Source organism: Bacillus sp. FSL K6-6038, from assembly GCF_038050455.1.
Lineage (GTDB): Bacteria > Bacillota > Bacilli > Bacillales > Bacillaceae_G > Bacillus_A > Bacillus_A pseudomycoides.
In genome coordinates, this window is record NZ_JBBOUH010000001.1 from 577,672 (window position 1) to 808,357 (window position 230,686).

Genomic DNA, 230,686 nt, shown 5'->3' on the forward strand with positions numbered 1-230,686 from the left:
GTATACCAATAATAATAAATTGACGTGTTAAACGAAGAATCATTTTTTCTAAGAAGGCTGTATCTAAAAACATATGTACATACCCAGCTATTTGTCTATGAATGATAATTGGCGTTGCTGTTGAAATAAATTTCGATGTTTTCCAATTTTTCTCAACCAAAGTTCCATCTATTGAAGTACAGTTTATTTTGGAAGCAAGTTGCTTTTTCATTTCTTGTGTTACCGGATCAGAAGAGGAAAGGATTTGCCCATTAGTGTCTGTTATGACTAACTTTGTATCTGAATTAGAATGTGATTCCATTGCTGCAGCATGTTCAAAAGCTCGTGGCCCATAACGTCTTGAAATAAAGTTACTATAGCGCTTTCCTTTTTCTAAAAGGGCGGATTTTTCTTCCTCGATACGCATGTTCGCCAGACTTGTATGACAAGATACAAAGGCAATTGTTTCAATACATAAAGCTAATATTAAGAAATATGTACCAATTTTGAGCGAAAGTTTGTTCATTTTTTCACCATACCTTTATTTCACATTAATGGCCAGCGGAAGAAATCTCACCACTGACCAAAGTTTTATCACGTGTTGTTTAACTAATTCTAAGTGTGAGGTGAGTCATGTCCCACTTAGAAAAGTTTCGCATTATTATTTTCATTCGCTTTTCCACTTATATCCCACTTTATAGATAGTCTCTAAGTATTTTTCAACAGGAAAGTCTTTTTTTCGTAATTTATCACGGATATTGCGAATATGTGAGTCAACAGTACGATATTCAATATCTGTTTGATAACCCCATATTTTTTCAATTAAATCATCACGGCTATAAGCTCGGTTTGTATTTTGTAAAAACAGTCCTAGTAATGAAAACTCGATAGGTGTAAGGGGAATTTTCTCGCTGTAAACAGTAACAGTATGTTTTGTTTTATCCCATTCAATGCCATTGAAGCTTATAAAACCATCCTTTTTTGTTCGGCGCAGTACAGCTTCAATTCGTGCAACTAGTACTTGTTCGTCAAAAGGTTTTGTAATATAATCATCGGCTCCCATTGTAAGTCCTTTTACCATATCGTAGTTTTGATTACGAGCTGTTAACATTATGATTGGAACATTGCTGATTTGACGGATTTGATAACATGTATCCCATCCATCCATATTGGGCATCATCACATCTAATAAAATGATATCGAAGTTCTTTTGTTGAATTAGTTCAAGAGCTTCTATACCTGAATTGGCTTTCATACAAAAATAACCACGTGGGCTCAAAAATAAATCTAACAATCGCAACATGCGTTCTTCATCGTCTACTAATAAGATTTTAATCATAGTCTTGTGCACCTCAAAACATTCATTCTACTTTGTATAGTTTACATGAAAATAATAAAAAACTCTGTTTACGTGATTGAATTGTAGTGTATTTTTTCTACTAAGGCAATTGACATAAAAAATGCACTACTTTTGCACAACTCTTTTTTATAATAGAAAGCGTAGCGACACAAAATACCCTATGTTGCGACATAACGTCATGTCATTTTATTTATAAAATGACAATTCCATTCTATTGTGTATGTGAGATAGTGAGGAATTTCGTATTCACCTCGCATCGGATAAGGAAAATCTCCTATCTCACACTTTTTTTATTGTTATAAAGGGGACTATACACGTGAGTAAAAAAGAAGAACGTTTACAAAAAGATAAACAAGAGCGCAATGCTATTGTGATGTGTATTGCCGTATCTATGCTAATTATTGTGACGTGTGCTAATAAATTTTTCGGAATTCTATAATAGATGTAAAGGCTCATTGTTTCATTTTGAGAAACAATGAGCTTTTTTATTTGTACGTAAAAATCCCCTGTATGCTATGTACAGGGGATTTTTGTATAGGAAGGAATCAAAAAATGATAGAAGCTTTATACAATAAACCAAGGAAGAATTGCTAATCCTGAAGTGACGATTATTGTACCAAAAATGAACAAAATAAGATGTTTGTGCTGTTTCATATCTGTTATTCCTCCAATTACTGATTTCATTCTATTACTTCTATTATTTTTTCATCTCTCATGTCTTTTTGTTGTGATTTCGTACTTTTAGTATAGCGAAGAGGAGGGAATAGAACCATTCAATAAGATGACGGGAACATTACATTGTTGTAAGAAAAAACACCTTTATCGAAAGGTGTTTTTTATATAAATTGATGCTATACAATTAGTCATTTAAAAATAAAACCATATGTTCTTCATCCCAATACTGTCCATTGTGCTTTAAGGCACGTTCTTGTACGCCATACGTTTGGAAGCCAAGCGATTCGTATAATTTTTTCGCAGCTTCATTTCCCATAACAACATCAAGCATGAGCTGTTCAACATGTAGTTTATATGCATTTTCAATAATAGCTTTTATTAATGCACGTCCAGCTCCAAGACCACGAGCTTTTGGAGAGACATAAACAGAGCCGATTTTTGCTTTATGTTCTTGTTTAATAAATGACTTTGTTTCTAATGTAGCAATTCCAATTAAATCATTATCTTTAAAGACACCAATTGTATATTTATTAGGGTTATCTAACCGTTTTACCATTGCAGCAACAGGATCCTCATGTTTTAATACATCTTCATAAGAGGAACTAAAGGCTTCTGGATTTTGTGTTAATCCTTCCATACACACTTTTAAATAAATTTTTGCATCCTCTTTTGTTAATAAACGAATTTCCATAGCTGTAACCTCCTCAGTTTATCCTGCTTTATAGGAAAATAAATAATCTGCTTTAATATTTAAAGAAGAAATTTGTAATCCGTAAGGGTCTGATGATTATATTGATAGAACATCTACTGTGTATTCATAAACATATTCTGTACGTATTCTTTCTTAATTTGTAAAAGAATAAGAAGATATATGCGAGGAAGACAGGTGTCTTCATTTGTTTTTTAGTAATTCACTTTATGTAATGAAATTATATATTAACTTTATTAACTATTCAACAAATAAATATATTCCATTTTTATAACTAAAAAACGATCCCTTTAGCAGGAATCATTTTGTTTCTGGTATATATCCTTCAACTCGTTCTGGATGAGTATAAATATTACAGGAGTCATTACGAATAAACCCAACTACAGTAATGCCTAAATCATGAGCGAGCTGTAATGCTAATTTTGTGGGAGCTGATTTAGAAAGAACAATTTCGCAACCGATTTTAGAAACTTTGAGTAAAATTTCAGATGAAATACGACCGCTAAATGCGATGATTTTTCCTTTGACAGATATGTTATTACGTAAACAATGACCATATATTTTATCTAATGCGTTATGTCTTCCAATATCCATTCTTGATATGAGAACGGTATTTCGATCGCACAGGGCGGTATTATGAACCCCGCCTGTTTGACGAAACGTAGTAGAAGATTGCTGTAAGGTGCTCATTAAATGAAAGCATTCTTCTGGAGTAATTGTTACATGTATATCATGTAAAGTTTTTGCTTTTGCTGCATCGTTTACAAAAACAAACCCTTGTCTACTTTTGCCGCAACAAGAAGTGACATATCGTTTGTTATATAGCGTTTGATAGAGTGGATTGATTTGTGATGTTTTTACATGAGCAACCCCTTTGTCTTTCTGTATCCATAACTCATCAATGTTCTCATAAGAAGCAATAATTCCTTCAGAAATTAAAAAACCTATTATCATATCTTCAATATAATTTGGAGTGCATACAACTGTTACATATTCTTCTCCGTTTAATTTAATTGTTACAGGGGATTCTGTAACAACTTCATCTTCTCGTTCGGAAAAGGCTCCTCCTTGATAACGTATCATTTTATATGTTTCTTGGACAGGCTCCATACTATTTTCCCCTTCGTATGTATTTTTCTTCCTATTCATCATAAAACATTGAAAATATAAAAGCATCCGTTATCTATATTATCAGAAGATTATTTGGTGATTATTGTATATGTGAGATATAATAGAGTAGTAGAATAGTGTCATTTTAGGCTTTTGTAGTATACCTTATAGCATCAAGAATCGACTTCTAAGATAGGATTTCAACAGAGCGTTTCAAAAAATGTACAGCAATATAGTTTTGAAAACGGATTCAAAACTATATTGTACAGTTAGTTGTAAGGAGAGGGGAAACTATGGCAGAACAAACGGTTCGTGTAACCGTAGATGGAAAGGAATTTCTTTCATCTGGTGAAAAGACGATACTGCAATTATTTAACGAAAGTAATTTAGAGCACCCACAAATTTGTCACGTACCAGAGGTTGATCCAATTCAAACTTGTGATACATGTATTGTAGAAGTGGATGGAAAATTAATGCGTGCTTGTTCAACGAAATTAGAAAATGGTATGCATATCGAAAGACAATCAGCGCGCGCAAAAGAAGCACAAACGGAAGCGATGGATCGAATATTAGAGAATCATTTATTGTATTGTACAGTATGTGATAATAATAACGGGAACTGTAAAGTCCATAATACGGTACATATGATGGGAATTGAAGAACAGAAATATCCATATGAACCGAAAGTTAGTGCAAAAGAAGTGGATATGACTCATCCATTTTATCGTTACGATCCCAATCAATGTATTGCTTGTGGACAATGTGTAGAAGTATGTCAGAATTTACAAGTAAACGAAACATTATCGATTGATTGGAGTTTAGATCGTCCGCGTGTTATTTGGGATAATGGGGTGAGTATTAACGATTCCTCTTGTGTTAGTTGCGGACAATGTGTAACAGTTTGCCCTTGTAACGCATTAATGGAAAAATCTATGCTTGGGGAAGCTGGATTCATGACTGGATTGAAACCAAATGTTTTAGACCCAATGATTGATTTTGTAAAGGATGTAGAACCTGGATATAGTAGTATTTTAGCAGTTTCAGAAGTTGAATCTGCAATGCGTGCAACGAAGATTAATAAGACGAAAACAGTTTGTACATTTTGCGGTGTAGGCTGTTCGTTTGAAGTGTGGACGAAGGATCGTCAAATTTTAAAAGTACAACCTGTATCAGACGCACCAGTAAACGGAATTTCTACATGTGTGAAAGGAAAGTTCGGATGGGACTTTGTAAACAGTGAAGACCGTATTACGAAGCCTTTGATTCGTCAAGGGGATATGTTCGTTGAAGCATCATGGGAAGAAGCATTAGAAGTTGTTGCGTCCAATATGCAACATATTAAATCGGAACATGGTAGTGATGCATTTGGCTTTATCTCTTCTTCAAAAGTAACAAATGAAGAAAACTATTTAATGCAAAAGTTAGCTCGTCAAATATATGGAACAAATAATGTGGATAACTGTTCTCGTTACTGTCAATCGCCAGCAACAGATGGTTTATTTAAAACTGTTGGTATGGGCGGTGACGCTGGGACAGTGAAAGATATTGCTGAGGCAGGACTAGTCATTGTTGTCGGTGCAAACCCGACAGAGGGACATCCAGTACTTGCAACACGTGTAAAACGTGCTCACAAATTGCATGAACAAAAACTAATTGTAGCGGACCTTCGCAAACATGAAATGGCAGAGCGTGCTGATTTGTTTGTTCATCCGCGCCAAGGAACTGACTATGTATGGCTTGCTGGTGTAACAAAATATATTATTGATCAAGATTGGCATGATAAAAAATTCTTAGATGAAAATGTGAAGAATTTTGATGAATATAGCAAGATGTTAGAAAAATATACACTTGATTATACGGAAAGTATTACAGGTATTTCTAAAGATACATTAAAAGAAATGGCTCGTATGGTATATGAAGCAGATGGTACTTGTATACTTTGGGGTATGGGTGTTACACAAAATACAGGAGGAAGTACAACATCTGCAGCGATTTCAAACTTACTTCTTGTAACAGGTAACTATCGTCGCCCGGGTGCAGGTGCATATCCACTCCGCGGACATAATAATGTACAAGGTGCTTGTGATATGGCAACATTACCAAACTGGCTTCCAGGTTATCAAGCGGTATCGGATGATGCAATGCGTGCGAAATTTGAAAAAGCATATGGAACTACGATTCCGAAAGAGCCAGGGCTAAATAACATTGCGATGCTACTTGCAGCAGAAGAAGGAAAATTGCGTGGTATGTATGTTATGGGAGAAGAAATGGCTTTAGTAGATTCAAATGCAAATCATGTACAGCATATTTTAGCAAATCTTGATTTCCTTGTTGTTCAAGATATGTTCTTATCAAAAACAGCGCGCTTTGCGGATGTTATTTTACCAGCAGCACCAAGTTTAGAAAAAGAGGGAACATTTACAAATACAGAGCGCCGTATTCAACGTTTATATGAAGTTATGAAACCGCTTGGTGATTCTAAACCAGACTGGTGGATTTTACAAAAAGTAGCACGTGTACTTGGTGGGGATTGGAATTATGAGAACCCAAGTGAAATTATGGATGAAATTGCATCACTTGCGCCGCTCTATTCACAAGCAACATATGATCGTTTAGAAGGATGGAACAGTTTATGCTGGGGAAGTCATGACGGTAGTGATACACCGTTATTATATGTCGATGGTTTTAATTTCCCTGATAAAAAAGCCCGTCTTTCACTAGATGAATGGGTGCCGCCAGTTGTAGCGCCAGAAGACTACGATTTATTATTAAATAATGGTCGCATGTTAGAACATTTCCATGAAGGAAATATGACAAATAAATCAGTGGGGATTCTATCCAAAATTTCTGAGGTGTTTGTTGAGATTTCACCTGAGCTTGCTACTGAGCGGAATGTGAAAGATGGTGGCCTTGTAGAACTGACATCACCGTTTGGGAAAATCAAAGTACAGGCACTTATTACAGATCGTGTGACTGGAAACGAGTTATATTTACCGATGCATGCGACAGTAAATGAAGAAGCGATTAATATTTTAACAGGAACAGCGACAGACCTATATACGTGTACACCGGCTTATAAACAAACGATGGTGAAAATGCGTGTACTACGTGAAAAAGGAAATCGTCCACTTCCTGCTTCAAACCCAAGAGATAAAAAGCGTCATCCGCAAAATGGTGTTGAAATTCAGCAGAAATGGCAGAGAAAGCAGTACGTATCACTTGTGGATCAGAACTAGGGGGCGAAGAACGTGGCAAAAGAAATTACATTGATTCAGAAAAAGGTCATTACAGAAGCAGAAAAGAAACAACAGTTATCAGATGAACTGCTAACCCAATTAGCTGAGAATCGTGAAGCGGTAGAAGAGACGATGCAATTGTTAGCACAGTTGCAACAAGCTGGCATATTAGATGCAGCAATTAGTTTGCTTGCTGCAAAAGAAGATGTTTCTAAAATTGCTGTTGAGCAATTAAATCGTGAACCGGTAAAAAATGCATTAAATAATATGATGGGGGCAGGAGAAGCGCTATCTTCTGTTGATCCAGAAGTAACAAAACAGGTGACATCGAGTTTAGTTACAGGATTACAATTTGCAACAGACGAATTAAAAAAGGGTAAGAAAACAAAGGTTATGGACTTCTTTAAAGTATTAAAAGACCCGGATATTAACAGAGCCATTACTTTTGGATTTAGCTTTTTAAAAGCATTTGGACAAGGATTAGAGAAAAAATAAGGTAAAATTTTAGTCAGTGGGGGTCTTACTGACCGTCAATAGTGTGGTGAAAATGAGAAAGAGTGATGGGGGTGTGCCTGTCACTCTTTTTGGGATGTATAAGAGTGTTCGTATTAAGCGGAATATATTATTATAAAAAAGATGGATTTGAAATAGAAATATGGAATCCATCTCAAATATAGTGTTAGAATTTGGAGGAATTTATGCTACACCGTAAAAGACTATCTATACCAGGAGTCATGAAACATTCCTTTCAAACAGTACAATTTGCTTTTTGGAATGTGTTGGCGTTTCAGCTTGTTTATAAACTATTAGCAGCCATTGTATTTATACCGTTATTCGGTATGATTTTTAATAAGTTGTTGTATTGGGGCGGCTATGCAAATGCGACAAACGATGAATTGCTAGCTTTTTTGAAAACTCCATATGGTATCGCAGCTATTTTCATTTTATCGATATTGGCACTTTTTCTCATTTTTACGGAATTTGCGGTACTTATCATTATTTCGTATTTTGCACATAAACGACAAAGGGTAAAATTGCGTCCGATTCTGTATAAAACGGTAACGTATTTACCTTCTCTTTTCACATATTGTTTACCAGGATTTATTTTGTATGCGGTAATCTTGTTACCTCTTTTAAGCGTCGGTTATAAATCTGCACTAATCCCTGAAATTCAAATTCCTAATTTTATTACAGGGGAATTGTTTAAAACGACAATGGGGCAAGTAGGGTATTATACCTTTTTTGCTGTAGTTGCGTATTTAAATTTGAGATGGATTTTTGTTTTTCCTATTATTGTTTTAGAAGAAAAACCATTTCGCACAGCTGCACGTAAGAGTGCAAAGTTGGTAAAAGAAAGCTTTTTTAAAGTCTTATTCTTTTTAGTCGGACTTTTTATCTCGATAGGGATTATGTTCGTTTTATTTATGGGTCTGTACTTATTACTTTTATGGTGTGTGTATGAATTTACGAATCCAAAAGGAACATTTGCTTTATTAGCGGAATCTACCCTATCTGTATTTTTGACGAGTACATTATATTTATTTAGTTTTATTGTAACGCCGTTTTATATTATGGCATTGACAAGACTTTATTTACAAAAGGTTCCAGTTGAAGATGTTTTATTAGAAGAAGGCTTGGATTATTCTAAAACAAAAGCAGATAAATGTTTTTTTAAAAAGCATCGTTTGAAGTTTATTGGTGTATATATTGTTGGTATTTTCACCGTGGGCGTGGTTGTTGCTTTTATTGTGACGTTTATTACGAATTCATATAAAGAACCCGTTATTATGGCGCATCGTGGATATGTTTCCAAAGGAGTAGAGAATACGAAAGAGGCCTTGCAAGGTGCGATTGATGCAAAAGCAGAGTATGCTGAAATTGATGTGTTGCAAACAAAAGATGGTGAATTGGCAGTGATACATGATTTGAACTTAAAGCGTCTTGCGAATGCCAATGTACAAGTATCGGATTTGACGATGGATGAGCTTCGAAAGCTTACTCTTCATCAAGATGGATTCACGGGAAGAATTAGTACACTTGATGAGATGATTAAGCTTGCGAAAAACAAGATAAAACTCAATATAGAAGTGAAATTGCACGGAAATGAAAAAGATTTTGTAAAGAAAGTATTGAAAACAATAAAGGAAAATGACTTTGAAAAACAATGTGTCATTCAAACATTGCATTATCCGCTCATTAAAGAATTTAAACGTGCAAATCCAAACATAAAGGTAGGATATATTTTATATGCAAGTAGAGCAAATTTAAAATACCTTCAAGCAGATTTTTATGTTGCAGAAGAATATATGTTAAATAAAAGCTTAGTAAAAGCAGCACGAAAGTTAAATAAGTCAATTTATGTATGGACTGTAAATGATATGGAAAGCTTTAAAAAATATTATAAGCTTAATGTCGATGGGATTGTTACAGACTACCCTGTGGATGCACAAGAAACCGTTAAAATGATGAAAGAGCAAGAAGAAAGTGAAACAGATGTGTTTGATAAGATTACAGAAACAACGGAAGATTTATTTTCAAAGTTATTCATAGGTTATCCAGCTGCCGGTTAAATATCGGTAGCTGTTTTTATTATATAAGTACAAATTGAAAAACCGGCATAAAATCTAATTTTCAGGTGGGAGAGAGCATCCGGCCATGTATAGAAGCGGTCAGAGTCTTTTTTAGCCCCATGCCAAGAACAACCGAGTGTAAAGTCACCTTCTTCTCTTCATAGCAGTCATTTATATGTTGAAAAATTAAAATGGATTTATATAAAAAAGAATATACTTCTAAAATGTTACAGGGGATTTTAATTGCATATGTATGCGATTTGTATTGTTTTTTCACATTGTTATATTATTGTCGAATAATAAAAGGATAACGTTGGATTGCAAAGGTTATAATAAAAAGAGAGTGATAGATAAACGGAATATGAGAAATTCCCCTGAAAAATAAAGTTCTTTATATTTACACTATTCAAAATATAAAAACTTTTAAAATCTAGTATGTTAGCGTTTTCATAACTTTTAAGTTATGCTAGAATAAGGACATAAGTTATTAATTATTAAAAAAAGAAAAAAGAATTCTTTTTTTCTGTTAATTATAAGGGGGCATTTCATTATGCGTATTGGGGTACCAACAGAAATTAAAAACAACGAAAACCGTGTGGCAATGACACCAGCTGGTGTTGTACATTTAGTTCGTAACAATCACGAAGTATTCATTCAAAAGGGTGCAGGTATAGGATCTGGTTTTACAGATGCTGAGTACGTTGAAGCAGGTGCAAAAATCGTTGATACAGCTGAAGAAGCTTGGAACATGGATATGGTAATGAAAGTTAAGGAACCAATTGAAAGCGAATACAAGCACTTTAGCGAAGGTTTAATCTTATTCACATACTTACACTTAGCTCCAGAACCAGAATTAACAAAAGCATTAATTGAAAAGAAAGTTGTTTCAATCGCTTATGAAACAGTACAATTAGAAAACCGTTCTTTACCATTACTTGCACCTATGAGTGAAGTAGCTGGTCGTATGTCTGCACAAATTGGTGCACAATTCCTTGAGAAAAACAAAGGCGGCAAAGGTATCTTACTTGCAGGCGTTCCAGGAGTAAAACGTGGTAAAGTAACAATTATCGGTGGTGGACAAGCTGGTACAAATGCTGCTAAAATTGCAGTTGGACTAGGTGCGGATGTAACAATCATCGACTTAAGTGCAGAACGTCTTCGTCAATTAGATGACATTTTCGGTAACCAAGTGAAAACTCTAATGTCTAACCCTTACAACATCGCAGAAGCTGTAAAAGAGTCTGATCTTGTAATCGGTGCGGTATTAATTCCAGGTGCAAAAGCGCCAAAACTTGTAACAGAAGAAATGATTAAATCAATGGAACCAGGTTCTGTTGTAGTAGATATCGCAATTGACCAAGGTGGTATTTTCGAGACAACTGATCGTATTACAACTCATGATAACCCAACTTATGAAAAACACGGCGTTGTTCATTATGCAGTTGCAAACATGCCAGGTGCGGTTCCACGTACATCAACTCTTGCATTAACAAACGTAACAGTACCATACGCAGTACAAATTGCAAACAAAGGCTACAAAGAAGCTTGCCTAGGCAACTCTGCATTATTAAAAGGTATTAATACATTAGCTGGTTATGTAACATTCGAAGCAGTTGCAGAAGCTCACGGTGTAGAATACAAAGGTGCAAAAGAATTATTAGAAGCAGAAACTGTATCTTGCTAATTGAAGCATAATACAAACTAAAAATCGAACAATATTTAATACAACATGATAAGAGCTAAGAGAGAAGACCTCTTAGCTCTTCTTAGTCAAAGGGGGCATACATCGTGGCCAACCTATTTAAAAAGAAATCCGTTACGCAACTGTTAGGGGAAAGTCAAAGTAAAACTTTGACGAAAACACTAGGGGCATTTGACCTAACAATGCTAGGGATTGGTGCGATAATCGGTACAGGAGTTCTTGTATTAACTGGATTAGTGGCAGCAAGAGATGCTGGTCCAGCAGTTATTTTTTCATTTATGATTGCAGCAATTGTTTGTGGATTTGCAGCATTATGTTATGCGGAAGTTGCTTCGACACTTCCTGTTTCAGGTAGTGTATACACATATTCTTATGCAACAATTGGTGAGTTTGTAGCCCATTTAATGGGATGGACGTTACTATCTGTATATGTTGTAACAACAGCGGCCGTAGCTGGCGGATGGACAGGTTACTTCCATAACCTGATAAGTGGATTTGGATTGGAAATTCCAAAAGCGCTGTTAACGATTCCATCTCAAGGTGGTATTGTGAACTTGCCAGCAGTAATCATCACGCTCGTATTAACATGGTTGTTATCCCGTGGTACGAAAGAGAGTAAGCGTGTAAATAACGCAATGGTATTAATTAAAATTGCTATTGTTGTCTTATTTATTGCAGTTGGTGTATTCTACGTAAAACCAGAAAACTGGGTACCATTTACACCGTACGGTTTAAGTGGAGTCTTTGCCGGAGGAGCAGCAGTATTCTTTGCTTTCCTAGGTTTTGATGCATTAGCAACTTCAGCAGAAGAAGTAAAAAATCCACAGCGTGACCTTCCAATTGGTATCATTGCTTCGTTAGTTATTTGTACGATCATTTATGTTGCAGTTTGTCTTGTTATGACTGGTATGGTTTCTTATAAAGAATTAGATGTACCAGAAGCAATGGCTTATGTACTAGAAGTTGTCGGACAAGATAAAGTAGCTGGTGTAATTGCTATTGGAGCTGTAATTGGTATTATGGCTGTAATTTTTGCTTATATTTACGCAACAACACGTGTATTCTTTGCAATGAGTCGTGACGGTTTATTGCCAGAATCTTTTGCGAAAATTAACAAGAAGACAGAAGCACCAACATTTTCAACTTGGTTAACAGGGATTGGTAGTGCTTTAATTGCTGGATTTATCGATTTAAAAGAATTGTCGAATTTAGCGAATATTGGGGCGCTATTAACGTTTGCGATGGTTGGTGTATCTGTTATCATTCTTCGTAAAACACATCCGAATTTAAAGCGCGGATTTATGGTACCACTTGTACCAATTTTACCAATCATTTCAATCGCATGTTGTCTATTCTTAATGTTCAATCTACCATTAACAACATGGATGTACTTCGGTGCTTGGTTAGCAATTGGAGTAGTTGTATACTTTGTTTATTCGAAAAAACATAGTCATTTAAAAGAAGATACAAGTTCGCAAGATAGCTTAGAAAAAGCTAATTAAGGGGATATAATAAATTGTAAGCCTTGTGTGCCTAGGGAGCGCGCAAGGTTTTTTCTTTTGGTCAAAGGAGGAAAAAATAGTATCTTGTAGAATTTATATGTTGAAATATTCAAAGGGGTGAAATGATGGTTGTAAAAGACGAATTAAAAATTGTTGTTGGTGCAGGAGAAATTAACAATAACCCAGGATGGTTACATACAAATGAAGATGAATTGAATTTATTAAAAAGAGAAGATTGGATAAAAAGGTTTGATAGTAACTCTTTAGAGGTAATTTTAGCGGAGCATGTATGGGAGCATTTATCATATGAGGAAGGTGTAGAAGCAGCGAAAGTGTGTTATGAATTTTTAAAGAACGGTGGTTATATTCGCTGTGCGGTTCCGGATAGCTTTTTCCCGGATGAAGAATATCAAGAAGGGGTACAAGTTGGGGGACCTGGACCACTAGATCATCCAGCGGCGAGCCATAAAATTGTTCACAATTATAAAACGATAATATCCATGTTTGAGAGCGCAGGATTTCAGGTGAAGCTTTTGGAGTATTGTGATGAGAGCGGAGAGTTTCATTATAATGATTGGGATGAAAAAGAAGGATTTATTTATCGGTCTAAACGCTTTGATCATAGAAATCAGGATGGAAAGTTAGGGTTTGTTTCTTTAATTGTTGATGCAGTGAAAGGTGAATAAATGAAGAAAAAAGGATGTACGAAAGGATAGAAACTTTCGTACATCCTTTTTGTATGAAGAATATAACGGATGTGGAAAATAAGTGATATGTTTTTAAATTTGAACAAAATGTTCGGAAAATTTGTTGCGGATTTTATTGACACATATGAATGGGCGCTCATATAATGAAAGTATAAGATATATGAATGGTTGTTCATATGTTCAAATGAAGAGGTGAGCTATAATGGCTGAAAATAAAGTAGAAACATGTCAAGAAGCATGTTCTCAAACAATTATCCATGGAGAAGTTGTTGATCAAGTGAAACAAACGATTCCAGCTGACGAAAGTTTAAGTAAAGTGGCAGAATTATTTAAAGTATTAGGTGACCGTACGCGTACCCGCATTTTACACGCATTATTTGAAGCAGAAATGTGCGTATGTGACTTAGCGTATTTACTCGGCATGACACAATCATCTATTTCTCATCAGTTGCGTGTTTTAAAGCAAGCAAAACTTGTGAAAAACCGTAAAGAAGGAAAGGTTGTGTATTATTCATTAGCTGACCATCACGTAATTCATATCTTTGAGCAAGCATTTGAACACGTAAATGAGGAAGAATAGAAAATAAAAGCACAAGGAGGGAGAAAGATGGCAGAAGCACTAGTGAAACGAAAACTTGTGTTAGAAGGATTAGATTGTGCGAACTGTGCGATGAAAATTGAAAAAGGGGTCGGAGGATTAGAAGGTGTCTCCTCTTGTTCCGTGAACTTCGCAACTAAGACAATGACTTTAGAAACAGAACAAAATAAAGAAAATAATGTTGTTGCTGAAGCGAAACAGCTTGTTACGAAATTAGAACCGCACATTCAAGTAAAGGATGAACAGAAAACAAAAGTTGTAAAAGAAGTATTTGTATTAGAAGGGCTAGATTGTGCAAATTGTGCAATGAAGATTGAAACAAAGGTAAAAGAGATGCCTACGGTTTCAGCGGCCGCTGTTGACTTTGTATCGAAGAAATTAAAAATAGAAGTGGCAAATAAAAAAGAGCTTGAAACGACAGTACAAGATATTAAAAGTATTGTTCATAAATTAGAGCCAGATGTAAAAGTTGTCCGTGAAGAAAAAACAGGTCATGATCATGGACATAGTCACGATCACGGTGAAGGAAATGTGAAGAAAATGCTATGGCGCTTAGCGATTGGTGGTGTTTTAACAGGAGTCGCTGCACTTGCAGGATTACCACAAATGATAATAATTCCACTTTTCGTTATCGCATATTTACTCATTGGTGGAGATATTGTTTGGCGAGCTGTGAGAAACATAACACGCGGGCAAGTATTTGATGAAAACTTTCTAATGGCAATCGCTACACTTGGAGCATTTGCAATCGGGCAATATCCAGAGGCTGTCGCAGTTATGCTGTTTTATCAAGTAGGTGAGTTATTCCAGAGTATTGCGGTGAATCGTTCTCGAAAATCGATTACTTCATTAATGGATATTCGTCCTGATTATGCAAACGTTAAAGTTGGCAATGAAACAAAACAAGTCTCACCGGAAGATGTACAAATTGGAGATTATATCATTGTTAAACCAGGTGAGAAAGTACCATTAGATGGGAAAGTAGTTGAAGGAACATCAATGGTAGATACTTCAGCATTAACAGGTGAATCTGTACCGCGTGAAGTAGAAGTTGGGAAAGATGTATTAAGTGGTTTTGTGAACCAAAATGGTGTGTTAACAATTGAAGTAACAAAAGAATTTGGTGAATCAACTGTATCGAAAATTTTAGATTTAGTACAAAACGCAAGTAGCCGAAAAGCACCAACAGAAAACTTTATTACGAAATTTGCGCGTTACTATACTCCGGTCGTAGTTATTACAGCAGCGGCATTAGCGTTTATTCCACCTCTTATTTTAGAAGGGGCTACATTCTCTGATTGGATTTATCGTGCATTAGTGTTTCTTGTTATTTCTTGTCCATGTGCATTAGTGGTATCTATTCCACTTGGATTCTTTGGCGGTATTGGTGGAGCCTCTAAAAACGGTATTTTAATCAAAGGAAGTAACTATTTAGAAGCACTGAATGATGTGAAACATATCGTCTTTGACAAAACAGGAACATTAACAAAAGGTGTATTCAAGGTAACGAAGATGGAGCCAAATGGAGCAACTACAAAAGAAGAACTCCTTGAATATGCTGCATTTGCGGAAGTTTATTCAAATCATCCAATTGCACAATCTATTCGAAGTGCATATGGAAAATCAATTGATGAAAATATGATTGAGGATTATAGTGAAATTTCCGGTCATGGTACAGTTGTAAAAGTACAAGGTAAAGAAATTTTTGCGGGCAATGCAAAATTAATGAAAAAAGAAAATATTACATTTGAACAGCCGCAAACAGTGGGCACGCTTGTTCACGTTGCTGTAGACGGTGCATACGCTGGTTATATTGTCATCTCAGATGAAGTAAAAGAGGACTCAAAACAAGCAATTCAAAAGTTGAAAGAACTTGGTATTAAGAAAACGGTAATGTTAACAGGTGATGCGAAATTAGTTGGAGAAGCTGTTGGTAAGGAGCTTGGCTTAGATGAGGTTCACGCTGAATTATTGCCACAACAAAAAGTAGAAGAAATTGAAAAAATTGATAGTGCAAAACAAGCGAAAGAAAAAGTTGCGTTCGTTGGTGATGGTATTAATGATACACCAGTATTAGCGAGAGCAGACGTCGGGATTGCGATGGGTGGATTAGGATCTGATGCAGCAATCGAGGCGGCGGATATTGTAATCATGACAGATGAACCTTCTAAAATCGCAACGGCTGTCAAAATTGCCAAACGTACACGGAACATTGTATGGCAAAATATTATCTTTGCACTTGGTGTGAAAGGACTGGTCTTATTACTTGGTGCATTTGGAATTGCAACAATGTGGGAAGCTGTTTTCTCAGATGTGGGCGTTACGCTACTTGCTGTATTGAATGCGATGCGTGTGCTTAGAGTGAAAGATTTGTAAAATAAAGTGAAACTTTAATCAGTGGGGGATATCTCCCACTGATTATTAGCCCTCACGAATCGGGCTTTTACGGGCAATTTATCTCCCAGCTAACTTCTTTTGCTGAACTTTGAGGTGGGATATTACTGCCCGTAAATAGCGGGGTAAAAAGAGAAGCGAAGGCTTCTCTTTTTATTTTTGTATATTTTTTGCAACCTGATCCCGTACGGTTTGAATGTAATTCATTTTATGATCCCAGCATTCTTGGCTTAAATCTACAGGATATTCTTCGGGATTTAGTGTTCTCATATATTCTTCCCAAAATAGTGCTAAGCTGTTTTCTGTGTATTTTTGAATGTCTAATATGTTAGGTAATTCATATGTTCTTTTACCATTTGTGAAAATGTTATGATGAAGCTCGCGTGCTTCAAAGTTTGTCACGAATTTACTGATGTACGTATGGACAGGATGGAACATTTTTAAACGTTCTTCCTGCTCAGGTTCTTCTGATTCTAAAGCGATATAATCACCTTCTGCATGATTGTTAACGCGATTAATGATTCGATAAATTCGTTTTAATCCTGGCGTTGTAATCTTTTCAGGATTAGAAGAGATTTTAATCGTATCATTTAATGTGCCATTCGCATCCTCAATCGCAACTAACTTATAAACAGCTCCTAAGGCAGGTTGCTCAAATGATGTAATTAATTTTGTTCCGACGCCCCATACATCAATTTTTGCCCCTTGTGATTTTAAATGCATAATTGTATATTCATCTAAATCACTAGAAGCGATGATTTTTGTATTTGTAAATCCAGCTGCATCAAGTAGTTTTCGTGCCTCTTTTGATAAATAAGCCATATCGCCGCTATCAAGACGAATACCATAAAAATCAATGCGGTCACCAAATTCTTTCGCGATGCGAATGGCATTTGGTACACCAGATTTTAATGTGTCGTATGTATCGACAAGAAAAACACATTTTTTATGTGTTTCAGCATACTTTTTAAATGCAATATATTCATCACGGTATGCTTGGACAAAGGAATGAGCATGCGTACCAGCAACTGGAATACCAAATCGTTTTCCAGCACGGACATTGCTTGTAGAAGAAAATCCACCGATAAAGGCTGCGCGTGTACCCCAAAGGGCCGCATCAAATTCATGAGCACGGCGTGTACCAAATTCTAATAGTTCATCATTGTTCGCTGCATGTTTCATGCGAGCTGCTTTTGTAGCGATTAATGTTTGGTAATTCACAATGTTTAACAAGGCGGTTTCAATAATTTGAGCTTCACCAAGCGGTGCGTCAACGCGCAATAATGGCTCGTTATTAAAAACAACTTCTCCTTCTTGCATACTACGAATTGTCCCGGTAAACCTCATGTTTTGTAAATACTGTAGAAACTCTTCTTCAAATTGTAGCTCTTTTAAATAAGTGATATCACTTTCGGTAAAACGAAAATTCTCTATGTATTCTATAATTTTTTCAAGACCAGCAAAAATGGCATAACCATTTTTAAATGGAAGCTTTCGGAAATATAAATCAAAAACAGAGCGGCGATTATGAATGCCGTCTTTCCAATATGTATAAGTCATGTTGATTTGATATAAATCTGTATGTAAGGCGTAACTATCATCTTTATAATGATTCATTGTGAAAACACCTCCGTAATTTGGTTATATTATATCGTTTTTTCTAGTTTATGCCAAAGAATCCATTTCTAATAAGAAAGAGTGATTTTAATGTTTGGTAATATAGGTGATATAACATGTTTTTAGCATGAAATTTAGCTACTTCAATTGGAATAAAACAAATTTATCGAAAAAACTTTTAGAAAATTTACATTTATCAATTTATATTTTTGGCATTTTTATGTATTATTAAAGTAGTGGGGGTAAATGAGAATGGAGGAGGACAATGCAACAAACTTTAGAAAAAATCGGCAAACAAGTTTTTTATAAGCGGCTGCAGCAAAAAATGACACAAGAAGAATTATGTCAGGGCATTTGTTCCGTCTCATATTTAAGTAAGATTGAAAATGGAAAAATAGAAGCATCGGAGGAAATCTTGCAGTTGCTCTGCGCGAGGTTAGAGATTGCCGTGTCGGATTTGAGAGATGTAGAAGAAGAAGTGAAAGAGAAATTAGATGATTGGTTAAATGCATTAGTTCATTTGGACAAGCAACAGGTTGAACGCATATATAACGAATTACAGTCTGAAATGAAAAATGTCTTAGATTTTGAAATTATAAATTATTATAATCTGCTGTATACACGTTATTTGATTATGAAAAGAGATCTTCCTGCGCTTGAAGAAGAACTAGAGAAATTAAAGAAGATGTATAAGAAGTATTCTCCGTTTCAGAAGTTGCTGTATACGTATAGTAGGGCTTTATTATATTGCATGCAATATAAATATAAACAGGCATTAGAGCATTTGTTAAAAACAGAGTCTATGGCGAAAGAACAAGGTTATTATGAAACGGGGATATATTATAATTTAGCACTTACGTATAGTCAGATGGAAATCGATCATATGACATTGTACTTTGCGAATGTTGCGTTAGAAGGTTTTCGAAATGAATATAAGTTTCGGCATGTAATCAACTGTCAACTTTTAATCGCTTTCAGTTATATACGAAAAAAACAGTATAGTGAAGCTATGGGAATTTATAATCATATTTTAAGAGAGGCTGATTCTTTTGCGGATAAAGATAATATCATGTCAATTGCCTTGAATAATATGGGGTACTTATATTATCGTCAAAATAATTATGAAAAAGCAAAAGAATATTATTTGGAGGGTCTACAGTATAAAAAAGAAGAAGATTTAAATTATATTGATGCTATGTATGAGATTTCTTTGCAATGTATTCAGTTAAAAGAATTTGAAGAAGCGAGAGGTTGGATTGAAAAAGGAATTTCTGCTGCAAGAAAAGATGACAGATATAAAAGTATGTTGCACTTATTAGTAATTCTTCAATATAAGTATTATGGAAAAAAAGAGGTATATAAGAAGTTTTTAGAAATAGAAGCAGTGCCTTTCTTTAAGGGTGAAAAAAATATGAAAGATTTAAAGAAGGTATACTTAGAATTAGCGGAATACTTTGAAGAATCATCGGAATTTCAAGAAAGTAATCGATATTATAAATTAGCAATTATGTTGTTAGAAGAAGAAGGAGGGGTTATAGTATGAAAAAGATAATCTTAGGAACCTTTGTAATTATAACGGTTTTAGCGGTAGCATTCGATGTGCAGTGTGCTTGGAAACCAGATAACTATGGTCAAGAAACGAATGCAGCAGAAACAGTAAATGTATAATAAATTACCAAAAAAGGCCCTTTCCAAACGGAAAGGGCCTTTCTCAATAATTGTTCGCCAAAATTCTACAAAACTTGAGAAAAGATTTTTTTGAATTTTCAGTATATCAATATTGGAAACCTAATGCTAATATAAAATTACTCTTTTTCAAAAAATTTTTTATTAGGGGGAAGGTTATATGAAAAAGAAGAGTTTAGCATTTGTATTAGCGGCAGGAATGGCAGTTACAACATTTGGAGGGACAAGTTCTGCATTTGCAGATTCAAAGAATGTGCTCTCTACGAAAAAGTACAATGAAGCAGTACAGTCACCTGAGTTTATCTCTGGAGATTTGACTGGAGCAACTGGAAAGAAAGCGGAATCTGTTGTATTTGATTATCTAAATGCAGCAAAAGGAGAGTATAAGTTAGGGGAAAAGAGTGCAGAGGATTCTTTCAAAGTGAAACAAGTGAAAAAAGATTCTGTAACTGATGCAACAGTGGTACGTATGCAACAAGTATATGAAGGTACACCAGTATGGGGGTCTACTCAACTAGCTCATGTTAGTAAAGATGGTTCATTGAAAGTTTTATCTGGAACAGTTGTACCTGATTTAGATAAAAAGGAAAAATTAAAAAATAAAAATAAGATTGAAGGCAAAAAAGCAATTGCAATTGCACAGCAAGACTTAGGATTAACTCCAAAATATGAGGTAGAGCCATCAGCAGATTTATATGTATATCAAAATGGTGAGGACACAACTTATGCATATGTTGTGAAATTAAACTTCTTAGAGCCAAAACCAGGAAACTATTATTATTTCATTGAGGCAGAAAGCGGTAAAGTATTAAATAAATACAATACAATTGATCATGTGAATGGTGAAAATCAAGCACCACTTAAGCAAGAAAATGCTAAACAGGAAGGTAAAGCAGTTGTAAAACCTGTTACAGGGACAAATAAAGTTGGAACGGGTAAAGGTGTACTAGGAGATACAAAATCTATTAATACAACACTATCTGGATCTACTTATTATTTACAAGATAATACACGTGGAGCGACGATTTTCACATATGATGCGAAAAATCGCTCTACATTGCCAGGGACATTATGGACAGATACAGATAATGTTTTCAATGCAAGCCGTGATGCAGCTGCAGTAGATGCTCATTATTATGCGGGTGTAACATATGATTATTATAAAAATACGTTTAATCGAAACTCCGTTAATGATGCAGGGGCGCCGTTAAAATCAACGGTCCACTACGGAAGTAATTACAATAATGCTTTCTGGGACGGTTCACAAATGGTATATGGGGACGGGGATGGTTATACATTTACTTCATTATCAGGTGGATTAGATGTAATTGGGCATGAATTAACGCATGCTGTTACAGAAAATAGTTCGAATTTAATTTATCAAAATGAGTCAGGTGCGTTAAATGAAGCGATTTCTGATGTTTTTGGTACATTAGTAGAATACTATGATAATCGTAATCCAGATTGGGAAATTGGTGAGGATATTTATACGCCTGGCAAATCGGGAGATGCGCTTCGCTCTATGAGTGATCCAGTGAAATATGACGATCCAGATCATTATTCTAAACGTTATACTGGTTCAAGTGATAACGGTGGTGTTCATACGAACAGTGGTATTATTAATAAAGCGGCTTACTTACTAGCGAATGGTGGTACGCATTACGGTGTAACAGTAAATGGCATTGGTAAAGATAAAGTAGGCGCAATCTATTATCGTGCAAATACACAATATTTCACTGAATCTACTACGTTTAGTCAAGCGCGTGCTGGCTTAGTACAAGCAGCTGCGGATTTATATGGTGCGAACTCTGCTGAAGTTACAGCGGTGAAGCAGTCATATGATGCAGTTGGTGTAAAATAGGGTTCATTCTTCTTTAGAAAAAATAAAAAGGAGCAGATGCTCCTTTTTATTTTTTCTTCCACTTCTTCCATATATATAATACTCCGATGCAACCGGCAATCGTGATAATCCACTTTGCTTCACTTGTTCCGTTCATGACATGGTATGCAGAATACACTTCAATGAGTAATGCCGGTATTTTTCCTAGTGTACTTGCAATACTGAAAGAGAATAACGATATTGTTCCTAATGCTGCAAATAAGGTGATAATGCTTGACGGAATAAATGGAACAAGCCGAAATGATAGAACGAGTAAAAATGCCTCTTTACCTTGTACATAAAGAAGGCGTTCTACTTTTGGATAATTGTTTAATTTGTTATGAGTCAATTTTTGAAAACCTAGTCGATAGAAATAAAATGAGACAATTGCTCCCAATGCTTCGCCTGCGATTGAAATAATTGTTCCATCTGTTAAACCGAAAAGTTGTATGTTGATGGCTGTTAAAAATATGCTTGGAATAAATCCTGCCAAGCTGATGATGATATTGAATAGAATACTGAGTGGAATTGCAATCGTGTGATGCTCTGTGAGTAAATTGTGAATCATTTCTTGCATATAGTTATAGTCCTTTGTCTTTTTTAGCATTACACCATATTTGGTCAATATAGGCAAGTGTGGATTTTAATTAAAAAATATAAATTTTCACAGTTAAAAACTTGCAACATTATACCCCTTACGGGTATAATGTATATAAAGGGTGGGGTATACAGATGAACCATTGTTCAAATCAAGAAAAGATGGTTCCGCGAACGGACGAAGAGATCGAGAAGGTTGTAAAACGCTTAAAAAGGATTGAAGGTCAAGTGAGCGGTATACAAAAAATGATTGAAGAAAATCGTTATTGTGTAGATGTATTGATTCAAATTTCTGCGGTGCAAGCAGCGTTAAATAAGGTCGGTTTTTCATTGTTAGAGCGACATACAAATCATTGTGTCGCTAAAGCGATTCAAGAAGGTAATGGAGATGAGTCTATTCAAGAGTTAATGAAAGTCATCAAACAGTTCTCAAAATAGAAAGGAGACGAACTGTATGGGTCAGACAAAACAGATCACGGTTGGTATTGATGGGATGACATGTTCAGCTTGTTCAGCCAGAATTGAGAAGGTGTTAAATAAGTTAGAAGGTGTAGAAGCAAATGTAAATTTAGCTATGGAACAAGCAACGGTTCAATACGATGTGGACGCGCAATCTGCAGAGTCAATCACAAATCGTATTGAGAAACTTGGTTATGAAGTTCGGACGAAAAAGGTAAGTCTAGATATTGATGGAATGACGTGTGCCGCATGTTCAAATCGGATTGAAAAAGTAATTGGAAAAATGGAGGGGATCGAGAGTATTACTGTTAATCTGGCGATGAACACTGCAACAATCGTATATAAAGATGGCCCTATTACTATAGAATCTATTTTAGAAAAAATAACGAAACTCGGTTACAAAGGAAAGCTCCAAGAAGAGACTGAACCAAATAAAAAAGCAGACAAATTAAAAGGGAAACGAAAACAGCTATTTCTTTCTATTCTGTTATCATTACCGCTTCTCTATACAATGGTAGCGCATATGCCATTTGAAACGGGGCTATGGATGCCGCATTTTTTAATGAATCCGTGGGTGCAATTATTGTTTGCAACACCAGTACAATTTTATATCGGTTCACAATTTTATATTGGCGCATACCGTTCTTTACGAAATAAAAGTGCGAATATGGATGTGCTTGTTGTACTTGGTACATCAGCCGCGTATTTTTATAGCTTATATGAAGGTTTGAAAACATTACAAAATCCATCGTATTCACCGCAGCTGTATTTTGAAACGAGTGCAGTGCTCATCACATTAATTCTTGTTGGAAAATATTTCGAATCTGTTGCGAAAGGAAGAACAACGGAAGCGATTTCAAAATTAGTAAGTCTACAAGCAAAAGAGGCATTGGTCATTCGTGATGGACGTGACATGTTAATTCCAATCGAAAGTGTTGTTATTGGTGATACCATTGTTGTAAAACCAGGTGAAAAGATACCTGTAGATGGTATTGTTTTATCAGGTATTTCGTCAGTTGATGAGGCAATGATTACCGGTGAATCAATCCCCATGGATAAACAGGTCGGTGATGCTTTAATAGGTGCAACAATTAATAAAAACGGTACGTTAACAATGCGTGCTGAAAAAATTGGAAAAGATACAGCCCTTGCAAATATTATTAAAATTGTGGAAGAAGCGCAAGGGTCTAAAGCACCAATTCAGCGCATGGCAGATACAATTTCTGGTATATTTGTTCCAATCGTTGTTGTTGTTGCAGCAGTTGCCTTTTTAATTTGGTACTTTGCCATTACTCCGCAAAATTTACCGCAATCTCTTGAAGTAGCTATAGCAGTATTAGTAATTGCCTGCCCTTGTGCACTGGGACTGGCAACACCAACTTCTATTATGGTTGGAACAGGGAAAGGTGCAGAGAAAGGAATTCTTTTTAAAGGTGGAGAGTATTTAGAAGCAACGCATAAAATTAATGCTGTTTTATTAGATAAAACGGGTACGGTTACAAAAGGGAAACCAGAAGTAACAGACGTAATGATCCTGCAAGATGACATGCTTTTATTTGCGGCTTCCGCAGAAAACGTTTCTGAACATCCGCTAGCCTCTGCAATTGTAGAATATGGAAAACAAAATCAAGTTTCTTTACTACCTGTAGAAACGTTTCGTGCAGTACCTGGGCATGGAATTGAATCGATTATAGAAGAGAAATCAGTTATCATTGGGACTCGAAAATTAATGAGTGAACACAGCGTCAATATAGCGGAATATGAGAATGTAATGAGTGAGCATGAAGCAAACGGAAAAACGGTTATGCTTGTAGCAATTGCGGGTCAGTTTGCAGGAATGATTTCTGTTGCCGACACGATAAAAGAAAGTTCAAAAGAAGCTATTCATACGATGCAATCTGCGGGAATTGATGTTTATATGGTAACAGGAGACAATAAACGAACTGCTGAAGCAATTGCAAAACAGGTTGGTATCAATCATGTATATGCAGAAATATTGCCAGAGCAAAAGGCAAATATTGTAGAACAATTACAGCAAAAAGGAAAGCAAGTAGCAATGGTTGGTGATGGTATTAATGATGCTCCAGCACTAGCGAAAGCGGATATAGGGATGGCGATTGGAACAGGTGCAGATGTAGCAATTGAAGCAGCTGATGTTACATTGGTTGGAGGAGATTTAGGGCATATTCCACAAGCAATTGATTTAAGCCAAAAAACGATGAAAAATATTCGTCAAAATTTATTTTGGGCATTATTTTATAATGCGATTGGTATCCCCATTGCGGCAAGTGGCTTGTTAGAACCTTGGGTAGCTGGAGCAGCGATGGCATTTAGTTCTGCTTCGGTTGTAACGAACGCTTTGCGTTTGAAGCGTGTTAAAATATAAAGTGAAGCCAATGTTTTTACGAGCAATACACCTTATTATAGGTTATGCTGCTCATAAATAATAAATAAAAGATTTATAATTAAGGAGGAATTGGAAATGACTGTAACATTGAATGTACAAGGAATGACATGTAATCATTGTAAAATGGCTGTGACAAATGCATTGCAAGAACTAAACGGAGTAAATGGCGTAGCAGTTGAATTGCAAGCGGGCACAGTAGCTGTTGAATATGATGAAGCAAAAGTGAATATAGAGCAGTTAAAAGATGCCATTGAAGAGCAAGGATACGATATTGTATAAAGTGAAACTGTTATCAATCAGGCAAATGTTCATGTAGAAAAAATAAGACAAAGCGTGTAGGGTTTTAGAATTCTACACGCTTTTTTTATATGTGAAATTGACTTTTTGTGAAGTTACGATAATAATCATGAAAGAGGTGATATGATGAAACGATTATGGGGTACTTTCTTGAGTAGCTTGTTTGCAATGGTTCTTATCTTAAGCGGTTGTGCGGGACAAGAGCAAAACAAAGCGAACCCGAAAGAAAATAATTCAACATCAGTAGAAAAAATTAAAGATACGATTTTAGATGAAATGGAAGGACCGCCGAAAAATGGCCATACGATAGAACGACATGTTGGGAAAACAGAAGATGAGCTAAAGAAGCGGTTGCAGACAGATAAAGTATCAGCTGCAAGTACATATTATGATAAAGAGATAGCAACAAAAGCTGTAAAAGATAGCTTAAAGCAACATGAGCAGGAAATTGAGAAATGGTTAAAGAACTCCAAAGAAAATCGTCTTGTATTAAATACGAAGCATTCATTTCCTGTTGGAAAAACGGTATTAAAGCGAGATATGAGTGTAAAAGATAAGCTTATGAATACAGTTACCGTTTTGGCGAGAGATAAATCAGGGGCATTAGGATTTAAAATCATTACTTCCTATCCATCAGATAAGTAAGAAAGGGGGGGAAGCATGTATCCGACACTTCAATATTTCTTAAGAGCATATTGCACGTTAAGTGTGTATGAGGATGAAATAATAAATGTAATGACTGAGTTTCTAGAACAAGAGGATCAGGAAACAATTGAAAAATTAAAAAGCGAGTTATTACATATAAAGCAGACAGAGGCATGGGAAGAAGGTTGTTTAATAGTAGCTAAACAAGGAAGCCGTATATGGTCTTTAGAAGAGACGAGGGAACATATGGGGACATTTGTACGTTTATTGCAAAATAAAAAGGCGTGAATCATCACGCCTTTTTGTATACGCTTTTTGAAATTTGGCCATTTGAGATGACTTGACCGTTTTGTGTTACTTTTTTATATGTGACAGCCGTAATTTTATTTTCAGTCTCGCCAATTACTTTTGATGAAACTTCTACGTTCTTGCCAGTAGGTGTACCGAAAATACGTGTAGTTATGCTGCTACCATTGGAAAACGCTTGAATGTAAATATATTTGCCAGTATTATTTTTGAATTTTAAATCTGGGCCATAATCTGCTACAGCAGCATCTTGACCAAGTGGCAAGTAATGAACAGGCATAGAGTGGTTACTACGAGCAACAACTCCTAAATCAGCACGTAATGCTGCCCCATATAGGGTACTACTCACTTGGCAAACCCCACCACCGGCGCTCTGGACAACTTTTCCTTGTAGGAATACAGCAGCAGATTTATAGCCATGCGCAGCATCTGTAATACCAACGCGTTCATTGAAACTAAATGTTTCATCAGGTGCTACAATTGCTCCGCTTAAAGTATTAGCAGATTTGTTTACATTAAAGGATTGGCTCCCGTTTCGACCAGCCATAGGAGTAGAATATTCAGCAATCACTTGTGTAATCCCCATATTTTGCATATCTTCTGTAGAGCGTTCGGGCTTTATGGAGGCAATTGGGAGCTGAATATCTTGTGTACCAGCAGTAATTGCTTTTGCTGTTAATTCTTTTAATTTATCTTTATCAACTTTTTCGCCATTTTGACTTTGACTAATATTTACTGTTGTTCCGGAAACACTTAATTCAGCATTTACAGGTTCCTCTAAGGTTTCATTATATTTTTCTTTTATAAAGGCTTCATAAGTAGTTGTATTTAACTGTGGCGTTAGTTTATATTCACGTTTTAACTCGCCATTTTCAGCTTGTTTTCGCATTTTATAGCGATTTATCACATTTCCTTTTTGCTCTTTAAAGATTTTTTCGACAATTTCCGTTTCTTTATATTCAACACCTAAGTCTTTCCACGTATAAGCTTGTGTATTGCCTTGGAATGTATAGTTAAGAGATTTTTTGTTTGATTCATCAATTTTTTGTTGAATAATTTCTTGAACATCTTTTTTACTTTTACCATCAAGAGAAGTGCCTTCAAATGTAGTATGTGGTAATACATTTATATCAAGCTGTTTATTCAATTTAGACACGTATTGATAACCACCAATCCCACCTGCACATAGTAATATTCCACCAGTGACAGCAGAACCAATCAGTAAGTTACGTAGCTTCATTTACTTCCCCCCAAAAAATTAATATATAAGGTCATATGTATTCATTTTTAATGTATGAATGATAAAAATAGTATTATGTATGTACTAGTATACTATTATTTTAATTGCGGGTGTAATATTTTTATAAAAAACGTTACAATTTTGTAACATTTGTCTCTTTTTGTCATTATTTGCGAAAGAAAATGAAAGTATTTTGTTGAAAATTATAATAAAAAGGCTGCTGGGAAAGTCCTAGCAGCCTTTTTATTATAATTTTTTATGTTCAGTTTTATTCGTAACATCGAGATGTTGTTTCAATGTTTTAGATATGTCCTGTACACTCTTTTCGTCAGGAATGTAGTAGTAGATGCCACCTATATATTTATCTTCACCTTTTACTTGGAGTTTATCCATCTTTAGATTTGAGCCCATTGTGCTCTTTGTAATTGTCATCATGTCATCAAATGTTAAGTTTGTTTTTAAATCATGATCAACAGCATCTAATAAGCTGCTAATTTTATTAATGGAATTTATGGATAGCGCTTTTTGAGCAATGGCTTCCAAAACAAGTTGCTGACGCTGACCACGCATATAATCGCTGTCGATATGACGAGTTCTAGCTAAAGCAAGTGCTTCTTCACCATTTAAATGCTGACGCCCTTTTTTTAGATGGATTGCACCTGGTTCGTCCTTACTATTTTGTTCTGTAAATTCAACAGGAACATCAACATCGATGCCACCAAGGGAATCTACAATTTTTATAAAGGATTTAAAGTTAAATTTAACATAATAGTCAACAGGAACATTTAAAAAGTTCTCGACTGTATCAATTGTACTATCTACGCCTCCAAATACGTGAGCATGCGTAATCTTATCTTGTTTATCGCGTGATTTAATATATACACGAGAGTCACGTGGTATACTAACAAGTTTTACTGATTTATCATTTTTATTAATTGTTGCAAGTAATAATGCATCGGTACGCGTTGCTTTGCCGTAAGATTTTTCACGGAGGTCACTTTCATCAACACCCATAATAAGGACAGAAACATTGTCCGTCATCGGCTTAACAGCTTTTTCTCGTTTATCCGATTTATCTCCTCTATCTAATTTAGAATATGCATTATTTACAATTGATTTTGCTTTACTGTATATATGGAAGGAATAGCTTCCGCCACCAATTGTTACAATAAGTAATGGAATGAGAATAAACCATAGTAGGCGTCTTTTTTTAAATCGCCTCTTTGAGGTTCTATTCGTGTTTTCTACATCAGATTTCATTATTTAGTTCTCCTTTAAATCATTCAATTTGCATATTATCTTATAATGCATAGACGAGACACATAAAAGACATTGTACGCTAAATAGATGTTGTTGTACATGTATAAAAAAATAGATGTCTCGAGTATTTATGAGACATCTATTCGTATTGTATACAAAAAGTATGAATAAGAAAAGGATTAAATTTTACCTTCTTATAGCATAATGCTTACAATAATTGCAGATAAAATGCTGACGAGTGTCGCACCGTACAACAGTTTTAAACCGAAGCGAGCAACGACATTTCCTTGTTCTTCATTTAATCCTTTAACAGCACCAGAAATAATTCCTATAGAAGAGAAGTTTGCAAAGGATACAAGAAAAACTGAAATAATGCCTACTGTACGAGGAGTGAGGCTGTTTGCAAGCTTACTGAGATCCATCATGGCTACAAATTCATTCGTTACAAGCTTTGTAGCCATAATACTTCCTGCTGCGACAATTTCGTTACTTGGCACACCAATAAGAAAAGCGATAGGAGAGAAAACATAACCAAGTAATTGCTGAAATGTAATTCCAAAAATAATATGGAATAAATCATTGATACAGCTAATTAAGGCAACAAATCCAATCAGCATAGCACCGACAACAATAGCAACACGAAATCCATCTAGAATGTATTCTCCAAGCATCTCAAAAAAGGTTTGCTTTTCACCCTTAATTTCTAAAATATCTTCTTCTTCTTTAACATCATATGGATTAATAATAAGTACGATAATAAAGCCGCTAAATAAATTTAAGACAAGAGCAGTTACTACATATTTTGGTTCAATCATTGTCATATAAGCACCGACGATTGACATCGATACGGTCGACATGGCGGAGGCGCATAGTGTATAGAGACGATGTTTTGGAATTTGCGCAAGCTGTTTTTTTACGGTAATGAATACTTCTGATTGGCCTACAATGGCAGAAGCGACAGCATTATAAGATTCAAGCTTTCCGAGTCCATTTATTTTACTAAGGAAAAAACCGATCCAACGAATACAGAATGGTAATATTTTAAAATGTTGTAAAATACCAATTAAGACGGAGATGAAGACAATTGGTAAGAGTACATTTAAGAAGAAGGGCATTTCACCTTTATTCGTAATACCACCAAATACAAAGTTTACCCCAGATGCAGCATAGGCCAATAATTTCGTAAATACATTAGAAATCATGGTTACAAGTATGAGGCCGACTTCTGTATTTAATAGTAAAAAGGTTAAAATTAACTGTATAATAAGCATAATGAAAATCGGTTTGAATTTGATATGCTTTTTATTGTTACTTGCAATGAAGGCAAGAAAGAAAACAACGGCAAGACCGAGAAAAAAAGTAACAAATTTCATAATAAGCCTCCTTATGATATGTTCTGTTATATAGGTTTTTCATTTCAAGGGAGAATATGCATGTTAGGTAAAGAGAGGAATGAAGTAGAGTATGAATATATCTAGAGTGCATCATATTGCAATCATTTGTTCTGATTACGAAATATCTAAAAATTTTTATGTTAATATATTGGGATTTAATGTGTTAAATGAAGTTTACAGAGAAGAAAGGGATTCGTATAAATTAGATTTATGTGTAGGAGGACAGTATCAAATTGAGTTATTTTCATTTCCAAATCCTCCAAAGCGGCAAAGTTTTCCTGAAGCAGCTGGTCTTAGACATTTAGCATTTGCAGTTACAGATATACATGAAGCAGTGGGGCATCTAAAGCGATGTGGAATAGAGACAGAGCCAATACGTGTTGATGAAATAACAGGGAAACAGTTTGTGTTTTTTCAAGATCCTGATTGTTTACCATTGGAGTTATATGAGGACTAAAATTGGGGAAATTTATATAGGTTTGCTTTTTGACAAATGAAGAGAATAAGAACAAAGTGAAACTTCCATTCGTTTTTCATTCAATCAACTTCTTTGATTGGGAGAAAACTTCTTTTAAAAAGGAGGTGTAACTTTAGCTAAGAAAAGCTAAAGGTGTTCTTTGGAAATTGCTAAATTAATCATGGTTGTTATTCTTATTGCATTAACTGGTTTTTTTGTCGCAGTTGAATTTGCGATTATAAAAGTGCGTAGTAGTCGCATTGATCAGCTTGTAGGAGAAAAAAAACGTGGCGCACTAGCAGCTAAGAAAGTGATTTCAAATTTAGACGAATATTTATCCGCATGTCAGCTCGGAATTACAATTACAGCTCTAGGACTAGGTTGGTTAGGCGAACCAACGATAAAGCATGTATTAGAGCCGTTATTTTTTAAAATTGAATTTTCACCTGCAATTGCGAGTACTGTTTCTTTTATTATTGCATTTGTCGTTATTACATTTTTACATGTTGTGATTGGAGAGCTAGCACCAAAAACCTTTGCCATTCAAAAAGCGGAGCAAGTAAGTTTGTTGCTATCTCAGCCGCTCATTTATTTTTACCGGATTATGTATCCGTTTATTTGGGCTCTAAATGGCTCAGCTCGCCTCGTGACTGGCATATTTGGATTATCCCCTGCTTCTGAGCATGAAGTTGCACATTCAGAGGAGGAATTAAGACTTATTTTATCGGAGAGCTATAAAAGCGGAGAAATTAATCAGGCGGAATTTAAATATGTAAATAATATTTTTGAATTTGATAATCGGTTAGCAAAAGAAATTATGGTTCCACGCACTGAAATAGTTGGTTTATATGAAGATGAACCGTTCGAAACACATATTAAAGTGATTGGACAAGAAAAGTATACAAGGTATCCTGTATTTGGAGAGGATAAAGATGAGATTATTGGGATGGTTAATGTAAAAGACTTATTTATTCGCTATATGGATGGTGGACAAAACGAAGAATGTTCTATTATTCCGTATACGAGACCTGTTATTGAAGTTTTGGAAAATATCCCAATCCATGACTTGTTACTGCAAATGCAGAAAAGAAGAATTCCCCTTGCCGTTTTATATGATGAATATGGGGGGACGGCGGGAATTGTAACACTTGAAGATATTTTAGAGGAAATAGTTGGTGAAATTCGGGATGAATATGATGAAGATGAACATCCACCCATTGAACATATAAGCGAAACGTATAAAATTATCGATGGAAAAGTACTCATTAGTGAAGTGAATGATTTGCTCGGTTTACATTTGTTTGCTGACGATGTAGATACGATTGGTGGTTGGATTATGATGCAAAAACAGACAATTATTGAAGGTGATGTCATTGAAACTAATGGCTGGATTTTCAAAGTTCTTGAAAAAGATGTGCATCAAATTAAACGAGTAGAAATAAAAAAAGTTGAAGCGGAAGATACAGCAATTGCGTAATCTTTATAAATTAGAAGTATGAGTGCGTCATCGATTTTGCAGAAAAATAATATTGTTTGCGCTTTCAAAAAAGGTGCTATATATTGAAGGAAGATATAGAAATATATCTCTTACAAAAATCATATTTTTATAGAAATCGTTTTTAGGTCATCGATTAGAATGAAAAGTATAGGTGATGAAAAATGGTAGCAACGAAAGGGATACGTATTGAAAAAGATTTTTTAGGAGAAAAGGAAGTACCAAATGCAGCTTACTATGGTGTTCAAACATTACGAGCAGTAGAAAATTTTCCGATTACAGGATATCGTATTCATACGTCATTAATTAAAGCAATGGCAATGGTTAAAAAAGCTGCAGCACGTGCAAATATGGAAACAGGTTATTTGCACGCAAATATTGGGGAAGAAATTGCAAAATCGGCTCAGGAAATTATTGATGGGAAGTTTCATGAGCAGTTCATTGTAGACCCAATTCAGGGCGGGGCAGGGACTTCTATTAATATGAATACAAATGAGGTTATTGCAAACCGTGCACTTGAGAGAATGGGGCATGAAAAAGGAAACTATGCAATCATTAGCCCGAATACACATGTGAACATGGCGCAATCAACAAATGATGCGTTCCCAACAGGAATTCATATTGCGGCGCTTATGATGCTAGAAGAACTTCTTATTACAATGGAGGCACTTCATCGTGCATTTACCGATAAAGCAAAAGAATTTGATCATGTGATAAAAATGGGGCGTACACATCTGCAAGATGCAGTTCCAATTCGTCTTGGGCAAGAATTTGAAGCATATAGCCGAGTGCTTGGGCGTGATATAAAACGCATTAAGCAGTCTCGTCAACATTTGTATGAAGTGAATATGGGCGCAACGGCTGTTGGGACCGGATTAAATGCAAATCCAATTTATATTGAGCAAGTTGTAAAGCATTTACGCAGTATTAGCGGATTTCCACTAGTTGGTGCAGAACATTTAGTGGATGCAACGCAAAACACAGATGCGTATACAGAAGTATCAGCAGCACTAAAAGTATGTATGATGAATATGTCTAAAATTGCAAATGACTTGCGCATTATGGCATCTGGCCCACGTGTCGGATTGGCTGAAATTCAATTGCCAGCTCGTCAACCAGGATCATCTATTATGCCAGGAAAAGTAAATCCAGTTATGGCAGAAGTAATTAATCAAGTGGCCTTCCAAGTTATTGGAAATGACCATACAATATGTTTAGCATCAGAAGCAGGACAATTAGAACTAAATGTAATGGAGCCGGTGTTAGTATTTAATTTAATTCAATCCATTAGTATTATGAATAATGCATTCCGCGTATTTCGTGAGTATTGTATTAAAGGTATTACTGCAAATGAAGAATTGTTAAAACAATATGTCGAGAAAAGCGTTGGGATTATTACAGCGGTGAATCCTCATATTGGATATGAGACGGCATCTCGCATTGCTCGCAAAGCGATTGAAACAGGTAAATCTGTTCGTGAGCTTTGCTTAGAGCATGGTGTGTTAACAGAAGAGGAACTTGATATTATTTTGGATCCATATGAAATGACACATCCCGAAATTGCTGGTGCGTCGCTATTGAAGAATAAAAAATCCTGATACTGTGTGTATTAGGATTTTTTTATACCAAAGTATAAGAATGAGTGAATGGTTAGAAAGAAGAAGATAAAAAACGATCCCACGTGAGGGATCGTTTTCATCTTTTAAAAGATATTAAATATAGAGTTAAGTTGAAGTAAACTAATTATGACTAAGAAAATCAAACTATATTTCATTGCTGTTTTAAATAGGACAGATTCTTTACCGACTAGTCCAACTGCCGCACAAGCAACTGCTACAGATTGTGGTGATACCATTTTTGCCATTGTCCCGCCGACTACGTTTAAAGCAACAAGTGTAGAAGGTACGATATCTAATTGTGCTGCAGTTACTGCTTGAAGTGGTGCAAATAATGAACCACTTGATACTACAGAACCAGTTAAGAATACGCCAATCCAACCTAAGATTGGAGATAAGATTGGGAAGGCCTTACCAGTAGATGATAAAGCTAGTCCAAGAGTAGAAGACATACCAGAGTAATTTGTTACATATGCTAATGCAATTACACTACAAATTGTATAAATTGGAGCTTTCAACTCTTTTAATGTTTCAATAGTTAGTTCTTTAACCAATTGGCCTTTTGCGCGATATACAAGTAAAGATACGATAATTGCTAGTACAATTGCAGTAGTTGTAGATGAAAATACATCTAGCTTGAAGATTGCTGCAAATGGTGTATCCGCATTTACAATTGGTGTTGTTTTAATAACGTGATTGTGTAAACCAGGAATCTGGATATTAAATACTAAGTTTGCTAACGCACCGTTTGGAGCGAATAAACTTTTGATTGCTTTTAAATTGAAAATTGTTACGAATGCAGTTAAGAATGCAAATGGTGACCAAGCGTATAAAATTTGTTTCATTGTGTAGCTATGTTTTTCTACTTGTTCTTCAGTTTGAGCTGAAGATTTTGGTTGCCATACACGTAGGAATAATGCAAGTGCAACCATGCTGACAACTGCAGCGAAAATATCAGTTAATTCTGCGCCAAGGTAGTATGTTACAACGAATTGAGTAATAGCGAAGGAACCACCACTTACAAGGATACCTTGCCAAGTTTCTTTAATTCCTTTAAAGCCATCTACCATTGCAACAAGTAAGAATGGTAATACAAAGCTAATGAAAGGTAATAATGTTACAGTTTGACGACCGACAGTTAAGGCATCTATTTGTGTTAATTGAGCAGGTACTGTAACTGGAATACCCATTGCTCCCATTGCTCCACCAGCAATATTTGCAACTAAACAAATACCTGCTGCTTTTAATGGGTTAAATCCCATACCTACAAGTAATGCGGCTGTAATTGCAACTGGTACACCAAATCCAGCTGCACCTTCTAAGAAAGCACCGAAAGAATAAGCGATTAATAACACTTGAAGGCGACGGTCATTTGTAATACTTGAAATACTGTCGCGAATGACATTAAATTGTTCAGTTTTTACTGTTAATTTGTAAAGGAAAATAGCTGCAATAACAATTGTACAAATTGGATAAAATCCAGCTGCTACACCAAATGCAGCTGATGATACAGCCATAGTTGCAGGCATTTTGTAAACGAATATGGAAAGAATGATTGCTAAAATTACGCTATAAAGTCCTGATAAATATCCTTTGATCTTAAATACTGTTAAACAAAGAACAAAGAATAAGATTGGAAGAGCAGCGACAAGTGCTGATAACCAAATGTTGTTCAACGGGTCATAAATTTGTGTCCAAGTATTCATAATAATGACAACTCCTATCTATAATATGTGAAGACATTCACATTATTTGTGAAATAATTCACAATCAACTTACATTGCCTAGTATATTCCTCTTCAACACTATTGTCAACGTAAAAAAGTATAATTATTCCATGATAGTGTTAACTGTAAAAATTCCGTTACATTTTGTTCATAAACTAGACAAAAAGAGGAATCGTGTATATTAAAGTACACGATTCCTAATTTATCCCGCATTAACGGGCAGTAAGATCCACACTTCAAGATTTAGAGGGAAATGAGGAAGATAGGTGGGGATGAAGAAAACCCCACTGATGGACTCTCCATATACTCAACCATATTTTCAGATGTCATTGGTCCTACATGTTTAAAATGAATAATTCTTTTGTCATCAAGAATAAAGGAGGAAGTTTTGGATAATTGTATAGTCAAGTGCAATATTAATTAAGACTATTATTAACCACTTTTTAATTGTGGATCCTCCTCTTTACCAAAATTTAACTCTTTTCATCGTAACAAAGCAATTTTTATAGGTCGAATAACTAAAAAGATTACATTCACATATCATTTAAGAACAATATTTTACAATATTATTACGGTAAATATTGTGAGTGAAAAAATATAACAAAAAGGTTGAGAAAACAGCATTTAGAAGCAAAGTATTCCGATCTGTATTTTTTGCTTTTTCACTAAGCCGTGTAGTATAATATTCAAAATCAGCAGGGGTTTCTGCCCTTAATTGTATGTTGATAAAAGGAGGAAATAATTTTTTTATTTTAGGTTGATAAAGTTGTGTCGTAACAGGAAATATAAAAACAAATATATAAAAATAAATAAAGAGAAAATAAAAATGAAAAAATGAGGGGAACTTTATGAATCAAAATCAATTTGATTGTCGTATTTCAGAAGAGGATGTACAAATGCTACGAGCGTTAGCTCACCCGCTCCGTCTTCGCCTTGTAATGGAGCTTATGGGGCGTGGAACTTGTAACGTAACACAATTGCAGGAAGTATTAGAAATTCCGCAATCTACTGTTTCACAGCATTTAACGAAATTAAAGCAGAATAAAGTTGTTCGTTTTGAAAGACGCGGCTTAGAAGTATATTATCAAGTGCATAATGAGAAAGTAAGTGAAGTTGTAAAGACATTATTTTCTATAAAAATAGGCGTGAAAACCCCACTTTAAGATCTGAAGGAGATAAGTGACAGGAGTTTTCACGGAATATATTTCAAAGAGAAATGAGAAGATAAATAAGAGTGTAATAAGTAAAAGGAGGAATGAAGGATGGATGTAAAGCGCGTAAAACAAATTTTATCATCTTCGAGTAGAATCGATGTAACTTATCATGGTGTACCGGTTTGGATTGAAAGTTGTGATGAGGGACGTGGGGTTGCAAATGTACATGATGTGAAAGCACCAAATGAAACAGTACAAGTAGATGTTACAGCGCTAGAAGAGCAATAAAAAAAGCGGAGAATTTTCTCCGCTTTTTTTTATTCCATCATATGTGCAATTTTTTTAGAGAACATAAGAAGTACTAACCCAAGTACGATTACGATAATACCAATGCTTGCGAATACTTCTAGATATCCTAAAGATTGTGTGAAGGCAGCTAGTGCGCCAGCTAGATAGTTCGCCATACCAGAACCAGCTAACCATACTCCCATTAATAGGGATGCTAATTTTACAGGAGCAATTGCACTTACCATTGATAGACCGATTGGTGATAAGAATAGTTCACCAATTGTATGGAACAGGTATGTGAATACGATGAATAATAAGTTTGCTTTAGTAGCAATATGTGCTTCATCGCTTCCAGTTTTCAGAACAGCTAATGTTAAAACAAGGTAACCAATGCCTAGTAAAATCATACCAAGTGCCATTTTTGTTGGAACTTTTAAGTCACCATTTTTTGTTTTAGATAGTTTCATCCATAACATAGATACGAATGGTGCTAATAGTACGATAAATGCTGGGTTAACAGATTGGAACCAAGATGTTGGAACTTCCCATCCGAAAATTGTACGATCAACAAATGTGTTTGTATATAGTGTTAAAGAGCTACCAGCTTGTTCAAAACCTGCCCAGAAGAAAACTACGAAGCAAGTTAAAATAACGATTGCCCAAGTACGGTTCTTTTCTTGTTTTGTTAAAGGTTTTTTCTCAATTACTTTTGCGTTTTTGTCTTGTGACTTTTTACCTACAACTGTTGTTCCTGCATTACCAAGGTAACGAGGAGCTAATAGGTTAAAGAAAATCTGTCCAACAATCATACCGATACAAGCTGCAAGGAACCCGTATTTATAACCCATAACCATAACGCCATTAGCGCTTGTTTTAAAGAAATCTTCTGCAAGGAATCCGCAAATTAGTGGTGCAAAGAAAGCCCCTACGTTGATACCCATGTAAAAGATTGTAAAAGCACTGTCACGGCGTGAATCATTTTCACCGTATAGTTCACCTAAAAGTGTAGAAATATTTGGTTTGAAGAATCCATTACCGATGACTAATAATCCTAGTCCTAAAAAGAGACCGGTTTTTGTATTCATTGAAAATAGTACAAAGTTACCAATTGCCATAATAATACCACCAAGGGTAATTGCATGACGTCTTGTAATAAAGTGGTCAGTTAACCACCCACCTGCAATTGGTGTGAAATATACTAATGCTGTAAAAATTCCGTATAATTGTACTGCAAAAGCCTTGTCGAATCCAAGACCGCCGCTTACAACAGTTGTTGTTAAATAAAGAACTAAAAGGCCACGCATTCCGTAGTAACTAAATCTTTCCCACATTTCTGTTAAGAACAACAAATATAATCCAGGTGGATGTTTTTTTGGTGATTGTTGTTCTTCAGCTTTTTTTAATTTTAAAGCTGCATCCATTTTTGCTTCCCCCTAATCCTGTATAACGGATATTTATGTAATCATTTTAATTTACAAAATATTTAGAAGTCAATAGAATTATATGGAAATAGAAAGAAAATTTCTTAAACAATCTATTGAATCTCTATCCGTTATCGTATTTTTCCCTGAAAACGAGATAATAAGCGTTTTCAAATGTAGTATTTGAATTCTAAAAGAAAATAAAATAAAGATTAATCAGAAAATTTAGATTAAAACAATTCTTCTGATATAGAGAAAATATATTTTATTTGTTATTACAATATAACATATTGAGAATAAAAATACAAAATGAAATAATGTGACACTTTTATGAAATAAAAAACAGTTCCCCAAAAAGGGGAACTGTTTTGAATAAAGAGTTTACTTTACAAATCGTTTTTCAATGTCATCTAGCATTAAGTTTGCAGCCATTACACCGCCAGCTGTATTCCAAATCACATCGTCAACTTTGTATACTTTACCGTTTTTGGAAGCATTTAAGTTTTTGAATAGAGGATCGTTGATATATTCTTTTTCTAATTCAGAACCTTTTTTCTCATTACCTTTATCATATGTGAAGTAGAAGATGATATCGCCATCCATTGCAGGAATGCGCTCTTTAGATACGTTACGTTCTGCAAAGTCATTTTTGTTTTGATCACCAGGACGTTTGAAGCCAAGCTCTTTTAAAATAACACCAGAGAATGTATCGCCATGATAAATACGAACATCACCAGGCATAAAGCGTACCATAGAAATTTCTTGATTTACTTTATCCCCAAGTTTGCCTTTTAAGTCTTTGATACGTTTGTCGTAATCAGCTAATACCTTTTGACCTTCTTTATCTTTATTTACTGCTTTTGCATAAAGTTTAAAGTTATCTTTCCATTCACCGCGTAGTGTTTCTGAGAAAACAGTAGGAGCAATGCCTTTTAATTGCTCGTATATCTTTTCGTGACGCAGTTTGTTACCAATGATTAAGTCGGGTTTTAAAGAAGCAATTGCTTCTACATTGGGTTGAAGCTCGGTACCGACAGTTTTTACATTTTTTAGTTTATCCTTCGTATGTGGATACCATGGGTTACCGGTAGGTGATTCAGCCGCACCGACTGGTGTTACACCAAGGGTAAGTAAAGCTTCTGTTCCTTCATTTGTTAAAACAACGACACGCTTTGGATTAGCAGGAACTTCTGTTTTACCCATTGCATGTTCTACAGTAATCATTTCTTTCTTTTCTTCTTTTTTAGGCTCAGCCTTGTTATCAGATTTCCCACATGCCCCTAAAAGAAGTGAAAATGATAGTACGAATGCAAATAACGCAAACGATTTTTGCTTGACGAAATTCATTATGTATCCCCCTACATATTGAGAATAGTTTTCATTATCAAAATCGATATTACGATTTTATAAATATATTGTCAATAGTAATAATTTACAATCATTATCACTGCAACTGAAAATAATTATTACTATCATTGACAATGCGAATTAAGTTACAATACACTAACAACGTATCATTATACATTGAAGGAGAAACGCTGCATGTTATTAAAAACAAATCAAGCAAAATGGGTTGGATTATTTGTTGGAATCATTGCAGTTATTGCTTTTATTTGGGGGAGTATTATTTTTGGATATACAAATACAAGTGGGAAGTTAGCACTCGATGCTTTTTTCCATTTTAATGGTTCAAATGAACATATTATTATTCAAAACGTGCGTCTTCCAAGGGCGTTAATTGCTGCTAGTGTTGGTGCTAGTTTAGCTATCGCTGGTTGCTTAATGCAAACTTTAACTAAGAATCCACTTGCTGCTCCAGATTTTATTGGATTAAACTCAGGTGCTGCCTTTTTCATTGTTGTAGCAATTGTTGTTTTTTCGATAACATCTTTGTCAGCGTTTACGTGGATTGCCTTTTTAGGTACAGCGGTTGCTGCGGCACTCGTATTTGCATCTAGTTCTTTAGGAAAAGAAGGGACAACTCCACTTAAGTTAACATTAGCAGGGGTAGCGATAAGTGCCTTATTTTCTTCTTTAACGCAAGGATTACTTGTATTAAATGAGAAAGCGTTAGAAGAAGTATTATTTTGGCTTGCTGGTTCCGTACAAGGTAGAAAGTTAGAAATATTGCAATCTGTATTCCCTTATTTATTAATAGGGTGGATAGCATCTCTTATGATGGCAGGAAAAGTAAATACATTAATGATGGGAGAAGATGTTGCGAAAGGGTTGGGGCAACGAACTGTTTGGATGAAATCATTGGTACTACTCATTATTGTTTTACTGTCTGGCGGCTCAGTTGCTGTTGCAGGTCCAATTGGCTTTATTGGAATTATTACCCCTCATTTTGCAAGAGCTCTTGTCGGTGTAGATCATCGTTGGAGAGTTCCATATAGTGGGTTGTTAGGTGCCATTTTGTTATTACTTGCAGATATTGCTGCAAGATATGTCATTATGCCACAAGAAGTTCCAGTAGGGGTTATGACAGCATTTATTGGTGCACCATTCTTTATTTATATTGCACGTAAGAGAGGGCTTAGCAAATGAAGAAGTATATTCCGTTTCGTATAGGAAAAGACGGCCTCTCGTTTTTAATGTATAAACGAGCTTTTCTCGTCTTGTCAGGTTTATTAATTGTTTTAATCGCATTATTTTTTGCAAGCGCGGGTATGGGGGAGATGAAAATAGCCCCATATGATGTATGGCAAGCAATTACCGGAAACGGTGATGCAATGTCTAATATGGTCGTAAATAAGTTCCGTATGCCGCGTATTTTAATTGCAATTCTTGTAGGAATAGCTCTTGCTGTAGCTGGTTGTATTTTACAAGGGCTCGTTCGAAACCCACTTGCGTCCCCTGATATTATTGGGATTACGGGCGGGGCAAGTGTAGCAGTTGTACTATTTCTTGCTTTATTTAGTGATAAAAATAATGCATTAACAGTAAGCATTCATTATATGCCGCTAGCGGCCTTTATTGGTGCGACCATTGTTGCACTTTTTGTATATTTATTTGCATGGAGAAATGATGGATTATCGGCGATTAGTCTTGTTTTAATTGGTGTTGGATTTTGGGCACTAACGAAGGCTGCGACAACATTGTTTATGCTGTTAGCGCCAATCTATCAAGCGAGCCAAGCAAATGTATGGATTACCGGTACTGTTTACGGATCTTCTTGGCAAAACGTAGGGGTATTAGCACCTTGGGTTCTTATTTTAACAGTGGTTGCATTTATATCGGCGAGACATTTAAATGCACAAGAACTTGGTGATGATATTGCTGCCGGACTTGGGATTCGTTTAACAAAATCACGTTTTTTCCTGCTACTCCTAAGTACGGCGTTAATTGGGGGAGCGGTTGCTTTTGCAGGTGGAATCGGATTTGTTGGTTTAATGGCGCCGCATATTTCAAGAAGATTAGTTGGTTCTTTATATGGTGCATTACTTCCAGTAGCAGCTATTGTCGGTGCGATTTTAGTACTTGCTGCCGATTTAATTGGGCGCACAGTCTTTGCTCCGCTTGAAGTTCCAGCAGGTGTATTTACATCAGCAATCGGTGCTCCGTATTTTATTTATTTACTTTATAAAAGTCGAAATTCATAAAGGTAAAAAAATACATAGATGATTTTCTGTCTATAAAAAACGGGGTAAAGGAAGATGAACATGCAAAAAGCACTAGAGACTAAATCGTTAACATTGTCTTACGGTGAAACAACTATAATTAATGAGTTAAACCTAGAGATTCCAAAAGGAAAGATTACGATTTTTATCGGTTCTAACGGCTGCGGAAAATCAACTTTATTACGTTCGCTTGCTCGCTTATTAAAACCGACATCGGGTGATATTTTATTAGAAGATAATGCAATTCAAAATATGCAAACGAAGCAAATTGCGCGTCAAATGGCAATTTTACCACAAGGACCTCAAGCTCCAGAAGGACTTACTGTACTGCAACTTGTGAAACAAGGACGTTACCCATATCAAACATGGCTGAAGCAATGGTCAGAAAAAGATGAGGAAATGGTACAAAGAGCGCTTGCTGCAACAGGTATGACGGAATTTGTTGAACGTGATGTTCATGCTCTTTCAGGTGGACAACGTCAGCGCGCTTGGATTGCTATGACGCTTGCACAAGATACAGATATTATTCTGTTAGATGAACCGACAACATACTTAGACATGACACATCAAATTGAAGTGCTAGATTTATTATTTGAATTAAATGAAACAGAGCAAAGAACAATCGTTATGGTACTACATGATTTAAACTTAGCGTGCCGCTATGCAGACAACATTGTAGCCATTCAAGATAAACAAATTTATGCGCAAGGTAAACCAGAAGAAATTGTTGATTGTAAATTAGTTCGTGATGTATTTCGGATGGATTGTCAAATCATAACCGATCCGTTATTTGGAACGCCGCTTTGTATTCCGCAGGGAAGAGGAAGATGTTTACTTCCACAAGCAGCGCAGGTAGTGAAAATAAAAAAGCGATGAAATTTCATCGCTTTTTTATTTTTTACAAGAAAACAAGAGAAAAAGAGGAATACGCAATCGGCGTGTATATTCTTCTTCGCTTTGAAAATGGTTTCGTTTTGGTATTGCTTCTCGTAAATCTGTAATTGTAAATCCAGCTTGTTGTAAGAGTGTAAAATATTGTTCGATGGTGCGGTGATATTTAATGACATCCTGTTCAATCCATGGTTCAATACGCTCTCCAGTTTTGAAATAATTGTCGATAAGCCAACTTGTTCTCTTACCGCTAGTTTGTAAACTCTCGAATGAAGAAGTAATAACAGGATGTTGAACGCTAAAAGTGAAGATGCCGTCGTTTTTTAAAGTTTGATAAACATTTTGAAAAATAATATCGAGATGTTCAATATAGTGCAGAGCGAGTCTAGCTGTAACAAGGTCAAAAGTAGAAGAGGGATATGTATAGTCTTTAAGGTTTATAAAATGGACGATTCCATTTTTATTTTCTAGTTGTTTTATAGCTTCTGTATACATAAGGTGAGAGCCTTCAATACCGGTATAGGATAAACAACCTTTTTGTAATAACTCTACACCGAACTGGGCATCACCACATCCTAGATCAAGAATTGTCTTTTCTTTCACATCACCAATGAGCTGCAATAAGGCTGGTTTTTCGATTGTATCATTTGGATTATCATTTCGATATCTACGCTTCATGTACTGTTCAAAAAAAGAATCGTTATTATATACTTCAGATTCTGTAAATGCCATTTTCTCAGCTCCTAAAAACATTTTTTTCATTCTATCAAACAATTGAAGTAAATCATAGATTTCTTGTATTTAATCCTATATAATTAAAAGTTGTAAGCGTTTTCTTTAAGCTATTTTTCTATAATAAATTTCGAAAACGTGTTAAGCTAGTAGAGGGATTATTAGCATTATTAAGATAATAATCCGCTTACATGAACGATAGGGAGGCTTCACGATGTCTAGTAAAACACTCGCAAACTTTTTAGAAGAAAATTTAGAGGATTTAAAAGCAAAGGGGCTTTATAACGTAATTGATCCGCTAGAAAGTCCAAATGGACCAATCATTACAATTGGCGGGAAAGAATATATTAACTTATCTTCAAATAACTATCTTGGTTTAGCAACAGACAATCGTCTGCAAGAAGCAGCAATTGGTGCAATTCATAAATATGGTGTTGGTGCAGGGGCGGTACGTACAATTAATGGTACTCTTGATTTGCATATCAAATTAGAAGAAACAATTGCAAAGTTTAAACATACAGAAGCAGCGATTGCATATCAATCAGGATTTAACTGTAATATGGCAGCGATTTCAGCTGTTATGGATAAAAATGATGCGATTCTTTCTGATGAATTAAACCACGCGTCTATTATTGACGGTAGCCGCTTATCGAAAGCAAAAATTATCGTTTATAAGCATTCTGATATGGAAGATTTACGCAAAAAAGCAATCGAAGCGAAAGAATCCGGTCTTTATAATAAATTAATGGTTATTACAGATGGCGTTTTCTCAATGGATGGTGATGTTGCGAAACTACCAGAAATCGTTGAGATTGCAGAAGAGTTAGATTTAATGACATATGTAGATGATGCACATGGTTCAGGCGTACTTGGACAAGGTGCAGGGACTGTAAAACATTTTGGCCTTTCTGATAAAGTAGATTTCCAAATTGGTACATTATCAAAAGCAATTGGGGTAATTGGAGGATATGTAGCAGGGAAGCAAAACTTAATTGATTGGTTAAAAGTTCGTTCACGTCCATTCTTGTTCTCAACAGCTTTAACACCAGCGGATGCGGCGGCTTGTATGAGGTCTATTGAAATTTTAATGGAAAGTACAGAACTACATGACCGTTTATGGGAAAATGGCCATTATTTAAAACAAGGTTTAAAAGAGCTAGGCTTTAACATTGGAGAAAGTGAAACACCAATTACACCTTGTATTATTGGCGATGAAGTATTAACACAAGAGTTTAGTAAACGTTTAAATGAAGAAGGCATATACGCAAAATCAATTGTGTTCCCAACTGTAGCAAAAGGAACAGGTCGTGTTCGTAACATGCCAACAGCGGCGCATACGAAAGAGATGCTTGATGAAGCAATTCGTAAGTATGAAAAAGTGGGAAAAGAAATGGGAATCATTTAACACAATTACATCTTTTGAAAGCTTGCAAATGAGGAGTGGGGAAAATGAAAAAAATTCTAGTAACCGGTTCTTTAGGGCAAATTGGTTCTGAACTTGTAATGAAACTTCGCGATGTATACGGTGCATCAAACGTTATTGCGACAGATATTCGTGAAACAGATAGTGATGTTGTAAAATCTGGTCCATTTGAAACATTAGATGTAACTGATGGTCAGAAACTACATGATATTGCGAAACGGAATGAAGTGGATACAATTATTCATTTAGCAGCTTTACTTTCAGCAACTGCAGAAAAAAATCCGTTATTTGCGTGGAATTTAAATATGGGTGGGCTCGTAAATGCATTAGAAGCAGCACGTGAGTTAAACTGTAAATTTTTCACGCCAAGTTCAATCGGTGCGTTTGGTCCAACAACGCCAAAAGATAATACACCGCAAGATACAATCCAGCGTCCTACTACAATGTATGGGGTAAACAAAGTAGCAGGAGAATTGTTATGTGATTACTATTATCAAAAATTTGGTGTTGATACACGTGGGGTCCGTTTCCCAGGTTTAATTTCTTATGTGGCTCCTCCAGGAGGCGGTACGACGGACTATGCAGTTGAAATTTATTATGAAGCAATTAAAAAAGGTGCTTACACCTCTTACATTGCGGAAGGCACATACATGGATATGATGTATATGCCAGATGCACTGCAAGCAATTGTTTCATTAATGGAAGCAGATCCAAGTAAGTTGATACATCGTAACGCTTTTAATATTACCGCAATGAGCTTTGAGCCAGAACAAATTGCAGCAGCAATTCGCAAGCATATTCCGACGTTTACAATGGATTATGCTGTGGATCCAGCTCGTCAAACCATTGCTAACAGCTGGCCAAACTCAATTGATGCAACAGCAGCGAAAGAAGAGTGGGGCTTTAAAGCGGAGTATGATTTAGATAAAATGACAGCTGATATGCTTGCTAAATTAAAAAAAAAATTAGAAGCTGAGTTAGTACTTAGCTAATGAAAAAAGAGCCGATTCAATTTTTTGAATCGGCTCTTTTTGTCAGCATACCTAAACATAGTCTAGGGAAGAAATAAGTTTTTTCGTTATATAGACTTTACCTTATTCGTATCTAGACTTCCTGGTTCGGTGCTAGATTCAGGGTATTGTTGTTCCGTTTCTTCATATTGTTTCTCATATTCGTAGCTAAATGCTTTATGCGCTTTTTGATCTTTCTCCCAAGGAGTCGATTTTCCTAACTTTCTGTTAGTGGAAGAACCGTAAGGGCCCTCAGGAAACTCTTCGGGAATGACATATTGATGTCTTGCTTCAGCAGCTGTAAAATCTGTATATTGTTCATCCTTTTTTGGGGACAAATGAAACATCCTTTCAAGTATATTTGATAGTAGACTTCTTCTTTAATATACCCAAAAAGATTTCTATGAATTTTTCATTTCCTTTTATCAGCGCTTTTTCAAATATATCGACCGTTAGATAAATTTCAACTAAAAAACAGGAGCTAAAATCAGCTCCTGTTTCCTATTCAATTGTCTTCAGTAATAATTTTTTCAATAACGGTTTAATCTTTAAGCGTAAATCTTCAGCATGATTCGCCACTAAAAAGTGATGGTTATAAATATTTTTCATTAATTGATATGTTGCTTCTTTTGCTTCGCCTTCTTCGATGAAAATTCCGATGACTTCCATACCGCTTTTACGAGCAAGTTTAACCGCTTCGTGTGTATCTAAAATACCGTCTTGCTGATAGTCTAATGCAGATGGTTCACCGTCTGTAAAGACGAGCAGGAATTTGTGTTTCTCTTGCCTTTTTGCAAGCTTTTCAGAAACGATGCGGATAATGTAACCATCCCGATTGTCTTCCTCTTCACGAAGCTGCATAATTTCTGGACCAACGTTTGGTAACGTTGAATTTTTGTATGTTACAACTTCATGAATTACGTTTGGCTTATCTTCTGGTGTTGCACTAGAAGCATCTTCCCAAAAACCACTAATCGCATGAGGGATTTTTAACGATTTTAATGCTTCATGGAACAGAACAACACTCTTCTTTGTTTCTTCCATTTTATTATACATAGAGCCAGAGCAGTCCACTAATAACTGAAAGGCAACATCAAGCTCTTGTGATTCTTGTCCTTTTTTATAAAACATACGTGGTTGCTTTTCTGTATAAATACGTAGAAATTTTTTACGAAGTCTTCCGTAGTATTTATCGCTATTCGCGTTTGTTTTGTTTTCAATCGTTTTTTCAATAATTTTCTTTAATTCTTTTACGTCTTTATTAATGACTGACTTGATGGCTTGATAGTCTTTCTTATCGTCAGGGGTTGGCTTACGAGCTTCTTTAAATGTATGTGACGCACCAACGTTATATTTACCGTATATGCCCTCATTTTGACTAGAAGCATGGGAAGCTCTCGCATCTTCAGTATCAGCGCCATCAAAATTCGACTGTGTACTTTTTTGCGAAGTACCTTGTACTGAACCGAGTGCTTGATCACCATCTTCAGACTCACGAGCCGTATCGCCCATCATATTTGTTTTCGTACCACTTTCTAATTCAAAACGTAAGAAGTTTTCATTTTCATTATTTTTATTTTCACGATGCCATGTAGAGAAGCTTTCATTAATTTTGCTCTTATTATCGTCATCATCTACGATTTGGACATCATCATTTGCTAAATCTTCTACGCGCCCATCTTTTTCTTCTGCAATAACAGATAAATAGAGTGGCGCATGTCCAAAGTAGTTATTAATCATATCATTTTCAAGAAAACCTTCTAAGCGATAACGGATTTTTTCAACAATATACATTGTATCTTCCGTATTACGAGCCTGGAATGCTTCATGTAAAATAGCTTCAAATTGCTCAAAATATTCGTTGTTAAACATTTCATATTTATCGCTTGTTAGTGAAAGATAGCATAGACAAAATAGACGATCTCCATGATAGTTACGAACACGATTTATTTCATTTTGTGAGCCAAAATAATTTCGGTACATTTCCTTGCGTCGTCTAAAGATATGTTTCGTTCCAGGACGTAGGCTTTTTACAATTTCTTCAACTCGTAAATCTTCTAACAGAACAAATAATTGTGTTAAAAACTTTTTAAGAGGGGACTCTTGTAATTCGATCGCATAAGAGCGAATTAACTTCATGTCTGAGTAATGTTTATTGCCAAGTGCTTTTAAAAACACTTCGCTTTTTAATCCGATTACTGTATCTTCTTCTTTGCGATCATCCCAAAAGTGACTGATGACAACCTTTTTTTCAACTTCGTCGTAGTAAGCTTTATAGCCATACTCTAAGTAAGCATCATCTTCTTTTAGAAGAGCATACATTAAATTTTCCATTTGAAGAAACAGCGACGCATCAATTTTTTTGTCACTAAAAATTTGTCTCATGAATTATCCCTCAAAGAAATAGCTTTCGGCTAATTCACGGACAGTCATTTGTTCTGTTTCATCATTTAATTTCGCGATGATGCTTCGCTCAATCGCACGCATAACAGGGATATATACGCCTAAATCACATGCATCGATAATACCACGAATACTTGCTGCTTCTTCACTTACACGTCCATCACGAGCAAGTGGCATGAGGTCACTTGCGAATGCCACAAACTTTTCAATTGTTGCAATGTCTTTCAATTTTGATTCAGATAATAATAGTTGTTTTAATATATCGCCTTGAATATAAGGAACTTCAATGATAACAAAACGGTTTTTTAATGCTTCATTTAATTCACTTGTTCCAACATAACCTTCGTTGATTGCAGCAATTACACGATATTCTTCATCACCATATACAACTTGCTGTGTAAATGGATTTGTAATCATTTTACGGTAATCCAATGCACCGTGAAGAAGTGGAAGTGTTTCAGGTTTTGCCATATTAATTTCATCGATATATAGGAAATGCCCATTTTTCATTGCTTTCATAAGAGGACCGTCAACGAAGGAAACTTCAGATGCCCCGTCTTTTGTTTTTAATGTATTGTATCCTAAAATACCTTCCACATCTAAATCAACCGAACAGTTAATACTGTGCATTGGTTTTTGGAATAAGGAAGATAGAGTTTCTGCAAGGACTGTTTTTCCGCTTCCGGTTGGTCCCTTCAGTAGAATATTTTTACCAAGCAGAAGTGCTGTAATTGCATCTTCAATAATGCTATTATCCGATGCTTTGTACATTTTTGTACCGATTAAATGTCCATTTTCACCAGCTGCTTGTTTGTTTTTTTCGTGAATTGTTGCCAGTCGCTGCTTTAAATCAGCATGTATATGAAATTGTTCTAACATGTATTTCCCACCTAACATTATTTTCATAAAGTAAACAATACATCTTATGATAACTTGTTTTAATATGGTATGCAAAGAAAAGGAGAGAGAGAAGAATGTACCATAATAAAAGAAAAAAGTAACCAAAATGACTTTGATTACTTTTTTGTAATTATAATAAAGGGGAAATTAGACGCATTAGAGATTCTAGTATTCGTTTTTTAATACTTCTTTTTTGGAATGATTTCCATCTAATTTCAGTTGAATGGTTAAAATCTTCTTCAAAATCATGTTTAATATCAAGAACTGTCTTGGATTCATAAAGTACGCTAATGATTTCATAATTTAGTTCAAAGCTGCGGACATCCATATTTGCCGTGCCAATTGTTGCAATTGTATTATCAACAAGTACAATTTTAGCGTGCATAAAACCATCTTTATAGCTGTAAATTGAAGCTCCTGCTTTTAGGAGTGGTGTAAAGTATGATTGAGATGCTTGATCACTAATGATGCTATCGCTCTTACCTGGATATAGAATGCGGACATCTATTCCAGCCAGTGCACTTAAACGAAGTAATGTTAATGTTTCTTGATCCGGAATGAAGTAGGGTGTCGCAATCCAAATTGATTTCTTAGCAGAAGCTATAACAGCAAGTAAAGTATTGCGAATGCTTGTATCATCTGAACTTGGTCCACTTGCTACAATTTGAACAGCACCTTCTGCATGAGAATTTTCTTTACCTGGAAAGTATTTTGTATTCATAAATTGATCCCAAGAATAAGTATTTAAACCACTAGAGGCATAGAGCCAATCCTCAAGAAATATTGCTTGTAATTTGTATAATGCTTTCCCTTCTATTCGTAAGTGACTGTCACGCCAAATTGGGAATTTTTTAGAACGACCAAGATACTCATCACCAACGTTGAGCCCTCCGGTAAAACCAATTTCTCCGTCGATAATGATGATTTTACGATGGTTACGATAATTGACTGTTTCAAGTAGCCACGCTGAAAATATAGGATCGAATTCCACAATTTCAATTCCTGCATCTTTCATAGGCTGTAAGAAGCGTTTTCGCAACGTATTGCTTCCGAGTCCATCATAAAGGAACCGTACAATTACACCGGAATTTGCTTTTTTTATTAAAGCGTCTCGAATTTGTGTACCAATTTCATCTGCTCGATAAATGTAGTATTGAATATGTATATGGTGTTTTGCATGTTCAATCGCTTGTAAAATTTCTGGAAATGTTTGTTCACCGTTAGTTAAAAGTTTTGTGGTTGTTGCATCGGCGACAGGGCCACCTCCAAACTTTTGTACCACTTTTGTTAAATGCATAGAGTGTTCACTTAATGAAGAAATAGATGATACATCTAGCTGCCTTCCTTCTAAAATTTCACGGAATAATTTTCGCTGCTCTTCTGAACGATGAAGATGTTTTTTTCTTCTCCAGCGACTTCGGCCAAAAATAGAGTATAAAAGTACACCGACAACAGGAAGAAGAGCCAATACTAAAAACCATGCTAATGTGCTTTGTGGGGAACGGTTTTCAATAAAAATAACGAAAGAAATTCCTACAATTGTGATAGACCATAAAGCACCAACGAAGGTGTATAGTGAAATAATGGACGTATCTAAAAGGAAAAGTACGATAGATACAAGTGTAAATACAAATAATAATTGAACGATAGGATTTTTCATCTGTATAAATCTCACCTATTCTTTCTTAAATATAGGATTCTTATATGGAAGCTGTAATCTAACATTTCTATTATAAAACGTTTTATTTTTTTGTACCAATCTAGACATTTTTCCCATGCCTTCCGCATTTGTCCCACATAAGGTATATTGTTCCATTTTTTATATAAAAAGGAGTGTGAATGATATGAACGGAGTAAGTCGTCCGTTTGGTGGGTTTGGTCATGTCGGCGGATTTTTTTCCGGGTTTTAGTTGGTGCTTTACTTAACCCTGCTTTTGGTTATCCATATTACTCTGATTACCCATACTATATAGGTTATCAGGATTATACGTACTATCCGGGTTATTTATACAGCACATATTGATGAATGTGTCAGAATAAGAGGTGCCCACGCTTTCCGCGGTTGTCCTGCATATGGTGATAATAAATAAGGTATAAAGGAGGTAAGAAAATGAACGAGATGCGCAATCACGGCGGACACAATCACGGTGGGCATCATCATGGTGGGCATTATCATGGTGGACACCATCATGGCGGACATCACGATCATCACCACCATGGTCATTCTGGTGGCGGAGGTAGCTGGGGGTGGGGAGGAGGTACATTTTTTCCAGGTAGTTTTGCCGGGGGGGTATTAGGAGGACTGACAGCTGGAGCATTAACAAGTGGCGGAGGCTATTATCCGGCGCCGTATCCAGTTGCATATACAGCGTCATATCCAATGCCGTACCCTGCACCATACCCAACACAATATCCATATGGGGCTTATTAATAAATAAATACAAAAAGCAGACTGTTTTGGTCTGCTTTTTTGTATTCAATGAACGATATGTGATACGGGAAAAAATAACAATGGGATTTTATTTGTAATCGTACACAATAGAAAAGAATTATTTTAATATGAAATGGAGTTAGAGTCATATATATGCAAAAATATGTGCAATTGTATAAACTACTTTTTGTTGTTACATTACTATTTGGAGGTTGTTCCCCAGCGAGTAAGAAGCTTTCTCCCACAGTAAAAATGGATCAGAAAGTAAGAAAATATAAGATACAACAAGTGAAACAAGAAACGGCAAAACCGTTACCAGAGAAAATTGTCTTGTCGCATGTTCCGTTTATTAGACAGCTACCTGAATTAAAAAGAGGTTGTGAAGTAACGAGTTTGGCGATGCTACTCCAGTCAGCAAATATTAAAGTAGATAAAATGAAGCTAGCAAAAGAAATACATAAAGTTCCATTTTGGATTGGAAATAAGCACGGGCATCCAAACGAGGGGTTTGTTGGGGATATATATACGTATTCTTCCCCTGGATATGGTGCATATCATAAGCCAATTTATAAATTGGCACAGCGATATTTAGGAGAGCGAGCAATTGAATTGACGGGAAAAGATATAGAGAGCATTTATACGCAAATTCGTTCTGGGATACCAGTTTTAGTAATTACAAATTCTACTTTTCGGCGTCTTTCCGATGGTCATTTTCGCAATTGGGAAACGCCACAAGGAATAGTTCGTATTACGTACTACGAGCATAGTGTAATCGTAACCGGATATGATAAAGAAAAAGTATATTTTCATAATCCTCTTGGAACAGAACCACATATTGCCATTTCAAAAAATGAATTTCAAACAGCTTGGGAGCAGATGGGGAAGCAAGCGATTAGTTATAAAAAGGAGCTTAGGTAATCTTATTTTACTATTTAGGTTCAAGTTTTGTTGTTTTATCATTTTAATCGAGAAGCCCCTCCTCTAAACGAAGTGAAGATGAGGGGGAGTTCAATAGTATAAAAAGAGTTTCATGTGAAACAACATAAAACTAATTAGTTGAAAGTTTCTTAGGAATACAAGAAGCTGTGGGGAACAATCCAGTATGTTTGGAATGTAGCTCACAGCTTCTTATTGTATTAACTAGCTTTATTATTAGGTTGTTCTGAAGCAGAAGTAGATGAATTTTTCATCAGAATTGGATAGAGGACGAGTCCTAATACAAATAATCCAATTCCTAAGAAAAATGTTTTCAAATCAGCTGTTCCAGTTTTAATAACCCAAATGGAATATAGAAATGCAAGTAAGGTAATGATTCCATCTTTTACTCGAGATCCTGGTGTTATATCATATGTTTCTCCTGTAACAACTAGTTTTAATTGATACAAGGTAGAAACAAGGTATGGAATTAAATAGGCTAAAGTTGCAACAACTATGGCAAAATTATATGCTTCTGAAACAGTGCCAGAGATTGTTGAAAATAAGAAAATTTGAGTCATAATATTTGTAACAAGCAATGATTTTGAAGGGCTTCCTTTTTTATTTGTTCTTCCAAAAAACTTAGGGAAAAGTCCATTCTTCGCTGCTTGATAAGGTACTTCTGAACTAACAACAATCCACCCTACAGTAGATCCGAATAATGATACAAGTGCAAGTAGTGCCATAATGTAAGCACCTTTATTACCAATTGCTAGGTTTAATGCATCCACCAATGGTTTTTGTGATTCTTTTAAAGCATCTTGCGGAAGAGCACCCATTGTGAGTAGGGTAATTGCCATGTAAATAAGAAGTGCAATAATTAATCCAAAGATCGTTGCTTTTTTCACATCACGCTGTGATTTTGCGCGATTAGACAGCATAACTGCTGACTCAATTCCTATAAATGCCCAAAGAGTTGCAATAGCAGCAGCATTTATTTGTCCGCCTAATGGAATCGATTGTCCAGCCTCATTCATAAATGTTTGGCCATCACCAAAATTAGAGGCGTTAAAAATAAATAATGTAATGACGATGAACATTGTAAATCCGATAATCTTTGCAATCGTTGCAAGGAGATTCATGTTGCCCGCTCTATCGATGTTTTGAGAAAGGATACATTGAATTCCCCATAGCATGATGCTACATACAGCAAATGTTAAACCTTTTCCAAGTTCTAATGAAAACCCGTTTAGTGAAAAAAGAACTTGCTTACTTTGTAAAACTGGGAAGAATGTAGACAAATATCCTGCAAAGGAAATAATAACAGAAGCAGTTGCAGCCCAGTTAGCAGCCCAGTATCCCCATGCCATGCTATATCCAGCAACTTTACCTGCCTTTTGAGAGGTAAACATTGCTTGTGCATAACTTTGTGGGCCAGCTTTTAACTCCGGTTTACGCACTGCAAGGTTTCCGAATACAAGTGCAATCATAAATACACCAAGTCCTGTAATTGTCCATGCAAGCGTCGATCCCATTGGACCTGATACTTGCGCTAAATTTGCTGGGAGCATAAATACGCCACCGCCAACCATATTTCCCACAACAAATGCTGTTAAAATCCATAAACCCCATTTTTTCGTTTCCATGTTTGTCTATCTCCTTTGTAGTAGTTTTGCTTATTCATCATCTTTTTACTAACGTTTTTTGAAAATAAAAAAGAGCCATGTAGATAAAAAATACCTACATGGCTCTTTGCCAAAGCGTAGGTACAATGGGAATAACCCTTGTACCTACGCGTGAATTTTTCCGCTAGGTTTCAAGGGTTTACGTATGATGATGATGTTTTTGTGCAAATGTAACTACAGTTGTATTATTTGTAAGCATAGTTCTTTGCTCCCTTTCTCCTCTGATTTTGAAGTTAGTATACTACATGTTTTTTAGAATGAAAAGAAAAATATGAAAAAAATTTATAAAAATGCGGATTGATGACTAAATATTTATATATACTTTCTTGTATTGGAAAATAAGTGAGAGATTGGAATGATTTTCTGTCATGCTATAATACAAGTAGAAATAGAAGGTGACAAGGGGTTATTCAAAATGATGAGTAAGTATGAACAGATCTATACGGAGATAAGTGATTCGATTGATAATCGTAAATTAAAAGAGGGATGTAAAATCCCATCTGAAACAGAATTGATGAAGCAGTATGAAGCAAGTAGAGGGACGGTAAGGAAAGCAGTCGATTTATTACAGGAACGTGGATATGTACAGAAAATACATGGCAAAGGCGTTTTTGTTTTAAAGCGAAAAAATATTGAATTTAACTTTGGTGGTATTGTGAGTTTTCAAGAGGAAAATGAACGTTTAGGGCGCCAATGTATAACAAGTGTTGTAGAGATGGAACAATTGTTAGTACCGAAAGAAATGGCTAAATTATTAAATGTAAAGACGAAAACGAAGGTAGATCATATTAAACGTGTTCGAAATATTGATGGGGAAAACGTGATTCTAGATGTAAACTATTTCGTATCTGAACATATTCCGGGATTAACGAAAGAAATTGCTGAGAAATCGATTTATAAATACATTGAGAAGGAATTAGGATTACATATTAGTTATGCACAGCGTGTTATTGAAGTGCAACCTTGTACAGATGATGATCGGAATTATTTGGATTTGAATGGAACAGATTATGTTGTTGTTGTAAAAAACTTTACGCATCTTTATGATGGTAGTCAATTTGAATATACAGAATCACGTCACCGTTTAGATATTTTTCATTTTTCTGATGTGGCGCGGAGAAAATAAAGAGATGAAACAGTGCAGTGTTTCATCTCTTTATTTTGTATATTTTGAGAACAAATGAAAAAAATCTCACCAACTCGTATATACGAGTGTTGACTAACTTATATATACGAGTTAATATGTATTTGTAAACGGTATCAAAAAAAGAAAAGAGGGACGGAATATGGGGAAGGATTATCGTAAGACAGCAGAAGAAGTGCTGCAATATATTGGTGGGAAAGAAAATATTGAACAAGCAGCGCACTGTGTAACAAGACTACGCATCGCTTTGAAGGATGAAAGTAAAATAGATAGCGAAAAACTGCAATCGATTTCTTTAGTAAAAGGTGCGTTTCATAACGCTGGGGTATTTCAAATCGTTATTGGTCCAGGAGATGTAGATCGCGTATACGCTGAATTGATAACGCTTGCAGATATGAAAGAATCCACGGTAGCAGATGTAAAAGATTCAGGGAATCAAAAATTAAATCCGCTTCAAAAGTTTGTAAAAGTATTTTCTGACGTATTTATGCCGATTTTACCGGCGATTATAACAGCTGGTTTATTAATGGGAATTAATAACTTATTAGGTGCAAAGGATTTATTTTTTGATGGCAAAAATTTATTAGAAGTATACCCAAACTTAGGGGGACTGTGGGATTTAATTAATATGATGGCCAATACGGCATTCGTATTCTTACCAGCACTTGTTGGCTGGTCAGCAACGAAACGTTTTGGCGGCAGTCCGATACTTGGTATCGTAATGGGACTTATGTTAGTACATCCTGATTTATTAAATGCATGGAATTATGGAAAAGCAGCTGCAGGGCTAGAGGGACAAAAAATTGAGTACTTCAATATTTTAGGATTGTTCCAAATTGAAAAAGTAGGTTATCAAGGACAAATTTTACCGATTTTAGTAGCGGCATTTGTCTTAAGTAAAGTTGAGATTTTCCTGAAAAAACGTGTGCCAAATGCGATTCAATTATTAGTTGTTCCGATTACAACAATTGTTGTAACTGGTGTATTAGCGTTAGGAGTCATTGGTCCAGTTACACGTCATATCGGCGATTTATTAACAGCTGGTTTAGTTGGTGTATATGAAACAGTTCCTGCTTTGGGGGCAGTATTATTTGGCGCATTGTATGCACCGTTAGTCATTACAGGTATGCATCATATGTTTATTGCGATTGATTTACAGTTAATTTCGCAAAATGGTGGTACATTTATTTGGCCAATGATTGCACTTTCTAACATTGCGCAAGGTAGTGCAGCGCTTGCAATGTTTTGGATTTCCAAAAATCAAAATGATAAAAGTATGGCGTCTACATCAGCGATTTCGGCGTACTTCGGTATTACGGAGCCAGCGATGTTTGGCGTAAACTTACGAAATAAATTTCCGTTTTATGCAGCTATTACGGGATCGGCAATTGCAGCAGTATTTATCACGTTAAATGGTGTATTAGCACCAGCGATTGGAATTGGTGGGTTACCAGCATTTATTTCTATCATTCCGAAATCGATTCTAATGTTCGTTGTTGGGATGATAATCGCAGTAGTGGTACCATTTGTTTTAACATGGTTATTTGCAAAACGAGTAAAACAGAAGTAGGAGGCAGTTTAGTATGAAAGATTGGCATAAAAGCGTTGTCTATCAAATTTATCCGAAAAGCTTTAATAGTTACTACAACACAGAGACCGGTGACATAAAAGGGGTCACAGAGAAACTAGATTATTTAAAAGAACTCGGAGTGGATTACATTTGGTTAACACCGGTATACCAATCACCGCAAAATGATAATGGCTATGATGTAAGTGATTATTATTCTATTGATCCGTCTTATGGAACGATGGAGGAATTTGAAGAGCTACTAGCAGAAGCGAAAAAACGTGAGATTGATATTATGCTTGATATCGTTGTAAATCATAGCTCAACGGAGCATAAATGGTTCAAAGAAGCGAGTGAAGATAAAAATAGCCCGTACCGTGATTTTTATATATGGCGTGATGAAAAGAATAATTGGCAATCTAAATTTGGCGGTTCGGCTTGGGAATATGATGAAGAGACAGGGCAATATTATTTACATCTATTTGATAAAACACAAGCTGATTTAAATTGGGAAAATGAAAAACTTCGAGAAGAAGTATACGACATGATGCGTTTTTGGCTTGAAAAAGGTGTTAGAGGATTCAGGCTGGATGTCATTAACTTAATTTCAAAAGAACAGCATTTTTTAGATGATGAAGGAACATCGGCTACAAGCGACGGACGTAAATATTATACAGATGGACCGCGTGTTCATGAATATTTACAAGAGATGAATCGTGAAGTGTTTGAAGGAAAAGATGTGATTACAGTCGGAGAGATGTCATCTACGACAATTGAGAATTGTGTCAAGTATTCGAATCCAGAGCGGAAGGAATTAAGTATGACATTTAGCTTTCACCATTTAAAAGTAGATTATCCAAATGGTGACAAGTGGACGAAAGCGGATTTTGATTTTGTGAAATTAAAAGAAATCATGTCGAAGTGGCAAACCGAGATGCAAGAGGGTGGCGGCTGGAATGCATTATTTTGGTGTAATCATGATCAACCACGTATTGTTTCTCGCTTTGGTGATGATAAACGGCACCGAAATGAATCTGCAAAAATGTTAGCAACAGCGATGCATATGTTACAGGGGACACCTTATATTTATCAAGGTGAAGAAATTGGGATGACGAATCCGGACTTTGATGATATTAGTAAGTATCGTGACGTAGAATCTTTAAATATTTATAAGATGAAGAAGGCGCAAGGGATGTCAGGTGAAGAAATTATAGGTATCCTGAAACAAAAATCTCGTGATAATTCGCGCACGCCTATGCAGTGGAATGGAGAAGTGAATGGTGGTTTTACAACAAGTACACCTTGGATTTCAGTTGCGGAGAATGCAAAAGAAATAAATGTGGAAAAAGCGCTACAGGATAAAGAGTCTGTGTTCTATCATTATAAAAAGCTAATTGAACTTAGAAAAACATATGACGTTCTTACAGAAGGTAAATATGCAGTTTTAGATATAGAGCATCCAAATATTTGGGCGTATACACGCACGCTAGATAATGAAGTATTGTTGGTTGTAAATAATTTTTATGGGGAAACAATCACATATTCCGTACCAGATGAGGTTCAGTTAACTGGAATGAAGCAAGAAGTATTATTATCAAATTATGAGGATTCTGGTGAAGATATTAGAAAGCTTATCCTTAGACCGTATGAATCCATTGTGTATCGACTTACTAAATGATTGAAAAAAGAGGTTGTATGTTTATAACATACAACCTCTTTTTGATTTAAAACACCACTATATATTTTTTGTACTATAAAGGTTATGTCCAATGGTATGTACAATTACATCATTTGATGAATAGGGAATTTATGGAATGTGATTTATACTAGTATTGTGTCTTGCCTTTTTAGGCCTAGTACACAGCCGGTGATTGGCTAGTGGAAGTTCTTCCATTTTACCAGTTCCGTTTTTTTGTTGGATAATAGAGGAAATATATTTTCTACAAGAAAGAAGGGACCGTTTTGAAAGATGTAGATTCTATTTCTAGGTAGAGGCAGAGTTTTTTAATTATATTCATAGAAGTATTTTCCATATTTATGGTAAATTTAATATAGAGATACATAAAGGAGGGGCTACATATGGAAATAGCTGTAGAACGAGTTTTTACCAATAAAATTTTAGAAGAAGCTGCAAGAAGATTTAATGTTACAGTTGAAGAAAATCCGCTAGGTGATTTTGAAAATTATATTTTTCATGCAAAGGATGAAAGCGGAGTATCTTACGTATTAAGATTAACGCACTCTTCACATCGATCTGAAAAGCAAGTAGAAGCAGAATTAGATTTTTTACGGTATCTTGCAGAGAACGGAGCTAAGGTTGCAGCGCCATATTATTCAAAATCTAAAAAACTTGTAGAAGTAATACAAGCAGTAGATGGAACATTTTTTTATGTTTCTCTTTTTACCTATGCAACGGGTGAAAGAGTAAAGGGCGAAACATCTATTTATTGGGGCGATCCCCTTTTTGAAGCATGGGGAAAAGCAATTGGTCAACTTCATCGTCTTACAATTGATTATCCAAAAACGAAATATCGAGATACGTGGGAAGTAGAAGAAAAAGCAATTATTGATGAGTTAGATGACGAAAAGGTGCAAAATATAGCTTATATATTAATGGAAGAGATAAAGGCCCTTCCAATGGAAAAAAGAACGTTTGGTCTTATGCATGGTGATATTCATCAAGGGAATTTTCATTATGATGGGAAAGAGCTAACGATTTTTGATTTTGATGACGCGACTTATAATTACTTTATTCATGATTTGGCGATGGTTATCTATTATTCCGTTCTTTCAACCGCATGGACTGAACAAGAGAAAACATTGTTTGCACGTAAACAACTGCAAGTATTACGAAAAGGATACGAGTTAGAACATCAATTAGAGGAAAGTTGGTATGAATCGCTACCACTATTTTTACGACTTCGTGATATTGGTTTGTATGGTACGATTCAGAAAAAATTCAAAGGAAAAGAAATGCCAGTACATTTTCAAAAACTAGCAGATGCCATTTATGTAAGAATTATAAAGCAGGAAGCAATTGTGAATATATAATACACATGCAACGTAACAAAGTATATAGATCGAATATATACTTTGTTTTTTTATACAAAAATATGTTTGTTTTATCAAAATAATATTGTCATAGACTTTAGATACCTTTATAATTTTTATATATTCTGAATATTCTTTATAAAGTGAAAAGGAGGGGGAATGGATTGGAAGCTTTCGTTACTTGGCTAAATAATATTGTATGGAGTCCCGCACTTGTTTATTTATGTTTAGGAGTAGGTTTATATTTTTCAATTCGAACGAGATTTTTACAAATTAGGCATGCAGGTGAAATGGTGAGACTTACATTTCAAGGAGAAAAATCAGAAGCAGGTGTTTCTTCTTTCCAAGCGTTAGCACTTTCTTTATCTGGGCGCGTTGGAACAGGGAATATTGCTGGTGTAGCAACAGCGGTTGCATTTGGTGGTCCGGGAGCTGTCTTTTGGATGTGGGCTGTAGCATTTTTAGGGGCAGGATCTGCTTATGTGGAATCGACACTTGCTCAAATATACAAGACGAAGCATCAAGGTCAATTCCGCGGTGGCCCGGCTTACTATATTGAAAAGGGATTAGGGGTTAAGTGGTATGCACTCGTGTTTGTCGCTGCAACCATTCTTGCAACAGGAATGTTACTCCCAGGTGTGCAAGCGAATAGTATTGCCTTGAGTTTGGAAACAGCTTTTGGTATTAATACATCTGTATCAGGAGCAGTATTAGTTGTTGTATTAGCACTTATTATTTTTGGTGGGGTTAAGCGTATCGTTAACGTAGCACAGGTTGTTGTGCCATTTATGGCGGTTGGATATATACTTGTTGCTTGCGTAATTGTGTTTATGAATATTGAAAAGTTGCCTGAAGCATTTATGTTAATTATAAAAAGTGCATTTGCATTAGAAGCTGCTTTTGGAGGGATTATCGGTTTAGCAATTTCTTGGGGAGTAAAACGTGGTATTTATTCGAATGAAGCAGGTCAAGGAACTGGGCCACATGCTGCTGCTGCTGCTGAAGTATCTCATCCAGCAAAGCAAGGCCTTGTGCAAGCATTTTCCGTTTACATTGATACATTATTTGTTTGTTCAGCAACAGCATTTATGATGATTATTACAGGCATGTATAACGTATTTGATGCAAGCGGAAAAAATTTCATTGTAAATAAATTGAATGGTGCAGAACCAGGACCAGGGTACACACAGGCAGCAGTTGAATCTGTATTTCCTGGATTTGGAAACGGTTTCGTTGCAATTTCCCTATTATTCTTTGCTTTTACAACGATTATGGCGTACTACTACATTGCAGAAACGAATATTACTTATTTAAATCGTGATAAAGATCGTCCATGGATGTCACTTGTTTTAAAAATTGTTTTCTTAGGCGTTGTATTTTACGGCTGTGTCAAAACAGCAGCAACTGCTTGGGCTCTTGGTGATATCGGTGTAGGGATTATGGCATGGGTCAATATCATTGCAATCTTACTTTTACAAAAACCGGCACTGCTAGCACTGAAAGACTATGAAAAGCAGAAAAAAGAAGGGAAAGATCCTGTATTTGATCCAAAGGAGCTAGGAATCAAAAATGCTGATTTTTGGGAGCATGAATACGGAAAAGATAAGAAAGAAGAAGTGTCATAATAAGGTACTTGTAGAACAATAACGGGCAGTATATCTGCTCGTTATTGTTCAAATAATGGGAATTTATGTCTGCATGGCCGAATAAAATTTGAAGCAGAGAAATTTCACTTTATAAATAATCGCCCCAATTTAAAATACGATAGAAATAGAGAAGAAAGGAGGAAGCGAATTGATTGCCTTTCGTAATGTAAATAAGTTTTATGGTAGCTTTCAAGTCTTAAAAAATATTAATTTACAAGTTCAAAAAGGTGAAGTAGTTGTAATTGTTGGACCATCAGGGTCTGGAAAAAGTACATTGCTCCGCTGCATTAACCAATTGGAAACAATTACAGAAGGAGAATTAGTCGTACAAGATGTGGAAGTACATAATCCGAAAACAGATATGAATCAATTACGCCGAAATATTGGAATGGTATTTCAGCATTTTTATTTATATCCACACAAAACAGTGCTCCAAAATATTACACTTGCACCGATAAAAGTAAATAATATCTCAAAAGAAGAAGCGGAAAAAACAGCAATGTATTATTTGCAAAAAGTAGGGATTCCAGAGAAAGCGAATGTGTATCCGCAGCAATTATCAGGGGGACAACAGCAACGGGTAGCAATCGCAAGGGGATTAGCAATGAAACCAGAAATTATGTTATTCGATGAGCCAACTTCTGCACTTGATCCAGAAATGATTGGTGAAGTGCTCGATGTTATGAAAACCTTAGCAAAGGAAGGGATGACGATGGTTGTCGTGACCCATGAAATGGGATTTGCACGTGAAGTAGCAGATCGTATTATATTCATGGATGAAGGACAAATCATTGAAGATACAAAGCCAGTGAACTTCTTTGCAAACCCAGAGCAAGAAAGAGCACGATTATTTTTAAGTCGAGTGTTAAACCATTAGAGGAGGGGTTTTATGTTTAAGATGAAGAAACTGTTCGTTTTAATTGTATTTTCATGTTTATTTACTCTGATCGTAGCAGGTTGTGGGAAGGAAACGTCCAAAGAAGTTTCTAAAGAAACTTCGGGCGGAAAAGTGGTAGATCAAATTAAAAAGCGTGGGAAATTAGTAGTCGGAGTTAAGAATGATACAAACTTATTTGGATTGAAAGACCCTGCAACAGGGAAGGTAGAAGGGTTTGATGTTGATATAGCCAAAGCGCTTGCGAAAAAAATTCTAGGAGACGAGAGTAAAGTAGAATTCAAAGAAGTGACGTCTAAAACACGTATTCCAATGTTGAAAAACGGCGATATTGATACGATTATCGCAACGATGACAATTACAGAAGAGCGTAAAAAAGAAGTTGATTTTTCAGATGTATATTTTAAAGCAGGACAGTCGTTACTTGTGAAAAAAGGGAGCAAAATCAAGAGTATTGATGATGTGAAAAGCGGTGTGACAGTATTGGCGGTAAAAGGATCAACTTCTACCCAAAATATTCGTAAAAAATCACCAGAAGCAAAGGTGCTAGAATTTGAAAATTATAGTGAAGCATTTACAGCATTAAAAGCAGGGAAAGGTGATGTCCTTACAACAGATAATGCGATTTTATACGGTATGGCAAAACAAGATGCAAATTATCAAGTTGTTGGAAAAATTTTCACGGATGAACCGTATGGAATTGCTGTTCAAAAAGGAGCAACAGATTTAACAAAGGTAATTAATGATTTGTTAAAAGAGATGAAAGCAAATGGAGAATACGATAAATTATATGAAAAATGGATTGGTGAAAAGCCAGAGAAGTAAAGTATAGAAAGAGTAAGAGGATGAGAGATACTCATCCTCTTCTTGTAAAGAAAGAGGGGGAGCATTTGCCTGATTTTTCTATTCTTACAAACAATCTTGATTTGTATTTAGAAGGATTTAAATATACAGTGATGTCTAGCATTGTTGCACTGATTGGGAGTTTCATTCTTGGTACGATTATGGCAGTGATGCGAATTGCACCCATTCGTGTTTTGAATTGGTTTGGCGCAGCTTATGTAGAATTCATTCGAAATATTCCACTTGTTTTAATTGCGTTTGTATTTTATTTTGCTTTTCCGGTAATGGGTGTTACATTAAATGGTTTTATTGCTGGTACGGCTGCACTTACAATCTATACAGCCGCATTTATTGCAGAAGCAATTCGAGCTGGAATCTTGTCAGTTCCGAAAGGACAGATGGAAGCAGCACGTTCTTCTGGCTTAACGTACGTGCAAGCGATGTATTATATCGTTTTACCACAAGCTATTAAAATAGTAATTCCGCCATTAGGTAATCAATTTCTCAATTTAGTAAAGAACTCATCTATCCTTGGCATTATTGCTGGAGCAGATTTGATGTATCAAGGAGATTTAATTTCAACAAGAACATTTGTTACATTTGATGTGTATATATTTGTTGGTATGTTTTATTTATTATTGACTGTACCGCTTAGTATGCTTGTGCGTTATTTTGAGAAACGCTTAGCGAAAGGAGCGGTGTAAATGGATTTTCGAGGTGCTTATACAGGCGATCATGTTTTATTTTTATTAAAAGGGCTACTTGTTACATTAGAAATAGCTGTTGTAGCGATTTTACTTAGTTTTATTATTGGTAGTATAGTGGGAACTTTACGATATGCAAAAATACCAGTCGTATCACAGTTACTAGCTTTTATCGTTGAAATTATTCGAAATTTACCACTGCTTTTAATCATCTTCTTTACATATTTTGCACTCCCAGAAGCTGGGCTAAAATTAGAGATTACAACGGCAGCAATTGTTGCTTTAACGATATTTGAAGCAGCGATGATATCAGAAATTGTTCGCAGTGGTTTATTATCGATTGAAAAAGGACAAATTGAAGCAGCGCGCGCGTCTGGATTATCATATATCCAAACACTTTGGCATATTATTTTACCGCAAGCATTGAGACGAATGGTACCACCGCTCGTCAGTCAATTTATCTCGTTATTAAAAGATACGTCACTAGCGGTTGTTATCTCCTTGCCAGAACTCATGCATAATGCCCAAATTATTAATGGACAAAACGTAAACTATATGATTCCTACATTACTACTTGTTGCTTGTATGTATTTTGTTGTCAACTACAGTTTATCACTTGTGTCTAGGAAATTAGAAAGTCGTTAACTCTTACATGAAATGAGATGTGAGAGTTTTTTTATGTTTTTTACATAGTTTAAAAGTTGGGATTTGGAAGATATTTAGTTTTTTAGTAGTGTAATTCTAAGATAGATGAAAAAACATTATATTTTATCAGAAAAGTTTTAATTTTATATAGAAATTGTAACCGCTTTCGTGTATATTTTTATTATCAGAAAATTTTAAAAAGAGATAGAGGGTACTTGTAGGGGAGGATTACGATGCAGCAAACAACGAATGAGAAATTACATCGTACGATGAAGAGTAGACATTTATTTATGATTGCACTTGGAGGTGTAATTGGAACAGGTTTTTTTCTTGGATCAGGATATACCATTAACCAAGCAGGACCAGGAGGCGCGATCCTTTCTTATTTAGTCGGTGGATTTATTATGTATTTAACAATGCTTTGTCTTGGTGAGCTAACGGTAGCGATGCCGGTTTCTGGTTCTTTCCAAAAATATGCGACGAAGTTTATCGGTCCAGGAACAGGATTTATGATTGGATGGCTTTATTGGCTTGGATGGGCAGTTACAGTTGGTTTAGAGTTAACGTCTATCGGCTTAATGATGAAAAGATGGTTTCCAACTGTAGATGTTTGGGTATGGTGTCTTGTATTTGGAGTTATTTTATATATGTCAAATGCTATCTCAGCAAAGAGTTATGCTGAATTAGAATTTTGGTTCTCAAGTATTAAAGTAATTACAATTATTGCATTTGTTGTTCTTGGTGGTAGTGCGTTATTTGGTTTTTTACCGTATGACGGAAAAGAAGCAGCGCCTCTTTTTTCTAACTTTGTGAGCGATGGTGGATTGTTTCCGAATGGACTGGCTGCTGTGCTTCTTACAATGATTACAGTTAATTTTTCCTTCCAAGGAACAGAGTTAATTGGGATTGCAGCAGGAGAGAGTCAAGAACCGGAAAAAACAATCCCACGTGCAATTCGTAATACAGTATGGCGCATTATGTTGTTCTTTATTTTAACAATGACGATTTTAGTAGGTTTAATTTCATGGAAAGATGCAGGGGTTATTGAAAGCCCATTCGTTGTTGTATTTGATAAGATCGGTATTCCATATGCAGCAGATATTATGAACTTCGTTATTATCACTGCTTTATTATCTGTAGCAAATTCAGGATTATATGCGGCGACGCGTATACTATGGTCACTTGCAAATGAAGGAATGGCACCAACTTCCTTCAAAAAGGTAAATAAACGCGGTATTCCGATTACGGCATTAGTAGTTACAATCGCAGTAGCGGCATTATCTTTACTAACAAGCTTTTTGGCAGAGGATACAGTATATATTTACTTATTATCTGTTGCTGGTTTATCTGCAGTTGCAAGTTGGATTATCATTGCTTTATCACAACTTCGATTTAGAAGTCAGTATGTAAAGCAAGGCGGAAAAGTAGAAGATTTAAAATATAGAACACCGTTATATCCAATTGTTCCTATTTTAGCGTTAATTACAAATAGCATTGTTGTTATTAGTTTAGCATTCATTCCAGAACAGCGTATGGCGCTATATTGCGGCATTCCATTTATCATTTTCTGTTACGTGTATTATTATATAAATAAGAAACGGAAGCAAATTACGAAAGTGGAGATGGGAACAACGTATGAAACTAACAATCAAGCATGATGATATTGAGACAGAACTTTCACATGGTCAATTGTCTATTGGAAAAGAAAGTGGATATACACCGTTAGAGTTATTCGTTTCCTCTATTGCAGGGTGCAGTGCAATTGTATTTCGGACAATTTTAGAAAAGAAGCGTATTACATACGATACGTTTACAATTGAAACTGAAATTGGAAGAAGCGAAGTTTTACCAAGGCCGGTAGAAAGTCTTCATTTGCACTATAAAATAAAAGCAGAAGGAATTACACAGGTACAGTTAGAAAAAGCGTTAGAGCTTGCGGTGAAGAATTGTACGATTGCTCAATCTGTGAAGGATAGTATAAAAATTACGGAAACAATTGAGTTAATTGGTGAATAAACTTTTGTAGAGCAAATAATGTGCGAAAAAGCTTAAGAGAAATTCTCTTAAGCTTTTTTACATACTGATTGGCAATGACATAGTAAAGCAAGAACCTTGATTTACTTCACTTGTAACAGTAATTTCTCCGCCATGTAGTTCGACTATTTCTTTTACAATGGCAAGTCCTAATCCAGTTCCACCAGTTGAACGAGATCTTGCTTTATCGACGCGATAAAATCGTTCGAAAATGTGTGGGATATCTTCTTCTGGAATTCCTTCTCCTGTATCTTGGATGGCAATTTCAAGTTGTGTTTTATGCTCTGTAACGGAAATGGTAATTCGAGAATGTTCAGGTGAGTGTACATACGCATTATTTAATATATTGATGATAACTTGTTCAAACCTTTGTTCATCAAGAGCTATAGAAAGTGAAGAAGGACATGTTGAAGAAACAATGATATGTTTTGCTTCATACATTATATTCACTTTTGTAACAATGCGAGAAAGAAAGGTTTGCAAGTGTACTTCCTTTGCTTGAATAGAAAAATTATGTTTTTCCATTTGAGCAAGCAAGAATAAGTCTTGTACTAAATTTGTAATATAATCAGCTTCATCTTTTATAATTGATAAATATTTTTGGCGCTGCTCAGGAGGTGTACTGTTTTTTATGGCGATATCTGCATATCCCCTCACATAAGTTAGCGGTGTTCTTAGTTCATGAGCGACACTTGCTAGAAATTCACTGCGTTCTTTTTTCATATAATGTAAATCATTCGCGAGCGTTTGGATAGACCCTGCAAGTTCACCAATTTCATCATTTCGAGTACTAGTTAGAGATACGGATAAATCACCATGACTCATTTTTTCAGTAGCATGCTTCATACGGAGAAGTGGTTTTGTTAACAGACGCGATAGAAGAAATATCGTAATGACTGTTAAAATAAATGTAACAACACCAGCAACAAGAAATTGTTTTGTAAGACCTGTAATCATTTCTTTAATAGAACTTGTGCCAAGAAACATATAAACATAACCTTGCGTTTTTCCTTCTATTATTATTGGACTAACTGTGCATATATAATTAGAAGTTTTCCAGTGGTTCTCCACGATCGTTCCGTTATGGTTCGTATTTGCTATCATTCCAATAATGTGCCTCTTTATAGTGGAATCTATATCATTAGATTTTGCTAATATTTTTTTCTGAGCGTTTGTAATAATAACTTTTGTTTCAGCCTCTGACTCCATTAAAGTGACATGAGAGATTGTTTGGAAATCAAAATATTTCTCAAGTACATCTCGGTGGCTATTTCCACGTTTTAATAATGCTGTCATTTCCTCATTTATCCTCGTATTGACAAGGCTATAATAGAGTAAAACAAATAGGACGGTTTCGATTAAAAGCGTAACAATTAAAAAGTAAAATCCGAGTTGAACAGAAATTCGTTTCATCGCGTAACTCCTTGATTTTCAGCGTCAATCCACCGGTAGCCAACTCCATACACAGTTTTTAAATGTTCGTCAATTGGAAAATTGTTCTTTCGCAATTTATCACGTAAGTTACGAATATGAGAATCCACTGTGCGATCCTCTGTATTTGTATCTAGTCCCCAAATCCGCTCAATAAGCTGATCGCGACTTAATACGTAGTTCACGTGACGTAGAAATAAACCAAGTAAAGAAAATTCAATTGGTGTAAGAAGGAGTTCTTGTTCATAAACGGAGATAAAGTGTTTCGCTTCATCCCACAAAATTCCTTTATATCGTAGTTGCTCATGTTGATTACTGCGCCGTAATACTGCTTCAATACGTGCTAATAGTTCACCTTCATGAAAAGGTTTTGTTATATAATCATCAGACCCGATTTTTAATCCTTGAATAACATCAATCGTCTGATCGCGTGCGGTTACCATAATAATAGGAACGTTACTAAACGAACGAATTCTGTTACATGTTTCCCAACCATCCATTTTCGGCATCATAATATCGAGAAGAACAAACTTAAAACTTTGGTTTTCTATATAAGAAATAGCTTCTTGTCCAGAAGTCGCACAAACGCAGTTATATCCTCTAGGAGTAAGATAAAGCGTTAATAATTCGAGCATACGTGGTTCATCATCTACAAGTAGTATATCCATCATATAATATCCTCCGTATTTGTATTCACTACTAAAAGTGTAATGCAAAATCCTGAAGAAATGGTGCAGATTATCATGCATCTGCATAATTTCTTCAGAATTGCTTGTTATTGTATAGTTGAAATTTACATTTTAGGTAAAGATTATAGGCTCAAACATGATGGGGATGGAGGCGATATAGTGAAAAAAGCAACTCGAGTTTTGAGTATGACAATAGTTGCTGTACTTGGACTTGCAGCGTGTGGGCAAGCAAATACAGAGCATGAAAATCATGAATCTACAAAAGAGAAGAAAAATGAGCAGCAAAAAGATATGAAGGTGCATCATGCAGCGATGCCACCGAAAGAAATGAATACGGGAGCATCTAGAGATTTATTAACAACAAGTTTAAAAAATGTAACACGATTAAACACAAATGATCCTGTTCAAATGGCAGTATTAACATCACAAACAATATGGCCAGCGACTCACAAAGAGAACCAACCAGGAGCGGTGATTTTAGTACCAGCTAATCAGTGGCAACTTGGAATTGCTAGTGCGGATCTCATTCATCATCCAAACAATGGACCTATTTTATTTATGAATAAAGAAAGTATTCCAGAGGCGACGTTAAAAGAAATCAAGCGGTTAAACCCACTTGGAACAAAAGATGGAACACAAATTATGGTGATGGGAGATGTAGAATCTTCCATATTAAATCAACTGAAAGAATATAAAATAAAGCAAATAAAAGAAACGGATTCAGCAAATTTTGCGAAAGATGTTGATAAAGAATATGCAGACATAACAGGGAAGTACCCAGAAAGTGTCATTATCGGTTCGTCTGAAGAAGAAGGACGCTTATATACAACACCTGCTGTGAATTGGATTGCTCATATGCCTGAACCTCTTTTATATGTAGCAAAAGATAAAGTACCTGAGGCTACAATAGAAGCGTTGAAAGCAAGAAAAGGGAAAGCAAATATATATCTTTTAGGACCTGAAAAAATTATTTCAAAAGAGGTAGAAAAACAGTTAAGTAAGCATGGGAAAGTAACGCGCATTAGCGGAGAAAATCCAACAGAAAACTCAATCGCTTTTGCAAAGTTTAAAGATAAGAAAACACAATTTGGATGGGGATTCACAAAACCAGGGCACGGCGTATCATTTGTTTCAACAGAAACTCCCGATTTAGCAATTGCTGGAGCGCCGTTTTCACATATGGGGAAACATGCACCTGTTCTATTATTAGATAAAGGGAAGGTTTCACAGCCAGTATATGATTTATTAGCTACGATTCAACCAAAATTTAAAGATGATCCAACGCTCGGGCCATATAACCATGGTCTTCTATTAGGAAATACAGAGAATATTTCGTTTGAAACGCAAGGAATACTTGACGAGAAGTTAGAGATTGTTCAAGAAAATGGTGGGGGACACGGTGGACATTAAGAGAAAAGACGTTGCATGATGCAGCGTCTTTTCATTTGGGAAAGTTTTTTATAGCAAAAAATCTGACATTCGTTATATAATAGCACTCGTGCAATCGGCCCGATTTTCTTACGGAGAAAATCAAAAAATAAGAAAAGTAGAGGAGTGTTATCTTGTTACACATAATCTAGCTCTTGGTGTTATGATTGGTACAGTAATAAGTGCAGTTTTATTCGCAGCAAATATGGCAAAGATTCACGTGAAACATTCTTATATTGGTGAGAAAAAGGTATACGCTGTTCACGGACAACTCTTCTTTGCATCGACTACAGAATTTATAAATGTATTTCAGTTTAAAGAAGATGTGACAGAAGTAGAAATTGATTTTACACACGCCCATGTATGGGATGATTCAGCTGAGGCTGCGGTTGATAAAGTTGTAGTGAAGTATGAGAAAAATGGTGTGAAAGTAAACATAACGGGATTAAATGAGCGTAGTTCAGAGCTTGTTACAAAATTGGCGAAACAAGCTGTTCGTTAAATAGGAAGAACCTTTTCGAAGGACCGAAAAGGTTCTTTTTGTATTATAATACGAGTATGATGATGAAAGGGGTTTCAGAAGATGTACAAGCAAATTATATTAGCATGTGATGGTTCAGAACACGCAATACGCGCAGCAAAACATGCCGTACATATTTCTACATTGAGTAAGGAAGTAACCGTTGAAGTTGTATACGTAGTAGATAGTAGAACAGCAAAATCAGATATTATACAGGGACAAACAAATATAGAAACAATTTCAGCTAGTCGAAAAGATAGATTAAAAGAAATTGAGATTTTATTACAGCAAGAAGGAGTTTCTTATAAAATTACGATTTTACATGGTGATCCAGGAAATACACTTGTGCAATATGTAAATACAGGAGACATTGATCTTGTAATAGTGGGGAGTAGGGGATTGAATACATTGCAAGAAATGGTACTTGGTAGTGTAAGTCATAAAATAGCAAAACGAGTGAAATGTCCGGTGATGATCGTGAAGTAACAGGCAGCAGAAATGTTGTCTGTTTTTTTGAGATAAATCTTACAAAATTGTAAGACTGTTGTTAGGGAAATCGATGTTTTGAAATTTCCTCCATTGATATGATGTAATCATCAAAGGGAGAGAATGGGGGATGTAAGAAATGAAAGCATTTCAAAGTTTAACATATAGTCAAGGAGTGAGTCTTATTTGTTTAGGGGGATTTACTACTTCGGTGACATTGGCTATTGCTATGAAAATGTTTCAGCAGCTGTTTTTATAAAAGTAATGTTGTAAATAGAAGGGAAATGATTGTTATAGGCTGCAAGACAATATCACTAGACATAAATAAAAAATAGCTCTTAGCATATATCTGAATGCTAAGAGCTATTTTATTTCTTTACTTCAGCTTTTGTTCCCCACTGATTAAAGCTTTTCACTTTATCTTATAGAAGTTTTTAAGAAAAACCTCCGTTTAAGCTTGTTGTGATTTTGAAGATCCTGTGTTTAAAGTTAGAGCAAGGAATACAATCGCAAGTACACAAGATGTAAGTAATAGAATGAAACCGCCGTTCCATCCGAAAGCATCTACAATAAAGCCCATTGCAGCACTAGCAAATGCAGCACCGCCCAGGTAACCGAAGAAACCTGTTAAACCAGCAGCTGTTCCAGCAGCTTTCTTTGGTGCTAAGTCAAGGGCATGTAATCCAATGAGCATAACTGGTCCATAAATTAAGAAGCCAATTGCCACTAGTGCGATGCTATCGATGATTGGATGACCAGCCGGATTTAACCAATAAACAAGAACAGCAATGAATACACCAACCATGAATAAAATACCAGCAGGGGCACGGCGCCCTTTAAATAATTTATCGCTCATCCATCCGCAAAGGAGTGTGCCCGGAATACCAGCAAATTCGTATAATGCGTATGCTGTACGAGAACTATTATGAGTAAAGTTTTTTTCTTCTACTAAATAAGTAGGTGCCCAGTCTACAACACCGTAGCGTACGAAGTATACGAATACGTTAGCTATAGCGATGTACCATAAAAATTTGTTGTTTAGTACATAAGTAAATAAAATTTCCTTTACCGAAAGTTCGCGTTCACGATCTTTTACTCTTTCATCTGAAGGATATTCACCCGTATATTCTTCAATAGGTGATAATCCACAAGATTGCGGTGTATCGCGCATTACAATTAATACATAGATCCCAACTAAAATTGCAAAAATACCTGGGAAGTAGAAAATGCTTTGCCAGCTACCAGCAAATAAGAATAGTCCTAATGTTACGAGTGGTCCCATAAGTCCGCCACCAACATTGTGGGCAACGTTCCAAATGGACATTTTTGTACCGCGTTCACTAATAGAGAACCAATGAACCATTGTGCGGCCACATGGAGGCCAGCCCATACCTTGTACCCAACCATTTAAAAATTGAAGAACAAACATAAGCAAAATACTTGTTGTAATAAAAGAGAATGAACCAAAGATAATATTAATGATACCGGATAAAAATAGTCCTGCCGCTAAGAAGTAGCGGGGATTACAACGGTCGGAGACAATCCCCATAATAAATTTACTTAAGCCATATGCAATGGATACAGCAGAAAGGATAACTCCAAGTTCACCTTTGCTAAATCCTTGTTCAACAAGATAAGGCATAGCCAGTGAAAAGTTTTTGCGAACAAGGTAGTAACCTGCATAGCCAATGAAAATGCCTAAAAATACTTGTAAGCGCAGTTTGCGGTATTCGCTATCAATGCGATCAGCAGGTAAGCGCTCTGTATGCGGCGCAGGTTTAAACAACTGAGTTAAAAACATAACCTAAAATCCTCCTCTATTATTGAAAACGTTTTATGACATAGTCTTTATACTCTCATTCCCCATGACTGTCAATATTAACTTGGTCAAAAATTATACAACTTTGCGACAAAAATGTAAACGTTTTTACAAAATAAAATTATTGACGAAATTAATTATAGGGTTTAATATTTAAATACGTTAAATATTTTATTGTTTAAATAAGAGGTGGATAACATGCCAAATGATATGACTCATATTGATAGAATTCAGGCTTTAGCATTCTCTATAGGAAAGAAAATGCAAACGGAGTTACTAGAACAAATGCAAGCATCAGGACTTACACCACCGCAATTTTATATTTTAAAAATTTTAGACCATTACGGTGCATCAAGAGCAACGAAATTGGCGAAGAAAATGTATGTGAAACCAAGCGCAATTACAGTGATGATCGATCGGTTAATCGATCAAGAATTGGTACTGCGCTACCATGACAAAGAAGATCGCCGTGTTGTTGTAATTGAGCTGACGAAGAAGGGGAAAGATGTAGTAGAAGAGGCAATGACTGCTCGTAATAAGCATATTGCAAAATACTTCTCACAGTTAGAATTACAAGAGAGAGAAGATTTACTACGCTTATTTGAAAAGTTAGAGGTAATTATTTGCGGGGAATCTGAGAAGAAAGAGACAAACTAAAAGGAATTGAGGAGATTACATGGAGCAACAAGAAAATCAGAATAGAAAGCTGTTGTTAATCGGTCTAGTTATTGCCATGTTATTTGCTGCATTAGATGGAACAATCGTTGGTACAGCAATGCCGCGAATTGTTGGTGATCTAGGCGGATTAAGTTTAATGACATGGTTAACAACGGCATATATGTTAACATCAACAACAGTTGTACCAATTGCAGGTAAGTTAGCGGATTTATTAGGACGTCGTAACGTATATATTACAGGATTAATCATTTTTATGGTTGGTTCAGCACTTTGCGGTATGGCGAATGGTATGACTGAGTTAATTATTTTCCGTGGTATTCAAGGGCTTGGTGGCGGTATTATGATGCCAATGGCGATGATTATTATCGGGGATATGTTTACAGGGAAAGAACGTGCGAAATGGCAAGGAATCTTTGGAGCGTTATATGGTCTTGCTTCCGTAATTGGACCGCAAGTGGGCGGTTGGATTGTTGATGCTGTCAACTGGAGATGGGTATTCTATATCAACTTGCCAGTCGGTATTTTGGCGACAATCTTTATTGCAATGGGATTAAAAGGACATAAACAAACAGGTCCAATTAAAATTGATATCGCTGGTATTTTCACGATGATTCTTGGTGTTGTGACTTTATTACTTGCACTAACGTTTGGCGGGAAAGACTATGCTTGGGATTCTTGGCAAATCATTGGATTATTTGCACTTGCTATCATTGGTATAGTAAGCTTCATCATTGTTGAAACGAAGGCGGAAGAACCAATTTTACCAATGCATTTCTTTAAAAACCGTACATTTACACTATTAAATGCAATTGGTTTCTTTATGAGTATTGGAATGTTTGGTGCAATTATGTTCGTTCCATTCTTTATGCAAGGAATTGTTGGCGTAAGTGCGGCTGAATCTGGAACGATAATGACACCAATGATGATTACGATGATTGTGATGAGTATTATTGGTGGTCAGCTTGTATTAAAGGTAGGCGTAAAACCACAAATTATTACAGGTATGCTCATTATGGCTGGCGGTTTTTGGTTATTAACAACAATGGATATGCATACAACTAAACTTATTGCAACATCATATATGATGATTATCGGTTTAGGAATGGGTCTTGTAATGCCGACATTAACATTAGCATTACAAGAAAGTTTCCCGAAAAAGGATCTTGGAGTTGTAACATCTTCAAGTCAGTTCTTCCGTCAAATCGGTGGGACGTTCGGAATTACGATTTTAGGTTCTATTATGAATAATACGTCAGGTACAACATTGACAAATAAATTAGTTCCTGTACTAGATACATTCCCAGCAGAAGCGGGACAAATGGTAACGAAGTTTAAAGATATGATTCATACAGATCCACAAAGTTTATATTCTATGCTATTTAGCCCAGAAGCATTAAAACAAATGCCAGAAGCATTCTCAAATAGCATTGTACCAATTTTGAAAACATCTTTAGTGGATTCACTTCATAGTGTATTCCTAACAGGATTAGTCTTTATCGTAGTTGGTGCCGTATTTACAATCTTCTTACAAAAAATTAAGCTTTCTAATCGTAAAAAAGGTGCAGAAGAACCTGCTACTGAAGTAGAAGAGAAAGATACAAACGTATCTTTCTCATAATAAGAAAAAAGCATCGCCTTATGGTGGTGCTTTTTTAGTGTATAACATATAATCTTTTTTAGTTATAAATGATTGACGTATTTTTGTAAATGAGTTATATTATTTTCTGTAAACGGTTACATGAAATGGAGAGGGAAGAGAATGAGTACGATTAAAGATGTTGCGAAATTAGCGGGAGTATCTGTTGCGACCGTTTCCAGGGTGTTAAATAAGAACGGATATGTTCACGAAGATACATTAAAAAAAGTGGAACGAGCAATTGAACTGTTGGATTATAAGCCTAGTACAGTAGCACGTTCTTTATATAATAAAAAATCTCGCTTAATTGGTTTGGTTGTTCCAAATATCGTGAATCCATTCTTTCCAGAAGTTGCACGTGCCGTAGAGGATGTAGCACATAAGCAAGGATACACAGTTGTACTTTGTAATTCTGATGAAAGTTTAGAGAAAGAGAAACAATATATTGATGTGCTCAGACAAAATAATGTTGATGGGTTTATTGTGGCAACGAACCCACAAAATAGTATGAATTACATGAACTTGTCTGTGCCAGTTGTGGCAATTGACCGCATGTTTAATGAGCGTATTCCGACGGTATATGCAGATAACTATGCGGGAAGTCAAGAAGCAACAAAGTTACTGTTAGAAAAAGGGTGTCAACATATTGCGCATATTCGTGGACCGCGCGATGTGAGTACAGCAAATGAGCGTTTTGAAGGTTTTGTAGATGTTATTACACAATATGGGCTTTCTTATATGATTGCAGAAAGTACGTTTGATCCGGCAGATAGCGAACGTGTGGCAATGGAATTGTTAGAAGAGTATCCGCATATCGATGGCATTGTAGCTGGAAATGATTTGATTGCCATTGGGGTAGTGAAAGCGGCATTACAAAAAGGAATTTCCATTCCAGATGATTTACAAATTATTGGATTTGATGGTATTTCTTTAACAGAAATGATGTATCCATCTCTTACAACAGTTGCACAACCTATTTATGAAATGGGACGAATTGCAACAGAATTATTGCTAGAGCAAATGGAAGGAAATCAATTAGAAACCGAACATTATCGTTTACCGATTGAAATTATAGAACGAAATACAACGAAGTAAGGAGATGAGATATATGCCAAACATTGCAGTAGTCGGCAGTATTTCAATGGATTTAGTCGCTGTTTCAAAAAAGCGACCAAAAGCAGGAGAAACAGTGATTGGAGAAACATTTCATACAGTGCCTGGAGGAAAAGGAGCAAACCAAGCTGTTGCCGCAGCTAGATTAGGTGCAAATGTGGCAATGGTAGGTGCTGTAGGAAATGATGATTATGGAAAGCTAGTTAGAAAAAATTTAGAGAATGACCGTGTTTTTATCGACTATGTGGTACCGGTTACAGATGAAACGACAGGAATTGCTCATATTGTTTTAGCGGAAGAAGACAACAGTATTGTCGTTGTACAAGGAGCAAATCGTCTTGTGAATGAACAAATTGTTGATCGCGCAAAAGATCTTCTTGTAAAAGCTGATATGGTTGTCCTTCAGCTGGAAATTCCGCTAGAAACAGTGGAATACGTTCTTGATATTTGTGAAGAACACAAAATTCCGGTTATGTTAAATCCAGCTCCGGCACAAGTATTGCCAGTAGATATTTTAGAAAAGGCGACGTATATTACACCGAATGAGCATGAATGCCGCATTGTATTAGATGATTTTACGTCACCAATTGAAGAGTTACTTGCGAAATATCCAAATAAGTTACTGATGACAGAAGGTGGGAAAGGTGTTCGTTTCCATAATGGTACAGAGATTGTTCATGTACCAAGTATTGATGTTGAAGTAGTGGATACAACAGGAGCAGGTGATACTTTTAACGGTGCATTAGCGGTTGCACTTTCCGAAGGTGAGACATTACAAAAAGCAATCAGCTTTGCAAACATTGCCGGCGGTCTTTCTGTAACAAAGCTAGGGGCACAAGGTGGTATGCCAACAAGAGAAAAGGTAAGAGAAGTGCAGGTGATTGTTGGATGAAGAAGCATGGTGTATTAAATAGTGAAATTGCTGCGGTACTTGCTTCCCTTGGACATACGGATACAATTGTGATTGCTGATTGTGGTTTACCTATTCCAGATGGTGTAAAGCGAATTGATTTAGCGGTAGAACTTGGAAAACCATCGTTTCTAGAGGTGTTACAAGTTGTGATAGACGACATGGCAGTTGAAAAACTAACATTAGCAGGAGAGATTACGATCAATAATGCAGAAGTAAACAGAGAAGTTGAAGCACGTTTAAAAGAAGCTGCTTTTGAATACGTATCGCATGAGCAGTTTAAAGAACGTACAAAACAGGCAAAGGCAGTTATTCGTACGGGAGAAGCAACGCCATATGCGAATGTTATTTTACATGCCGGCGTGATTTTTTAATAAAGGGATGTGATGAGAATGCGTATTGAAATGAAAAATATTTCGAAAGCGTTCAATGGTAATCCTGTTTTAAAAAACGTACAGTTTAGTATTGAAACAGGAGAAGTCCATGCACTGATGGGGGAAAATGGAGCAGGAAAATCAACGCTCATGAAAATTTTAACAGGTGTATATACGAAAGATAGTGGTCAAGTCACGATTGATGGGCAAGAACGGACATTTAAAAACGCAAAAGAAGCTGAGGAATACGGAATTGCTTTTATTCATCAAGAGCTGAACATATTACCGAACTTAACAGTTGCTGAAAATATGTTTCTTGGGAAAGAGTTGATGTACGGCAAAACAGGCATTTTACGTACACGGCAAATGAATGGGTTAGCGCAGCAACAATTAGCAAGTCTTGGGCTTCACGTAAAAGGGGCTATGCTTGCTGGGGAATTATCAGTTGGACAGCAGCAAATTATTGAAATTGGTAAGGCCTTAATGACAAATGCAAGCGTTATTATTATGGACGAGCCGACAGCAGCCTTAACGGACCGCGAAATTGAAACACTCTTTACGGTTATTAATAAATTACGTAAAGAAGGCGTATCGTTCGTCTACATTTCACATCGCATGGAAGAAATCCTTTCTATTTGTGATGCTATTACGATTTTACGTGATGGGGAATATGTTGGAACGAGGTTAATTCCAGAAACATCATTTGATGAAGTAGTGAGTATGATGGTTGGTCGCAGCATCGGTGAGCGCTATCCGGAGCGCGATGCGAAGATCGGTGAAGTTATTTTTGAAATGCGTAACGCAACGAAAAAAGGGAAGTTTGAAAATATTTCGTTTCAAGTGAGAAAAGGTGAAATTCTCGGTGTCGCTGGATTAATGGGAGCTGGCCGCACTGATATTATGAAGGCGATATTTGGACATGAACCGTTAGATTCGGGCCAAATATTTATGAATGGGCAAGAAGTGAAAATTGATAGTCCAATTGATGCAATACGGCAGCGAATTGCCTTTATTACAGAAGATCGAAAATCAGAAGGGCTTGTCTTAGATTTTTCTATTCGTGAAAATTTAGCATTGCCAAATCTAGGGAATCTCTCAAAAGGTAGTGTGATGGATAAAGGAGTAGAAGCACAGTTCACAGAGGATATGATGAAGCTTCTCAATGTAAAAGCGGCAAATGGTGAACAAGCCGTCAAATCACTTTCTGGTGGAAATCAACAAAAGATTGTTATTGCAAAATGGCTAGGAATCCATCCGCAGCTGTTAATTTTAGATGAACCAACACGGGGCGTTGATGTTGGAGCAAAAAAAGAAATTTACTCTATTATGAACAAGCTTACAAAGCAGGGGGATGCGGTTATTATGGTTTCATCCGAACTTCCAGAAGTTTTGGGAATGAGCGATCGTGTCCTTGTTATTCATGAAGGAAAAGTAGGCGGTATTTTAGAGAAAGATAAAGCAACACAAGAGTCCATTATGGCATTAGCTACAGGGGGAGAGTAAGTTATGGCTAAAAAGGGGAATATATTGCAGCAGCTAGGTTCTTTAATTGGATTGGCACTGATTATTGTAGTTATTACAGCATTAAATCCAGCATTTATTGAAATACCAAATTTATTTAATATTTTACGCCAAGTATCGATTAATGCACTCATTGCATTTGGAATGACCTTCGTTATTTTAACTGGGGGTATTGACTTATCGGTAGGTTCTATTTTAGCATTATCAAGTGCACTTGTTGCTGGAATGATGGCAAGTGGCATGGATCCGTTCCTTGCAATGGCAGTTGGATTATTGGCTGGGCTTGTAATGGGAATTGTAAACGGTATCATCATTGCGAAAGGAAAAGTGGCACCATTTATTGCGACATTAGCAACAATGACCATTTTCCGAGGGCTTACGCTTGTTTATATGGACGGACGTCCGATCACTGGCCTTGGTGATCACTTAATGTTTCAAATGTTTGGCCGTGGTTACTTTCTTGGTATTCCCGTACCAGCTGTAACGATGATGATTGCTTTTGCTGCATTGTACTTTATTTTAAAGAAGACAACGTTTGGTCGCCGTACTTTTGCAATTGGTGGAAATGAAGAAGCAGCGGCATTATCAGGTATTAATGTAACAAGAATAAAAGTAATGATTTATGGTCTTTCTGGAATTCTGGCAGCGCTTGCGGGTATCGTGTTAACATCACGCTTAGATTCTGCACAGCCAACTGCTGGTTCTTCTTACGAATTAGATGCAATTGCTGCAGTTGTATTAGGAGGAACAAGTCTTTCTGGTGGAAGAGGTTGGATTGTCGGCACGTTCATTGGTGTACTGATTATCGGTGTACTAAATAACGGTCTAAATTTATTAGGTGTATCTTCTTTCTTCCAACAAGTTGTAAAAGGGCTTGTGATCTTACTTGCTGTATTAATTGATCGTCGAAAAGAAGCATAATGGAGGGACAATTCATGAAAAAATGGTTACTTGTACTCGTTGCACTCATAGTGGTAATCACTGCTGGTTGTTCAATGGAACCACCGGAATGGGCGAAGGATTCTAGCGATAAAAGTCGAAATAAAACTATTAAAGTTGGATTTTCTGTTTCAACTTTAAACAATCCATTTTTCGTTACGTTGAAAAAAGGGGCAGAAAAGAAGGCGAAAGATAGTGGCATTGAGTTAATTGCTGTTGATGCACAAAATGATGCAGCGAAGCAAACGAATGATGTTGAGGATTTAATTCAAAAAGGCGTTGATGTAGTTGTCATTAACCCAACAGATTCAGATGCAGTTGCTTCAGCAGTAAGTGCAGCTAATGCAGCAAACATCCCTGTCATTACAGTAGACCGCGTTGCAAACTCAGGAAAAGTTGTTTCACACATCGCATCAAATAATGTAGAAGGTGGAAGCATGGCTGGTGACTACATTCGTGAGCTTGTTGGTGAAGGTGCAAATGTTGCTGAGTTAGAAGGGATTCCTGGATCATCCGCTGCTCGTGAGCGTGGGAAAGGATTCCATAAAGTTGCCGATAAGGGGCTAAAAGTTGTTGCAAAGCAAGCCGCAGACTTTGACCGTGCCAAAGGATTATCAGTTATGGAAAACATATTGCAGGCAAATAATGATATAAAAGCAGTGTTTGCTCATAATGATGAAATGGCATTAGGTGCGCTGGAAGCATTAAAATCTGCTGGAAAAACAGATGTGGTTGTTGTTGGATTTGATGCCACAGATGATGCTGTGAAAGCGGTTAATGACGGACGTATGACAGCAACTGTTGCGCAAAAACCAGAATTAATCGGAGAGAAAGCGATGGAAACAGCAAGACAAGTGAACCAAGGTAAAAAAGTGGAAAAATTCATTCCGATTGAATTAGAGCTTATTAAGAAAAAATAAAATATAAACTTACATTTAGGAAGGAAGAAAAACAAATGAAATTTTTTATTGATACAGCAAACATTGATGAAATTAAAGAGGCAAATGATTTAGGCGTATTAGCAGGTGTAACAACAAATCCATCACTTGTAGCAAAAGAAGGCGTAGATTTCCATGAACGTATTCGTGAAATTTGCAGCGTTGTAACAGGACCTGTAAGTGCAGAAGTTATTAGCCTAGAATCAGATAAAATGATTGAAGAAGGAAAAGAATTAGCAAAAATTGCTCCAAACGTTGTTGTAAAAGTACCAATGACAAAAGAAGGCTTAAAAGCAGTAAAAGCATTCTCTGATTTAGGAATTCGTACAAACGTTACGTTAGTATTCTCTGCAGTACAAGCATTGCTTGCAGCGCGTGCAGGTGCAACGTACGTATCTCCATTCTTAGGTCGTTTAGATGATATCGGTCATAATGGTATGGACTTAATTCGCCAAATCGCTGATATCTTTGTAATTCATGACATTAAAACAGAAATTATCGCAGCATCTGTACGCCATAGCGTTCACGTAACAGACGCAGCATTAAACGGTGCACACATTGCAACAATTCCGGCAAACGTAATTGGCGCATTAGTGAAACATCCGTTAACAGATCAAGGAATTGAGAAATTCTTAGCTGATTGGGAGAAAACACAAGGGAAATAAAGTGAAACTTCCATCTGTGAAGGATTGGTCCCCGTTTATGAGGGGGAAACAAAAACTACCAAGGTTAGCATCACGTTAACCTTGGTAGTTTTTTTGTTTGTAAAATAATGAATAAAAGAATTTTCATGCAATTGTGCATATTGTCTTTTAAATTTTCTATCTAAGTTATTTAATATATAATAAATAACTCTTTTTTGTGAGTTTTTTTGATACGAGGTAAATAATCAGTACAGGGTCTGACCAGAGGACTGGAGGGCATGATTCTATAAGGGAATAATTACTATTCCATGATTATAGAACTATGTCTTTTTTATTGTATATAGAAGGGGGGATAGGTCTATATTATAGAACTTATATATATTGTGCATTCCATATTATCAATTATCTAAATTTTAAGTCTTGTTACAATTAATAAGGGAGGAAATAGTAATGAAAAGAAAAACACCGTTTAAAGTATTTTCATCTTTGGCAATCACGACAATGCTTGGTTGCACATTTGCACTTGGTACATCAGTAGCTTATGCAGAAACAACATCTCAGTCAAAAGGAAGTATTTCAACAACTCCAATTGATAACAATTTAATTCAAGAAGAGCGCTTGGCTGAAGCTTTAAAAGAACGTGGAACGATTGATCGATCAGCATCAAAAGAAGAGACACAAAAGGCTGTAGAACAATATATTGAAAAAAAGAAAGGTGATCAGCCAAATAAAGAAATTCTTCCGGATGACCCTGCTAAAGAGGCATCTGATTTCGTGAAAAAAGTAAAAGAAAAAAAGATGGAAGAAAAGGAAAAAGTGAAGAAGTCTGTAGAAAATGCTAGCTCAGAGCAAACGCCTTCACAAAATAAAAAACAGTTAAATGGAAAAGTACCAACTTCTCCAGCAAAGCAGGCTCCATATAATGGAGCTGTTCGTACAGATAAAGTACTTGTACTACTTGTAGAGTTTAGTGATTATAAACATAATAATATTGAACAAAGCCCTGGTTATATGTATGCGAACGACTTTAGTAGAGAGCATTATCAAAAAATGTTATTCGGTAATGAACCATTCACGTTATTCGATGGTTCAAAAGTAAAAACATTTAAACAATATTATGAAGAGCAGTCTGGTGGTAGTTATACGACAGATGGTTATGTAACAGAATGGTTAACTGTTCCTGGGAAAGCAGCAGATTACGGAGCAGATGGTAAGACTGGTCATGATAATAAAGGGCCTAAAGGGGCACGTGACCTTGTGAAAGAAGCCTTAAAAGCAGCAGCAGAGAAAGGATTAGATTTATCTCAATTTGACCAGTTTGATCGTTATGATACAAATGGTGATGGAAATCAAAGTGAACCAGACGGTGTAATTGATCATTTAATGGTCATTCATGCTGGGGTTGGTCAAGAAGCTGGTGGCGGTAAATTAGGTGATGATGCAATCTGGTCACATCGTTCTAAATTAGCACAAGATCCAGTTGCAATTGAAGGGACAAAGTCAAAAGTTTCATATTGGGATGGAAAAGTTGCTGCACATGATTACACAATTGAGCCTGAGGATGGTGCAGTTGGCGTATTCGCTCATGAATTTGGTCATGATCTTGGTTTACCAGATGAATATGATACGAACTATACTGGAGCTGGATCACCTGTGGAAGCATGGTCATTAATGAGTGGTGGTAGCTGGACAGGAAGAATCGCAGGGACAGAACCAACAAGTTTTTCACCGCAAAATAAAGATTTCTTACAAAAAAATATGGATGGAAACTGGGCGAAAATTGTAGAAGTAGATTACGATAAAATAAAACGTGGAGTAGGTTTCCCTACATATATTGATCAAAGTGTTACAAAATCCAATCGTCCAGGTCTTGTACGTGTAAATTTACCTGAGAAAAGTGTTGAAACAATTAAAACTGGATTTGGCAAGCATGCATACTACAGTACAAGAGGCGATGATATGCATACAACATTAGAAACACCATTGTTTGATTTAACGAAGGCAGCTAATGCGAAATTTGATTATAAAGCAAACTATGAACTTGAAGCAGAATGTGATTTTATTGAAGTGCATGCGGTGACAGAAGATGGAACAAAAACATTAATCGATAAACTAGGCGATAAAGTAGTAAAAGGTGACCAAGATACGACAGAAGGAAAATGGATTGATAAATCATATGATTTAAGTCAATTTAAAGGGAAGAAAGTGAAATTGCAATTTGATTATATTACAGATCCTGCTTTAACATATAAAGGATTTGCAATGGATAATGTGAATGTAACAGTCGATGGAAAAGTGGTATTTTCAGATGATGCAGAAGGACAAGCGAAAATGAAGTTAAATGGTTTTGTCGTTTCTGATGGAACAGAAAAGAAACCACATTATTATTATTTAGAGTGGAGAAACTATGCTGGCTCAGATGAAGGGTTAAAAGTAGGGAGAGGTCCAGTATATAATACTGGTCTTGTTGTTTGGTATGCAGATGATAGTTTTAAAGATAACTGGGTTGGCAGGCATCCTGGTGAAGGCTTCCTTGGTGTTGTTGATTCTCACCCAGAAGCTGTTGTTGGAAATTTAAATGGAAAACCAGTATACGGTAATACAGGGTTGCAAATTGCAGATGCTGCATTTTCACTTGATCAAACACCGGCGTGGAATGTAAATTCATTTACACGTGGACAATTTAATTACCCAGGCTTACCAGGTGTTGCAACATTTGATGATTCTAAAGTATACAGTAACACTCAAATTCCTGATGCGGGACGAAAAGTGCCGCAATTAGGGCTGAAATTCCAAGTTGTTGGGCAAGCAGATGATAAGTCGGCAGGAGCTATTTGGATTCGTCGTTAATAGATTAGTAATAAAATAGAAAAGTACGTTCTTCGTAGAAAGAACGTACTTTTTTACTTTGTGTAATACACATTGTTTACCTATATACAGTCTATCAAATGGTGTAGGGAAAAGGAATATTTCCGAGGAAATTGTCGAGACATAGTTGGTATTTATACATTTTTTGAAAAATGAGTGAAGAGTGTATCAAGATGATTGGTATAGAAGAAAGACGAGTTTCAGCAATTTACAATGAGTAGTATTCGGATACGATTATTACTGAAAAGTAAAAAAGAACAAGCGGAATTTTTAAATATATGAAATGAAAATACATTTTTTTGATATAGAGATAAATAGAGTTTACTCCTTTTTTGTCGTTTATGAATACATATATTTCAAGTTTTTACTGATTTTGAATCTAAAAAAATAATTATTTATAAAAAACAAAATTATATATTGATTTTGTTTTTTATTTTGAGTAAAATTCAAAGGAATTAATTAAGATAGTGATAGTTTAATAGTTTAATTGAAATCCTTTTTTAGGAAGGAAATGTAGAAAATATTTGTAAAGTTATATATATAGGGAGAGTAAAGTAATTGACAGCATTGAAAAAATTATCAGCTTTTGTGAAAAGTAGTATTGTTTTATTATGTGTAGCATGTATGTATTTTGCTATACCAACTGCACATGCAAGTGCGGAGACAGTTAAGATTTATCTTGATCCAGGTCATGGGGGAACAGATACAGGAGCGGTTGGAAATGGTTTACGAGAAAAGGATTTAACATTAGATATCGCATTACGTATTCGTAACATTTTAAATGCAGAGTATACAGGTCATGAAATTAAAATGAGTCGTACAAGTGATGTATATCCTACGCTAACACAGCGAACAACTGATGCAAATAATTGGGGAGCAAATTTCTTCTTATCTGTACATATTAACAGTGGTGGTGGCTCTGGTTATGAAGATTATAGCTATCCAAATGCAGGAGCACCAACTACGACTTACCAGAATATAATTCATCAGGAAATTATGAAAACAACTGACCTTGATGATAGAGGGATCAAAACAAATAATTTCCATGTGTTAAGAGAAACGAATATGCCAGCAGTATTAACTGAAAATGGGTTTATTGATCGAGCAGAAGATGCTCAAAAATTAGGTAATGCAACATTTAGAGAACAACTTGCAAGAGGGCATGTAAATGGTTTAGTAAAGGCATTTGGATTACAGAAGAAAACATTCTTAATTCGTGTGAAAACAGAAGAATTATATTATTATAATCAACCTGATTGGAATGCAAAGGCTGGTACTGTGGAAAAAGGTGATGTATTCACTGTTGTGGCAACGTTAACTGTAAATGGTTCAAAAATGTATAAGCTAAAATCAGGAAGCTATATAACTGCTAATCCTTCATATATTGAGGTTTTACAATAAAGATTTGATTGAAAAAAGACAATGATGAGCTAATTCATCATTGTCTCTTTTATTTTTCCTCTGAAATAAATCATTCCAGCAAATGTTAGTAAGAATGCTGTTCCAATTACAAAGCTTACGCTCGGTGATGCCCCGATTGCTCCAACTGTAAAGGATCCAGCGACAACACCTAATGAGAAGAATGCGTAAAATAATCCGAATGCTTTTCCGCGTTTATCTTCAGTTGTATTTTCAACGAGTAAAGCATTAATAGATGGGAAGAGGATGGCGAATCCAATTCCGTAAATCATCATAACAACAAAGAGCATACCTTTTGTTGTAAATATGCCAAGTAATGATAAGGCAAGTGCCATGACTGTGATGCCAATTAGCATCATTTTTGAACGGTCAAAGCGATCATAAATACGATTTGTTGGCAGTAGGAAGAAGAGGATGGCAGTAATCCCAAATACACTTAGCATCATGCCTGTTGTAGATGCTTTGAGTGCTAGTGCTTCTACTTTTACCGGTAACATATATGTGACGATTCCTTGTGAAAACATTAATGTAAAAGCACCAATATATGCTTGTAATAATGGTTCGGATTTTAGTAATTCTATCATATCTTCTTTGTTCATCATTTGCGTCCGTGATGTGTCTTTTCTAGTCACATTGGTTGGTAATAAGAACAGGGATACGATTGTTCCGAATACCATTAAGATAGAAATCGTAACAAAGACCCACTCTACACCTGCGGTTGCTTTCATAATTCCACTGAAAGCAGGGCCAACGATAGCTGCTGTTCCGACAGCGGCACCAGATAGTGCCATTGCTTTTCCTTGTTTTGTAGATTTCGTTTGTTTAGATAGGAAAGTAAAGGCTGCAGGGATTAAGAAGCCATCACTAAATCCATGTAAAAAGCGAACGATGAGTAATTGCTCGCCGCTTTGAACAACAGTATACAATAACACTATGAGACTCGTAATTCCCATACTCATATAGAGTACTTTCTTTGCGCCAAATTTATCAACAGATGCACCTGCGATAATATTGCCAATCATATTGGCAAACGAGTACATCCCTACAACGAGACCGATAATAAGAGGAGTTCCCCCGAGGCTTTGCGCGTAAGTACTCATAATTGGTAATTGTGAAAATGTATCTAAAAACGCTACGATAACAATAAAATAAATGAAATATTTCAAGCGATGTTCACCTCTCCTCTGCTATTATGGCATAATGCGAATTTCGCCTGCAATGAAATTGAATTAACAGATGTGGAAAAAAGTACAAAGTGACAAAAAAGTGAACTTTTTTTTGTTAAAATTTAGTGAAATCCAGATTGGTTTTTTGAAATATATGGATAAGAGTACTATAATAGATTGGTAAACTTCACCAGGTTAAGTATATATACATAGAGAGGGATGCATAAAATGAAAGCATTACTTTGGCATAATCAACGTGATGTAAGAGTAGAAGAAGTTCCAGAACCAGCTGTACGATCAGGAGCAGTGAAGATCAAAGTTAAATGGTGTGGTATTTGTGGAACAGATTTACATGAATATTTAGCAGGACCTATTTTTATTCCAACAGAAGAACATCCACTAACACACGTGAAAGCACCTGTTATTTTAGGTCACGAGTTTAGTGGAGAAGTTGTTGAAATCGGTGAAGGTGTTACGAATCATAAAGTAGGGGACCGCGTTGTTGTAGAACCTATTTATTCTTGTGGTAAATGTGAAGCTTGTAAACATGGTCATTATAACGTTTGTGAACAACTTGTTTTCCACGGTCTTGGTGGAGATGGCGGTGGCTTCTCTGAATATACTGTAGTACCAGCAGATATGGTTCACCATATCCCAGATGAAATGACTTATGAACAAGGTGCACTTGTAGAACCAGCAGCAGTTGCAGTTCATGCAGTGCGTCAAAGTAAGTTAAAAGAAGGCGAAGCTGTAGCTGTATTTGGCTGTGGACCAATCGGACTTCTTGTTATCCAAGCTGCTAAAGCTGCAGGTGCAACACCTGTTATCGCAGTTGAACTTTCTAAAGAACGTCAAGAGTTAGCAAAATTAGCAGGTGCTGATTACGTATTAAATCCAGCAGAGCAAGATGTGGTAGCAGAAATCCGTAACTTAACAAACGGTTTAGGCGTAAATATTAGCTTCGAAGTAACAGGAGTTGAAGTTGTACTTCGTCAAGCAATTGAAAGCACAAGCTTTGAAGGACAAACTGTAATCGTCAGTGTCTGGGAAAAAGATGCGACAATTACTCCAAACAACTTAGTATTAAAAGAAAAAGAAGTTGTAGGTATTCTTGGATACCGTCACATCTTCCCATCTGTTATTAAATTAATTAGCTCTGGTCAAATTCAAGCAGAGAAATTAATTACGAAAAAAATTACAGTGGATCAAGTTGTAGAAGAAGGATTTGAAGCGCTTGTAAAAGATAAAAAACAAGTGAAAATTCTTGTTTCACCTAAATAATATATAATATAGAAGAAAGTAGTCTTTTTCTAGAAATAGAAGAAGGCTACTTTTTTTGTGGATAGAAAGGTGATAGACTTTCCTTTGACTAAATTGTTTAAGTAGGAAGGGAGAGTTACATGGTTTCATTTTTACTAACTTTGAAACGAATGCTAAAAGCTTGTTCAAGAGCGTGGAAAGATAAAGAATTTCAAGTGTTATTTGTATTAACGATTATAACGTTACTATCAGGGACTATTTTTTACAGTACGGTAGAAGGATTACGCACGATTGATGCATTATATTTTAGCGTTGTTACATTAACGACAGTTGGCTATGGAGATTTTAGCCCGCAAACAGACTTTGGAAAAATCTTTACGATTTTCTATATTTTCATTGGAATTGGTTTAGTGTTTGGATTTATTCATAAGCTAGCAGTAAATGTTCAATTATCAAGTATATTATCAGGGCGAAAGAAAAAATAGAAGCAATCAGGATATGCACCTGATTGCTTCTATTTTTTACAATATTTTAGCTGTTTCTTTGCAGGAATTTAATATTCGTTTACTATAATGCAAATGAAACATATTATCCATAGAGTTATAATAATGTGAATATTCGTATAATTTATTTTCTCAATAGAAATGAGTAGAAAGGTGGGATATTCTAATCGTAGGTTAACCATATGATTTGAATTACATATTCCAAGTAAATTAAATATAAACGGAGGTTTTCATATGAAAAAGAAAGTATTAGCCTTAGCAGCAGCTATTACATTAGTAGCACCATTGCAAAGTGTAGCGTTTGCCCATGAAAATGAGGGCGGAAATAAGGTAAGAGTAATTCAATATTGGTCTGCTGAAGATAAACATGCAGAAGGTGTAAACTCCCATTTATGGATTGTCAATCGTGCAATTGATATTATGTCTCGTAATACAACGGTTGTAAAACAAGATCAAGTTGCATTATTAAATGAATGGCGTACAGAGTTAGAGAATGGTATATATGCTGCTGATTATGAAAACCCTTATTATGATAACAGTACATTTGCTTCTCATTTCTACGATCCTGACACAGGGAAGACATATATACCTTTTGCTAAGCAGGCAAAAGAAACTGGGGCTAAATATTTTAAACTTGCTGGTGAAGCCTATCAAAAGCAAGAAATAAAACAAGCATTCTTCTATTTAGGCTTATCGCTTCATTACTTAGGAGATGTAAATCAACCAATGCATGCAGCAAACTTTACAAATCTTTCTTATCCACAAGGTTTCCACTCCAAATATGAAAATTTTGTAGATACAATAAAAAATAATTATAAAGTGGCTGATGGAAATGGATATTGGAATTGGAAAGGAGTAAATCCTGAAGACTGGATTCATGGAGCGGCTGTAGCTGCTAAGCAAGATTATGCTGGTATTGTAAATGGCACTACAAAAGATTGGTTCGTAAGAGCGGCAGTTTCACAAGAATATGCAGATAAATGGCGTGCAGAAGTTACACTAACAACAGGAAAACGTTTAGTAGAAGCACAGCGTGTCACAGCGGGATATATTCAGCTTTGGTTTGATACATATGTAAATCGCTAGAATGCTGGGTTACTTCTTAGTTAAAAAACATACACGTATAATGATTCATGATCCAGTACAGGTAATCACTTCTATTGAAATAGTTAAAAAGTTTCTTCGTAAAGAAGAAACTTTTTTTGTTTAGACACAGGAAAATGATAGTTTCTTTCCAATATGTATAAGACATATATATAGAAGGGGAGAGAACAATGTGGAGCGTAACATATTTCAAAAGGTTCCCTTACCATGTGCATTTCTTGATGAAGAAGCGTTAGAAAGAAATATTGAGTCAATTGTTCAATTGTGCGGAGGAAAGAAAGTTCGTATTGCTAGTAAATCGTTACGATCTGTTCCAGTGATGAAGAAAATTTTAGCCTCTAATAGTTGTTTTCAAGGCATTATGTGTTTTTCACCACGAGAAGTAATATTCTTAATAAAACAAGGATTTAATGATTTGTTGCTTGGATATCCTGTACATGATGAACAAGCACTTCAGGAAATTAGTTTGCTTACAAAACAAGGATTTATAATCACTTGTATGGTAGATTGCATAGAACATATTGCTTATTTAGAGAAAATTGCAATAGAAACAGGTGGACGCTTTCGAATTTGTATTGATATCGATATGAGTAGTCATTTTTTTCAGTTTCATTTTGGTGTTAGACGTTCTCCTATACGTACTACCTCTGAGGCTTTAAACGTTATTGAAAAAGCAATTCAATCTTCCGTTTTACAAATAGACGGTGTAATGGGCTATGAGGCACAGATTGCAGGAGTTGGGGACGATGTACCAAAGCAAGGTTTTAAAAATAAAATAGTTTCTTATTTAAAGAGAAAATCTGTATTTGAAGTGATGGAACGTAGACAGAGCGTTGTACGAGCATTGCAAGAACAAGGAATTACACTTCGTTTTGTAAATGGAGGAGGCACAGGAAGTATAAAAACGACAATGCAAGATGAATCCGTTACAGAGATTACAATAGGTTCTGCTTTTTACTCTCCCAAGCTCTTTGATTACTATAAAGATATTAGATTTGAACCAGCTGTTGGCTTTGCGTTGCCGATTGTTAGACAACCAAGCCAACATATATATACTTGCCTCGGTGGCGGATATATGGCTTCAGGAGCAGTTGGGAAAGACAAACAGCCTGAGATTTGGGAGCCAAGTGGGGCAAAGTTGTTAGCTTTAGAGGGAGCTGGAGAAGTACAAACGCCCGTTTATTATGATGGTTCAGAACATCTAACGGTTGGGGATGGCATGTTATTTCGGCATAGTAAAGCCGGAGAACTATGTGAGCGTTTCTCATCGTTACATCGTATTGTAGGTAACAAAGTGATAGGGGAGTATTCAACATACCGGGGGGATGGCCAATGCTTTCTGTAAAAGGGCAGAAATGGAGAAATTGGGCAGGGAATGTAGAAGGGAATCCACAATATACGATGTATCCAAAAAATATACAAGATGTGATAGAAGTAGTAAAGTTTGCAAAGGAACAGGGAAAGAGAATTCGTGTTGTTGGATCAGGACACTCCTTTACACCTCTTGTTCAAACAGAGGAAATTCTAATTTCTTTAGATGAGCTACAAGGGATAGTAGACGTGGATTCACAATCATTCATAGTAGAAGTATGGGGCGGAACAAAGTTATATAACTTAGGAAAACTGCTGGAAGACAAAGGATACGCGCAGGAAAATTTAGGAGATATTGATTCGCAATCTATTGCAGGAGCAATTAGTACAGGAACGCATGGAACAGGTATTCAATTTGGTAGTTTGGCAACACAAGTAGTAGAAGTTACAGCTGTGCTGGCATCTGGAGAAATTATTGTTTGTTCTGAGAAAGAGAATCCTGAATTTTGGAAGGCATTTCAGTTATCTCTTGGTATGCTGGGAATCATTGTAAAAGTTAAATTAAAAGTCATTCCAGCTTATTCACTTATCTATGAAAGCAGAAAGGAATCATTTTCTACTGTAATAAACAAACTAGAGGAATATAAGCAACATCGTCATTTTGAATTTTTTGTGTTTCCGTATTCAGATGATGTCCAAGTGAAAATTACAAATGAAACAGCAGAGAAAGGGATAGATTTAAAGTGGCATAAGATCAAGACAGAACTACTTGAAAATATAGCTTTTTCATTATTGTCTAAAGGATGCAAGTGGATTCCTTCTATAAGTAAAGGAGTTAGTAGACTGTCAGCAAAGGCAGTGCCGAGTGCGAAAACAATTGGTCCAAGTTATCAAATATTTGCTACATCTCGTAATGTTCGTTTTTATGAAATGGAGTATAGTGTCCCAGCGCAGTATATGAAAGAGGTAGTAGGGGAAATTTACAACCTCATTGAAAAGAAGAAATTCCAAGTTCATTTTCCAATTGAATGTCGTTATGTAAAGGGAGATGATATATGGATAAGTCCTGCTTATAGAAGAGATTCAGCGTATATCGCTGTGCATATGTATAAAGGAATGAAATATGCTGCGTACTTTACAGCAATAGAACATATTTTTCAAAAGTACGAAGGGCGTCCACATTGGGGGAAAATGCATACAATGCGATATGAACCATTACAATGTGTTTATCCAAAGTTAAATTCTTTCTTGGAAGTTAGAGGAAAGGTAGATCCAATGGGGATGTTTTTAAATCCATATGTAGCAAAAATGTTTTCTATTTATGAAAAAAGCTGACAAATTATTTGTCAGCTTTTTGGAGTGTAATTGCATTTCGTGTATGGCTTATATGCTCATAAAATAATAATTTATCTCGACTAAATACATGTAATAGGACATGTATAATGAAGAGACCATTAATTGAGAACATAAACAGTAATATAATGAGCATAGTTAATGGATTAGTCTGATTCAATATGGAACTACTAGAGAGAATATAGTTCATTCCACCTAAAACAAAATAGAACAGGCCGTAACGAATAAATAATTCTTTAATGGTAATTCGCTCATTTTTACCTTTTATATGAATACGAAGCAATGCTTTACCAATTGTTTTTCCGTTCGTCAAATACGGAATGACGATGAAATAAATGAAGACCGCACATAGGGTGAAAATAAGTTCATATAGATTGGTATAAGACTGGATACTAGAAATGAAAATAGAATTCCCTTTATTTTTTATAACTGGCACAACAATAGATAAGAAAATCCAATCAATTTGCAGTGCGATAAGACGACGAATAAATCCAACTGGTTTCGTAGCTAAATCGACATGTGCATCTAATTCATTTGATTTAGGAAGGAAGTACGTGAATATCGGTGCGATGAAATAACCAATTGCTCCCCCAAGTGTATTTAAAAATAAATCATCGACATCAAATAAACGATATGCGCAATTGTATATACCGTATAATCCAGTCACTTGTGTTATCTCAAAAAATAGTGAGAGACAAAGTGAAAAGAAGATTGTTTGTAAAAAACCAAGGCGGAAATAGTAACGTAAATATATGCCGATTGGAATCGTTAATAGTGCATTGAATGCGACTTGTAAAAAAGCAGATTCTTTTAATAAATAGAAATAGGTAGCTGGTTTGGCTAATACTGCTGCTGTATGGTTGCTGATTTCTTGAATGAAATAAAACGGTACAAGCTGAACGTGCTGTGTACTAGCTGGCTGCAAGCTACATGTATCATAGGTTTGTGGCAGCGGTAAGATGACAAGAAAATAAGCGTTTAACAAGTAAAGCAGTAAAGAATATAAAATAAATGAACGCCATTTATTTAAATAGCCATATTTTCTGTAATTAAATATTAAAAATGGAATCAATAGAATCATTGCTAAAAAGGGGAATAGAATAAATGCTGTTTTAATTGGAAATAAATAAGCTGTCAAAATGTGGCTCCTTTCAAAAAAATTCGGAATCTATTATAGCTTTAATAAAATGTAAAATCAAATTTTATTTTTTAGAGACCGAGTTGTTTCGATAGGAAAGAGGGATGAAGAAGAGCCTTACTGCAAATTTGCAGAAGGCTCTTTTAGTGTAAATATTTAACATGCGTAGCATGGGATTTTGATGAGAGAATATAGCTTTTGAATTGTTGTTTCCATGGCATCGTTGTAGTTTCCTGTTTTTGAGAAATCCACTCATGATAATCTTGTTGTGTTTTCCATAATATACGAATCATATATTCATTCCCATGCTCAGTACGTTTCATGCGAGAAAATTCTAGATTAATAAACCCATATGTACCGGAGTTTGGATAGTATTCTTGTAGAGAACGAATAATTTGTTCTTCATAGCCGAATTTAATATGAATAAGTTTTGTAACAATAAACATGATTGCACCCCTTTTGTATTTGTAGTAGTAAATTAAATTGAATATCCTGTTTCAGTCACAACATGTGCAATCCTCCTATTATGCTTACGAGGTTATGGAGGTATCTTTAACGTAGATTTATCATGCTCGTAATTCATTTTTATAATGTAGGATACATTTAATATTATACTATTCTGAAAATTCAAAGTAAATAAAAGGAAGACGACAAATTTTTTATAAAAAAGAGCGCCCTATTTAGTAGGACAACTCTTTCAGCTTTATAGGAAAATAATAGTGAGTACCCCCACGATGACACAATAAAAAGAGAAATATTTTAAATTCCCTTTCGCCATCAAATGTAAGGGAAAATGAGAGTTAAACCATATAAATCTATTTCGATTTTTCAATATATAAGTCACTGTTACGAAGAATAAAAAAGTGATCTGCACTTATTTTTTTTCTTTTTTAGATTGGTATGGGGCAAGGGAAGAATTTGACTGCTTCTATGCATGGCTTGATGCTCTCTTCCGCCCAAAAAGAAAGGTTTTATGATGGTTTTTCAATTTGGATTTATATAATTTGTAGAAGGTTGTCATATGTTGTCAACAGACTAATTTTGTATCAGTAAGGTTTCTACAGGATTTGACAATATTTTTAATGTCGTGTAATCTTTTGTTTCTAATATACGAATGTACATTTTGTAAGATTTGTATGAAAATCAGTTGTTAAAAGTTAAGAGTTCATTACATTTTATGGGTTGTTTTCATTTTTTTGTCATGAAAAATAAAGTGTATTTAATGAGTTTGTAAACAAACTGTAAAACAAATCATGTATAACTGTATGAGAAGGGAGTCGGATTATGAACTATTTTAAGCGAATCAGTAGTCTAGTATTAGCAGGAATTATTGGTCTTTCTAGTACAGTCGCTGTAAAAGCTGAGTCAAACGACGAGAAACTGGACAACATGCAACAGCAATTGCAGCAGAATAACAATGATATTCAGCAAAAAGAACAAGAGAAGCAAGCTGTTAATAAAGAAATACAAGGTATTGAAAGTGAACTACATAATTTAAATAATACAATTACAAAAAACAAAGAGGACCAAGCTGCTATTCAAAGTAAAATCGATGAAACGCATAAGCAAATTGAACAGAAAAAGCAAGAGATTATCGTTTTAGAGGATAAAGTACTTGCTCGTAAAGATATTATGAAAAAACGTATGGTTTCTGTTCAAAATAGCTCAAATACGAGTTTAGTAGTAGAAGTTGTAGTAGAATCAAAGAATTTTGCTGATTTCTTACAACGTATGAATGCAGTATCTACAATCCTAGATGCAGATAAAGAGATTTTACGTCTGCAAGAACAAGATCTTCGTCAAATTGAAGAAGACAAAAAAGTAATTGACGAAAAAGAAGCGTCTTTAGTAGTAGACAAACAAAAATTAGCAAAAGCACAAGCGGATTTACAAGAAAACTTGAAAAAGCGTCAAGAAAACTTACAAGCTGTGCAAGCAAAATATAATCAAATTGCAAGTCAAATTAATTTAGCTGAACAAGAAAAAGCAAAAATTGAATCAAGTATGAAAGAAGTACAAGAAACAATTGCTCGTGAGCAAGAAGCTGCAAGATTAGCAGCGGAAGCTCAAGCAAAAGCAGAAGCAGAAGCAAAAGCTGCGAAAGAAGCAGAAGCAAAAGCAATAGCAGACGCGGCTAAGCAAACAGCACCAGCGCCTAAGCAAGCTGAAAGTGGAAAAACACCATCTACTCCTCAGCCAGAGCCAAAACCGGCTAAAGGTGGTCGTGAATTTTATGTAACGGCAACTGCTTATACAGCTGATCCTTCTGAAAATGGAAATAAGCCAGGTGAAACTGTAAAATCTAAATTGGGTCATAACTTAACTGCAAACCCAGGAATGAAATTAATCGCTGTTGATCCAACTGTTATCCCATTAGGATCTCGCGTATATGTTGAAGGATACGGTGAAGCGATTGCTGGAGATACTGGTGGCGATATTAAAGGACATAGAATCGATGTATTAATGCCAGATGCAGCTAAATCTAACGCTTGGGGCAGACGAAGTGTTAAAGTGACAATTTTAAGTTAAAATCAAATCCAACTTTACAATATGTAAAGTTGGATTTTTTTATAAAATAAATGTTAAGTTAAGTTTACATTTTGTAAAGTGTAGCATACAATAGTGGTAAGAGGTGGTAAAAATGACCATTTATAATAGAGTGAAGGAGCTAAGAGCCCGTTTTAACTTTACGCAGAGCGTATTAGCTCAAAAAGTTGGCGTAACAAGGCAAACGATTGCAGCGATTGAAAAGGGTGATTACGTTCCATCATTGTTATTAGCGCTAACGATTTGTGATGTGTTTGGTTTGAAGATGGAGGATGTGTTTGTTTTAAATAAGGAGGGAGAAAAAGGTGAATAGAATCATTTTGTCTTATGTGGTGAATGTGTTATTTATCGGATTAGCTAGCTGGGCATTTATTGAACTCTATTATTTTGAGGTGGAATTTGCAAACATTATTCAAACAGAGAAAGTGCCATTTGAAATATCGATGAGCATCACACCGTTTTTATTGTTATTAATTGTAGCTGTTGTATCAACTATTTTTTATAAAGTTCAAAAGAAGAAATATAAGAAATTATCTTTTTGGATGTTTCCCTTGTTATTTCCACAAGATGATGAGCGGGAAGAAATCATTACAGCAAAAGCATGTCGTACGACTTTTATGGCGCTTTGGTATGTTATGCCGACTGCAGCTGCATTGCTTGTTATATATCCGATTGTAACCCCGTATATTCCTGCGTACCCATTATATGTTGTGTTTTTAATCTTCTTTATACAAATGACTGTATTCCATATTTCACTTTATCGAAATAAATTTGCTTGAAGACGTGCCGCGTGCACGTCTTTTTTTGTAATAAACATTCTATTTTTTACAAAAAATTAATGTGTGTCGAAGTGAAGATTTACAAATATTTTTTATGATAGAAATTGGACGTATCGAATAAAGGGAGTGGGGAAATGAAAAAGGCGTTCTTATACGGTGGGATGATTGCAAGTGTATTATGGACAGGAAATGATGTGAGTGCAGAAACAATAGACAAGGACGCACAAAAGGTTGTGAATAAAATAGATACGTTACCAAAGGGGAGTATATCTAACCCAGCGTATCGCGGGAAAGTGGAACAGATGGTGACGGACTTTATTGGTAAAAAACATAAGGATACAAAAGTTAATCGAATCGCCTCATTTCAAATGCCAAATGGGAAGGCTGAAATTACAGCATCAACACCTGATGGGAATACACTTGTTGTTACGGAAGCAGATTTAGGACAAATTCAGATTCTATCAATTGCAGATTTAGAGAATATAAAAGTATTAGGAAATGTGAGTTTTAAAGAAATTCATTCAGAAGCAGAAGTAACGAGTGTAACGGTTACACCAGACGGAAAGTACGCATTGGCTGCTTTTCGAACTGGAGATAACTTATATTATGCAAATAAGGGACAAGTGGCGGTAGTGGATTTAGCAGCGCAGAGAGTTGTAAAAACGTATGAAGTAGGTGTAGGACCAGATTCAGTAGCGTTAACAGCAGATGGAAGAACACTTATTATTTGTAATGAAGATGAAGAAAACGATCCAAATGATGAAAATGAAGTGAATATGAAAAAAACAAAACGACCAGGAAGTATTTCTATGATTACATTTCCTGGCGGCGATGTCATGCGCGGGGAACATATTGAGCTTCCAATCCATATGAGTAACATTAGTAATGGAGCAATTTATAAGCATGATCCACAGCCGGAGTATGTAGCGATTAGCCCAAAAGGAGATAAAGTGGCTGTTACATTGCAAGAAAATAACGCGGTAGCAATTGTAAATATTGTAGAAAAACGAATTGAAAATATATTTGGTCTTGGCATCACAACACATAAAGCAGATTTAAAAAAGGATGGTACCGTATCTTTTCAAGATGAGATGACTGCACGCCTAGAACCAGATGGTGTGACGTGGGATCCGTCTGGGCGATTTCTCATTACTGCTAATGAAGGAGATCTTGGTAAAAATGAGTTTAAAGATGGCGTGAAATCAGGGGGGAGAAATATTTCTGTATGGAGTCAGGACGGATCTCTTGTGTACGATAGTATGAATCTTATTGATGAAAAAGTAGCAGCTGCTGGTTTATATCCTGATAATAGAAGTGAAAATCGCGGAAGTGAAGTAGAAAATGTGGCGACGGGTATGATAAAAGGAAATTCCATCTTAGCAGTAGCTGCTGAAAGGGCGAATGCTGTATTATTTTTTGATATAACAATTCCAATGTTCCCGGTTTATATTGGACTTGCCCCATCAGCTGGGGCTGCACCGGAAGGGATTCATAAAGTAAACAGTCGAGATGTATTTGTGAGCGCGGATGAAGCAGATGGAGTGTTAAGTTTTTACCGTATCAGTAAATAAATTTCTTTTCCTTTTCGTCTCGCACTTGTACATATAGTCATCTTACTTTATCATCTTATATAGAAGTAAGATTTTGTAAAGGGAAGGAATTATGTATGAATAAGAAGAGAATATATAGTATACTAGCAGTTCTTTTATTTGTTGTAGGTGGCATTTTAATTGGTAAGCCATTTTATGACGGATATATGGCAGAGAAGAAGCAAACAGAAAATGTACAAGCTGTTCAGAAGATGGAATATCAAAAACAGGATACGAAATTTGTAGACGCATCTAAAATTGACCAACCTGATTTATCAGAGGTAGCGAATGCATCATTAGATAAAACACAAGTAATTGGTCGTATTGAGATTCCAAGTATTTCATTGAAATTACCTATTTTAAATGCTTCTACCGAGAAGAATTTATTATCAGGAGCAGCAACTGTAAAAGAGAAGCAAGAGATGGGAAAAGAAAATTATGCATTGGCAGGACATAACATGTCAAAAAAAGGTGTTTTGTTTAGCGATGTATCTTCGTTAAAAAAGAACGATAAAATCTATTTATATGATAATAAAAATGAGTATGAGTACGTTGTTACGAATGTGTCAGAAGTAACACCTGATAAATGGGAAGTAGTAGAAGATCACGGGAAAACAGAAGTTACACTTATTACATGTGTGTCTGTATCTGATAACTCGAAGCGTTTTGTTGTTACTGGGGAGTTTGTAAAAGCGAAGAAAAAAAGCTGAGGGAGTAATCCCTCAGCTTTTTTAGTCCATCCATTTTACCAGTTTTTTAGAAAGCAGTAATAAAACACATCCTAAAACAATAGCGACTGCTCCTATAACTGTGAATACTTCTGAATATCCAAGTGAAGTTGTAAAACTAGCGAGTTGACCACCTAAAATGTTGGCGACCCCTGAACTAGCGAGCCAAACGCCCATCAGTAATGAAGCGAGTTTTACTGGTGCAAGGGAACTGACCATTGATAATCCAACAGGTGATAAGAACAATTCACCTAATGTGTGGAAAAGGTAAGTAAAGACAATAAATAGTAGGTTTGCTTGCTCTGTAATGTTGTGTTCATCACTACCTGTTTTTAATGTAGCGATAACAAGAACGATATAACCGATTCCAAGTAAAATCATACCGAGTCCCATTTTTGCTGGGATTTTTAAATCTCCACGTTTTGTTGTAGCCAGCTTAGCCCATAGTGCTGAAATAGCGGGAGCAAGCAAAATGATAAATAGTGGATTGACTGATTGGAACCAAGATGTTGGGATTTCCCATCCGAACACAGAACGATCAACAAACTTGTTTGTATATAACGTTAGCGAGCTACCAGCTTGTTCAAAACCAGCCCAAAAGAAGACGACGAAGCAAGTTAGAATAACGATAACTGCTGTATGTTGTTTTTCTTTTTTTGTGAGTGGTGTATTACCAGCTGTTTGTTTCCCTGATGCTGCTTGTAAATCTCTTGTTGGTTTTTTACCGATATCACCAAGGTAGCGATTAGACAATGTTGTAAATAAAATTTGTCCAATAATCATACCAATTGAAGCAGCTAAGAATCCGTAACGGAAGCCGTAATGAACAACGCCATCTACTGTTGTTTTGAATAAATTTTCTGATAAAAATCCGCAAACGAGTGGAGCTAAAAATGAACCGACGTTAATACCCATATAGAAAATGATAAATGCACTATCACGTTTTGGGTCATTTTCTTCATACAGTTGTCCAACAAGTGTAGAAATATTTGGTTTGAAGAAACCATTACCAATAATAATAAGCGTGAGTCCAAGGTATAGGCCGATTTGGTTTTGCAGGGCAAATAGCGTAAGGTTACCGATTGCCATTGTCACGCCACCTATCGTGATAGCTAAGCGTCTTCCAAGAAATCGGTCAGTTAAGTATCCACCAATCATTGGAGTAAAGTAACACGCTCCAGTGTAAAAGCCATAGATAGAAAGTGCCCACCCGGGACTAAACCCAAGACCACCGCTTACTAAAGCTGTTGTTAAGTATAGTGTTAATAATCCTCGTAATCCATAGTAACTAAATCGTTCCCACATTTCTGTGAAGAAGAGTAGGTATAAACCTGGAGGATGTTTCTTGTTTCGTTGTTGTTTTTTCTCAAGTTGTATCGTTGATTCCATTTCAGTTTCCTCCTGACACAAACAAAAACAAAGTTAATAGTTTTGTATATGTAATAGTTTACTTTATTAACTATTACATGTCAATAAAGGTTGATTTTTCAGAAGGAATTGGAAAACAGAGTGGATATAGAATGGGGATTTCTTTTGTGGTAGACTATGGACTATGTTTGTTTTAGCGTATAAGTGAAAATTGAAAAACAATGTAAAACCTTTCTTTTTAAATGGAAGAGAGCATCCGACTATGTATAGAAGCGGTTAGGGCCTTTTTTAGCCCCATGCCATGGAAAACAAAAGGAGAAAACGAGTGGAGGTCTGCTTTTGTTTTCAAAGCCGCAACTGATATGTTGGAAAATCAAAATCGAGTTATATACCTCTTTTTTTAAATGGGAGAGAGCATTTGTTCATGGATAGAAGCAGTCAGATCCTTTTCCTGTCTCATGCTAAGTGAAGGCAAAGAGAGAAGATGAGTGCGAATCATCTTTTGTTAGGCGTAGCCGCAATTTATATGTGGAACAAACAAAATGTATATAGGGTGAAAAGGATTCCACTTTATATGAAAGTAAAGAAGGAGAAAGAAATGAAATCATTACAGAAAAAAGAAATTTTGCTTATGAGCCTGATGTTATTTTCCATGTTTTTTGGAGCTGGAAATCTTATTTTTCCACCTTTCCTTGGATATGAAGCGGGGAATCATGTATGGATTGCATTGTTGGGCTTTATCATATCAGCAACTGGACTTCCGATATTAGGTGTAATAGCAATCGCTAAGGCCGGAAGTTTCCAAGGATTAGCAAATCGTGTACATTCCTCTTTTGCAATTATTTTTCCTTGTTTAATTTATTTGTTTATCGGTCCTGGGCTTGGTATACCACGTGCAGGAAGTTTAGCTTTTGAAATGGGACCAGGTCAATTATTTCCTGATTCCGGTAGTGTGTTGCTACTTATCTATACAGTCATCTTTTTTAGCATTGTATATTGGCTAAGTTTATCACCATCAAAATTGATGGGGCTGTTTGGGAAACTATTAACACCTTTATTGTTATGTATGATTGCCCTTATTTTTATAAAGAGTATGATTACACCAGTAGGAGATGTTCAAGTACCAGTGGGGAACTATGGAAATACTCCGGTATTTCAAGGGTTTTTAGATGGGTATTTAACGATGGATGCTTTAGCAGCGTTAATCTTTGGAATTGTTGTGGCAAATGCTTTACGTGTAAAAGGAGTACAAGATGAAAAAGACATAGCAAAATACATGAGTATGGCAGGTATCGGTGCTGGTCTATTATTATCTCTTATTTACGTTATTCTCGGATATGTCGGATCAATAAGTGGCTCACTTGGAAAATTTGATAATGGTGCACAAGTATTAGCTCATGTGATGACTGCATTATTTGGACAGAGCGGTATGATATTATTAGGAATTATTTTTACAGTTGCTTGTTTGTGTGTATCGATCGGACTTGTTACATCTTGTAGTCAGTTTTTTACAGAAGTATTTCCAAGAGTCTCTTATAAAGTGTGGGCTTTTGTTTTAAGTGTTGTTAGTATGATTCTTGCTAATTTAGGATTAACACAAATTTTAAAAGTATCAGTCCCTATTCTTGGGTTTATTTATCCAATTGCTTTAACACTTATTATTTTAGGACTATGTCATAAGTATATCGGTAAGTATACGTATATATATCCAGTGACTATTGGACTAGTAGCGGTGTTTAGTGGAATAGATATTTTAAATCGTAACGTGCTACTTTCAAAATGGACATCTATATTAGAACACGTTCCTTTATATACAGAAGGAGTAGGATGGATTATTCCAGCGATTGTAGGTGGCTGCTTAGGAATGATTGTAAGTGCTTGTATGAATAAAAAGGATTAGAAGAAAAAGGTGTTTTCTATACTGGAAAACGCCTTTTTTGTTTAATCTAATTCACCTATAAACCAAATTTCTTTGTCATTGTAATCAGAATCAATAAAAATTTCTGTATATCCTTTTACTTGTAATTCGTTAGGTATATGTAAGCCGCATTCTTGTTCAATATCGCGTTCTTGTGGTAATGGAATCCACTGTGGTCCGTCCATGTATCTACCTAGAAAGCCTTCAAAAAATCGTTCTATTCCTTGTTTACTACATACAATTAAGATATTAGAAGCGTGTAAATTAGGAAAAGAGACAACAAAATAAATACGATACTCTTTTTCAGTTGTAGTTTTTATACGGATTAAATGCTCTACTCGATTGATTGCTGTCTGTAAATAAAATCGTTTAATCGCGTTTGATTTACGTTTTGAATGCATATAAGAAGGATTGAAGGGGAGTGGAATAGACCAGGAACTTAAAGTAGACTGTTCATTAGCATTTGGTAAAGAGTTTGTATGTATAGTCGTATATTGCAAGAAATTCCGGCATGCACGTCGTAGACCACGAGTTTTCTTTTTTGAGCCATTGTTCCCAATCGATTGTTTCAAAGCAATACCTCATAAGCAATATTTTCTATTTTTCTAGTTAAGCTGAAAAATAGAAGGGGAAATGCTATTTGTTACTATAATAGCAGAAGTTAGAAAATATTAGGAAAAATTCTCTTAAAAAATGAGTAAGCTAATAGTATGATGTAGGTAATTGGTAATTTCACCAATTATAGGTGTATTTCTGTTTTAGCAGCAAGATTAGAGGGGGGAAAGAATGAAAGAGGATTTAAACAAAAAAATAGAAGCTCTAGAAACAGCAATTGATACAATACAAGAGGCGCTCTATGAATTAAAAGTACAGCAAAGGGAAATAGAAGAAAAAGTTCAACCAGAAAGAGAGTTGAACAAACGGGAGTCTATTGAAAAGAAAGCAGAAGTCAGTATCCCCGCGCCAAATGTACGGCAAGAAGAAATAGTCGTTAGTCAAGAAAGTGTGGAGGAATCAGAAGTAAAACAAGTAGATATATCTGCGTTTAAGCCTGAACCATTTGATATTATAAAATTTTGTCAAACATGGCTACCACGTATTTTCGTTGCAATTATGCTACTTGGGGTAATTTGGCTATTTAAAGCGGGAGTAGATGCGGGATTACTTACTCCAGCAATTCGTATTGTATTTGGCGTAGTATTATCAGTTGGTTTGTACTATGTAGGTGATCTGCAAATAAAACAGGAACGTCAAGCATTAGGGTTAGTATTAGCTGGGGGGAGTATTACAGGTATTGTTTTAACGACATTCGCTGCACATTATTTGTATCATTTCTTTCCGGCAACCATTGCATTTATATTAAATATTATTTGGATTATACTTGGCATCTATCTAGCTAAGCGATATCAATCAGAGTATCTCGCTATATTTGTATCTGTAGGTGCCTTTTTTGTACCGTTCTTATTAAATAGTACAACACCTAATTCTTACATTTTCTTTGGATATGAAGCAATATTAACGATTAGTTTATTATGGTATGCGTATAAGAACCGTTATCAATATTTATATATGGTGTCTTATTGTGTTTCTGTACTTGTAACGTTTGTCTTCTTTGTCATTATGACAGTGTTACTAGGAAATTTAAATGTACAATTAACAGTTGTGTATGGATTCATTCATATTACACTTTTTTGGCATATGTTTATGAACCGAAGTTTTATTTATCAACCTAGAATGGCGTTGTTTAGTGCGAATGCAATCTTCTTTATTATGGCAATTGTAAAAATTCCAGACTTTACAACATGGGGATTATTGATTAGTACAATTGTGCACGCTGTAATGTTTGTAGCTGAATATACGAAAAATAAAAAATCATTATTTACGGATCTTTTATTTGGATTTGCAATGGGATCGTTTAGTATAGCGATTTTATATGAGTTCAGCTTAGTAAATGGATCGATTGTCTTAATGTTACAAGGATTCTTAGGTGTTGTTACTTCTGTTAAATTGAAACAAGAAATTAAGTTTTATATAAGCGCTGTCATTTATGCGATTGGTATGCTTCAAACGCTCGTTAGTCCATTTGAAGCATTTATGTCAGCTGCTTTTGTAGCTCACTTCATTTTGCTTGGAACATTTTATTATGGCATGATGAGAGTGAAACCAATGTTACAACATTTTGGAAAACATGTGTATTCGATTACACTGTACGGCTTTATGGTACTTGTATTTATTACAATTACTAGAATAGGAGAGGTTTTTTCAACAAGCGGAAGTATCATTAGTGTACCTGTCTCTCTTTTATGGATGATATATGCTTTAGTTTCAGTTTGGTTTGGGCGTAATAGAAGAATGAATGAAATACTGTATGCGGGGCTAGTGGTGTTAGTTGTGACAGTGAGTAAGTTATTCTTCTTAGATTTACCAGAAGTATCAATGATGATTCGTGCAGTATTATTCTTACTTATTGGTGGACTAGGAATTGTTATTTCTAGAATGTTTTTCTCAAAAGAAAAAGATGAGTAGTAAAAAAGCAATCCATTTAGGATTGCTTTTTTTATTATTTATTATTAATAGTGACAGCTTCATTATATTTTGTCGTTGTATTTTGACGAAGACGCAAAGTGGCTTGTCCAGTTGTATTTGGTGCGAGTTGTACATTTACTACTTTTTCAGCAAAACCTAGACTGTTTGTTATGAAAGAGAATGCATTACTATATTCAAAGTTAGAAGGCCAAGTACCATTTTCATTTTGGATTTTCGCAACTTGTGATCCTCCAGTTGTGAAAATTCCTAGAGAATAATTATTATATGTTGTATTTGGTAATAAGTTATTTAATTGAATTTTCACTTGGAATACTTCATTGTTTGGCAGGATACTAGGATGCGTAACTACGTAATTATTTACAGGTGTAGTTACTGTACTGCTATATCCATATGAACCTGGCTTAAATGTATTTGTATTGAACCATTTATATCCTTGATTTGGGGCGCTCCAAGGCTCTGGTTGTGGCTCCGTTGATAAATTAGGTTGCTCAAATGTTTGTAAAGGTGTTGGGTTATCAAGTTGTAAGCCATTTACTTGATCTAAACTTGTATAGGTTTCTTGTTTAGATAACCAATTAACAATATTTCCTAATAAGATAGCGTCATTTTCTTCTTTATACCCATCATATGTTTTTTTTGCTTGTCCTGTATCTTCACGAACATATTTTGGTGAGGCATCCTCAACAGGAGAAGAATCGCCGATAAATGCTGCTTTTCCAAGACCAACTTTAGCAATAGCAGCATAAGGACCTTCTGCAATACCGCCACCATTATAAACACCACTATCAACAGCGTTATTCCATTTTGATGGGTTTTCTGGAAGGTACACGATTCCTTTTGCTAATTTAGGGTTTGTAATGGCAAGTGTAGAACCAGCATGCATAGCTACTGATGAAACACCTTTCGTAATACCAAAGGATTGTTCAGGTGATACAATATTTTTGGCAGAAACATCTCCAAGCGCATTATAGCGAAAGCGAATACCAAAGTTTTGAGATAACCAATCGGAGCTTTCTACTCCTTGCATTGCTGGCGAGTTTGCTTCTTCATTAGGCATACCTTTTGCAGGGTTGTCCCATGCACCACGTCTGTATCCATTAAATACCTCTGAAGAATCCCAGCGATTCTTATTTCGGTCTGCATTATAATGATCTGCGATAAAGAAAATACTACCACCATTTTTAACATACTGTAACATAGCATCTTGTTCAGATTTTTTATAAGGAATATTTGCTTCAGGAACAATAAACACATTATAATCTTTTAAATTTTCATATGTAATAGGTGTAGATTGGCGAAGCTCTTTTACAAAATATCCATTTTTAGAAATACCATTTCCAAAATCGGAAAAACCACCATCAATGACCCAATCAGCTGTACCTGCTGTTTGCCCATGTGTATTATCAAATAATACTTTCTTCCCATTGTTTTGATTTACAACTTTTGCAGCAATTTCAGGTGCTGGATCTGTAGAACTTTCAGCGAAAGCAGGTGGAATATAAGTGCTTCCGACACTGAGTGTAATTGCTGTTGCTAAAGAAAGTTTAAGCCATTTTTTGTTCTTCATAGAAGAATCCCCCTAATAATAAATATATGTACCTTAATAATGTAATGGATTTTTTTATGAAAATAAAGATGGAAAATGTAAAATATACAAAAAATTTGTAAAAATAACATGAATTTTGTTGATAAATATTTGTGTGAAAAATAAGAAAACCCCTTCCTCGCTATCAGGAAGGGGTAACATATTTAACTAATTTTTGAATTTTCTACAGCATCTATCTTATGAAATCCTTTTAAGTAATATACAACTACCAATGCAATTAACCAAATTGGACCAACAATTAATGCAATTCGTGTATCCTCTGAATAAGCCATAATCCCTAATACTAATGTAAGGAAACCGAGTGAAAAATAAGAACTTAATGGATACAAAGGCATTTTATACGTTAAATTTTGCTTAGTTTGTGCTGGTAATCCTTTTCGGAATCGGATTTGGGTAACTAATATGATCCCCCATGTCCAAATTGCGCCGAACGTTGAAATACTAGTAAGCCATGTAAATACTTTTGCAGGAACAAGATAGTTTAAAATAACACCAGCTAGTAGGACGAAAGAAGTTGCTAAAATTCCTTTACTTGGAATCCCATTTTTATTCAAACGGCCGAACTTTTCAGGTGCCTTTTTTTGTTGCGCCAATGTAAATAACATACGTCCCGTACTAAATAGACCACCGTTACAAGAAGAAAGAGCCGCTGTTAAGACGACAAAGTTAATAATCCCTGCTGCTTTTGCTATACCAATTTGTTGGAATGTTAATACAAATGGACTTCCTTTATCGCCAAGTTCATTCCATGGATAAATTGCCATCATAACAAATAAGGCTCCAACGTAGAACAGTAAAATACGCCAAAATACGTTATCAATTGCTTTTGCGAGTGTTTTCTTTGGATTTTGTGCTTCACCAGCTGTGACACCGATGAGCTCGACTCCTAGATAAGCGAATAAAACCATTTGTAAGGAAAGAAGTAACCCAGAAAAACCATTTGGAAACCATCCGCCGTGTGACCAAAGATTTGAAATACCAGTGGCGATACCATCATTTCCAAATCCAAATAAAATAATTCCTGTACCAATTACGATCATACTGATAATTGTGACAATTTTAATTAAAGCAAACCAAAATTCAAGTTCCCCGAATACTTTTACAGATAAAAAGTTAAATGCACTCATTAATACGAGAGCCATTAATGCCCAAATCCAGCGCGGGATATCCGGGAACCAAAACTCCATATAAATTCCAGCGGCAGTGATTTCTGCCATACAAGTAACAACCCATAAAAACCAGTAGTTCCATCCAGTAATATAACCTGCTAACGGCCCTAAATAATCATGTGCATATTTGCTAAAAGAACCAGCAACAGGCTGTTCAATTGCCATTTCCCCAAGAGCGCGCATAATGAAGAAGATAACGAGTCCAGCAATCATATAGGCTAATAGAATAGAAGGCCCGGCTAATTTAATAGCGGAAGCGGATCCTAAAAATAGTCCTACTCCAATAGCTGATCCAAGAGACATCAACGTGATATGCCGTTGTTTTAGACCGCGGTTTAAATTTCCTGATTTGTTTGTGTTTTGCATAAGAAGCCTCCTTGTTGGATGAAAAAGTTTGAATACGCTTACTTGATGTTTAACTATTTTAAATTATAAAACATTTCTTTCTGTTATGCTACAAAAATAGTCGATGTATGCTGTACTATATCTATATTTGTCAGACCTAAACTTAAAATTCGAACTATTATTGAATATATTGACTCTTCTTTTTATTGGTTGGTAAGATTAAGTATTACATTTTCTCATATAATAGTAAGAAAAGAATGTGTGATAATAATTCATTGTGTAGGAAGGGTACTTAAGCATGTTTCAATTACAAAAGTATAACACTTCTGTGAAGCAAGAGATTTTAGCTGGCATCACAACGTTTTTTACATTTGCGTACATTCTTGTCATCAATCCGAAAATATTATCTGATGCAGGTGTACCTTTTGATCAAGCATTTACGGCAACCATTATTGCGACAGTTGTCGGAACACTATGTATGGCGTTTTTAGCAAATTATCCGATTGTCATTGCTCCAGCAATGGGGATGAATGCGTACTTTGCTTATTCTGTTGTACAAAAGGCAGAAGGCATTACATATGTCATTGCGTTTTCAGCAGTATTTGTAACAGGTATTATTTTTCTTTTACTATCCTTCACATCATTTCGTCAAAAGCTTATTGTAGCAATTCCAGATAGTTTAAAACAGGCTATTGCGGGTGGAATTGGGTTATTTATTGCTTTCATTGGTCTTCGTTTATCCGGGATTATCGTTGATCATCCATCTAATTTAGTTACAATTGGAGATTTTCATTCACCAGCTGTTATTTTAACGCTAATTGGTTTAGTGTTAGCAGCAGTGTTAATGGCATTACGTGTGAGTGGTGCACTATTTATTAGTATGATTGTGACGGGCATCATTGCCTTTTTTACAGGGCAACTTAAGTTTGAGGATAAAATTGCAGCTATCCCTCACCTACCAAAGGGAATCATTGTTTCAAATCCGATGACTGCGTTATCTGATGTGATTGAATATGGATTATACGGAGTTGTGTTTTCATTTTTACTTGTACTGTTATTTGATACAACCGGTGCCTTGCTTGGTTTAATTAAACAAGCTGGTTTAAGTACAGATAACACTGAAAAACGTTTCGGTAAAGCATTTATTGCTGATGCAATCGGTGGTACAACGGGAGCAGTATTCGGGACAAGTCCGACAGCAGCAACGATTGAATCATCAGCAGGAATTGCAGCAGGTGGTAAAACAGGATTAACAAGTATTGTAGTAATCTGCTTAACGATAGTTACTGCATTTTTCAGTCCTGTTATTGCCTCTTTATCAAGTGTAGCAGCAATTACTGCTCCATCATTAATCATTGTAGGAAGTCTAATGGCACAAAGTATTCGCGATATTAACTGGAATGAATTTGAAGATGCATTACCGGCGTTTTTAATTTTCGTAGGGATTCCATTAACATCTAGTATTGCGAATGGAATTGCACTTGGATTTTTAATCTATCCTATCTTAAAGATTGTGAAAGGGAAAGGGATGGAAGTTCATCCGCTTCTTTATTTCTTTGCGATTTTGTTTGGATGTCATTTATTTTTATAATGAGATAGAAAAAGGTACTCCTCATAGGTAGTACCTTTTTTCGTGTATAATAAGGTAAAACTTTTATTCGTAGAAATAGATAATTCGTTATGAAGAGAGAAATTGCATTTCAATAATAATGGAATATATAAGTTACAATTAATAGTGAAGGAGGGGCATGGATTGGCTGTAAGTAAAATAAAGGTCGCTCGTGTTCAGTTAGATTTAACACAACAACAATTAGCAGAAAAAGTAGGAGTTACACGGCAAACGATTAGTTTAATTGAAAAAGGAAAATATAATCCTTCTTTAGATTTGTGTTTAAAAATTTGTTATGCCGTAAATCAAACGTTAAATGATTTATTTTGGGAGGATAAGGAGTGAAGGATATCGATGAGGATCGTGAAAGATGAACGCTTAATGATTCAAGGGCTAAAACATACTAGAATGGCATTTGTTTTACAAAACCTTGTGATATTAGGTATGGTTTTTTACCGTTATGTCATAAAAGGAGTGGGATATGAAGGCGGAGAACCGGTGAAACGAAGCTATTTTTTTAAATTGTTATTGCTCCCTATTACACTTGCAATTGTAATTATGGGAATTAATATGATTGTAACACCAAATGCTTCTTTAAAGGGCACAGGACTAATTGGTCTTGTTATATTTATTTGTTTCTTGGTACCATCGTTATATGCTTACAATTATAGAAGAACAATACGATCTGAAGAGGATGAATGAGACATAGAAAAACCTTCCGCGCATATGGAAGGTCTTTCTATGTCTTTTAAAGAGAAAATATGAAGAATTCCCCACCTCAAGCTCGTGTAGAGGTAGGTGAGGGTAGTTCAATTCATAATGTTTTATACATTAATTTATGAAGTCCAATCGGATGTATATCGAATATTTCACCATGCTCAAGGAATCCTAATCGTTTGTAGTAATCTGTAACGGTAATACGAGCATTACACCATAATATCTCTGCTTGACGCTTTTTTAAGATTACTTCAGCTTGTTGGATTAATGAGCTACCGGCATGTTGTTTCCGAAAGTTAGGTACTGTAGCCATGCCTCGTAAACGATAGTGATGGTTACCCTGTAAGGAAGGGGGTATTTCATGAGAGAACGAAGCAATGCTAATGAGTTCGTCATTTAAGAAGGCACCGAGATGAAAGGAGTTTGTTTCGTAATCAGATGGGTATTTACAATCTTCCAACTGTTGAGTTGGACGTAAAATTTTTTGGCGTAGTTCGTATGTTTCGGAGGCGTCAATACATTTAATTGTAACCATACATAATCCACCTTTCTTATGAAGCTTTTTCTATGAGTTGTAAAAAGAAATAGGCCGGCGCAACACAAAGGCCTAATATGCTACAAGTACCAATAATAAGGGAAAGAAAGAGACAAAAGTATTTCGTTCCATTTGGCTTCTTCCACCCATAGCTGCAAATTTCAATGCTAATACCGATGAGAATAATGGCTGCAAGTACCTCTGCTAATAATAAAAGAGCTAAAGTTGAAATAGACATAGTGTGATTCATCCTCATAATTTATGATAGTAATATTTTACCATAAGGAAGTAAGAATCATAAGAAAAAAATTAAAAGTATTATGGTTTAGGGAAACAAGGAGTAATTGTTTTGTGTTATTTTTTACATGTCGATTTAAAAAGTCCCCTCTCAATTTTGAAAGGGGACTTTTTGCTATTCTAATATGCTTTTCATTGTATCAATGTGCTCTTTTGAGCCTGTTACAAGAAGTGTATCACCATTTTGTAATTTTGTATCACCATGTGGTATTAACGCTTTGTTACCACGGTAAATTTGGATGATGAGTACGTCACCTAGGAATGGCAAGCGACGAAGCGGTAAACCGTTATATGTATTACTACGTAATTCCACTTCGCGAACCGTTTCATTCGCAGTCGTAATTAAACGAACGAGACTCGGCTTATCAATGAGTGCACGTAATAAAATGCGTGTGGAGTTAATCGTCGAGAATACAGCAATATGCTCTTGCGTTGCTTTTTCCTGTAAAAGAGGATCTTCTACACTTGCAATGACATGCTCAACGCCTAATTCTTTTGCGTGTTCTGCTAATAATAAGTTTTGCTCATCATCACTTGTTGCGACGACAACTCGATCTGCATCGAAGGCTTTTTGTTCTTCTAATAGTTCTATCGTAATGGTATCTAGTTTTACGATTGGGAATTCATGAGATTTCGCTTCCTCGGCATTTACTTTATTTTGACGCATCATGTATAGTGTTACATCATAATCTTCGCGTTTTAAATCAAGTGATAATGGAAGAGTGATTCGACTTGCACCAATAATAGAAACTCTTGGTTTTGGTGTTTCCACTTTTGGAAACATCTTTTTAAATAATACAGGTGCAAAAATACATGTAATAACTGCGCTCAAGATAAGGGAAGCAGACAGACTTGGACTAATAATATTTAACTTTTCACCAATTTGTGCTGCGGCAATAACTAATGAAAGTGTCGATGTTAGTAAAATGGCACTTCCTAATACGATGTTACGAGGATACCATTTTCTTAGCACGAGTGATGGCAATAGTTTTGAAATAAAGAGTCCAACAATTAAAATTGGAATCATTAACATACTAGAAGGCTCTTTAAAAATAGACCATACTTCTAAATTTACACCGACCATTACGAAGAAGATTGGAATGAAGAAACCATATCCGATGGAATCGAGTTTTTCAACCATATCTTCATTTGGTGATAATAAGGATACGAGTACACCTGCTAAAAAGGCTCCTAAAATGTTTTCTGCACCAACAGATTCAGATAATCCGACTAGTATTAAAATAAGCGCAAAAACAGCACGTGTGTCAATTTGTACACTACCAGCTTTTAGGCTTTCCAGGTATGGAATATTTTTAAAGCGTCTTGCAACAAAGTAAATTACAATACCTGCCCCAAATAGAACGAGAAGAAGCCACATGCTCTGACCGCTTTCGGAGTTTAATCCAACGAAAACAGCGAGTAAAATCATTGTAACTAAGTCCGCAATAACGGCGACTAACAAAATAATTTGACCGATTGCTGTTTTTCCTAAGTTGTTTTCTTTTAGTGTTGGGACAACAACACCTAAAGAAATTGTTGAGATAATCAATGTCATGAACATCGCGTTATCTACAAATCCAAGCCATACAAATATAAGTGATAGGGCATAGGATAAGATGAAAATAAATAAGAAGATAATGCTTGCTGCTTGGAACGTATTGGGTTCATTCGTCTTATTCTTTTTCCCTTTTTGTTTAAAGATAGAAAAATCAATTTCTAAACCGCTTAAGAACATTAAGAAGATAAATCCTAGCGTTGATAAAACTTGTAGCCACATATCTGGCTCGATAATATTAAATCCACTTTTTCCTACAAAAATTCCTGCAATAATTTCTGCAACAACGACAGGAAGTGCTTTTAGTTTAAAGCGTTGTAACAAAAGGGGAATGAAAAACGCGATTGCGACAACAATCATAAGTGATAGGACTGAGGAATGGTGTTCCACTGCGTTCTCTCCCTTCAAATAATATAGTACTCATTTTAGCCATATTATAGGAAGAAAAGCAATGCATGTGAACTCGATTCCATAAAGAAAGAGTTTTCTTAACATTTGTCATAATAAGTATAGGTTTCATGATTATGTTTTAATTGCGGTAATGTGGATGATAAGAGAGGGGAAGAGAAAATAGTACGATAAATAAAAAAAGACTGCTGAAATTACCTCAGCAGTCTTTTTCATGTCCATTACATAGAGAAGAAAATCCAAACTGTACCAACAACCGTTACTGCAGCGATGAAAAAGTGGAATACGATTGTGATTGTTTGTATTACTCCTTCGCCTTCTGTCATGTGCATAAACATAACAAATTGCAATGCTGCTTGTGCCACTGCCATTACAAGAATGGCTGTTAAGATTGTTGAAAGTGGCAAGCTTGTATATAACGTTACATATACAGCGAGGAACGTTAATGCAAGCGATAAAATAAATCCGAAAACGTGTGACCATGGAAAACCGCTATGTGCGTTTGCTTGAGTATTGTTTTGTCCCATTATTACGCCACCATCCCATTCAAGTAAACTAGTGTGTAAATGAAGATCCAAACAACATCAAGGAAATGCCAGTATAAGCTGATAATAAACACTTTACGAGCTGTAACTGGTGTTAAACCTCGTTTTAAAATTTGGATAACAACACAAGTTGCCCAAATGATACCAGCTGTTACGTGGGCACCATGCGTTCCAAGAAGAACGAAGAATCCAGATAAGAATCCGCTTGTTTGGATTGTTGCGCCCTCTGCAACATAAGCCATAAACTCTTCAACTTCAAAGAAAAGGAAGCCTGCACCTAAAATTAATGTGAAGATGAACCATCCTAACATCGCTTTTTGGTTGTGCTTACGCATTTCATGAATTGCGATACCGCATGTAAAACTACTTGTTAAAAGTAGGAGCGTTTGAATTAAAAGGGTTTTAAGTTCAAACAGCTGAGCTGGTGTAGGGCCATCAGCCGTACGACCAGCAAGTACTAGATAAGAGGCGAAAAGTGTTGCGAACAGCACGATTTCAGCCCCAAGAAAAATCCAAAACCCTAAAATATTCAATCTGCTTTGTTCGGATTGATATTCTAGAGGTAAGCTTTTATCTAAAGCCGCCATTTCGTTTCACCTCTCATGCAACATGTTCTGTCTTTTTAATTTCATCTACGCTAACGTAATATCCGTCGTCGTAATCAAACGAGCGCCAGATCATACAACCTAACATACCAATACCACCGACAATTGCTAACCAGAACCAGCTAAATACTAATGCAAAACCTGCAAGACCGATAAGACAAGACATAATGATTGGAACGCCTGTATTACTCGGCATATGAATTGGTTTCAATTCTTCAGGTTTTGGTGTAATAGTTTCGCCGTTCTTCTTCATTTCCCAGAATACATCGCTAGACTTAATTTCTGGTAATTTTGCGAAGTTGTAATGTTGTACTGGAGATTGTGTTGCCCATTCAAGTGTACGAGCATCCCAAGGATCTCCAGTTACATCGCGCTCACCATGACGAATGCTATAAACTACGTTGTAGCATAATAAGGCGAAGCCAATTGCCATCATTACTGCACCGACAGATGCGATTTGGTTTAATCCGCCCCATCCAAGGTCTGCAGAGTAAGTGTACATACGACGAGTCATACCATCTAAACCTAAGAAGTACATTGGGAAGAAACAAATGTTAAATCCACTCATAAAGATCCAGAATGTCCATTTACCAAGGCGTTCATTTAGCATATGACCAGTCATCTTCGGATACCAGAATGTAAATCCAGCAAGCATCGCGAATACTGTACCAGCGATTAATACGTAGTGGAAGTGAGCGATTAGGAAGTAGCTGTTATGGTACTGATAGTCAGCTGCTGCCATCGCAAGCATAACCCCCGTAACTCCACCAATTACGAAGTTTGGAATAAATGCCAATGACCAAAGCATTGGAACTGTAAAACGGATACGACCTTTATAAAGCGTAAACAACCAGTTAAAGATTTTAACACCGGTTGGAATCGAAATTGCCATTGTTGAAATCGAGAAGAATGAGTTAACTGCTGGTCCTGCACCCATTGTAAAGAAGTGATGCAGCCATACAAGACCACTTAGAGCTGCGATTGCAACCATTGAATAAACCATTGCGGTATATCCAAATAAGCGTTTACGTGAGAATGTACTTACGATTTCAGAGAAAATACCGAATGCCGGTAAAATAACGATATATACTTCAGGGTGACCCCATACCCAGAACAAGTTCGCCCAAAGCATTGGCATACCGCCGCTTGCCATTGTAAAGAAGTGAGCATCAAATAGACGGTCGAATGTCATTAATGCAAGAGCAACTGTTAATACTGGGAATGCAAAGATGATGATGACACATGTAATTAAAATAGACCAAGTAAACATTGGCATTTGCATTAATTTCATGCCTGGTGCACGCATTTTTAAGATTGTTACCATGAAGTTAATCCCTGTCATCAGCGTCCCGAGACCTGAAATCTGCAATGCAATTGCATAGAAGTTATTTCCTACTCCAGGTGAGAATTCTGTACCAGCCATTGGGAAGTATGATGTCCACCCAGCGTCTGGAGAACCACCGATAACGAAGGCGATGTTAAATAACATAGCACCTACGAAGAATAACCAAAAACTTAATGCATTTAAGAAAGGATATGCAACGTCACGTGCTCCAATTTGAAGAGGAACAACAACGTTCATAAGTCCCATAACAAACGGCATTGCCATGAAGAGGATCATAACTGTACCGTGTGTTGTAAATATACCATTATAGTGTTCAGCGTTTAAATATGTTGTGTCAGGGAACGTTAACTGGGCACGAATCATTAATCCGTCCATACCGCCACGGAACATCATTACAATTGCTGAAATGATATACATAACCCCAATTTTCTTATGGTCAACAGAAGTTAACCACTCATCCCAAAGCCATCTCCATTTTTTGTACTTTGTTAGCACAAAAAGGATCGCTAACGTCACAAGAACAATAGATACGTCCGCTCCATAGATAATCGGATCGCCTGTGACAAAAAATTCATCAAGCTTCACTATATTCACTCCAATCTGTCGGAATATTCGTTATTACTTTTTGTTTTTGTAGTAGTTGTAATCACAATATTCAAGTGATTTTGGATCTACGTATTTTAAATGTGTATTAGTGAATGTCATACGCCCTACTACACCAGGTTTAATGATTTCATTGTATTTTTCTTCTGTAAGTGGTTTAGCAGTTTCTTTTACTTCTTTTACCCACTTGTCATACTTTTCTTTTGTTTTTGCTTCAAGCTCAAATTCCATGTCAGTGAATCCTTCACCAGAGAAGTTTGCGCTACGGCCAATGTAAGAACCTGGCTTATCAGCCTGTAGATATAAGTCCATAATCATGCCATCCATTGTGTATTTCATACCACCAAGCTCTGGAATCCAGAAGGCATTCATTGGACCAACAGAAGTTAGTTTAAATTGAATTGGTACACCTGCTGGTACATTTAAATAGTTAACGGTTTCAATATTTTCCTCTGGATAACTGAATAACCATTTCCAGTTGGCAGATGTAACGTAAATTTCAACTGGTTTCATATCTTTTGTTTGCTCTGGCTGCTTTTCCGATGCAAATGTTGCTTTTACTGTTGGGATTGACAATGCAATCACGATGATAACAGGGAAAATAGTCCAGATAATCTCTAAAAGAGTATTACCGTGTATATCAGGTGGCTCATAGTCCATATTTTCTGGTTTTTCACGGTAACGAATCAAGATGACTGTAAACAAGATAAATACAATTGCAATAATCAACGACATGAGTATGAATGACCAAACGATTAAATCATACTGTGTTTTTGCAACAGGCCCCTGCGGATTTAATACTGCAAGTTTTTTATCACAGCCACCGAGGAACAAGAGTAGTGATAGTGGAAGAAGCGAAGCCAACTTCCAAAATTTTTTTTTCAGTTGCACGATTGAAAATCTCCTTTCTCCTTGGATTGAAACTATGCCAATAAAACAATATAAACCTATTAATTTATAGAAGGCAATAGTTTTTGTTATATTGTTAAAAAATAGACACAAATGCACACTTTTTACGGTGAATATCATTTGTAACTTGATAACATTGTAAACTATTTTTTTGATGAAAACATGATTGTAAAAATTTTAAGATAAATAAAGTTATACCAACATATCCAAGAAATAGAAAAAAACTATCTTATCATAGGATAAGATAGTTGAATATTTTATATATTTAGTTTATTCCTTGTGTAATATTTCGTTGCTTTTCAAATGTGACAACTTTTTTATATTTAATTTGATACAAGATGTAGCAAATAATCATAAATGGAATTCCGCAATAAAGTGCGATACGTTGATCCGGTATAAAAGCTAAACTAACGAATGTAATGAAATTTAAAGAAAAAGCAACAATTGGAACGATTGGATAAAGCGGTGTACGATATTTTAAATCGTTTATATTTCCGCCATTCTTTATAAAATCTCTTCGAAAGAAAAATTGTGAAGCAGCAATTGACATCCAGACGACAACTGCTGCCATCGCTGCAATTGATGTTAGTACTAAAAAGACTGTATCTGCTGCAAATACGCTTGTTAAAAGCGAGAGACTTGCAAAGACTAAGCTGAAAATTAAAGCATTCAGTGGTATTCCCTTTTTTGTTAATTTCGCAAATGCAGGACTTGCCATACCTTGTTTTGACATAGCCCAAAGCATACGTGAATTCGCGTATAATCCTGAATTTGCTACTGATAGTACAGCAGTAATAATGACAAAATTCATAATGTCAGCCGCATATGGAATACCAACTGTATCAAAAACAAGTACAAATGGACTTTCTACAAGATTAGCTTCCTGCCATGGAAGTAAACCAACAACAACAGCAATTGCTAGTACGAAAAAGAATAAAGTACGCCAAATTGTATTTTTAATTGCTTTTGGAATTGTTTTTTCAGGGTTTTCACTTTCACCTGAAGCAATTCCAATTAGTTCGGTTCCTTGGAAGGAATAATTTACAGTAATCATTGTGAGAAGAACAGCTAAGGCACCATTTGGAAATAATCCACCATTTTCGGTGAAGTTATGAAGCATTGGTGCGGGTTGCCCATTGAAATCTAAGAACCCAAACATAACAGCGCCTCCAAGTATAATGAAGACAACAATTGTTGAGACTTTTACACTGGAAAACCAAAACTCCGTCTCTGCAAATGCTTTTGTTGATAAAGCGTTTACAAGAAAAAGGATTACTGCAAATGTAACACACCAAATCCATGAAGATACGTCTGGAAACCAACGCTTCATTAAAATGCTAACAGTCGTTAGCTCTACCCCAACTGTAACAGCCCAGTTTAACCAATACATCCAGCCAACGACAAATCCAAAACCAGGTGAAATAAATTTGCTTGCATAACTTTGGAATGAACCTGCTTCTGGCATGGCAACGGATAATTCGCCAAGACAGAGCATTGTTAAATACATGACGAAACCACCAACTAAAAATGCAAGGATTGCCCCACCAGGTCCGGCATTATGGACGATTTGTCCTGATCCCATGAATAATCCCGTACCGATGACACCTCCGAGCGCAATCATAAAAAGGTGTCTGCTTTTCATTGTACGTTTTAAACTAGTTTGTTCTGTAGTTGTTTGATTCATATTCCCTTCACCCCGTACTTTTCTCTTGTTTGTTTTACTCAATGAATATTGAGCTTGCTTCGTTTCGCTAATCATCAGTGGGGGATAAAAAACATACTGATTGCAGTTTTCTTTATGTTCCTATACGAATGGATTACGTATATTTTCTGGGTGCTTGAGTAGTCATAAAAAACAACAACGAAACGATTAGTGTTCCTTGATTTTTGTTTTGTGAATAAAAGAAATTCAATTTCTTTAACCACATTAAACATTTTTAATTCTAGCAAAATATTCTGAAAATGTATATTAATTTTTCTTTTTATTACAAAAAATTAGAATTTTAAAACAGTTGAATTGAATAATAATTCATATAATCTTTCTAGCAAACTAGGTAGAAGAAAGGTACAATAAAAAGGATAGTGTTTGATGAAAATAATGATGTAATGGAGTTTTGCATATGTTTAAAAAATTCAAATATATATGTATTGTAGGAATTATACTTGTTGTTGCTATTTTTGTAGGGAAAAATAAAATTCTTCAAAAAGTACAAGCGTTACGAGTGAATTTTTTGTTTGATATGAAAGAAACAGCTATGATTGAAAATGTTCCATTTATAAAACAACTTCCGGAATTACAGCGAGGTTGTGAGGTTACGAGTTTAGCAATGTTATTGCAGTATAAAGGTGTACAAGTGGATAAGATGCAACTTGCAAGTGAAATCAATCATGTTCCATTTAAAGAAAATAATCTTCGAGGAAATCCTCATGAAGGATTTGTTGGAAATATTTATACGAAATCCGAACCAGGTTACGGTGTTTATCATGGGCCGATTTTTAAACTTGCAGAAAAATATGTACCTGAAAAAACGATTAATTTAACTGGAAGAGAGATTGAAGATGTATATAAAGTCATTAGTTCAGGCTCACCAGTATGGGTAATTGCAAATACAACGTTTCAGCCGCTAGCTGAGGATAGTTTTGAAACCTGGAATACAAATAACGGTGATGTGAAAATTACATATTATGAGCATAGTGCAGTAGTTGTTGGGTACGATCAAAACTTTGTATATATGAATGATCCGTTAGCTAACAATCCGAATAAAAAAGTATCACGTTCTGAATTTGAAAAAGCGTGGGAACAAATGGGAAAACAAGCAATTACTATTTTATAAAAATAAAAGCTATCTAATGTTAGGTGGCTTTTATTGTAAGTTAAATATTCGGAATATTGTTTATTTTGTTTTTGCTTCGAGCTATAATAACGTTTAGCTTAGTGAAGAAAGGAAGAGGATAGATGGGTGAAATCAAAGATATTGTTCTTTCTAAAGAACGATTAATAAAATGGAGAAGGCATTTTCACAGATATCCAGAGTTATCTTTTCAAGAAGAAAAAACATCTCAGTATATATACGACATACTTCAAACAATTCCTCATCTAGAAATTTCAAGGCCGACAAAGTACAGCATGATGGCAAGATTAATTGGTGAACAACCTGGAAAAGTGATTGCAATTCGTGCTGATATGGATGCCCTTCCAATTCAAGAAGAAAATCAATTTGAATTTGTTTCTACATATCCAGGAGTGATGCATGCATGTGGGCATGATGGTCACATTGCAATGCTCCTTGGCACTGTATATGCGCTCGTAGAGCAAAGGGAAAAAATTAAAGGGGAAATTCGTTTTCTATTTCAACATGCTGAAGAAAATTTTCCAGGTGGTGCCCAAGAAATGGTTGCAGCAGGCGTGATGGAAAATGTGGATTATATTATCGGGGCGCATCTTTGGGCTTCTTTAGAAGTTGGCAAAGTTGGTGTGATTTATGGTCCAGCGATGGCAGCGCCTGATGTATTTAAAATATCAATAGAAGGAAAAGGTGGACATGCGGGTATTCCGCATGAAACAGTTGATAGTATTGCAATCGGTACACAAATAATTACGCAGCTCCAACAAATCGTATCGCGTCTTACGAATCCGCTAGATTCTCTCGTTTTATCTGTAACGCAGTTTCATGCGGGAACAACGCATAATGTAATTCCAGAACAGGCAACAATTGAAGGGACGGTAAGAAGTCTGAAGCATGAATTACGAGAACAAACTGCGCAGCGAATTGAAAAGTTTGTTAAACATATTACGGAATCTTACGGCGCAAATTATACATTTTCATATGAGTACGGCTATCGTCCAGTTGTAAATGATGAACAGGTTACGCAATTTGTTGAAAATACAGCACTAGAGCTTTACGGAAGGGAACAAGTAGTTCGTTTAGAGCCGACGATGGCCGGAGAAGATTTTTCGGCCTTTTTACAAGAAGCGCCAGGCACATTTTTCTTTATTGGTGCTGGGAATAAAGAGAAGGGGATTGTGTATCCGCATCATCATCCTCGTTTTACAATTGATGAAGATGCTTTGCCGATTGGGGTAGAAGTTTTTGTTTCATCTGTTTTGAATTTTATGAGAAAAGGAGATAGTTGAACCAATCGGGCTTTTACGGACAGTTCATCTCCCACCTAACTTCTTTGCTCTCGCTGAATTTTGAGGTGGGAGTGTTACTGTCCGTTAATGCGGGATAAATAATTACATATGTAAGAGCTATCTTATAAAAGAGATAGCTCTTTTTGTATATATTTGTTTCTATTGGCGAAATCTAACTACAACTTGTTGAAAAGAAAGTTAGGTGGGGAATTTGTTAAAGTTAGATGCTAACTTATCTAAAATTACAAAGGAAATTCGAGAAAAGTTAGATTCACCTAATGATCTAACGGTTAGAGAATTTACACTTGCCGGTTGCTCTACACGTTGTGCGGTTGTTTTTTTATGCGGATTAACAGATAAAGATAATATTTATAAGTTTATTATCAGGCCACTTCAATATGAAGAATTACCAAAACAAGCTGCAATCATTCAAACTCTGCTGGATCGTTTCCTTTCTATTACAGAGGTGAGTATTGCAAAAACGTTTCCGGGGATTATAAATGCTCTTTTAGCTGGAGATACAATCGTACTAATTGATGACATTCCATCTGCTGTAGTTGTAAACAGTCGAGCGTGGGAAAAAAGAAGCCTAGAATCCCCAATTACAGAGGCACTAATTCGTGGGCCAAGGATTGGATTTAATGAGGATATCAATGTAAATAAAATGCTAATTCGTCGTAGCCTGCGTGATCCGAAGCTCAGGCTTCAATCTTATATCATGGGGGAACGTTCGCAAAAAGAAGTAACTTTAGTATATATAGATGATATTATTAATCCTTATTTTGTAGAAGAGTTAAATCGAAGGCTCCAATCGATAGTAACAGATATTGTTCTTGAAACAGGAACAATTGAACAGTTAATTCAAGATAATAATTTGTCGCCTTTCCCGCAATTTTTGAGTACAGAAAGACCTGATAATGTAGTCGCCTCGTTGGCGAAAGGAAAAGCGGCAATTTTAGTAGACGGATCTCCTTTTGCTCTCATTGCCCCACTAGTTTTGATTGATATATTTCAATCCGTAGAAGATCATTATGAACGTTGGATAATTGGAACGTTACTAAGGTTTTTACGAATGGGGGCTGGTATTATTGCAGTTTTATTGCCAGCTATGTATGTAGCTCTTGTCTCTTATCATCAAGGGCTGATACCATCAAAATTGGCTTATTCTATTGCTGGAGCGAGAGAAGGGGTGCCATTTCCAGCTTATATTGAAACGTTTATGATGGCGCTCACGATGGAACTGATAAGAGAGGCCGGTATCAGGCTACCAAAACCGATGGGGCAAACAATCGGAATTGTTGGTGGGCTTGTCATTGGAGAAGCGGCTGTAAGTGCAGGGATTGTAAATCCTTTTTTAGTAATTATCATTGCTGTAACTGCCATTGCTACTTTTTCTCTTCCGGTATATAGCATCACAATTACATTTCGAATTTTATTATTTGTATTCGTTTTAGCTGCTACAGTATTCGGACTATACGGTATTATTTTGGCTGTAATTGCGCTAGCAATTCATCTTACAAATTTAAAGAGTGTGGGAGTACCTTATACCACGCCTATTGCGCCAGCATTCTATAAAGATTGGAAAGAAGAAATTATTCGCTTACCAAAAGCAATGTTTAAGGAACGACCAGAATATTTACAAACGAAGGATGATACATTACGTCCAAAGGAGCGGGAGTAAATTGGGACCATTTGAGTACGGGGATGAAGAAATTGGATCACGTGAACTCGCTTTTGCGGTATCTTCAACCATTATTGGTACTGGTGCATTGGCAATGCCAAGGGTCATTGCTACACAAACTTTGTTTTCTGATGGTTGGATAATTTTATTAGCGGGTGGAACTATATGTGCATTTTTTGCATGGTTTGTAACAAAAGTTGCGATTTTATTTCCAAAACAAAATTTTGTTGAATATACAAGTGTTTATTTAACAAAACCAGTTACTTACGTATTTAGTGTTATTTTGATTTTGACATTTGTTGCATTGACAGGGTATGAGGTCAGAACAATTTCTATTATTTCACAAATGTATTTATTTAGTGATACGCCTATACAATGGCTTTCTTTTTTCTTTTTACTGATTGTGATTTACGGAGTAAGTGGATCAAGAGCTGCATTACTAAGACTGAATGTAATATTTTTACCGATTGTCCTAATAGCTATGTTGCTCTTGTCTTTATTAAATATAAATTTAATGGAGGTAGATAGGTTATTGCCAGTATTTCAAACAAAAGTAAGTAAATATGCAGCAGGAATTAAAGATTCTATTTTTACTTTTATTGGATTTGAAGTTGCTCTTTTTTATTCCATGATGTTGAAGGGGAATATAAAAAAAGCTCCTTTGGCTGTAGCCAAAGGAGTAATGGTAACTGTTATGTCGTATATTTTAATTTATGTAACCTGTATTAGTGTTTTTTCGTATATGACAACGAGGGGATTGACGTATCCTACAATTGAGTTGGGAAAGGAAATTGAAATTGGAGGAGGATTTTTAGAACGATTTGACGCAATCTTCTTTACGACTTGGATTATTACGGTTTATAACACAACAGCTATGTATTATGACATTGCTGCTTTATTGTTTTGTGCAATGTTTTCTAAATTAAATAAACATATTTTTATTTTTATAAGTGCACCTATTATTTTTATGATCAATATGGTTCCAGGAGATGTGAGAAAGTTATCGGATTATGGTACATATTTAGCTTGGATCGATATGGGGTGTATCCTATTGGTGCCCTTACTAGTGTTAATTGTATATAAAATAAAAAGAAGGGCTGGTAGAAATGAAACGCCTTCTTAAATTTATATACCTGATTAGTTTGTTATGTTATCTCAGCGCTTGTTCCGAGCAACAAGAAATTGAAGAGAGAGGGTTTGTTGTAGGGGCAGCGTACGATCTTGTAAAAGAAAAAAAGTCCAATCCGGTTATGAAGGGAACATACCAAATGGTTTTGCCCCGTACGCTAACACCACAAGGAGCACAAGGGAATGCGGGGAGTAAAAACTATATTAACATTAGTGCGGTAGCAGATGGAGTTTTTGAACAAATTCGTATCGTTGCTAAAAAAATTAGTCGTGCACTATTTTTCCCTCATATACAAGTGCTAATTTTTTCTAACGATTTGTTAGCAAAACCGTATGTGTTAGAAAATACATTGGATGTATATGTTCGTGACCATGAAATGAGACGGAATATTCGTATTTTTGTTTCTGAAAAAAAAGCAGAGGATATATTAAACCAAAGTGCAAAACCTGAGAATTTACCTGCAAAGTATATTGATATGTTAGTTGACCACGCTCCGAAAAATGCACAGATGATAGAAGCGGCTCGGATTGGTGATATTCAGGAGAAAATTACAGCCAAAAGAAGTTTTGTATTGCCTGTTTTAGGATTGACAAAACAAGGGGTGCAAATGAATGGAGCAGCCTTATTTAGAGGGAAGGATAATAAGCTTGTCGGTAGGTTGAGTGGAGAAAAAACAATAGGATTAAATTATATTATTGGAGAGAAGATGGCAGGTTTTTTTACGATTCGTAAAGGGAATCAATTTGTTACATATGAAATTCATAAAATGCGTCGTAAAATTACTACGTCCGTTACAAATGCTACTAAGCCAAAGTTTGTTATTGATTTATCGTTAGAAGGAACTTTGGCGGAACTGCATTTTAGTGATCATGACCAAATTATGGGAGAGAAGAAACTAAAGCAGTATATTGCAAAAGAGATGGAAAAACGTATTCAAAAAACGATAAAAATTGTACAAAAAGATTATAAGGTAGATGTATTAGGATTGGGAGAAGAATATAAACGTCATGATTATAAAAAGTGGAGCAAAATAAAAAATAATTGGGATCAAGGTAAAAATTATTTTAGTAATTGTGACATCGTAGTTCGGGTGCATCCGACAATTGAGCATTCAGGTTCTTCATTACCAACTCGAGTGGAGTAGAGGTGTTTTATCTTGTTTACCAAATTGAGTATAATATGTACGATATTAATAGCAATTCTCCCATATACAGTATACTTTCTTCATAAGAAAATTATGGAGTATGGTGCACAGCCGTGGCAAAAGAATAAGCAAAAAAGGAAATCTGAATAAATTTCAGATTTCCTTTAATAATCAACGAAGCGTTAATGAGATTCCCTCTATTGATGCTTGTCTCACTTTATCCCGCATTAACGAAAAGTAATCCACCCACCGCAAACTTCAAATGAAAGCGGAGAAGATAGGTGGTGAATAACTGTCCGTAAAGGCCCGATTGATGCGGGCCTTTACGGACAAGTGGGGATGAAGAAAACTCCCGACTGATAGAAGTTTCACTTTATACAAGCCCTAACCAATGTACCAATTGCGATGTGAGGAATGTAACAACAATGGCGATTACGGTAGGGATTGCAAACGATAGAAATGTCCATTTGGGACTTTTTGTTTCTTTATATATGTTAACTAATGTTGTTCCGCATGGGAAATGAAGAAGAGAGAACAACATTGTATTTAACGCAGTTAACCAAGTCCAGCCATGTTCTAAGAACAAGTTTTTAATTTGGTTTAAATCATCTAGTTCGGTTAAAGCACCAGTTGATAAATAAGACATTAATAAAATTGGAATGACAATTTCATTAGCTGGCAAACCAAGGATGAATGCAGCTAGAATAAATCCGTCAAGACCGAGTGATTTAGCGAATGGATCTAAGAAATTCACAAAATACATAAGTAGGCTTGTGTCACCAACATAAATATTTGCTAATACCCAAGTTAGCATAGCGGCCGGTGCAGCTACGATAACCGCGCGTTTTAAAACATATAATGACTTATCAAGTGTGGAACGTACAATTGTATTCCAAATTTTCGGCTTACGGTATGGTGGTAACTCTAACGTATAGTGAGTTGGGACGCCTTTTAAAGCGGTTTTTGATAATACCCAAGATACAGTTAATGTTACAATAACCCCAATTATAACCATTCCGACTACAATACCTGCCGTAACAAGTGTTTGCATACTGCCGGTATATCCAGCGGCCATGAATAATGATGCCATTAATATTAATGTAGGCCAACGTCCATTACATGGAACGAAGTTATTTGTTAAAATCGCTAACATACGCTCGCGTGGTGATTCGATAATACGTGTTGACATAATGGCAGCAGCGTTACAACCAAACCCCATTGCCATTGTTAATGATTGTTTTCCGTGAGCGCCAGAACGTTTGAATAAACGATCCATGTTAAAAGCAACACGCGGTAAGTATCCATAATTTTCCAGTAAAGCAAACATAGGGAAGAAAATAGCCATAGGTGGTAACATAACACTAATTACAGCTCCAGTACCACGGAATAAGCCGAGAATTAAGATGCCATGTACCCAAGTCGGTGCATTCATCGCTTGAAACCAAGCGGTTAAATGACCTTCTGCCCACCCGAAAAATTCAGCAATCATATCAGATGGCACGTTAGCTCCTGCAATTGTAAGATAAAAAATAATAGATAAAATTCCGAGCATAATTGGGAATCCGAATATAGGAGAAGTGAAAATTTTATCTAGCCTCTCTGAACGGTATAACTTATCAGTATTCGTGTATTGAACAGCTTCTTTACATATACTTGCGGAAGTTCGATAAATATCACCTACAATATCATCTCGTATATCATCTTTTGTAAGTGTTTGTGCATGTTGAACAATATAATCTAATGGAAGAGCCTTACTGGCTGAGTGAGATTTCATTTATTACGACCTCCCTTATCAGTGGCTCTTTATGATGTTTTTGAAGTGTAGCTAGAAAGTTTTTATCTCCATCTAGTATTCGTAGTGCGACCCAGCGTGCAGGGTATGTATCACCGAATACTTTATAAATTTGAGGTTCTAATTCCTGAATCATATTTTCAATTTGTTCATTATAAGTAATTTGAACAGGTGTAGGAATTAATTTTTTGCTAGCCACTTTAGCGATTACATTTAGCAAATGTCCGATTCCAACGCGGTTTCGAGCTGAAATTTTGACTACAGGTACACCCAGTGATTTTGCTAATTTCTTTTCATCAATGACGATTCCTTTTTTTTCTGCTTCATCGATTAAGTTAATACACACTATAACGTCGTTAGTCATTTCCATCACTTGTAATGCTAAATTTAAATTTCTTTCCATTGCAGTTGCATCTACAACTACTACTGTTACCTCAGGTTTTTCAAAAATAATATAATCCCGTGCAACTTCCTCATCTGCAGAGTTTGAATATAGGGAGTATGTTCCAGGTAAATCAATTACGGTATATACACTTCCGTTATGTTCATATTCACCTTCTGCTTTTAATACAGTTTTGCCAGTCCAGTTTCCGGTATGTTGTTTTAATCCTGTTAACGTATTAAACAATGTGCTCTTTCCGGTATTTGGGTTTCCTGCTAGCGCAATGCGATGGTTTTTCATACTAAATCATCTCCTATTAATCTCCCGAAAATAAGGGAACTTTCTTCACTACGCAGTGCAATGGTCGTATTGCTCACTTGATAAGCGATTGGATCTCCGAGCGGGCTTCTTTGCAATACTTTAATAGTAGCTCCGGGAATAAAGCCTAAATCTAATAAACGACGTTTCATAGTTCCTTCTAATTGTATCTTCTCGATTTGTACAAACTGCCCTGTTTGGAAATTTGAAAGGGGTTTGATATTAGCCGATACCATAAAAGTTACCTCTTCTCTATATTTTTAGTGTTGGTTTAAAAAGTTTGCCGAGGGAAACTTTTTGTTACTAATATAGTAGACTACATGAAATGATGTTGTCAATTGGTACTTTAAAAATATTCAATTATTTTTAGAATTGTTCCAATTTATTGTGTTGTACAGAAAAATATTACTGAAATTATGTGGGATACATGTGGAGTGAACGCTATAAAGTTCAAAAAATAAAGAGATTTGTAAATGTATTTTTAATATAAGTAGGGAAACCAATAATTTTATTTACAATACATTTACATTATTAAAAGTAAATTTACAATACGGGCAATTTTGTGTGGATTCTTTTGGTTTTTCTTATAAAACGAGTTGGGATATATGGGTTTTTAGACTTATGACCTCTATTTACTTAAAATTAAAAATCGCTTAACACTAACACAATATTATTGTCCTACAATGAATTTGTGTTCGAAAGAAGTAGATGAATGTGAAAAAGCGATAATCCAAATGGGGGTACAAGACATGGTTATGAAAAAAGGTATTAAATTTTCGTTAGCGGCATTAGTGGTTGCTGGTGCTTTAGTTGGATGCGGCAAATCAGAAAGCACAGATAGCAAAGAAACTGCTAAAGGTAGTAACGATGCAAAACAAGAATTGTCGGGTACAATTGCGGCAGCTGGTTCTACAGCTCTTCAACCGCTTGCTGAAGAAGCGGGTAAAAAATTCATGGAAAAGAATTCGAAAGTTTCTATTCAAGTTCAAGGTGGCGGTAGTGGAACAGGGATTAACCAAGTAGCTTCTGGGGCGGTTCAAATCGGTAACTCTGATGTTCCAGCTGCAGATAAAATAAAAGATCCAGAAAAAGCGAAGGAATTAGTAGATAACAAAGTGGCAGGTATTGCATTTGCACTTGTTGTAAATAAAGATGTGAAGGTTGATAACTTAACTGTGAAACAAGTACAAGATATCTTTTCTGGAAAAGTTACAAACTGGAAAGAGCTAGGCGGTAAAGATGAGAAAATTAATGTGATAAACCGTCCAGCATCTTCTGGTACACGTGCTACATTTGAAAAAACAGTTATGAAAGATGCGAAGATTAACGATGGAACAGGTACAACACAAGATTCTAACGGTGCGGTAGAACAAGCAATTAACTCTACTCCTGGTTCTATTAGTTATCTTGCAATGTCTTATATGGTAGGCGATAAAAAAGGTGCATTACAAACTGTGAAAATTGATGGTGCAGAGCCAAAAGTTGAAAATATTTCTGCGGGCAAATATCCATTCTGGTCTTATGAGTACATGGTAACAAAAGGGGAAGCGAAAGAAGCTACAAAAGCTTATATCGATTATGTAAAAGGTAAAGACTTCGAAAAACAAGTTGAAGATATGGGTTATATTCCAATGTCTAAACTGAATAAGTAAACATTTAACGGGCTGGCTGCGAGGCCAGCCTTGTTCATTTCAATCTATGAAGTGGGGTTGTGTCCTGTGATGAAGGGGAAAAAACAAATTAATTATGTAAAAAGTGAATATATCGGAAGAACGCTTGTTACGTTTTGCGGTATATTTATTGTTCTTGTTACATTAGCAATTATTGCATTTATTTGCGGGAAAGGAATTCAATCTTTTACACAAAGTGGTATTTCATTTTCTGAGGTATTGACGTCAACAAAATGGAATCCGAATGCTGATCAGGGATCGTTTGGTGCTGTTATCTTTATTGTTGGTTCAATGCTTGTTTCATTAGGTGCGGTCGTTATTAGTGCGCCAATCGCGCTTGCTCTTGCGATATTTATGAACTTAATTTCACCAAAGTTTGGGAATAAGGTATTAAAGCCTGTTTTAGAATTATTAGTTGGAATTCCTTCAGTAGTATATGGTTTATTAGGGGTTACCATTTTAGTTCCGCTTTTACGTGATTCATTCGGTGGTGTTGGTTTTAGTTTAATTGCCGGTATTATTGTGCTCAGTATTATGATTTTACCTACTATTGCTAGTATTGCTTCTGATGCAATACGTTCGGTTCCCTTTGATTATTTGGAAGCCTCTTATGGTTTAGGTTCGACAAAATGGCAAGCGATTAGCCGTGTTATTGTTCCGGCTGCAAAAAAAGGTATTTTAACAGGGGTCGTTCTAGGATTAGCTCGTGCTTTCGGCGAAGCGTTAGCGGTTCAAATGGTAATAGGGAATACTGTTAAATTGCCTGAAGGGATATATAGTCCAACGGCAACGTTGACAGGTATTCTAACAATGGATATGACGAATACGTTAAATGGAACTGCCTGGAATAACGCTTTATGGACATTGGCAATGATATTACTTGTTATTTCATTCCTGTTTATTTTAGTAATACGAGCAATTGGCCAAAGAGGTGAACGATAGCGATGAACGCAAGAAAAGTAAATAATATTTGGACGGGTATTTTATATGCAGTTGCAGCGTTTGTAGTAGCTTTACTTGTTTTCTTAGTATACGAAATTTTGCAAAAGGGTTGGGGTTTTTGGGATCCAAGTTTCTTGTTCGGAGAACCAAGCAATACAAGAGCTGGAGGTGGAATTGGTCCGCAGTTATTCAACTCTTTCTATATGCTTGTTATTACCTTAGTCATTTCAATTCCGCTTGGATTAGGAGCAGGGATTTATCTTGCGGAATATGCGAAACAAGGACGCTTTTTAGGATTTGTTCGTTTATGTATTGAAACGATGGCATCACTACCTTCTATTGTTGTTGGGTTATTTGGTTTATTAGTGTTTGTTACAATGACTGGTTGGGGCTATACGGTAATGGGAGGAGCACTTGCTTTAACGATTTTAAATTTACCGGGTCTAACGCGTGTTTGTGAAAGTGCGATTACGGAAGTTCCGTCTAATGTAAAAGAAGCGAGTCTTGGGCTTGGTGCAACAAAATGGCAAACGATTGTGCGAATTATTATCCCCACAGCATTGCCGCAAATTATTACGGGGATTATTTTAGCTGCGGGTCGTATATTTGGTGAGGCGGCGGCGTTAATTTATACAGCGGGATTAACATCACCGATTTTAAATTCTGCAGCCGATTTTTCAAGTCCTGCACACCCGTTGAATCCATTTCGACCAGCTGAAACATTAGCAGTTCATATTTGGAAATTGAACTCTGAAGGGATTATTCCAGATGCGAAGTTAATTGCGACAAAATCAGCAGCAGTCTTAATTATTATGGTATTACTCTTTAATATTATTGCCCGTTTTACTGCATCTGTACTTCATAAACGTTTTACGGGAGCTAAGAAATCTCGTAAAACAACGAAAGCCAAAGCGGCTTAAACGCTTGTACCCTAAATGGATAAGAAGCTCTCTGTTTATAAAAAAACAGGGAGCTTTTTTGTGTGAAGTGAATCCGGTAATCTCGGTTATAGCAGGAGTATGAAGATAAAATATTGTATATATACCTGTGTATGTAAATGCTGGAATGGAGATGGAGAGGAAGTTTTTCATGTTTTTTCTACAAATGTCAGGCTTACCGGGTTCGGGAAAATCAACACTTTCTAGACGTATAGCGAAAAATACAGGTGCAATTGTGATTGATCATGATATTGTGAAAACGGCCTTACTAGAGTCGTTGGAAATTCGTCAAATTGAAACAACGGCCGCTGGTGGAATTTCGTATGAAATCGAATGGGCGCTAATAGATTTTCATTTATCCATGGGGCATAGTGTAATATTGGATAGCCCGTGTCTCTATATAGAAATGGTGGAAAAGGGGACGATTTTGTCTAGGGAACATCGTGTGAAATACAAATATATTGAATGCTATCTTAATAATATAGAAGAAATTAATAATAGGCTAAAGACACGAGAACGAATGATAAGTCAAATTGAGAAAGTGGAATCTGAAGAAGTGTTTAAAGAAGGGTTAGATGGTAGTAAACGACCATCTGATTTTACATATCTTATTGTAGATTCTGGGAAGCCTTTAGCGGATTATATTGATGAAGTGATGACGTATATGAATGAGTAGTCGTGAAATTATAATTGTATATTATAGTAGAAAAAACGTTATCTTCAAAACAGAAGATAACGTTTTTTGGTGTTAAGCTTTTGGTGTATCTATAGAAGAGACTACTTTTCTGCGTGAGCGTCGTTTTTTACCGAATTTATCTAACAGTTCATACATAACAGGGACGACAACTAGTGTGAGCGCAGTTGAAACTGCTAAACCACCGATTACAACAACCGCTAAACTTTTAGATACCATACTGCCGGCTTGTGATTGGCTGAATAATAATGGTAACATCGCTACTATTGTTGTAATGGCTGTCATAATAATTGGTCGTAGCCTTGTAGAGCCTGCTTCTAGTAAAGCTTCCCGTGTCGTCATGCCGTGTTCTCTATTTTGTTGAACACGTTCTATTAATACAATGGCATTGGTGACTACGATACCAATTAACATCAATGCACCGATTAGTGCATTTAAATCGACTGGTGTTCTTGAAATGATTAATCCTAAAATACCGCCAACAGCAGCTAGTGGTAAAGAGAATAAAATCGCAAATGGGGCGCGTGCTTGCCCGAAAGTAATGACCATAATTAAATAAACAATCCCGATGGCGATACCCATGATTTTGAATAAATTTGTAAAGTCTTCTTGCATTGATTCAGTTGCACCAGCAATTTTAACTTTCGCACCGTTTGGTAGGTCTAATTCTGAAATAGCTTTGTTCACTTCAGTGTTTACTTTACTTAAATCTTCATTTGTTGCTTCGGCAGTTATTTGAATGGTTTCTTTTCCATCTTTATGGAAAATCTCTGTTTGTAATCGTTTTTCTGAAATGGTTGCAATATCTTTTAAAGGAATTGATCCTGCTATAGGTGATAAGATGTTTGTGTTAAGAATATCTTCCTTGTTACTTATCTTTCCTTGTTTATGTTCGAGCATAATGGTTGTTTTCTCATCATCAATTGTCAGTTGCCCGATTGGTGATTTCTTCATAAGGAATGAAACTTGTTGGCCTGCTGTTTCCGGAGTTAATCCAACTTGTTCCGCTTTCTTTTGATCAATATCGATTTGCCATTCCTTTTTTGATTCTTCTCGATTTGTTTTTACTTTAGAAAGACTGTCTATACTTTTTAGTTTTGTTTCAACGACATCAGCAGCTTTTTTTAAATTCGTCTCATTGTTTGCTGTCACGTTAAATTGCAAGCTGTTTCCTCCGCCGGAATTAGAATAGCTTGCCTTTGTATAATCGAATTCGGCTGGTTTAAAGTCTGCATGCTCTTTTTTTAGTTTTTTGATATATTGATCGATATCTGTTCCTTTTTTGAAGACTACAGCAATAGATGCAAGGTTATTTTTAGTTGTAAATCCAAACTGTGCATCTTCAGCACTGGAACCCATTCGTAAAATAACATCTTTTACATCGCTGTTAGAAAGTAATTTTTTTTCAAAATCAAAGGCTGTTTGCTTTCTAGATTCAAAATCGTAATTTGCTGGGAATGTCATCTGAATTGAAAGCATCGTATCGTCTTCTGATTTGATATTTGCTTTTGGAAGTAATATATAAGCAGCAATTGATCCGGCAAATAATAAGAAAGAAGAAAATAAAATAATAAACTTATGTGAAAGGGCCCACTTTAAAGTAGCTGTATACTTTCTTGAAGGTTTCGGTGTACGCTGCCTTGTTTTTCTCAGTAATAAAAATGCCATAAGTGGAACAACGGTTAAGGCCACCACTAGTGAAGAAAGTATAGAGTATACAACGGCCAATACCATAGGTAACATTAGCTTGCCGATTGTACCTGATACAAGACCGATAGGTAAAAAGACAGCGACTGTTGTTAAAGTAGAAGAGGTAATCGCAACAGCTACCTCTTTTGTGGCGTCTAGAATGATGTCTTTTGAAAAATGTTCTTTTTGTAAGCGCCGGAAGATATTTTCAATGACAACAATACTATCGTCAACAAGTCGACCAACCGCTACTGCTAAGCCCCCGAGAGTTAAAATGTTTAATGTAACATTAGATTGATCAAGTAAAAATAGTGTTAGTAAAATGGATAACGGAATACTAACGACAGCGATAAGGGTTGTTCGAACGCTGCGTAAAAAGATTAAAATAATAAATGTCGCAGCAATTGCTCCTAAAATGACTTCTTTCCCCATGCTCATAACTGCATTTTCAACTTGTTCGTGAGTAGAGGATATTAATTTAATTGTATAAGTATCTTTATATTCTTTGCTTATAGTTTTTATTTTTTTATCAATTTCTTTTCCGATTGCAACTGCATTTTTGCTAGGTTCTTTCATAATAACTAATCCAGTTCCCTCTTCGCCATTCACATGTGAAACGGTATCAAAATGTTGTTTTATTTTTACTTGAGCTATATCTTGTAATTTGATTTGAGGGGTAAGTGACATGTTTTTTATTTCATCTACATTTTTGACATTTCCAATGACGCGTAGGCTGTGGTCTTCGTTATTGACAGTAACTTGACCAACTGGAGTGGAAGTTTCTTTTCCTTGTAAGGCGGCTAATACTTGCTGTGGTGTTACGTTTTTATTTTTCATTTCATTTGGGTCTAAGAGGATAGATAACTCGGATGTTGATTTACCGTAATACATGACGTTAGCAACGCCGTCGATATTTTCAAGTTGCGGGATGATTTCTTCTTCAATCTGTTTTTCGTCTGCTTTTGTAAAACCATTCTGTTTTTGAACGGTAATTTGTGCAAGTGGAATCATAGAGGTATTAAGTTGGCTAACGACGGGTTTTGTAATTTCTTTTGGGAAATTTACGTTGCTGGTAATTTTTTCGACCTCGCGTGTAGCATCCTTCATATTAGCTTTAGATGTATACGCGATATCGATACGAGATAAACCTTCATAAGTAGAAGAAGTTATTGTATCGACGTGTTCCAAATTTCGAAACTTTTTTTCGAGCGGTTCGGTTACTTCTTTTGTCAATGTTTCAGCATCTAGCCCTTGAGACATTGTAGTGACAGTTATTGCGGGATTATCGACGCTGGGTAGAAACTCCATCGGTAATTTGGAGCCGGAATAAATGCCGAGCACAGAAATGAGAAAAACCATGATGATGATAGCGGCTCGATTTTTTAATGAGAATTTTGTTAACCTATCCATAAAAATGATTCCTCCGTTTAAGTTGTTTTTTAGCCTACTTCGTTACTATATAACAAAATCTGGATATCTTTCATTAATTAAATGTAAAAAAATTCTAAATTTATTCTTAAGTAGCGAGTGAATAGGGTTTTGTAAGGAAGAGCTAGAGAGTTGGTTGGGTATTTTAGCCTTTTAAAATTCTGTTGAAGTCAGGAGGAAGAAAATCCATTTAATATGAAATAAAGAGGCGAAATCATTAAGTGGAAAACTTTTTTAGTTTTTTTTAAAAAACACTTGTGATTTAAAAATAAGGATGGTATAGTAATAAACGTCGCTGATGCGGAACACGCAGAAAGTGAAAAAAAGAAATTAAAAAACTTAGTTGACATCGAAAAATGAAGATGCTAACATAAGGAAGTCGCCAATCGGCGATGGACAAGTTCTTTGAAAACTGAACGAAACAAACAACGTGAAACGTCAATTTTTATTTTAGATGCTAGACAAACTAACTTTATTGGAGAGTTTGATCCTGGCTCAGGATGAACGCTGGCGGCGTGCCTAATACATGCAAGTCGAGCGAATGGATTAAGAGCTTGCTCTTATGAAGTTAGCGGCGGACGGGTGAGTAACACGTGGGTAACCTGCCCATAAGACTGGGATAACTCCGGGAAACCGGGGCTAATACCGGATAACATTTTGCACCGCATGGTGCGAAATTCAAAGGCGGCTTCGGCTGTCACTTATGGATGGACCCGCGTCGCATTAGCTAGTTGGTGAGGTAACGGCTCACCAAGGCAACGATGCGTAGCCGACCTGAGAGGGTGATCGGCCACACTGGGACTGAGACACGGCCCAGACTCCTACGGGAGGCAGCAGTAGGGAATCTTCCGCAATGGACGAAAGTCTGACGGAGCAACGCCGCGTGAGTGATGAAGGCTTTCGGGTCGTAAAACTCTGTTGTTAGGGAAGAACAAGTGCTAGTTGAATAAGCTGGCACCTTGACGGTACCTAACCAGAAAGCCACGGCTAACTACGTGCCAGCAGCCGCGGTAATACGTAGGTGGCAAGCGTTATCCGGAATTATTGGGCGTAAAGCGCGCGCAGGTGGTTTCTTAAGTCTGATGTGAAAGCCCACGGCTCAACCGTGGAGGGTCATTGGAAACTGGGAGACTTGAGTGCAGAAGAGGAAAGTGGAATTCCATGTGTAGCGGTGAAATGCGTAGAGATATGGAGGAACACCAGTGGCGAAGGCGACTTTCTGGTCTGTAACTGACACTGAGGCGCGAAAGCGTGGGGAGCAAACAGGATTAGATACCCTGGTAGTCCACGCCGTAAACGATGAGTGCTAAGTGTTAGAGGGTTTCCGCCCTTTAGTGCTGAAGTTAACGCATTAAGCACTCCGCCTGGGGAGTACGGCCGCAAGGCTGAAACTCAAAGGAATTGACGGGGGCCCGCACAAGCGGTGGAGCATGTGGTTTAATTCGAAGCAACGCGAAGAACCTTACCAGGTCTTGACATCCTCTGACAACCCTAGAGATAGGGCTTCCCCTTCGGGGGCAGAGTGACAGGTGGTGCATGGTTGTCGTCAGCTCGTGTCGTGAGATGTTGGGTTAAGTCCCGCAACGAGCGCAACCCTTGATCTTAGTTGCCATCATTAAGTTGGGCACTCTAAGGTGACTGCCGGTGACAAACCGGAGGAAGGTGGGGATGACGTCAAATCATCATGCCCCTTATGACCTGGGCTACACACGTGCTACAATGGACGGTACAAAGAGCTGCAAGACCGCGAGGTGGAGCTAATCTCATAAAACCGTTCTCAGTTCGGATTGTAGGCTGCAACTCGCCTACATGAAGCTGGAATCGCTAGTAATCGCGGATCAGCATGCCGCGGTGAATACGTTCCCGGGCCTTGTACACACCGCCCGTCACACCACGAGAGTTTGTAACACCCGAAGTCGGTGGGGTAACCTTTTTGGAGCCAGCCGCCTAAGGTGGGACAGATGATTGGGGTGAAGTCGTAACAAGGTAGCCGTATCGGAAGGTGCGGCTGGATCACCTCCTTTCTATGGAGAATTGATGAACGCTGTTCATCAATATAAGTTTCCGTGTTTCGTTTTGTTCAGTTTTGAGAGAACTATCTCTCAGAAATAAATGTATGTTCTTTGAAAACTAGATAACAGTGTAGCTCATATTTTTTTAATTTTAGTTTGGTTAAGTTAGAAAGGGCGCACGGTGGATGCCTTGACACTAGGAGTCGATGAAGGACGGGACTAACGCCGATATGCTTCGGGGAGCTGTAAGTAAGCTTTGATCCGAAGATTTCCGAATGGGGAAACCCACCATACGTAATGGTATGGTATCCTTACCTGAATACATAGGGTAAGGAAGACAGACCCAGGGAACTGAAACATCTAAGTACCTGGAGGAAGAGAAAGCAAATGCGATTTCCTGAGTAGCGGCGAGCGAAACGGAATCTAGCCCAAACCAAGAGGCTTGCCTCTTGGGGTTGTAGGACATTCTATACGGAGTTACAAAGGAACGAGGTAGACGAAGCAGCCTGGAAAGGCTCGTCACAGAGGGTAACAACCCCGTAGTCGAAACTTCGTTCTCTCTTGAATGTATCCTGAGTACGGCGGAACACGTGAAATTCCGTCGGAATCTGGGAGGACCATCTCCCAAGGCTAAATACTACCTAGTGATCGATAGTGAACCAGTACCGTGAGGGAAAGGTGAAAAGCACCCCGGAAGGGGAGTGAAAGAGATCCTGAAACCGTGTGCCTACAAATAGTCAGAGCCCGTTAATGGGTGATGGCGTGCCTTTTGTAGAATGAACCGGCGAGTTACGATCCCGTGCGAGGTTAAGCTGAAGAGGCGGAGCCGTAGCGAAAGCGAGTCTGAATAGGGCGTTTAGTACGTGGTCGTAGACCCGAAACCAGGTGATCTACCCATGTCCAGGGTGAAGTTCAGGTAACACTGAATGGAGGCCCGAACCCACGCACGTTGAAAAGTGCGGGGATGAGGTGTGGGTAGCGGAGAAATTCCAATCGAACCTGGAGATAGCTGGTTCTCCCCGAAATAGCTTTAGGGCTAGCCTTAAGTGTAAGAGTCTTGGAGGTAGAGCACTGATTGAACTAGGGGTCCTCATCGGATTACCGAATTCAGTCAAACTCCGAATGCCAATGACTTATCCTTAGGAGTCAGACTGCGAGTGATAAGATCCGTAGTCAAGAGGGAAACAGCCCAGATCGCCAGCTAAGGTCCCAAAGTGTGTATTAAGTGGAAAAGGATGTGGAGTTGCTTAGACAACTAGGATGTTGGCTTAGAAGCAGCCACCATTTAAAGAGTGCGTAATAGCTCACTAGTCGAGTGACTCTGCGCCGAAAATGTACCGGGGCTAAATACACCACCGAAGCTGCGAATTGATACCTATGGTATCAGTGGTAGGGGAGCGTTCTAAGGGCAGTGAAGTCAGACCGTAAGGACTGGTGGAGCGCTTAGAAGTGAGAATGCCGGTATGAGTAGCGAAAGACGGGTGAGAATCCCGTCCACCGAATGCCTAAGGTTTCCTGAGGAAGGCTCGTCCGCTCAGGGTTAGTCAGGACCTAAGCCGAGGCCGACAGGCGTAGGCGATGGACAACAGGTTGATATTCCTGTACCACCTCTTTATCGTTTGAGCAATGGAGGGACGCAGAAGGATAGAAGAAGCGTGCGATTGGTTGTGCACGTCCAAGCAGTTAGGCTGATAAGTAGGCAAATCCGCTTATCGTGAAGGCTGAGCTGTGATGGGGAAGCTCCTTATGGAGCGAAGTCTTTGATTCCCCGCTGCCAAGAAAAGCTTCTAGCGAGATAAAAGGTGCCTGTACCGCAAACCGACACAGGTAGGCGAGGAGAGAATCCTAAGGTGTGCGAGAGAACTCTGGTTAAGGAACTCGGCAAAATGACCCCGTAACTTCGGGAGAAGGGGTGCTTTCTTAACGGAAAGCCGCAGTGAATAGGCCCAAGCGACTGTTTAGCAAAAACACAGGTCTCTGCGAAGCCGTAAGGCGAAGTATAGGGGCTGACACCTGCCCGGTGCTGGAAGGTTAAGGAGAGGGGTTAGCGTAAGCGAAGCTCTGAACTGAAGCCCCAGTAAACGGCGGCCGTAACTATAACGGTCCTAAGGTAGCGAAATTCCTTGTCGGGTAAGTTCCGACCCGCACGAAAGGTGTAACGATTTGGGCACTGTCTCAACCAGAGACTCGGTGAAATTATAGTACCTGTGAAGATGCAGGTTACCCGCGACAGGACGGAAAGACCCCGTGGAGCTTTACTGTAGCCTGATATTGAATTTTGGTACAGTTTGTACAGGATAGGCGGGAGCCTTTGAAGCCGGAGCGCTAGCTTCGGTGGAGGCGCTGGTGGGATACCGCCCTGACTGTATTGAAATTCTAACCTACGGGTCTTATCGACCCGGGAGACAGTGTCAGGTGGGCAGTTTGACTGGGGCGGTCGCCTCCTAAAGTGTAACGGAGGCGCCCAAAGGTTCCCTCAGAATGGTTGGAAATCATTCGTAGAGTGCAAAGGCATAAGGGAGCTTGACTGCGAGACCTACAAGTCGAGCAGGGACGAAAGTCGGGCTTAGTGATCCGGTGGTTCCGCATGGAAGGGCCATCGCTCAACGGATAAAAGCTACCCCGGGGATAACAGGCTTATCTCCCCCAAGAGTCCACATCGACGGGGAGGTTTGGCACCTCGATGTCGGCTCATCGCATCCTGGGGCTGTAGTCGGTCCCAAGGGTTGGGCTGTTCGCCCATTAAAGCGGTACGCGAGCTGGGTTCAGAACGTCGTGAGACAGTTCGGTCCCTATCCGTCGTGGGCGTAGGAAATTTGAGAGGAGCTGTCCTTAGTACGAGAGGACCGGGATGGACGCACCGCTGGTGTACCAGTTGTTCTGCCAAGGGCATAGCTGGGTAGCTATGTGCGGAAGGGATAAGTGCTGAAAGCATCTAAGCATGAAGCCCCCCTCAAGATGAGATTTCCCATAGCGTAAGCTAGTAAGATCCCTGAAAGATGATCAGGTTGATAGGTTCGAGGTGGAAGCATGGTGACATGTGGAGCTGACGAATACTAATAGATCGAGGACTTAACCATATAATATGAAGCAAATGTTATCTAGTTTTGAGAGAACATAAAAAAACTTATTGATTTTTTTAATCAATTAAGTATAATAGTGTTTGTCTTAAGTGAATATAGTCTGGTAATGATGGCAGAGAGGTCACACCCGTTCCCATACCGAACACGGAAGTTAAGCTCTCTAGCGCCGATGGTAGTTGGGGCCTTGCCCCTGTGAGAGTAGGACGTTGCCAGGCAAATGGAGGATTAGCTCAGCTGGGAGAGCACCTGCCTTACAAGCAGGGGGTCGGCGGTTCGATCCCGTCATCCTCCACCATATAATGTCGGAGGGGTAGCGAAGTGGCTAAACGCGGCGGACTGTAAATCCGCTCCTTCGGGTTCGGCAGTTCGAATCTGCCCCCCTCCACCATTCTTAATTAATGGGCTATAGCCAAGCGGTAAGGCAACGGACTTTGACTCCGTCATGCGCTGGTTCGAATCCAGCTAGCCCAGCCATTAAGAGCCATTAGCTCAGTTGGTAGAGCATCTGACTTTTAATCAGAGGGTCGAAGGTTCGAGTCCTTCATGGCTCACCATTTTTTAAAAAATATGCGGGTGTGGCGGAATTGGCAGACGCACCAGACTTAGGATCTGGCGCCTTTGGCGTGGGGGTTCGACTCCCTTCACCCGCACTTTTAATAAAATATCTCATACATGTCTTGCGGAAGTAGTTCAGTGGTAGAATACAACCTTGCCAAGGTTGGGGTCGCGGGTTCGAATCCCGTCTTCCGCTCCAATTTTCAATATGACATGCCGGGGTGGCGGAACAGGCAGACGCACAGGACTTAAAATCCTGCGGTGGGTGACCACCGTGCGGGTTCGACCCCCGCCCTCGGCACCATATGCGCCCGTAGCTCAATTGGATAGAGCGTTTGACTACGGATCAAAAGGTTAGGGGTTCGAGTCCTCTCGGGCGCGCTTTTATTAACGGGAAGTGGCTCAGCTTGGTAGAGCACCTGGTTTGGGACCAGGGGGTCGCAGGTTCAAATCCTGTCTTCCCGATATTTTTAAAACATGGGGCCTTAGCTCAGCTGGGAGAGCGCCTGCCTTGCACGCAGGAGGTCAGCGGTTCGATCCCGCTAGGCTCCACTTTGGTTATTTATTGGAGGTATACCCAAGTCTGGCTGAAGGGATCGGTCTTGAAAACCGACAGGCGGCGAGAGTCGCGCGGGGGTTCGAATCCCTCTACCTCCTCCATTTTATAATAATTAAAATGGAATGATTGGATAGTTAATAAAAACTATTAGATGTACAAAGATAACTAAAAGATATAATTAATATTTATTTCATGGAGGTATACCCAAGTTCGGCTGAAGGGATCGGTCTTGAAAACCGACAGGCGGCGAGAGTCGCGCGGGGGTTCGAATCCCTCTACCTCCTCCATTTTTTAAAATAATATAATACCGTCGCGGGGTGGAGCAGTTCGGTAGCTCGTCGGGCTCATAACCCGAAGGTCGCAGGTTCAAATCCTGTCCCCGCAACCAAATGGTCCCGTGGTGTAGTGGTTAACATGCCTGCCTGTCACGCAGGAGATCGCCGGTTCGACCCCGGTCGGGACCGCCATTTATATAAAGGCTCGGTAGCTCAGTCGGTAGAGCAGAGGACTGAAAATCCTCGTGTCGGCGGTTCGATTCCGTCCCGAGCCATATTTTTTTTTGACAAGCCGGCTTAGCTCAATTGGTAGAGCAACTGACTTGTAATCAGTAGGTTGGGGGTTCAAGTCCTCTAGCCGGCACCACTTAGGGGCATAGTTTAAAGGTAGAACAGAGGTCTCCAAAACCTCCAGTGTGGGTTCGATTCCTACTGCCCCTGTAAGAAATATGGGCCTATAGCTCAGCTGGTTAGAGCGCACGCCTGATAAGCGTGAGGTCGATGGTTCGAGTCCATTTAGGCCCACCATATTCCGCAGTAGCTCAGTGGTAGAGCTATCGGCTGTTAACCGATCGGTCGTAGGTTCGAGTCCTACCTGCGGAGCCATGGCCCGTTGGTCAAGCGGTTAAGACACCGCCCTTTCACGGCGGTAACACGGGTTCGAATCCCGTACGGGTCATAAAAAAGAGTCAGCAATTAGCTGGCTCTTTTTTTCTTGTGAAAAATATAATGTGAAGTTACGTTCTTTTCTAATATACGATATCGTCAATCCAAAATCCCTCTATTTATTATGAAATAAATAGAGGGATTTTGGAAAAACTATAGTATGTATAAAAAGGAGGGAATAGAGCTACATGACAACAGTTAGAGAATTTATGAGTACCGATATTGTGCAATGTACACCGCTAGATAATGTATATGAAGCTGCTGTGAAAATGAAAGAAGAGGCCATTGGGATGATTCCAATTGTAGAGAATAATCAAGTGGTTGGTCTTGTCACAGATCGTGATTTAGTTGTTCGTGGAATTGCTGAGAAACATCCTGGGTCTAATAAAATTACAAATGTCATGACAACAGAAATTGTTTCCGTATCTCCTGATGACCCTATTGAAAATGCTACAGAGTTAATGGCACAGCATCAAATCAGAAGACTACCTGTAGTTGAGAATGGCGAGCTTGTTGGGATGTTAGCGCTAGGTGATTTAGCAATAACAGAGAAAGCTGATGATCAAGCTGGATTTGCTTTAAGTGAGATTTCCGAGCATACAGAATAACGAATAGATGCAGATTATTTTCAGGCTAGAAAATACAGTGTATTTAGGTGCTAGAGAATAGGTAAGATTGGATACGTTTTATTCCGCATTAACGGGCAGTAAGCTCCCCCACCTCAAGGTTCAGAGAGAAGCAAGGAAGATAGGTGAGGGATAACTGCCTGTAAAAGGCCGATTGGTGAGGACTTTCCATCAGTGGTGGATGAAGAAAATCCCTACTGATGGAAGTTTCACCTTATTAATACTGCAAGCAAAATTATATTGTTATTAAAACGTATCCAAAATGTTAGGCATAGATGTATATAAGGTGTAAAGGTGCTTAACTAAGTATATATGAAGAATGATATATGTTAATTTCATTTGAAATTTTGGTTAAAAATTCCTATTGCTAATTTTTGTTATGTTAAAAATGATATAATAATAAATATAAGTTTTATAATCTATTTTGAATATATTAATATTTATAATGTTATGTTTATCTACTAAGCTATCAAAGATTTTATATATAAATAGAAATGGAGGGGAAATGATATGAGGGATGTACAAAGTAATCCAAATTGGAATTTGGTTACAGATGTTTATGTAGAACCAAATAATTTTGCGGATTTATTTTCTTTACTTGTACCAAATCATCCAAAAGGCGAAGGAAAAGAACGGACAATTTTAGCTTGGAAAGAAAAAGAATTTTATAAACAAGAAAACTTGGCTCCGTTTATTTTATATGGAATGAATAAGGTGCAGGACTTGCCACAGTTCCATAAGGATGAAATACCAACTTTAATTCGTATTGTTCGTTTATGCCAGAAAATCGGTTGGTATAAGGAAGCGTATACATTTATGGTGAACCAAAGATTAGATGAATTTGTACATACATCTATGGAATATGAAACGTGGGATATTTTAACTCAAGTTGTGGCTTGGAACTACTTAATTGTAAAATATCGAATTGGTAAATTGGAAAATGATGATGTAATGATATGGGAAAGAATTAAATTTAATACAGAGTGTATTGAAAAATGTGAGAAGCTATTATCTCATAAGGAAGTAATGGAACTTACATTCTTTTATATTTGCAAACAGGCAAAATTATTGTCCAAAGAACAATTAGATCAAGAGATGATGAACTTAGCAATATACTGCAATACATACGTTTATGACTTATACATATATGACTTATTAAAAAAATATCGTAAGTGTACGGATTTTTTAACATATTATGGACCAAGTCGTTCTGTTGTTGCATGTCAAAGGGCTGTAATTTCTCAAATTTCTGATCGCCTTAATCCATTAAAAACCACGCATGTGGATGATTATCTTTATGTAATGAAAGAAATGATGGAGCACATGTCGTTTGAATTTATGAATCGATATGAGCATTTCATTGGAAAACTATTATCATATGTACCATTTTTTGAAATGATTCAAGTTCCGCAACATGCATATTATTGTGAAGAGTTGATGTATGTTTGTAAAGGAATTGAACATAAGGAAGAACTTTTGCGGAATTATATATTTATACAATTACATGATTGTTTACCGTCATTTATCAAACAATTTCTAAAGAATAAGCGTTATGCAACGATTCATGATATTTTATTTTACTGGTGTGATGATGAACAACGAGTGGGATTAGAGAAGAAATATAATTTAAGTTTTATTTATGAACGATATGCGTGTGGGTAAAGAAAAGTTTTGTGCTTTCCCTTGTTCACTCTCTATAATGTATAAATAAAAAAAGGTCTCACACTTCAAGTGAGACCTTTTTTTATTTAGTCGTAAATGAGAAGTAGACATACGTCCATTCTAAGCTTCTTGTTGTTTCTTACGGTGATCAGGAATGTAAATATATTGGGAAATAATGAGTAGTACCCCTATAAAAAATACAGGGAATATAGCAGCCAGGTGAAAACCACTATAAATAATATTTGTTATTAAACCGCCGATAATAACAAATGCAGTATATATATGAGAAATGTGTTTCTTTAGTCGGATTTTGAATGCTTCCATCAAAGATTCGATAGTAACAAATAAGATAACGATACTCAAAAAAACAATGTTAGTATTGTAAATTACTAAACAACAAATTAAACCGAGAAAAGCCAAATACTCAATTATTAAGGCAATATTACGTGGCATATAATATTACCGAACTAAATACTGCAGTGGATTTACTGCGTTTGTTTTTTCAAAATTCCATTCACCATTATGTAATTCAAAATGGAGGTGCTGTCCAAATGAATGGCCTGTATTTTCCATATGTCCTAACAATTCCCCAGTCTGAACTTGATCACCAACATTTACAATATAACTGTTTTTCCGTTTAGTAGATGTAGAAATATTTGTATTTTTTACGGAGTTAGCATTATTCCTTGTTTTTATTTTATTATTCGAATATAATATTTTTGGATTCGTTTTTATATATTGAGTGTTTTGTGTAGGCAATTCTTGAGCTGCTATAGTACGTGTATCTACTTGAGTTATGGATGGAAGTAGAGATGCGACTGCGACAGTAGTTGCCGTTAAAGCTGTAGCTTTCTGTTTCATCTAATATTAGCCCCCCATAGATGTGTTAATACATTCCCTATTATAGTATAAAGATATAATATTTTGTGCATTATTTATATAACTGTAATATGAAATGAGAAAAATAACAATTTTTTAATGGAATCGAAATATATTAAAAGAATAACAGATTAATAATCTTTATAATTTGGATTAAAGATAATTGATATTTTCTGAATAGATATATAAATCTAAATTGAAAAACTGACAGAAAAGCTTTCTTTTTAGGAGGGAGAGAGCATCCGACCATGCATAGAAGCGGTTAGATCCTTTTCCTCCCCCGTACCAAGTTAAACAAAAAGAGAAAATGAGTACAGGTCACCTTTTATTCTTCATAGCCGCGACTTATATGTTGGAAAATCAAAATGGATATATTTATTTTTCATATTTTATATAAGTAGAACTTTGATGTAAAGAATTCTTACTTTGTATTGGATTCATGGCTCGTAAATAGGATTGGAATAAGTTAAAACAGTTGCTGATGATGGATGACAGTGTTATACTGACTATGGTAATTTCATATTGTGCTAGGAGAGTTGGTGTTGCCAGCTGAGAGTAAGGCCGAGAGTCTTTGATCCTTTACTACCTGATCTAGATTATGCTAGCGTAGGGAAGCAATTCGGACATTAACAGTAAGTCCCTGTTTCTTTGCGTAAAGAAACAGGGCTTTTTTATTTGACAATTTTATAGTAGAAACCACTAGGGGTGCTTTATGTGCTGAGAGAGGAATAATCCTTAACCCTTACTGACCTGATCTAGATTATGCTAGCGTAGGGAAGTGGAGCAACGAATAAATGTATTTTTATTTGATGTAACCACTTCTTATAGAGGAGTGGTTTTTTATTTGGATAAATTGATATAAAGGAAGGGGAAATATAAATGAAGTTTTGTGAGAGATTATTTGAGACAGTACAGCCTGTTTGGGAAAAAAGTCATAATCACCCATTTGTAACTGGGATGGGGGACGGTACATTAGAAAAAGATAAATTCCAATATTACATCATACAAGATTATTTATATTTACTAGATTATGCAAAATTATATGCAATTGGAGTTGTGAAAGCGACTAATCCGCAAGTTATGGCAAAATTTGCAGAACAAATAGACGGCATTTTAAATGGAGAAATGACGATCCATAAACAGTATGCAAAACGCCTTGGTATTTCTGTACAAGAGATGGAAGAGGCAAAACCATCTGCTAAAAATTTAGCGTATACAAACTATATGATGTCAGTATCTCAAAATGGTACGCTTGCAGAGTTAATTGCGGCTCTGCTTCCATGTATGTGGAGCTACTGGGAAATTGGAAAGCGTTTAAAGGATATTCCAGGAGCAAGGGATCATGAGTTCTTTGGGGAGTGGATTCAAGGATATAGCTCAGAAGAGTATGGAAACCTTTGCATTTGGCTAATGGATTTATTAAATGAACTAGCTGAAGGAAAGTCTGAACAAGAGTTAGACAAATTAGAAGAGATTTTCTTATATTCCAGCCGCTTTGAGTATTTATTCTGGGATATGGCGTATCGTAAGGAGATGTGGGGTTTTGAGGAGCAAGAGCATACTACAATTTCATAATGTTTCCTTTCATTATGATGAAAAGCCAATTATAAAGGGTCTGGATGCCTCGGTACAGGAAAAAGAGTTTGTTAGCATCATTGGACCGAGTGGCTGTGGCAAAAGTACATTATTTCGCTTAATTACAGGATTAGAAGAACCGACGGCTGGAACGATTCAACTTACAGAAACCTCGAGTCATCCTGTAGGGTATATGCCACAAAAAGATATGCTCCTGCCGTGGAGAACAATTATTGAAAATGCGGCATTGCCGTTAGAGTGCCAGGGGATAAAGAAAAAAGAAGCACATGTAAAGGCAAAAGACCTATTAGAACAATTTGGTTTACAAGGATACGAGAACAAATATCCGAAAGATTTATCAGGTGGTATGCGGCAGCGAGTGTCCTTTATTCGAACTTTATTAACAGGCGGGGACATTTTATTGTTAGATGAGCCGTTTAGCGCATTAGATGCATTAACGAAAGCAACGTTGCAAGAATGGTTGTTTGAGCAATGGAAACAGTGGCAAAAAACCATTTTATTTATTACACACGATGTAGAAGAAGCACTTTTTCTTTCTAATCGGATTTTAATAGTGACAGAGCAGCCTATAACAACTTTAACGGAGCGTGTTGTACCACTTGGAACGGAGCGCTCAAGAAAAGATTTGCATAAGCCTGAGATACTAGGGATAAAAGATGAGTTACTCGGTATGCTGCAAAGGCAGGTGCTCGTATGAAACGTGTGACAGAGCTACTACCTGCACTGATTTTAAGTAGCATACTACTCATAGCTTGGGAAGTGGGGGCTAGAATTGTAGATGAGATGTATATTTTGCCATCTCCTACTGCAATTCTAGCTAAAATGTGGGCACTGCGTGACATATTACTTACAGTTCATTTGCCAGCAACCTTATATGTAGTCTTAATCGGCGTAGTTATTTCTATTGTACTTGGTGTTGGACTGGCGATGTCTATGAATGCGAGTAAATGGATAGAAAGAGCTTTTTATCCGTTACTAGTTGCTTCACAAACGATTCCAATTACTGCTTTAGCACCATTATTTGTTTTATGGTTTGGCTATTCAATTTGGAGCAAAGTCGTTGTGACAGTTTTGATTACCTTTTTCCCCATTGCGGTAAATACGTATGATGGATTGCGCAGCACGAAAAAGGAATGGGAGGAGCTTTTAGTGACATATGGTGCAACGAAAAAAGATATTTTTCTAAAGTTAAAGTTGCCATCTGCACTTCCGTACTTTTTCTCTGCTTTAAAAATTGCTGTTCCACTTAGTGTCATTGGAGCAGCAATTGGTGAGTGGCTTGGTGCACAAGCTGGTTTAGGATACTTTAGTAAACGAATGATGACACAGTTAGACGGAGCTGGTGTGTTTGCGCCGATTGTACTTCTATCATTACTAGCTATTTTATTTGTATTATTTGTTTCTATATTAGAAAAGAAATTCATTAGTTGGAGGAAACATTCATGAAATTATTCAAACGCATCTTTGTGTTTACATTATTAGTTGCAATGATTGCAGGATGTTCTAGCAATTCATCATCAGAAAAGAAAAAGGCTGAAAAAGAAGTAACAGTTATGCTCGACTGGTATCCAAATGCGGTGCATAGCTTTATCTATGCAGCGATTGAAAAAGGATACTTTAAAGAAGAAGGAGTAAAGGTGAATATTAAATTCCCTTCTAATCCAACCGATCCATTAACATTAGCGGCAGCGGGGAAAGTAACAGTTGGTTTATATTATCAACCAGACGTTGTCATTGCAAAAGCGAATGAACAAATTCCAGTGAAATCAATCGGAGCTGTGGTCCGTTCACCATTAAATCACGTCGTATCATTAAAATCAGCGGGAATCAATTCACCAAAAGATTTAGAAGGAAAGACAGTTGGTTATTCTGGAACACCTTTAAGTGAAGCGTATTTAAAAACGATGGTAAAAGAAGCTGGTGGTAATCCTGATACTGTAAAAGTAGTAGATGTTGGATTTGATTTAGTACCAGCATTAATTACGAAAAAAGTAGATGCTGTCACAGGTGCTTATATTAACCATGAAGTTCCTGTTATGCGTCATGAAGGCCATGAACCAGCGTACTTCAACCCAGCTGACTATGGTGTACCAAATTATCATGAACTTGTTTTTGTAACAGGTGATAAAACGTTGAAAAAAGATAAAGAAGCGTTGCAAGCCTTTTTACGAGGTGCGAAAAAAGGATATGAATTTATGAAAAAGAATCCAGACGAAGCACTGGGTATTTTATTAAATCATCAAGAAAAGGAAAATTTCCCACTTGTTCCAGAAGTTGAAAAAGAAAGTATGAAAATTTTGTTAGAGAAAATGGAAACGAAAGATGAGCCATTTTTATCAGATACGAAAGAGTCATGGGAAAAACAAAATAAATGGTTGAAAGAAAAAGGCATGACAAAAGAGAGTGTTCCTGCCAATGAATTATTCGAAAATATTTTAAAGTAGGCGAGTGAATATGAAAGATGAGCTCCACGTTATCTCAAATGGCCAGATGGCATTCGAAGAGTTAGCGAATGTAGCGATGAAAATTGAGAGTGAGATTGATTATTTGCATATTCGTGAGCGAGAGAAAAGTACGAAAGAGTTATATGAAGGTGTGGAAGGTCTCCTCAAAGGAGGCTTTCCGGCATCTAAGCTTGTGATTAATGATCGAATCGATATTGCAATTCTATTAAATATTCCTCGCGTACAATTGGGATATCGAAGTGCTGATGTCAGGTCTGTAAAGGAAAAGTTTTCTTATTTGCATGTTGGTTATTCTGTGCATTCTTTAGAAGAAGCGATAGTAGCGTTCAAAAATGGAGCAGATTCACTTGTTTATGGTCATGTATTTCCAACGAGTTGTAAGAAAGATGTTCCGGCAAGAGGGTTGGAAGAGATTTCAGATATAGCAAGGCGATTAACGATACCGATTACAGCTATTGGAGGGATAACACCTAAAAATATAGGAGAGGTTCTTAGAGCTGGCGTGAGTGGTATTGCTGTTATGTCTGGGATTGTAAGTGATAGTAATCCGTATAAGCAGGCAAGGTTGTACAAGGAGACAATAAGAAAGTGGGCGAAAAATCATGAGTAAGAAGTATGATGTAGCCATTATTGGCGGCGGTGTGATTGGGAGTTCAGTTGCACATTTTCTAGCGGAAAGAGGATACCAAGTTGCAATTGTTGAGAAACAAAGGATTGCGTCTGAAGCTTCTAAAGCAGCGGCAGGTTTACTTGGTGTACAGGCGGAGTGGGATGCGTACGATCCACTATTTGAGCTTGCTAGAAAAAGCCGTGCAATATTTCCACAACTTGCAGCAGTTTTACGTGAAAAAACGGGTATTGATATTGGATATGAAGAAAAAGGTATATATCGTATAGCCCAAAATGAAGATGAGAAGACAAGAATACTAGATATTATGGACTGGCAACAGAAAACAGGTGAAGAATCATATTTTCTGACAGGAGATGAGCTTTATGAAAAAGAGCCATTCCTCTCTTCATCGATCATTGGGGCTGTATATTATCCAAAAGATGGTCATGTTATTGCACCGGAACTTACAAAGGCATTTGCACACTCTGCGGCCATTTCTGGTGCTGATATATATGAACAAACAGAAGTATTTGATATCAAAATAGAAGACAACCGAGTAGTAGGAATTGTTACGAATGAAGGTATGATTACATGTGAAAAGGTAGTAATTGCTGGTGGTTCGTGGAGTACAAAACTACTTCATCATTTTCATAGTGATTGGGGTACATATCCTGTAAAAGGAGAAGTTGTTGCCGTAAAGAGCTGTAAACCATTGCTGCAATCTCCTATTTTCCAAGAGCGGTTTTATATCGCGCCAAAACGTGGTGGACGCTATGTAATTGGAGCAACGATGAAGCCTCACACGTTTACTAAGTCTGTACAACCAGAAAGTATTACTTCGATATTAGAACGTGCTTATACAATCTTGCCGGCTTTGAAAGAAGCTGAATGGGAAAGTACGTGGGCGGGATTACGCCCGCAATCTAATCACGAGGTTCCTTATATGGGGGCACACGAGGAAATAAAAGGATTATATGCTTGTACCGGTCATTACAGAAACGGTATTTTATTAAGTCCCGTTTCTGGTCAATATATGGCAGATTTAATAGAAGGAAAGCAAGGGAATTATTTGCTAGATTCATTGGTTTCTAAATCAATTTATCCTGCATGAACTAGCAGTAAACGCCTGATTGATGGGGGATAAAGAGAACACATGTTGATTAAAGTTTCACTTTATATAAATGTATTTTGATTTTTTAACATGTAAGTCAATGTGACAAAGAATAAAAGCTGAACTACACTCGTTTTTTTTCTTTGTTTTTACTTGGCATGGGGCAGGAAAAGGATCTGACCACTTCTATGCATGGTCGGATGCTCTCTCCCACCTAACAAGAAAGGTTTATATAGAAAGGGGATGGAAGTTTGAATTTGAAAATTAATGGTAAGCAAGTAGAGGTACCTGGGAGTGTTAAGACAGTAGCAGAATTGCTTACACATTTAGGATTGGATACAAAAATTGTTGTGGTGGAACGTAACCAAGATATTTTGCAAAAAGAAGACCATCGAGATACATCTGTTTTTGATGGAGACCAAATTGAGATTGTAACTTTCGTAGGAGGCGGTTGATTATGTTAAACATTGGACCATTTACATTTCATTCTAGACTTTTATTAGGAACAGGGAAATTTTCTGATTTTGATGTACAAAGAAAAGCAATTGAAGTATCAGAGGCAGAAATTTTAACATTTGCAGTACGTCGTATGGATATATTTGATGCAGACCAACCCAATTTATTAGAAAAAATTGATGTAAAAAAATATACATTACTCCCAAATACAGCAGGGGCAAAAAATGCTGAAGAAGCAGTTCGTATTGCGAAATTAGCAAAAGCTTCAGGGCTTTGTGACATGGTAAAAGTAGAGGTTATTGGTGATGACAGAACGTTATTACCTGATCCAGTGGAGACTTTAAAAGCCTCTGAAATGTTGTTAGAAGAAGGATTTATTGTTCTTCCTTATACATCTGATGATGTTGTATTAGCACGTAAATTACAGGAACTTGGTGTTCATGCGATTATGCCTGGTGCATCACCAATTGGCTCAGGACTTGGAATTGTAAATCCATTAAACTTAAGCTTTATTATTGAACAAGCAAAAGTACCGGTAATTGTGGATGCAGGTGTTGGTAGTCCAGCTGACGCAGCATTTGCGATGGAATTAGGAGCGGATGGTGTGCTATTAAATACAGCTGTATCTGGAGCGAAGGATCCTATTAAAATGGCAGAAGCAATGAAATTAGGTATTCATGCAGGACGTTTAGGATTTGAAGCAGGACGTATTGCACGTAAGCGTTGCGCGACAGCAAGTAGCCCGTTAGAAGGAATGAGCGTAGTTGAATAATCGATATTCTCGCCAAGAGTTATTTTCTCCAATTGGTGAAAAAGGGCAGCAAAAAATAGGCGAAAAGCATGTGTTAATCATTGGTGCTGGGGCACTTGGTAGCGCGAATGCAGAGATGCTTGTAAGAGCTGGCGTCGGCCATGTGACGATTGTGGATCGCGATTATATTGATTGGAGCAATTTACAACGTCAGCAGCTATATTGTGAGGAGGATGTAGAAAGTAATCTTCCGAAGGCTGTAGCAGCACAAAGACGTTTGCAAGCGATTAATAGCAATGTAATTGTAGAAGCATATGTTCAAGATGTGACAGCAGAGGAATTAGAACAGCTTGTTACAAATGTCGATGTAATGATTGATGCGACTGATAATTTTGAAACACGTTTTATCGTTAATGATATATCACACAAACATTCAATTCCGTGGGTTTATGGGGCGTGTGTAGGAAGTTACGGCCTTTCTTATACGATTTTACCAGGAAAAACGCCATGTTTATCTTGTTTATTACAATCTATTCCGCTTGGCGGAGCAACATGTGATACAGCAGGTATTATTTCACCTGCTGTATCTCTCGTTGTTTCTCATCAAGTAACGGAAACGATTAAAATTTTAGTAGAGGATTATGAAGCACTTCGTGATGGACTTGTGTCGTTTGATGTATGGAAAAACGAATATTCATGTATGAATGTGCAAAAGCTTCGAAAGCCGAATTGTCCATCATGTGGTGGGGAAGCACTCTACCCATATTTAAGTAAAGGGAATACATCGAAAACTGCAGTTTTATGCGGAAGAAATACAGTTCAAATCAGACCTCCTTATAAAGAACAATTAGATTTTAAACGATATAAAGAGCTGCTGCGCGATCGCGTAGCAGATTTAATGGTAAATCCCTATTTATTATCATTTTCAGTTGAAGGAAAGCGACTAGTTGCCTTTCAAGATGGACGCGTACTTGTGCATGGAACAAAAGATATAGTGGAAGCAAAAACGATTTATCATCGCTATTTTGGATAGAAAAGGATGAGTGAGATGAAAGTGAATAAAGCTTTAACAATTGCTGGATCAGATAGCGGCGGTGGTGCAGGTATTCAAGCAGATTTAAAAACATTTCAAGAGCTTGGTGTATATGGAATGACAGCTATTACAGCTATTACAGCTCAAAACACACTTGGTGTGCAAGGAGTATATCCTGTTACACTTGAAGGGATTCAGGAGCAATTAAATTCAATTGGTGCTGATTTAACACCCGATGCTGTTAAGCTCGGCATGCTATTTAGTAGTGAAATTATTAAGGTCGTTGCAGAAAATATTAAAAAGTTTGGCTGGAATAATATTGTACTAGATCCTGTTATGATTGCAAAAGGTGGAGCATCATTGTTACAACAAGAAGCTGTGCAAGCATTAAAGGAATATTTATTGCCTATTGCAACAGTTGTGACTCCGAATGTACCGGAAGCAGAAGTATTAACAGGGATGGAGATTCATAACATCCAAGATAGTAAAGAAGCTGCAAAAGAGTTGCATAGATTAGGAGCCAAGTACGTTCTTATGAAAGGTGGACATGCGGATTATCAAGGAAATGAAGTTATTGATTTCTTATTTGATGGTGAACAATTTATTGAGTATAGAAGTGAAAGAATTGATTCAAAACAAACGCATGGTAGCGGTTGTACATTTGCATCTGCTGTAACGGCAGGACTTGCAAATGAGTATCCAATCGAAGAAGCGGTTCGAGAAGCGAAAAAGTTTATTAGCATAGCAATTGAACAGCAATTGAATATTGGAAGTGGTCATGGGCCAACGAACCATTTTGCATATAAAGTGAAACTTTAATCAGTGAGGAGCTTCATCCCCCACTGATTATTAGCCTTCACCAATCGGGCTTTTACAGGCAGTTGATTCCCCATCTAGTAGCTTTTGCTTTCGCTGCATTTTTGGGGATCTTACTGCCTGTTAATGCGGGGTAAACGTCAAGAAACTCGTGCATAAATATTCAAGTTTTGATGGGGAAGCCAGTTTTATAACTGGCTTTTTTTATTGTTTACTTTTTCCATATTTAGGAGTATTATATCAGCCAGAATCTGTTTTTTGTAACGCTGAGTCTGATTCATTTGGAGCGGAGGAACCAAATTGTGCATGGTCACTAGGGGTGAATCTTTCATGATGAAAGTAGGGCTACTCTCAAAGTCCGAATCCGACAGCTAACTTCGTAAGCGTCTTGAGAGAGGATGGTGCATGGATGGATACATCACTTCATCGGTCTGACTAGTATAGGAGAATATCAATCTATATTTGAATTCTTTTATGCTAAGGAGGATGATGTACATGGATGGGGAAAAAGAGGTAACGCTCATTTGTGTAGGGGAAGAGGAAAAAGTAAACAGTTTACGAGAATTAGTGCCTTTTCAACAAGATATGATTATTTTTACCGCAACTGAACATGTAGCGGCTGAAGTGCGAGCATGTGGATTTGAATCAACTTATTGTTGCAATGGTGAGCAGAATTTAACTAATATTTGCAAGAGGATTAAAAAAGTAATCCTGCTAGGAGATGCGCTTCCAACAGTTAGCTTTTTTACCGAGTGTATTCGATTTTCTTTTCAAGCACCTATTACAGTTGTCACAAGAAATAAAAGATATCCAGTAAGGCTCTATCAAACAATTGGAGCTACATTTGTAGTGTTTACAAATTGTGATAACATTTCTTTTTTATTTTTTGAATAGGGCGGGGGAAGTGATGATGAAGGTGTTATTACGCGAGGATATAGCGCATCGTTGGGCAGTATCAGTAGAGCGAGTTCAAGAATTAGCAATGGATTCTATGTTTCCAAAACCATATATGATATTGCCATCAGAAGAGAGTTTGTATTTAGAAACGGATATTATTGCGTATGAAATGTTGCATGTGGAACTAACACGAGTCTACATTCGTGGGAGAAACTTGCGTTCATTTTTATAATGCAAAAAGGGAATGAATTCAAGGTACTATTAAAACGGTACTCAAATTCATTCTCTTTTTTTATTTCATATTAAAAGTCGATTTTGATGAAAAAGAAAGAAAAGACAAGGAAACAGATGATAAAATATTAATCTTAATCAATGTAAGCGTTTAAATAATGAAATATTTTCTTATTTTAGGTAATTTTACTCTTTACAAGTTAAATATAGAGGAGTATATTTACATTCATAAATTGTTTATAAATATTTCCAAAAACAACCTGATATCGCTGAGTCCAGAAATGGAGCGGGGGAACCAATTTTGTGCATTGTCACTTGGGGTGAATCTTTCATTACGAAAGTAGGGCTACTCTTTAGGCCCGAATCCGACAGCTAACCTCGTAAGCGTTTGGAGAGGAGGTTTACTTTTGTGTTGTTCATTTTTGAACACTGAGTAGAGCCTCAGTGTTCTTTTTTTGATGGGTAGATGGTAAAATTTAACATTTTAAAGTGAGGGATTATAATGCTTGATGTTGTGATGATCGGAATCTGTGTTGTATTGGTAGCATCTATGATAGGGCTAGCGAGCTGGTCAGATAAAGTTGTGAAAGAAGGGAAGCAATCATGATGATTGCCTTATCGGTTATTGTTGCAGCAATTACGGTGTATTTAGTTTATGCGTTATTAAATCCAGAAAAGTTTTAACTAGGGGGAAGCATTTATTATGATTTGGGTCGCAGTTGTAATCACAATGTTGTTATTCATTCTTGTCGCAAAGCCAACGGGTATTTATTTAGAGAAAGCCTTTCAAGGAAATAGCAGATTAGAAAAAGTATTTGGGCCTTTTGAAAAGATTATTTTCAAAATTGCAGGTGTTAAAGCATATAACCAGAGTTGGAAACAATACGCTTTATCGCTAGTTGCACTCAATGGTTTCATGATCGTTGTTGTATACTTCATCTTTCGCTTACAAGGCGTGCTTCCATTAAATCCAGCTCATATTGAAGGGATGGAGCCAACTCTTGCTTTTAATACAGCAATCAGCTTTATGGCGGATACAAACTTACAGCATTATAGCGGCGAAAACGGATTATCTTATTTATCACAATTAATTGGGATCACATTTTTAATGTTTGCTGCACCGGCAACGACATTAGCACTTGTTATGGCTTTTATAAGAGGATTAGCAGGCAAGGAACTGGGGAACTTTTTCGTTGATTTTACTCGAGCTTTAACAAGGGTCTTTCTTCCCATTGCATTTGTTGCAGCACTGATTTTTGTTGCGCTTGGTGTACCGCAAACTTTAGATGGAGCAGTTACAGCACAAACAATTGAAGGTGTGAAACAAAGTATTTTGCGTGGTCCTGTAGCTTCATTTGTTTCAATTAAGGAACTTGGTAACAATGGTGGCGGATTCTTCGGAGCAAACTCCACACATCCATTTGAGAATCCAGGACAAATCAGTAACATCTTACAAATGATGCTCATGATGTTACTGCCAACAGCTTTACCGTTTACATATGGACGAATGGTTGGCAATAAGAAACAAGGGCGTATCCTTTTCGTTTCCCTATTTATGGTATTTTTAATTGGGTTTGTAACGATTGTTTCATCTGAATTACATGGGAATCCAGTATTAAATCAAATGGGTATGGAACATGTGCAAGGCAGTACAGAAGGAAAAGAAGTACGATTTGGAACAGTCTTTTCTTCACTGTATGCGACAGTAACAACAGCAGCCGAAACAGGTGCAGTTGATACAATGCATGATACGTTAACACCAATTGGTGGATTGGTACCACTTGTAAACATGATGTTAAATACAGTGTTTGGCGGTGTTGGAGCAGGTTTTGTCAATATCATTATGTACGCAATTATTGCAGTCTTTATATCTGGATTAATGGTTGGACGGACACCAGAATTTTTAGGTAAGAAAATTGAAGGAAAAGAAATGAAATTAATTGCGGTAACAATATTATTTCATCCATTGCTTATTTTAGGATTTTCAGCATTGGCCCTTTCAACTCATTTAGGGACGGATGCGATTTCTCATTCAGGTTTTCATGGTTTAACGCAAGTTGTATATGAGTATACATCCTCTGCTGCCAACAATGGATCTGGATTTGAGGGACTAGGAGATAATACACCATTTTGGAATATTACAACTGGTTTAGTAATGTTTTTAGGACGTTATTTCAGTTTAATTACGATGTTAGCTGTTGCAGCTTCATTGAAAGAGAAGACGGTAGTGCCAGAAACAGTAGGAACGTTCCGCACAGATAATAGTTTATTTGGGGGCATTTTCATTGGAACAATTGTAATTGTTGGTGCATTAACGTTCTTCCCAATGTTAGTGCTAGGACCAATTGCAGAATTTCTTACATTGAAGTAATGGAGGGTAAATGATGAAACCAGTAGTGGTAAAAGAAAAACAAGCAAATCAATCGATTCCATCGTCAATACATGCTGTAGAAAGTGAAGTTAGACAAGCGAAAACAATGGATCGTGATATTGTTACACATGCGATGAAACAATCAGTTGCAAAACTGAATCCAAAAGTAATGGTGAAAAATCCAATTATGTTCGTAGTAGAAATTGGATTTATTATCACTTTTATTTTATCGTTTCTTCCTAATATATCTAGTAGTATACCAGGTTGGTTTAATATAACAGTTTCTCTCATTCTATTATTTACAGTGTTATTTGCGAATTTTGCAGAAGCATTAGCTGAAGGGCGTGGGAAAGCGCAAGCAGATTCTTTGAAACAATCGAAGAAAGATGTATTTGCAAATGTCATAAAAGAGAATGGGAAAATCGTTCAAGTTTCAGCGACTGAGCTGAGAAAAGGTGACATTGTAATTGTAAAGCAAGGGGAAATGATTCCAAGTGATGGTGAAGTCATTAAAGGTTTGGCATCGGTGGATGAATCAGCAATTACAGGTGAATCTGCTCCTGTTATTAAAGAAGCAGGTGGTGATTTTTGTTCGGTAACAGGCGGTACAATGGTTGTTAGTGATGAGATTACAATTTCGATTACAAGCAATCCAGGTGAGTCATTTATAGATAAAATGATCTCTTTAGTAGAAGGGGCTGCCCGTCAAAAAACACCAAATGAGATTGCTCTGAATACAGTACTGACAAGTTTAACTCTTATTTTCTTAATTGTAGTTGTAACACTACCGATTTTTACAAATTATTTAGGGTTTAAGATTGATACAGCCGTACTTGTTGCACTTCTTGTTTGTTTAATTCCAACAACAATTGGAGGATTATTATCCGCGATTGGGATTGCAGGAATGGACCGTGTTACGAAATTTAATGTATTAGCAATGTCAGGTAAAGCTGTAGAGGCTGCGGGTGATATTAATACAATTATTTTAGATAAAACGGGTACTATTACTTTTGGAAACCGGATGGCACATACATTACTTCCTGTAGGAAACGAAACAATTGAACAATTAGCAAAATGGGCTGCATTAGGATCAGTTTTAGATGAAACACCAGAAGGTCGTTCTGTAATTGAATATGTAAAATCAAAAGCTTTATCATATAACAGTGAGCTTGCTGAGCAAGGAGAGTTTGTTCCGTTTAAAGCAGAAACAAGAATGAGTGGTGTAGACTTACTTGATGGTACAAAGGTAAGAAAAGGTGCAGTTGGTGCTGTTATTGAGTGGGTACAAGCGCAAGGTGGTACGATTCCAAAAGATGTGAATCAAAAGGCAGATTTAATTTCAAAAGAAGGTGGGACACCACTTGTAGTTGCAGTGGATGATCGTATTTATGGCTTAATCTATTTAAAGGATACTGTAAAACCTGGTATGCGTGAACGTTTTGAACAACTTCGCCAAATGGGAATCAAAACGGTCATGTGTACAGGGGATAACCCATTAACAGCAGCAACAATTGCGAAAGAAGCAGGTGTAGATGAATTTGTTGCAGAATGTAAGCCAGAAGATAAAATTGCAGTTATTAAAGCAGAACAAGATAAAGGAAAACTTGTGGCAATGACTGGTGATGGTACGAATGACGCACCAGCATTAGCACAAGCGGATGTTGGGTTAGCGATGAATAGTGGAACAACAGCTGCGAAAGAAGCGGCTAATATGATTGATCTAGATTCCAATCCAACAAAAATTATTGAGGTTGTAGGTATTGGTAAACAGCTGTTAATGACGCGTGGTGCGTTAACAACGTTCAGTATCGCGAATGATATAGCAAAATACTTTGCGATTATTCCAGCGATGTTTACATTAGCAATTCCGCAAATGGAAGCACTGAACATAATGAAATTAACTTCGCCACTTTCAGCTATTTTATCAGCATTAATATTTAATGCGATTATCATTCCATTACTCATTCCATTAGCAATGAAGGGGATTGCGTATAAACCGATGAGTTCCAATGCATTGCTTGGTCGAAACCTATTAATTTACGGACTTGGAGGAGTCATTGTTCCTTTCATTGGGATTAAGGTAATTGATTTAATTGTAGGATTGTTCATATAAGGAAGAGGGGAAAAGAAAATGGCTAAAAAACAAAATATACTTTCACCAGTCATTCGTGTTACCTTTACATTTCTTGTTCTTTGTGGGCTTTTATACCCGCTGCTTGTAACTGGAATTGCGCAAGCAGTGATGAAGGATAATGCGGATGGAAGTCTTATATATAATGAAAAAAATGAAGTAATTGGCTCAAAGTTAATCGGCCAAAACTTTAAAGACCCACGTTATTTTCATGGACGCGTCTCTAGTATAGAATATAAAGCAGAAGCGTCAGGATCAAATAACTATGCACCATCTAATCCTGATTTAGTAAAACGTGTAGAAGAAAGTGTAGCGGATTGGAAGGATAAAAATCCGACTGTTTCAGTTACGGAAGTACCGATGGATTTAGTGACGAATTCAGCTTCTGGATTAGATCCTGATATTAGTCCAAAGGCAGCTTACGTACAAGTTGATCGTATTTCAAAATTAACGAATATTCCGAAAGGAAAACTAAATCAAATGATTAAGTCTCAAACAGAAGGTGCTACATTAGGATTATTTGGAGAGGATCGTGTGAACGTTTTGAAATTAAATTTAGAATTACAAAAAATAATGAAATAGTACTGTTGCTACCTCAATCCAATCGATTGAGGTAGCGTTGTTTACTGGGAAGGAGTGCGTGTAATGTATGCAGATGACTATAAACCGACGTTTCAAAGACGAACGCCGGAAGAATATTTAGAATATATACGCCAGCAAAATCGTGGGAAATTAAAGCTGTATGTAGGTGCTGCTCCAGGAGTAGGGAAAAGTTATAAAATGTTGTTTGATGCGCAAGAAATGAAAAAAGAGAATATTGATATTGTAATAGGTTTAATTGAAACGCATGGAAGAAAAGAAACAGAAGAAGCAATTGCTGATTTAGAAAGAATACCGTTAAAAGAAATAAACTATAAAGGAAAAGTATTTTATGAGCTCGATGTAGAGGGGATTATAAAGCGAGCACCGCAAGTAGTTGTTGTGGATGAATTGGCACATAGTAATATACCTGGATTAAAACATAAAAAACGTTATATGGATGTAGAAGAATTATTGGACGCTGGGATATCAGTATTATCAGCGTTTAATATTCAACACTTAGAAAGCGTTCATGATATTGTGGAACAAATCACGAATGTAAAAGTACGAGAGCGTATTCCTGATTTTATTTTACAAAAAGCAAATGAAATTCAACTTGTTGATGTAACCCCTGAAGTTTTGAGGAAACGATTGACAGATGGAAAGATATATAAAGAAGAAAAAATTCAGCAAAGCTTACAAAATTTTTTTACGGTTAATAATTTAGGAGCTTTACGAGAGTTATCACTTCGTGAAGTTGCTGACGATATGGACGAGAAGATTAGTCAGTCAGTGACAGAACCAATAGGTGTAAAAGAAAAAATTCTCGTTTGTGTGCAATATAGTTCAACAGCAGAGAAATTAATACGGCGTGGTTGGCGTATGGCAGATCGATTAAACGCTGAATTGTATGTATTAAATGTTGAAAGAGAAAATATAGAATCATTATCGGCAAGCAAAAGGCAAACAATTGAGGAGTGGCAAGCGTTAACGAATCAATTTCATGCTACTTTCGTATTGGAAGAAGCGAAAGGAAGAAAGCCAGCTGATGTCATTATTGAAGTGGCAAAACGATTACAGGTCACCCAAATTTTACTTGGTCAATCAGCAAGAACAAGATGGGAAGAAATTCGAAAAGGATCAATTGTAAATGAAATTATGAGGCAGACGAAGCATATTGATATTCATATTGTGGCGGATCAGAGAGTATAAAAAAGAGAATGTCCAAATGCAGTAAAATAGCTGTTTTCGGACATTCTCTTTTTTGTTTGTAATATACATAAATGTTTATTTAGCTTTTTGAATTCTAGCTTTTCTTACAGGATGAGAAGTTAGCTTTTTCATAGAATATAAGACCACAATCAGAAAAACAATTGCCTCTACAAAGAAAATCCAAAAGTAATTTTGATTAAAGAGTAGAAAACTGCCTACGATTGGTCCTGTACCCATTCCGATATAACGGATAAAGTTGTAGATACCAATGGCAGTTGCTCGTTCGCTTACAAATTCTTCAGTTAGTAGAGTTGTATGGGTTGGAATTGATAGTCCCATGCTAAAACCGTATAGGGATGTTGCAATGATAAGGATTGAGATATTTATATGATATGTGAAAGAAAATAGAATAACGCATGTGATATTGAGAAAACTGGTGAGAAGTAAAGCTTGTTTTGTTGTAAGTAATGTTTGTAAAAACTTGTAGCAATAACTTCCTAGCATAATACATAGAGACATTGGTACAAACATAAGCCCAATTTTACTTGTGTTGAAATGAACTAAATTGGCTAGTATTGTTGGTAAAAAAACAAGAAAACAAAAATAAATGCAGAACTGCATAAATCCAATGATCGCAATAGCAGAACCAGTTCTGTGTTTTAAGATACTCCAATAATTATTAGTTGTTGTAGCTTTTTTAGGAATAACCGGTTTTGTTTCTGGTAGCCATGCAATATTTACAATTAATAGAGCTATGCCAATCGTAGATAAGAATAGAAAAATAGATACGTGACCATTTATATTTCCAAGATAGCCGCCTATGAGAGGGCCTACAGCAGGAGCAATGGAAAGTAGCATTTGATAAAGACTCATGGCTTTCCCTCGTTCTTTTCCTTCGAATAAGTCCCCAATAATAGTAGCCGCTACAACAGGTATCGCAGCTATCCCTGATGCTTGAATTGCTCTGAAAATAAGAAATAAATAAATGTTTGTTGTAAAAGCACAACCAATTGCACCGATTGTACCTATGAATAGGCTGGGAAGAAGAATATATTTGCGTCCTTTTGTATCAATTAATGGTCCATAAACAAGCTGCATAATTGCAAGAACAAAAGTAAAAATAGAGACAGTTAAATTCACAAGATAAAGAGAGGTGTGAAAAGAATCTTGAATCATTGGTAAGAGGGGCGTGTAAATGTTTTGAGCAAAGGAACCTAATAGAGCGCTAATACAAACGATATACAAAATAGATTTTAATTTTGATGAAGATAATGAGTGATTCATCAGAAAACCTCCTTATTTTAGTTTCCTTGGAAACTAAAATAATTTTAACATTATTTTCTTACTTGTAAAGATAAAAATGAATTTAATTTTTATTTTGAAATGGTATATAATTAAATTGTTTCTGTGGAAACTTATGAAGTATCATGGAGGGGATTCGACTTGGACCGTACTGTAAGGCAAATAGAAATACTTTCGGATATTCGTACACTTTTTCATAAACAAGAAGAGCATATGAAAGGAAATGATGAGCGTTTTCTTCGTGAGACAGGGGTAAGTGGTATGTCTTTATCAGAATTACATGTGATCCAATGTATAGGAAAAAAAGGATTAATGAATGTAACAGCTATTACTGAAGAGATGGGAATGACAAAGGGAGCAATTTCTAAAATTTGTACAAAATTGTTTAATAAACAATTTGTTGAAAAGATGAAAATGTTAGATAATCAAAAGGAAATATTTTTTCGTTTAACAGACAACGGAAATGGAATTTATATGGCGCATGAGAAATTGCATCAACAAGCTGAAGAGAAGTGGTTGTTACTTTTAAATCAGTATACAGAAGAGGAATTATCATTGATTCAAAGGTTTGTAAAGGATGTAGGAGCTCATTTAGAGAAGTAGAAGAATAATTTTTCGTTCGCACCAAGCCTTCTGAATATGGTTTTCGTGAAGACTCTTATATAATAGAAAGAGATATTTAACAAGATGAATAATTAAAGAGTCTATGTATATAAAGAGGAGAGAAAACAATGCTTGAAAATACGGGTTTAGTATTAGAAGGCGGCGGTATGCGCGGTGTATATACGGGGGGAATACTAGAATACTTTATGGAACAGGATTTATATTTTCCATATGTTATTGGTGTTTCAGCGGGAGCGTGCCATGCGGCGTCATATATTTCAAGACAAAGAAATCGAAATAAAACAGTAAATATTGAGTATGCAACACATCCGAGGTATTTATCTTACAAAAATTTATGGAAAAAACGTCAGTTATTTGATATGGACTTTATTTTTCGTGAGATTCCAGAACAGCACGTGCCATTTGATTTTGACACATATTTTAATAGTGCAGAGCGTTTTCTAGTAGGAACGACAGATTGTGAAACTGGTGAACCAATGTATTTTGAAAAAGAAGGAACAAATGAAGATGTATTGACTTTATTACAAGCTTCTAGCTCATTGCCATTTATCGCACCAGTTGTAAATTACCGTGGTAAACAATTATTGGATGGTGGAATTTCGGATCCAATCCCAGTTCGTAAAGCACAGCAAGATGGTTATGAGAAATCGGTTGTTATTTTAACGAGAAACCATGGATATGCGAAGAAAAAATCAAAATTTGGATGGATTGCAGCAAAAGCTTATAAAAAATATCCTAATCTTGTCAATACGATGCTTTCTCGTTATGAAGTATACAATGAGACACTTCATTATATTGAAAAAGAAGAGTTAGCTGGAAATCTATTTGTCATTCGTCCAGAAGTACCACTTCAAGTGGATCGAATGGAAAAAGATCCACAAAAGCTGCAAAATTTATATGAACAAGGCTATAAAGATGCAGCAAGACAATTTGCGGATTTACAGGCATTTTTACAAAGGTAATGGATGGAAAAACCTCTTTAAGGGGTTTTTGTTCTTGTAATAGACTGAATATAAAATCTATTTAGAGCTAATTGTGGTGTAATTTGGGTAAAAGTGTATAGAGGAATGATACATATGGAAAATGTATATAAGGGACTTAGACGTATGGGATATACGGCAATGTTTATTTCTTCATTTTTGATTCAAAAGTATAGTAAAGAATTGTAAATGAATAAGGAATATTAGAAAAAGCCTTTGTTCACAGAATTTGTGAGCCAAGGCTTTTTTATTAGTGCGGTAAGAAAACTAATTGATAAGCAAACAAAATACCAAATACATATACAAGTGGATGAACAGCACGGAATTGTCCTTTTGCCATTTTCATAAGTGGATATGAAATGAATCCAAGTGCAATACCTGTTGCGATGCTTGATGTAAGTGGCATGCTTAAGATTACTAAGAATGCTGGAAATGCTTCGTCGAATGTATCCCAATCAATATGACGTACAGCGCCCATCATTAAGCTACCAACAATAATTAATGATGGAGATGTAATTGCTGAAACACCAGAAACAGCACCTACTAGAGGACCAAAGAATGCAGCAACGGCAAACAATGCAGCTACTGTAATTGTTGTTAAACCAGTACGTCCACCAGCTGCAACACCCGCAGATGATTCAATATATGCTGTTGATGGTGTTGTTCCGAACATAGCCCCGATTGTTGCTGAGAAAGAATCAGATAGAAGAGCTCGTCCCGATTTTGGGAGTTTACCATCTTTCATAAGTCCACCTTGCTGAGCAACACCAAGTAATGTACCGGTTGTATCGAATAATGTAACAAGGAAGAGGGAGAATACAACGCCGTATAAACCGTAGTTAATTACATCAGAAACAGCAGTAATTGGATTTGAAACAATAATTCCTTCTGGTAATCCAGGCATAGATGTAATGCCGTTTGGGAATGTTAACTGACCTGTGAAATAAGCGATAATTCCTGTTAAGAGCATTCCGAAGAATAATGCTCCGTTTACATTTAAGGACATAAGAATAAGTGTGATCCCAAGTCCAGCTAACGCTAGTAGTACTGGAGGCGAATGAAGATCTCCAAGTCCAACTAAGTTAGATGGATGTTTTGTTACGATGCCCGTCATACGTAAACCGATAAAAGCAATAAATAAACCAATACCAGCAGTAATTGCGTGTTTTAAGTTTTCAGGAATTGCTTCCATTAATTTTGTACGGAAAGATGTAAATGATAACAAAATTAAAATCATACCTGCTACAAATACAGCAGAGAATGCAATTGCGAATGTCATTCCTTCATGCGCTTTTACAACAGAGTAAGAGAAATAAGCGTTAAGTCCCATACCCGGCGCGATTGCAATTGGTAAATTTGTAAAGATTGCCATAAATAATGTTCCAACAACAGCGGCAATAATTGTCGCTGTAAATGCTTGTTCAAATGGAACACCTGCATCCCCAAGGATGACAGGGTTTACGACAATGATATATGCCATTGTTAAGAAGGTAATTATACCTGCCATAATTTCAGTTTTAATAGAAGTTTTATGTTTTGAAAGGTTAAACATATAAACATCCTTTCTGTTTACGAATAATTGTCACAACAGTTATATATAATATTCGTTTTTTAGTTCTATTGCAAGAGTTTCGTACAAAAAATTTTATAACAATTTCTATTTTATGTCTTAATTTCGAATATTAATCACAGAACAGCTCCTATGTTTCGGCTTTTCATGTATAAGTACTTTTTATAAATGTGTACATCATAAGAAAGAGAAATGAGAAGGAGCTGAAATGTGTATGCCTGAGCAAAAAAAGTTTTTAACATTACCACCACAACATCAAAATAAACAACCGGGGATTGAAGCGATGATGAATCCTCTCCCAGAGTACGAAGATCCTAATTATCGCGGTAGTGAAAAACTAAAAGGGAAAAACGTGCTTATTACAGGAGGGGATAGTGGAATTGGAAGGGCGGTATCTATTGCGTTTGCAAAAGAGGGAGCGCATATTGCTATTGCTTATTTAGATGAACTTGAAGATGCAAATGAGACAAAAAGACTTGTTGAAAAACAAGGAGTGAAGTGTATATTACTTCCTGGTGACTTAAGTAGTGAACAACATTGCCAGCATATTGTAAAGGAAGCGGCTTCGAAGCTAGGGGGGCTGAATATTGTTGTGAATAATGTCGCACAGCAATATCCACAGCAAAGTTTAGAATACATTACAGCGCAGCAACTTGAAAAAACATTTCGCATTAACATTTTTTCTTATTTTCATGTTACAAAAGCTGCGCTTTCACATTTAAAGCAGGGAGATACAATCATAAATACAGCTTCGATCGTTGCGTATGAAGGAAACGAGCAACTCATTGATTATTCTGCAACAAAAGGAGCGATTGTTGCTTTTACACGTTCACTTGCAAAATCACTAGTTCAAAAAGGAATTCGTGTAAATGGTGTTGCGCCAGGCCCAATTTGGACACCGCTTATTCCAGCGAGTTTTGATAAGAAGAAGGTATCGGAATTTGGAAGTAATGTACCGATGAAAAGACCAGGGCAGCCGTATGAATTAGCACCTGCTTATGTATATTTAGCTTCAGGCGATTCCACATATGTTTCCGGACAAATCATTCACGTAAATGGTGGTGTAATTGTGAATGGATAAGTTAAATCTGAAGAAGCTTTGTACTTTCATTCATAAGAATAGAATTCATAGTAAAAGCTAATTGTACCCTCATATATTATGGTCAATTTTAAAGGGGGATGCTTGGGGGGATATGAATGAAAAAAGTATGTTTAGTTGTAATACTCTTTTTCTGTCTACCAATTAGCACTTTTGCGGATACAGATCATCTGATATTAATTAATCTTACAACGAATCAATTATCTTTTTTTGAAAATGGCAACTATGTAAGAACGTTTCCTGTTACAACTGGAAAGCGTCAAACGCCAACTCCTGAAGGCAAATTTTGTATCATTAATAAATATAAAAATAAAGAATATCACCGTAAAAATATTCCGGGTGGTGCACCGAATAATCCACTTGGAACAAGATGGCTTGGTTTAAATGAAAAAGAATATGCAATTCATGGTACAAATCGAGAAGGGACAATTGGAAGAAGAGAATCAAACGGTTGCATTCGTATGCATGATCGAGATATACAATGGCTGTATGACCGAGTATCGTTACGGACAAAAGTAATTATTTCTCAGTTTTATACATCTCCAGAATATGCAGCGCATAAGCTTGGATATCGTGTTACAAGTTGGAATGGACGTATAATAGAAGAAGAACAAATTGGAATGTTAACACTTGTGGATCGTATGAATATATATTGGCAAGAACCAAATGGCCAATTTACGAAAGTAAAAACAGTATTGCCGAATGAACGATATGCTGTTTATTCTCGAGGGAAAAATGGAAGTTATTATATAGGTAATAATTTGTATATTATGGATGAAACAGGCGGGAAAATTCGTTATGAGCAAGTGCCTTATTCCATTTTAAGTAATATATATAAGAGGAAATATAATGTACAGTAAAGCTATCGTAAATAGGCGATAGCTTATTTGTTATATAAATAAAAAGCGAAAGACCTTTCTTTTTGGATGAGAGAGAGGATCCGTTCGTGGATAGAAGCGGTCAGAGCCTTTTTTGGCCCCATGCCATGTTAAAACAAAGAGAGGAAATGAGTGGAGGTCTCTGTTTGTTTTCATAGCCGCGATTTATATAGCAAAGTGTAATTAGTTGGTCCAATCGCAACTATTCTGTTCTTGTGAATATAATACAGTACAGATTGGGGGCGGGCGTGTTATGAGAAAAGGGAATAGCCAATTTGCATTTAAAATCTTTTTGTTAACGAATTGCTTATTTATTATTTATTTGTATGTTTCATTTATGTTTAATCTGTATATTCCCTATATTGATTTATTACTTTTCGTTGGTTTTATTTGGTCCTTTGTTGAAGCGAGAGAAGGGGAAGATGGAATCTATCGCAGGATAACATTGTTTGGAACAGTTTTTATATTAATTGTGTATATAACGATAATGCATGATGCATGGAAATATGGGGTTGTTATAATGTAGAAGCATACCTTTAGCTGTATGCTTCTACATCTTTAAGCGTTAGGAAAGAAACGATTGCCCGCGATTTGTACAAGTTAAGGCAACAACTTTCTTTTCAAAATGTTTACCATCTGTTAATGATGAATGAATATCATGGCATACAAAGTCGATTAGTAATTCCCCGATATAAAAAAAGAAAGAAAAATCCCCATCTCAAAAGGAGATGGGGATTTACGTCTTAATATTTCGGTCTAAACGTTTGACAACAAGTCTCAACACTTGCTGACGCAGAGCTTTCAAGTGTTTCACCTGTTAAGGCCGAATTTGTATAAGATTCATTTGATTGATTCGTGTTTTGATCATCAGGCTGGACAAAGATTGAATTCGCCTGACAAAAATTCCCTTGTCCCCAAAATGAACAATTGGACACAGAACAGCGTACCTCTGGCATAAAACCCCCTCCTTATACATTAGTGTGGGATTTTACACAGCTTTCATGTATAGAAGGAGTTTCCTTTTCTTATTACTTCTTGTTTTCTTTAAACCATTTTTCAAAATTATCTTTTGGCTGTTCGCCACTAATGCGGCTTACTTCTTTTCCGTCTTTGAAATGAATAATTGTTGGTGTTCCTTCAATTTTATAATCATCCCAAGTTGGGTTATCGTTTAAAATATCAATGACTTTCATATCAATGTTCATGTCTTTAGCCATTGGTACAACAATAGGTGAGACTTTTTCACAGTAGTGACAATCTGTTTGATAGAAGTAAATGGTTTGTTCTTTCTTTTCCTCGTTATTTTTACGAATATCAGAAGAAGAGATTTTATTTGTATAGTAATTTTTTTCTTGTTTCGCTGTATTTTTGTTTTCCATCTGTGCTACAGCAAACATAGCTGCAAATAAGACGATAATAATACCACCAAAGATAAGCATTTTTTTCATTATGTCATCTCCTTATTTATTTTTAATTACAATCAAACTACAAATGGCAATCGTTACAAATCCGATAAGTGCCAAAAATGGGATTGTGACAAATCCGAACCAGTTTATATATTCCCCCGTACAAGGCACACGTCCACAAGCTGCTCCTGCTGCTGAGAATGCAGAAACTTTTTGAATGGCATAATGATATAACGAAATACAGGCACCAATACTTGCAATTGGTAAAGAATATGTAGCAATGCGGTAGTCTTTTTTTACAACTGCAATACCAAGCCATAAAACAAATGGGTACATAAAAATGCGTTGATACCAACAAAGTACACAAGGCTCAAATTTCATGATCTCCGAAAAATATAAGCTTCCAAGTGTAGCAATAAAAGAAGCTCCCCAAGCAGTAAACAATGCATATTCTTGTTTTTTCTCACGTTTCATGTTTTTTACCTCTCTTATAATAGTTACATACTAAATTATAGTATGAAAAGGACAAGAAAATAAAGAGAAAATATTTTTATCAAGGAAAGTTTTATAAGGGGAAAACTTGGAAATAAAAAAACAAGGTCCATGAACCTTGTTTTTAGGGGGTGTTTACGGCTTTTGTAGCATTGAAAAATTTTTGAATTGCTTCTTTATTTGTTTCTGGATTTATTTTTAATACGGAACCAGCGTGTTTGGTAAGAGCAGATTCATATTCGTTATCAATTGGAATTCGCATCGTTTCTATATTATCAATGGGTTGAAACAAAATATTATTCCCAAGTGAAAAGAGCGTTGGTATATCTAGATTTGTTTTTATATATGGAGAGAGTTCATGTGCCATTATTGGTAAATTTAGTACCCCATCTATAGAGTGAACTTTATCAGTAAGGGTTTGTTTCAATGCCCGGAGTACTTCTTGTTGTCGTTTCACACGGCCAAAGTCACTTTCAGTATCATGGCGAAAACGCGCGTATTTTAGTAAATCTTTCCCGTGAAGAGGTTGTATTTCTGGCTTTACATGTAGTCCCATATCATCGATTATTGTTTGTGTAACATTCACTTCAATTCCTTCAGGTGCAATGGTATCCACAATTTTAACAAATGCTTCAAAATCAATCGTAACGTAATGAGAAACATCGATTCCAAAATTATGTTGAATCGTCTTTCGTAATAATTCAGGGCCGCCATAGTAATAGGCAGCGTTGATTTTATTATATTTTTTATCATAAGAAGGAATTTCTACATAACTATCCCGCATAATTGAAGCGAGCTTTGCTGTATTTTCTTTTTTATTGTACTGGGCAATCATAATTGTATCAGCACGGGCTTGTTGTTCACCTCGTGAATCGCTACCGATAATTAAGATATTCCATATGTTTTTCTCTTGTTTTACCCCTTGAAATAAATGAGGATTATTCGCTTTTTCACAACCAATTAGCAGTATCATCATGCTGAGAAACACGTACAAGGATTTATACAAATAATCACGTCCGTCCACTATTGATATGTGTATTATGAACGGGAATGTGGAAAAATATTCAAAAAGCGCTATTCTCAAAGGGAGAATAGCGCTTCATTTACATTTGTACTTGGTCTATTTCTTCTATATGCGACTTTTGTGAAGCATGGTCGATATATTGGAATAGAAGTTGAAGTTGTTTATCTACTTCTGGTAGTTCTTTTCCATATTTGTAAGCATGTAAAAAATGCTCGATTCGTTTAGAAAATAATTGATCATCAGTTTGCACCATTAAAACAAGCAACTTGTCCCAATTACAACAATACGTGTAATAGAGAGCTTTATCGTAGTCGTTATATGTCTGCATTGTGTACCCTCCTTACTGAGGAGTTACATATAGTGTACGTCAATCGAGAAGAAAAACACTTGAAAGAATTTGCTAAGGGAAATGTTACGTAAAAAATAAAAAACGAGGAAATTCCTCGTTTTTACGCTTTTGGCATTGGGGTAGGCGTTGGTTTTGCGTAGCCTTCTTTATATTTATTATCAATGTATTTTCGAATTTCAAGAGTCGATTTTCCTTTTTGATGCATAGATGCAGATTCTACCGCAATTTCTAAACAGTTTACACAGGTCGTTGCGTGAGAATCCCAAACAACTTCTCCATTTTTCTTAATTTCACGAATAAAACAGTTTTTATTATTTTTATGTCCCACACTTTCTCCGCATCCACAATAACAAGGTATCCAATTTAATAATTCGGCATTTTTTCCTGCAACTGTATAGATTTCTTTCATTTGTGGGTCTAGTTTGTCCAGAAACGTTGGTAGCGTGTCGATCCCTTTTGTTGTTTCTTGTATATCACCTTGCTGAGAATGGGAAGCGTGTTCTTCTTTCGGTTCAGACGTTTGTTTCTTGTCCGCTGCGCCGCATCCAGAAAGCATAAGACTGCTTATTACAAGTAGAGAGAATAGATATTTTTTCATCTGCATATCCCCTTTGCCTTTGTATTAGTAAAATTGTACCAAAATCGCTAGTACTTTCCTATGGTGAAGTTTTATTTTGTTTATTTTTCAATCGCCAGCGAATGGAATGCCATAGAAAAAGGAGAGGGATATAAACATATACGATATACAGACCAGCCCGAGATAGGAGCGTGTTCAATGTATTAATATGTTCTCTGTTTATAATAAATAAAGACGCGATATACACAAGGAAAATGAAAAAAGGCAATGTAAACTTAAACGGAATATGGAACGATCGTTTTATGGATTGGCAAGAAGACCAAATCGTTACACAAAGATTAGGTAAAATGATGAGAAACCAAACAAAAATAATGATGTACTCAAATCGTTGAATGAAAGGAATTTTAATAATTTTAAGCATTGTTAAGGTTGCCCAAATTGTACGCTGCAAAAGTCCTTCACTAAAGTACATGAAAGAAATGAGTGCTAAGATAACGTAAATAATGGTTGTTAAAGCAATTCCACCGTGTGCCCATCTTTTTAGAGATTTTCCTTTTTCAATGAGTGGGTATACAAATAGTAATGCTTCAAATCCGAGAAATTCTAATATAGAATCTTTTGCTGATTGAAAAATTTGTAAAGGTGAATGCGTCAAAATAGGTAAAATATTACGGAAATGAGCATATTTCATTGGGAAAATTAAAAAAAAGATTACAAAAAAAGGAATGACGATCCCCCAAAAGCAAATACCGGTTACAGAGCGAAATCCACCTTTTATAACATAAAAAACAATGAATAAAAAGAGTACATTCAATTTCCACGATTTAAGTGTAGGAAATACCCAAACTTGAATGACTTCAATATATGTTTGAAGAATGGTAAGGCAAAATAAAAGAAAATAAGCAGTAAAGCATAGAGAAAAGAAAGATCCGATCCACTTTCCAAAGCATGTTGTATGTATATTGATTAAGTCGTTATCTTTCTCTAGCATCGCTAACATACAAAATAAAACAATGTGAGTTGCAAATCCCATAAGGATAAGAGAAATCCAAGCATCATATCCAGCGCTTTTAATCAGGATACGTTGAAATCCTAAAATTCCTACTCCGATTTGAAGAGAGTGAACCAAAAAGAAAGCGAAGTAAGGAGATACTGTTAGTTCTTTGCTGCGGGTATTCATATCGTCACCTCATCATTCTCCGATACCAGATTGCACAACATTAACCTTTACATCAATATTTACATCTACAGATGGATACATTTTATGTATTTGTTGTATGTTCCATTTTCTTGTGCGGCTTCTAATTTGATCCTGTATTCCTAACGGATCTATTTGTTTTTGTTGAAATTGCTGAATCAAAGCTTTAGACTGTTTTTCCATCGTTTGCTCGATTTGTTTTTTGATATAAGCTATATTTTGAGGCTCCGTTAAATTAAGCCAATTCGGAGAGTTTTTTATCAAGCCATTTAGTTTTAAATGAATGTTTACTTTCGGAATCTCACCATTTCCATCAAGATAATAGGTGCTTTTTCCAGATAAGTTTTGTGTGACTACAAGCCCTTTATGGCCATCTTTTTGGATGGACGTTTCATAACGACCATTTTTAGTAGGATGAGTCAGTAATTTTACTAAAAATGAATCTTTTTGATCGGCAAACATAACTACTTTGTCTTTTTTGAGAAATGCAAGTCCTTTTACTGTAGCCGCTTTATTATTACTCATTTGAATGTAAGGAATGAATGGATCGGATCCATATGAATAGTAATCATATAAAAAAATATTTAAAGTAGCACGAGGAATATTTTCATTCATCATATTTTGATCCAACAAGTCAGAGAGATATAATGAACCATTTGACGCAACATGTTTTAACAGCTGTTCTGCTGAGCCGTCGACAAATGCAAATTGTACATCCCTTCCAATATTGGGATCTCTTTGTAAATTATTCACAATATCACCAATTCCATATGTACCAAAAGACTTCCCAAATAACACGGTACGCATTTGTCCTACAACAACATTGTGAGGGGACTTTCCATTCATACGAGATGCGATTGTTTCAATCGAATTTGCCGATGTTGACTGAATTTTTGGTTTCGTCTGTACACCACGGGTATAGTCGGGATACAAAATCGTTCCTTGAACTTCTTTATTTTTGTCTATATCGAATCCCGCAACATGAATAATTCTTTGTGTATCAATAATTTGAGTTTGAGTGCAAGCAGATTGGAAAAATAATCCCCCAATGATCCATACAGTTAAAAATTTTTTCATGTCTTTTCACCATCACGTTTTGTCTTTGCTTTACTCGGGTTATAGCGCCAATTCGATTTTGGGCGTAGAAAAGAAGGACGCTGCGCTGTGTGGCTAAATGGGAAGCGAATAAAACCTTCAGATGCAGCTAAACCACGAAATGGATATAAAGGTACTAAGTAAGGTGATCCAAGTGATTTTAACTGAATTAAGTGCGTAAGTATCATCACAAATCCAACAATAAGACCAAGTCCGCCAAAGGCACCGGCTAAAACAATGAGTGGAAACCGGAGCAAACGAATTGTCGAAGACATCTTCACTGTCGGTGTGGTGAAAGAAGCTAATGCAGATAATGCGACTGCAATTAATAAAATTGTACTCGTTAAAGCAGCTTGAACAGAAGCTTGTCCAATAACAATTCCACCGACAATACCAATGGTTTGACCGACCTTTGTAGGTAAGCGTGCTCCAGCTTCACGAAGTAATTCAATTGTAATTTCTAAAAAGAGTGCTTCTAAAACTGGGGGAAAAGGTACATTGGCTCTAGAAAAAATAATAGGTCCTAACAAATCTGATGGGATCATTTGATAATGAAATGTTAAGACAGCTGTATAAATGGCAGAAGAAAACAGAGAAAATAAAGCACCAAAAAAGCGAATAATCCGGAAGAAGGAGCCGATGATCCATGGTAAATAATAATCTTCTGGAGAAACAAAAAAGTCTAATAATGTTGTTGGTCCGGCTAATGCATACGGTGATCCGTCTGTTAAAATTAATACTTGACCAGTGATAAGAGCGAATACAGCCCGATCAACTCGCTCAGTTGGCAGTAAAACGGGAAAGGGTGAGTTACTATTATCACTCAAAAATTGTTCAATCATTGTCGCATCAAAAGGAACATCAAAATCAATATCTTGAAGACGCTGCGTCGCTGTATTAATGTGTTGTTCATTTGTTAGTCCTTTTATATAGGCAATGGTAACATGTGTCTTGGACATAGAACCGACAATAATCTCTTTAAAAATGAGTTGCTCTGTTATGATACCGCGACGTAATAAGTGAATATTTATATCAATGCTCTCCACAAAACCAACTTTCGGTCCAATTACACTATATTCATTTTCAGTATCATTATATAAACGCTTACCAAGAACGGTACTTTCTGCTTGAATTAAAGCATACTGTGCAGCATATGATGTATTTTGTAACTCTATGAGTACATATCCACCCAATAACTTTTCACGAATATCATCAATGGAAGGAGAGATAATAATGTCTTCAATAAAGACGATGTTTGTCAAGTCTGCAATGTTTTGGATTTGTTCTAATTGCTTTTTAATAGGTGTCAAAATAAATCGTTTAATTATGAGCTCTTCCACGACAGATTTATAATAAAAAAGACAGATTTTTCCATTTTCTGTTATGTTGTAGGATACAAAATCCGTAGATTCTTTCATCGTATGAATAAATTCTGGAATGGTACAGCTCATTTTTTTGTTTTTTGCTTTAGAATTTTTTCGTGGTAAGCTAAACAATAATTTTCACTCCTTCCCTTATATGGAATGCTCTCGTTAGTTTTTTTGGGAAGAACAAATTTTATACAGGAAACATAAAAAAGGAAGGGCAACAAATGCTTCTTCCTTTTTATGTTTAATTTGTCTTTTTTTCTTTCACGGACTGTATTAATTTCATCATTTCAGCTCTTATATCTTCTTTTTTCACATTTAATTTTTCTGCGATTTGTTTAATATGCATGCCATCTTTTTTCATTTTTAATACGTCATTGAATGGTGTATTGCTTTTTTGTGCAATGATGGTTAAAACTGTAAGGTGATGCAAACGAATATTATTATCTTTCATTATTTTCTGCATTTGTTCTGGTGTGGAGTTTTGCATTTCGGCTACTTTTTGCAGTAGTGCTTGCTTCATTTCTTTACTCATATGATGTTTATGCAGTTTCTTTGGATCCACGCCAAAATGCTTTGCTGTTTCTTTCCAAGATTTATTTTGTTTATAGTACGATAAAACATCTTTAATATCTTTTTTGCTAATCTTTGCAATGTGTGCTGCTTTCCAAATTTCATGCTTGTTGTATCCTTGTTTTTCTAACGACTGGATTTGTTCTTCTGAGATTAACTTATGATGCTGCACCGCAACTTCTTTTTGCGAGGCAGCTGCAGCTGGGAAGACAGATACTCCACATAGCAGTGCTACCATAGCCATACTTAATACAATTCTTTTGTACATACAAATTCCTCCTAATTGAATGAAATGGAAAACTTTACACATAGCATGTCCGTAAGTTGTGAAAAACTTGTGAACATTTCAAGTTTTTTTCGCAATGTAACAAAAAAATTTTTTATTAGTTTCACAACATAAAACATTGATTAATGGTAGAAAACTGCGTTATAATCGAAATTGAAAATCAATATCAATAACAAACTTATACATATAGATGAGAATAAGGGAGAGAAACATATGACTACATATACTTCCATTGCAAATATCATTAAAGAAAGACGTTCGATTCGTACATTTACAGATAGAGAAGTAGAAAAAGAATTATTAATTGAATTATTAAATGATGCAACGTGGGCACCAAACCATCAGCATCGTGAGCCATGGAAATGTAAATTATATATTGGTGAAGGACGTAAAACATTAGTAGATGCTGTATTAAATTCTTTTACAGAAGAAGAAAGAACAAAACGAGGTAAAATTTTATCCGATCGTTTTCTAAGTACACCAGCTCAAATCATTGTGTATATGGATGAAGATCCACGTCAAATCCAGCGCGATGAAGACTACGCAGCAGTATGTGCATTTATGCAAAACTTTCAGTTACTCGCTTGGGAACGTGGACTAGGCTGTGTTTGGAAATCAGGCGGATTGAATTATAATCCTTTATTTATAGAAGGAATTGGATTAACAAAAGGACAACGCATTGTTGGAATCCTTCATATTGGTTATTTCGATAAGAAGCCAGAAGGAAAAGAGCGCACGCCGATTATGGAGAAGCTTGAAGTTATTGAAGGGTAATAGATAAAGGTGGAAAGCTGGATGCAAATGATGTGAAATTTGTATCCGGCTTTTTTGTGCTTTTCTAGTACTTTTTTATATTGCAGTAATTGATGAGTATGTAAGTAAACACTTGCTAAACCATCGTAAAAGGTACAAGTATTGTCAAAAATATATGCCAGGGGATTACCCTTATAATATGTGCCAACGCTGTTATGAAGAGCAGTATCTGTCATATGATTATGAAAAAGACTACTGGTTAAAGTGAATGGTAGAGTATCTATTTTTCATCATTTCTCATGAAAGCTTGTTTTCCTTCATACACTTTCTTAAGGGAAAGTGTAAGGAGGGAAAATAATGAGAACTAGTGATGATAAAGCACTACAATATGCAATCGCTGAAATTACTGAAATTGCAACTGGATTTGGGCTGGATTTTTATCCGATGCGCTATGAAGTATGCCCAGCGGAAATTATTTATACATTTGGTGCTTATGGCATGCCGACGCGTTTTTCACATTGGAGTTTTGGGAAACAATTCTTCAAAATGAAGCTACATTACGATTTGGGACTTAGTAAAATATATGAGCTTGTCATCAACTCTGACCCATGTTATGCATTTTTACTCGATACAAATGCATTGATTCAAAATAAATTGATTGTAGCACACGTATTAGCACACTGCGATTTCTTTAAAAATAATATCCGCTTCTCAAATACAAAGCGCGATATGGTTGAAAGTATGGCAGCGACAGCAGAACGAATTAAAGCATATGAACATAAATATGGAAAAGAAGAGGTAGAAACGTTTTTAGATGCTGTTTTGGCCATTCAAGAACATATTGATCCATCGCTTATGCGGCCGAAGCTAGCTTGGAGCATAGATGACTTAGAAGAGGAAGAAGTAGAAAAGAAACGAGTTTCACAGTATGATGATTTGTGGAATTTAGATGATAGAAATAAAAAACGAGAACGGCCAAATATGCGGAAGAAAAAGAAAATCCCGCCGCAGCCAGAGAAAGATTTGCTGCTCTTTATTGAAGAATATAGTAGGGAGCTAGATGAATGGCAACGTGATATTTTAACGATGATGCGAGAAGAAATGTTGTATTTCTGGCCGCAACTAGAAACGAAAATCATGAACGAAGGCTGGGCGTCCTTCTGGCATCAACGTATTCTTCGCGAAATGGACTTAACATCTGATGAGGCAATTGAATTTGCGAAGCTTAACGCGGGTGTAGTTCAACCATCAAAAACAAGCATTAACCCATACTACCTTGGCATTAAAATGTTCGAAGATATTGAAGAACGTTATAATAATCCAACTGAAGAAATGAAACGTCGTGGTGTAAAACCTGGATCAGGCCGTGAAAAAATCTTTGAAGTGCGAGAAATTGAATGGGATGTATCCTTCTTAAGGAATTACTTAAATAAAGAATTGGTTATGAGAGAAGATATGTACTTATTCCAGCGCCAAGGAAAAGAGTATAAGGTAATTGATAAAGAGTGGGAACATGTTCGTGATCAGCTTGTTAATATGAGAACAAATGGCGGATTTCCATATTTAGTGGTGGAAGATGGGGATTATTTGAAAAATGGGGAATTATATATTAAGCATTGTTATGAAGGAATTGAGCTTGATTTAAAATACTTAGAGAAAGTACTGCCGTACATTCATCAGCTATGGGGAAGAACGGTGCATATGGAATCTAATGTTGAGAATAAAGGTGTTGTCTTCTCATATGATGGGAAGATGGTGCATCGGAAATATGTGTAAAGCCGCTGGGAAACCAGTGGCTTTTTTCATACCAAGCTTGTTTCAATTTTGTGAACAAGTATAAAGTTTGAGCTTTATATATTGTCATTCTATTTTTTTGTGTTTATTATATACCTATACGGGTATATGTAATTTGATGTCCTGTATATTTATATGTAGTAAGTAAAAAGAAGAAAAGTTAAATGAAAATAATCGTGGAGGTTATGAAAAGATGAGCAAAAAAATTGTTGTAGTCGGTGGAGTTGCAGGAGGAGCATCAGTAGCAGCACGTCTTCGTCGTTTAAGTGAAGAGGATGAAATTATTATGTTCGAGCGAGGCGAATATATTTCGTTTGCAAACTGTGGGTTACCATATTACATTGGTGGTGTGATTCAAGAGAGACAGAGGTTGTTAGTGCAAACTGTTGAAAAGATGTCAAAGCGATTTCATTTAGATATTCGAGTTTTAAGTGAAGTGATAAAAATTAATAAAGAAGAAAAAACAATTGTTGTGAAAAATGTAATGACAAATGAAACATACGAAGAGTCTTATGATATTTTAATTCTTTCACCAGGATCTAAACCAATTGTACCGCCTATTCCAGGAATTGAAACAGTAAAAACGTTGTTTACATTACGAAATGTACCAGATACAGATCGCATTAAAGCGTATATTGATGAGAAGAAACCACGTCATGCTACTGTTATTGGGGGAGGATTTATTGGTGTTGAAATGGCAGAAAACTTGAGAGAAAAAGGAATTGATGTGACGCTTGTTGAGATGGCAAATCAAGTAATGCCCCCAATTGATTATGAAATGGCAGCATATGTACACGAACATATGAAAAAGCATGGTGTTCAGCTCATTTTAGAAGATGGAGTAGATACTTTTGAAGAAGGCGGAGCAGTCGTACGCTTAAAAAGTGGTTCGAAAATCAATACTGATATGGTAATTCTGTCTATCGGTGTCCAGCCAGAGAGTAGCTTGGCAAAAGAAGCAGGACTAGAACTTGGAGTACGCGGGACAATTAAAGTAAATGAAAAACTACAAACGTCTGATTCATCTATTTATGCCATTGGTGATGCGATTGAAGTAAAAGATTTTGTAACAGAAACAGAGACAATGATTCCATTAGCATGGCCAGCAAATCGGCAAGGTCGTCTATTAGCGGATATCATTCATGGGCATACAGAGTCTGTATACAAAGGGACGATGGGAACATCAATTGCAAAAGTATTTGAATTAACGGTTGCTTCAACAGGAGTAAATGAAAAGGTATTGCAGAGTTTAAATATACCCTATGAGGTAGTGCATGTACAGGCGAATTCTCATGCGGGTTATTATCCAAATGCATATCCAATTTTATTAAAATTGCTTTTTAATAAAGAATCAGGAGAAATCTATGGTGCACAAGCTGTTGGGCGTGACGGTGTAGATAAACGAATTGATGTAATTGCGACGGCAATGAAAGCTAAGCTAAAGGTAATGGATTTACCAGATTTAGAATTAGCATACGCACCGCCGTATTCTTCTGCAAAAGACCCAGTAAACATGGTGGGGTATGTTGCAAGTAATATGATTGAAGGGCTTGTAGATACAGTGCAGTGGCATGAAATTAATCATATTGCCCAAAAAGGTGGATATTTAATTGATGTTCGTGAACCAAATGAATTGAAACAAGGGATGATTAAGGGATCAGTTAATATTCCATTAGATGAATTACGTGAAAGATTGGATGAAATTCCAGTAAATGAAGAAATATATATTACATGCCAGCTAGGTATGAGAGGCTATGTTGCTGCACGTATGTTAATGGAAAAAGGATATAAGGTGAAGAATGTAGATGGTGGTTTTAAATTGTATGCAACTGCTTTACCAAACTGCATTGTATATTAATATATTAGGGGCTGTGGCTAATAATATAAGGTAATATAGTAGGAATTAATTTTAAATATAAAAATATGGCTTTACAAAATACCCTGAAGGGTATATGATGAGGTTGTAAATTCAAATAAGAATTTTACTACAATCTGGTGCAGTAGACATTTTTTTAGATAAAGCATGTCTATTAAAGTATTGAGGTGATAGCACGTTGGAATATAATCAAGATATTAAAAATAGGTTGAAGCGAATTGAAGGACAAATTCGCGGTGTACTTCGAATGATTGAAGAAGAAAAAGATTGTAAAGAGGTTATTACACAATTAACAGCATCTCGCTCTGCTATGGATCGCACAATTGGATTAATTGTAGGAACGAACTTGGAAAACTGTTTGCGAGAACAATTTGAAAAAGGCGATACATCAAATGAAGATTTAATTAAAGAGGCTGTACAACTGCTTGTGAAAAGCAGATAATCTGTCAAACGAATGTGTTGACAGATTTTAAAAAGCATTTTAACATACCCGTACAGGTATATGTATATTGAGTGATGTGGTGGTAAGCTACTACAGAAAAAGAATAAGAAAAAATTTGAGTAGGGCAGTTAACTTTTAATTTTTTTAACAAAATTTATACCATAGGGGGTAAGGTAGTGGGTGCTATAGGATTACAAGCGAAAGATATTGCTGAGAAAGTTTTATTTGGAGAATTATTTATTTTAGATGTTCGTAATGAAGTGGATTATGTGGATTGGAAAATTGAAGGGAAACAAGTTTCTTCTATTAATAAACCATACTTTGATTTGTTAGAAGGCGTAGAAAGCATCTTGGAAGAGTTGCCAAAGGAAAAAGATATTCTTGTTGTATGTGCGAAAGAAGGATCTTCCAAGTTTGTTGCTGAGCAACTTATAGAGGCTGGTTTGAAAAATGTTTATTATTTAGCTGGTGGTATGAAAGCTTGGAGTGAATATGTGAAGCCGATTAAAGTAGGGGATTTAAAAGATGGTGGCAGCGTGTATCAATTTAACCGTCTTGGAAAAGGATGTTTGTCCTATATGGTTATTTCAAATGGGGAAGCTGTAGTCATTGATTCTATACGAACAATTGAAGCATATGAGGAGTTTGCAGAAGAACAAGGTGCTATGATTACAAACGTTATGGATACACATTTACATGCCGATCATATTTCTGGTGGTCGTAAGTTAGCACAGAAGGTGAAAGGTACGTATTGGTTACCGCCAAAAGATGCTGAAGAAGTTGTTTTTTCTTATGAGCCACTTGTTGAAGGAATTGTCATTCAGGTGGGAGGAACAAAAATTGCTATTGAGACGATCTATTCACCAGGTCATACAATTGGAAGTACATCATTCATTGTAGATGATGTTTATCTTCTATCAGGTGACATTTTATTTGTAGATTCTATTGGTCGTCCGGATCTTGCGGGAAAAGCGGAAGATTGGGTAAGTGATTTGCGTAACACTTTATATAAACGTTATAAAACATTATCTCAAGATTTGATTGTTTTACCAGCGCATTATTCGAAAGCAAGCGAATTGGATGAGCAAGGGCGGGTTCGTGCAAAATTGAAAGATCTATTTAAACGAAATGCAGGATTAAATATTGAAGATGAGTTGGAGTTTCGAAAAACAGTTACAGAAAATTTACCGCCCCAGCCGAATGCATATCAAGATATTCGTCAGACGAATATGGGGAAAATCAATCCAAGTGTAGAAGAAGAGCGCGAAATGGAAATTGGTCCAAACCGCTGTGCGGTGCACGATTAATAATAAAAAAATATGTTGGAGGTATAGAATATGAATGCAAAACAAGTATTAGATGTGAAAGGCTTAGCATGCCCAATGCCAATCGTAAGAACAAAAAAAGCTATGGAAGCTTTACAATCTGGAGAAGTGCTAGAGGTTCATTTAACAGATAAAGGTGCAATAAAGGATATTCCAGCTTGGTCAAAAACAGGTGGACACGAAGTACTACAGCATACGGAAGAAAATGGTGTACTGAAGTTCTGGATTAAAAAGGCGTAAAATAAAAAGACCTGCTCTACGGATACGAATTGTATAGAGAAAGATTGGAGGAGATGGTGTATGAGTGCAAATGTAGTATTCAATATTGTTTTAACTATACTTGTTGCTTGGTTTATCATTTCTCGCTTTTTACCGGTTAAGGGAGTTAAAAATATAAACGGGAAAGAACTAAAGACGGAGATGAATAAAAAAAATAAACAATTTATTGATGTTCGTACACCTGGTGAATTTAGAGGGAATCATATTCAAGGGTTTCAGAATATCCCATTAAATGAGTTAGCACAAAAAGCGAGTCATTTAGATAAAAACAAAGAAGTAATTGTAATTTGTCAAAGTGGAATGAGAAGTAAACAAGCAACAAAAATGTTAAAAAAATTAGGCTTTCAACATATTACGAATGTCTCAGGTGGTATGAATGCTTGGAATTAAGGAGGAAATGAAAAATGAAGGAAATAACAGCAAAAGAATTAGAAAATAAATTGATGAATCATGAAGTATTACACGTTATTGATGTTCGTGAAGTGGAAGAGGTGATGGAAGGGAAAATTCCGGGAGCTATTCATATTCCACTTGGTCTGTTGGAATTTCGCATGCATGAATTAGATAAAAACAAAGAATATATTATGGTGTGTCGCTCTGGTGGGAGAAGTTCACGAGCTGTTCAGTTTTTAGAAAGCTATGGTTTTGGGGTTATAAATATGACTGGTGGTATGTTAGATTGGGAAGGTAAAATAGAATAATACGGAGTACGACGCAGGGTTCTTTTATAAATAAAGGCTTTTGTATATTTCACAAAATACCCGCATAGGTATATTGAAGTGGGGAGTTAACATGGAGAAAAAGAAAAAAACAACGATTGTTTTGTTTAGTGGAGATTACGATAAGGTGATGGCAGCTTATATTATTGCCAATGGTGCAGCGGCGTATGATCAAGAGGTGACTATTTTCCATACGTTTTGGGGGTTAAATGCACTTCGAAAAGATGAATATATAAAAGTAAAGAAAAACTTCTTAGAGAAAATGTTTGGAAAGATGATGCCTCGCGGTGCAAATAAGATGGGCTTATCTAAAATGAATTTTGCCGGTATGGGCCCTCAAATGATTAAGCATGTTATGAAAAAGCACAATGCTATGCCGCTTCCAGATTTAATTGATATGGCAAAAGAGCAAGGTGTTAGGCTTGTAGCTTGTCAAATGACAGTTGATTTATTAGGACTAAAAGAAGAAGAGATTATGGAAGATGTTGAATTTGCTGGTGTGGCAGCTTATCTAGCAGATGCTTCTGATGGAAATGTGAATCTATTTATTTAAAGGTAATTCATTAAAGAACGCCTTCTTTCTAGAAGGGAGAAAAATAAAGATGAGCTTCAGTTTTATGATTGTAATCTTTCTTATTGGTTTTGTTGGTTCATTTATATCAGGAATGGTTGGTATTGGCGGTGCTATTATTAATTATCCGATGATTTTATATATTCCTGTGCTATTAGGGTTTACTGGTTATACGGCACATGAAGTAAGTGGTATTACAGCTATTCAAGTGTTTTTCGCAACATTTGCAGGTGTATGGGTTTATCGGAAAAGCGGTTATATAAATGAAACATTGGTGCTATATATGGGAACGAGTATTTTAGTGGGAAGTTTTGTCGGGAGTTTAGGTTCAAGAGTATTAGATGCAGGGCAAGTTAATATTGTATATGCTATTTTAGCTACGATAGCAGCTATTATGATGTTTATTCCGAAAAAAAATCGCAGCGAGCTTCCTTTAGAAGCATTGACGTATAATAAAGGATTAGCTAGTGTTTTAGCATTTATCGTAGGTACTTCTTCTGGTATTGTTGGAGCAGGCGGTGCATTTCTACTTGTGCCAATTATGCTTGTCATTCTTAAAATCCCTACACATATGACAATTGCAACTTCATTAGCAATTACTTTTATTTCATCTATCGGGATTACAATTGGAAAAGTAACTACAGGACAAGTGGTAGTACTGCCGTCTATAATGATCGCGATTGCAAGTTTAATTGCTTCACCGCTTGGAGCAAGTGTAGGGAAGAGGTTAAATCAAAAAATATTGCAGTGGATATTAGCGATATTGATTGTTTCAACATCTATTAAAATTTGGATGGATATCGCATTGTAATATGATTTTTGGGAAGTGTATTACCAGATATTACTGGATAGATATTTTAAGAAGAAGGTTAGTATAGAAAGAATGTAAGAACGCCACTAGAGAACCAGTGGCATTCAAGTTATTAAGCCCAAATAAGTTTCATTAATCTTTCATATTCATCATTTGCAGCTTTATATAATAGTCTAGTATGCTCAAATACAAGGGCAGGGTTAAAGTATGGTTCTGTAAATACAAGGGAAGTTGAAATATCAATGGAGTCGCTGTTACTAATTGTGAATTTTGCGAATCTATATGCTGTATTTAGTTCGTTGATTAAATGTAATATTTCGCTTTTCTTGGCTGAATCAGGAACTTGAGCGACATTGAAGCAATATATATCGACAGTAGGATGCTCGTTATGAAAGGCAGCGATAAGACGAACTTTTGCACCACTCTCTGTTTCTAAGTTTACTGAAAAAAATACAGAGCCATCATTCTCATCTATGTTTTCTTCCATATGTATTTCATTGGATTGTAGATAATCTTTAAAGTCTGAAACGTTATGCTTTACTGCGGCTTTCATATGTTTGTGCCTCCTGTTAATTAGAATATAATTCTACCTTTTATTATAATTTAAAGATATTGAAATTGATAGTTAAAAAAATTAGAATTTTTGTTGTTTTCAAAATTATATTAGGGTGTATAAAAACCCAGCTCTATCTTTATAGAGCTGGGTTTTTTATTAATTTTTATTCGATGTTGTCTCTGTGTCTTCATCGTTATTGTTATTTTTTTGGTTAGTAGAATTTTGACGATTATCGTTATCGTGATTTGTATCTTTTGTTTTCTCATTCGATGATGTTTTGGTCTCTACGTTTTCATCGTTATTGTTACTTTTTTGGTTAGTAGAATTTTGACGATTATCGCTATCGTGATTTGTATCTTTTGTTTTCTCATTCGATGATGTTTTGGTCTTTACGTTTTCATCGTCATTGTTACTTTTTTGGTTAGTAGAATTTTGACGATTATCGTTATCTTGTTTCGTATCTTTTGTTTTCTCAGAGCTTGTTTTTTTCTTGTTCTCTTTATCATCAGAATCAACTTTCTTATACTCAGATAGTCCAAGATGAGTACGAAGTTGTTTTGTTAAATCGTCTAAATCTTTTTCTACTGGCACATAATAATACGTACCACCATCACTTGCACGACCGCATTCTTTATCACCAGCTGACATATAACAATCTTTACCATTAATTTGTAATTTTTCAAGTGAAGAATCTGAACCGTATTTATAGAATGATAACATATCATCAAATGTTAAGTTTGTAACGAACTGTCCATTAATGTGATCAATAATATTTCCTACTTTTGTTACAGAATCAATGTTTGTTAGTTTTTTCAGAATGGCTTCGATAACAAGTTGTTGACGTTGACCACGCATTGCATCACTATCAATATGGCGTGTTCTAGCAAGAGCAAGAGCTTCTTCACCGTTTAATTTTTGAACGCCTTTTTTCAAGTGGATTGCACCTGCATTATCGTTACTATCTTGTTCAGTAAATTCAACAGGAACGTCTACTTCAATACCACCTAAATCATCCACAATTTTTATAAATGATTTAAAGTTGAATTTTACAAAGTAATCAACAGGAACGTGGAGTAAATCTTCTACCGCATCAATACTAGCTTGCGGGCCACCAGCTTTTCCATTTTTAGCCGAACCAAATGCATGTGCATGCGTAATTTTATCCATTTTCTTTTCTATTGGGATATAAGTATATGTGTCTCGTGGAATACTTAAAAGTTTTACAGTTTTACTATCTTTATTAAAAGTTGCAAGTAACATTGCATCTGTTCTTATAGCAGCACCGTATTCTTTGCCACGGACATCGCTTTCATCAACGCCCATGATTAATACAGATACATTGTTAGAAATAGGTTTAACTGCTTTATCACGTAAATCTGATTTATCACCGCGTGCTAAATCGTGGGCGGCATTAAAAACAGCAGAGGATGCTTTATTTACTAAAAACCAAGTATAACCGCCTCCTACTATTAAAAATAATAAGAGAGCACTTAGAATGATTTTTGTTTTTTTCTTTCCTTTTTTCTTATTATTTCGTGTATTTTCTTGCAAAGATGGGTTTTGATCCATTTCATATACTCCTTCATTTGGATTGAAATACGATACTCATATCACCTAATTATAATGAATGTTAGCGAAAAAGAACATTACAAATCATTTACATTTCGCTAAAATCCGATTTATTTCACGAAAAGTCAGATTTTTCCGCCTTTCGAAAAGTGAATTTTAGGGGAATAAGCAATAGAACAATTATAATTTGTCGTATTAGAAATAGAAATACATATTATGAAAAAATAATAAAGAAGTAAGATTTGTTGAAATATGTTCAAGAGGAAGATTATATTACATTCTTCTATAGGCCTTATATAATGAAGTGAAAAAACTGTTTGTTAGGAGTAAAGGAGATAGACATAATAAATCATACATCATTTCGAGCAATTCTTATAAATGAAAAGGAAAAAAATCAATTATAAAGTGATAGAAGACATGGGATTGCCATGTCTTCTACTCGATTAAATACATTTTGATTTGTTGGCATATCAGTCGCTGCTATGAAAACAAAAGGAGACCTGCACTCGTTTTCTCTCTTTGTTTTCACTCGTCATGGGGCTAAAAAAGACCCTGACCGCTTCTATGCAAGGACGGACGCTCTTTCTCACCAAAAAAGAAAGATTTTATATCAGTTTTTTCAATTTGTATTATAGTGTTTGTTTTAATGCAACTTTCCCTTGTTCCCCTAAAACTCCATCTGCAATATTTACAGCGTGATCACCGATACGCTCTAAATTACTTACTATATCAATAAAGATGATGCTTGCATCACCTGAGCAACTACGTTCATTCAGGCGTAGCACGTGGCGCTTACGTAATACACGTTCCATTTGGTCAATTTTACGTTCTTTCGTAATGACCGTTTGTGCAAGTCCAGTGTCGAAGTTTGTTAAAGCTCCAATTGCATCTTGTAATGTTGAAATTGTTAGTTCAAGCATTTCATTTAGTTCCGCCATTGCTTCATCTGATAGTGTGACACGGTTAGAAATTTGGGAGTCCACAAGTTCTACAACGTTTTCTACATGGTCGCCAACGCGTTCAATATCTCCGACAACAGACGCTAAGACAGAATGTTTTTCGGAATCCATTGGTGAAAGTGGTTTTTCAGAAAGTAGCACTAAATACTCCGTAATTTTTCTATCTAAGTTGTTAATAGCACCCTCTAGTTGAGTTGCCATATCAGCATGTTTCTTTTCTTTTGTATTTAAAAATTGAGTTGCTTCTTTTAGGCCGTGTAATGAGAACTCTGCCATACGAATAATCTCTTTTTGTGCCTCTGTTAAGGCGATAGCAGGAGATTGTTCAATAAAGATTGGATTTAAATGCTGCGGTTTAAAGTCAATAGCGGCATCTTCTCCGCGAATAATTTTTGTTACAATCCACGCTAACACTGCAATGAATGGAAACTGAATAATCGCATTCGTTACGTTGAATGTTCCATGCGCAACAGCAATTGTCATTTCTGGATTTAAGTTTAACGATGTTTGGAAATATTGAATTAAGTTTGTAAATGGTACTAATAAAATTGTAAAGATGATGGTACCAACTATGTTAAAGATAACGTGTACTAATGCTGCGCGCCTTGCTGCAATAGAAGTACCAATCGCTGCTAATACAGCGGTAATTGTTGTTCCGATATTATCACCAAACAGTACAGGTAGAGCAGCTTTTAAATCGATTGCACCTTGGCCGAATAATTCTTGTAAGATTCCAATTGTTGCACTTGAGCTTTGTACAATTAATGTAAAGATTGTACCTACGATAACTCCTAGGACTGGGCTGTTACTCATACTAACAGTTAATTCTTGGAATGATTCTAAAGAGCGTAGTGGCTTCATACCTGTGCTCATTAATTCTAAACCGAAGAATAACATACCAAATCCGAAGACGACTTGTCCAAGAGATTGTACTTTTTTATTTTTAAAGAAGAATAGTAAGATTGCTCCAACTGCCATAATTGGAAGAGCATATTCTCCGATTTTAATTCCGATAATAAATGCTGTAACAGTTGTACCAATGTTAGCACCCATAATAACGCCAATTGCTTGTCTGAGCGTCATAAATCCAGCACTTACAAGTCCAACTGTTAAAGCGGTTGTTCCTGAGCTAGATTGAATCAGTACGGTAACTAACATACCTGCTAGTACGCCCATAAGTGGGTTAGTTGTAAAACGATCGAGAATGTCACGTAGGCGATCACCAGCTGCTTGTTGCAGACCGTCTCCCATGTACTTAATCCCAAATAAGAAAATACCTAATCCACCAATAAACTGGAAGATCATGTCTTGAACATTAAATTCCACGCATTTCACTCCTTAAATTTCATGTACGGTGTAATTATTAACTAAAATTTGAGGTGGTGTAAATGATATCAATGTAAACTTTACATTAAATTTACAAAGGGATAAAAAGTTTACATTTATTTAAAGAAACCCCTGGATTTAATTGGTTTTAATGCGTTATATAGGGTTGTATTGTAAAGAAATAACATTTAATTTGGAAGTTCTTTGTATACTTTTTGTTTAACGTAAAAAAATATGCGAAGTAAATAGTGTCTTAGAACTATACAATTTGAATATTTATATGTAAATATTCAAATTGTTATAATATGAGAGGATAATATATATCCAAATAAAGAGGATATAATCAAATTCAGAATTAAGTATAGGCGTGGAGAAAATAATGAAATATGCATCTACTGTGTTAATGATAATATTCGTTTTATGTGGAGCTATTGTTACGTTTGATAATAATGGTGTTGGGACTTTTACATTTACAAATATAAGAAGTAATGTATTGCAAAAGGCACCATTCAATTAGCTGGAAATAAAGTGTTGTTAACAACTAAAATAGTTGCTTCTGGAGAGTATGGATCTGAGACTTATTTTGGAGACAATGTAACAACAAATTTAAAGTATCATCGAGATAGATAAGGGTTAGAAAAAGCTGCTGGGTTATCCAGCAGCTTTTTCATTCTTTTTATCCATCTGTTTTTGTTTTCGTACATTTGTAGTGTAAATAAAGAGAAACGCGATAAGTAATACAGAAGAATAACGATATACAGTTGCATAGTCTGTAAAGTGTGCGATGAATCCGAAAATAATTGCACCTGCCCCAATGCCGAGGTCAAATGCCGAGAAGAATGTTGCGGTAGCAACGCCGCGGCGATGCGGAGCTACACGGTCAATCATCCATGCTTGTAAGGCCGGCTGAATAGCGCCGAATCCACTTCCGTAACAGCTTGCTGCAATGATTAAACTTGGTATTGTTGTTGTATACGATAACAGAATAATTCCTGTAAATGTTAAGATAACACCGGGAATAATAACAAATGCATGGCCTTTTACATCGTATAGTCTTCCTGAGAAGGGACGTGTTACAGCGATGGCAAGGGCGTTAAATAAGAAGAAAAGGCTAATATCAGCGATACCGACTTGCGTAGCAAATAACGTGATAAAGCTCCCAATTCCTCCGTACATTAATGTAATACACAATATTAATAATGAAGGAAGTAAAGCTTTCTTTTCGATAAACCCATCTAAAAATGATTCATGTGCTTGGTGAATTGGTTTTTCAGTTGCTTGAATTTTGAGTAGCTTTGTTAATATTAATGAAACTACTGTGCAAGATAGTGCACATAAAAAAAGAATCGTAAAGCTATAAGTCTGCATGAGCCAGAGGCCGATAAGAGGACCAAGTGCCATAGCGATCGTTCCAGAGAGGCCGAAATATCCCATACCTTCACCACGACGTGCTGCAGGAATTAAGTAAGAGACTACAGTCCCATATGTGGTCGTTGTAATACCAAAACCAGCTCCGTGTAAAATGCGAACAGCAAGAAGAAGAAAGACAGTGGAGGCAAATAGGTAGCTGCCCATCGCTAGTAGGCAAATTGCAGTACCAGTCATTAAAATCAGTTTTTTACTAAATTTTTGTAGTGCATTTCCAGTGAGCGGCCGAATAATTAAAGCTGCCACAGTAAACATTCCAACAACAAATCCGATGTTTGAACTCGTGCCACCAATTTCTTTCACGTAAACAGGTAATGTTGGAATTAACATTTGAAAGCCTAAAAACATACATAAGTTTGCTAAAATGAGCGCAATAAATTCTTTTGTCCATAATGGTTCTCGTTTTACGAGTGCTGCTTCTCCCATATATTCATCCCCTAAATATTTTTCTCTGTTCTTTCGAGTATATGTAGTGGTCAATGTACCAGTCAAGAAAGGTGAACTGAAATGATGTAACAATTTTTTGGGGCGAAAAAATTTGCAAATTTGTGTAAATGCTACACAAATGCTCTTAAAAAAGGTAAAGTATAGATGTATAGTCTGCTAGTTGTTAAGATTGATAGAGATGTTTTTTTAAAAAGAAAGCGGATTCAAACGGATAGTAAAGTAGAAGGGGATTTCTACTACTTTACTATATATGTTTGAAAGGGTTTACAAAATGATGATGAAGAAAGAGGTGTATATGCATGAGACGATTAGGTATTTCTATTTATCCAGAACATTCTACAGTAGAGAAAGATAAGGAATATTTAACATTAGCACATCAATATGGTTTTACACGTGTATTCACATGTTTATTATCAGTGGATGGAGAAAAAGAGAAGATTGTTAAAGAGTTTAAGGAAACGATTTCGCATGCGAATGAATTAGGTTTCCAAGTACTTGTTGATATTAGTCCAGCCGTTTTTGAACAGCTCGGTATTTCTTACAACGATCTCTTATTCTTCCACGAATTAGGTGCATATGGTATTCGTCTAGATGTTGGTTTTTCAGGATTAGAAGAATCCATTATGACATATAACCCATATGGATTAAAAATTGAGATTAATATGAGTAACGGTACGAAATATGTTGATAATATTATGAGTCATCGTCCGAACTGTGAAAATTTAATTGGTTGTCATAACTTCTATCCACATCGTTATTCTGGTCTTTCTTATGATCATTTTATGAAATGCTCAAAACAATTTAAAGATTACGGCATGAGAACTGCTGCCTTTATTACATCATTTGATGCGACATATGGTCCATGGCAGGTAACTGAAGGGTTATGTACAATCGAACAACATCGTGAATTGCCAATGACAACGCAGGCGAAACATTTATTTGCAACAGAATTGATTGATGATGTAATCATTGCGAATGCATATGCATCAGAAGAAGAATTAAAGGCGCTCGGAGAAATAAATAAAGAAAAGCAAACGTTTGATATAGAGATTTATGAAACAACAACAGAATTAGAAAGAAAGATTGTAGTAGAAGAACCGCATTTTTATCGCGGGGATGTGTCTGAATATATGATTCGTTCAACACAAAGTCGTGTGAAATATAAAAAAGAAGAGTTTAAACCTCATAATACAAGACCGATTAAACGTGGCGATATTCTCATTGATAATGAACAGTATGGCCAGTATAAAGGAGAATTACAGATTGCCTTAAAAGATATGGTTAACACAGGAAAAACAAATGTAGTTGGCCGTGTTGTAGAAGAAGAGATTTTCTTATTAGATTATTTACAAGCTTGGGATAAGTTTGGATTTGTGCTAAAGAAATAATATGTTTATATAAGAAGCCATCATGAATATGGTGGCTTCTTTGACGTGAAAAAAACTAGAGAAATTAAAATGGATAAATGATACAATATAAGGAAGTTTTGGTTAGAGATGGAGGGCAAAAAATGCAGGTAGAATATACGTTAACAGAACAAGATTTTATTGCATTTAATCTGCATTATGCGAGGTATTCTAAAACAGTAAAGCGCTCTTTAGTTCTTCAGCATTATATTGTAGCTATTATTCTGTTTGCTGTTTCACTTAGTGTTTTTTTATTTGGACCACCAGATTATAAATCGATGGATTTACCTTTTATTTTTTTACTAGCAGGGGTTATATGGATCGTGTTTTATCCTAAGTGTTTCTATAAACTTATTGAGAGAAATATTAAGAAAATGCTTCGGGAAGGAAGCTATGACAATTTACTAGGTAAGCACAATGTACAAATAACAGATGAGGGCATTATTGAAACAAATAACAGTGGAGAGACAAAGCTAAATTGGACAGGAATCGAGAAGATAGAAGAAAATGAAGCATATATTTTTATTTATGTAAGCTCGATGAGTGCAAATATTGTTCCTAAACATGCTTTTGTCCAAGAGAATAGTAAGAATGAGTTTATGAGAAGGTTGAGAGCGGGGATGGAATCTTTAGGAATATAAAAAGGTTGCCTTATGATAGGCAACCTTTCGTTTATTCATATCGTAAACATTCAATCGGATCAAGCTTCGCAGCTTTATTAGCGGGTAGTAAACCGAATAGGATACCGATTAGCATAGAAAGTGCGACAGAAATCAGACCTAGTTTTATTGAAACAACAAGCGGCCATCCCGCAAACATTGCGACAATCCAAGCGAAGAAGATACCGAGCATAAATCCAATGAATCCACCTAATGCTGTTAAAATACAAGATTCAATTAGGAATTGCATCAATACTTTTCCGCGCGTTGCACCAAGTGCTTTACGGATACCAATTTCACGCGTACGTTCTGTTACAGAAACGAGCATGATATTCATAACGCCGATACCACCAACAAGTAGTGAAATTGCTGCAATACCACCGAATACACTTTTTAATATGCCTGTGAAGCTATCAATCTCTTTTAAATCGTCTTGTGGATTTGGTACTTTGAATTTCCCAGTATGCTCTGGTTTTTTCGCATCATTTAATAATTTTACAACTGCATCTTGCACAGTTTGCTTATCTTGACCTGGAGCAATTTTTACTGTTAAGCCATCATAATTATTTTTCCCAAATAGAACAGGCCAGTTTTCAGCAGAGATAGCACCTTCTTTAAACGCCATGCCACCCATCATTGCTTTGATAGAATATACACCCACTACTTTATAAGGAGTACCTTTTATATCAACATATAAACCTTCCTCCCAAGAAGGGAACAATTTATCAAATGCATCTTTGTGTAACACGATTGTATGTTCAGGTTTATCTAAATCAGCGGCAGTGAACAACCTGCCGTGCTCAAGTTTGAAGCGAGATGTATCTTCAAAGTAATCGCCTTTTACACCAGTTATATCAATATCTAATTCTTTTTTTCCGGCATATACTTTCTCTTTTCCTCTAACATCAGGATATACATCTTGAACACCAGAAATTTTTGAGACATTGTCATACATGCTTGCAGATATTTTTCCATCCATATCAGAATAATCTTCTGTTGTATAGTTTACTGAAAATTGATCCTTTTTTTCTTTGCCAATTTGTTCACGGAACTTTGCGTTTGTTCCATCTCCGATTGAGATGATTGTAATAATCGCACTAACCCCGATAATAATCCCCAACATCGTTAAAATAGAACGCATTTTATGAGCGAAGATAGAGGAAAGGGCCATGCGTATATTTTCGTTTGTGTTCAAAATTAACCTCTCCAATCTTGGACGATATTTCCGTCACGAATTACAATTTGGCGTGCTGCCGCTTCCCCAATTTCACGATCATGGGTAATCATAATGATTGTTGAGCCTTGTTTGTTTAATTCGTAAAAGAGATCCATAATTTGTTTACTTGTCTTTGTATCAAGCGCGCCAGTTGGTTCATCAGCTAAAATGAACTTTGGATTATTTACAATTGCACGAGCAACGGCAACACGCTGTTTTTGTCCACCAGATAATTCATTTGGCAAATGCGTGGCACGATCTGCTAGACCTACTTTTGTTAGTGCAGCTAATGCACGTTCACGTCGTTCTTTTTTATCTACTCCAGCGTAGATAAGAGGTAATTCTACGTTTTGTAGTGCATTGAGACGTGGGAGAAGCATGAAGTTTTGGAATACAAATCCGATTTCTTTATTACGAATATGAGCTAACTCCGTTTCAGACATGTTTGAAATGTTCTGTCCAGCTAACGAATAAGTTCCACTTGTCGGCTTATCTAAGCAGCCGATAATATTCATTAATGTTGATTTACCAGAACCAGACGGCCCCATGATAGAAGTAAATTCGCCTTGATTAAGTGTTACATCAATACCATGTAAGATTTGAACTGTTTCTTCACCGTTTTGAAAGGCTTTCGTGATGCCTCTTAAATCAATCATTGGGCGTTAACCTCCATACCATCTTTTAAGTCTTTTTCTGGTTTAGAGATGATTTGGTCACCTTTTTTTACGCCAGAAACTTTCGCTTCGCCATCTGTTTCAAATTCAACAGTAACAGCTTGTTCCTTTGCCTTACCGTCTTTCACGATAAATACAACATTTTTATCACCTTTTTTCACAATGCTGCTTTTTGGAACAACTGTACCAGTTGCTTCACCAGACTTGCTTGTTACGTATACGTGGAATCCAGTTTGTAGCTCTTCATTATTATCTAATGTAACGATAAATTGATAGTTAGATACTGTCTTGTTTTCATCCATGCTCTTTACTGGTGTTGTACCGATTTCAGTGACTTTTCCAGTCCATTTTTTTCCTGGTACTGTTTTGGATGTAACAGTTACTTCTTGCCCAACTTTTACTTGGGCTAATTCATATTCTGATAGCTGACCTTTTACTTTAAGAGGACCGGCAGTGCGAAGGGTAATGCCGCTCATACCTGTTTTTTCATTCGCATTTTTTGCAATTTCTTCAATTACGCCATCAGCTGGGCTTGTTACAGAAAGTGTAGTGAGTTTTTCTTTGTTTGTTTGAATCATTTGATCAGCTTTTTCAACTTCAAATTTTTTCATTTCAAGTTGTGATTCAAGTTGTGTGATTTCAGTTTCTGTTGCTTTTAGCATCTCCCCAGGTGAACCGGCATTTTTATCTTTTTGTAATTTTTGTTTTGCTGCATTTAGTTGTTTGTTTAATAATTCTACTTCTTTATTAGCAAGTTTTTTTTGCATTTCGGCTTCTGTTACACCTAACTTCATGGAAGGATCATTATATTTAAAAAGTAGCTGTCCTTTTTTTACTTCATCGCCTTTTTTAACAGATAGCTCATATGTCCCTTTTGATGGATCAAATGCGATTGTTTCAATACCATTTGGAATGACTTCGCCACCAAATTTTTGTGCATTTTCAATTTGCTTTTCTGATACTTTATAGCTGCTGTAAGCCTTCGCTACATCGCCACCGCCAGCAAAAGTAAAATATGAACCTGCTGCAATTCCAATTGTTATTAAACCAGTAATGATTACTTTATTTTTCTTTTTCATTTATTTATCACCTTTTCGCTCGTTTTTGTATCTGTTTTCAGTATAGAAGAGAGAGAAAATATGACAAATCGTTTTAGCTTACAATAACATTACAGTTTTGTAAGGTTAGCGTATGGAGAGAAATAAGGTTGAGAATTTGTATATCTGGAGCCTTTTCATTTAGGGGGAGAGCAGATTGGTTGACGAGCCTTTTCTTTCTTACAATAATATTTATGAAGGAAAGGAGTGAGGAATATGAAAACGTACTTTGGAGCATTTCCGGTAGAGCCATTTGTTCCGTATTCAAAACAACATGTCATTATACTACTTCTTATCGGTATAGGAGCTTATTTTCTTTATCATTTTCAAGACATACTCCGTGAGCAACAATGGAATATGGCTGTACGATATGCGATTGCCTTTTTATTTATCGGAAGTGAAATTGGACTTGATGTGTGGCAGGTGAAAGCTGGAATTTTTCAGTTGAGTACATCATTACCATTTGAGTTATGTACCATTAGTTTAGTATTAGCAACAATAATGGTTATTACAAAAAGTTATAAAGTATATGAAGTTGTCTTTTTTACAGGGATTATTGGGGCATCACAAGCCATTTTAACTCCAAACTTACAATATGCTTTTCCGCATTTTCGCTTCATAGAATATTTCATCGCACATGTATTACTCATTTTGGCACCGCTCTTTATGACATGGGTAGAAGGGTATAGGCCGACTTTTCAATCAATCAAGCGTACGATGATTTTTTTAAACATATTGATTCCAATTGTTTCGTTTGTGAATTATAAAACCGGTGGTAATTATATGTTTTTGGCGTATAAACCAGAAACAGCTTCATTACTTGATATGTTAGGTCCGCATCCATACTATATTATTTCATTAGAAATCGCTGCGTTTATAGGGTGCCTATTATTGTATATGCCATTTGTTAGAAATGAAAAACGCGTGCATAAAGAATCACTAGGATCATAATCTAGTGATTCTTTTTTTGTAGAAAATATTTACAATTCTGAAAATTGTTTATAAAATAAAGCGGAGTATCAATAGAATGGAAATTTGTATAGAGAGAAGGGGGAAAATGACAAGAAAGGTGATTTCAAATGGAATAGAGATTACAGTGCAATTTATTCTTTCTGTTATTGGTATTATTTGTTTAGGTGCTCTTCCAAAACTATTCGAAGGCTTACATATTAATTTTTCACAGTATGTACAGGCTTTAAAGATGTCAGTTATGAAACTGATAGATGTTCCAAACTTAGCGTATGGGATGAATCGACCGTTATTTCCACAGCTATTTATTCATTATAAAGAAACGATGATTCTTTTTTTAGCTTCATTTTTTATTTCATTATGTATAGCTTTCTGCATTGTATATATGATGATGAGAAGTCGTTCGCATATACAGCGGCGCATTAAAACATTTCTGCTTTTTCTTGAGTCCATCCCAGACATTCTTCTTATTATCGGATCGCAAATTCTTGTTGTATGGTTTTTTCAAAAGACAGGTTTTTTACCTATTAAAATTGCTGCGCTGAGAGGAGAGTCCATTCGGGGTTTACCTATTATTTGTTTAAGTATTCCCACTACGATTATGTTTGTAAAGTTATTACTCCTTCGTTTTGAAACAGAATTAGAAAAAGATTATGTATTATTTGCACGGGCGAAAGGGTTTGATCGTTTCTATATTTTAAATCGTCATGTATTGCGGAATGTGTTGCTTAGTACATTGTTTTTTGCGAAAACAAATATTTGGTTTATGTTATCAAATTTGTATATTATAGAATGGCTTTTTAACACACATGGTATTTTTGTATTCATTAAAAATTATCAACCGATTGAAGTTTTTACAATGAGCATCTTACTTATTTATATCCCGATCTTTGTTCTATTTAAGTCATTTCATTATTTCGTTCCAGATGCGATGAAAGAGAGGGCGTAAGAGATGTGGAAATATATAAAGCGCGATAAAAAGTTTTGGTTTAGTATTTTATTTCTTGTCGTGTTAGTTGGACTTAGCATTGGGAATACATTGTGGAATGGAGGGCATATTCGCCAAGTTTCGCTGCAATATGACGCGCAAGGAAATGTAGAAGCTCCACCATTTTCGCCTTCATCAAAATTTTTATTAGGAACAGATCGAAAAGGTTATGATCTTTTACATTTAGTCATTGAAGGGGCGAAGTGGACTATTGGTATATCCGCTTTTATTGCGATGATGCGGGTGGTTTTAGGTCTCTTTTTTGGTGTTATATTAGGAACCTATGTAAAAAGAGGGTTTTCAAAAATTGAAGCGTTTTTTGATAGCTTTACAGTTATTCCAACTGTTATGATTGCATATTTCTTTCTTCAGTTTGCAACTAGTTTTGTGAATGGAGCAGAGACGACTAGTTTCTTTGAGAGAGCATCATTTCAAGTCATATTGTTTATTGTGCTTGCACTTCCTACAATTTCTCTCTATATTGCGAATGAAGTGCAGAAATTACAAAAGGAAGAGTTTATAGATGCTGCTCGTATATTAGGCGGAAGTAGAAGGCGTATTGTTGTGAAACATGTGTTTCCGCACTTATATATGACGTTTGTACTTGTATTGATGCAGCAGTTTATTCAAACGTTGATTCTTTTTCTTCATTTAGGATTACTTGAAGTGTTTTTTGGAGGGACGGTCCAGTTTGGAGGAATGGTCAAAGAGCTAGATTCTTACACACATGAATGGTCTGGTTTAATAGGTGTATACTTTCGCTCTCTATCAGTGCATCCATGGATTCCGCTCGTACCAATTACTTTTTTTGGACTCACTATCTTCTCAGGGAATATGATTGTAAGAAGTATAGAGGATGCGATAGCAAAAGTAAGGTTAGGAGAAATGAACAAAGACGAGGAAGTAGAAGAAGTAAAGTCTATTTCACTTCCTAAAGAAGAGTTATTTACATTTAAACATACGATGTAAAAGAAAAGAAGCAGGCATTTTTTAGAATGCTTGCTTCTTTCTTTATTTAGTAGAAACTTCACCTTCCGTTTGTGTCTGCGGGATAAAGTATCCGACAATACCTCCAATAATTGCTGGGACAATCCAGCCAATCCCTAATTTGTAAAAAGGAATTGTGCTCGCAATAGATGTAATAGCAGCTGGCATCATTCCCATATTATCAAGAGCATGAATACAGCTAATGATGAATGCAGCAATCATTGCACCGATGTATACAGATGGTTTACGCTTCGTATATTTATCAATAAATGATACGAAAATTAAAATGATTGTAATTGGATAAAGAATAATTAACACAGGTAATGTAATTTTGATTAATAAGCTGAGTCCTAGATTGGAAACAATAAAGCTAAAAATACAAACATATAATACAAGCTTTTTATAAGAAACATTTGTTAATACGGTTGTGAAATAGTTGGCAAATGCACTGACTACACCAATAGCTGTCGTTAAGCAAGCAAATATAATTGCGATGCTTAGCAAAATATTACCGCTTGTCCCAAATAATTGGTACATAACAGTTGCTAATAGCTGGCCACCATTTTCAAATTGTCCTAGATTTCCATTTGATGCTCCGATGTATCCAAGTAAGAAATAAACGACTGTTAAAAGGAAAGCAGCAATGCTTCCGCAAATAATTGTGTACTTTGCAATGGAGGCTTTTTCCCTTACACCGTTTTGACGAATAGCATTTACGACAATTGTCGATAAAACGAGAGCGCCAATCGCATCTAATGTTAAAAATCCTTCTAAAAACCCTTTGAAAAATGGAATCTCTTTATAGTCGCCAACAGGAGGAACAAACGAACCTGTTGGTGAAAGAATCACTTTTGTTGCCATAACCGCAATAATACCAAGTAAGATTGGTGTTAATATCTTCCCAATATGATCAACTAATTTGGATGGGTTTAATGATAAGAAGTAAACAACAGTAAAGAAAATAAAGCTAAATAGTAACATGGAATACCATTGGTCCTGAAAAAGCGGTGCGATTCCAATTTCATAAGAAACAGATCCAGTTCGTGGAATAACAAATAGTGGGCCGATTGAAAGGTAGATAATAATAGCTAATACTGCTGCAAACTTTGGATGAACACGGCTCGCTAAACTTTTAAAACTACCACCTGCAAGAGCAACGGCGACGATTGCTAATAATGATAAACCTACATCTGTAATAATAAATCCTGAAATAGAAACCCACATGTTTTCTCCTGAAGAAAGCCCAAGAAGTGGCGGGAAAATCATATTACCAGCGCCGAAAAAAACTGCAAATAGCAATAAGCTAATGGAGAGAATTTGCGATGGCTTTAAAGTTGTACGCATGTATAGAAAATCCTCCTAAATATCTTTTTGTCGAAAATTCAAATAATTTGTCGAGTAACTGTTATAATTTTAATCGTCTGATGACTAGAAATCAACAGGAAACTTTAAAAAATTTTAAAAATAATGCGTTAAATTGAATAATTATGCCTTTTTGGAAAAACATCGGTATGGAAGTTAGGGAAAGATAGATGGACAATAAAAAATACACATATCAATAGGATATGTGTAGCTGAAAAAATTAAAAATAAATTTTTCGATCGCGTTCTTCTTTTAAAATTTCAACAGCTTCGCGGAAACGCTGGGAATGAACGATTTCGCGCTCACGTAAAAAGCGGAGGCTATCATTTATATCAGGATCATCTGATAAATCAATGAGCCACTGATAAGTTGCTCTTGCTTTTTCTTCTGCAGCAATGTCTTCATATAAGTCTGCAATTGGATCACCTTTTGCTTGTATGTATGTGGCTGTAAACGGAACGCCGCCTGCATTGTGATAAAATAGTGCACTATCATGATTAGCGTACTGAGCATCTAGTCCAGCTGCTTTCATCTGCTCAGGGGTCGCGTCTTTTGTTAATTTATAAATCATTGTTGCAATCATTTCAAGATGAGCAAATTCTTCCGTACCGATATCTGTTAATAAACCTATTACTTGATCAGGAATCGTGTAGCGCTGGTTTAAATAACGGAGAGCAGCTGCCAATTCGCCATCTGCACCACCGTACTGCTCAACTAATAATTTTGCAAGTGCTGGATTACAAGTACTTACTTTTACAGGGTATTGCAATTTTTTTTCATATATCCACATATTTTCTCTCCTTTATATTTGCCATGGCCAAGGACCTTTACTCCATTCCCACGGAGCATTAGAGTAGCTATTACCAAACTGTTGGAGTGGGCCATACTTTTCTTCAATTTTTTGCTTTTGCAATCTTCTTTTATAGGAAAAATCATTAAATTGATTTATCGCTGTAACATCATCTGGATGAGTATCTAGATAAAGCGTAAGTTCAACTAATACAAAATCGAGTTCTTGCAACTCTTTTATCCATTCATAATATTCATCTGGCAGTGTTTGAGTCACGATTCTTGTCACCTTCCTTTCTTATGGGGGCTTTCATAATAATCATAAAGAGCAGGCCATAAAGTGCCTTTTTGTAAGGCGTCTCTTGGAGGGAATTGTGGTAAATTAGTTGGTTGGAATCCCATATATAAATGAGGAGGGGTTGAATAAAATCTCTTTCCAATCGGCGGACAAGGATCTTTTGGACTATGGTAAGGTGTGTAAGATTTCATAAATTTGTCCATAATGCAAACCTCCTTTATAAGTGAAACATTCATCACTATGTATTGTATTCAGACATAATTGTTATTTATGACTCATATAGAAAAACTAGTAGGGTCAAGGAGGAAATGTACGTGGAGACTATTACAAATTGTATTGTATTAGAAGTAAGAAATTTAAAGGAAACATTATATTTTTATGAAGGTATCTTGGGATTTCAGCCGAGTAGACACCGGCCACAATTACATGTGCCTGGCGTTTGGTATGATATTGGTGCAACGAGAATTTGCTTTGTTTTAAATAGGGAAAAAGGCGGGGATTTCGGTGAGGAAGTGCCTTCTTATATAAATTTTAGTTTGCCATTTTGTGATATGGAAAAAGTACGAAAAAAATTAGAGTTCTATTGTGTGTCATTTCAAGAGTTAGAGAGCTGTAAAACGGAGAAAAGAGGTATTATTGTGCATGATCCTGACCAGTATAGAATTCTAATTGCGCCGAAAGAGTAGATAAGGGGGGAGTTAACAGGATGAATAGTACGTATGAAGAAATCGCGTTGTTTGAACATAAATTCTGGTTGAAGGTTCTTGGCGATCATGCGCAGTTTCTTTTAGATGCTTTAGCTCAAAATGAAAGTGAAGATATTCAAAAAGCGATGTATTTTGTCCAAATATTTGATAGATTCCTCAGTAATATTCATACGGTAAATTTGATTGCATTTGCGAAAGATGCACATAAAGTAGCAGAGGAAATTAGAAAATTTAAGTTAAATATTATACAAAAGCAACTGGAAGGAAAAATTGTCATTCATTTTACACCAACTTTTATTAACCATATGGTGAACGAAGTGGAAGAGTACATAACGGTATTAGAATATTTAATAAAAGGAGAAGTGCCACCTGTTTTTCATGAATTGCATTATCATCTTGCTTGGCTAACGGATGCAGCGGGTCATGCAGGTGCCATTTCAGGTGGATTAGATCTGGTCGAGAAACGACTGAAAGAGAAGAGTGAAGAATATGAAAAGCATTTTGAACAGTTTTATTTAAAAGCTGTGGAAATGACAGGTTACTTACGGGCGGAACTGCATTCTTTTCCAGCTCTAAAAAAATTTACAAAAGATGTTTCATTAGAATTAACACTATTCTCCCGTTTTCTTCACGAATTAGAAGAATTAGAGTTATCTAATCAAGTATTAAGCTTAATATCTGGAAGAATGGCAGACCATATGGCAAGGGAAGAATGTTATTATTTACTGAAACTAGCACAAGCTTCTGGGTTAGAGATGCCAAAGTGTAATCCGCTTTAATTTATACCATATAAAGTGAAACTTTAATTGATGTGGGGCTTTGGCTCACATCAATTATTAGTTGAACCAATCGGGCTTTTACGGGCAGTTGATTCCCCACCTAATTTCTTTGCTTTCGCTGAATTTTGAGGAGGGGTCTTACTGCCCGTTAATGCGGGATAAAAATTCGCAATGATGTGGATTTTTATATGGTATTTTTGTTTTTTTAGGAGATGCTAGAAAGGAATTATAGAAAGGGGGAATAGAAATGCAATTAGCAACGCATGAATTACGTGACTTAAGTGAACTGATAGCGGGAGACTATAACACAATTAATACGATGTGTACATATATACAGCAAGCACAGGATGATGAGTTGAAACAAATGTTACAGAATCATCTTCCTCTTCATGTGCAAGATTATAATTTGAAGGTAGAATTTATACAAGGTGAGACAACTCCAAATATATCAAAGTTTCAGCCGTCTAAATTAAAACCAGTATTAGCTTCTTATACAGAGGCACCTTCACAAAAGTATTCCCCCGTTACACCAAGCGTCATTGCACAACCACCTAATGATCGAGCAATTGCGACTGGATATTTATTGAACCAAAAGTCTTCTGCGTTTAATTGTGCAGGTTCTTTATTAGAGTGTGCGAATCCAGAGTTAAGAACGCTTTTAGAAAATACCTTTTTAAATAGTAGTCACCATGCTTATGACATTTGGCAGTATATGGTGAAGAAAGGGTATTATCAGCTATCACCAGCACCAAGTTCTGAAATGCAAGCCATAGCGAGTATGTATCAGCCTATTAATGAAGGATAACCAAAAAAGATTGACAAGTTCTATCAAATATTTTAAGGTGATTTTATAAGATTGCGTATATAAAGGGGAGTAACTTGTCACAATAAAGTCGTCATTACAGGGAGAAACCCTCGGCTTTATTGGCAACGATTTGTTGTTAGTGAGACCTTTACCAGCAATGGTAAAGGCCCCTTATTGTTTTTTTTAAGACCTTTACTATATTTGGTAAAGGTCCTTTTTGTATGCAGAAAAAGGAGAGGTGAAAAATGAAAAAGTTTATAAACCGATTTCGATTTATGCTTCATTTTCGTCAATTTGGTCCATTTTTATATGACTTTTTTACATCAAAAGAAGTCGCTATGCAGAAGAAAATACTATCCATTGTTTTTTTAATTGGGTATGTCGTATTTCCGTTTGATCTCATCCCTGATTTTCTACTGTTTTTTGGGGGATTAGATGATATTGCTGTTGTCTTATTTATTTTACAGCGAATTGTGAAAATGGCACCGAAGCACTTACAAGAAAAATATAATTTAAATAAAGGATAGGAGTTCATAAATGGAGCAGTTTATTTTAGATGTGATTGAGTATTTAAAGCAGTTTTCTTATTTCGGTGTAATTCTAGCATTAACATTTGAGTTTATTCCAGCAGAAATTGTGTTGCCGCTTGTTGGATATTGGGTATACGAAGGAGATATGAATTTTTGGCTCGCAGTATTAGCTGGAACGATCGGAGGAACGACGGGGCCGCTAACACTATATGCAATCGGTTATTATGGTGGTCGACCGTTATTACTGAAATATGGAAAATACTTTTTTATAAAGGAAGAACAGATTCAAAAAGCAGATCATTTCTTTGAAAAATATGGACCAGCTGTGGCGTTTCTTGGCCGATTTATTCCAGGGGTTCGTACACTTATTTCAGTTCCATGTGGAATCGCCAAAATGAACATTTGGAAATTTAGCATATACACATTTGTAGCGATGTTGCCACTCACAACGCTATATGTATATGTAGGATTGAAATTAGGACCTCATTGGAAAAAAGCAGGTGCGATTGTTGAACAATATACATTACCGATACTAGGGATTGTTTGTTTCATTGTGATAGGAATGTTCATTTTCAAGTTTGTGAAAAAGAAAAATAAAGCGGAGTCTATGTGAAAGATGATGAGACTTTTGTTTGATTAAAAGTATTTTAGACGATAGAAAAAGTATTGGACTTAAAAGGTGCTTTCATATACAGAAAGCACCTTTTGTAACATAGATTATCTTTTTATATTGTGATTTATGTGATTAAAATCTACTTTTATCCTCCAAACATCTTTTGGTTATCACATAATACTGTTTCTAGATTGTAAATTTAAATCCTTTTATATATTCCAGTAAGGCTAATCGACATCATATCTACTATTTAGTCTAATAGAGATTTAAATGGAACAACTATATATGAGTGATATATAGTTGTTCCATTTCGATTTGCCAACATATAAGTTGCGGCTATGAAGAACAAAAGGTGACCTGCACTCGTTTTTTTCTTTTTGTTTTAACTTGGCATGGGGCAGGAAGAGGATCTGACCGCTTCTATGCACGGCCGGATGCTCTCTCCCACCTAAAAATAAAGGTTTTATGTCGTTTTTTATTTGTATTTATATAGCTGTTGTGGCACTTTACAGGAAACTGACTGTATATTTACAAAGATGTAATATTTTTCATTATTCGTTTAAACGAGGTTAATATGTGTTAGATACAATAATCCTTGTACTGAATCAAACATATGAGGAGGATTTACGTGAGTAGGAACATGTTTCAGAAGGTAAAAGGTCTTATTGGATTATTAGCAGTTTTCATTTTAGCGTTTGTATCGTTTCCATGGAACACTTCCGCACAAACGGAAGAGAAGAAACAAGAGGAAAAACCGCAGGAGAAAAAACTTGTCTTTCCGGTTGTAAGTGACGTACATATTAAAAATAGCGGAACAGATGATACGTTCCGTTGGAAAAGAGCGATTGAACAGTTTAATACACTTGCGCCAAAACAAGACGCATTTGTTATCGTTGGTGATTTTACAGATTCAGGGTCTAATCAGCAATATGATCGTTTTATGCAAGTATATAATCAATATGCCAATAAAGATGCAGTGAGAATGAATTCACTTGGAAACCATGATTATTGGAATGGTTTATCGGCAGAGGATGCACAAAAACGTTTCTTAGAAAAGACAGGAATGGAATCTATTTATTATCATAAAGTCGTGAAGGGATATCACTTCCTTGTTATGTCACCAGAAGATGGAACAACACATGGATATTATTCTGATAAACAAATTAATTGGTTGAAAGAAGAAATTGCGAAAGCAAAAGCTGATGATCCAGAAAAACCAATTTTCGTGTTCTTGCACCAGCATATTAAAGAAACTGTGTATGGTAGTCATGAATGGGGAACGAAGGACAGTGCAAAAATTAATGAAGTATTAAAGGATTATCCGCAAGCAATTACATTCTCTGGTCATTCGCACTATCCATTAGATGATCCAAGATCCATTCATCAAAAAGACTTTACATCTGTTGGAACATCTTCAGTAAGTTATATGGAAGTAGAGGGCGGGAAAGTTCAAGGTAATATTCCGCCAGGTGCAAGCGATTTAAGCCAAGGTTTATTAGTAGAGGTAGACGATAAAGAAGTAACAATTAATCGTCGTGATTTCCATACGAATTCTTGGACAGGTGAACCATGGAAGGTTCAACTACCAGCTAAAAAAGAATCTTTTAAACATGTGGAAAGCCGCGATAAAGAAAAACCATCTTTCGAGAAAAATGCAAAGTTAAAAGTTTCAAATGTAACTGAGAGTTCAGTAACAGCGACTTTCCCGCAAGCAGTGGATAATCTACTTGTTCATTCTTATCGTTTACAAGCAAGAGATAAAGAAACAGGAGAAATTAAAAATAAGTTATTAGCATTCTCAGAGTTTTATCGTGATCCAGTGCCGAAAGAACTTACGTTTACATTAGGTGGGCTAGATAGTGGAAAAACATACACGCTAGAAGCAGTTGCGATCGATTCATTCGAAAATGAAAGTGAACAGCCATTACAAGCAGAAGTAACAACGAAAAAAGAAATTATTGATCCGAATGTGAAAGTGCCAAAGGCGGATGTATTTGATGTTAACTTTTTAGATGGTACATTTAAAGACAACTCGCCATTTGGAAGTAAAGGCGATGTAAAAGGGAATGTATCAATTGAATATGATAAAGCATTGAAAAAACATGTAATGAAATTAAATGGAAAAGCAAACACATTTGGCTATATCCCGTTTTCAGCAGCTCAAAAAGAGAAAGTGGCGAATACATTTACATTAGAAACGGTATTTTCTATGAATGAAATTCGTGGTCAAGCTATTATGGAAAATACAGAGAGCGGCGGAATTGGGTTCGAATCTACTGGAACTGGATATGTAGAATTATGGGCTCATATTGGTGGTAGCTATAAACGTATAGGTACACAATTAGAGGCAAATAAAACATATCATTTAACAGGAACGTATAATGGAAATGAATTAGCAATCTATGTAGATGGAAAAAAAGTAAATAGTCAGCCAGTGACAGGTAAAGTATATCATCCGAATGTACCATTCGCGATTGGTGCAGATCCAACAAGCGATGGTAACGGTGGAGTTCCATTACATGGACAAGTTGCGCTTGCAAAATTATATAGTAAAGCACTTACTTCATCTGAAATAGTAGCGGCATACAATGAGTTTACAAATCGCACAAAACTAGAAGAATTAAATACTTTATATGAAGAGATTGGTAAAGCAAAAGAAACATTAGCAGGTTCTTATGAATTCGGTGAAAAGCCGGGCCAATATTCACAAGCTGCCTTTACAGAATTACAAACAAGTTATAATGGAGCAAAAGCAGTATTTGAAAATATGGCGACGACAGGTGAGCAAGCAGTTGGGGCATATCAGAGTTTAAAAACAGCACATCAAACATTTGTACAATCAAAAGTAGTTGACCAAAAACCAGAAACGCCAAAAGAGAAATTACAAAAAACAATTGATGCAGCAAAAGCTTTATTAGCGAAAGTTCAAGTAGGACAAGAACCAGGACAATATCAAGAAGTTCCAGTTAAAGCATTAGAAGGAAAAATCAAAGTAGCGGAATCTGTAGTAAAAGATACAAAAGTAAAAGATCAGTATGTAGAAACAATGAATCGTACATTAGAATATGCGATGCAGCTTGTTGAAAAGAGTGTAAATAAGTAAGAGAATGGGAAGCTTGCCTTGGGCGAGCTTCTTTTATTAGTAGGAATTTATGTCGTATCGCTGATATATGTAGTGATTCCGCCGATATATTATTTCATGTTACAATAAAGAGAGATGAAACAAACGTAAAGGGGCGAAAGATTTGGAAGAGCAAAAGCTAAAAAGAATTCTTGAATATGTATGGATTGCAGTTGTGCTCCTTGTTGGATATTATTTTTTGAAAGATAAAAGCAAATGGGTTCTGTTTTTAATGACTTTTCTATTAGCAGGATTAGGAGCATTGTTTATTAACTTTTTCTTTGATAGTGTAACTGCATGGAAAAAGAAAAAGAAGGAAACAAAATAATAAAGTGAAACTTTAATCAGTGGGGGATTTCTTCATCCTCCACTGATTGCTAGCCCACACTAATCGGGTTTTTGTGGGCAGTTCATGCGGGATAAAAGAGAATGGATATGCGAAACTGGAAGCTTGTGTACCAATTGGTTGTAATGATGATTGTAATTACGATTGGTATTGTAAATTACTCGTCATCAATAGGGAATTGTGCCTGGTTTACAGCTTGCATCGACATATTGTCCATTCTACAAACGTTAACAAAAAAACAAACTCGAACGTAAAGCAGCTCGCTAATATAGCGAGCTGTTTTTCATGCTTTTTTTTGTTCACCATTATTTTCTTTGGTCAGTAGATGGCTATTACGTCTAGAGTAGAAGAAATATACACATAGTCCAATGACAAGCCAAACAGCAAATCCTTTCCAAGTTGTTGCAGAAAGGTTAATCATTAAATAGAGACAACAACAAATTGCAACAATTGGTAATATAGGTACGAATGGTGCACGGAAACCTCTTTTTAAATCTGGGTGTGTTTTGCGTAAAATAAGTACAGCAAAGCAAACGAATGTAAAGGCTGTTAGTGTACCGATGTTCACTAAATTTGCAAGTAGATGTAAATCTAGTAATCCTGCTAATAAAGCTGCTGCAATGCCAGTAATCCACGTATTTAATAGAGGTATTTTAACTCTTTGATTTACGCGAGCTAATGCTTTTGGAAGTAGCCCGTCACGGCTCATTGCATAGGAAACGCGAACTTGCCCATACATAACGACTAAAATAACGGTTGTCATTCCTGTCATTGCACCGACAGCTAATAATCCAGCAATGGTGTCTTCACCAACGAAATGAAGCGCAAAAGCAACTGGATCTGAAACATCTAGTTGTGTATAAGGAACCATCCCTGTTAAAACAAAGGATACAATCATATAGAGTACCGTACAAATGAGAAGGGAACCGATAATTCCAATTGGTAAATCTCGCTGTGGTTTTTTCGTTTCTTCAGCAGCTGTTGCAATGGCATCAAATCCTAGAAAGGCAAAAAATACTGTTGCTGCACCTGTAATAATCCCATCATATCCAAATGGTAAAAACGGTGTCCAATTTTCCGGTTTGACGTATTTTGCACCTGCTACGATAAAGGCAATAATCACTGCTAATTTAACTAATACCATAATATTATTAATGCGAGCACTTTCGCGTACACCGAAGCTAAGAAGCAGTGTAATAAAAAGTAAAATACATACAGCTGGTAAATCGATTATTCCGCCTTTTCCCATTCCAGGGGCCGAGGCGATAATGGCGGGTAGATGAATATTAAATCCGGAAAGTAACGATTGTAAATATCCTGACCATCCGACAGCAACCGCCGCAACTGCCAGTAAATATTCTAGCATTAAACACCAGCCAACAATGAAGGCAACGACTTCTCCAACTGTCATATACGCATATGTGTAAACGCTTCCTGAAATAGGGATAGAAGAAGCAAATTCTGCATAGCAGAAGGCCACACATGCACAGGTAAATGCAGCAATAAGAAAAGATAGCATAATACCAGGACCAGAATGTTTGGCCGCAACAATACCTGTTAAGACGAAAATACCTGTCCCAATTACAGCTCCAATTCCTAAAAAGGTTAAATCTAACGCAGTTAACGTTCTTTCTAATTGCCGTGGTGATTCAGTAGTAAGTGGTTTTTTTCGTAATAATGATTTCACTTGGACTCTCCCCTCATTCTTCGATTTTCACAACTGCGAATATAATACGAGCCCACTGCAAAATAGTCCATAAGCGAATAGAGGTACAGTTGTGTGCTTTGATAAAAAATCTAGAATTGCTGTAGTCATTTTATTATATTTCAGAATATTTTGTCAAATAAAAATGTAACAAATAAAATCTTAGATGTAAGGAAAAACTAACACCAAAAATAGATGTATTTTATAAAGTAGGAGAAGATATTATGCTGTTTTATTTTGAAATTGTCGTTATTTTACTTTGTACGAAATTAGCTGGTGATATTAGTGTTAGACTTGGTCAACCATCGGTACTAGGAAAATTAATTGTTGGAATTATTATTGGTCCCGCTGTTTTTGGAATTATTAATAGTTCTGAACTTATTGATGAACTTAGTGAAATTGGTGTTCTGTTACTCATGTTTATGGCAGGATTAGAAACTGATTTGGAGGAATTAAATCGCAATTTGAAATCTTCATTCGCAGTAGCGATGGGAGGTATCATTTTTCCTTTCCTCGGCGGATATTTGGCCGGACTCGCATTTGGGATGTTACAATCACATGCCATTTTCCTAGGATTACTGCTCTGTGCAACATCAGTGAGTATTTCTGTTCAAACATTGCGAGACTTAGGGAAAATGAATACAAGGGAAAGTACAACGATTTTAGGGGCTGCTGTATTTGATGACGTTATCGTTGTTATTTTATTAGCCTTTGTTATGAGTTTTTTAGGCACACAAGATGTGAGTATTACACTTGTTATCGCTAAGAAAATCATTTTTTTCGTAAGTATTGTTTTCATTGGATGGAAAGTGGTTCCGTGGATTATGAAAATGTTGGTGCCGCTCCGTGTGTCAGAGGCGTTAATTAGTGCAGCACTTATTATTTGTTTTTCATTTGCTTACTATAGTGAGCAAATGGGGATTGCTGGTATCATTGGTGCATTTGCTGCGGGGATTGCCATTTCACAAACAACATATAAACATGAAGTAGAACATAAAATAGAACCGATTGCCTATGCGATTTTTGTACCAATCTTTTTTGTTAGCATCGGGATGGAGATTACATTTCAAGGTATCGGAAACCAAATTTGGTTTATTGTCATCATGACGATTGTTGCCATTATCACAAAGCTAGTGGGGTCAGGCTTAGGAGCGAGGTTAACAGGTTTTAATTTAAAGTCTTCTATTAGCATTGGGGCTGGGATGGTATCGCGTGGAGAAGTAGCACTTATTATTGCAGCAAATGGACTTGCAGCAAATTTGTTAGCGAAAGAAAATTTCACTGCAATTGTAATTGTTGTTATCCTTACGACGATTATTACACCGCCGTTATTGAAGAAGTATTTTATCTAAGGTAAGAAAGCTTATCTCATGTGGATAAGCTTTTTTTATGAGTATAAAAAATAGTAATAGTGTAGAGTGGCGAAGTAATAATTGTGTTAAAATTTATGTGTGCTTTAGTACTAGAAGGAGAAAAATGAATGAAGATTGCATGGAAAAAAGTTATATGTGTAGTTGTAATTCTTTTAATGTGTTTACCATTTACATTAGGAAAAGAATCAAAAGTTAAAGATTTTCCTGTTTCTGTTTTCTCTTCTTATATTGCAGGAGATGATTCGAAAGGATATAGATACACTTCCTTTTTACCTGATGCTGCAATTTGGATAAATGGATGGGAAAAGAAGTGGTCTGAAGGAGAAAGGACGGTCTATCAAAAAGGAGATCGAATTGTAAATGTGTTTCATCCTCCTGGTGAAGATGTCTTTTATCTTTATGATTCGCAAGATATGGAATTGGGATATGAAAAATAAAAGCAACCGTAAGGAATGGGGGATGAATGGTGAAGGCGTCAACGCTACTATTTAAAATAGAAAATCATATGAATCAATTTTCACCAGCTGAAAAAAAGGTTGCTCAGTATATTATGGAGAATGCAGAAATTGTTCCTAATTTAACGACAAAAGAAGTTTCTAATAATGCAGGATCCAGTGAAGCAAGTGTCGTACGCTTTTGTAAAACGATTGGTATAGGAAGTTTTAAAGCTTTTAAGTTAGCGCTTGTTAGAGAATTAACAATTGTCCATTATAATATTAATGATTTTTCAGTGATGAACACAGAGGATAGTCCGTTTGATTTATTCAATAAAGTTACATATGTCAATAAGGCTGCGATTGAAGCGGGTATTACTGCTATTGATAAAAAAGAGTTAGAAAAAGCAGCAGATGCCATTTTAGGAGCAAAGAAAATATTATTTTATGGAGTGGGTGGATCAGCTACGCCAGCAATGGATGGAGCGTATAAGTTTACTCGTCTAGGGTTTACGGCTATGATGCTATCTGATTTTCATATGATGCTCCCGCTTGTTACTAACTTAAAACAGGGAGATATATTTGTCGCTCTTTCAACATCTGGCCGGACGAAGGATGTACTAGAAATGGCGCAATATGCTAGTAGACAAGGTGCTACTGTTATCGCTATTACAAAGCTAGATCAATCGTCTCCATTATATAAAGAATCACATATCCGTCTTTGTATGCCAGATGTAGAACAAGATCATCGTATTGCAAGTATTGCTTCAAGAATGACGCAACTTAATATAATTGATGCTTTGTATGTGATTACATTTAATAGGATAGGTAATCAAGTATTGGATAAATTTACAGAAACAAGAGAAGAAGCAGTACGATTACGGAAATTGAAGTAAAGGAAAAGATGAGATGAAACTCATCTTTTTATTTTGGTTAAATAGACACAATTTTGTTATAAAAAGAAATTTCGTTTCGTAAAATGTAATATAAATATTGATTTTAAGTTTCGTGAAGTTATAATAAAAGTGTGAAATTAAATTTCAAAGAAGGTGAGAATATGTTAGAGAATTTATCAACAGAACACCGAAATGAAAATACGATGAATTTAGACGAGATGAGCATAAGAGAAATTTTACAAACAATGAATCGAGAAGATTGTAAAGTCGCTGTAGCGGTTGAAAATGAAAGCGAACAAATTGAAAAAATTGTTCAAAGTGTTGTTTCATCTTTTCAAAATGGTGGACGATTAATTTATATTGGTGCTGGTACAAGCGGACGACTAGGAATTTTAGATGCTGTCGAGTGTCCACCGACATTTGGAACAGATGAGAAACAGGTTCAAGGCTTTATAGCAGGAGGGTTGAAAGCGCTTACTAAAGCGATGGAAGGGGCCGAAGATCGAGAAGATCTTGCAGTAGATGATTTAAAGGGGATTCAGTTAAGTAATAAGGACACTGTTATTGGAATCGCTGCAAGTGGTAGAACACCTTATGTAATTGGTGGATTAAAATATGCAAATTCTACGGGAGCAAGTACAGCTAGCATTTCCTGTAATAAGGGAGCAGAGATAAGTAAATTTGCAAAAATTAGCGTGGAAGTAGAGACAGGTGCAGAAGTGTTAACAGGATCTACACGCTTAAAGGCTGGAACAGCACAAAAGTTAGTACTGAATATGATTTCAACTGCTTCTATGATTGGCATAGGGAAAGTCTATAAAAATCTAATGGTTGATGTTCAGTCGACAAATGAAAAGTTAGTCGAGCGTTCCAAACGAATTATTATGGAAGCGACGGGAGTAGATTACAAAGAAGCGGAAGCATATTACGAAAAAGCAAAGCGTAATGTGAAAACAGCAATCGTCATGATATTACTACAGTGCGAATATGGGGAAGCACTTGAAAAATTAACAGATGCGAAAGGATTTGTGAAAAAGGCATTATAAAAAGTGGGGAGGGGGATTTTACAATGAAGAAAGAACAGCGGATGGCAAAAAAGATTACAGAGCAACTTGGGGGAACGAAAAATATTCGTGGTATTGCACATTGTATGACGAGGTTACGTCTAACACTTCATGATGAAAGTAAAGTCAATATGGAGCTTTTGAAAAAAGTAGACGGTGTCATGGGTGTGATTGAAGATGAAACATTGCAGGTCGTAGTTGGGCCCGGAACTGTGAATAAAGTAGCAGCCGAAATGGAGACTTTGACAGGGTTACGAATTGGTGATGTTGCTGATTACCACCTTGAAGACATTGGCCGAGAAATGAAATCAGCAATGAAGAAAAAAAATAATACACCGGTAAAAAGCCTTTTACGAAAAATAGGGAGTATTTTTATTCCATTAATCCCTGGACTTGTTGCATCAGGAATTATAAATGGTGTTGCTAACTTTGCTAAAAATGCGGGGGCAGATCCAAATGCAACATGGCTGCAAATGTTACTTTTAATTGGCGGTGGTATTTTTACATTCTTAGGTATTTTAGTGGGTTTAAATACGGCGAAAGAATTTGGCGGAACGCCGGTTCTCGGAGCGATTGCTGGTATTTTAATTTTCAATCCAGCTATGGCAAATGTGAAACTATTTGGTGAAGCAATGGTACCGGGGCGCGGTGGTTTATTCGCTGTCATCTTTGCAGCATGGCTTATGGTTGTAGTGGAAAGACAAGTGCGAAAAGCAGTACCGAATGCAGTTGATATTATTGTGACACCGCTTATTACGGTATTAGCAGTGAGCTTAGTAACGATGTTAGCAATTCAACCAGTGGCTGGTTTCCTATCTGATGGAATTACAAGTGGTATTAATGCAATTTTAAATGTCGGGGGAGCGGTCGCAGGAGCTGTACTCGCAGGAACATTTTTACCGCTCGTTATGGTGGGACTACATCATGGTCTAACACCTATCCACATGGAATTCATTAATCAAACTCATGTAACACCGTTACTACCGGTTTTAGCGATGGCAGGAGCGGGGCAAGTTGGGGCAGCTATTGCGATTTATGTAAAAACGAAAAATAAGCGTCTTCGTAATGTAATTAAAGGAGCACTACCGGTTGGTTTCTTAGGAATTGGAGAACCTTTATTATATGGGGTCACATTACCACTTGGTAAACCGTTTATTACGGCTTGTTTAGGTGCAGCTGTTGGCGGTGCATTCCAGGCAGTTATGAAAACGGCTTCACTCGGAATTGGTGTATCAGGATTATCGTTAATTCCGTTAATCGCTGATAATAAATATTTATTATATTTTCTTGGTCTTGTCATTGCTTATGTATTTGGTTTTATCTTTACGTATTTCTTCGGGTTTAAAGAGGAAATGGCAGAGAACATATAGAGAAAGGGATTCCTTTCTCTTTTTTTCATGATAAGTAGAAGGAGAGATTACTATGATAGGACTTTCAATATATCTTTCAAAGGACCGGATAGAAGAGCAAGAAAAATGGTTGAAAACGGTAAGCGAATACGGCTTTACGTCTATTTTTACTTCTCTTCATATTCCAGAAGACGATCCTACAACTTATAAAGAGTTAATACAAATACTTGGGAAGCAAGCGGAAAAATATGAGATGGAACTAATGGTGGATGTTTCTTCAAAGTCTTTGCAGTATTTAGGGATTACATATGAAAATGTGAAACAGTTATTAGCGTGGGGGATTACGGGCTTACGCATAGACTACGGTATAGAGGCAAAGCAAATTGCACGTATATCACACAAAATGAAGATCGCTTTAAATGCGAGTACCATTACGGAATCCTTTTGGAAGGAATTACTTCAGGAAAATGTAAAAGTAGATTGTGTAGAAGCATGGCATAATTTTTATCCACGTCCTGAAACAGGGCTTGCTAAATCATTTTTACAAAAGCAAAATCAATTTTTGCGTGAATGCGGTATAAAAACAATGGCATTTATTCCAGGTGATGGTGAAAAAAGAGGACCTTTATATGAAGGGCTTCCTACATTAGAAAAACACCGATATATGCGCCCGCTTGAGACATATTTGGAACTTGTGGAAGATTGCTTCGTTGATAAAGTATTAATTGGAGATATAAGTGGGAGTTTACAAAGTGTACAAGAAATTACAAGTGCAAATAAAGGGATTATTCCAATACGTTATAAACCGCTGATTAGTGAAAGAGAAGTATTAGAAACAGTAGAGCGAGTACATACGAATAGGCTTGATCCAGCGCATGATGTCATTCGTTCTGTAGAATCAAGAGAAGGACATACTGTTATTTTACCAGCGATGAATACAGTTCAAAGAAAGATAGGGAGTATTACAATTGATAATGAACTGTACGGTAGATATGCAGGTGAAATACAAATCGTTATAAATGATCTATCAGAAAATGAAAAGGTGAACGTAATTGGAACGGTTTTCGAGGAAGATCTATCATTATTGTCTTACGTAAATGCAGGAAAGAAATTTGAACTTATCTCGAAAGAATAGAAAATTATTGATGTTTTTTCGAATGTATTTCCACATGTCGAGCCTTGTAGGAGTGCTATTTTTTGTTAAACATTATCCGTAAAATGGATAATGTTTTTTTATTTCTATTAAAAAAAGTATTTGACGAATAAAAAGAAACAATGTATTGTTTTGTCTTGTGAATAAAAGGTTTATATAACAAAACAAAAAGGAGAGTTTAGAATGAATCAATATATTGGTAACTTAATTATTCGTATTGTGTTAGGAGTTACGTTCTTTGCACATGGCTTAGCAAAGTTTCAATCAGGTATTGATAATGTAGCAGGTTGGTTTACAAGCATTGGCTTACCAGGTGGTCTCGCATATGGGGTTGCAACATTTGAATTAGTTGGTGGTCTATTATTAATCATTGGCTTAGGTGTTAGATATGTGGGATTATTATTTGCTCTTATCTTGGTTGGTGCAATTGTAAAGGTAAACGGAGCAGCTGGTTTATTAGGAGACGGAAAGAATCCTGGATATGAATTAGATCTTGCATTATTAGCAATGGGTGCGTATTTATTTGTTGTAAAAGCAGAAGGGTATGTAGATCGTTTCTTAAAAGAAAAAGTACTCAAAGCAAAATAAATTATTATATAAAGCACTGTTCTTTTCTGAAGAAGATTTATGAAAAGAACAGTGTTTTTGTATATATCTATTTTGCTGGGGAATTTTTTGGATATTAAAGTATTGACTTGGCACTTAGTTGTAACTATAATTGTTACAACGGAGCAATTAGCAATGAAGTGTGAGTTGTAAATAGATAGCATATTTTTTTGGTCTAGTTGTAACTATTGAAGTTGCAACTTAGGGTTATTATAACAAGTAAGGAAATATAAAATAATAAAAGTGTAAATGTATATAGAAAAACGGAGGAAACAACATGTCAAAATTACATTTAGAAGCCTTTACAGGATCTGAACAAGCCTTTCAAGTTACATCAACGATTATTTATGGAGAGAAAGATGCAATTGAACATACTCGTAAATATTTAATCGCATTTGATGAGGTTCTTGCGGAAAACCTTTCAAGTGAAGAAATTCAAACTGCAATGAAGAAACACTTTCCAAATGTAAAAGCACTAGAAATCGGACTTGTTTTAGCAGCAAATGCGTTTGGAGGGGAAAAATAATGGGACAAAAAACAAATTTAGAGATTATTCGAAGCACATATGAAGGACCATCTTCTTCAAATGCAAAATATTTAGTAGAAGCCCTTTCTGAAAAAGTAGAATGGACCGAGGCAGCTGGTTTTCCATATGGTGGAACATATATTGGTGTAGAAGCAGTAATGGAAAATGTATTTAGTCGTTTAGGATCGGAATGGAATGATTATAAGGCGAGTGTAAATATGTACCATGAAGTAGAAGGAAAAGATGTCATCATTGCTGAAGGAGTTTATTCGGGAATTTATAAAGAAACTGGCAAAGCATTTGAAGCAGAGTTCGTTCATGTATGGCAACTTGAGAATGGAAAAATCGTAAAGTTCAAGCAATATGTGGATAGTCACGTTGTTAGAGAAGCGATGAAAGCTTAAAAATGATAAACAAATGGAATCGGCTATTTGCAGGCTATTTCATTTGTTTTTGTAACAATTAGAGGAGATATCAAAATACATACTATGAAAAAATGGATAATAGGGACGATTACGACTATCGCAATTGTAATGGGTGTTATATTTGGCGCTTATAAATTTCTTGAGTATGCCGAAGTAGAGGATAAACGTTTAAAGGAGCAGAAAGTAATTGCTCAAAAGGAAAATAAGGTAGTGGAAGAAACGCCGCGAGTTAGTGAAGATGAAATCATATCTACTATGCATAAGATGGTACATCAAAAAGTAAAATCCTCTGAGAAATGGGGATTTATTGAAATGACACAAAAGGAAATTCGTAATGCAAAGAAAGCTGTAGAGAGTAGCAAAAATTTTAATTATAAATCAAAATTACTTTCCATTTTAGAACGCTGGGAAAGAGGGGAGTTTTCGCAAACAGTTGAGGAACATAACTTTTTTTGGGAAATTCAAGGCGGTGATACTGGAAAAGCAACAGAACGTTTATCGCCAGCAGAAGAACAGCAGTATTTAAAAGAAATGAGAAGTAAAAAGTGAAGAATGTAAAAACATCGCCATTATGTTAAAGATAATGGCGATGTTGATCTATTAAGAGTGCTGCCGTACTAAAGTTTGGCTAGGCTGATGAGCAACTGTTTTAAAATGAGAAAATAAATAACAGCCAGTAACAACGATAATCGTCCCAAAGATTTGGATCCAAGTTAGTTCTTCTCCTAAGAAAAGAAACGCTAAAACGGCAGTGAAAATTGGATTGAAATTTAGGAAGATACCTGATGTAGTTGCTCCTAATTTTTGAACACCAATATTCCAAAATACCATACAGACTACAGTTGAAATTAAGCCTGTATATAGTAGTGAAGTGATAAATGAAGCATTAATATTGGAAACAGTAAAGCTTGGTATATTAAATGGAAGCAATATGATAACGCCAAAAACTCCTGAATACAAAGTTGCCATCATTGGCGTAGTTGTTTTTGTTGCCCATTTACTACAAACAGAATAGATACCCCAAATACAAACCGCAGCCATCATCCACAAATCTCCGCTATTCAAATGTAATGAAAATAACAGTGCGATATTTCCTTTTGAAAGGACGAGAATTACACCAAAAAAAGAAAGAATCATAGAAAGAATTTGAAGTATATTGATTTTTTCCTTTAAGAATAAAGATGAAAAGAGTGCAATTGAAATCGCATTTAGTGTAGAAATAAGCCCTACATTTGTTGCTGAAGTCTGTTCTAACGCTAAGAATTGAAAAATGTTAAAGAGAACAACGCCAGTGACCCCCATAAGTAGTAAGGGAAGAATTGCAGCGCGTGGCGGAAGAAGTTTCTTTTCTTTAAACCAAACAATCGGTAAGAGACAAACAATCGCAATCAGCCATCTTAAACTTGTAAGCGTCATTGGAGAAGCATGACCCACAAGTGATTTTCCAACGACAAAATTTCCACCCCATAGTAAGCTTGTTAGCAATAATAAAAAGACATAAAAATAAGGCATAGTTTGGAACTCCTTTTATTAGTGTATAAATTGAAAAACTGATAAAAAACCTTTCTTTTTTGGGGGAAGAGAGGATCCGTCCATGGATAGAAGCGGTCAGGTCCTTTTTTAGCCCCATGCCGAGTAAAAACAAAAAGAGAAAATGAGTGTATGTCCTTTTTTGTTTTCATAGCAGTGACTTATGTGTTGAAAACACAAAATGGATTTATATCGTATGGATTGTAAATAATTTTAGCATTTTTCTTTGTTATCTAATATATTCTTTTGTATAATGGTGAAAATTCAATAAAATGTTTTGTTAAGGGTTATAATTAAGAAATGTTATTCAATTTCATTCAGTGTATTATATGTTTTTCCGAAGAATCGTCAGTAAAGAAAAGGAGGGTTTTTATGGAGTCATCAGTTATTAAAGTGTTAGATGATTTAGACGTACAAATTTTAGATATTTTACAAAAAGAGTCACAAGTAAGTAATGCAGAACTTGCGCGTCGTGTTAATTTGTCACCAGCTGCTATGCATGCACGAATAAAAAGGCTAGAAAGTGAAGGTTTCATTGATAAACAAGTCGCAATCTTAAATCAAGAAAAACTTGGATTTGATTTGTTATGTTTTATTTTTATGAGTACAAATATTCATCAATCTGAAAAGCTTGAAGTATTGGAAAGAGAACTAGAATCTATGCCTGAAGTGCTGGAGTGTCATTGTTTAACAGGGGAGTATGATTACTTATTAAAGGTCGCAAACAGAGATCGTAAAGAGTTGGAGCGTTTTATTAGAAAGTTAAATAAGCTTGGGATTACGCGAATACAAACGAGCTTAGCACTAAGGGAGATTAAATCTTCTACAGTATTACCAATACGGGATTTGGAAGCAAGTATTGAATAAAAACTATTTTTTTTTAGGTAGAAGGGAGGATCCGTCCGTGCATAGAAGCGATCAGGGCCTTTTTTAGCCCCATGCAAGTTAAAAATAAAGGGAGAAAAAGAGAGTAGGTCTTCTTTTGTTTTCATAGCCGTGATGTATATGCTATATTATTTCCAATAAATATGATGTTAAATAATGTAAATAGGGGGTGGGGAAATGTATTGGGAGACTCTTCCTAATTGGTTTTGGGCAATATATTATTTATTTTTATTAATAACATTAGGGACTGCAATATTTTGTGTTATACGAAAGAAAATGAAAAAGTTGTCCATTTTAGCCATTGTTTTTGCTATAACAGTTCCAATAATTAGTTTGATAAATAGCATTGGAAGAGCGGAAGGAATTAATGAATTTGAACATTTAATAAATCAATTACAACAAGGGGCTATTTGGTCTATATTCATGACCATAGGTTATTTGTTTTTATTCGTATGGTGGATTTTCTTTCTACTCAAAAGTAAAAATCAAGTTATCGTTTCAAAGTGACCTCTAGTTGAGGTCTTTTATTATGCATTTCTAACCGTATTATAATTAGATTTTTGACACGTTGAAATCATCATATATGTCTTTCTACATCTCAAACTTGGCTTTAACCCGCATTAGATCAATATTTTAGTAGTATGTTCAGAAAATAGCCCCAAATTGACTTGGCTATATAGAAGAAATCGGTATGTATTTTTATATGAAAAATTCAGAATAATAATTGACGTATTTATAAGATGAATGTATTATTATATAAATTTATGAATTAATATTCATATTAAAGTATGAATATTTCATGTAAGGAGATACATTATGCAAATTTCAAACGCAATTACAAGTGATGTGAAAGAAATATATAACTTAATAGAAATATATTCGAAAGAGGGAGTTGTTCTGCCGCGCTCACTTTTGTCCCTTTATCAGTATTTACAGTGTTTGTATGTTGTGAAAGAGGAAGGAGAAATTTTGGGAGTTGCTGGTTTACATGTTTTAGGTGAAGATCTTGCCGAAATACGATCATTAGTCGTATCGGATACATATGCAGGTAAAGGGTTAGGCCGTATGTTGGTGAATCATGTCATGAATGAGGCTACTAAAATAAAAGTGAAAAGAGTTATTTCTTTAACATATCAAACTACATTTTTTAAGAAGTGTGGATTTGATTTTGTTGATAAGGAATCGCTACCTGAAAAAGTATGGGTTGATTGTCGGCATTGTCCGAAATTTGATTGTTGTGATGAAGTTGCTATGATACGGTATGTTATTTGAGGTTTAGTATGAAATAGATAATTGAGATAAACAGAAGGAGGAGGGGATAGCCTCCTCGTTAATTAAATTAATGTATGTCCACCTTCAACATGAAGAGTAGTTCCAGTGACAAATTGATTTTGCATTAAATATAGTACACCATCAGCTACATCTTTTGCCTGTCCAACTCGTTTGACAGGGAGTTTATTTGCTATCTCCTTATAGAATTTGTCCCGCGCTTTCAGCGGCATTTTGCTACGTGACGGTGTATCAATAATGCCAGGAGAGACGATATTTACGCGAATAGGAGCGAGTTCTAATGCTAATGTTTCTCCAAGATTAGAGACTGCTGCATTTACTGCACCAAGCGTAGCTGAACCAGCCATTGTTTTATAGGCAACTACGCCTGAAAATAATGTGATTGATCCGTCTTTCGTAATCTTAGGTGCACCATATTTTGCAGCATAGAATTGTCCCCAAAATTTATTTTCGAACAACTGGCGCGTTTTGCTTACTTCTGTATCAAGGAAAGCTCCTCCGAATGTTTCAGCTGCTGTAATAACTAAATGATGGATTGTATTTATTTCTTCAAAGAATGACTGTACTTGTTGCTCGTTTGTTATATCAAGTGTATAAGTTGTTACATTTCCCGCTAATACCTTTTTTGCCCCTTTTAATTTGTCTTCGGATCGACTGGCGATAATAACATCTGCACCTTGCGCTAATACCAATCTTGCTGTTTCTAAACCAATACCTGAACTCCCGCCAATAATAGCTACTTTTTTTCCTTTTAGCATCTTTATGCCTCCTAATTATTTCGTTTTTACTTTGTTGCCATCATTGTAGTTTGAAGAATTCCATATTTGAAGTAGTGATATTTATTTCATATAGTTACATTTCGGAAAGTTTTTTATTATATAAGGGGAATCGGAGCGGAAAAAATTTAAAGTACTTTAACTAACAAAAAAGGACTCACGGGTCCTTTTTTGTTAGTTTTCTAGAGTTAGTCCAAAGCGCTTTAATTCGATAAAAATACCTTCTAATTGTTTCCCTTTATCCGTGAGGGTATATTCCACTCGAGGAGGAACTTCAGGATAAACCTTTCTTGTTACAATACCTTGACCTTCTAATTCCTTAAGGCGAAGTGAGAGTGTTTTTGGGCTGATACCATCCATTGATTTTAGTAGATCACTAAAGCGCAGTGTTCCTTCAATAAGAAGGTCCCGAATAATTAAAAATGTCCATTTTGTTCCAATTACGTCGAGTGTTTTTGCAATAGGACAAGGTATACCAGGTGAACCTTTCGTTAATACAATCGGATCTATATTGCTCATGGAAATAGCCTCCATAAAATTTTTTTGAATTGATTTTCTTTATAGTATCACAAAACTATCCTTTTAGTAACTATATGAAAAAAATATCACTACTTCCAAAAGGGAAATTACTGCATATAAAATAGTGTTAGGAACCACAAATGATTTCTAAACTAAGGAGGTGACTATGATGAAAATAAAAAATCAAACAAAAAAGTTATGGTGGTCATTTAGTTTTCTCGTGCTTTGCATTGGCGTAATCGGTACCGTGCTTACTGCGTGCAGCAATACAAAAATGTCTGCTTCTAAAAGTGAAATTCAATTGTTGAAAGGCAAGCCAGAGCCTAAAACAATGACAATCGATCCTTCATTAAATCAAAAAGAAGCTACAGCAATGATTCATGCAGCCCAACGTTTTTATGCATTTTGGGATACTGGCAATGAGGAGCTTATTCCACAAACCGTTACAGAGAAATTCTTTGATAATACGTTGCCAAAAGGGCGCCCACAAGGTCCCAAAGGCTTAGCATTTGCTGCAAAAAACTTTCGTAAAGTCGTTCCGGATATACATTGCGAGATTGAGGATTTATTAGTGGTTGGTGATAAGGTCACAGCTCGTCTATCCTTTACAGGAACACATGATGGAAAGCCTATTAGCTTTTTTGCAATCGACATTTTGCGTATTAAGGATGGGAAAATCACTGAAGACTGGCATTTAGAAGACAATCTTACTCTTATGCAACAACTTGGAGTAGTAGCTGAGAACTAAATGATAGCGGTACGAAAAAGTGTGGATTTAGATAGATGCAATTCAATCAATAAAAAATAAAGGGGAAGAAAATGATGAAAAATATATTAATCATAAATGGTCATCAAAAATATAGTGCCGACGGAGGGAAATTAAATCAAACATTGGTTGATCGCATGGTCAGTCTACTAAGTGAAAAGAGTCATGTGAAAACAACGATTATTCAAGACGGATACAATATTAAAGAAGAACAACAAAAGTTTTTATGGGCGGATGTTATTATCTATCAAACACCGATTTATTGGTTTAGTGTACCAGGATTATTTAAAACGTATATGGATGAAGTATATGAGTACGGCCTCTTTTTTAAAGGAGGAGATCAATATGGAGCAGGAGGGTTATTAACAGAGAAAAAATATATGTTTTCCACTACATGGAATGCACCTAAAACAGCGTTTGAAGATTCCTCACAATTTTTTGAAGGTGAGAGTTTAGAAGAAGCAATTGGTCATTTACACCGAGTACAGAAATTTATTGGTATGAGTCCTTTAAAGAGTTTTGCGTGCTATGATGTAGTCAAAAATCCTAATATTGATATGTTTTTAGCAGAACTTGAAATGCATGTAAAAGAAGTGGTGAATCTTTCCTAAATTTTAAAAATAAATAGCTAGTAAAACCTCAATCTGAAGATTGAGGTTTTACGGTTATGCAAGTTATCCATATTATATAAATGCGGATTGAAAGACCGACGTAAAACCATTTCTTTTAGGCGGGAGAGAGGATCCGATCATGCGTAGGGGCAGTCAGTGCCTTTTTTAGCCCTATGCCACGTGAAAACAGAAGGAGAAAATGAGTGAAGAACTTCTTTTGTTTTCATAACCGCGATTTATATACCGGAATTTTAAAATGAGTATATATAAATAGTTAAGTGATTTGATTTCAATACTCTTTAGCTGATTCCATATGGTGAATCCATAACTTTGAAAAATCCGTCCAGCCAAAAGAATCAATGGTTACGTTCTTTAAAGAAGAGGGATATGTTTGCTTTTTTAAAACATGATAATTAAATAGGATAATGTATTCCGTTCCAAGGAATTCTTCAATTTCGAATATAAGTTTATGACGATGTTCCTTATTTTCTTCGGCTAAGAATGTATTTAGTAAACAATCAATCTGTTTTTGATAGTGAGGATGCATAAAACGGTTGATAAAACAGCTTTTACTTTTAAATACATTGAGAAAAGCTATTTCTATATCCGAATTAAAAACCTCCCCCATTAAAATAATATCGGCGTTTTGATCAATAGAACGATTCGAGTAGTCTGAGACTGGAAAAGGGTGTAATTCCATTTGTATGCCTAAGTTTTGGCAATGCTCTTTTAGCCAAATTGCATCATGAGCACTATCTTTAAAAGAGAAAAAGTAAATATGTATAGTTTCACCTTGATATGTACTTTTTTTCAGGTATTCCTTTGCTTTGCATAAAGAATAAGATTGTTTCGTTGCTGCTCGGCTTCGACTTGGAAAGAAGCTTGATGCCGGGATAGTCCGCATACCTTTTAAATCACGAATAATCGATTCAACGTCATATATTTCTCTCCAAGCTTTTCGAAAATAAATATCATGATGTGGACCAGGCCTTGTAAAGTTAAATGCGGCATATATACACCCGGTTTCTTCTATTTGTACTTCGTGTTCTTTTGTATGTTCAGTATTTGGTAGTTCATAGTGTGTATGTATTTGTGCATGTTCCGGAATCCGCCAAAACTCAATACGATCAAGCAACGCCCGTTCTTTAAAATAATCCGTAAACGCTTCTAATATAACTTGATCTTCATCATAACAATGTAATTTAAAAGCTCCCGTCCCGATATAATGGTGATTTTGTATTGTTACATCATGAGGTAAAATGGCTAATTGCATCGAACTTACATAACGTAGGAAAAACAAGTTCGGCTTTCGAAGGTGAAAGCTTATTTGTAGTGGTGATGGTGTTTCAATCTGCACAATCTCTTCAGTTAACCAGGCATAAGGAGAGTGTACACGTTGTAATCTTTCAAATGAAAATTGAACATCTTTAGAAGATAAGATTCTTCCATGATGAAAATGGATGCCTTTTCGTAAATAAAAAGTCCAGGTAAGTTGATTGTCACTAACCTCCCATGTATGTGCGAGGTGTGTTTCAATTTCTTCTGTGACGTAGTTGTAAGTAACTAATGTATCAAAAATTTGACTAATGAGATGACTCTCTGTTGTTACAGCTGCAAATGCTGGATCAAGTGGCAATATTTTTCTTGAGCAAGGTATCTTTAACACGTCATACATATCGTTTAAAGGTTGGTATCCAAAATGCTGTTGTAATTTTTCTTCTAAGCCTTTTCGAAGGGAAGTCGGAAATGGTTGTTTTAAAAGAAGAAATAACTCTTTTAATTTATCTTGTTGTAAGAGGGATTCAGCATAGGGCATAACTACTTCTGAAATGGTATGGAGAAAGAGAATTTCACTTTTATTTCCTCGTCCTCGTCCTGGTGTCCACGTAATTAATTTTTCTTCAGTCATTTTTCTCAGTAAAATTTTCACGTTTTTTGTACTGCAATATAAAATATCGGCTAATTCTTGCAAGCTATTTTGCATGTATTGTTTTTCTGGATCATGCAATCGTAGTTGAGTATAGTAATCCATCACTTTCATGTTTAAACGACTCCTTCTTTCTAAAAGGGGAAATTCTTTAGAATATTCTAACCTTTTTCTTCCTTTTTTTCAAAATAAAATGAATACACATAAGGAGGAGGGGGAAAATGGGATTTTGGAGCATGCATCGCAATATAAAAATTAGAATTATAACATCATTTTTAACACGCACTGTATCAACAATGATTTTCCCGTTTATGGCTATCTATTTTTCTATAAAACTGGGTAGTGTTCTCGCAGGCGTTCTACTATTAGTAAATGTCATGGCGGCATTAATAATTGGTCTTTATGGAGGGTATATTGGAGATCGATTAGGACGAAAAAAGGTTATGATTATAGGGCAAGTGATACAAGTTGTTTCGATTGCTTGTATGGGAATTGCGAATTCAGATTATGTAGATTCACCTTGGCTCACTTTCATTTTTATGTTAACGAATAGTCTTGGTTCAGGACTCATGAATCCCGCAACAGAGGCGATGCTAATTGATGTGAGTACACCGGAGAATAGAAAAGTAATGTACAGTATTAATTATTGGGCAATCAATTTATCGATTGCTATTGGGGCTATATTCGGAGGGTTATTATTCGAACATTATCGTTTGCAACTCTTTATATTATTGACTGCAGTAGCATTGCTAACGTTGTATTTAATTTCAGTATATATGGAAGAAGTATATGTAACTCAGAAAACGATGAAAAAGAAGCATGTGTTAAAAGAAATGGTTGAAAGTTATAAAGTTGTTATGACAGACCGGGCATTTTTGATATTTTGTTTAGCAAGTATATGTACGTTATCGTTAGAATTTCAGCTTAATAATTATTTAGGTGTACGCTTGCAAGAGGAATTTGAAACAATTCAATTTGCATTTGGAAATGATATTCGTTTTGATTTAACAGGTATTCGGATGCTAAGTTGGATTTCTGCGGAGAATACGATTTTGATTGTTTTATTTTCAGCACTTGTTATTAAAATGATGAAACGTTTTAATGACCTGAAAATCCTATATGTTGGCTTATTTATCTATACAATTGGATTTACAATAATTGGATCAAGTAATAGCTTATGGATCTTATTAATAGCAGGGCTTTTCCAAACAATCGGGGAGATGATGTATGTGCCAGTTCGGCAATCCATTATGGCCGATATGGTTCCAGATGATGCTCGAAGTTCTTATATGGCAATCAATGGTATGGTCTTTCAGGTGGCAAAAATGAATGGAGCACTAGGGATTATGCTAGGTTCTTTTATAGCATCATGGGGAATGAGCATTGTATATTTTTTAGTTGGTATAAGTAGTATTTTGTTATTTATGAAAGCAATTAATAGGACAGAATACTGTGAAGAAAACATACCTCATATAGGATAAGAACATATACAAAAAGCGAATCGTTTTTATAATGATTCGCTTTTTATATACCATTTTTTTCTAAAAAACGTCTACTTCAGCTAATGTATTGCTAGTGCTTGGGTTCATTAAAAGGTTCTTCAGTTCACCTACTTCAGAGAGTGTGACAATGATGTAACCGCTAATTAATACAATGAGTCCAATGACCCTTAATGTTTGCAAACTAATATTTCTTTGGTTTTCCTCAGAGTTACTTGGGGGCGTTAAAGTTTGAGTGTTGTTCATCGTAGGGCTCCCATCTTTTTATTTATATATGTGCTAAACAATTGTATGACTTATGGATGATAAATAAAAAGAATCAAAATCATAGTCATTTTCACTATATGAGAAATGCCTAAAAAAGTGATTAAAAATAGGGGTTGTTCAGTTCATACTTATACGCCTCTCTAAAAATCCTATCAGGTTGATAATGTTTCCATTTGAACAATTTTTCCTTTTTCATACCGATCACACACCTTTTTTAGAGTAATAGTATCAGTATGTCCAAGATTTAGAGGTTACTTGCATGTATCTTGAAGTTTTTGCAACGGAACCAGTTGTACTGTAGGTACCATCTTACTGTTTGCAAAATAATATCATGATGATAATGCTTCCACTTGAATAAATTTTGCTTTTCCATACTGATCACGCACCTTTTTTAGAGTAATAGTATCAGTATGTCCAAGATTTAGAGATTACTTGCAATTATTGTTGCTTTGAAATAAATTCGTACCGTTTTGAATAAAGTTTAACCGTTTGTAAAAAAGTTGCACCGTTTTGCATCATCAGGTAAAGCTGCCACGGTAAAACTCCTGAAGTTTTGATCAAACTTTATTCCAAACCAAAAATTAGAACAATATCCATTCTAAAACAAAAAAATAGGATAATTCTATATAAATTGTGATTAAATAATATATGGAATGTTGAAAGTATTATTTGTTATAGGAAGCAGGTGTACTGAGAGTGAAGAAAGTAATAGCAACTATTTTTATAGTAGGGTTTAGTGTGCTACTACTATATTTATTTACTGATGTTTTTACAAAAATAAAACTCCAACAACCGGTAGGAGATTATTTATCAGAGCATTATGGGATAAAAGATGGAGAGTTTAAAATTCTTTCTGCACATGATAATTGGATTGAAGGAGGGGATATTCAAACTTATGTAGAAATAAAAAAACCGTATTATACTACTACTTATTTAACCGTAGACCGAAATTCTTATGAGATAGATGAAGAGGATAGTAAGTATGTCTTCTTAGATATATTTAAAGGGGCTTATATTCAACAACATAGTGATGTTTTAAAACAATCAAATAAAATTATTAAAAAATATAACTTATTAAGTGAATCTACTGACGCATTTGAAATGGAGAAACAAAATTTCTATTACTATTTAAACTTTACTATTGATGAACAGCAGGAAAAAGAATTACTTACAAAGTTCAAACAAAGCCAAGAATTAAACACAAAAAAATTAATTAAAACTTTAAAAATTAGTGAATCTAGAATTAATGCTTATTATAAGGGGGTTGTGAATTTTAATTATTATTATAACGCCGAAAAAAATAAGGGGAATATACCGGATATCCTAAGTGTTATGGATGACTTTAAAAAGAGTAATGTTTTAACAGAAGGTGTTTATAATATAGTACTTCAGCCCAGAAGTTCTTCAGGTGGACAACATGATGGTAAGGAGAGTTATGTTATGTTTAGTGTAGATAAATCAGGTGAATTTAAGGTAATAAAAAAAGATGAATATAGGGGATGATTCATACATACAAGGTTAAAAAAGTACGCGTATCAAATAAACCCT

At 36.0% G+C, this 230,686-nt stretch carries 214 protein-coding genes, 20 tRNA genes, 3 rRNA genes, 2 pseudogenes and 4 riboswitches (1 of these 243 cut by a window edge); of the genes and pseudogenes, 167 read left to right on the forward strand and 72 right to left on the reverse strand.

The genetic code is table 11. From position 1 onward, the window contains the following. On the reverse strand, positions 1–505 hold the beginning of the coding sequence (locus tag NSQ40_RS02995; RefSeq protein ID WP_003194963.1) for a HAMP domain-containing sensor histidine kinase. It extends 872 nt beyond the left edge of the window; 505 of the gene's 1,377 nt are visible here — the first part of the coding sequence; its start codon is at positions 503–505; the stop codon falls past the left edge of the window. 141 nt (positions 506–646) lie between these two features. Beyond that, positions 647–1,318 (reverse strand): response regulator transcription factor, encoded by a 672-nt coding sequence (locus NSQ40_RS03000; RefSeq protein WP_003194961.1) that lies wholly within the window; start codon positions 1,316–1,318, stop codon positions 647–649. A gap of 337 nt (positions 1,319–1,655) precedes the next feature. Here NSQ40_RS03000 and NSQ40_RS03005 point away from each other — a divergent pair, with 337 nt between their 5' ends. Further along, positions 1,656–1,778 (forward strand): hypothetical protein, encoded by a 123-nt coding sequence (locus tag NSQ40_RS03005; protein ID WP_003194959.1) that lies wholly within the window; start codon positions 1,656–1,658, stop codon positions 1,776–1,778. Positions 1,779–2,198: 420 nt separating this feature from the next. On the opposite strand, the gene NSQ40_RS03010 is transcribed toward NSQ40_RS03005, so the two are convergent. Next, entirely contained in the window at positions 2,199–2,705 is a 507-nt protein-coding gene (locus tag NSQ40_RS03010) for a GNAT family N-acetyltransferase (protein WP_258248433.1), read from the reverse strand. Positions 2,706–3,023: 318 nt separating this feature from the next. Continuing rightward, positions 3,024–3,833, reverse strand: coding sequence for a formate dehydrogenase accessory sulfurtransferase FdhD (gene fdhD, locus NSQ40_RS03015; RefSeq protein ID WP_018765589.1), 810 nt, complete (start codon positions 3,831–3,833; stop codon positions 3,024–3,026). 293 nt (positions 3,834–4,126) lie between these two features. Here fdhD and fdhF point away from each other — a divergent pair, with 293 nt between their 5' ends. From fdhF to NSQ40_RS03055, 8 genes are all read left to right on the forward strand, one after another. Then, positions 4,127–7,069, forward strand: a complete 2,943-nt coding sequence (fdhF, locus tag NSQ40_RS03020; protein WP_003194950.1) for a formate dehydrogenase subunit alpha — start codon at positions 4,127–4,129, stop codon at positions 7,067–7,069. A 12-nt stretch (positions 7,070–7,081) separates the two neighbouring features. Next, positions 7,082–7,564, forward strand: a complete 483-nt coding sequence (locus NSQ40_RS03025; protein WP_003194949.1) for a DUF1641 domain-containing protein — start codon at positions 7,082–7,084, stop codon at positions 7,562–7,564. A 203-nt stretch (positions 7,565–7,767) separates the two neighbouring features. After that, positions 7,768–9,639, forward strand: coding sequence for a glycerophosphoryl diester phosphodiesterase membrane domain-containing protein (locus NSQ40_RS03030; RefSeq protein ID WP_033795868.1), 1,872 nt, complete (start codon positions 7,768–7,770; stop codon positions 9,637–9,639). A gap of 550 nt (positions 9,640–10,189) precedes the next feature. Next, positions 10,190–11,323, forward strand: coding sequence for an alanine dehydrogenase (ald, locus tag NSQ40_RS03035; RefSeq protein ID WP_003194943.1), 1,134 nt, complete (start codon positions 10,190–10,192; stop codon positions 11,321–11,323). Positions 11,324–11,427: 104 nt separating this feature from the next. Further along, positions 11,428–12,843 carry an amino acid permease gene (locus tag NSQ40_RS03040; RefSeq protein ID WP_097786923.1) on the forward strand — a complete coding sequence of 472 codons (1,416 nt, stop codon included), beginning with the start codon at positions 11,428–11,430 and terminating at the stop codon, positions 12,841–12,843. A gap of 122 nt (positions 12,844–12,965) precedes the next feature. Continuing rightward, positions 12,966–13,529, forward strand: coding sequence for a class I SAM-dependent methyltransferase (locus tag NSQ40_RS03045; RefSeq protein WP_003205860.1), 564 nt, complete (start codon positions 12,966–12,968; stop codon positions 13,527–13,529). A 223-nt stretch (positions 13,530–13,752) separates the two neighbouring features. Further along, a complete protein-coding gene (locus NSQ40_RS03050) occupies positions 13,753–14,130 on the forward strand; it encodes an ArsR/SmtB family transcription factor (RefSeq protein WP_003195140.1) in 378 nt (125 codons plus the stop codon). 27 nt (positions 14,131–14,157) lie between these two features. After that, positions 14,158–16,524: a heavy metal translocating P-type ATPase gene (locus tag NSQ40_RS03055; RefSeq protein ID WP_097786925.1), complete on the forward strand. Its 2,367-nt coding sequence runs from the start codon at positions 14,158–14,160 to the stop codon at positions 16,522–16,524. 171 nt (positions 16,525–16,695) lie between these two features. Here NSQ40_RS03055 and NSQ40_RS03060 read toward each other — a convergent pair whose 3' ends face one another. Further along, positions 16,696–18,159, reverse strand: a complete 1,464-nt coding sequence (locus tag NSQ40_RS03060) for a nicotinate phosphoribosyltransferase (RefSeq protein ID WP_003195138.1) — start codon at positions 18,157–18,159, stop codon at positions 16,696–16,698. Positions 18,160–18,424: 265 nt separating this feature from the next. Here NSQ40_RS03060 and NSQ40_RS03065 point away from each other — a divergent pair, with 265 nt between their 5' ends. The 3 genes from NSQ40_RS03065 (at position 18,425) to NSQ40_RS03075 (ending at position 21,706) form a co-directional block, all read left to right on the forward strand. Further along, positions 18,425–19,702, forward strand: coding sequence for a helix-turn-helix domain-containing protein (locus NSQ40_RS03065; protein ID WP_003195137.1), 1,278 nt, complete (start codon positions 18,425–18,427; stop codon positions 19,700–19,702). Then, positions 19,699–19,827, forward strand: coding sequence for an NprX family peptide pheromone (locus tag NSQ40_RS03070; RefSeq protein WP_018765584.1), 129 nt, complete (start codon positions 19,699–19,701; stop codon positions 19,825–19,827). Before NSQ40_RS03065 ends, NSQ40_RS03070 begins: the two co-directional genes overlap by 4 nt. A gap of 178 nt (positions 19,828–20,005) precedes the next feature. Continuing rightward, positions 20,006–21,706: a M4 family metallopeptidase gene (locus NSQ40_RS03075; RefSeq protein WP_258248434.1), complete on the forward strand. Its 1,701-nt coding sequence runs from the start codon at positions 20,006–20,008 to the stop codon at positions 21,704–21,706. Positions 21,707–21,752: 46 nt separating this feature from the next. Here the strand turns inward: NSQ40_RS03075 and NSQ40_RS03080 are convergent, their stop codons facing one another. Next, the gene (locus NSQ40_RS03080) at positions 21,753–22,301 is read right to left on the reverse strand and encodes a TVP38/TMEM64 family protein (protein ID WP_006093499.1); all 549 of its coding nucleotides are present in this window, start codon (positions 22,299–22,301) and stop codon (positions 21,753–21,755) included. 155 nt (positions 22,302–22,456) lie between these two features. On the opposite strand from NSQ40_RS03080, the gene NSQ40_RS03085 reads away from it, so the two are divergent. The 5 genes from NSQ40_RS03085 to NSQ40_RS03105 all read left to right on the forward strand — a co-directional run bounded on the left by NSQ40_RS03085 (position 22,457) and on the right by NSQ40_RS03105 (position 26,417). Next, entirely contained in the window at positions 22,457–22,759 is a 303-nt protein-coding gene (locus NSQ40_RS03085; protein WP_003195132.1) for a metal-sensing transcriptional repressor, read from the forward strand. 16 nt (positions 22,760–22,775) lie between these two features. Continuing rightward, positions 22,776–25,166, forward strand: coding sequence for a heavy metal translocating P-type ATPase (locus tag NSQ40_RS03090; RefSeq protein ID WP_003195130.1), 2,391 nt, complete (start codon positions 22,776–22,778; stop codon positions 25,164–25,166). Between the two features lie 96 nt (positions 25,167–25,262). Continuing rightward, positions 25,263–25,466, forward strand: a complete 204-nt coding sequence (gene copZ / locus NSQ40_RS03095; protein WP_003195128.1) for a copper chaperone CopZ — start codon at positions 25,263–25,265, stop codon at positions 25,464–25,466. A 144-nt stretch (positions 25,467–25,610) separates the two neighbouring features. After that, positions 25,611–26,129: an RNase A-like domain-containing lipoprotein gene (locus NSQ40_RS03100; RefSeq protein ID WP_018765580.1), complete on the forward strand. Its 519-nt coding sequence runs from the start codon at positions 25,611–25,613 to the stop codon at positions 26,127–26,129. Between the two features lie 15 nt (positions 26,130–26,144). Next, positions 26,145–26,417, forward strand: a complete 273-nt coding sequence (locus tag NSQ40_RS03105) for a hypothetical protein (RefSeq protein ID WP_018765579.1) — start codon at positions 26,145–26,147, stop codon at positions 26,415–26,417. A gap of 4 nt (positions 26,418–26,421) precedes the next feature. Here NSQ40_RS03105 and NSQ40_RS03110 read toward each other — a convergent pair whose 3' ends face one another. From NSQ40_RS03110 to NSQ40_RS03120, 3 genes are all read right to left on the reverse strand, one after another. Next, on the reverse strand, positions 26,422–27,675 hold the full coding sequence (locus NSQ40_RS03110) for a VanW family protein (protein ID WP_003195123.1): 1,254 nt from the start codon (positions 27,673–27,675) through the stop codon (positions 26,422–26,424). 246 nt (positions 27,676–27,921) lie between these two features. Continuing rightward, a complete protein-coding gene (locus tag NSQ40_RS03115) occupies positions 27,922–28,938 on the reverse strand; it encodes an LCP family glycopolymer transferase (protein WP_026008550.1) in 1,017 nt (338 codons plus the stop codon). Between the two features lie 191 nt (positions 28,939–29,129). Beyond that, on the reverse strand, positions 29,130–30,308 hold the full coding sequence (locus NSQ40_RS03120) for a NupC/NupG family nucleoside CNT transporter (protein WP_003195118.1): 1,179 nt from the start codon (positions 30,306–30,308) through the stop codon (positions 29,130–29,132). Positions 30,309–30,399: 91 nt separating this feature from the next. On the opposite strand from NSQ40_RS03120, the gene gloA2 reads away from it, so the two are divergent. The 3 genes from gloA2 to aspA all read left to right on the forward strand — a co-directional run bounded on the left by gloA2 (position 30,400) and on the right by aspA (position 33,879). Next, a complete protein-coding gene (gloA2, locus tag NSQ40_RS03125; protein ID WP_018765578.1) occupies positions 30,400–30,786 on the forward strand; it encodes an SMU1112c/YaeR family gloxylase I-like metalloprotein in 387 nt (128 codons plus the stop codon). 160 nt (positions 30,787–30,946) lie between these two features. Beyond that, positions 30,947–32,263, forward strand: coding sequence for a hemolysin family protein (locus NSQ40_RS03130; protein WP_018765577.1), 1,317 nt, complete (start codon positions 30,947–30,949; stop codon positions 32,261–32,263). 182 nt (positions 32,264–32,445) lie between these two features. Next, complete coding sequence (gene aspA / locus NSQ40_RS03135) at positions 32,446–33,879, forward strand: aspartate ammonia-lyase (protein ID WP_003195113.1); 1,434 nt, start codon at positions 32,446–32,448, stop codon at positions 33,877–33,879. Positions 33,880–33,983: 104 nt separating this feature from the next. On the opposite strand, the gene NSQ40_RS03140 is transcribed toward aspA, so the two are convergent. Then, on the reverse strand, positions 33,984–35,603 hold the full coding sequence (locus NSQ40_RS03140; RefSeq protein WP_003205851.1) for a lactate permease LctP family transporter: 1,620 nt from the start codon (positions 35,601–35,603) through the stop codon (positions 33,984–33,986). Between the two features lie 869 nt (positions 35,604–36,472). On the opposite strand from NSQ40_RS03140, the gene NSQ40_RS03145 reads away from it, so the two are divergent. Next, positions 36,473–36,787, forward strand: coding sequence for an ArsR/SmtB family transcription factor (locus NSQ40_RS03145; RefSeq protein WP_341286059.1), 315 nt, complete (start codon positions 36,473–36,475; stop codon positions 36,785–36,787). Positions 36,788–36,886: 99 nt separating this feature from the next. Beyond that, the gene (locus NSQ40_RS03150) at positions 36,887–37,066 is read left to right on the forward strand and encodes an acid-soluble spore protein H (protein ID WP_003195106.1); all 180 of its coding nucleotides are present in this window, start codon (positions 36,887–36,889) and stop codon (positions 37,064–37,066) included. A 29-nt stretch (positions 37,067–37,095) separates the two neighbouring features. On the opposite strand, the gene NSQ40_RS03155 is transcribed toward NSQ40_RS03150, so the two are convergent. Then, positions 37,096–38,487 carry a peptide MFS transporter gene (locus NSQ40_RS03155; RefSeq protein WP_003195104.1) on the reverse strand — a complete coding sequence of 464 codons (1,392 nt, stop codon included), beginning with the start codon at positions 38,485–38,487 and terminating at the stop codon, positions 37,096–37,098. A gap of 381 nt (positions 38,488–38,868) precedes the next feature. Then, the gene (locus NSQ40_RS03160; protein WP_003195102.1) at positions 38,869–39,834 is read right to left on the reverse strand and encodes an ABC transporter substrate-binding protein; all 966 of its coding nucleotides are present in this window, start codon (positions 39,832–39,834) and stop codon (positions 38,869–38,871) included. A 195-nt stretch (positions 39,835–40,029) separates the two neighbouring features. Here NSQ40_RS03160 and NSQ40_RS03165 point away from each other — a divergent pair, with 195 nt between their 5' ends. The 3 genes from NSQ40_RS03165 to NSQ40_RS03175 are packed head-to-tail and all read left to right on the forward strand — an operon-like array spanning position 40,030 to position 42,983. Further along, the gene (locus NSQ40_RS03165) at positions 40,030–41,034 is read left to right on the forward strand and encodes a FecCD family ABC transporter permease (protein ID WP_003195100.1); all 1,005 of its coding nucleotides are present in this window, start codon (positions 40,030–40,032) and stop codon (positions 41,032–41,034) included. Then, a complete protein-coding gene (locus NSQ40_RS03170; protein WP_033795874.1) occupies positions 41,031–42,089 on the forward strand; it encodes a FecCD family ABC transporter permease in 1,059 nt (352 codons plus the stop codon). Before NSQ40_RS03165 ends, NSQ40_RS03170 begins: the two co-directional genes overlap by 4 nt. 54 nt (positions 42,090–42,143) lie before the next feature. Further along, positions 42,144–42,983, forward strand: a complete 840-nt coding sequence (locus tag NSQ40_RS03175; RefSeq protein WP_003195096.1) for an ABC transporter ATP-binding protein — start codon at positions 42,144–42,146, stop codon at positions 42,981–42,983. A 15-nt stretch (positions 42,984–42,998) separates the two neighbouring features. Here the strand turns inward: NSQ40_RS03175 and NSQ40_RS03180 are convergent, their stop codons facing one another. After that, positions 42,999–43,730 carry a class I SAM-dependent DNA methyltransferase gene (locus NSQ40_RS03180; protein ID WP_258248435.1) on the reverse strand — a complete coding sequence of 244 codons (732 nt, stop codon included), beginning with the start codon at positions 43,728–43,730 and terminating at the stop codon, positions 42,999–43,001. A 214-nt stretch (positions 43,731–43,944) separates the two neighbouring features. Between NSQ40_RS03180 and NSQ40_RS03185 the strand changes: the two genes are divergently transcribed. Next, a complete protein-coding gene (locus NSQ40_RS03185) occupies positions 43,945–45,135 on the forward strand; it encodes a glycine C-acetyltransferase (protein WP_258248437.1) in 1,191 nt (396 codons plus the stop codon). Between the two features lie 35 nt (positions 45,136–45,170). Continuing rightward, entirely contained in the window at positions 45,171–46,145 is a 975-nt protein-coding gene (locus NSQ40_RS03190) for an L-threonine 3-dehydrogenase (protein ID WP_003205847.1), read from the forward strand. Between the two features lie 86 nt (positions 46,146–46,231). Here the strand turns inward: NSQ40_RS03190 and NSQ40_RS03195 are convergent, their stop codons facing one another. From NSQ40_RS03195 to NSQ40_RS03210, 4 genes are all read right to left on the reverse strand, one after another. After that, positions 46,232–46,510, reverse strand: a complete 279-nt coding sequence (locus NSQ40_RS03195) for a hypothetical protein (RefSeq protein WP_003195088.1) — start codon at positions 46,508–46,510, stop codon at positions 46,232–46,234. Between the two features lie 154 nt (positions 46,511–46,664). Then, positions 46,665–48,548: a vWA domain-containing protein gene (locus NSQ40_RS03200; RefSeq protein ID WP_003195086.1), complete on the reverse strand. Its 1,884-nt coding sequence runs from the start codon at positions 48,546–48,548 to the stop codon at positions 46,665–46,667. A gap of 3 nt (positions 48,549–48,551) precedes the next feature. After that, positions 48,552–49,445, reverse strand: coding sequence for an ATP-binding protein (locus NSQ40_RS03205; protein WP_098716080.1), 894 nt, complete (start codon positions 49,443–49,445; stop codon positions 48,552–48,554). 151 nt (positions 49,446–49,596) lie between these two features. After that, entirely contained in the window at positions 49,597–51,126 is a 1,530-nt protein-coding gene (locus NSQ40_RS03210) for a cardiolipin synthase (protein WP_003195082.1), read from the reverse strand. 450 nt (positions 51,127–51,576) lie between these two features. Between NSQ40_RS03210 and NSQ40_RS03215 the strand changes: the two genes are divergently transcribed. Continuing rightward, on the forward strand, positions 51,577–51,897 hold the full coding sequence (locus NSQ40_RS03215; protein WP_098187805.1) for a hypothetical protein: 321 nt from the start codon (positions 51,577–51,579) through the stop codon (positions 51,895–51,897). 153 nt (positions 51,898–52,050) lie between these two features. Beyond that, a complete protein-coding gene (locus tag NSQ40_RS03220; protein ID WP_224795982.1) occupies positions 52,051–52,815 on the forward strand; it encodes a C39 family peptidase in 765 nt (254 codons plus the stop codon). 218 nt (positions 52,816–53,033) lie between these two features. Here the strand turns inward: NSQ40_RS03220 and NSQ40_RS03225 are convergent, their stop codons facing one another. Beyond that, positions 53,034–54,458: an amino acid permease gene (locus NSQ40_RS03225; RefSeq protein WP_098187806.1), complete on the reverse strand. Its 1,425-nt coding sequence runs from the start codon at positions 54,456–54,458 to the stop codon at positions 53,034–53,036. 454 nt (positions 54,459–54,912) lie between these two features. Between NSQ40_RS03225 and treR the strand changes: the two genes are divergently transcribed. The 11 genes from treR to NSQ40_RS03280 all read left to right on the forward strand — a co-directional run bounded on the left by treR (position 54,913) and on the right by NSQ40_RS03280 (position 67,008). Further along, positions 54,913–55,623, forward strand: coding sequence for a trehalose operon repressor (gene treR, locus NSQ40_RS03230; protein ID WP_006093523.1), 711 nt, complete (start codon positions 54,913–54,915; stop codon positions 55,621–55,623). Between the two features lie 160 nt (positions 55,624–55,783). After that, positions 55,784–57,211, forward strand: coding sequence for a PTS system trehalose-specific EIIBC component (gene treP, locus NSQ40_RS03235; RefSeq protein WP_003195237.1), 1,428 nt, complete (start codon positions 55,784–55,786; stop codon positions 57,209–57,211). Positions 57,212–57,224: 13 nt separating this feature from the next. Continuing rightward, a complete protein-coding gene (gene treC, locus NSQ40_RS03240) occupies positions 57,225–58,886 on the forward strand; it encodes an alpha,alpha-phosphotrehalase (RefSeq protein ID WP_003195235.1) in 1,662 nt (553 codons plus the stop codon). A 401-nt stretch (positions 58,887–59,287) separates the two neighbouring features. Beyond that, entirely contained in the window at positions 59,288–60,259 is a 972-nt protein-coding gene (locus NSQ40_RS03245; RefSeq protein WP_003205891.1) for a phosphotransferase enzyme family protein, read from the forward strand. Positions 60,260–60,423: 164 nt separating this feature from the next. Beyond that, positions 60,424–61,884 carry an alanine/glycine:cation symporter family protein gene (locus NSQ40_RS03250; protein ID WP_098187807.1) on the forward strand — a complete coding sequence of 487 codons (1,461 nt, stop codon included), beginning with the start codon at positions 60,424–60,426 and terminating at the stop codon, positions 61,882–61,884. 169 nt (positions 61,885–62,053) lie between these two features. After that, positions 62,054–62,782 carry an amino acid ABC transporter ATP-binding protein gene (locus tag NSQ40_RS03255; RefSeq protein WP_003195229.1) on the forward strand — a complete coding sequence of 243 codons (729 nt, stop codon included), beginning with the start codon at positions 62,054–62,056 and terminating at the stop codon, positions 62,780–62,782. A 12-nt stretch (positions 62,783–62,794) separates the two neighbouring features. Next, entirely contained in the window at positions 62,795–63,625 is an 831-nt protein-coding gene (locus tag NSQ40_RS03260) for a glutamate ABC transporter substrate-binding protein (RefSeq protein WP_003195227.1), read from the forward strand. Positions 63,626–63,690: 65 nt separating this feature from the next. Then, complete coding sequence (locus NSQ40_RS03265) at positions 63,691–64,347, forward strand: amino acid ABC transporter permease (protein ID WP_026008548.1); 657 nt, start codon at positions 63,691–63,693, stop codon at positions 64,345–64,347. After that, complete coding sequence (locus NSQ40_RS03270) at positions 64,348–64,992, forward strand: amino acid ABC transporter permease (RefSeq protein WP_003195223.1); 645 nt, start codon at positions 64,348–64,350, stop codon at positions 64,990–64,992. A gap of 233 nt (positions 64,993–65,225) precedes the next feature. After that, on the forward strand, positions 65,226–66,650 hold the full coding sequence (locus NSQ40_RS03275; protein WP_003195221.1) for an amino acid permease: 1,425 nt from the start codon (positions 65,226–65,228) through the stop codon (positions 66,648–66,650). After that, positions 66,628–67,008: an OsmC family protein gene (locus tag NSQ40_RS03280; RefSeq protein ID WP_018781945.1), complete on the forward strand. Its 381-nt coding sequence runs from the start codon at positions 66,628–66,630 to the stop codon at positions 67,006–67,008. Before NSQ40_RS03275 ends, NSQ40_RS03280 begins: the two co-directional genes overlap by 23 nt. A 57-nt stretch (positions 67,009–67,065) precedes the next feature. Here the strand turns inward: NSQ40_RS03280 and NSQ40_RS03285 are convergent, their stop codons facing one another. Both NSQ40_RS03285 and NSQ40_RS03290 read right to left on the reverse strand, forming a co-directional pair. Beyond that, positions 67,066–68,439, reverse strand: a complete 1,374-nt coding sequence (locus NSQ40_RS03285) for a sensor histidine kinase (protein ID WP_258248438.1) — start codon at positions 68,437–68,439, stop codon at positions 67,066–67,068. Next, on the reverse strand, positions 68,436–69,128 hold the full coding sequence (locus NSQ40_RS03290) for a response regulator transcription factor (RefSeq protein WP_006093532.1): 693 nt from the start codon (positions 69,126–69,128) through the stop codon (positions 68,436–68,438). The genes NSQ40_RS03285 and NSQ40_RS03290 overlap by 4 nt, the downstream gene beginning before the upstream one ends. A gap of 177 nt (positions 69,129–69,305) precedes the next feature. On the opposite strand from NSQ40_RS03290, the gene NSQ40_RS03295 reads away from it, so the two are divergent. The 4 genes and pseudogenes from NSQ40_RS03295 to NSQ40_RS03310 all read left to right on the forward strand — a co-directional run bounded on the left by NSQ40_RS03295 (position 69,306) and on the right by NSQ40_RS03310 (position 71,839). Next, positions 69,306–70,556 carry an ArsR family transcriptional regulator gene (locus tag NSQ40_RS03295; RefSeq protein ID WP_033795881.1) on the forward strand — a complete coding sequence of 417 codons (1,251 nt, stop codon included), beginning with the start codon at positions 69,306–69,308 and terminating at the stop codon, positions 70,554–70,556. 151 nt (positions 70,557–70,707) lie between these two features. Beyond that, positions 70,708–71,076: pseudogene (locus NSQ40_RS03300) on the forward strand (STAS domain-containing protein); the annotation flags it as partial. 81 nt (positions 71,077–71,157) lie between these two features. Beyond that, positions 71,158–71,580: a universal stress protein gene (locus NSQ40_RS03305; protein WP_003195208.1), complete on the forward strand. Its 423-nt coding sequence runs from the start codon at positions 71,158–71,160 to the stop codon at positions 71,578–71,580. Positions 71,581–71,719: 139 nt separating this feature from the next. Further along, on the forward strand, positions 71,720–71,839 hold the full coding sequence (locus tag NSQ40_RS03310; RefSeq protein ID WP_258248439.1) for a DUF4027 family protein: 120 nt from the start codon (positions 71,720–71,722) through the stop codon (positions 71,837–71,839). 192 nt (positions 71,840–72,031) lie between these two features. Here NSQ40_RS03310 and glpT read toward each other — a convergent pair whose 3' ends face one another. Beyond that, positions 72,032–73,381, reverse strand: a complete 1,350-nt coding sequence (gene glpT, locus NSQ40_RS03315; protein ID WP_003195203.1) for a glycerol-3-phosphate transporter — start codon at positions 73,379–73,381, stop codon at positions 72,032–72,034. Between the two features lie 216 nt (positions 73,382–73,597). Here glpT and NSQ40_RS03320 point away from each other — a divergent pair, with 216 nt between their 5' ends. The 11 genes from NSQ40_RS03320 to NSQ40_RS03370 all read left to right on the forward strand — a co-directional run bounded on the left by NSQ40_RS03320 (position 73,598) and on the right by NSQ40_RS03370 (position 86,421). Next, complete coding sequence (locus tag NSQ40_RS03320; RefSeq protein ID WP_003195202.1) at positions 73,598–74,056, forward strand: MarR family winged helix-turn-helix transcriptional regulator; 459 nt, start codon at positions 73,598–73,600, stop codon at positions 74,054–74,056. Between the two features lie 19 nt (positions 74,057–74,075). Beyond that, positions 74,076–75,695 (forward strand): MDR family MFS transporter, encoded by a 1,620-nt coding sequence (locus NSQ40_RS03325; RefSeq protein ID WP_003195200.1) that lies wholly within the window; start codon positions 74,076–74,078, stop codon positions 75,693–75,695. 141 nt (positions 75,696–75,836) lie between these two features. Further along, positions 75,837–76,808 carry a LacI family DNA-binding transcriptional regulator gene (locus tag NSQ40_RS03330; protein ID WP_033795879.1) on the forward strand — a complete coding sequence of 324 codons (972 nt, stop codon included), beginning with the start codon at positions 75,837–75,839 and terminating at the stop codon, positions 76,806–76,808. Positions 76,809–76,821: 13 nt separating this feature from the next. Further along, positions 76,822–77,718 (forward strand): ribokinase, encoded by an 897-nt coding sequence (gene rbsK, locus NSQ40_RS03335; RefSeq protein WP_033797540.1) that lies wholly within the window; start codon positions 76,822–76,824, stop codon positions 77,716–77,718. Continuing rightward, positions 77,715–78,110 carry a D-ribose pyranase gene (gene rbsD, locus NSQ40_RS03340; protein ID WP_033795878.1) on the forward strand — a complete coding sequence of 132 codons (396 nt, stop codon included), beginning with the start codon at positions 77,715–77,717 and terminating at the stop codon, positions 78,108–78,110. Before rbsK ends, rbsD begins: the two co-directional genes overlap by 4 nt. Before the next feature lie 18 nt (positions 78,111–78,128). Beyond that, entirely contained in the window at positions 78,129–79,613 is a 1,485-nt protein-coding gene (locus tag NSQ40_RS03345; RefSeq protein WP_098187808.1) for a sugar ABC transporter ATP-binding protein, read from the forward strand. 3 nt (positions 79,614–79,616) lie between these two features. Beyond that, entirely contained in the window at positions 79,617–80,552 is a 936-nt protein-coding gene (locus NSQ40_RS03350) for an ABC transporter permease subunit (RefSeq protein WP_003195190.1), read from the forward strand. Positions 80,553–80,566: 14 nt separating this feature from the next. After that, positions 80,567–81,490 carry a ribose ABC transporter substrate-binding protein RbsB gene (gene rbsB, locus NSQ40_RS03355; RefSeq protein WP_033795877.1) on the forward strand — a complete coding sequence of 308 codons (924 nt, stop codon included), beginning with the start codon at positions 80,567–80,569 and terminating at the stop codon, positions 81,488–81,490. Positions 81,491–81,525: 35 nt separating this feature from the next. Continuing rightward, a complete protein-coding gene (gene fsa / locus NSQ40_RS03360; protein ID WP_003195186.1) occupies positions 81,526–82,173 on the forward strand; it encodes a fructose-6-phosphate aldolase in 648 nt (215 codons plus the stop codon). A 429-nt stretch (positions 82,174–82,602) separates the two neighbouring features. Beyond that, entirely contained in the window at positions 82,603–85,002 is a 2,400-nt protein-coding gene (locus NSQ40_RS03365; RefSeq protein WP_018765551.1) for an immune inhibitor A, read from the forward strand. Between the two features lie 576 nt (positions 85,003–85,578). Beyond that, a complete protein-coding gene (locus tag NSQ40_RS03370) occupies positions 85,579–86,421 on the forward strand; it encodes an N-acetylmuramoyl-L-alanine amidase (protein ID WP_003205881.1) in 843 nt (280 codons plus the stop codon). 29 nt (positions 86,422–86,450) lie between these two features. Here the strand turns inward: NSQ40_RS03370 and NSQ40_RS03375 are convergent, their stop codons facing one another. Then, complete coding sequence (locus tag NSQ40_RS03375; protein ID WP_258248440.1) at positions 86,451–87,605, reverse strand: MFS transporter; 1,155 nt, start codon at positions 87,603–87,605, stop codon at positions 86,451–86,453. Between the two features lie 228 nt (positions 87,606–87,833). Here NSQ40_RS03375 and bdhA point away from each other — a divergent pair, with 228 nt between their 5' ends. From bdhA to NSQ40_RS03400, 5 genes are all read left to right on the forward strand, one after another. Continuing rightward, complete coding sequence (gene bdhA, locus NSQ40_RS03380) at positions 87,834–88,886, forward strand: (R,R)-butanediol dehydrogenase (protein WP_003195173.1); 1,053 nt, start codon at positions 87,834–87,836, stop codon at positions 88,884–88,886. Positions 88,887–89,005: 119 nt separating this feature from the next. Continuing rightward, a complete protein-coding gene (locus NSQ40_RS03385; protein ID WP_003195171.1) occupies positions 89,006–89,350 on the forward strand; it encodes a potassium channel family protein in 345 nt (114 codons plus the stop codon). A 252-nt stretch (positions 89,351–89,602) separates the two neighbouring features. Then, on the forward strand, positions 89,603–90,454 hold the full coding sequence (cerA, locus tag NSQ40_RS03390; RefSeq protein ID WP_003195169.1) for a phospholipase CerA: 852 nt from the start codon (positions 89,603–89,605) through the stop codon (positions 90,452–90,454). Between the two features lie 190 nt (positions 90,455–90,644). Beyond that, a complete protein-coding gene (locus tag NSQ40_RS03395; RefSeq protein WP_003195167.1) occupies positions 90,645–91,817 on the forward strand; it encodes an amino acid deaminase/aldolase in 1,173 nt (390 codons plus the stop codon). Next, positions 91,805–93,118: a D-arabinono-1,4-lactone oxidase gene (locus NSQ40_RS03400; RefSeq protein WP_033797543.1), complete on the forward strand. Its 1,314-nt coding sequence runs from the start codon at positions 91,805–91,807 to the stop codon at positions 93,116–93,118. Before NSQ40_RS03395 ends, NSQ40_RS03400 begins: the two co-directional genes overlap by 13 nt. Positions 93,119–93,122: 4 nt before the next feature. On the opposite strand, the gene NSQ40_RS03405 is transcribed toward NSQ40_RS03400, so the two are convergent. Together NSQ40_RS03405 and NSQ40_RS03410 are read right to left on the reverse strand one after the other, a co-directional pair. Then, positions 93,123–94,274, reverse strand: coding sequence for a VanZ family protein (locus NSQ40_RS03405; protein WP_003195163.1), 1,152 nt, complete (start codon positions 94,272–94,274; stop codon positions 93,123–93,125). 143 nt (positions 94,275–94,417) lie between these two features. Beyond that, positions 94,418–94,720 carry a hypothetical protein gene (locus NSQ40_RS03410; protein ID WP_003195160.1) on the reverse strand — a complete coding sequence of 101 codons (303 nt, stop codon included), beginning with the start codon at positions 94,718–94,720 and terminating at the stop codon, positions 94,418–94,420. Between the two features lie 838 nt (positions 94,721–95,558). Between NSQ40_RS03410 and NSQ40_RS03420 the strand changes: the two genes are divergently transcribed. The 5 genes from NSQ40_RS03420 to NSQ40_RS03440 all read left to right on the forward strand — a co-directional run bounded on the left by NSQ40_RS03420 (position 95,559) and on the right by NSQ40_RS03440 (position 99,899). Beyond that, positions 95,559–96,803, forward strand: a complete 1,245-nt coding sequence (locus NSQ40_RS03420; RefSeq protein WP_003195154.1) for a 3D domain-containing protein — start codon at positions 95,559–95,561, stop codon at positions 96,801–96,803. Positions 96,804–96,915: 112 nt separating this feature from the next. Then, positions 96,916–97,134 (forward strand): helix-turn-helix transcriptional regulator, encoded by a 219-nt coding sequence (locus tag NSQ40_RS03425; RefSeq protein WP_003195153.1) that lies wholly within the window; start codon positions 96,916–96,918, stop codon positions 97,132–97,134. Continuing rightward, positions 97,127–97,600 (forward strand): hypothetical protein, encoded by a 474-nt coding sequence (locus NSQ40_RS03430; RefSeq protein ID WP_018765544.1) that lies wholly within the window; start codon positions 97,127–97,129, stop codon positions 97,598–97,600. The genes NSQ40_RS03425 and NSQ40_RS03430 overlap by 8 nt, the downstream gene beginning before the upstream one ends. 134 nt (positions 97,601–97,734) lie before the next feature. Further along, on the forward strand, positions 97,735–99,171 hold the full coding sequence (locus NSQ40_RS03435; RefSeq protein ID WP_033795875.1) for a hypothetical protein: 1,437 nt from the start codon (positions 97,735–97,737) through the stop codon (positions 99,169–99,171). Between the two features lie 95 nt (positions 99,172–99,266). Next, positions 99,267–99,899, forward strand: coding sequence for a class A sortase (locus NSQ40_RS03440; RefSeq protein WP_003195147.1), 633 nt, complete (start codon positions 99,267–99,269; stop codon positions 99,897–99,899). Between the two features lie 21 nt (positions 99,900–99,920). Here the strand turns inward: NSQ40_RS03440 and NSQ40_RS03445 are convergent, their stop codons facing one another. Further along, complete coding sequence (locus NSQ40_RS03445) at positions 99,921–101,306, reverse strand: peptide MFS transporter (RefSeq protein ID WP_098158975.1); 1,386 nt, start codon at positions 101,304–101,306, stop codon at positions 99,921–99,923. A 577-nt stretch (positions 101,307–101,883) separates the two neighbouring features. Between NSQ40_RS03445 and brnQ1 the strand changes: the two genes are divergently transcribed. Further along, positions 101,884–103,185 (forward strand): branched-chain amino acid transport system II carrier protein BrnQ1, encoded by a 1,302-nt coding sequence (gene brnQ1 / locus NSQ40_RS03450; protein WP_080740733.1) that lies wholly within the window; start codon positions 101,884–101,886, stop codon positions 103,183–103,185. A gap of 41 nt (positions 103,186–103,226) precedes the next feature. On the opposite strand, the gene NSQ40_RS03455 is transcribed toward brnQ1, so the two are convergent. Further along, on the reverse strand, positions 103,227–103,775 hold the full coding sequence (locus NSQ40_RS03455) for a DUF3916 domain-containing protein (protein ID WP_258248441.1): 549 nt from the start codon (positions 103,773–103,775) through the stop codon (positions 103,227–103,229). Between the two features lie 214 nt (positions 103,776–103,989). On the opposite strand from NSQ40_RS03455, the gene NSQ40_RS03460 reads away from it, so the two are divergent. After that, positions 103,990–105,729: a DUF2339 domain-containing protein gene (locus NSQ40_RS03460; RefSeq protein WP_003205862.1), complete on the forward strand. Its 1,740-nt coding sequence runs from the start codon at positions 103,990–103,992 to the stop codon at positions 105,727–105,729. A 34-nt stretch (positions 105,730–105,763) separates the two neighbouring features. On the opposite strand, the gene NSQ40_RS03465 is transcribed toward NSQ40_RS03460, so the two are convergent. After that, positions 105,764–107,317, reverse strand: coding sequence for a hypothetical protein (locus NSQ40_RS03465; protein WP_003195292.1), 1,554 nt, complete (start codon positions 107,315–107,317; stop codon positions 105,764–105,766). 182 nt (positions 107,318–107,499) lie between these two features. Further along, positions 107,500–108,891: an amino acid permease gene (locus NSQ40_RS03470; protein WP_033795885.1), complete on the reverse strand. Its 1,392-nt coding sequence runs from the start codon at positions 108,889–108,891 to the stop codon at positions 107,500–107,502. 277 nt (positions 108,892–109,168) lie between these two features. Here NSQ40_RS03470 and NSQ40_RS03475 point away from each other — a divergent pair, with 277 nt between their 5' ends. From NSQ40_RS03475 to NSQ40_RS03485, 3 genes are all read left to right on the forward strand, one after another. Continuing rightward, a complete protein-coding gene (locus tag NSQ40_RS03475) occupies positions 109,169–110,461 on the forward strand; it encodes an NCS2 family permease (protein WP_003195288.1) in 1,293 nt (430 codons plus the stop codon). 162 nt (positions 110,462–110,623) lie between these two features. Next, the gene (locus NSQ40_RS03480) at positions 110,624–110,824 is read left to right on the forward strand and encodes a helix-turn-helix transcriptional regulator (RefSeq protein WP_016113146.1); all 201 of its coding nucleotides are present in this window, start codon (positions 110,624–110,626) and stop codon (positions 110,822–110,824) included. A 9-nt stretch (positions 110,825–110,833) separates the two neighbouring features. Then, complete coding sequence (locus tag NSQ40_RS03485) at positions 110,834–111,181, forward strand: hypothetical protein (RefSeq protein ID WP_033795886.1); 348 nt, start codon at positions 110,834–110,836, stop codon at positions 111,179–111,181. Positions 111,182–111,293: 112 nt separating this feature from the next. Here NSQ40_RS03485 and NSQ40_RS03490 read toward each other — a convergent pair whose 3' ends face one another. The 8 genes from NSQ40_RS03490 to NSQ40_RS03525 form a co-directional block, all read right to left on the reverse strand. Continuing rightward, positions 111,294–111,731, reverse strand: a complete 438-nt coding sequence (locus NSQ40_RS03490; RefSeq protein ID WP_003195282.1) for a GNAT family N-acetyltransferase — start codon at positions 111,729–111,731, stop codon at positions 111,294–111,296. Between the two features lie 16 nt (positions 111,732–111,747). Beyond that, complete coding sequence (locus tag NSQ40_RS03495; protein WP_113708546.1) at positions 111,748–111,981, reverse strand: DUF4022 family protein; 234 nt, start codon at positions 111,979–111,981, stop codon at positions 111,748–111,750. 162 nt (positions 111,982–112,143) lie between these two features. Further along, positions 112,144–113,973: a monovalent cation:proton antiporter family protein gene (locus NSQ40_RS03500; protein WP_033795887.1), complete on the reverse strand. Its 1,830-nt coding sequence runs from the start codon at positions 113,971–113,973 to the stop codon at positions 112,144–112,146. Positions 113,974–114,212: 239 nt separating this feature from the next. Beyond that, positions 114,213–114,518: a cytochrome aa3 quinol oxidase subunit IV gene (qoxD, locus tag NSQ40_RS03505; protein WP_003195276.1), complete on the reverse strand. Its 306-nt coding sequence runs from the start codon at positions 114,516–114,518 to the stop codon at positions 114,213–114,215. Positions 114,519–114,520: 2 nt separating this feature from the next. Then, positions 114,521–115,123 carry a cytochrome aa3 quinol oxidase subunit III gene (gene qoxC / locus NSQ40_RS03510; protein WP_003195274.1) on the reverse strand — a complete coding sequence of 201 codons (603 nt, stop codon included), beginning with the start codon at positions 115,121–115,123 and terminating at the stop codon, positions 114,521–114,523. 13 nt (positions 115,124–115,136) lie between these two features. After that, entirely contained in the window at positions 115,137–117,071 is a 1,935-nt protein-coding gene (qoxB, locus tag NSQ40_RS03515) for a cytochrome aa3 quinol oxidase subunit I (protein WP_003195272.1), read from the reverse strand. A gap of 33 nt (positions 117,072–117,104) precedes the next feature. Next, positions 117,105–117,980: a cytochrome aa3 quinol oxidase subunit II gene (gene qoxA, locus NSQ40_RS03520; protein ID WP_003205897.1), complete on the reverse strand. Its 876-nt coding sequence runs from the start codon at positions 117,978–117,980 to the stop codon at positions 117,105–117,107. Positions 117,981–118,263: 283 nt separating this feature from the next. Then, the gene (locus tag NSQ40_RS03525) at positions 118,264–119,682 is read right to left on the reverse strand and encodes an amino acid permease (RefSeq protein ID WP_018765533.1); all 1,419 of its coding nucleotides are present in this window, start codon (positions 119,680–119,682) and stop codon (positions 118,264–118,266) included. A 436-nt stretch (positions 119,683–120,118) separates the two neighbouring features. Here NSQ40_RS03525 and NSQ40_RS03530 point away from each other — a divergent pair, with 436 nt between their 5' ends. The 5 genes from NSQ40_RS03530 to NSQ40_RS03550 all read left to right on the forward strand — a co-directional run bounded on the left by NSQ40_RS03530 (position 120,119) and on the right by NSQ40_RS03550 (position 126,087). Continuing rightward, on the forward strand, positions 120,119–120,832 hold the full coding sequence (locus NSQ40_RS03530) for a C39 family peptidase (protein ID WP_003205901.1): 714 nt from the start codon (positions 120,119–120,121) through the stop codon (positions 120,830–120,832). 122 nt (positions 120,833–120,954) lie between these two features. Further along, a complete protein-coding gene (locus NSQ40_RS03535) occupies positions 120,955–122,133 on the forward strand; it encodes a M20 family metallopeptidase (RefSeq protein WP_003195264.1) in 1,179 nt (392 codons plus the stop codon). A 202-nt stretch (positions 122,134–122,335) separates the two neighbouring features. After that, positions 122,336–123,814, forward strand: a complete 1,479-nt coding sequence (locus NSQ40_RS03540; RefSeq protein WP_098158972.1) for a spore germination protein — start codon at positions 122,336–122,338, stop codon at positions 123,812–123,814. A 1-nt stretch (position 123,815) separates the two neighbouring features. Further along, entirely contained in the window at positions 123,816–124,937 is a 1,122-nt protein-coding gene (locus NSQ40_RS03545) for an endospore germination permease (protein WP_097787374.1), read from the forward strand. Continuing rightward, entirely contained in the window at positions 124,921–126,087 is a 1,167-nt protein-coding gene (locus NSQ40_RS03550; protein WP_033795889.1) for a Ger(x)C family spore germination protein, read from the forward strand. The genes NSQ40_RS03545 and NSQ40_RS03550 overlap by 17 nt, the downstream gene beginning before the upstream one ends. Positions 126,088–126,460: 373 nt before the next feature. On the opposite strand, the gene NSQ40_RS03555 is transcribed toward NSQ40_RS03550, so the two are convergent. Genes NSQ40_RS03555 through NSQ40_RS03565 form a run of 3 tightly spaced genes read right to left on the reverse strand, consistent with a single transcriptional unit; the run spans position 126,461 to position 128,815 of the window. Beyond that, entirely contained in the window at positions 126,461–127,861 is a 1,401-nt protein-coding gene (locus tag NSQ40_RS03555) for a nucleoside recognition domain-containing protein (RefSeq protein ID WP_033795890.1), read from the reverse strand. Next, entirely contained in the window at positions 127,839–128,561 is a 723-nt protein-coding gene (locus NSQ40_RS03560) for a FeoB small GTPase domain-containing protein (protein WP_018765527.1), read from the reverse strand. The genes NSQ40_RS03555 and NSQ40_RS03560 overlap by 23 nt, the downstream gene beginning before the upstream one ends. Continuing rightward, a complete protein-coding gene (locus tag NSQ40_RS03565) occupies positions 128,558–128,815 on the reverse strand; it encodes a FeoA family protein (RefSeq protein WP_003195253.1) in 258 nt (85 codons plus the stop codon). The genes NSQ40_RS03560 and NSQ40_RS03565 overlap by 4 nt, the downstream gene beginning before the upstream one ends. Positions 128,816–129,328: 513 nt before the next feature. Here NSQ40_RS03565 and NSQ40_RS03570 point away from each other — a divergent pair. The 4 genes from NSQ40_RS03570 to NSQ40_RS03585 all read left to right on the forward strand — a co-directional run bounded on the left by NSQ40_RS03570 (position 129,329) and on the right by NSQ40_RS03585 (position 132,805). After that, on the forward strand, positions 129,329–130,231 hold the full coding sequence (locus tag NSQ40_RS03570) for a phosphate ABC transporter substrate-binding protein PstS family protein (RefSeq protein ID WP_033795892.1): 903 nt from the start codon (positions 129,329–129,331) through the stop codon (positions 130,229–130,231). A 69-nt stretch (positions 130,232–130,300) separates the two neighbouring features. Then, entirely contained in the window at positions 130,301–131,191 is an 891-nt protein-coding gene (gene pstC, locus NSQ40_RS03575; protein WP_026008547.1) for a phosphate ABC transporter permease subunit PstC, read from the forward strand. Between the two features lie 2 nt (positions 131,192–131,193). Continuing rightward, positions 131,194–132,111: a phosphate ABC transporter permease PstA gene (gene pstA, locus NSQ40_RS03580; protein WP_003195248.1), complete on the forward strand. Its 918-nt coding sequence runs from the start codon at positions 131,194–131,196 to the stop codon at positions 132,109–132,111. Between the two features lie 169 nt (positions 132,112–132,280). Further along, positions 132,281–132,805, forward strand: coding sequence for an AAA family ATPase (locus NSQ40_RS03585; RefSeq protein ID WP_033795893.1), 525 nt, complete (start codon positions 132,281–132,283; stop codon positions 132,803–132,805). A 72-nt stretch (positions 132,806–132,877) separates the two neighbouring features. Here the strand turns inward: NSQ40_RS03585 and NSQ40_RS03590 are convergent, their stop codons facing one another. Continuing rightward, the gene (locus tag NSQ40_RS03590) at positions 132,878–135,922 is read right to left on the reverse strand and encodes an efflux RND transporter permease subunit (protein ID WP_097787376.1); all 3,045 of its coding nucleotides are present in this window, start codon (positions 135,920–135,922) and stop codon (positions 132,878–132,880) included. A gap of 490 nt (positions 135,923–136,412) precedes the next feature. Between NSQ40_RS03590 and NSQ40_RS03595 the strand changes: the two genes are divergently transcribed. From NSQ40_RS03595 to NSQ40_RS03715, 25 genes are all read left to right on the forward strand, one after another. After that, positions 136,413–137,964, forward strand: a 16S ribosomal RNA gene (locus NSQ40_RS03595). A 146-nt stretch (positions 137,965–138,110) separates the two neighbouring features. Beyond that, a 23S ribosomal RNA gene (locus NSQ40_RS03600) occupies positions 138,111–141,032 on the forward strand. A 102-nt stretch (positions 141,033–141,134) separates the two neighbouring features. Next, positions 141,135–141,250, forward strand: a 5S ribosomal RNA gene (gene rrf / locus NSQ40_RS03605). The 16S, 23S and 5S rRNA genes sit together here with 20 tRNA genes alongside, the layout of an rRNA operon. A gap of 4 nt (positions 141,251–141,254) precedes the next feature. Next, positions 141,255–141,330, forward strand: a tRNA-Val gene (locus NSQ40_RS03610). Positions 141,331–141,339: 9 nt separating this feature from the next. Continuing rightward, positions 141,340–141,423, forward strand: a tRNA-Tyr gene (locus tag NSQ40_RS03615). Positions 141,424–141,434: 11 nt separating this feature from the next. After that, a tRNA-Gln gene (locus tag NSQ40_RS03620) sits at positions 141,435–141,509 on the forward strand. Between the two features lie 4 nt (positions 141,510–141,513). Continuing rightward, positions 141,514–141,589 (forward strand) — tRNA-Lys (locus tag NSQ40_RS03625). Between the two features lie 15 nt (positions 141,590–141,604). Beyond that, a tRNA-Leu gene (locus NSQ40_RS03630) sits at positions 141,605–141,685 on the forward strand. Between the two features lie 29 nt (positions 141,686–141,714). Further along, positions 141,715–141,789, forward strand: a tRNA-Gly gene (locus tag NSQ40_RS03635). A gap of 16 nt (positions 141,790–141,805) precedes the next feature. Then, a tRNA-Leu gene (locus NSQ40_RS03640) sits at positions 141,806–141,894 on the forward strand. Positions 141,895–141,897: 3 nt separating this feature from the next. Continuing rightward, positions 141,898–141,971: transfer RNA gene (locus tag NSQ40_RS03645), tRNA-Arg, on the forward strand. A gap of 10 nt (positions 141,972–141,981) precedes the next feature. Continuing rightward, positions 141,982–142,055 (forward strand) — tRNA-Pro (locus NSQ40_RS03650). 14 nt (positions 142,056–142,069) lie between these two features. Then, a tRNA-Ala gene (locus tag NSQ40_RS03655) sits at positions 142,070–142,142 on the forward strand. 15 nt (positions 142,143–142,157) lie between these two features. Further along, positions 142,158–142,250 (forward strand) — tRNA-Ser (locus NSQ40_RS03660). Between the two features lie 93 nt (positions 142,251–142,343). Next, a tRNA-Ser gene (locus NSQ40_RS03665) sits at positions 142,344–142,436 on the forward strand. 24 nt (positions 142,437–142,460) lie between these two features. Next, positions 142,461–142,537, forward strand: a tRNA-Met gene (locus tag NSQ40_RS03670). A 3-nt stretch (positions 142,538–142,540) separates the two neighbouring features. Continuing rightward, positions 142,541–142,616 (forward strand) — tRNA-Asp (locus NSQ40_RS03675). Positions 142,617–142,626: 10 nt separating this feature from the next. Then, positions 142,627–142,699 (forward strand) — tRNA-Phe (locus NSQ40_RS03680). Between the two features lie 16 nt (positions 142,700–142,715). Further along, a tRNA-Thr gene (locus tag NSQ40_RS03685) sits at positions 142,716–142,791 on the forward strand. 3 nt (positions 142,792–142,794) lie between these two features. Then, a tRNA-Trp gene (locus NSQ40_RS03690) sits at positions 142,795–142,865 on the forward strand. 10 nt (positions 142,866–142,875) lie between these two features. Beyond that, positions 142,876–142,952: transfer RNA gene (locus NSQ40_RS03695), tRNA-Ile, on the forward strand. Between the two features lie 3 nt (positions 142,953–142,955). Then, a tRNA-Asn gene (locus NSQ40_RS03700) sits at positions 142,956–143,030 on the forward strand. Position 143,031: 1 nt separating this feature from the next. After that, positions 143,032–143,103: transfer RNA gene (locus NSQ40_RS03705), tRNA-Glu, on the forward strand. A gap of 175 nt (positions 143,104–143,278) precedes the next feature. Next, positions 143,279–143,698 (forward strand): CBS domain-containing protein, encoded by a 420-nt coding sequence (locus NSQ40_RS03710; protein ID WP_003195294.1) that lies wholly within the window; start codon positions 143,279–143,281, stop codon positions 143,696–143,698. A gap of 528 nt (positions 143,699–144,226) precedes the next feature. Continuing rightward, the gene (locus NSQ40_RS03715) at positions 144,227–145,378 is read left to right on the forward strand and encodes a DUF3965 domain-containing protein (protein ID WP_006093582.1); all 1,152 of its coding nucleotides are present in this window, start codon (positions 144,227–144,229) and stop codon (positions 145,376–145,378) included. Between the two features lie 120 nt (positions 145,379–145,498). Here NSQ40_RS03715 and NSQ40_RS03720 read toward each other — a convergent pair whose 3' ends face one another. Both NSQ40_RS03720 and NSQ40_RS03725 read right to left on the reverse strand, forming a co-directional pair. Further along, a complete protein-coding gene (locus NSQ40_RS03720; RefSeq protein ID WP_018766918.1) occupies positions 145,499–145,831 on the reverse strand; it encodes a hypothetical protein in 333 nt (110 codons plus the stop codon). A gap of 6 nt (positions 145,832–145,837) precedes the next feature. Next, positions 145,838–146,239: a M23 family metallopeptidase gene (locus NSQ40_RS03725; protein WP_033797465.1), complete on the reverse strand. Its 402-nt coding sequence runs from the start codon at positions 146,237–146,239 to the stop codon at positions 145,838–145,840. A 537-nt stretch (positions 146,240–146,776) separates the two neighbouring features. After that, positions 146,777–146,887: riboswitch (TPP riboswitch) on the forward strand. Positions 146,888–146,948: 61 nt separating this feature from the next. Beyond that, positions 146,949–147,051, forward strand: a riboswitch (TPP riboswitch). Between the two features lie 85 nt (positions 147,052–147,136). On the opposite strand from NSQ40_RS03725, the gene tenA reads away from it, so the two are divergent. The 18 genes from tenA (at position 147,137) to kdpDN (ending at position 162,516) form a co-directional block, all read left to right on the forward strand. Then, positions 147,137–147,832, forward strand: coding sequence for a thiaminase II (tenA, locus tag NSQ40_RS03730; protein ID WP_258248523.1), 696 nt, complete (start codon positions 147,137–147,139; stop codon positions 147,830–147,832). After that, a complete protein-coding gene (locus NSQ40_RS03735; RefSeq protein ID WP_033795896.1) occupies positions 147,801–148,550 on the forward strand; it encodes an ABC transporter ATP-binding protein in 750 nt (249 codons plus the stop codon). Before tenA ends, NSQ40_RS03735 begins: the two co-directional genes overlap by 32 nt. Continuing rightward, positions 148,547–149,299 carry an ABC transporter permease gene (locus NSQ40_RS03740; RefSeq protein WP_018782383.1) on the forward strand — a complete coding sequence of 251 codons (753 nt, stop codon included), beginning with the start codon at positions 148,547–148,549 and terminating at the stop codon, positions 149,297–149,299. The genes NSQ40_RS03735 and NSQ40_RS03740 overlap by 4 nt, the downstream gene beginning before the upstream one ends. Continuing rightward, on the forward strand, positions 149,296–150,297 hold the full coding sequence (locus NSQ40_RS03745; RefSeq protein WP_033795897.1) for an ABC transporter substrate-binding protein: 1,002 nt from the start codon (positions 149,296–149,298) through the stop codon (positions 150,295–150,297). Before NSQ40_RS03740 ends, NSQ40_RS03745 begins: the two co-directional genes overlap by 4 nt. A 10-nt stretch (positions 150,298–150,307) precedes the next feature. After that, entirely contained in the window at positions 150,308–150,928 is a 621-nt protein-coding gene (gene tenI / locus NSQ40_RS03750; protein WP_018766913.1) for a thiazole tautomerase TenI, read from the forward strand. Beyond that, the gene (gene thiO / locus NSQ40_RS03755; protein WP_018766912.1) at positions 150,921–152,039 is read left to right on the forward strand and encodes a glycine oxidase ThiO; all 1,119 of its coding nucleotides are present in this window, start codon (positions 150,921–150,923) and stop codon (positions 152,037–152,039) included. The genes tenI and thiO overlap by 8 nt, the downstream gene beginning before the upstream one ends. A 251-nt stretch (positions 152,040–152,290) precedes the next feature. Next, positions 152,291–152,494: a sulfur carrier protein ThiS gene (gene thiS, locus NSQ40_RS03760; RefSeq protein WP_033795898.1), complete on the forward strand. Its 204-nt coding sequence runs from the start codon at positions 152,291–152,293 to the stop codon at positions 152,492–152,494. A 2-nt stretch (positions 152,495–152,496) separates the two neighbouring features. Beyond that, positions 152,497–153,267 carry a thiazole synthase gene (gene thiG / locus NSQ40_RS03765; protein WP_003195314.1) on the forward strand — a complete coding sequence of 257 codons (771 nt, stop codon included), beginning with the start codon at positions 152,497–152,499 and terminating at the stop codon, positions 153,265–153,267. After that, positions 153,260–154,279, forward strand: coding sequence for a thiazole biosynthesis adenylyltransferase ThiF (locus tag NSQ40_RS03770; RefSeq protein WP_033795899.1), 1,020 nt, complete (start codon positions 153,260–153,262; stop codon positions 154,277–154,279). Before thiG ends, NSQ40_RS03770 begins: the two co-directional genes overlap by 8 nt. A 6-nt stretch (positions 154,280–154,285) precedes the next feature. Beyond that, entirely contained in the window at positions 154,286–155,098 is an 813-nt protein-coding gene (thiD, locus tag NSQ40_RS03775) for a bifunctional hydroxymethylpyrimidine kinase/phosphomethylpyrimidine kinase (protein WP_003195318.1), read from the forward strand. A gap of 251 nt (positions 155,099–155,349) precedes the next feature. Then, a riboswitch (cyclic di-AMP (ydaO/yuaA leader) is annotated at positions 155,350–155,497 on the forward strand. Positions 155,498–155,590: 93 nt separating this feature from the next. Continuing rightward, a complete protein-coding gene (locus NSQ40_RS03780) occupies positions 155,591–155,989 on the forward strand; it encodes a hypothetical protein (protein ID WP_098159396.1) in 399 nt (132 codons plus the stop codon). A 13-nt stretch (positions 155,990–156,002) separates the two neighbouring features. Continuing rightward, positions 156,003–156,224: a hypothetical protein gene (locus NSQ40_RS03785; protein WP_003195323.1), complete on the forward strand. Its 222-nt coding sequence runs from the start codon at positions 156,003–156,005 to the stop codon at positions 156,222–156,224. A 256-nt stretch (positions 156,225–156,480) separates the two neighbouring features. Further along, positions 156,481–156,624: riboswitch (cyclic di-AMP (ydaO/yuaA leader) on the forward strand. A 101-nt stretch (positions 156,625–156,725) separates the two neighbouring features. Next, positions 156,726–156,830, forward strand: a complete 105-nt coding sequence (locus NSQ40_RS03790; protein ID WP_016113183.1) for a hypothetical protein — start codon at positions 156,726–156,728, stop codon at positions 156,828–156,830. After that, positions 156,827–156,907, forward strand: coding sequence for a K(+)-transporting ATPase subunit F (gene kdpF, locus NSQ40_RS03795; RefSeq protein ID WP_000972378.1), 81 nt, complete (start codon positions 156,827–156,829; stop codon positions 156,905–156,907). Before NSQ40_RS03790 ends, kdpF begins: the two co-directional genes overlap by 4 nt. Before the next feature lie 19 nt (positions 156,908–156,926). After that, positions 156,927–158,594, forward strand: coding sequence for a potassium-transporting ATPase subunit KdpA (gene kdpA, locus NSQ40_RS03800; protein WP_003195325.1), 1,668 nt, complete (start codon positions 156,927–156,929; stop codon positions 158,592–158,594). Positions 158,595–158,607: 13 nt separating this feature from the next. Next, a complete protein-coding gene (gene kdpB / locus NSQ40_RS03805) occupies positions 158,608–160,707 on the forward strand; it encodes a potassium-transporting ATPase subunit KdpB (protein ID WP_033797463.1) in 2,100 nt (699 codons plus the stop codon). 18 nt (positions 160,708–160,725) lie between these two features. Next, entirely contained in the window at positions 160,726–161,307 is a 582-nt protein-coding gene (gene kdpC, locus NSQ40_RS03810; protein ID WP_098159397.1) for a K(+)-transporting ATPase subunit C, read from the forward strand. A 63-nt stretch (positions 161,308–161,370) separates the two neighbouring features. Then, positions 161,371–162,516, forward strand: a complete 1,146-nt coding sequence (kdpDN, locus tag NSQ40_RS03815; RefSeq protein ID WP_003195332.1) for a KdpD-like non-kinase potassium sensor — start codon at positions 161,371–161,373, stop codon at positions 162,514–162,516. Between the two features lie 75 nt (positions 162,517–162,591). Here the strand turns inward: kdpDN and NSQ40_RS03820 are convergent, their stop codons facing one another. Continuing rightward, a complete protein-coding gene (locus tag NSQ40_RS03820; protein ID WP_003195334.1) occupies positions 162,592–163,800 on the reverse strand; it encodes an MFS transporter in 1,209 nt (402 codons plus the stop codon). A 159-nt stretch (positions 163,801–163,959) separates the two neighbouring features. Here NSQ40_RS03820 and NSQ40_RS03825 point away from each other — a divergent pair, with 159 nt between their 5' ends. Continuing rightward, positions 163,960–164,421, forward strand: coding sequence for a MarR family transcriptional regulator (locus NSQ40_RS03825; RefSeq protein ID WP_033795902.1), 462 nt, complete (start codon positions 163,960–163,962; stop codon positions 164,419–164,421). Positions 164,422–164,549: 128 nt separating this feature from the next. Further along, positions 164,550–165,404 (forward strand): patatin-like phospholipase family protein, encoded by an 855-nt coding sequence (locus NSQ40_RS03830; RefSeq protein WP_098159398.1) that lies wholly within the window; start codon positions 164,550–164,552, stop codon positions 165,402–165,404. A 268-nt stretch (positions 165,405–165,672) separates the two neighbouring features. Here the strand turns inward: NSQ40_RS03830 and NSQ40_RS03835 are convergent, their stop codons facing one another. Beyond that, the gene (locus NSQ40_RS03835) at positions 165,673–166,974 is read right to left on the reverse strand and encodes an NCS2 family permease (protein WP_003195342.1); all 1,302 of its coding nucleotides are present in this window, start codon (positions 166,972–166,974) and stop codon (positions 165,673–165,675) included. A 232-nt stretch (positions 166,975–167,206) separates the two neighbouring features. Here NSQ40_RS03835 and NSQ40_RS03840 point away from each other — a divergent pair, with 232 nt between their 5' ends. From NSQ40_RS03840 to NSQ40_RS03850, 3 genes are all read left to right on the forward strand, one after another. After that, positions 167,207–168,073 carry an SDR family oxidoreductase gene (locus NSQ40_RS03840; RefSeq protein ID WP_003195344.1) on the forward strand — a complete coding sequence of 289 codons (867 nt, stop codon included), beginning with the start codon at positions 167,207–167,209 and terminating at the stop codon, positions 168,071–168,073. Positions 168,074–168,189: 116 nt separating this feature from the next. After that, positions 168,190–168,951, forward strand: a complete 762-nt coding sequence (locus NSQ40_RS03845) for a L,D-transpeptidase (protein ID WP_098159399.1) — start codon at positions 168,190–168,192, stop codon at positions 168,949–168,951. 271 nt (positions 168,952–169,222) lie between these two features. Then, positions 169,223–169,495 (forward strand): hypothetical protein, encoded by a 273-nt coding sequence (locus NSQ40_RS03850; RefSeq protein WP_003195348.1) that lies wholly within the window; start codon positions 169,223–169,225, stop codon positions 169,493–169,495. Between the two features lie 217 nt (positions 169,496–169,712). Here the strand turns inward: NSQ40_RS03850 and NSQ40_RS03855 are convergent, their stop codons facing one another. The 10 genes from NSQ40_RS03855 to NSQ40_RS03900 all read right to left on the reverse strand — a co-directional run bounded on the left by NSQ40_RS03855 (position 169,713) and on the right by NSQ40_RS03900 (position 177,318). Continuing rightward, positions 169,713–169,925, reverse strand: a complete 213-nt coding sequence (locus NSQ40_RS03855; protein WP_033795903.1) for a DUF1540 domain-containing protein — start codon at positions 169,923–169,925, stop codon at positions 169,713–169,715. 72 nt (positions 169,926–169,997) lie between these two features. Continuing rightward, positions 169,998–170,417 carry a thioredoxin family protein gene (locus tag NSQ40_RS03860; protein ID WP_003195351.1) on the reverse strand — a complete coding sequence of 140 codons (420 nt, stop codon included), beginning with the start codon at positions 170,415–170,417 and terminating at the stop codon, positions 169,998–170,000. Between the two features lie 12 nt (positions 170,418–170,429). After that, positions 170,430–170,849 (reverse strand): disulfide formation protein C, encoded by a 420-nt coding sequence (locus NSQ40_RS03865; protein WP_003195354.1) that lies wholly within the window; start codon positions 170,847–170,849, stop codon positions 170,430–170,432. A 142-nt stretch (positions 170,850–170,991) separates the two neighbouring features. Further along, on the reverse strand, positions 170,992–171,873 hold the full coding sequence (locus tag NSQ40_RS03870) for an LCP family protein (RefSeq protein WP_026008665.1): 882 nt from the start codon (positions 171,871–171,873) through the stop codon (positions 170,992–170,994). A gap of 97 nt (positions 171,874–171,970) precedes the next feature. Beyond that, positions 171,971–172,219 (reverse strand): YhdB family protein, encoded by a 249-nt coding sequence (locus tag NSQ40_RS03875; RefSeq protein WP_018766899.1) that lies wholly within the window; start codon positions 172,217–172,219, stop codon positions 171,971–171,973. 121 nt (positions 172,220–172,340) lie between these two features. Further along, positions 172,341–172,838: a PCYCGC motif-containing (lipo)protein gene (locus tag NSQ40_RS03880; RefSeq protein ID WP_018766898.1), complete on the reverse strand. Its 498-nt coding sequence runs from the start codon at positions 172,836–172,838 to the stop codon at positions 172,341–172,343. Between the two features lie 58 nt (positions 172,839–172,896). Further along, complete coding sequence (locus tag NSQ40_RS03885) at positions 172,897–173,997, reverse strand: GerAB/ArcD/ProY family transporter (protein WP_003205923.1); 1,101 nt, start codon at positions 173,995–173,997, stop codon at positions 172,897–172,899. A 12-nt stretch (positions 173,998–174,009) separates the two neighbouring features. Further along, positions 174,010–175,092, reverse strand: a complete 1,083-nt coding sequence (locus NSQ40_RS03890; protein ID WP_033795904.1) for a Ger(x)C family spore germination protein — start codon at positions 175,090–175,092, stop codon at positions 174,010–174,012. Beyond that, entirely contained in the window at positions 175,089–176,606 is a 1,518-nt protein-coding gene (locus NSQ40_RS03895; protein WP_033795905.1) for a spore germination protein, read from the reverse strand. The genes NSQ40_RS03890 and NSQ40_RS03895 overlap by 4 nt, the downstream gene beginning before the upstream one ends. A gap of 115 nt (positions 176,607–176,721) precedes the next feature. Beyond that, the gene (locus NSQ40_RS03900; protein ID WP_033795906.1) at positions 176,722–177,318 is read right to left on the reverse strand and encodes a hypothetical protein; all 597 of its coding nucleotides are present in this window, start codon (positions 177,316–177,318) and stop codon (positions 176,722–176,724) included. Positions 177,319–177,549: 231 nt separating this feature from the next. Between NSQ40_RS03900 and NSQ40_RS03905 the strand changes: the two genes are divergently transcribed. From NSQ40_RS03905 to NSQ40_RS03950, 10 genes are all read left to right on the forward strand, one after another. Continuing rightward, positions 177,550–178,110 carry a nitroreductase family protein gene (locus NSQ40_RS03905; protein WP_018766894.1) on the forward strand — a complete coding sequence of 187 codons (561 nt, stop codon included), beginning with the start codon at positions 177,550–177,552 and terminating at the stop codon, positions 178,108–178,110. 336 nt (positions 178,111–178,446) lie between these two features. Continuing rightward, the gene (gene spoVR / locus NSQ40_RS03910; protein ID WP_003195370.1) at positions 178,447–179,865 is read left to right on the forward strand and encodes a stage V sporulation protein SpoVR; all 1,419 of its coding nucleotides are present in this window, start codon (positions 178,447–178,449) and stop codon (positions 179,863–179,865) included. A 211-nt stretch (positions 179,866–180,076) separates the two neighbouring features. Then, positions 180,077–181,741: a CoA-disulfide reductase gene (gene cdr, locus NSQ40_RS03915; RefSeq protein WP_003195371.1), complete on the forward strand. Its 1,665-nt coding sequence runs from the start codon at positions 180,077–180,079 to the stop codon at positions 181,739–181,741. Between the two features lie 196 nt (positions 181,742–181,937). Next, positions 181,938–182,201: a metal-sensitive transcriptional regulator gene (locus NSQ40_RS03920; RefSeq protein WP_003195373.1), complete on the forward strand. Its 264-nt coding sequence runs from the start codon at positions 181,938–181,940 to the stop codon at positions 182,199–182,201. A 176-nt stretch (positions 182,202–182,377) separates the two neighbouring features. Further along, complete coding sequence (locus tag NSQ40_RS03925) at positions 182,378–183,508, forward strand: MBL fold metallo-hydrolase (protein WP_003195375.1); 1,131 nt, start codon at positions 182,378–182,380, stop codon at positions 183,506–183,508. Positions 183,509–183,538: 30 nt separating this feature from the next. Further along, complete coding sequence (locus tag NSQ40_RS03930) at positions 183,539–183,766, forward strand: sulfurtransferase TusA family protein (RefSeq protein ID WP_003195379.1); 228 nt, start codon at positions 183,539–183,541, stop codon at positions 183,764–183,766. Positions 183,767–183,826: 60 nt separating this feature from the next. After that, positions 183,827–184,195: a rhodanese-like domain-containing protein gene (locus tag NSQ40_RS03935; RefSeq protein WP_003195381.1), complete on the forward strand. Its 369-nt coding sequence runs from the start codon at positions 183,827–183,829 to the stop codon at positions 184,193–184,195. Positions 184,196–184,209: 14 nt separating this feature from the next. Then, a complete protein-coding gene (locus NSQ40_RS03940) occupies positions 184,210–184,506 on the forward strand; it encodes a rhodanese-like domain-containing protein (protein ID WP_003195383.1) in 297 nt (98 codons plus the stop codon). A gap of 91 nt (positions 184,507–184,597) precedes the next feature. Further along, positions 184,598–185,077, forward strand: coding sequence for a DsrE/DsrF/DrsH-like family protein (locus tag NSQ40_RS03945; protein ID WP_341286060.1), 480 nt, complete (start codon positions 184,598–184,600; stop codon positions 185,075–185,077). A gap of 49 nt (positions 185,078–185,126) precedes the next feature. Beyond that, positions 185,127–185,906 (forward strand): sulfite exporter TauE/SafE family protein, encoded by a 780-nt coding sequence (locus tag NSQ40_RS03950; RefSeq protein ID WP_033795907.1) that lies wholly within the window; start codon positions 185,127–185,129, stop codon positions 185,904–185,906. 112 nt (positions 185,907–186,018) lie between these two features. On the opposite strand, the gene NSQ40_RS03955 is transcribed toward NSQ40_RS03950, so the two are convergent. The 4 genes from NSQ40_RS03955 to NSQ40_RS03970 all read right to left on the reverse strand — a co-directional run bounded on the left by NSQ40_RS03955 (position 186,019) and on the right by NSQ40_RS03970 (position 192,170). Then, the gene (locus NSQ40_RS03955; RefSeq protein ID WP_003195390.1) at positions 186,019–186,459 is read right to left on the reverse strand and encodes a YbjN domain-containing protein; all 441 of its coding nucleotides are present in this window, start codon (positions 186,457–186,459) and stop codon (positions 186,019–186,021) included. Between the two features lie 159 nt (positions 186,460–186,618). Then, positions 186,619–188,031, reverse strand: a complete 1,413-nt coding sequence (locus tag NSQ40_RS03960) for an LCP family protein (RefSeq protein WP_003195393.1) — start codon at positions 188,029–188,031, stop codon at positions 186,619–186,621. A gap of 629 nt (positions 188,032–188,660) precedes the next feature. Then, positions 188,661–190,316, reverse strand: coding sequence for a Na/Pi cotransporter family protein (locus NSQ40_RS03965; RefSeq protein WP_341286061.1), 1,656 nt, complete (start codon positions 190,314–190,316; stop codon positions 188,661–188,663). Positions 190,317–190,967: 651 nt separating this feature from the next. Next, on the reverse strand, positions 190,968–192,170 hold the full coding sequence (locus NSQ40_RS03970; RefSeq protein ID WP_003195401.1) for an MFS transporter: 1,203 nt from the start codon (positions 192,168–192,170) through the stop codon (positions 190,968–190,970). Between the two features lie 320 nt (positions 192,171–192,490). On the opposite strand from NSQ40_RS03970, the gene NSQ40_RS03975 reads away from it, so the two are divergent. Continuing rightward, on the forward strand, positions 192,491–193,579 hold the full coding sequence (locus NSQ40_RS03975) for a DUF871 domain-containing protein (RefSeq protein ID WP_003195402.1): 1,089 nt from the start codon (positions 192,491–192,493) through the stop codon (positions 193,577–193,579). 122 nt (positions 193,580–193,701) lie between these two features. Next, positions 193,702–194,238 (forward strand): YcxB family protein, encoded by a 537-nt coding sequence (locus tag NSQ40_RS03980; RefSeq protein WP_224796017.1) that lies wholly within the window; start codon positions 193,702–193,704, stop codon positions 194,236–194,238. Positions 194,239–194,269: 31 nt separating this feature from the next. On the opposite strand, the gene NSQ40_RS03985 is transcribed toward NSQ40_RS03980, so the two are convergent. The 3 genes from NSQ40_RS03985 to NSQ40_RS03995 are packed head-to-tail and all read right to left on the reverse strand — an operon-like array spanning position 194,270 to position 197,225. Then, the gene (locus tag NSQ40_RS03985) at positions 194,270–195,427 is read right to left on the reverse strand and encodes an ABC transporter permease (RefSeq protein WP_003195405.1); all 1,158 of its coding nucleotides are present in this window, start codon (positions 195,425–195,427) and stop codon (positions 194,270–194,272) included. A 26-nt stretch (positions 195,428–195,453) separates the two neighbouring features. Next, a complete protein-coding gene (locus NSQ40_RS03990) occupies positions 195,454–196,128 on the reverse strand; it encodes an ABC transporter ATP-binding protein (RefSeq protein WP_018766880.1) in 675 nt (224 codons plus the stop codon). Further along, positions 196,125–197,225: an efflux RND transporter periplasmic adaptor subunit gene (locus NSQ40_RS03995; RefSeq protein WP_098159400.1), complete on the reverse strand. Its 1,101-nt coding sequence runs from the start codon at positions 197,223–197,225 to the stop codon at positions 196,125–196,127. Before NSQ40_RS03995 ends, NSQ40_RS03990 begins: the two co-directional genes overlap by 4 nt. A 234-nt stretch (positions 197,226–197,459) precedes the next feature. Here NSQ40_RS03995 and NSQ40_RS04000 point away from each other — a divergent pair, with 234 nt between their 5' ends. The 3 genes from NSQ40_RS04000 to NSQ40_RS04010 all read left to right on the forward strand — a co-directional run bounded on the left by NSQ40_RS04000 (position 197,460) and on the right by NSQ40_RS04010 (position 200,169). Next, the gene (locus NSQ40_RS04000; RefSeq protein WP_098159401.1) at positions 197,460–198,194 is read left to right on the forward strand and encodes a YwaF family protein; all 735 of its coding nucleotides are present in this window, start codon (positions 197,460–197,462) and stop codon (positions 198,192–198,194) included. A 106-nt stretch (positions 198,195–198,300) separates the two neighbouring features. Further along, complete coding sequence (locus NSQ40_RS04005; RefSeq protein WP_098159402.1) at positions 198,301–199,161, forward strand: ABC transporter permease subunit; 861 nt, start codon at positions 198,301–198,303, stop codon at positions 199,159–199,161. A 3-nt stretch (positions 199,162–199,164) separates the two neighbouring features. Beyond that, positions 199,165–200,169, forward strand: a complete 1,005-nt coding sequence (locus NSQ40_RS04010) for an ABC transporter permease (RefSeq protein ID WP_018766876.1) — start codon at positions 199,165–199,167, stop codon at positions 200,167–200,169. A 42-nt stretch (positions 200,170–200,211) separates the two neighbouring features. Here the strand turns inward: NSQ40_RS04010 and brnQ2 are convergent, their stop codons facing one another. From brnQ2 to NSQ40_RS04030, 4 genes are all read right to left on the reverse strand, one after another. After that, positions 200,212–201,531 (reverse strand): branched-chain amino acid transport system II carrier protein BrnQ2, encoded by a 1,320-nt coding sequence (brnQ2, locus tag NSQ40_RS04015; RefSeq protein WP_003195415.1) that lies wholly within the window; start codon positions 201,529–201,531, stop codon positions 200,212–200,214. A gap of 238 nt (positions 201,532–201,769) precedes the next feature. Further along, complete coding sequence (gene cotJC / locus NSQ40_RS04020) at positions 201,770–202,339, reverse strand: spore coat protein CotJC (protein WP_003195416.1); 570 nt, start codon at positions 202,337–202,339, stop codon at positions 201,770–201,772. A gap of 12 nt (positions 202,340–202,351) precedes the next feature. Beyond that, positions 202,352–202,615 carry a spore coat protein CotJB gene (locus NSQ40_RS04025; protein ID WP_003195420.1) on the reverse strand — a complete coding sequence of 88 codons (264 nt, stop codon included), beginning with the start codon at positions 202,613–202,615 and terminating at the stop codon, positions 202,352–202,354. Between the two features lie 8 nt (positions 202,616–202,623). Then, positions 202,624–202,839: a spore coat associated protein CotJA gene (locus NSQ40_RS04030; RefSeq protein WP_016113226.1), complete on the reverse strand. Its 216-nt coding sequence runs from the start codon at positions 202,837–202,839 to the stop codon at positions 202,624–202,626. A gap of 111 nt (positions 202,840–202,950) precedes the next feature. Between NSQ40_RS04030 and NSQ40_RS04035 the strand changes: the two genes are divergently transcribed. The 8 genes from NSQ40_RS04035 to NSQ40_RS04070 all read left to right on the forward strand — a co-directional run bounded on the left by NSQ40_RS04035 (position 202,951) and on the right by NSQ40_RS04070 (position 209,791). Beyond that, on the forward strand, positions 202,951–203,322 hold the full coding sequence (locus tag NSQ40_RS04035) for a VOC family protein (protein ID WP_003195422.1): 372 nt from the start codon (positions 202,951–202,953) through the stop codon (positions 203,320–203,322). 20 nt (positions 203,323–203,342) lie between these two features. Then, positions 203,343–204,122 (forward strand): DUF2935 domain-containing protein, encoded by a 780-nt coding sequence (locus NSQ40_RS04040; RefSeq protein WP_003195425.1) that lies wholly within the window; start codon positions 203,343–203,345, stop codon positions 204,120–204,122. Between the two features lie 247 nt (positions 204,123–204,369). Beyond that, on the forward strand, positions 204,370–204,927 hold the full coding sequence (locus tag NSQ40_RS04045; RefSeq protein ID WP_098217442.1) for a spore coat protein: 558 nt from the start codon (positions 204,370–204,372) through the stop codon (positions 204,925–204,927). 245 nt (positions 204,928–205,172) lie between these two features. Further along, entirely contained in the window at positions 205,173–205,454 is a 282-nt protein-coding gene (locus tag NSQ40_RS04050) for a YkvA family protein (protein WP_018766872.1), read from the forward strand. Positions 205,455–205,464: 10 nt separating this feature from the next. Beyond that, on the forward strand, positions 205,465–206,070 hold the full coding sequence (locus NSQ40_RS04055) for a DedA family protein (RefSeq protein ID WP_003195430.1): 606 nt from the start codon (positions 205,465–205,467) through the stop codon (positions 206,068–206,070). A 640-nt stretch (positions 206,071–206,710) separates the two neighbouring features. Next, a complete protein-coding gene (locus tag NSQ40_RS04060; protein WP_098715646.1) occupies positions 206,711–209,173 on the forward strand; it encodes a LamG-like jellyroll fold domain-containing protein in 2,463 nt (820 codons plus the stop codon). A gap of 142 nt (positions 209,174–209,315) precedes the next feature. Beyond that, positions 209,316–209,519 carry a hypothetical protein gene (locus NSQ40_RS04065; RefSeq protein ID WP_003195434.1) on the forward strand — a complete coding sequence of 68 codons (204 nt, stop codon included), beginning with the start codon at positions 209,316–209,318 and terminating at the stop codon, positions 209,517–209,519. 107 nt (positions 209,520–209,626) lie between these two features. After that, positions 209,627–209,791: a hypothetical protein gene (locus tag NSQ40_RS04070; RefSeq protein ID WP_087943317.1), complete on the forward strand. Its 165-nt coding sequence runs from the start codon at positions 209,627–209,629 to the stop codon at positions 209,789–209,791. Between the two features lie 29 nt (positions 209,792–209,820). Here NSQ40_RS04070 and NSQ40_RS04075 read toward each other — a convergent pair whose 3' ends face one another. Beyond that, positions 209,821–211,224, reverse strand: coding sequence for an amino acid permease (locus NSQ40_RS04075; protein ID WP_003195436.1), 1,404 nt, complete (start codon positions 211,222–211,224; stop codon positions 209,821–209,823). Between the two features lie 242 nt (positions 211,225–211,466). Between NSQ40_RS04075 and NSQ40_RS04080 the strand changes: the two genes are divergently transcribed. The 10 genes from NSQ40_RS04080 to NSQ40_RS04125 all read left to right on the forward strand — a co-directional run bounded on the left by NSQ40_RS04080 (position 211,467) and on the right by NSQ40_RS04125 (position 219,617). Then, a complete protein-coding gene (locus NSQ40_RS04080; protein WP_018766868.1) occupies positions 211,467–212,594 on the forward strand; it encodes a cation:proton antiporter in 1,128 nt (375 codons plus the stop codon). Positions 212,595–212,722: 128 nt separating this feature from the next. Then, positions 212,723–213,052: a hypothetical protein gene (locus tag NSQ40_RS04085; RefSeq protein WP_003195440.1), complete on the forward strand. Its 330-nt coding sequence runs from the start codon at positions 212,723–212,725 to the stop codon at positions 213,050–213,052. Positions 213,053–213,081: 29 nt separating this feature from the next. After that, on the forward strand, positions 213,082–213,945 hold the full coding sequence (locus NSQ40_RS04090; protein ID WP_041488270.1) for a MurR/RpiR family transcriptional regulator: 864 nt from the start codon (positions 213,082–213,084) through the stop codon (positions 213,943–213,945). A gap of 161 nt (positions 213,946–214,106) precedes the next feature. Continuing rightward, a complete protein-coding gene (gene murQ / locus NSQ40_RS04095; protein ID WP_098159404.1) occupies positions 214,107–214,991 on the forward strand; it encodes an N-acetylmuramic acid 6-phosphate etherase in 885 nt (294 codons plus the stop codon). Positions 214,992–215,014: 23 nt separating this feature from the next. After that, complete coding sequence (locus NSQ40_RS04100) at positions 215,015–216,379, forward strand: PTS transporter subunit EIIC (RefSeq protein WP_098159405.1); 1,365 nt, start codon at positions 215,015–215,017, stop codon at positions 216,377–216,379. 52 nt (positions 216,380–216,431) lie between these two features. Then, positions 216,432–217,493: a DUF871 domain-containing protein gene (locus tag NSQ40_RS04105; protein WP_098187948.1), complete on the forward strand. Its 1,062-nt coding sequence runs from the start codon at positions 216,432–216,434 to the stop codon at positions 217,491–217,493. Between the two features lie 201 nt (positions 217,494–217,694). Continuing rightward, on the forward strand, positions 217,695–218,099 hold the full coding sequence (locus tag NSQ40_RS04110; RefSeq protein WP_003195449.1) for a DoxX family protein: 405 nt from the start codon (positions 217,695–217,697) through the stop codon (positions 218,097–218,099). A 295-nt stretch (positions 218,100–218,394) separates the two neighbouring features. Further along, positions 218,395–218,643: a hypothetical protein gene (locus NSQ40_RS04115; RefSeq protein ID WP_033797453.1), complete on the forward strand. Its 249-nt coding sequence runs from the start codon at positions 218,395–218,397 to the stop codon at positions 218,641–218,643. Then, positions 218,643–219,047, forward strand: coding sequence for a nuclear transport factor 2 family protein (locus NSQ40_RS04120; protein WP_098715637.1), 405 nt, complete (start codon positions 218,643–218,645; stop codon positions 219,045–219,047). The genes NSQ40_RS04115 and NSQ40_RS04120 overlap by 1 nt, the downstream gene beginning before the upstream one ends. 84 nt (positions 219,048–219,131) lie before the next feature. Next, the gene (locus NSQ40_RS04125; protein WP_098715638.1) at positions 219,132–219,617 is read left to right on the forward strand and encodes a DUF6241 domain-containing protein; all 486 of its coding nucleotides are present in this window, start codon (positions 219,132–219,134) and stop codon (positions 219,615–219,617) included. 51 nt (positions 219,618–219,668) lie between these two features. Here the strand turns inward: NSQ40_RS04125 and NSQ40_RS04130 are convergent, their stop codons facing one another. Continuing rightward, on the reverse strand, positions 219,669–220,580 hold the full coding sequence (locus NSQ40_RS04130; RefSeq protein WP_098715639.1) for a DMT family transporter: 912 nt from the start codon (positions 220,578–220,580) through the stop codon (positions 219,669–219,671). A 390-nt stretch (positions 220,581–220,970) separates the two neighbouring features. Between NSQ40_RS04130 and NSQ40_RS04135 the strand changes: the two genes are divergently transcribed. The 3 genes from NSQ40_RS04135 to NSQ40_RS04145 all read left to right on the forward strand — a co-directional run bounded on the left by NSQ40_RS04135 (position 220,971) and on the right by NSQ40_RS04145 (position 222,755). Then, the gene (locus tag NSQ40_RS04135; protein ID WP_018766860.1) at positions 220,971–221,465 is read left to right on the forward strand and encodes an Lrp/AsnC family transcriptional regulator; all 495 of its coding nucleotides are present in this window, start codon (positions 220,971–220,973) and stop codon (positions 221,463–221,465) included. A gap of 195 nt (positions 221,466–221,660) precedes the next feature. Beyond that, complete coding sequence (locus tag NSQ40_RS04140; RefSeq protein ID WP_098114663.1) at positions 221,661–221,990, forward strand: hypothetical protein; 330 nt, start codon at positions 221,661–221,663, stop codon at positions 221,988–221,990. 309 nt (positions 221,991–222,299) lie between these two features. Further along, positions 222,300–222,755 (forward strand): N-acetyltransferase, encoded by a 456-nt coding sequence (locus tag NSQ40_RS04145; protein ID WP_018766858.1) that lies wholly within the window; start codon positions 222,300–222,302, stop codon positions 222,753–222,755. A 62-nt stretch (positions 222,756–222,817) separates the two neighbouring features. Here the strand turns inward: NSQ40_RS04145 and NSQ40_RS04150 are convergent, their stop codons facing one another. Beyond that, a complete protein-coding gene (locus NSQ40_RS04150) occupies positions 222,818–223,531 on the reverse strand; it encodes an SDR family oxidoreductase (RefSeq protein ID WP_018766857.1) in 714 nt (237 codons plus the stop codon). 192 nt (positions 223,532–223,723) lie between these two features. Continuing rightward, positions 223,724–224,068 carry a winged helix-turn-helix transcriptional regulator gene (locus NSQ40_RS04155; protein ID WP_018766856.1) on the reverse strand — a complete coding sequence of 115 codons (345 nt, stop codon included), beginning with the start codon at positions 224,066–224,068 and terminating at the stop codon, positions 223,724–223,726. Positions 224,069–224,234: 166 nt separating this feature from the next. On the opposite strand from NSQ40_RS04155, the gene NSQ40_RS04160 reads away from it, so the two are divergent. Both NSQ40_RS04160 and NSQ40_RS04165 read left to right on the forward strand, forming a co-directional pair. After that, the gene (locus NSQ40_RS04160) at positions 224,235–224,816 is read left to right on the forward strand and encodes an ester cyclase (RefSeq protein WP_141521894.1); all 582 of its coding nucleotides are present in this window, start codon (positions 224,235–224,237) and stop codon (positions 224,814–224,816) included. A 74-nt stretch (positions 224,817–224,890) separates the two neighbouring features. After that, positions 224,891–225,445: an NAD(P)H-dependent oxidoreductase gene (locus NSQ40_RS04165; protein ID WP_018766854.1), complete on the forward strand. Its 555-nt coding sequence runs from the start codon at positions 224,891–224,893 to the stop codon at positions 225,443–225,445. Between the two features lie 289 nt (positions 225,446–225,734). Here NSQ40_RS04165 and NSQ40_RS04170 read toward each other — a convergent pair whose 3' ends face one another. After that, complete coding sequence (locus tag NSQ40_RS04170) at positions 225,735–227,486, reverse strand: SgrR family transcriptional regulator (protein ID WP_098114666.1); 1,752 nt, start codon at positions 227,484–227,486, stop codon at positions 225,735–225,737. 107 nt (positions 227,487–227,593) lie between these two features. Here NSQ40_RS04170 and NSQ40_RS04175 point away from each other — a divergent pair, with 107 nt between their 5' ends. Further along, on the forward strand, positions 227,594–228,853 hold the full coding sequence (locus NSQ40_RS04175) for an MDR family MFS transporter (protein WP_098114668.1): 1,260 nt from the start codon (positions 227,594–227,596) through the stop codon (positions 228,851–228,853). Positions 228,854–228,913: 60 nt separating this feature from the next. Here NSQ40_RS04175 and NSQ40_RS04180 read toward each other — a convergent pair whose 3' ends face one another. Then, positions 228,914–229,117 carry a hypothetical protein gene (locus tag NSQ40_RS04180; RefSeq protein ID WP_018782326.1) on the reverse strand — a complete coding sequence of 68 codons (204 nt, stop codon included), beginning with the start codon at positions 229,115–229,117 and terminating at the stop codon, positions 228,914–228,916. 310 nt (positions 229,118–229,427) lie between these two features. Beyond that, positions 229,428–229,511 (reverse strand): annotated as a pseudogene (locus tag NSQ40_RS04185) (IS6 family transposase); the annotation flags it as partial. 323 nt (positions 229,512–229,834) lie between these two features. On the opposite strand from NSQ40_RS04185, the gene NSQ40_RS04190 reads away from it, so the two are divergent. Continuing rightward, positions 229,835–230,641, forward strand: coding sequence for a hypothetical protein (locus NSQ40_RS04190; RefSeq protein WP_098017790.1), 807 nt, complete (start codon positions 229,835–229,837; stop codon positions 230,639–230,641). Positions 230,642–230,686 lie beyond the last annotated feature (45 nt).

Bases quoted from the DNA above. Each gene is read 5' to 3' on its own strand.
- NSQ40_RS04135 (WP_018766860.1), top strand. From the start codon at position 220,971: ATGGAGTCATCAGTTATTAAAGTGTTAGATGATTTAGACGTACAAATT.
- NSQ40_RS03995 (WP_098159400.1), bottom strand. From the start codon at position 197,225: ATGAAAAAGAAAAATAAAGTAATCATTACTGGTTTAATAACAATTGGA.
- NSQ40_RS03850 (WP_003195348.1), top strand. From the start codon at position 169,223: ATGAGAAAAGGGAATAGCCAATTTGCATTTAAAATCTTTTTGTTAACG.
- NSQ40_RS03905 (WP_018766894.1), top strand. From the start codon at position 177,550: ATGACTACATATACTTCCATTGCAAATATCATTAAAGAAAGACGTTCG.
- thiD (WP_003195318.1), top strand. From the start codon at position 154,286: ATGAGTGAGATGAAAGTGAATAAAGCTTTAACAATTGCTGGATCAGAT.
- NSQ40_RS04100 (WP_098159405.1), top strand. From the start codon at position 215,015: ATGAAGAAAGAACAGCGGATGGCAAAAAAGATTACAGAGCAACTTGGG.
- NSQ40_RS04170 (WP_098114666.1), bottom strand. From the start codon at position 227,486: ATGAAAGTGATGGATTACTATACTCAACTACGATTGCATGATCCAGAA.
- NSQ40_RS03780 (WP_098159396.1), top strand. From the start codon at position 155,591: ATGGATGGGGAAAAAGAGGTAACGCTCATTTGTGTAGGGGAAGAGGAA.
- brnQ1 (WP_080740733.1), top strand. From the start codon at position 101,884: ATGAAATCATTACAGAAAAAAGAAATTTTGCTTATGAGCCTGATGTTA.
- ald (WP_003194943.1), top strand. From the start codon at position 10,190: ATGCGTATTGGGGTACCAACAGAAATTAAAAACAACGAAAACCGTGTG.
- NSQ40_RS03165 (WP_003195100.1), top strand. From the start codon at position 40,030: ATGTTATTAAAAACAAATCAAGCAAAATGGGTTGGATTATTTGTTGGA.
- NSQ40_RS03245 (WP_003205891.1), top strand. From the start codon at position 59,288: ATGGAAATAGCTGTAGAACGAGTTTTTACCAATAAAATTTTAGAAGAA.
- NSQ40_RS03400 (WP_033797543.1), top strand. From the start codon at position 91,805: ATGCTTTCTGTAAAAGGGCAGAAATGGAGAAATTGGGCAGGGAATGTA.
- NSQ40_RS03305 (WP_003195208.1), top strand. From the start codon at position 71,158: ATGTACAAGCAAATTATATTAGCATGTGATGGTTCAGAACACGCAATA.
- NSQ40_RS03285 (WP_258248438.1), bottom strand. From the start codon at position 68,439: ATGAAACGAATTTCTGTTCAACTCGGATTTTACTTTTTAATTGTTACG.
- NSQ40_RS03155 (WP_003195104.1), bottom strand. From the start codon at position 38,487: ATGGATGCAGCTTTAAAATTAAAAAAAGCTGAAGAACAACAATCACCA.
- rbsD (WP_033795878.1), top strand. From the start codon at position 77,715: ATGAAGAAGCATGGTGTATTAAATAGTGAAATTGCTGCGGTACTTGCT.
- NSQ40_RS03325 (WP_003195200.1), top strand. From the start codon at position 74,076: ATGGAGCAACAAGAAAATCAGAATAGAAAGCTGTTGTTAATCGGTCTA.
- NSQ40_RS03880 (WP_018766898.1), bottom strand. From the start codon at position 172,838: ATGAAAAAATATCTATTCTCTCTACTTGTAATAAGCAGTCTTATGCTT.
- NSQ40_RS03495 (WP_113708546.1), bottom strand. From the start codon at position 111,981: ATGAATCACACTATGTCTATTTCAACTTTAGCTCTTTTATTATTAGCA.
- NSQ40_RS03950 (WP_033795907.1), top strand. From the start codon at position 185,127: ATGAGCTTCAGTTTTATGATTGTAATCTTTCTTATTGGTTTTGTTGGT.
- NSQ40_RS03345 (WP_098187808.1), top strand. From the start codon at position 78,129: ATGCGTATTGAAATGAAAAATATTTCGAAAGCGTTCAATGGTAATCCT.
- NSQ40_RS03260 (WP_003195227.1), top strand. From the start codon at position 62,795: ATGTTTAAGATGAAGAAACTGTTCGTTTTAATTGTATTTTCATGTTTA.
- NSQ40_RS03110 (WP_003195123.1), bottom strand. From the start codon at position 27,675: ATGAAGCTACGTAACTTACTGATTGGTTCTGCTGTCACTGGTGGAATA.
- NSQ40_RS03085 (WP_003195132.1), top strand. From the start codon at position 22,457: ATGAACCATTGTTCAAATCAAGAAAAGATGGTTCCGCGAACGGACGAA.
- thiG (WP_003195314.1), top strand. From the start codon at position 152,497: ATGTTAAACATTGGACCATTTACATTTCATTCTAGACTTTTATTAGGA.
- NSQ40_RS04070 (WP_087943317.1), top strand. From the start codon at position 209,627: ATGCGAAACTGGAAGCTTGTGTACCAATTGGTTGTAATGATGATTGTA.
- NSQ40_RS03875 (WP_018766899.1), bottom strand. From the start codon at position 172,219: ATGCAGACATATAACGACTACGATAAAGCTCTCTATTACACGTATTGT.
- NSQ40_RS03720 (WP_018766918.1), bottom strand. From the start codon at position 145,831: ATGCCACGTAATATTGCCTTAATAATTGAGTATTTGGCTTTTCTCGGT.
- NSQ40_RS03740 (WP_018782383.1), top strand. From the start codon at position 148,547: ATGAAACGTGTGACAGAGCTACTACCTGCACTGATTTTAAGTAGCATA.
- NSQ40_RS04150 (WP_018766857.1), bottom strand. From the start codon at position 223,531: ATGCTAAAAGGAAAAAAAGTAGCTATTATTGGCGGGAGTTCAGGTATT.
- tenI (WP_018766913.1), top strand. From the start codon at position 150,308: ATGAAAGATGAGCTCCACGTTATCTCAAATGGCCAGATGGCATTCGAA.
- rbsB (WP_033795877.1), top strand. From the start codon at position 80,567: ATGAAAAAATGGTTACTTGTACTCGTTGCACTCATAGTGGTAATCACT.
- NSQ40_RS03790 (WP_016113183.1), top strand. From the start codon at position 156,726: ATGCTTGATGTTGTGATGATCGGAATCTGTGTTGTATTGGTAGCATCT.
- NSQ40_RS04010 (WP_018766876.1), top strand. From the start codon at position 199,165: ATGTGGAAATATATAAAGCGCGATAAAAAGTTTTGGTTTAGTATTTTA.
- NSQ40_RS03220 (WP_224795982.1), top strand. From the start codon at position 52,051: ATGCAAAAATATGTGCAATTGTATAAACTACTTTTTGTTGTTACATTA.
- NSQ40_RS03550 (WP_033795889.1), top strand. From the start codon at position 124,921: ATGAAACGCCTTCTTAAATTTATATACCTGATTAGTTTGTTATGTTAT.
- NSQ40_RS03940 (WP_003195383.1), top strand. From the start codon at position 184,210: ATGAAGGAAATAACAGCAAAAGAATTAGAAAATAAATTGATGAATCAT.
- NSQ40_RS03310 (WP_258248439.1), top strand. From the start codon at position 71,720: ATGAAAGCATTTCAAAGTTTAACATATAGTCAAGGAGTGAGTCTTATT.
- NSQ40_RS03205 (WP_098716080.1), bottom strand. From the start codon at position 49,445: ATGTTAGAACAATTTCATATACATGCTGATTTAAAGCAGCGACTGGCA.
- NSQ40_RS04175 (WP_098114668.1), top strand. From the start codon at position 227,594: ATGGGATTTTGGAGCATGCATCGCAATATAAAAATTAGAATTATAACA.
- NSQ40_RS03065 (WP_003195137.1), top strand. From the start codon at position 18,425: ATGCAACAAACTTTAGAAAAAATCGGCAAACAAGTTTTTTATAAGCGG.
- NSQ40_RS04180 (WP_018782326.1), bottom strand. From the start codon at position 229,117: ATGAACAACACTCAAACTTTAACGCCCCCAAGTAACTCTGAGGAAAAC.
- NSQ40_RS03715 (WP_006093582.1), top strand. From the start codon at position 144,227: ATGAGGGATGTACAAAGTAATCCAAATTGGAATTTGGTTACAGATGTT.
- NSQ40_RS03410 (WP_003195160.1), bottom strand. From the start codon at position 94,720: ATGTTTATTGTTACAAAACTTATTCATATTAAATTCGGCTATGAAGAA.
- thiO (WP_018766912.1), top strand. From the start codon at position 150,921: ATGAGTAAGAAGTATGATGTAGCCATTATTGGCGGCGGTGTGATTGGG.
- NSQ40_RS03475 (WP_003195288.1), top strand. From the start codon at position 109,169: ATGTTTCAATTACAAAAGTATAACACTTCTGTGAAGCAAGAGATTTTA.
- NSQ40_RS04165 (WP_018766854.1), top strand. From the start codon at position 224,891: ATGAAAAATATATTAATCATAAATGGTCATCAAAAATATAGTGCCGAC.
- NSQ40_RS04040 (WP_003195425.1), top strand. From the start codon at position 203,343: ATGAATAGTACGTATGAAGAAATCGCGTTGTTTGAACATAAATTCTGG.
- NSQ40_RS03725 (WP_033797465.1), bottom strand. From the start codon at position 146,239: ATGAAACAGAAAGCTACAGCTTTAACGGCAACTACTGTCGCAGTCGCA.
- NSQ40_RS04060 (WP_098715646.1), top strand. From the start codon at position 206,711: ATGTTTCAGAAGGTAAAAGGTCTTATTGGATTATTAGCAGTTTTCATT.
- kdpF (WP_000972378.1), top strand. From the start codon at position 156,827: ATGATGATTGCCTTATCGGTTATTGTTGCAGCAATTACGGTGTATTTA.
- NSQ40_RS03560 (WP_018765527.1), bottom strand. From the start codon at position 128,561: ATGAAAAACCATCGCATTGCGCTAGCAGGAAACCCAAATACCGGAAAG.
- NSQ40_RS03440 (WP_003195147.1), top strand. From the start codon at position 99,267: ATGAATAAGAAGAGAATATATAGTATACTAGCAGTTCTTTTATTTGTT.
- treR (WP_006093523.1), top strand. From the start codon at position 54,913: ATGATGAGTAAGTATGAACAGATCTATACGGAGATAAGTGATTCGATT.
- NSQ40_RS03200 (WP_003195086.1), bottom strand. From the start codon at position 48,548: ATGAGACAAATTTTTAGTGACAAAAAAATTGATGCGTCGCTGTTTCTT.
- NSQ40_RS03555 (WP_033795890.1), bottom strand. From the start codon at position 127,861: ATGAAATCTCACTCAGCCAGTAAGGCTCTTCCATTAGATTATATTGTT.
- kdpDN (WP_003195332.1), top strand. From the start codon at position 161,371: ATGTATGCAGATGACTATAAACCGACGTTTCAAAGACGAACGCCGGAA.
- cotJC (WP_003195416.1), bottom strand. From the start codon at position 202,339: ATGTGGATATATGAAAAAAAATTGCAATACCCTGTAAAAGTAAGTACT.
- NSQ40_RS03535 (WP_003195264.1), top strand. From the start codon at position 120,955: ATGGGTGAAATCAAAGATATTGTTCTTTCTAAAGAACGATTAATAAAA.
- NSQ40_RS04120 (WP_098715637.1), top strand. From the start codon at position 218,643: ATGGGACAAAAAACAAATTTAGAGATTATTCGAAGCACATATGAAGGA.
- NSQ40_RS03105 (WP_018765579.1), top strand. From the start codon at position 26,145: ATGTATCCGACACTTCAATATTTCTTAAGAGCATATTGCACGTTAAGT.
- NSQ40_RS03570 (WP_033795892.1), top strand. From the start codon at position 129,329: ATGGTTATGAAAAAAGGTATTAAATTTTCGTTAGCGGCATTAGTGGTT.
- NSQ40_RS03210 (WP_003195082.1), bottom strand. From the start codon at position 51,126: ATGAAAAATCCTATCGTTCAATTATTATTTGTATTTACACTTGTATCT.
- NSQ40_RS03710 (WP_003195294.1), top strand. From the start codon at position 143,279: ATGACAACAGTTAGAGAATTTATGAGTACCGATATTGTGCAATGTACA.
- NSQ40_RS03215 (WP_098187805.1), top strand. From the start codon at position 51,577: ATGAACGAGATGCGCAATCACGGCGGACACAATCACGGTGGGCATCAT.
- copZ (WP_003195128.1), top strand. From the start codon at position 25,263: ATGACTGTAACATTGAATGTACAAGGAATGACATGTAATCATTGTAAA.
- NSQ40_RS03445 (WP_098158975.1), bottom strand. From the start codon at position 101,306: ATGGAATCAACGATACAACTTGAGAAAAAACAACAACGAAACAAGAAA.
- NSQ40_RS03170 (WP_033795874.1), top strand. From the start codon at position 41,031: ATGAAGAAGTATATTCCGTTTCGTATAGGAAAAGACGGCCTCTCGTTT.
- NSQ40_RS03955 (WP_003195390.1), bottom strand. From the start codon at position 186,459: ATGAAAGCCGCAGTAAAGCATAACGTTTCAGACTTTAAAGATTATCTA.
- fdhF (WP_003194950.1), top strand. From the start codon at position 4,127: ATGGCAGAACAAACGGTTCGTGTAACCGTAGATGGAAAGGAATTTCTT.
- pstC (WP_026008547.1), top strand. From the start codon at position 130,301: ATGAAGGGGAAAAAACAAATTAATTATGTAAAAAGTGAATATATCGGA.
- NSQ40_RS03930 (WP_003195379.1), top strand. From the start codon at position 183,539: ATGAATGCAAAACAAGTATTAGATGTGAAAGGCTTAGCATGCCCAATG.
- NSQ40_RS03055 (WP_097786925.1), top strand. From the start codon at position 14,158: ATGGCAGAAGCACTAGTGAAACGAAAACTTGTGTTAGAAGGATTAGAT.
- NSQ40_RS03100 (WP_018765580.1), top strand. From the start codon at position 25,611: ATGAAACGATTATGGGGTACTTTCTTGAGTAGCTTGTTTGCAATGGTT.
- NSQ40_RS03890 (WP_033795904.1), bottom strand. From the start codon at position 175,092: ATGAAAAAATTTTTAACTGTATGGATCATTGGGGGATTATTTTTCCAA.
- NSQ40_RS03465 (WP_003195292.1), bottom strand. From the start codon at position 107,317: ATGAAGAACAAAAAATGGCTTAAACTTTCTTTAGCAACAGCAATTACA.
- NSQ40_RS03060 (WP_003195138.1), bottom strand. From the start codon at position 18,159: ATGAATCATTATAAAGATGATAGTTACGCCTTACATACAGATTTATAT.
- NSQ40_RS03050 (WP_003195140.1), top strand. From the start codon at position 13,753: ATGGCTGAAAATAAAGTAGAAACATGTCAAGAAGCATGTTCTCAAACA.
- rbsK (WP_033797540.1), top strand. From the start codon at position 76,822: ATGCCAAACATTGCAGTAGTCGGCAGTATTTCAATGGATTTAGTCGCT.
- NSQ40_RS04115 (WP_033797453.1), top strand. From the start codon at position 218,395: ATGTCAAAATTACATTTAGAAGCCTTTACAGGATCTGAACAAGCCTTT.
- NSQ40_RS03435 (WP_033795875.1), top strand. From the start codon at position 97,735: ATGAAAAAGGCGTTCTTATACGGTGGGATGATTGCAAGTGTATTATGG.
- NSQ40_RS03150 (WP_003195106.1), top strand. From the start codon at position 36,887: ATGGATGTAAAGCGCGTAAAACAAATTTTATCATCTTCGAGTAGAATC.
- tenA (WP_258248523.1), top strand. From the start codon at position 147,137: ATGAAGTTTTGTGAGAGATTATTTGAGACAGTACAGCCTGTTTGGGAA.
- NSQ40_RS03145 (WP_341286059.1), top strand. From the start codon at position 36,473: ATGAATCAAAATCAATTTGATTGTCGTATTTCAGAAGAGGATGTACAA.
- NSQ40_RS03745 (WP_033795897.1), top strand. From the start codon at position 149,296: ATGAAATTATTCAAACGCATCTTTGTGTTTACATTATTAGTTGCAATG.
- NSQ40_RS04130 (WP_098715639.1), bottom strand. From the start codon at position 220,580: ATGCCTTATTTTTATGTCTTTTTATTATTGCTAACAAGCTTACTATGG.
- NSQ40_RS03865 (WP_003195354.1), bottom strand. From the start codon at position 170,849: ATGAAACGTGAGAAAAAACAAGAATATGCATTGTTTACTGCTTGGGGA.
- NSQ40_RS04080 (WP_018766868.1), top strand. From the start codon at position 211,467: ATGCTGTTTTATTTTGAAATTGTCGTTATTTTACTTTGTACGAAATTA.
- NSQ40_RS03280 (WP_018781945.1), top strand. From the start codon at position 66,628: ATGAAACTAACAATCAAGCATGATGATATTGAGACAGAACTTTCACAT.
- NSQ40_RS03090 (WP_003195130.1), top strand. From the start codon at position 22,776: ATGGGTCAGACAAAACAGATCACGGTTGGTATTGATGGGATGACATGT.
- NSQ40_RS03820 (WP_003195334.1), bottom strand. From the start codon at position 163,800: ATGAATCACTCATTATCTTCATCAAAATTAAAATCTATTTTGTATATC.
- NSQ40_RS03140 (WP_003205851.1), bottom strand. From the start codon at position 35,603: ATGAATACTTGGACACAAATTTATGACCCGTTGAACAACATTTGGTTA.
- NSQ40_RS03120 (WP_003195118.1), bottom strand. From the start codon at position 30,308: ATGAAATTTGTTACTTTTTTTCTCGGTCTTGCCGTTGTTTTCTTTCTT.
- NSQ40_RS03585 (WP_033795893.1), top strand. From the start codon at position 132,281: ATGTTTTTTCTACAAATGTCAGGCTTACCGGGTTCGGGAAAATCAACA.
- NSQ40_RS03275 (WP_003195221.1), top strand. From the start codon at position 65,226: ATGCAGCAAACAACGAATGAGAAATTACATCGTACGATGAAGAGTAGA.
- treC (WP_003195235.1), top strand. From the start codon at position 57,225: ATGAAAGATTGGCATAAAAGCGTTGTCTATCAAATTTATCCGAAAAGC.
- pstA (WP_003195248.1), top strand. From the start codon at position 131,194: ATGAACGCAAGAAAAGTAAATAATATTTGGACGGGTATTTTATATGCA.
- NSQ40_RS03070 (WP_018765584.1), top strand. From the start codon at position 19,699: ATGAAAAAGATAATCTTAGGAACCTTTGTAATTATAACGGTTTTAGCG.
- NSQ40_RS03195 (WP_003195088.1), bottom strand. From the start codon at position 46,510: ATGTTTCATTTGTCCCCAAAAAAGGATGAACAATATACAGATTTTACA.
- NSQ40_RS03485 (WP_033795886.1), top strand. From the start codon at position 110,834: ATGAGGATCGTGAAAGATGAACGCTTAATGATTCAAGGGCTAAAACAT.
- NSQ40_RS03225 (WP_098187806.1), bottom strand. From the start codon at position 54,458: ATGGAAACGAAAAAATGGGGTTTATGGATTTTAACAGCATTTGTTGTG.
- bdhA (WP_003195173.1), top strand. From the start codon at position 87,834: ATGAAAGCATTACTTTGGCATAATCAACGTGATGTAAGAGTAGAAGAA.
- NSQ40_RS03565 (WP_003195253.1), bottom strand. From the start codon at position 128,815: ATGGTATCGGCTAATATCAAACCCCTTTCAAATTTCCAAACAGGGCAG.
- brnQ2 (WP_003195415.1), bottom strand. From the start codon at position 201,531: ATGCGTACAACTTTAAAGCCATCGCAAATTCTCTCCATTAGCTTATTG.
- NSQ40_RS03975 (WP_003195402.1), top strand. From the start codon at position 192,491: ATGAGACGATTAGGTATTTCTATTTATCCAGAACATTCTACAGTAGAG.
- qoxD (WP_003195276.1), bottom strand. From the start codon at position 114,518: ATGGGACAAAACAATACTCAAGCAAACGCACATAGCGGTTTTCCATGG.
- NSQ40_RS03030 (WP_033795868.1), top strand. From the start codon at position 7,768: ATGCTACACCGTAAAAGACTATCTATACCAGGAGTCATGAAACATTCC.
- NSQ40_RS03980 (WP_224796017.1), top strand. From the start codon at position 193,702: ATGCAGGTAGAATATACGTTAACAGAACAAGATTTTATTGCATTTAAT.
- NSQ40_RS04085 (WP_003195440.1), top strand. From the start codon at position 212,723: ATGAAGATTGCATGGAAAAAAGTTATATGTGTAGTTGTAATTCTTTTA.
- NSQ40_RS03525 (WP_018765533.1), bottom strand. From the start codon at position 119,682: ATGAATCAAACAACTACAGAACAAACTAGTTTAAAACGTACAATGAAA.
- NSQ40_RS03175 (WP_003195096.1), top strand. From the start codon at position 42,144: ATGAACATGCAAAAAGCACTAGAGACTAAATCGTTAACATTGTCTTAC.
- murQ (WP_098159404.1), top strand. From the start codon at position 214,107: ATGTTAGAGAATTTATCAACAGAACACCGAAATGAAAATACGATGAAT.
- NSQ40_RS04125 (WP_098715638.1), top strand. From the start codon at position 219,132: ATGAAAAAATGGATAATAGGGACGATTACGACTATCGCAATTGTAATG.
- NSQ40_RS03530 (WP_003205901.1), top strand. From the start codon at position 120,119: ATGTTTAAAAAATTCAAATATATATGTATTGTAGGAATTATACTTGTT.
- fdhD (WP_018765589.1), bottom strand. From the start codon at position 3,833: ATGGAGCCTGTCCAAGAAACATATAAAATGATACGTTATCAAGGAGGA.
- NSQ40_RS03320 (WP_003195202.1), top strand. From the start codon at position 73,598: ATGCCAAATGATATGACTCATATTGATAGAATTCAGGCTTTAGCATTC.
- NSQ40_RS04050 (WP_018766872.1), top strand. From the start codon at position 205,173: ATGAAAAAGTTTATAAACCGATTTCGATTTATGCTTCATTTTCGTCAA.
- NSQ40_RS03330 (WP_033795879.1), top strand. From the start codon at position 75,837: ATGAGTACGATTAAAGATGTTGCGAAATTAGCGGGAGTATCTGTTGCG.
- aspA (WP_003195113.1), top strand. From the start codon at position 32,446: ATGGTAGCAACGAAAGGGATACGTATTGAAAAAGATTTTTTAGGAGAA.
- kdpC (WP_098159397.1), top strand. From the start codon at position 160,726: ATGGCTAAAAAACAAAATATACTTTCACCAGTCATTCGTGTTACCTTT.
- NSQ40_RS03270 (WP_003195223.1), top strand. From the start codon at position 64,348: ATGGATTTTCGAGGTGCTTATACAGGCGATCATGTTTTATTTTTATTA.
- gloA2 (WP_018765578.1), top strand. From the start codon at position 30,400: ATGAATATATCTAGAGTGCATCATATTGCAATCATTTGTTCTGATTAC.
- NSQ40_RS03945 (WP_341286060.1), top strand. From the start codon at position 184,598: ATGGAGAAAAAGAAAAAAACAACGATTGTTTTGTTTAGTGGAGATTAC.
- NSQ40_RS03160 (WP_003195102.1), bottom strand. From the start codon at position 39,834: ATGAATTTCGTCAAGCAAAAATCGTTTGCGTTATTTGCATTCGTACTA.
- NSQ40_RS03490 (WP_003195282.1), bottom strand. From the start codon at position 111,731: ATGGTTACAATTAAATGTATTGACGCCTCCGAAACATACGAACTACGC.
- NSQ40_RS03290 (WP_006093532.1), bottom strand. From the start codon at position 69,128: ATGATGGATATACTACTTGTAGATGATGAACCACGTATGCTCGAATTA.
- cerA (WP_003195169.1), top strand. From the start codon at position 89,603: ATGAAAAAGAAAGTATTAGCCTTAGCAGCAGCTATTACATTAGTAGCA.
- NSQ40_RS03425 (WP_003195153.1), top strand. From the start codon at position 96,916: ATGACCATTTATAATAGAGTGAAGGAGCTAAGAGCCCGTTTTAACTTT.
- NSQ40_RS03960 (WP_003195393.1), bottom strand. From the start codon at position 188,031: ATGGATCAAAACCCATCTTTGCAAGAAAATACACGAAATAATAAGAAA.
- NSQ40_RS03045 (WP_003205860.1), top strand. From the start codon at position 12,966: ATGATGGTTGTAAAAGACGAATTAAAAATTGTTGTTGGTGCAGGAGAA.
- NSQ40_RS03970 (WP_003195401.1), bottom strand. From the start codon at position 192,170: ATGGGAGAAGCAGCACTCGTAAAACGAGAACCATTATGGACAAAAGAA.
- NSQ40_RS04000 (WP_098159401.1), top strand. From the start codon at position 197,460: ATGAAAACGTACTTTGGAGCATTTCCGGTAGAGCCATTTGTTCCGTAT.
- qoxC (WP_003195274.1), bottom strand. From the start codon at position 115,123: ATGGCGGCTTTAGATAAAAGCTTACCTCTAGAATATCAATCCGAACAA.
- NSQ40_RS04155 (WP_018766856.1), bottom strand. From the start codon at position 224,068: ATGAGCAATATAGATCCGATTGTATTAACGAAAGGTTCACCTGGTATA.
- NSQ40_RS03590 (WP_097787376.1), bottom strand. From the start codon at position 135,922: ATGGATAGGTTAACAAAATTCTCATTAAAAAATCGAGCCGCTATCATC.
- kdpB (WP_033797463.1), top strand. From the start codon at position 158,608: ATGAAACCAGTAGTGGTAAAAGAAAAACAAGCAAATCAATCGATTCCA.
- NSQ40_RS03835 (WP_003195342.1), bottom strand. From the start codon at position 166,974: ATGTTTAACCTTTCAAAACATAAAACTTCTATTAAAACTGAAATTATG.
- NSQ40_RS03985 (WP_003195405.1), bottom strand. From the start codon at position 195,427: ATGGCCCTTTCCTCTATCTTCGCTCATAAAATGCGTTCTATTTTAACG.
- NSQ40_RS03420 (WP_003195154.1), top strand. From the start codon at position 95,559: ATGAACTATTTTAAGCGAATCAGTAGTCTAGTATTAGCAGGAATTATT.
- NSQ40_RS03365 (WP_018765551.1), top strand. From the start codon at position 82,603: ATGAAAAGAAAAACACCGTTTAAAGTATTTTCATCTTTGGCAATCACG.
- NSQ40_RS04105 (WP_098187948.1), top strand. From the start codon at position 216,432: ATGATAGGACTTTCAATATATCTTTCAAAGGACCGGATAGAAGAGCAA.
- NSQ40_RS03860 (WP_003195351.1), bottom strand. From the start codon at position 170,417: ATGAAAAAAATGCTTATCTTTGGTGGTATTATTATCGTCTTATTTGCA.
- NSQ40_RS03845 (WP_098159399.1), top strand. From the start codon at position 168,190: ATGAAAAAAGTATGTTTAGTTGTAATACTCTTTTTCTGTCTACCAATT.
- fsa (WP_003195186.1), top strand. From the start codon at position 81,526: ATGAAATTTTTTATTGATACAGCAAACATTGATGAAATTAAAGAGGCA.
- NSQ40_RS03385 (WP_003195171.1), top strand. From the start codon at position 89,006: ATGGTTTCATTTTTACTAACTTTGAAACGAATGCTAAAAGCTTGTTCA.
- NSQ40_RS03990 (WP_018766880.1), bottom strand. From the start codon at position 196,128: ATGATTGATTTAAGAGGCATCACGAAAGCCTTTCAAAACGGTGAAGAA.
- treP (WP_003195237.1), top strand. From the start codon at position 55,784: ATGGGGAAGGATTATCGTAAGACAGCAGAAGAAGTGCTGCAATATATT.
- NSQ40_RS03000 (WP_003194961.1), bottom strand. From the start codon at position 1,318: ATGATTAAAATCTTATTAGTAGACGATGAAGAACGCATGTTGCGATTG.
- NSQ40_RS03935 (WP_003195381.1), top strand. From the start codon at position 183,827: ATGAGTGCAAATGTAGTATTCAATATTGTTTTAACTATACTTGTTGCT.
- NSQ40_RS04030 (WP_016113226.1), bottom strand. From the start codon at position 202,839: ATGGACAAATTTATGAAATCTTACACACCTTACCATAGTCCAAAAGAT.
- NSQ40_RS03855 (WP_033795903.1), bottom strand. From the start codon at position 169,925: ATGCCAGAGGTACGCTGTTCTGTGTCCAATTGTTCATTTTGGGGACAA.
- NSQ40_RS03180 (WP_258248435.1), bottom strand. From the start codon at position 43,730: ATGGCATTTACAGAATCTGAAGTATATAATAACGATTCTTTTTTTGAA.
- NSQ40_RS04005 (WP_098159402.1), top strand. From the start codon at position 198,301: ATGACAAGAAAGGTGATTTCAAATGGAATAGAGATTACAGTGCAATTT.
- NSQ40_RS03010 (WP_258248433.1), bottom strand. From the start codon at position 2,705: ATGGAAATTCGTTTATTAACAAAAGAGGATGCAAAAATTTATTTAAAA.
- NSQ40_RS04055 (WP_003195430.1), top strand. From the start codon at position 205,465: ATGGAGCAGTTTATTTTAGATGTGATTGAGTATTTAAAGCAGTTTTCT.
- NSQ40_RS04160 (WP_141521894.1), top strand. From the start codon at position 224,235: ATGATGAAAATAAAAAATCAAACAAAAAAGTTATGGTGGTCATTTAGT.
- NSQ40_RS04145 (WP_018766858.1), top strand. From the start codon at position 222,300: ATGCAAATTTCAAACGCAATTACAAGTGATGTGAAAGAAATATATAAC.
- NSQ40_RS04045 (WP_098217442.1), top strand. From the start codon at position 204,370: ATGCAATTAGCAACGCATGAATTACGTGACTTAAGTGAACTGATAGCG.
- NSQ40_RS03080 (WP_006093499.1), bottom strand. From the start codon at position 22,301: ATGCAAGAAATGATTCACAATTTACTCACAGAGCATCACACGATTGCA.
- NSQ40_RS03470 (WP_033795885.1), bottom strand. From the start codon at position 108,891: ATGCAAAACACAAACAAATCAGGAAATTTAAACCGCGGTCTAAAACAA.
- NSQ40_RS03460 (WP_003205862.1), top strand. From the start codon at position 103,990: ATGAAAGAGGATTTAAACAAAAAAATAGAAGCTCTAGAAACAGCAATT.
- NSQ40_RS03185 (WP_258248437.1), top strand. From the start codon at position 43,945: ATGTCTAGTAAAACACTCGCAAACTTTTTAGAAGAAAATTTAGAGGAT.
- NSQ40_RS03785 (WP_003195323.1), top strand. From the start codon at position 156,003: ATGATGAAGGTGTTATTACGCGAGGATATAGCGCATCGTTGGGCAGTA.
- NSQ40_RS03075 (WP_258248434.1), top strand. From the start codon at position 20,006: ATGAAAAAGAAGAGTTTAGCATTTGTATTAGCGGCAGGAATGGCAGTT.
- NSQ40_RS03885 (WP_003205923.1), bottom strand. From the start codon at position 173,997: ATGAATACCCGCAGCAAAGAACTAACAGTATCTCCTTACTTCGCTTTC.
- spoVR (WP_003195370.1), top strand. From the start codon at position 178,447: ATGAGAACTAGTGATGATAAAGCACTACAATATGCAATCGCTGAAATT.
- NSQ40_RS03900 (WP_033795906.1), bottom strand. From the start codon at position 177,318: ATGTACAAAAGAATTGTATTAAGTATGGCTATGGTAGCACTGCTATGT.
- NSQ40_RS04140 (WP_098114663.1), top strand. From the start codon at position 221,661: ATGTATTGGGAGACTCTTCCTAATTGGTTTTGGGCAATATATTATTTA.
- NSQ40_RS04110 (WP_003195449.1), top strand. From the start codon at position 217,695: ATGAATCAATATATTGGTAACTTAATTATTCGTATTGTGTTAGGAGTT.
- NSQ40_RS03840 (WP_003195344.1), top strand. From the start codon at position 167,207: ATGCCTGAGCAAAAAAAGTTTTTAACATTACCACCACAACATCAAAAT.
- glpT (WP_003195203.1), bottom strand. From the start codon at position 73,381: ATGTTTTTAACTCAGTTGTTTAAACCTGCGCCGCATACAGAGCGCTTA.
- NSQ40_RS03350 (WP_003195190.1), top strand. From the start codon at position 79,617: ATGGCTAAAAAGGGGAATATATTGCAGCAGCTAGGTTCTTTAATTGGA.
- cdr (WP_003195371.1), top strand. From the start codon at position 180,077: ATGAGCAAAAAAATTGTTGTAGTCGGTGGAGTTGCAGGAGGAGCATCA.
- kdpA (WP_003195325.1), top strand. From the start codon at position 156,927: ATGATTTGGGTCGCAGTTGTAATCACAATGTTGTTATTCATTCTTGTC.
- NSQ40_RS03830 (WP_098159398.1), top strand. From the start codon at position 164,550: ATGCTTGAAAATACGGGTTTAGTATTAGAAGGCGGCGGTATGCGCGGT.